Source organism: Melioribacteraceae bacterium, from assembly GCA_030584085.1.
Lineage (GTDB): Bacteria > Bacteroidota > Ignavibacteria > Ignavibacteriales > Melioribacteraceae > SURF-28.
In genome coordinates this window covers 980,416-1,211,101 of the sequence record CP129490.1, presented here as the reverse complement: position 1 = coordinate 1,211,101, position 230,686 = coordinate 980,416, and the positions used below count along the sequence as shown (strand labels likewise).

Sequence of the window (230,686 nt, the reverse complement as noted above, 5' to 3'; positions counted from 1 at the left end):
TGTAGCTACTTTCAATATTCTTGGTTCATTGAGTATGTCGGTAATAGAAAAAAGAAAAGATATTGCGTTACTACGATCTATGGGTGCAACAAATAAATCGATTCTGAGAATCTTTATGTTCGAAGGAATTTTAATTGGATTGATCGGAACTGTGGTGGGAATGATGATCGGTTATTTCGTTTGTTGGTTACAAATCACTTATAACATCTATCCACTTGATTCGGCAAAATATATTATCAATTCTTTACCAATACAAGTAAGGTGGGGTGATTTTTTTGCAGTCGGATTTGCCTCATTATTTTTAACATTTCTCGCATCGATTTATCCGGCAAAAAAAGCTGTTAAAGTATCAATCACAGAAGCAATAAAGTGGGAATAAAATGTCAATAATTTTAGATGCCGTGAATATTAAAAAGTCCTTTGTCAACACTAAAGGAAAAACACTCGAAGTACTAAAAGGAATTGATGTTACAGTCGAAGAGAAAAATATTGAGGTAATAATCGGAGCATCCGGTGCAGGCAAAAGTACTCTTCTATATTTATTAAGCGGTTTGGATAAACCTGATGAAGGAATTGTAAAAATTAAACAAACCGATATACTGAAACTAAGTGATGAAAAAATTTCCAAGTTTAGAAATGATCATATTGGATTTATATTTCAGTTTCATCACCTGTTGCCGGAATTTACGGCAGCGGAAAATATTGCAATCCCGCAAATGGTAAAAGGGATTTCGAGAAGTAAATCGCTTAAAAGAGCTGAGGAACTATTAGACACAATTGGATTGGCCGACAGAAAAGAACATAAACCCGCTGAACTTTCAGGTGGTGAACAACAAAGAGTTGCAGTTGCTAGAGCGCTTGCAAATGATCCTGATATTATTTTTGCGGATGAACCTTCTGGTAATCTTGACTCAAAAAATTCAGATATGTTACATCAACTAATTGTAGATATTAGAGACAAGTTTGGAATAACATTTTTAATAGTTACTCACAATCCGGAATTAGTAAAACTTGGCGATGTAATTCACGAAATAAAAGACGGCAAAATTTTTAAATAGTTTTACTTAAGGTTTTGCAGATAATCAATCATCAACCTTACACCAAATCCTGTGTGCCATTTTTTAGTATAGTTATTCATATCATTTTCAATCGCAGTACCGGCAATATCTAAATGAACCCACGGAATTTTTTCATCGACAAATTTTTCTAAAAATTTACCAGCGGTAATTGCTCCGCCCCATCGCGGACCAAGATTGCTAACATCTGCAATATCACTATCGATTAATTTATTGTAATCATCCCAAAATGGTAAGCGCCAGACTCTTTCGTAGGTTCTCATTCCGGTTTCATAAAGTAAGTCGGCGAGATTATCATTTTTTGTAAACATTCCTGCCGAATATAAACCGAGAGCAACTGCAACAGCTCCGGTCAATGTTGCAAAGTCAAACATTTCATCAGGTTTTTGTTTTGAAGCAAATTCCAAAGCATCTGCTAAAATTATTCTTCCTTCGGCATCAGTATCTTTTACCTCGATAGATTTACCGGAAGCAGTGCGAATTACATCACCGGGTTTGTAAGCATTCCCTGCAATTGTATTTTCAACTGCCGGAACCACACCGATAATTTCATATGGCAATTTTAATTCTGCCGCTGCTTTTAGAATTCCTATAACCGTTGCACCGCCGGCCATATCTGCTTTCATTTCCAACATACCTTGTGTTGGTTTTATTGATAAACCACCGGTATCATAAGTAACACCTTTCCCAACAAGAGCGATTTTTCTTTTTACTTTTACTTTCGGTTTATAGTGCATCACAATCATGCAAGGATCATTTGGGGAAGCCGAGCCAACAGCAAGAATCGCTCCCATTTTCTTTTCTTTAAGTTGCTTCTTATTTATTACCGTAACTTTTATACCTTGTTTTGTCAACTCTATTTTTGTTCTTTTAGCTAGTTCGGCTGGAGTTAATGTTATAGCAGGTTCATTAACGAGATCACGAGTAAAATCAACTGCATTCATTAATTTGTTAGAAGTAGCGATAGCCTTCTTGGATAAAGAAACATTCTTTGTAACTAAAACCACTTCCAATTTCTTAGCAGATTTCTTCTTCGATTTATACAAGTCAAAATTATAGTTGCCTAGATAAACACCTTCAAAAATTGATTGATAGTAATATTCTTCTGAATGAAATAGGTTTTTAATCGATGAGTAATTTGGGATAACAATGAAAAGTGTTTTTAAGTATTCTAATAATTTTATAATTCCGGCTAATTCATTTCTAAAAGTATCGTTTGTTACTTTATCCTTTTTCAATTTTATGATCTGAAGATATTCGATGTTTCCCTCATGAAACGAGTATTTAAAGGAAGTGACATCCTCGTTAGAATATTTCCGGTAAAGTTTTTCTGAGAACTTAATTGTTGTTAAATCTAATTGATTCTTGAATTCAGATTTCGATAACTTTTCATGAACGAATAAAATAACAGCGGATTCAGGTTTAGAAGATGAAACTTTGTTTACAGAATTAAACTTAAGATTGAACATCCTTATTCTCCCCTCTAATATAATTTTCTGCCTTTAATAATACTTCGTTTAAGAGATCATCAATTGTTTTATGAAATAATCTTGTACCCGCAGCATTTGTGTGTCCGCCACCGTTGAATTCTTCTGCGAGTTTATTAACCGGAATATTCCCTTTTGAACGGAAACTGATTTTAATTCCATCTCTCAATTCAAAAAAGAGTAATCCGATTTCAACGTTTTCAACAGCCAAACAAAAATTTACAAATCCATCAACATCTGCTTCAATTGCACCGGTTTCATTTAACATTTTTTGAGTGATTGTCATAAAGCCAACTTTGCCGGAAGAGCTAAGCGTTAATGAATCTAATGCTTTCCCCAATAGTTTTATTTTCCCAAATTTGGATTGATCATATAGCTGGTCAAAGACATAAGTCGGGTTTACACCAAGTTCCAACAAATGCGCAGCAATTCTGTGAACTTTTGGAGTAGTTCTATCGTACTTAAATGAACCGGTATCCGTCATTATTGCGGCATAAATTTGAAGAGCAATATCATAATCAAATTCTACAATTTTTGATTCATGTATAAAATCATATATCAATTCACCGGTTGCCGATAATTCGGTATCAATAAAAAAATGATCGGCAAAATCCCCTTTGTCTTGATGATGATCTATACAAATTTTTAACCCTTTACTTTCCAAAAAAGATTTTTCTACACTAACTAATCTATTAGACCGATTTAGATCCAATGCAAAAAGTACATCTGCATTTTTAAAAATCTCATCATGTTTGTCGGCATCAAACTTTTCTATCGCTTTATCCTTATCAAGGAATAGTAGGTTGTAAGGAGTTACGCTGTGATTAATAACTCTAACATCTTTATTCAATTTTTTCAGAACGTGATACAACGCAAGTTCAGACCCAATTGCATCGGCATCAGGGTTAACATGTGCTGATATAATAAATCTCTGGTTGTTAAGAATAATATCTTTCAATAATTCGTAATTCATGTTTGCTAAAAAATTTTGGGGTTAAGATGCGAAAATTTGTTGCAATATCATAGTTTAGTATACCATGGGAAAAGCCCAACTTCTCAAAGAAGTTGGGCTTTTGTTAAAAGAAGACTAGCTTTTAATAATCTCAAGAAAAGTAACTTAATTAACTTCCCAGGTATTTCCGCTAAATAGAACTTTTTCCAAATCACCTTTTCCTTTTTTCTCGGTAATTTTATTTATTTGTTCGGTAACACCTTCATCATATGTTGGTTTATTAATCTGTCTAAAAATACCAATAGGAGTAGGGAGTTCAGGGTTATCGGTCATATGTGCTAACAAGAATGATCTTCCCGCATTAGTATCAAATTCATCATGCACAACTAAATCATCCACCGAGTGTTTACCATCATTCAAATCAACCACAACAGGTTTAAAGCCATCTAACTTTATACCTTTATTCTTTTCTTTACCGAAAATCATCGGTTTTCCGTGTTCCAAGTAAAGCAAATGATCTTCTTTTGTTTCTTTATCGGTAAGAAGTTCGAACGCACCGTCATTGAAAATATTGCAGTTTTGGAATATTTCTATAAATGCAGTGCCTTTATGTTTTGCTGCTCGTCTGATCATTTCTTGCATATGCTTTGGTTCTCTATCGATTGTTCTTGCAACAAAAGAAGCTTCTGCTCCCATCGCTAAAGAAATTGGATTGAAAGGATAATCAACACTACCGTATGGTGTACTCTTGGTAACTTTTCCTTTTTCGGAAGTTGGTGAATATTGCCCTTTTGTTAATCCATAAATTCTATTATTGAATAGAAGAATTTTTAGATCAATATTTTTTCTGCAAGTATGAATAAAATGATTTCCGCCGATACTCAGCAAGTCACCGTCACCTGTTGCAACCCAAACCGAAAGATCAGGTCTGGCAACTTTTAAACCTGTTGCTATCGCGGGTGCTCTACCGTGAATTCCGTGCATACCAAATGTTTCCATGTAATATGGGAATCTGCTTGAACAACCAATACCGGAAATCCATGTAATTTTTTCTTTAGGAATTCCAATATCAGGAAAAGTTCTTTGAACCTGTGCAAGGATTGAGTAATCACCACAACCCGGACACCATCTCACATCCTGACTGGTTGCAAAGTCTTTTGCTGTTAGTTTCTTAACTTCTATATTATTATCTGCCATTGCCGCCTCCAAGTAATTCGCTTATCTTATTTTGCACTTCAGAAGATTTGAAAGGTAACCCTTTGATTTTTGTATAAGATTCTACTTCGATTAAGAATTCTCCTCTGATTACTTTTGCAAGTTGACCAAGGTTTAATTCCGGTATAAGAATTTTCTTATACTTTCTCAAAACTTCTTCAGTATTTTTTGGCATTGGGTTCATGTATTCAAGATGAGCTTGAGCTACTTTTAATCCACCTTTGCGAGCAAGATTTACTGCTTCGGTAATTGCCCCAAAAGTACCTCCCCAACCTAGGACTAATAGATCAGAATCAACATCTCCAGTAACTTCTAAAGGAGGAAGATCATTCTGAACATTCTTTACTTTTTCTGCCCTTAACCTTACCATATAATCATGATTATCAGGATCATAACTTACGTTACCTGTGATGTGTGCTTTTTCAAGACCACCAATTCTATGTTCTAAACCGGCTGTGCCCGGAACTGCCCAAGGTCTTGAAAGATTTTCATCTCTCATATATGGTTGGAAGTTTTCAGGATCGGTTCTGTATTCTTTCTTGAAAGTTTCTAATTCCGAAACTTGTGGAACTTTCCAAGGTTCTGATCCATTTGCCAGATATCCGTCACTAAGCAAGATTACCGGAGTCATATATTTCAGAGCTATTTTTGCGGCTTCTATTGATTTATAAAAACAATCACTAGGTGTTTTTGCTGCGATGACTGGGATTGGAGCTTCACCATTTCTGCCATAAATAGCTTGGAATAAATCTGCTTGTTCGGTTTTCGTCGGTAAACCGGTACTTGGTCCACCTCTTTGAATATTTATAATCACGATTGGTAATTCCGTCATCACTGCCAATCCCATCGCTTCAGTTTTCAATGCCATACCGGGACCGGAAGTAGTTGTTATTGCAAGCGATCCACCAAAGGCTGCACCAATTGCCGAAGCGATACCGGCAATTTCATCCTCTGCTTGAAAAGTTTTCACTCCAAAATTTTTATATGAACTTAAGAAATGCAGAATATCTGAAGCAGGAGTAATTGGGTATGAACCTAAGAATAACGGCAATCCGGATAATTCTGAGGCAGCAACAAATCCAAGTGCAATAGCTTCATTACCAGAAACATTTCTGTAAACTCCTTTAGGAAGTTCTGCAGGTTCAACTGTATATCTTGTAGTAAAAATCTCTGTCTGTTCACCGAAATAATATCCGGCTTTTAATGCAATATTGTTAGCTTCAACAAACTGAGGAGATTTTGCAAATTTAGCATCTATCCATTTTTGTGTAGGTTCAAGCGGACGATTATATAACCAATACATTAAACCAAGCGCAAAAAAGTTTTTACATCTTTGTATTTCTTTTGTACTTAACGAAGTTTCTTTAAGTGCATTAGACGTTAATGATGTTATCGGAACTTGATGCACTCTAAATCCATCCAAAGATCCATCCTCGAGAGGGTTTGAATCATACTGAGCAGTTTTTAGATTTTTTAAATCAAACGCATCGGAGTTAACAATAATTACTGCAGATGGTTTTAGATTTCTTAAATTCACTTTTAATGCAGCCGGATTCATAGCCACTAACACATCAGGACTATCACCCGGTGTATGAACATCTTTAGAACTAAAATGTAATTGAAATCCCGATACGCCGTAAAGTGTTCCGGCAGGGGCGCGGATTTCAGCAGGATAATCTGGTAAAGTACTTAAATCATTACCCACAATTGCAGTCGTATCACTGAATTGTGTTCCGGTCAACTGCATACCGTCACCGGAATCACCGGCAAACATCACAGTAACTTCGGAAATCTGTTCAACTTTTTTTCCGTTTTCTTGTGTCATTGTTTTACTTAACTCTTGTGTTTATTTGTACATATTTAATTAAATGTATCTTACTAAGTTAGAAAAGCTATTCTCCTTAAGCAATTGAATAAGGAGCTAATTTATTTTTAATAACATATCTAAAAATTCATCGGCATTTACATAGCCTGTTAGTCGTTTTGCTTCATCACCATTTGAATCAATCATAAGTACAGTAGGCATTCCCACTATACTGAATTTGTCTCGTATTTGTTCCGTAAATTCATCCATTGTTCTGGTCATATCAACTTTAAATGCAACAAATTCTTTTGATTTTTCAATTACCCGAGGATCTGAAAATGTTAATGCATCCAATTCTTTACAAGGAATACACCAATCAGCATAAAAATCTATTAATATTTTATCATTGTTCGCTAAAGCTGCTTCATATTTTTCATGAGTATATTCTTCCCAATCAGGTGACATTTTTTCTGATGGGATTATCATATAAACAGATAATGCTATTACGAGTATCGAAAAAACATACTTGAAAATTCTGAATCCTTTGATCTCATTTCCTTTTTTATCAACAAACAATAAAATTAATCCTGCTAGAATTCCGAATATCGGTAACAAATAATAATTGACTTCTTTAGGCAACAGCGGACCAATAAAGTAAAGAGCCATACCAAGTAATAAAAATCCGAAAATATGTTTTACCGCTTCCATCCAAAAACCTGCTCTGGGCAATTGTTTAATTTTACCGGAAAATAAAGCCAAAAATAAATATGGAGTACCTAATCCTATCGCAAGGAAAAAGAACATTAAAAATCCAAAGAAAGGATCACCTTTTGCAGCGACATAGGTTACAAGTCCGATGACAAACGGACCGATACAAGGAGCCGCAACGATTCCCATAGTTAAGCCCATAAACAAGGCACCTAATGCACCTGACTTCGCACCGCCTGCCTTCATTACAAGCGAATCCGGAAGCTTAAATTCGTACAAACCAAACATGCTAAGTGATAATACTACAAAAACCAAAGCAATAAATACTATCACAATGGGATTTTGCAAAAGCGCTCCGAATACCGCACCGCTTAACGAAGTCACAACACCAATTACCGAATATGTGACGGACATACCAAGAACATAGAGAACACCGAGAATAAACAGTTTACCAGTTCTACCTTCACTTTGTCCGCCAAAATATCCAACTGTTATTGGGATTAAAGGATAAACGCAAGGTGTTAGATTTAATGCGAGTCCGCCGAGAAAAACTAAAAGTAAACTTATTAACAATCCACTCGATTCAAGTTGATTTGCAAGAGATTCTTCGTCTTCGACAGTTTCACTTACATAACTTAAATCGATTTTGGAGAATACATTTCCGTTAATTTCACTAATGGAAGTCTGCTTATCGACAACTTCAACAGTAATCGTATCTCTAATAGAATTCGGCGGCATACATGTTACATCGTTGCATGCTTGATAGACAAATTCAATTGGAATTTCATAAATACCGACTTGTGCATTTTCGTTTACTTGCAAAATTCCGCCGACAAAAACTTCACCTTCAAAAACGCTAACCGGAACATCTGAAAACCCAAAGTTGTATTCTTTTGCTTTTGGGAAAACAACAGACAGTAAATTAAAATTCTCATTTGTCTTCATATTTATTTCCGAAGCAATAAGAAAATCTTCATTTGGCTTATCTGAGTTAATATGCCAGGTATCTTCAATGTTAAGTTTCAATGCAAACTTAAGTTGGCTTCCTGAGTGAATCTTCTCAAATGATTGGTACAGATCGGCTTTAACTAGATCGACATCGGGCCCAAACTGTGCGTTAACTGAAACTGTAAAAACAAATAAAATTATTAACTGAATAAATCTTCTATACATTACTTTCTCCATCTTTGAACAATTGGGAATCTTCTCCCGTAACCAAATGCTTTTGTAGTGACACGCAGAACCGGTGCAGCTTGTTTTCTTTTAAATTCATTTAAGTCAACCAAACGTAAGACTTTGCGAACGGTTTCCGCATCTTTTATTTCTTTATTTATTTCATTAAACTCTTTGTACTCTTCTAAATACATTTTTAATATTCTATCAAGAACCGGATAAGGGGGAAGCGAATCTTGATCTGTTTGATCAGGTCTTAATTCGGCAGAAGGCGCTTTATCAATAATTTCTTTCGGAATTATTTCACCGTTTCTATTAATGTAATTTGCAATTCTGTAAACATCGGTTTTGTAAACATCGCCAATTATCGCTAAAGCTCCTGCCATATCACCATACAAAGTTGCATAACCAACTGCCATTTCGGACTTATTGCCGGTAGCACAAAGCATATAACCGTGTTTATTCGAAAGCGCCATTAAATACAATCCGCGTATTCTGGATTGTAAATTTTCTTCGGTTGTATCAGCCGGTTTATCTTTAAATGCTTCTTTAAGTTGCTCATTAATTTTTTCAAATACAGGTTGAATAGAAATCATATCGGATGAGATGCCGAGATTTGAAATAAGTTTTTCGGAATCTTTCACACTTCCTTCTGATGAATATTGTGAAGGCATCATTACAACATGAACATTATCTTTACCAAATGCTTGAACAGCAATGTAGGTAACTAATGCAGAATCCATTCCACCGCTTAAACCGATTAATGCTTTTTTGAATCCGGTTTTGTTGCCGTATTCACGAAGACCAAATATTAATGCGCCAAGTACTTCCTCTTCAAAAGATTTTTCGAATTCCGTTATTTCATCGTATTCATTTTTTGTATTGAAAATGAAATAATCTTCCTCGTACGATTTACCAACATATTGTAATTTTCCCTTTGAATCAAAACACATACTTGCACCGTCAAAAATCAAATCGGTTTGCGCACCGACTGTACAAACATATGCAAGTGGGAGTTTATCGGTTTTAGTCAAAGTTGACAACATATCGTAACGTTCTTGTCTTCTGCCAAAGGCATAAGGACTTGCAGAAATATTTATAAGTATTGTTGCACCTTTATCAACTAAACGTTGAACAGGATCATATTCGTATCGTCTTTTTTTCCAGTAATCCGCATCGTTCCAGATATCTTCACAGATTGAAATTCCTAATTTTTCACCACGGAATTCGTGCACATAAACATTTTTAGCGGATTCAAAATATCTCACTTCATCGAATACATCATAATTTGGGAGAAGTGTTTTGTGCTGAGTAAATTGAATTTTTCCGTCGTAACAAACCGCTGCAGAGTTATAAATCCCAGTACCAACATTATCGAATTCTTCGGTTAAAGTTCCGAAAATTAATCCAACTTCATTAGTTTGCAAAGCAATTTCATTAGCAGCATTAATTACAGCTTGCCGGAATTCGCTTTTTTCGACGAGGTCTTGAGGTTGGTAACCGCAAAGGAAAAGTTCAGGGAAAATTACTAGATCAACTTGATCTTCTACTCCCCTTTTATAACCTTCTAAAATCTTTGCTTTATTTCCATCTATGTCGCCGATTATTGGGTTGGCTTGACACAGAGCAATCTTCATTGATAAACTAAATAATTTATGATCTTAAAAAATAGACAACTTATTCCGATTTATCAATGCAAATAGGAAGCTATCATTAAAATTTAGGAACTTTATGAAATTGAACCCCTTCAGGGTTCATATACTTTATCTGGTTTCATTTTCTCCGTGTTTCACACCGAGCTATTTATATTTGACTGCTTCGCAGTCAACTTGATAATTTATGTCTTTTGCAATATTTGAGAAACAACTCCGAAGGAGTCAGATATGAATAGCTTGGGGCAACACCCCAAGATTAAAAATTGATGAGTTGAATAACAACCATGAAGTGGTTGAATAAAGGGAGGAAGGATCGAGATCAAAAACATCAAGAATTTTAATCAAATAACATAATTGCTGGAATTCCAATTTATTGAGAGCACCGGTACAGCTAGTTGGTAACCTGATGAAATAAGTTTAAGTATTAAGTGACAATTTATGACAAAAAAGTGGGAAAATTATAGAAAACCCTCAAAACATTTCAAAAATGAGTGCGTCTAAAAATTTGAATCCAAAAGAGAGGTTTACCATGGCAGAAAGACTATATCGTTCCCGTTCAAAAAAAATTATTGGTGGAGTTGCCGGCGGTTTAGCCGATTATCTGAACCTCGATCCGGTTTTAATTAGAGTTCTTTTTGTAATTATTACTTTAATAAACGGACTCGGAATTTTACTCTACATAATTTTATGGATTGTCGTTCAAGAAGAACCCTACAAAACTTATTCGTACGAAATGGGTTCAGGAAGTGAAAATGCTCATTCAGATAATAAGCAAACGGCCGAGACACCAAAACAGTCGACCGATCGTCAACAATCAACCGATCATCCAAACGGAAAAGGAAGAATTGTCGTAGGCGTTATTTTAATCGCGTTGGGATTCATATTCTTAGCGGAAAATTGGTTCCCACATTTTGATTTTTCCGATGTACTTCCTCTGGCTTTAGTTGCCGGTGGTATTTATTTAGTTATGAATTCATTAAACAAAAAAGAGAATAAACAATGAAAGCGGGTCAATTATTTTGGGGATTAGTTTTTGTTACAATCGGTGTTTTGATCTTAGCCGCAAAGTTTGATTGGTTTTATATTGACTTAGGTTATTTATCGGATTTTTGGCCGGTTCTTCTGATACTTTGGGGCGGATTAATACTTGCTAAGAAATCTGTTGTCAAACCATTTATCGCGATTGTTCTTGGTATTTTGACCGGATTAATTATTTACGGTGCTGTAACTCGTGTAACCAATTTTAATTTTTGGAATGACAAATGGGATTCGAATGTTGAATGGAGAAATGATTCTCAGAATTTTATAGCTGATTATGATGAGTCAATCGAAAATGCTTTCTTGGAACTTTCCGCCGGTGCGGGAAAAATTGTTGTAAGAAAAACTACCGACGATTTAATTAATGGATATACGCGGGGAGATTTTGCAAGATATAAATTTGATACACGAATCTCCGGCAATAAGGCGTTGATAGATCTTAGAATGAAAGATTCATCGTTTAGAGTGTTCGAAGACAGGATTGATAATCGTTTAGATATCAGGCTAAATGAAAATCCCATTTGGGATATGGATCTTAAACTTGGCGCAGCAAGTTCAATTTTGGAATTAGAAGAATTCAAAATTCATGAACTTAGTTTAAAGACAGGTGCGACCGATATCGAATTAAGACTTGGAGACAAACTTGAAAGATCAGATGTAAAAGTTGAAATGGGTGCTGCAAATTTAGAGATTTTTGTTCCCAGAAACAGTGGATGTCAAATCCGTGGTGAAATGTTTTTATCCGGTAAAGATTTTGAAGGATTCAGAAAAGTTAACAATGTATATGAAACAAATAATTTCGATGAATCATCAAATAAGATTTATATCGAAATTCACGGTGCGGTTTCTAATGTTGAAGTGAGTAGATATTAATTTGTAGAGATATCCCGATTTGCGGGATGTCTCCACGAATAATAAATTGCATTATCAAAAATTTTTAGTAATCTTTTAGGGATACAGCTGTTTTCGGAAATTCATTTACAATCTTTTTATCCAATGTAATAAGTTTAACTTTCAGTGATTCCGCAAGAGTGACAAATTCTAGATCATATGCTGAAAGCTTACACTTATTGACTCTTTCTAATACCGCAATTGAGTCAACAGAGAATTCGTTCCCTTTCAGGATTTTTTGCGCTTCTCGCATTATCTCAAATGATTGATTTAAAGTAAGCAGTTTTTTACGCATATAAAGAGTAAGAATACTTCTAAATTCAGAACGCCAAAGCAAAGGTGCACACCAATGAGAATCTGATTTTAACAGTCTTTCGGTATTTTGGGTATATTCTCCATTCATAAATAGATATGCTACAACATTTGTATCTATAACAATCATATTCTACCGTTATCCTTTGCTTTCTCAAGCTCATCTAAATTGATTTCGAAATTGAGATTATCCCTAATCATTTTAGATTTTTCTAGAATCTGCTCAACCTCAAGTTTATTTGTGAGCAGAACTTCTTCAAGGCAAGCAATTATTTCACTGTTTATACTTCTGCGGGAAAGTTCGGAACGTTGTTTAAGTTTTTTATGAACTCTCTCAGGTATATTTCTTACGGTAATACTATTCATTTAATGTGCCTCCATAATGATGTCATAATATAACCATAGGTAAAACTATCTGCAATTATTCTTTTTAAGTAGAATGGAGAATTCAGGACTTAGAATTCAAAAAAGAAAAATAATTCGATTGAATCATTTCATTTTACCAACAACATTTTTTTAGTTAACCTTTTTCCACTGGTTTCTAAAACGTAAAAGTAAACGCCGCTTGTTAGATTGCTTCCATCGAATTGTACTTCGTAACTGCCCGGTTGCATTGGTTTGTTGAGGAGGGTTTGGATTTCCCGACCTAATATGTCATACACACGTAGGGACAAGTCGCGACTTGTCCCTACATTTGCAACTGTAAATTTTATTGTTGTGGTTGGGTTAAATGGGTTTGGGTAGTTTTGGGAAAGTGCGAGTTGATTGTCGATTGCCTCTTCATCAACGGAGACAATTGTTCCATACTGCTCACCATAAATTATCGCACCTTTGAGATACATCCAGTGTCCTTCTTCTTTGATGAGAATACATCCAATGCCGTCAGCAAGAACTTCCGATTGGAAAAATCCGTCATACGAAACTTCTCGCGTGAGAACAGTATCACCAAAAACCTCATACCATAGAGGTCTACTCACTCTCGTCTCATAAGGAATTTCAAAGAATTTATATTCCCAACCCGGATATACAAATCTATATGAGTTTATATAGTATACGTCATCGCTCATATCAACACTATCCAATAAAAGCTCTTCGTTGTAAACACTGTTATGATTTACATCTGCTACGTCAAGCATTAATGTCGAACTAAAATCAATTTTGTTTCTTTCCCACATAAATACATGACCATTATCATACAAGTAATCGACCTTTTTAAAATATATTTGATCATTTACAACTGTGTCTTTTTCAACAAACCTTGTTTTTATTTTACCACCAGAAGAATATTGCCACATATTCCCCACCCATAATGGTCTCCAATCATGCTCTTCTACCATATACTTTTCTTCAAATTCTTTAGGAACAGAATCAAGTTTTTTGAAGTGCTCTTGAGCATTACATACTGTAATAAAAATCAATAAAAATAAAAGTATAATTCGATTGAAATTTTTCATTTTATCAACACCATTTTTTTACTTAATGTTTTTCCACCGGTTTCCAAAACATAGAAGTAAACACCGCTTGTTAGATTGCTGCCGTCGAATTCTATTTCATAACTGCCGGGTTGCATTGGTTTGTTGAGGAGAGTCTGGATTTCCCGACCTAACATGTCATACACACGTAGGGACAAGTCGCGACTTGTCCCTACATTGGGGACTGAGAATTTTATTGTTGTGGTTGGGTTGAATGGGTTTGGGTAGTTTTGGGATAAAGTAAACTTATTTAGGATATCATTATTTTCTTTAACACTTGTCTTAGTTCCATACTTAACCCCATCTACTTCAGCGTACCTTAAGTAAGAATAATAATTTACAGCCCAGACTATAATTATTGTTTCATAAAAATATGACACTCCAATATTTTCAGTATATTTCCAACCATCATAATTTGTACTACTTGCACAATATTGATCGGCGAATCGTGTCCACCTCAGCTCATCAAATAATTCTTCTTGTTCAAAACTCTTTAAATAATGACAGAACGGCAAAAAATCATCAACTTGTGCAAGCAAACTATCGATAACAAACTCTTTGTCATGATGGTATTGATAAATATTTCCATCAGTTGAATCTACTCGAAGAAATATTCTTGAGGCGCTTTCACTTCCAAGTTTAGCACTCTCAACAACAGAGTATGTTTGATTACCCAATAGAGTATCAGCAACGATTTTTTTATAAATATACCAAGAAATATCAGGTCCAAATCCTGGCTGACTTTCAATTGTTTCATATTCCCAATAATTACCAATATGTAATGGATAATATTTTAATGCTTCTTCTACTGTATTGATTTGTGAATAAAGTTGGTTTGCAGCTAGAAATAGTATCACGAGCATAAAATTCATTCTTAAATTCCTAAATTAAGTTTCGTTAATTTTCCTTCAAACCTTATTAGTTCAATAGAAAAATAGGAGGTGCGAATCCTAAAGTCAAGTCAATTTAAAATGTAAAAACTATTTCGGTTTCCAGAAATGTTTTTTCATATTTACGCGATCATTTTCATCAAATTCCACACCTTCAGAAATTAAAAGGTCTTTCATTAAATGTGGATCGCCGAAATGCATTTTGCCGGTGAGCGCGCCCATTCTATTTACTACTCTATGAGCGGGAATGTTGGAATGCTTTGATGAGTTAAGTGCCCAACCAACCGTCCGAGCAGATGATTTTAGTCCACAGACTTCGGCAATTGCACCATAAGTTGTGACTTTTCCTTTTGGGATTTTTGCGGTTATCTCGAAAACTCTATCGAAAAAATCTTTGTTCTTTTTACTCATTGTAAATTTATAAAGTGGCTAAAGCCAGGATTAATTGTAATTGTTTAACCCCGACTTAAAAGTCGGGGCAATACTGAGAAAATTGCCGTCGGTTTCAACCGACGGAAGAAAATCTAACAATAATAATGGGCTTTAGCCCCATCGTTTATCTATTTTCTTTACATTCTGCATTTCCCACATTTTCATGTAGGTCATCATGTTTGTCATTGCATGAATTGCGGAAACCATCATTCCATACACTCCGTCTTTATAACCTTTGCGCGATATGAAATGATTTAGAAATGCCGCAACCGGATGTAATATTATTTGATATGGTTTAACAATTTTGGAATTAACTCTTTCTTCAGCTTCAAGAGTAGAATATTTATTTATCTTAGCAAATGTATCCGATAAGTTTTGATGTGTGAAATGAATCAAATCATTTTTTAATGTTCCTATTTTACCATCGACATTAAATCCTTCGTGAACTTTTCTATCTATTACATGTGTCTTACTTTTTCTAAAGAGTCTAAGTTGGTAATCCGGATACCAGAAACATGATTTAATAACTTTGTTTAAGAAGTAACTTTCACGCGGTATTCTGTAACCGTCAAATTGTGGATTCGTTTTTACTAGTTCTTGAATTTCTTTTTTTAAACCTTCCGAAACACGCTCATCGGCATCAATACTTATAACCCATTCATTTCTTGCAAGTTCGAGAGAGTATTTTTTTTGTTTAGCGTAACCTTCCCAACTTTTGATAAATATTTTATCGGTGAATTCTTTTGCAATCTCAACAGTTTTATCTTTGCTTTCCGAATCAACTAAAACAATTTCATCGCACCAAGTTACACTTTCTAAACATTCACGAATATTATGTTCTTCGTTTCCGGTTATAATTATTGCTGAGATTTTTTCACTCATTAATTTATTCACCCATAACTTTTATAATTGCACGTTTTCTTCTCTTGCCGTCAAACTCTGCATAATAGACTTGCTGCCAAGGACCGAAGTCAAGTTTACCATCTGTTACTGGAATTATTACTTGATGATGGACGAGTAAATTTTTTAAATGAGCATCACCGTTATCTTCACCGGTTCTGTGATGACGATAACCTTCTTTGAATGGGGCTAATCCTTCCAACCATTCGTCAATATCGGCGATCAATCCATTTTCCGCATCATTTACATAAACTCCGGCGGTGATGTGCATTGCCGAAACGAGTATCATTCCTTCTTTAATACCGGATTTATGTAATGCTTTTTCAACTTCGTGAGTGATGTTAATGTACTCTCTTCTTTTTGTTGTGTTAAACCAAAGATATTCTGTGTGAAATTTCATTTTGAGTTACCTTTTATTAAAAAATATTGTCGTTGGTTTAATAGTCTTTTGCAAAACCGATAAAGCGTCATTCCGAACGAACCGTATTTGGGTGAGTGAGGAATCTCATCCGAATATTTTTGAAAATCTCAATTTATTCTGGGTGAGATTCTTCATTCCGCTTCGCTACATTCAGAATGACCGCAAAACAACACAGAAAAAGTGGACGGCAATAACATGAATTCTACCACGCACTCAAAAGTGTACGACAATTTTAGCTTGGAAGTTTCATCAATTATTAGAAAACTTTAATAAGAACGCTTTTATAAAATTATTAAGATTACCATCCATCACACCTTGTGTATCAGATGTTTCAACATTTGTACGATGATCTTTTACCATGTTGTATGGATGGAAAACATAAGAACGAATCTGACTTCCCCACTCAATTTTCATTTTCGATTTTTCAATTTCATCAAGTGCGGCTTCTTGTTTCTCCAATTCCTTTTGATACATTTTCGATTTAAGAAGCTTCATCGCGTTTACTTTATTCTGTGATTGTGAGCGTTCACTTTGGCATGCCGCAACAGTATTAGTCGGGATGTGAGTAATTCTAACGGCTGTTTCAACTTTGTTGACATTTTGTCCGCCCTTACCACCCGCACGATAAGTATCAATTCTGAGATCAGCCGGATTAATATCAATCTCAATTGTATCATCAACTTCCGGTATTACAAACACCGATGCAAAAGATGTGTGTCTTCTTTTATTAGAATCGAACGGAGATATTCTAACCAAACGATGTACACCGTTTTCAGCTTTTAGATAACCGTATGCAAATTCACCTTCAACTTCGATTGTAGCACTTTTTATTCCGGCTCCGTCGCCTTCAAGCATATCAAGTAAAGTCATTTTGAAATCGTTTTGTTCACCGTAACGCAGATACATTCTCATTAACATTTCCGCCCAGTCTTGTGCCTCAGTACCACCGGCACCGGAATGAATTGTAAGAATGCAATTTTTCGTATCATCTTTTCCGCTAAGCATATTGCGGAATTCGAGATCATCTAAAGATTTTTTTAATGAATCAATTTCTTTTTCTATTTCTTCTGAAAGAGATTCATCTTTTTCGGATTCGGCGAGTTCAATAAACTCAAATAGATTATTTGTTTTATCGTTTACTACATTCCAAATATCAACCCAATCTTGAAGTGATTTTATTTTTTGAAGTATTTGCTGCGCTTTCTGTTGATCATCCCAGAAGTTATTAGACTGGGTTTCATATTGCATCGAATCTATTTTTGCAACTTTTTCATCTACCTTAAAGATAACCTCGTAATTCTTTTACTCTGCCGGAATATTCTTCAACTTCTTTTCTGTATTCTTCAAACATTCTGGATATCTCCTATAATTAATTTAATTCGTTTTCGTCAATTTCTAATTCCATTCTAAGCATGGCGGATGCTAAAGTTTTGCCTTGTGCATCGTGCTTTAACGAAACAGTCCCGCCGCCACCGAGTGTATTGTTTAACACAAAATTAATAGCTCTAATGTTCGGCATTTCGTAGCGTTCAACCTCACCGAAACAAATTCCTTTGAAGTGAGTTTTTACTCTTTCTTTAGTCAAATATTTTTGAATGAATTTATAACCTTTTTCATCGTAAGCGATTACTCCAACATTACCGGCATCGCCTTTATCACCGCTTCTTCCGTGCGCAATGTCTATTAATTTAATTCTCATTTTACCTCCAAAACTTTTACTTCCGACTTCATTAATTTTTTGGGAATAAGTGCCGGCCAATAAGCGACAACTTCACTTGGTTTTGGTCTGCCTCCGGCAAACCCGGTTACTGAAGGAGGTCCGGTTAAAATTAAGGGAGCAATTTCTTTACCAAATCGTTCAACCGCTTTATAATCAGATGAACGGACACCTATTTTAAGAACTATTTCATTGATATCATTTTCATCCAACTCTCTTGATAAAGGACCGTGGCATGAATCATAACCTATAAACTCAGTATGAATTTCTTGAAACTCTAGTTCAAGATTTTGTAATCTTTCACGCAAAATTTTATCGGCAGCTTTTGCTTTTGTCAAAGCTTTAGGCCATGTATATGTCAATTGTCCGCTTGCGGAAAATCCATCAGCAAAGGAACATGAAACTTTGAAAAACTCTGTTTCTGGTTTACCTTTTACATCATAAACTTTAACTCGATTGTTTCCTAAATCTTCTAATTTTATTGAAGTAAAATCCGCGACGCAATCGGGAGTAATGTATTCTTCCGGGTTCCCGATTTCATAAACTAATTGTTCTGCGACAGTTTCAAAACTTACTTTTCCACCGAGTGATTCATGTTTAGTGATTATTACTTCACCATTCGGATATGCTTCTGCAATCGGAAAACCGATATCAACCAAATCGATTGATTCCCAATCTGCAAGAAGATTTCCACCGGATGCTTGTCCACCGCACTCCAAAATATGACCGGCAACGGTTCCTGCGGAAATTAAATCATAATTCTCCCAATCCCAGCCAAATTCAAAAACCATTGGTGCAAGTGTGAGACCGGTATCGGTTGTTCTTCCTGTAATTACAATATCTGCTCCTTTTTGTAGAGCTTCAACAATTGGTCGAGCACCGAAATAAACATTAGCACTAAGCAGTTCATCTTTGATTGGAATAATTGAGAATCCGGTTTCCATATTATTTAATTCACAACCGGAAGCTATTATTTCATCAATTCTATTTTTTATATTATCGCCAAGAACAACTGCAACTTTTAAATTTTTTATACCGAGTTTTTTTGCGACATCAATGATTGCGTTTGCACATCCTTCCGGATTAACACCGCCACCGTTGGTAATAACTTTGATTCCCTTTTCTTTGCAATCCGGTAATATACGTTCCATCAATGAAGGGATATCTCTAGCATAGCCAAACTCGGGATTTTTATTTTTCTGTTTCTGAAGAATAGACATTGTTACTTCGGCAAGGTAATCCATTACGAGGTAGTCAATGTCACCGGCAGTAACTTGTTTAACCGGTGCATCAATTAAATCACCCCAAAATCCTTGTCCGGATGCAATTCTGATCATTTCTTTCATTTTTAACTTCGATTGTGAATAGTGAAACAAATATATCTATTAAGCGGGTCTAGTTCAAACTATGTGATTGATTTAAGGATTTTATTCTTTATGATTTCAATTTCCTCGAAGGATTCAAGATCAAACCATTTTATTCTTTCGTCTTTTCTGAACCAAGTTAACTGTCTTTTTGCATAACGGCGTGTGTTTCTTTTAATTAATTCAACAGCTCGCTCTAATGAAATTTCATTATCCAAATAACTTATAATTTCTTTATATCCAACCGTGTTTAGAGAGTTTAATTTTTTAGAATAATTCATTTCTAAGATTGATTTAACTTCATCAACAAGTCCGTTTTCTATCATCTGATCAACTCGAGCTTCAATATTTTTATAAAGAATTTGTCTCGGCCAATTCAATCCAAACTGCAAAAAATTATAATTGTTTGTTTTGGTTTCTTTGTTGTGTATTTCCAAAATGGATTTGCCGGTAAGTTTAAATACTTCAATTGCTCGAATTACTCTTTTCCAGTTTGAAGGGAGCATTGTTTCCGCTGCACTTGGGTCTATCTTTTTTAATTCGTTGTATAAAAATTCATTTCCAAATTCTTCTCTTATCTGTTTTAATTCTTCTCTTAATTCATCATCGGAATCAACATCAACAATTCCATCAATTACAGCTTTTATATATAGTCCTGAACCGCCGACTATAATCGGGATTTTATTTGATGCTGCGAGGCTACCAATGATTTTCGTTGCGTCTCTTTCATAAAGTCCCACATTATAATCTTCATCCGGATATAAAAAATCTATAAAATGATGTTTGACTTGAGATAATTCTAGCAGATTTGGTTTTGCGGTTCCGATTGTAAGATATTTAAAAATTTGCCGGCTGTCAGCCGAGATGATCTCAGTATCAAGTTCTTTAGCAAGATTGACTGCAAGACTTGTTTTGCCTGAACAAGTTGGACCAACTATAACAATTACTTGTTGTTCCATCCTTCCTTTCCGATGAGTGGTACGAATGCAAAATTCGGTCTTTCATTAATTGAAAAACTTTCTTCGTCAATTTTATCGATAATCTTCAAACTTTGTGTTGCTCTATCTCCAACAGGGATTACCATTCTTCCTCCAACTGCTAATTGTTTTAAAAGTTTCTTTGGAATATCCGGTCCTCCTGCTGTTACAATTATTTTATTGAAAGGAGCAAATTCTTCCCAGCCAATTGTTCCGTCACCGCATTTCAAAGCAACTCGAATACTTAATTTATCAAAAAGTTTTTGTGTCCTATTGTATAAATCGACGTCTCTTTCAATCGTATAAACTTTACATCCCATTGCAACTAAAATCGCAGCTTGGTAACCGGAACCGGTTCCGATTTCTAAGATCTTGTCTCCTTCCGAAATTTGAAGTGCTTCGGTCATATAAGCAACGGTGTAAGGTTGTGAAATTGTTTGTCCTTTTCCTATTGGCAACGCGTTATCGTTATAAGCATGGTGAACCATTACATCCGGAACAAAAAGATGTCTTTCAACTTTCATTATTGCCCCAAGTACTAGTTCGTCTTTAATTCCTCGCTTACGAAGATGATCTACTAATTCTTTTCTTTCCGCTTCTTTCATTTATTCACTATTTTGTGATCGGTAAAAATAAAAATTATTTACATAACTTAATTTTTTTCTATTAAGGAGATTTTATGCTCGAGGTGATTTTAGGCGGCGTTATTATAATGATTATGCGAATTGCAGATGTGACTCTAGGAACATTTAGAACTATTTTGGTCGTTAATGCAAAAAAATACCATGCTGCCATCACAGGATTTTTTGAAGTCCTTATTTGGATATTTGCAATGAGATATATTGTTGAACATATGGACCAGACAATAAACTTATTTGGTTATGCAATCGGTTTCGGTTTAGGGAATTTATTAGGAATTGCACTTGAAGAAAAAGTTGCATTAGGATTCGTTCAATTGAATATAATTTCAAGACATCATACCGATGCAATTGCAAAAAAATTAAGAGAATCGAGGTTTGCGGTGACAATTCTTCCTGCTGAAGGCGGAAGCGGCGGGATTGCAATTTTGGTTATCATTATCAGAAGAAAAGATTTAAAACCCGTCCAGAAAATTATTGATGGAATTGACCCGAAAACTTTTATAACTATCCAACATTCCAGACCTTACCGGGGATTTATACATGGATCACGGAAATAATTTTTAGAATTATTGCAAAAGATTCTAAAGGATACTATATTTGATAGCTCTTTTTGAAAGTAGTTCTTAAAATAATGCGGGAATAGCTCAGTTGGTAGAGCGCAACCTTGCCAAGGTTGATGTCGCGGGTTCGAGTCCCGTTTCCCGCTCAAAAAATCCACCGTGTGTGGATTTTCTTTTTTATATTAGATTTATAAAAAATGGTGGAGTAGCCAAGTGGCCTAAGGCGAAGGTCTGCAAAACCTTTATTCGTGGGTTCGACTCCCACCTCCACCTCACAAAAAACCCGATTTATGCAATCGGGTTTTTTATTTTATGTAAATGATTTTAATAAAATTATTTTTTGTACTTCAATTCATACAAGTCTAATCTTCTGTCATTCCAATTAAGAGTTGTTCCGTTAGTACGGGCACGTTTTAATTCTTCGATATCTACATCATGAATAACTACCGTTTCAACATTAGGTGTACATTCTGCTGCAATTCCGTCTCTCGCAAAAGTAAAATCCGATGGTGTAAAAATACCGGATTGAGCATATTGAATATCCATATTTTCGACTTGGGGAAGATTACCAACTGTTCCGGCTAAAGCGACATAAATTTGATTTTCGATACATCTTGCCTGCGCACAATAACGAACTCGCAAATAACCTTTTCTTTCATCCGTACAGAATGGTACAAAAATAATTTGTGCACCTTGTTCGGCAGCAATTCTCGCTAATTCCGGGAATTCGACATCATAACAAATGTTTATTGCAACTCGCCCAACATCCGTATCAAACACCTCAACTTTATTTCCCGGTTCAACTCCCCACCACTTTCTTTCATTCGGTGTAATATGAAGCTTATACTGCTTATCAATTTTTCCGCTTCGGTGGAATAAGAAAGAAACGTTAAAAAGTCTATCGTCTTCATTTATGAAATGTGAGCCGCCAATAATATTAATATTATATCTAATCGCTAGGTTGGAAAACATTTCCAGATATTGATCGGTATACTCGGCTAGTTCTCTAGCAGCTAATCCGGGACGTTTATTTTCAATAAAGGATAGAAGCTGAGTTGTAAGTAATTCGGGGAACAAAACAAAATCACTTTTATAACCGGATGCAACGTCAACAAAATATTCACATTGATTTGCGAATTCATCAAAGCCATTTATTTTTCTCATCCCGTACTGAACTGTACAAATTCTAACCGGTCTTCCGATTTCCCATCGCTTCCGTGGATGAGGCTCGTAATTAATATTTGTCCATTCTAATAAAGTAGCATAACCGGAAGATTCTTTATCTGCGGTTAAGTAATCGGTTATAATTCTTTTTAGAACAAAACCATTTGATAGCTGAGTTGTTAGGACAGGATCATATATAGATTTTTTGCTGACGCGTTCAACAAATTTTTCAACAGTTAGTTTGTCTTTATAAGAATCATAACTTGGAATTCTTCCGGCAATTACAATTCTCATTAAGTTTAATTCGCGAGCAATTTTTTTCCGAGCATCATAGAGTCTGCGTGCTAATTTCATACCTCTGAAATTAGGATCGACCATTATTTCAATACCATAGAGGGTATCACCTTCCGGATTGTGATTAGTTATAAATCCGGAACCGGTAATTTTTTGATAGGAATGATTTTCACCGTAAATATCAAAATCGATAATTAAACTTGAGGAAGAAGCGATTATTTTATTTTGATACTCGACGCAAATTTGTCCCTTTGGAAATATTTTAATCTGACTTTTAAATTGTTCTTCTGACCATGGCTTCATTCCGGGAAAACATTTTATTTGAAGTTCTCTTACTTGTTCGTAATCTTTTTGTTTGAGTTGTCTTACTTTAATGCTTTTCTGAATCTGGGTAAACTTAGTTTCGTCCATAAAAAAATTCCCTTCGTAATGTTGTTGACATGAAGGGAATTTAATAAAAAGTTACTAAAAGAAAAATTTATGATTTATTAACTAAGTACCTCTTAATTTTTTGTGTAGTAGTTTTTTCGAATTCTTGTTCTCTTATGTGATATCTTCTTATTTGTTTGTAAGATGCAAGTTGCTTGTTTGTTTTATCAATTTCTTCGGATATTTTTTTGTTTATCAATTCATCATTGATTGTAATTCCTTCAGATTCGGCTAGACCAATAAATGCTTCTGCATCCACAACAATCTGAGCAGCAATAATTTCATCTTGTTTCGGATCTTTTTCACCGTAAACCATGCACTCAAGAATATAGGGACTTCGATTTAAAACATCTTCGACTTCCTCGGGGAAAACATTTTTTCCGCTTTTTGAAATAATTACATTTTTCTTTCTTCCGGCAATGTGTAGAAAATCATCTTCATCAAAATATCCCAAATCACCGGTTTTGAACCATCCGTTTTGGAATGCTTCATCAGTTAGTTTTTCATTTTTATAATAACCTGGCATAACACTAGGACCCTTAGCCCAAATTTCGCCAATGCCATCTTCATCCGGTTCATTAATTCTAATTTCTACTCGTGGTAAAGGAATACCTGCGGCATCATCCTTATATTTATCCAACCGGTTCAAGGCAAGAATTGGAGATGTTTCGGTCAACCCGTATCCTTGAATAAAAGTAAAACCGAGATCACGCAATCCTTTTGCCACAAGCGGATCGGGAGCAGCACCTCCGGCAATAAATATTCGAATTGCACCTCCGAATTTTTCATGAAGTTCTTTAAAGATTTTTTGTTTTAGACCTTTTACGCCCGCATGTTGAAGCAATGTTGTCAGTTTCATTAACGGCGGAACTATCTTCGATTTAATTTTATCCTCGCTTACTCCTTTCATTATGCGCTTAAACATTTTATCGAATAATAACGGCACACCAAGAAGTATTGTCGCTTTGACTTTTTGTATATCATCCACTACAGTTTTTAATGATCTTGCATAATGAGCGGAAGCACCGCAATATAAAGGACACAACATTCCGCATGTACATTCGTATGTATGATGCATCGGTAATACTGAAAGAAATCTATCTCGTTCAGTTATTAATATCATGCTGACCATATCAACCAAGTTAGCCGCGAGATTACCTTGTGTTAGCATTACTCCTTTTGCCCTTCCCAAAGAGCCGGATGTAAAAATTATTTCCGCTAAATCATTTGGATTAATTTTTGGGAGAATACTTTCATCCACGTTATTTCCGCGGTTAATTATATCCAGCATATATTGAAATTTTGGATCTTCTTTTGTCTCATCCATACAGATATAATGTTTTACTTTCTTTAAATATGTATGGCCACCTGAAAATGTTGATGAAAATGATTCAGAAAAAATAATTGCCTCAGCATCGGATTCATGCACAATATTTAAAATTTCATTCGAGGTAAGATTCTTATCAATCGGTACAATAACATAATTAAAACACATACATGTCAAGTAAGTAATAGACCATTGAACTCTATTCTCTCCGATAACAGCAATATGTGCACGTTCGTTTAATCCCATTTTTTTAAGTTCAATCCCAAATTTTAGAATATTTCTTAGCAATTCTTTGTATGTAACGGATTGGATAGGTGTTTGATTCAAATCCTCCAATGCAATTTTATTGGAGAATTTTTCAGCGCTTTCGATTACCATTTGCTGAATTGAATTAATTTGCGGTACATCATAAAGTTTTAGATTTGTTTTCATGGCCATTCTATTTTATTATTAGATGTTGTTATCCAATTTTTTACCGCATCAATTTAAAACAAAAAAGGGATAGATGTAAATTCTATCCCCTTAATTGAGCTTAATTATTTTTTGCGATCTTTTCTAAAATACCGCTTAAAAGTTTATAAAACTTTTCCACATCAGGGATATTAAGTCTTTCATCAGGAGAATGAGCACCCTGAATAGTTGGGCCGAAGGAAACCATATCAAGACCCGGATATTTATCGGCTAAAATTCCACATTCCAAACCGGCATGTATAGCTTTTATCTCCGGTTCTTTTCCAAAAATATTTTTGAAAACAGATTTTCCAAGCTTTAGGATTTGAGAATCCATATTAGGCTGCCAACCGGGATAACTATCCGCATCCTCAATTGCATCAATTCCCGCTAACTTGAAAGCAGATTTTACCATTTCGGAAATATTGGCTTTTGCTACATCGATCGAACTGCGTTGGCTTGTCCCAATTCTCAATTTATCTTCTTTAGTAAAAATTGTTGCTAAGTTTGTTGAGGTCTCAACTAAACCGGGGATATCCGGACTCATCGCCATGATACCATGCGGTAAGGCATGCAATAAATTAACAACTTTATCAGAAAAGTTCTTTGCAAAAACTTTTTTGTGATTGAATTCTTTTTGAGTTAAGGTAACCTTTATTCCACCGTCATTAACTTTAAATTCTAGCAATGCTTCCTTAACAAAGTTTTTTGCAATTTCTTTTACCTTATTTTCATCCGATTCATTCATAAAGATTATTGCTTCAGCTTCGCGAGGAATTGCGTTTCGTTTTGAACCACCGTTTATTTCGGCAATTCTGTAATCAATACCGGAAAGTTTAAGCAGTAACCTTGTAAAAAGTTTAATAGCATTTCCCCTACCGTTAGCAATATCCAATCCCGAGTGACCGCCTTTTAATCCGTCAAGCATAAGCTCAAATGACTTATATCCAGTAGGTATATCTCCCCACTCAATATTATAAATCCCCACAGTATCTTGTCCGCCAGAACAACCTACATAAAACGCTCCGTCCTCTTCCGAATCCAAATTCAGAAGAGTTTTACCTTCAAGTAATCCTTTGCCCAGATTATTCGCTCCTGTCAAGCCTGTTTCTTCATCAACTGTGCACAGAATTTCGAGGGGTCCATGAACCACTGATTCATCGGTAACTAAAGCAAGTCCGGCTGCTACACCAATACCATTATCGGCTCCTAAAGTTGTTCCCTCAGCAGCAAGCCATTCACCATCTCTAACCAGTTTTATTGGATCATTATCAAAGTCATGTTTAGTGCCCTTGTTCTTTTCGCAAACCATATCAACATGACCCTGAATAATTACAGTCGGAGCTTTTTCATAACCTTTTGTTGCCGGAACTTTCATAACTATATTATGGATATCATCTTCCAACACTTCAAGATTATGTTCTTTAGCAAAGTTTCTTAAGTATTCTAAAATTTTTTCTTCTTTTTTTGAAGGTCTTGGGATTTGACTAATTTCATAGAATCGCTGCCAAATTAATTCCGGTTTCAAACCTTCGATAGCTTGTTTAGACATGAAATCTCCTTTACTTTAATTGTGTCGAATGTTTAAAATGTCACCATCTTTTACGATGTACTCTTTGCCTTCGAGCCGCCAAACACCTGCTTCTTTACATTTTGCAAATGAACCGTGTTCAATATAATCTGCATAACTAACTACTTCAGCTCGAATAAATTTATTATAAAAATCAGTGTGAATTACACCGGCAGAATCTTGAGCGGTATAATTCTTTTTGATTGTCCATGCCCTGCATTCATCTTCACCAACAGTAAAAAATGATTGCAGACCTAATATCTCATAACTCGTTCGTAATATTTTTGATAATGCTGACTCATGTATTCCGTAATCACTCATAAAGGACTTACGATCTTCTTCTTCCATTTGCGAAAGTTCATACTCAATTTTTGCAAAGAAAGGAATTACCGCAACTGTTTTATCATTGAGACTTGCTTTTACATCACTAACAATTTTATCAACATCACTTATGGAGTTTTCATCACAATTAATCGCAATTGCTAAAGGTTTTAATGTAAGAAGTTGATAACCTGATAATATCTTCCGCTCATTATCATCAAGTTCCAGAGTCCTTAATGGTAATTCACTTTCAATATGCTTATGACATTTTTCAATTAAGGGAATTTCTCTTTTTATTTTATCATCTTTCGTTTTCATTACTTCTTTTTGAAGTTTCTCAAGACGATTTTCCAAAAATGTTAAATCAGATAGAAGAAATTCTGTCTCAAGAAATTCAATGTCGCGTTTAACATCAATAGAATTCATTGGATGCGGAACTGATGGTTCGTCGAATTGACGAATTACATAAAAGAGTGCATCGTTATTTTTTACATTATTCAAAAACGCACTTGTAATTTTTACTTTCCCGTCATCTTGCATTTGCAATCCGGGAATGTCAAACACCTCGATTGTTGCAGTAACTTTTTTCTTAGGATTAAACATCTCAGTCAATTTATCTAATCTTTCATCGGGTACTTTTACGACTTCAATAACGGTTTCGTCCTTTCCGGAAGGAACCATTTCGGTTTGAGCTAATGTATTGAAAAGAGTTGATTTACCTGAAAATTGTAATCCTACCAATCCAATTTGCATATATTTCCTTTAGTTTGAATAATTTTATATAGGATACAAATATACAGAATTATTGGGATATGATTTGTGTGTGTAATTCGATTTCTTCGAGAACTGAGGAGACTTTTAAGCATTCAGGTAAAGGTCCAAAAAATACAATTGCTTTACCTTTAACGTGTACTTCAAATGTTAAATCGCGAGCTTTTTGCAAAGAACAATTAATCGCTTTAATAATCTGATCAATAACTTCATCAAACGTATGCCAATCATCATTATAAAGAACTACCTTGAATGGCAATCCAACATCAATTTCTTCTTCAAATTCGGGTTCAGTAATTCCAGTGGGTTTTTCTTCAAGCATTTTAAGGACTTTTCTTATTGAAAAGAAAGTTATGAAAATATGGTTATAAAATAAATTAGTCATCTTAATTTTGTAATTTTATTCTCGTATTTATATCTTTTTTAATCTATTTGATGAAATAAAGGAGGAAGGATGAAAATAGCTGTATGCGTAAGCCATGTTCCGGATACTGCGACCAAAGTAAGTGTTGGTTCAGATGGCAAAAACATTGATCCGAACGGTGTTACGTTTGTCGTAAATCCGTATGATGAATTTGCGATTGAAGAAGCGCTTAAACTAAAAGAAGCCCAGCAAGGTGAAGTAGTTGCCATAAGTGTTGGACCTGATGCTAATAAAGAAACACTAAGAAAAGCATTGGCAATGGGTGTCGATTCTGCCGTTTTACTAAAAGACGAAAATCAACGAGATTCCATAGGTATAGCTAAAGCTTTAGCTGATGAAATAAAAGCTCAAGATGCAAAAGTGGTTTTCTTTGGTAAGCAATCAGTTGACTATGATAATTCGATAACAGGGCAAGTTACAGCAGAATTGTTAAATTACAATTGCGTCACTGTTGTGGTTGATCTTAAAATAGATGGCGAAAAAGTTATAGCTGAGCGGGAAATTGAAGGCGGAAGAGAAATTGTAGAAACTTCATTCCCGGTTGTAATTACAGCACAAAAGGGTTTGAACGAACCGAGATACGCTTCGTTAAAAGGAATTATGCAGGCAAAGAAAAAAACTATCGAAGAAAAGACTCCAGAAACTTATAGCAATTTAGTTGAAGTTGTTGGAATGAAAAAACCTCCCGCTAAACAACCCGGTAAAATTTTAGGTGAAGATTCAAGCGCGGTACCGGAATTAGTAAAATTGCTTAGAGAAGAAGCAAAAGTAATTTAAGGGAGGAGAACATGGCAAAAAAAGTATTGGCATTTCTTGAACAAAGAAACGGAATTATAAAAAAAGCTTCGTTCGAAGCGGTAAAAGTAGGTAAAGATTTTTCGGAGAAATTAGGATGTGATTTTGAAGCTGTTGTTATCGGCTCGGATATAAATGAATTGGCAAAAGTTGGTGGATTTGGTGTAAAAAAGGTAACACATATTAAAAACTCAGATCTTGCTCTTTATTCATCTTCAGCTTACACGAAATCATTGGTTGAACATACTCAAGCTATTGGTGCCGATGTTATAATTTTCCCTAACACGGCTTTGGGCAAAGATTTAGCCCCGAGAGTTGCAGCAAAGTTAAATGCCGGAATTGCAATGGATTGCGTTGCTTTCAATTTTGAAAACGATATTATTGCAGCCCGTCCGGTCTATGCCGGCAAAGCAATAATTGATGTTAAAGTAAATAGTAAAATCAAAGTCTTCACATTAAGAACAAATATCTTTAATGCCGGCGAACCGAATACTGATTCAGCAGAAATTGAAGTGAAAGAAATTAGTTCACCTGATCTTTCTTGTAGAGTAACCGAAGTTAAAAAATCCGAAGGTAAACTGGATGTATCAGAAGCTGACATAATAGTTTCCGGCGGAAGAGGTTTAAAAGGTCCGGATAATTTTGGCATGATTGAAGAACTAGCCGAAACACTTGGCGCTGCAGTCGGTGCCTCTCGTGCTGTAGTGGACGCTGGATGGAGACCTCATGGTGAACAAGTGGGACAAACCGGTAAAACCGTAACGCCTTCACTTTACATAGCAGTTGGAATCTCCGGAGCAATTCAACATTTAGCCGGTATGAGATCATCAAAATATATTGTTGCAATTAATAAAGATAAAGACGCACCTATATTTACAATTGCCGATTACGGAATTACCGGTGATGTATTTGAAGTGGTTCCAAAACTAATTGAAGAGATCAAAAAACTGAAAGCAGAATAGAAGATATTATGAATAAGATACAAGTTGAAATATTAGGATTATCTGCAAGCCCCTCTGCCGGAGGGGCTTATGCACTCTTGTTAAAAGAGACTTACGGCAATAGAAGATTACCGATTATAATTGGTTCGTTCGAGGCTCAATCAATAGCACTCGAAATGGAAGGAATAAAACCTCCCAGACCGTTAACTCATGACCTCTTAAAAAACACAATAGACAATTTAGGCGGAACAGTAATAGAAGTTATCATCGATGAACTGAAAGAGAATACTTTTTATGCAAAAGTTGTGTTGGAAGTTTCTTCACTTACAAATGAAATTGATTCGCGTCCGAGTGATGCTATTGCGTTAGCCGTAAGATCCGAAGCACCAATTTTTGTTTCCGAAGAAGTAATGAAAAATGCCGCATTTATACCAACTACCGACGAAGATGAAATAACCGAAGAAATGAATGAAAAAGAAAGTGAAGTCAAGAAAAAAGTTGAATCAAAAAGTGCAAGTTTACAAGATCAATTACGCGAAGCTATAGAAAAAGAAGATTATGAACGAGCCGCAAAACTGAGAGATGAAATAAATCGAAGGAAGAGCAGTAACAATTAATTAAAAACTTGTTTGCCAATCTCGCATTCTAAACACTTACCTTTTGAGCAAAAGTGTCTGAATAATTCTATCATTCCTTGAGAATAAACTGTTCTGTTCGAAACACGATTAAGACCGAGTGTTTCCGAAACTTCTCGAACAATTTTATTATCATTTTTCTGTTTGTAAATACTGTAAAGTTTGAAAACCTTTTTTGCTAAATCCTGATTGCCAAAAACTTCGAAGTACACCGTAAAAAATGGAAGCAATACATTAATAACGATTTCATCTGCTCTGCCTGCTCCGACAAAATATTTTATTTTAGTTGAAGCTTTTTTATCAAACACATAATGATCTTCCCAGAAACCATGTGATCTAACCACAAATACTGATCGCAATGAATTTATTAAAACGTTAAGGTTACGTATTTCTTTAATTTTTTTTATTAACGAACTCACCAAATTATCATTAACTAAACTTTGAAGAATTTCAATTCCTCCGGCAATTCTTATTGTAGGAAAGTTCTGCGGGCGTAGTCTGAAAAAATTCCAATCGGTCTCGTTAAACGTTTCCCCATCATATTTGCTTTGTAAGGACTTCCATTCTTCAAATATTTTTTTTGTGTACTCGGATTTGTGATTATCGGGAAGTTTTTCAGCATCAGGAAGTAATCCACTTACTCCAAATAATGCTGCTTCTAATTTTTGTTTATCAGTTTTACCAGCATTTAAAAAACTATTAATAAAATTAATATTAGCCGCTTGCGCGAGTTTCATCATTATTGATTTATTTTTTGAATAACCAAGTGCTTCAAATACATTTTCATAAAGTAGCTGAAGCCAAAGATCTTTTTCTTTGAAATCATTATGAGTGTATTTTTTATTTCTGAATTCTTCGCCCAATTCATATTTTATTACCGGTTCTTTCAGCTGAAGTTCACTAATGTATTTTAGTTCTTTTAATCTATCATAGAACTTCATACATTTTTTTTTGTATCGTTCTGTTCCAAGATCCAGCACAAATTTTTCTTTGCTCCTCAAATCAATAATGCTGTTACTTTCGATGCATCGCAAGGTGTGTTCGTGATTTGAATTGTATGATTCAATTTTTTTGCTGATTGATTTGACTTGCTGAACTTCAACATGATCGGCTAGTTTTATCGATGGAATTTTTCTGCCATCTTTTGAATAAACATAAGGTTGATTAAATTTATTTGTGAGCGAAAGGTGGAGTACAACTTTATTATACTTGTTATTTAGGTGATGCCCGTGTGATTTCCAATCGTGATAGTCACTGTCAATTTCTATATCACCGACAAAAGTTAAGTTTCCAATTCTAATTCTTGCGTTATGAAAATCGGGGCCGGTAGTATCGGAGTTGTGTTGACCGGCATCAAGTACTGCTATCTCATCTCCATCAATTGTTTGTAAGTTACTTTCGAAATTCTGATTAATCCAGATTTCGTATAAGTCTTTTTCAAAGATTCTTTCGGAGCTGATCATTTCTGCCCTCTGCTATTCTTTGATACAAATCAGAAGATTACTTCGTTTTATAATTTAATAAATTAATTATAGATTCTAAACCTATGACACTAATTTATTTTTTATTCTTTGGATGATCGAATTGTATTCTTCAAGTGTGTAATGAATTTTTTCCGGGAAGCTTTCTGTTGAATCACAGTAAATTAGAGCACGACTGACATTAATCAAATAGTTTTTATTATCGGCTGACTCAAATATTTCTACAACTTCTTCGAGACTTCCACCCTGAGAACCGACACCGGGTAAGAGAATCGGAAGGTTATTAAATGAAGAGATATTATCTTTTAATTCTTGGGGATTTGTAGCGCCAAAGACAATTCCGCAATTATTTTTATTATTCCAATCATTTACTTTGCTCAGTACTTCTTGATAAACAAATTTACCGTTTTGTAATTTTAGTTTTTCAAAATCCTTATTACTCTGATTGGAGGTAAGTACTAAAATAAAATTCAATTTAGATTCATAATCAAGAAATGGATCGACAGAATCTTTTCCCATATACGGATGTAATGTAGATGCATCAAACCCAAAATGATGAAATAATGATTCTGCATACATCTTACTTGTATTTCCGATATCACCACGCTTTGCATCGCCAATTGTTATAACATCCGACGGAATTTCTGACAGTGTTTTTTCTAATGTCCTTAAACCATTTATCCCATCTTTTTCATAGAATGCCAGATTTAATTTGTAAGCAGCGCAATCTTTTTTGGTCGATTCAATTACTTGTTTATTGAATTCATAAACCGGGTCATCATAGTTAAGTAAATGTTTTGGAATTTTATTTATATCGGTATCTAAACCGACACAAATGTGTAGATTTCTATTAAACTTATTATTGAGCTTTTCAATTGATTTCATCTTTAGTCGTATCTTTTTCTGTTTTTATGAATATTTAATGCTATTGCAATCAGTGACATATTTACCAGTAATGAACTTCCGCCATAACTCAAGAATGGCAATGGCAATCCGATAACCGGAGTAATGCCAACATTCATCCCGATATTTATCGCAAAGTGAATAAATAGTAAAATTAAAATTCCCATAACAACCATATTAGAAAAGTGATCGCTTGTTGTTGCTGAGAGTTTGAATAACCGGAAAAAGATTATCAAGAAAAGAGAGATGACAATCAAACTGCCAATAAAACCAAATTCTTCACCCACAACACAATAAATAAAATCAGTCCATTGTTCAGGAATAAAACGTAGTTGAGTTTGATTGCCTTCCATAAAACCTTTACCGGCTAAACCACCTGAACCAATCGCTACCTTAGCTTGTAAAGCGTTATAACCTGCTCCGAGAGGATCAGAATTTGGATCTAAGAAAGTTTCTATTCTTTTCTGCTGATGAGGTTGTAAAATATTATAAAGATAATCAAAGAAAAAACCGGCGGCAATATTAACAACAAAAACCGTAGCACTTACAAAAAGATCTTTTTTGAAAATAATTAAGATAGCTAAGATTACTATCAGAGTAATTACTAATGATAATGTCCCAAACAAAGATGCAAACGTTACTATCCCCGGCGAAAGCACTACGAATAAACCGAATAGACTAATTCCTCCCCAGAAGATCATAAACAATGTTAATAAACCAAATACTATTGCTGTCCCCATATCAGGTTGCATTAAGATTAACATTATAGGCAAAAATCCAGCCGTAAGAGTAACTGCTAAATCTCTGATTGAATTAATTTCAGTAGTTTTTCTCGAAATCCAGTAAGCTAAAAAAAGTATAAGCGCAATTTTAGCAAATTCCGATGGTTGTCCTCCCAAATTACCAATTCCAAGCCAGCTTTGAGAACCGTACACAGTCTTACCCATTACCAGTACTAATAAAAGTGTTAAAATAGAAAATGAGTAAAGCGGAATTGTAATCATCTTAATAAAATGCGGGGGAAGAAAATAAATGACAACCATAACTCCAAATGAAATTAACAGCCAAAAAAATTGCTTGTCAAAATTGCCCGAAGCGGTAGGATGATTATATGTTGATGAATAAATTGCGAGCAAACCAAATATTGCCAACAGAATACTTGGTAGTAAAATACCAAGATCAACTTTGTCGTGTAATTTTGCACCTATTTTCATCTAATTAACTTTCTTTGCAATTGGATTCAACTTTTCATTTTGATCAATATCTTTTTGCAGATATGTTCTCATGACTTCTCGAGCTATTGGAGCTGCGTGTGTACTACCGAATCCAATATTTTCTACAACAACTGCAACTGCAATTTTTGGGTCTTCTGATGGAGCATATCCAACAAATAAAGCATGATTATCACCATGCGGATTCTGTGCTGTTCCGGTTTTGCCAGAAACATCAATACCAGGTATTTTAGCAATTGACGCTGTACCGCCGGGTACATTGACAACTTTATACATCCCTTCCTGAATTAGATCAAACACATGCTGGTCTATATCCAAAATAATTTCTTTGAAAGGAAGTTTAACAAACTCTGAAGTTTTATTATCGATGTAACCTCTTGCGAAATGCGGTTCAACAGATTTACCATCATTTGCAATCAACGCTGTATACTTTGCAAGTTGTAACGGAGTTGCACTTAATTCACCTTGACCAATACCTAAACTCACCAAGAATCCTCTAGTCCATTTTCCTCTTCCGTAAACTCTGTTGTAGTAGGCTGAATCTGGCAATATTCCCGATATTTCTTCAGGGATATCAATACCCGTCTTTTTCCCGAAACCGAATTCTCTTGCATATTTCGCCCAACGTTCTAAACCAATTTTAAGAATAAGCTGATAAAAAAATGTGTTACATGATTTCTGTATTGCTTCAACAACGCTTATATTGCCGTGAACATGCAAACATTTAAAGAATCTATCACCAAACTGAAGCCCACCAGGGCAATTGATACTTGTCCTTTCGTTAATAATTCCATCATCCAATGCAGCAATCGCCGCTAGCATTTTAAATGTAGAACCGGGAGGGTAGATTGATTGAGTAGCTCTATTGAATATTGGTTTGGATGGATGTGTACTTAATGAATCCCAGAAAAAACCTGATGTAACTGAAGCAAATTTTGACAAATCATATTGGGGTGAACTGACGAAGGCAATAATCTCTCCTGTCTTCGGTTCGATTGCTACAAGTGCACCCATTTTATTTTCAAATAATTTTTCTGCGATTAGCTGAGTTTCAGCATCGATTCCAAGAACTAAATCATTTCCCTTAACAGCTGGTTTATCTTCAAGTCCTTCTAAGTATCTGCCAATTGTTCGTTGACGGGAATCAACTAAATTAAGTGAATAACCTTTGGTACCTCGTAATAAATCTTCATATGTTTTTTCAATTCCACTGAAGCCGACATAATCGCCCATATCGTAAATTGATTTTTTAATCTTGTACTGTGATGCTGAAATTTCTTTTGTGTATCCAAAAATATGTGAGCCTGTAATCCCGAAAGTATAATCGCGTTGTAATTCCACTTCATAATCAATTCCTTCTAACAGTTCTTGATTTTCTTGAAGCCAAGCGATAAAAGAAAAATCAGTATTGCGTTTTATTTTAAGCGGAACAAATGGAGAATATTTTCTATTGATATCAAGAAGATTTGAGACATATCCTTCTTGAACATTCATAATATTCTCTACTAATTTATTCTGTTGAGTATTATACTCCGATGGCAGAATAGAAATTGTGAATGCAGGTTTATTACTTACAATTACATTAAAATTTCTATCATAAAAAACACCTCGTGGTGCAGGTATACTTACTTTCTTCACACTATTTTCTAGTGATTTCTCTTGATAAGAATAATTATCGAGTAACTGCATCTTAAACAACTGAAAAACTGTTAATGCAGTAAAGGCAATAATAATTATGCTTAAAATCCTTCTTCGTACTATGGACCCGAATAAATTATCGTTCATAATGAACTGCGCTTTGGTAAAACAATAATAAGAAGCAATGCCAAAATTGTATTATAAATAGCCGGGAATAGGCTTTGTTCAAATATTATGTATAAAAACCCTAGTGATTGGTTATCAATGAAAAGTCCATAAAAAAATGAATCAACAAACGCACTAATAAAAACTATAATTGCGAATGAAATCGACGACGTATTTGATTCAATTTTATTTTCATTATAAAAATAACCGGCGACAAATCCCGCAATAGTCTTAGAAAACATCGTAATTCCAAGCACATTTCCGGAAACCAAATCAAATATTAATCCGACTATTGCACCGGCAATTGTTCCGAATAACTGCCCTTTTAATAAAGTAAAATAAACTAAGAGTAGAATTAACAAATCCGGCGAAAAAGCTCCAAATGAAACTAATGGAACTACCGCTAATTGTAAAATTATTGTAGGGATAAAAATTATCAAGAGTAATATGTAATCACGCTTCATTTTAAATTCTTTAAAAGGTTTATCTCAAGCGAATCAATTTGAGTTTCTTGAATAAACTTAATTACAAAAACATTTTTTACAGTTTTGGAATTGGCAAATGGTTGAATAAAAATGTTGCTCAACAAACCTGAGACTTCAGATTCCTTTTCGGCAATGATGCCTACAGGAATTGACGGGGGAAGTATTGTACTAAATTCGGAAGTTTCAATTCGATCACCAACATCCATATCAAATGTTGTCGGAATATTTTTAATTACATGTTTTTGTCCGTTCCAACTTAATATTCCACTAATTTTGCTTCTTTGGTTAGTCACAGCTACGTTCAAATTAATATTTTCCAAAGTACGAACCGATGAAAAATCTGAAGCGGAACTAATAACAAGTCCTACTAAACCTAATTCATTAATAACTGGCATTCCAACTTTAACACCGTTCTTTAACCCAACATTTATGATAAAATTACCTTCAACTTTTGATGAAAATCTGGAGATAACATCTGCAGCAATTAGTGAATAAGCAGTTGTATCTTTCAACTCAAGCATTTTACGAAGATGGGAATTTTGCAGTGCATAGTTACGAAGTCTATTCACTTCCAACATCAAATCCGCGTTAGCTAATTTTAATTTCGTAATTTCATCATCATCCGAAAATATGTTTAACGCTGAATGAACAGCAGACGTAATGTAAGCGAAAGTACCGAATGAGATTGCTCTAAAACGCTCAACACCGGGTTTGTTATTTATTGAGAGTAAAAATAGACTGATTAAAATAAGTACAACAAGCGTGATATATTCTCTGAAGTGTTCAACTAAATTTCTAAATAATTTTTGCATTAGTAGCTTCGTTTACGAATAAAAACTTTTGAATATTTATTCATATTATCAATAGATTTGCCTGCACCTCTAACAACCGCGGTTAGCGGATCTTCAGATACGTGAACAGGTAAATTTGTTTCCATACGAATTCTTTCATCAAGTCCTTTTAGCAATGCACCGCCGCCGGTTAGCATCACTCCCCTATCAAGAATATCTGCGGATAATTCCGGAGGTGTTCTTTCTAAATTTTGTTTTACTGCTTCGACTATTTGTGCAACATTTTCATTAAGTGCTTCTCTAATTTCTACCGAACTAACTTCTGCAGTTTTGGGAATTCCACCAACTAAATCTCTACCTTTAACTTGAATTGTAACTTCTTCTTTTAAAGGAACTGCGGATCCCACTTCACATTTAATAGCTTCTGCTGTTCTTTCGCCAATTAATAAATTATAATTCTTTTTGAAGAATTGCATGATTGCGTTGTTCATTTCATCACCGGCGATTCTGATGGATTCTTCATTTACGATTCCCGAAAGTGCTATAACAGCAATCTCTGTTGTACCACCGCCAATATCGATGATCATATTCCCGACGGGAGCTTCAACATCAATTCCAATTCCTATCGCAGCAGCCATAGGTTCGGCAATTAAATGAACTTCCTTAGCCCCTGCATGTTCAGCACTATCGCGTACAGCTCTTTTTTCAACTTCTGTTACGCCGCTTGGAACTGCAACAATAATTCTTCTGCTAGAAAATCCACTCGAACTAACTTTTTTAATAAATGCACGAATCATACCTTCGGCAATTTCGAAATCGGCAATAACACCATCACGCATCGGTCTGGACACACGGATTTCTCGATGTTCTCTTCCTTGCATCTCCTTGGCTTCATTACCAAGTGCTATAATTCTTTTTGTGTTTCTATCAAAGGCAACAATAGAAGGTTCGTTTAATACAATTCCTTTTCCTTTAATGTATATCAAAGTATTGGCTGTACCTAAATCAATAGCAATATCTGTCGAGAAGAAGTCAAATAAACCCATGTTTCCTCTTAGTGTTTAAAGTTTCTAATTCCTGTGAATAGCATTGTAATATTTTTTTCATCAGCTTTGTTGATTACTTCTTCATCACGTACCGAGCCACCAGGTTGAATAATAGCAGTAGCGCCCTGTTCAGCTATTAATTCAACCCCATCCGGAAACGGAAAAAATGCATCTGAAGCGGCAACTGAATCTTTTAAATCGTGACCAAATTCCTTTGCTTTAGAAGCTGCAATTTTTGCCGAATCAATTCTGGACATTTGTCCCGCACCAACTCCAATAGCCTTTAAATCTTTCGCATAAACTATCGCATTTGATTTTGTATGCTTGCAAACCACCCAAGCAAACTTAAGGTTGCGAAGCTCATATTCAGTATAAGATTTTTTTGTAACAACTTTCAGATTTTCTTTAGTTAAATGAGAAAAATCTTGTTCTTGTGCTAAGTAACCACCCGGTAATGATCTAACTTGATAAGATTTTCTGTCTAACTCTTTAATCGATTTTAATAATCTTCGGTTTTTCTTTTTCTTTAAAATTTCTAAAGCATCATCTTCATAATCCGGTGCTACAATTATTTCTAAAAATATCTCATTCAATTTCACTGCAGTCTGCATATCGATTTTTCTGTTAAATGCAACAACACCCCCGAATGCGGATACCGGGTCGCAGGACAATGCATATTCGTATGCTTGATAAACTGAATCGGCTAAAGCAGCTCCGCAGGGATTTGTATGTTTAATGATTGAACATGCGGTTTCATCAAAATCATTTACTAACTCCGAAGCTGCAGTGAGATCGACAATATTATTAAATGAAAGCTCTTTACCGTGAAGTATTTCGAAATAGTCTTCGAAATTACCGTAAACAAATGCTTTTTGATGTGGGTTTTCACCGTATCTTAATTCACTTTTCAACGGGACATTAATTCGCAAATCTTTGCGAGGTTGATTGAATTCCGATTCAAAAAAATTTGCAATCAATGTATCATAATATGATGTATGAGCAAATGCTTCGTAAGCTAGTTTCTGTCGAGTTCCTAATGAAATTTCACCTGATTCGATTTCATTTAAAAAATCTTCGTACTGATCCGGACTAGTCAGCACCGAAACAAATTTATGATTTTTTGTTGCGGCACGTATTAAACTTGGTCCGCCAATATCAATATTTTCTATTTTTGTTTGAGTGTCTATATCAGTTCTATTAACAACTTTGGGGAAAGGATAAAGATTTACACACACAATATCGATTGGTAGAACGCCATTCTCTTCAGCTTCTTTTATATCGGAATCATTATTTCTTCTCATTAAAATTCCGCCGAAAACTTTTGGTTGTAATGTTTTAACACGCCCGCCAAAAACTTCGGGGAATGAAGCAAACGATTCTATCTTTGTAACTTTAATACCTTCGTCTTGGATTACTTTTGCTGTATTACCAGTAGCAATAATGTCGTAACCTAATTTTGATAACCGCGCTGCAAGAGTTGTAATGTTTGATTTGTCTGATACACTTAAAAGGGCAAGCTTCTTCAAATTTTTTCACCTATTCAATAACAACACGTTGATTTATTATTTTTACTCTACCCTCAGAAAACTGTTTTATCACTTCGGGTAAAAGTTCATGTTCAATTTTAAGAACACGTTCCGCTATTTCTTCTGCTGATGTTACTTTTGAAATATCAACACATTTCTGTGCTATAATTTTTCCATCGTCATAAATTTTATTTACAAAATGAACAGTTGCGCCGCTAACTTGAGCGGAAGAATTATATACTGCTTGATGAACATTCAATCCATACATTCCTTTGCCTCCGAATGAAGGAAGTAATGCTGGATGAATATTAATAATTCTATTTTCATATTGTTCAACAAAATGATCCGGAATTTTTTTTAAGAATCCCGCGAGAACAATTAAATCTATATCAAGTTTACGAAATTGAACTGCAAGCTCATCATATGAGATTATATCTTCTTTTTGAACGGATGAAACAACAAATGTTTGAAAAGATTTCTCTTTTGAATAAACTAATGCCGGACAATCACTCTTATTACTAACAACTGCTAAAATTTCAGATTTTAGTTCGCCTTCCTCTATGCTTCTAACGATAGATTTTAGGTTTGAACCTCTGCCTGAAACAAATATGGCGAGTTTTAGCATAAGAAATAAAAATTAATTAGAAAAGTTATCTAAATTGAAAAAAAGAATCAATTAGGAATGTAGCTAAATATCTAAAAATAAATGATTTACAGTTACTTTCAGATTATTATATATCAGTTTGCTTAGTTTTATTCTTTACCTTTTTTACATTCAATTGCGGCAGCAACAAATTCTCTAAATAATGGGTGAGCTTTCGTCGCTCTCGATTTTAGTTCGGGATGAAATTGGCATCCGACAAACCAAGGATGATCATTTAGTTCAATCATTTCAACCAAATCATTTTCCGGAGATACACCGCTTATTACCATCCCGTTATTTTCAAGAGTATCACGGTACTTATTATTAACTTCAAACCTATGTCGATGCCTTTCAGAAATTTTTTCTTTCTTGTATGCTTGTCTTGCTTTAGTGCCTTTCTGAAGTATGCATGGGAATGCACCTAATCTCATTGATGCACCTTTTATCTTCACTTTAATTTGTTCGGGCATGAGATGAATTACACTAGATCTGTTTTTAACAAATTCCGCACTGTTTGCGTTTTTAATTCCACAAACATTACGAGCAAATTCAATAACCGCACATTGTAAACCTAGACAAATTCCGAAAAATGGGATTTTATTTTCACGTGCAAATTTTATCGCTTTTATTTTACCTTCAATACCTCGTTCACCGAATCCACCCGGGATTAATATTCCGTTAATGCCGTTAAGGCTGCTGAGGTTTGCTTCGTCTTCAAGACTTTCGGACTCAATAAATTTTAGTTTCACTTTAACATCATTTTCAGCACCGGCATGTATGAATGCTTCGTTAATACTTTTATAAGAATCTAAGTAGTCTGTATATTTTCCACAGATAGCAATTTTTACTTCACCGGTTGGATTTTTTACTTTCGAGACGAATTCAGTCCAGCCTTCGAGATCAATATTGATGTCGGGTAGCTTTAATCTCTTCAATACAATTCTATCTAAATTTTGTTCGAACAGTACAAGCGGAACTTCGTAGATTGTACTGCAATCATGCGCTGAAATTACAGCATCATCATCAACATTGCAGAAGAGTGCAATTTTGTTTCTAATTTCTTTTGAAAGCTTTTTCTCTGATCTACAGACAAGTATATTGGGTTGAATTCCGTACTCGAGTAAATTTTTAACACTGTGTTGAGTTGGTTTTGTTTTCATTTCACCGGCAGAAGCAATATACGGTACGAGTGTTACATGAATACTTATTGCATTCTTTCTTCCGAATTCTAACATTATTTGTCTGACTGCTTCAATGAACGGTAGACTTTCTATGTCACCAACAGTCCCGCCAATTTCAGTAATTACAATATCATACTTTCCGCTTTTACCGAGATTTGTAATTCTCGATTTGATTTCATCGGTTATATGAGGAATAACTTGAACGGTTGCGCCGAGATAATCACCGCGTCTTTCTTTAGTAATAACATGATGATAAACCTGTCCGGTTGTTGTATTGTTATCTCTTGACATGCTGACGTCGAGAAATCGTTCATAGTGACCAAGATCTAAATCTGTTTCAGCACCATCATCTGTTACATAGACTTCACCATGCTGAAACGGACTCATAGTTCCGGGATCAACATTGATGTAAGGATCAAATTTTTGAATAGTAACGCTATATCCACGTTGTTTTAGAAGCAATCCGAGTGATGCGGCGGTAATACCTTTCCCAAGTGATGAAACAACACCACCTGTAATAAAAATGTACTTAACTTTCTTATTTAGTTTCATAGGTGTTGGGGTGATGTGAGTAAAATCATTTGGGGATTAAAGATATAAAAAAAATGGGATTTGTCTAAGACAATCCCATCAAATAAATAAACTTTTTTAAAAATTAATATTGGAGATGCTTAATTGATCAATTTAGCAACTCTTTCGAGACGCACCGAGCCGAGTAAATCAAAAAATTTACTAAATGGGATTGCTGAATCCCAACTCCAATATATAATTATAGGAGTACCGGTAATACTTTCTCGCGATACAAATCCCCAATATCTGCTATCCAAACTATTGTCGCGGTTATCTCCTATCGTGAAATAATAATCATCTTGGACAATATACTCGTTCGTTTTTTGATCATTTATATAGATATCATTATTAACGAATTTTACAACATCTTTACCGTGCTCACGATTGATAAAAGTCTCCCATTGCTCTATATTCTGTCGCGTTATGGGAATTACATCTCCCTTTTTGGGTATCACAATCGGACCATAATTATCGCTATTCCAACCACTTCCCCGCGGAAATATGTATGGATCGGAAACTCCTTTGGGAAGCAACGTTTTATCATAATTTACATGATTAGGAATCGGGAATTCTTCACCATTAATAAAAATTACCTTATCGATAATCTCCAATGTATCACCGGGTTGTGCAACACATCTTTTAACATAATGTGTAAGAACTTCGGATTGTATTTCATCTCGATTACCGGGCCACTTAAATACAATAATATCATTCCTTTTCGGTTCGCGAAATGAGGGAAATCTAAAATATGGTAGTTCAATTCCGGTTAGCGGTATATATCTCGGTGTTGCCGGACCGTATAAATATTTATTGATCAACAAAAAATCACCGGCAAGTATTGTATCTTCCATTGATCCGGTTGGAACGCGTGAAGCCTCCACAACCGCCGAAATAATTATTAACAAAATTGCAGCTGTTTTTAATATGCTTATAACATTATCAACAACTTTGTCTTTTATAGTCTTGTTTTCTTTTTGAATTTTATTCATACCCTTCTTTACTTACTTTTATTTTTGCGATGGGTAAAATAATAATTTTCTTTGTAAGTTAATTGAAATTGAATAATTAATGTGAGGTAAAAATGCAGCCTAATATAAAGATGAATATCAAATGGAAAAACGGCAATATTTGGGAAATGAGAATCGACAGTTCAATTTGGTATTACAAAGACGGCGAGGATTTTTACAGATTATTTTTAGATAATAATGGTTTATGGTTAGGGAAAAGACAGAAAAATAAACTAGATAATTTTACTTGGGTTAAGCAACAAGGGTTTTCCTTAGAGATGAATGAAGGTGTTTTGAAGTATTGAGATAACAATAAACCAAGTTTCTTAAAGAAACTTGGTTTATTGTTTTATGAAGTTGCTTAACCACCATCATTTTCTTCCGAACAACATTTCTCCCCCCAGTAACACTTTCAGAAATTACTTAACAGACATACCCCTTGTGTAAATTACTTCAATCCAGGTTACTTTATGTTTGTCTGGCTTCATAGTTTAGTTAACCAATTCTGTAACTTACTGACCAAGAATATTATATATTTTTAGATTGACTTTACCTTAAGTAGGAAGTTTAGCTCATAATAGCCATCGGATTAAACGGTTAAGGATAGTTTTGGGAAAAATCAAAATTATAAGGTTATGAAAGATAATAATAATAATAAAGCTGACTAATATTTAGTCAGCTTTAATTGTAAATACTAAATAATACTATTTAATACCCGCAGCGTCTTCCAACATTTTAGTTGTTAATGATTTTGGTCTTTCAATTGGATAACCGAGAGCGCGTGCCCAGATAATATTTGCGGTAACACCAATTGCTCTACCAACAGAGAACATAACAGTATAGAAATCATATTCCCTTACACCGTAATGCCATTGAATTACACCGGATTGAGCATCAACATTAGGCCAAGGATTTTTTGCTTTTCCTTGTTCAACTAGAATATCCGGAACAACTTCATATAATAAACTAACATATTTAAATATTGGATCGTCCGGTAAATATTTTAGACAGAAATCTCTTTGTGCTGTATATCTTGGATCAGTTTTTCTTAGGACAGCATGTCCGTATCCGGGAATAACTTGTCCCGACTTTAACGTGTCCCAAACAAACTGTTTGATTTGTTCCTTTGTTGGATTATCACTTCCAACTTTTTTCATCACATCTTGCAACCAAATTAAAACTTCTTGATTTGCTAAACCATGCAATGGGCCGGCTAAACCGTTTGTCATTGCAGAGATTGAATAATACACATCGGATAATGCACTAGACACTAAATGACCGGTATGAGCGCTTACATTTCCGCTTTCATGATCACTATGCAGAATAAAATATAATCTTGATATGTCATCGTAAGGTTTATCAACGCCCATCATATGAGCAAAGTTTCCGCCCAAGTCTAAACTTAAATCAACGGGAATAATATCACCATTTTTATATTTGTATCGATAAATATATGCGGCAATTTGCGGAAGTTTAGCAAGAAGGTTCATTGAGTCCTCATATGTTGGGTCCCAATAATCATTCTTATGCATTCCTTCGTGATACTTTTTCGCAAATATTGATTCACGCTGCATAGCAAGAACTGCAGCAGAAAACATCGTCATCGGATGAGTATCTTTAGGCATTGCATTAATTATATCAAACACATATTGCGGTGCACCTTTTCTTTTGTTGAAGTCAACCGTGAAATCAGCAATTTCTTCTTCGGTAGGAATTTCGCCGGTTAACAATAAATAGATATGTCCTTCAACATAAGGCATTTCACAACCTTGAGGTTTAGGAAGTGCCGCTAAAACTTCAGGAATTGTGTAACCTCTAAATCGAATTCCCTCCATAGGATCAAGATAGGAAATGTCAGTAACTAAACTTTTAACTCCGCGCATACCTCCAATAGCTTGAGCGATTGTGACTTCACCAATCTTAACATCACCATACTCTTTCAACAACTTTGTAGTACGCGGGCGCCATTCCTCAATTTTTTGAATTAGTTTTTCTTTAATTTGCGACATTCAATCCTCCTTCCGGATCTCATCTAATAAAATATTTTTCTTGGTGTTTTAAAGTATTAAGAAAATTTACAAACAATCAAGATCAAAATCTCTTTTTTTCAGATTTATTTAAGATTTTCAGATAAAATATCTACTGAAATTGCTGAACTTTTGACTGCTCCTTCAATTGTTGCAGGAAAACCGGTGTTTGTCCAGTCACCAACGAAATGGATATTACCTATATTATGGGGAATTTTTTTTCTTTGATTACAATTATCAATAGTCGGTTTAAATGTTGCACGCTTCTCTTTTATTATCAACTTATCAATTATTCGTACTGTCTGAAATTCAGAAAAATATTTAGTTAATTCTTTTTTAATAATATCGATAATCTCTTCATCGTTTAATTCAATCAACTCATCTGCGGAACTTGTAGTTAAGGTTATATGCTTTCCATGATTAAAGAGCCAATGTATTTTTGAGTTTATCAATCCGTAAAAACTTTGTCTGAACGGATTTTGATCAAGCCACAAATGGACATTAAGAATGGATGAATATTCATAAAAAGGTAATTCAAATTTTATATTACTCTCTTTCAGAATCTTCTCTAACTGATGTGGTGGAATTGCGATAAATAAATAATCAAAATCATTATAAGCATTTTGATTTGTAAGTATTGATCTGGCAATAGATGAATCATTATCAAAATTAATACTGATTAATTTTTCGGAAAGTGAGATCGATGAATTTCTTTCGGTTAAAAATTTGGCAGACTGATCAATGTAAATTTCGCTTAATCCGGTCTTGGGTAAAACAATTCTTGTTGATTCATCTACGGTAAAAAATATTTCTTTTAAAATACGCAGAAAGATTTCCGCCGATGATTCGTTAAGTTTACAATTCATTGTTCCGACATGAATTATATCCCACAATGTATCGATTGAGTTTTGCGATTGATGATGCATAGCTAAAAACTCTTTGGTAGAAATATTATTGTAATGCAGAGGATTACATACTGCAATTTTTAAAAACAGTTTTACAACTTGAAATTTTTCCAAGTTCGTTAAAGCATCATAATTTTTTAACGCCGAAAGAATATTGAAAGGATAAGTAACTCCTTCGGTACTCAGTTGATATTTTTTTTTATCCCTAGCTACAAAATCGATGTTAAGGTAGGATTGAATCTCTATTTTATCTGTTGATTTTATTAATTCCAAGAACTCTAAAGTAAAGAGATAACATCCCATCATTATATGCTGACCGTTATCGACAGTAGTATCATAGATGTTATAATCAAACGAATAGGCTCTGCCGCCTAATTTTGGAGATGCTTCAATTAATTTTACATTGTGTCCTTTATCGGAGAGAAAAACAGATGCGGAAAGTCCGGCGAAACCACCGCCAACAACAATGATCTTAGCCATCAATAAACTAATTTATATTTGACCCACACACCTAAAGCTAAAGCTACTTTATCAAATTTGGATACTTTTATTTTCTTTTCAAAAACATTAAAATTTTCCGCTTCCAGCTTAGTTAAAAGTCTAAAATAAATATGCTGCATTGCTCTTGCTGCAAATAGAGAAGGCTTATCTTCAAAACGCAAATTCTTGTTCGCTTCTTCAAAATACTTTCTTGCTTTAGCTGCTTCGTATCTCATCAATAAAACAAAATTGTCATTATATACGTTGTCCATTAATTCTTTTTCTGAATAATTGAAACGATCCATATCTTCTTTCGGTAAATATATTCTTCCACATTCTGCATCAATCTTAACATCGCGTAAAATATTTGTTAGCTGTAACGCCATACCAAGATTGACAGCATAATTTTTTACGCATGGATTCTTATAACCAAAAATTTCAATACACATTAACCCGACGGTTGATGCTACCCGGTAACAGTAAGTTTGTAAATCGTTAAAACTAAAATACCGTTTATACTGCAGATCCATTTCCATCCCGCGAATAAGATCAAAGAACGGTTCCAAAGGAATGTTGAATGTTTGTATACTTTTTGAAACTTTATTTAACAACGGAAATTGTGAATTAAACTTTAATGCTTTCTCAAGTTCAAGTCTCCATTTACGCAGGTTTTCAAATTTAACTTCATCCGGTAAATTTTGATTATCAACGATGTCATCGGTATATCTGCAAAATGCATAAATATCGTTCATTGCATCACGCTTCTCAGCAGGCAATAAGCTAAATGCATAGTAGAAACTGCTCTTGCTTTCCTTTGATATTTTTTTCGAATCATTTAACATTTTTCTTAACCGGTTGAAATAGTGCAATAATATAATCGATTTTTTTGAGAGTTGGTCTAAAATTCAGAACATCGTAATTATTTTTTTTGATTTTATGAAGGATTTTCATTCCGCCATTTATAGTCCACTTAATTTGGAATTTCAATCTGAACGGAAGATATCTTAGTATTTCCGACCCTTCTACAAAAAGTTTAATTGTTCTATCTGCCTCAAATTTAACTATTTGACGTAATTCTTTAGTGGATTGTTCTGAGAATAACAAAGATTTATCGATATTGAATTTTTCAAAATCTTCGAGCGGAATATAAACTCTATTTTTTTTAAGATCTATTTTTACATCCTGCCAAAAGTTAGTCAACTGGAGCGCAGTACAAATTTTGTCGGATAATATATTTACATGTTCATCGCGAATTTCATAAAGTTCAAGAATAATTCTTCCAACCGGATTTGCCGAGTTTTCGCAATAAGCTAATACTTCATCAAAAGAATTGTATTCTTTTTTAAAAAGATCTTGTTCAAATGCATCTAACAATTTTGTAAAATGAATTGGATTTAGATTTCTACTAATTATTGTTTTGTGAAGCAATTTCCAAAATGTGTTTTGATAATTTCCTTTATGAGCATCAAGAAAAGCTTCGCGATATTTATTAAGCGAAATTAATCTCTCCTCACTAGCATAATCTCCTTCGTCAGCAATATCGTCGGCAGTTCTAGCAAATGTATAAATAAGTGATACAGCTTTTCTTAAATCCTTTGGAAATAGGAATGATGCTACGGGGAAATTTTCATAATGCTCGGATGAAAGTCTTTGAGAGATGTTATAAACTTTTGAATCACTTTCGTGAGATGTCATATTAAGAATCACTTTGAAAGAGTGCCCGGAACAGGACTCGAACCTGCACTGGTTAATACCAACTAGACCCTGAACCTAGCGCGTCTACCAATTCCGCCATCCGGGCAAAATTGTACAAATCAAAATACAATCTTACGATTTATTCTACTACTCTATTTCAACTGCTTCGTGTGCATTACTATCCGGTGCTAAATATTTATCGAATATTTTAATCGCAGTATCACGCTGAGCATTAAACATTGGGGGAATATCTTTCAACTTAATGATATCAGTATAAATTCCGGAATTACAATCAGATGAATAAATTCTCGGATCACCGAGTTCGTAAATTGATTCAGCACAAAAATTAATAGTTGTTACGTTTCCACCGGCAGGCGGTTCAAAATCAACTACAGGAAAATCAAATTTGTCATATACTTCCTTCATAAATAAACCCCAGATAGGAAGAGCGGCTTGCGAACCTTGCCCGTAATTTCCGGTAAACGTAACTCGTCTGTCATCAAATCCTACCCAAACTCCGGCTGCTAATTGAGCAGTAAAACCGACAAACCATGCATCGGCAAATTCTTGAGTTGTACCGGTTTTTCCACCGGCGGGTCTATTAAATCCGTATCGTGTTCTAACAGCAGCACCGGTTCCGGCATCCATTACAGTTTTCATCATATCTGTCATTATATATGCAGTTTCCTCAGGAATTGCTTCTCTTGCTTCTGATGAAAAGTTATCAATAAGAATACCATCTTTATCTTCTATTCTCAAAATAGATATCGGTTCATTATAAATTCCATGATTGGCTATTGTTGCAAATGCTGCAGTAAGCTCTAGTGGAGTGACTTCAGAAGCACCGAGTGAAATAGCAGGATATAAATCCAATTTACTTTTGATCCCCATTCTGTCGGCATATCTGCCTACTTGCCACAGTTTTACGTGGTCTTCAATTATTAATCTTCCGGAAACAATATTTAAGGATTTTCTGAGGGCTTCACGAAGAGTAACAAATCCCGATGTACTTTTATCAAAATTTTGCGGTTCCCACCCTTCATAATCAAAAGGTTGATTTAGGATCGGGTAAGCCGGGTATAGACCATTATCCAATGCAACCGTGTAAATAATCGGTTTGAAAGCAGAACCGGGTTGTCGTTTGATTTGAGTAATATGATTTAATCCATATTTGAAATCTTGATCACGTCCCCCAACCATTGCTTTTATTTCACCGCTTGCTACATCCATTGCAACAAAGCCAACTTCAATTGTTTGCCAGACTTTTTGAACTGAATCAACAAATGCGACATTTTTAATCAGGTTTTGAAAAATTTCATTTTTCTCTTCTTGGGTTTGAGCATTTATATAATCAGTCCGGTTTCTAATTGCTTTACCAAGCAGATCATTAATAGTTGCTCTATTTTTTCCTCTTCCCCAATTCCATCTTTGATCAAATAATTTTTGGTATTCAACTAAATGAGTTTGTGCGGCTTTTACCGCAATCTTTTGCATTTCGGAATCAAGGGTTGTATAAATAGTTAATCCATCTTCATACAAATCAAATCCATAAGTATCAGCCATTCTGGATAATTGTCTTCTTACATGTTCTACGAAGTGTGGTGCTAAGTTACTTTTAAATCCTTCTGCGGTTTCATAATTTGTTATTACAATCGGTTCTTCTTTTAGTTGTTGATACTTTGTTTCATCAAGCAAGTCCATTTGAACCATATTGTAAAGAACCAGATTTCGGCGTTGTATTGAATTATTATATCGTTTTACCGGATCATACAAAACCGGAGATTTCAACATTGCAACCAAGACTGACATTTCACTTAATGTAAGTTCATTCATGCCTTTACCAAAGTATGTACGCGAAGCCATTTCAACTCCGTATGCTCCCCTACCGAAATACGAAATGTTGAAATACATTTCCAGTATTTCATCCTTTGTATAATTGCTTTCAATCTGAACAGAAGTTATCCACTCTCTGACCTTCCGAACTATTACATCAAAATCTGATTCTGTACCGCTCCAAAAACTGTATAAATTTTTTGTTAACTGTTGTGTTATTGTTGAAGCACCTTCTCTTCTGCCAAGAAATATTGTCTTAACCATTGCCTTAAACAATCTTTCAAGATCAACACCCCAGTGATCGAAAAACTTTCTATCTTCTGTAGCAACAAGTGCATTTATAAAATCTTGTGGTATATCTTTTATGCTGACTTCAATCCTATTTTGTCTGAAGTATTGACCGATCAATTCACCATCAGCGCTGTAAACATTACTGGCTAATTGTGGTTTAGGATTTTCTAATTGTTCGAGCGAAGGAAGTCCGGAGACTACATAATCAAAGAATATGAAAGCTGCTATTAGGAATATTACAAAAAATCCACTGGCAATTGAGAGGATAATTTTTTTCCGATTAGGTTTAGAACTGTTTTTCTTTTTTGATTTCAACATAAAATTACCAATCAATTATCTCAAAATTATCGTTATGAAATTTACCGTAACAAGGTTCTCTTAACCAAGTACCCAAGTTTACATAAAATCCGTTGTTATATTTTTCAAATCTTTTACGGTGCGAATGACCGAACATTACATAATCGTAGTTATCATCTAATTTTTCTTTTGCAACTTCAAACAAGCTATCGCTTTCTCCATAATCCTTTGTTGCTGTGTAATCACGAGATTTCTTACTTGTTGAACTTGCCAATTTAATTCCAAGATCAGGATGAATTAAAGAGAATAGGAATTGTAAAACCTTATTGCGTAAAAGTTTCTTTAAAATTTTATAACCGGTATCATTTCTGATTAATCCGTCGCCATGTCCTAGATAAAATCTTTTATTATTTAGAGTCAGTTCAACCGGATCAAAGTAAAGAGTTGCGCCAATTTCTTTTTCAAAAAAATCTCTATGAAGAAAATCATGGTTCCCAATTATATAATGAATTGCAATTCCCTTTTGAGAAAGATTTTCCAACGCCGCCAATGTTTTGAAAAATCCCTTTTGTATCACCCGTCTATATTCAAACCAATAATCAAACAGATCACCAAGAATTATAAGTTCATCGCAATTTTCCTCAGCAAACTTTAGAAAATCGACTAATCTACTCTCCTTTTGTTTTTCAACCTCCGGAGATTGAAGACCCAAGTGTATATCGGAAATAAAAAAGTAAGTTTTATTCAATCTTAATCGATATTTATTCAATTATTAATTTAATGATTATCTCAAAATAATATGGAATTTTATTTGGTGATAAAGTGCTTATAAACCATGCCAATAATTTAACAATTTGTTTCTTTGCCAAATAAATACGAATTCTATATATTCAACAATAAAAAAGAAGAGACATCGATATGTCATTTACCGGTTCAAGTTTATTAAGATCAACATTGACAATGATCCTCGCCGGTGGTCAAGGCGAAAGATTAGTTCCCCTCACACTTCATCGGACAAAACCATCGGTTCCATTTGGCGGCAAGTATCGAATAATTGATTTTGCACTTTCTAATTGTTTGAATTCAGGTTTACGTAAAATTTATCTCCTCACTCAGTACAAGTCGGATTCACTAAATCAGCACATCTATGAGGCCTGGAATATTTTCAATTATGAACTTGGTGAATTTATATTTTCTATTCCACCTCAGCAGAAGATTAGTAACAATTGGTATACTGGTACCTCAAATGCAATTTTACAAAATCTCAATTTGATAAGAGAACAAGATTATAATTGGGTTTTACTTCTTTCCGGTGATCATATTTACAAAATGGACTACATGAAAATGCTGCAATATCATAATGAAAAAAAAGCAGCACTTTCAATCGCTAGTATTTATACGCCTAAAGATCAAGCTTCCCGGTTTGGGATTTTAGAAATCGATAAAAATTATAAAGTAAAATCATTTGTTGAAAAACCAAAGAATCCACCGGAAAGTCCAGATAGAGCCGGTTATTCTTTTGTTAATATGGGAATATATATTTTTAACGCAAAAGTGTTAAAGGATGTTCTTCGCAAAATGCACGATGAAAAAATTGAGAGTAATGATTTCGGCAAACATGTTATTCCTTATATGATAAAAAATAATTTTGATGTGTATTCATATCGCTTCATTGATGAAAACAGAAAAGATGATCCGTATTGGGTGGATGTAGGTACATTAGATAGTTATTATGCGGCAGCAATGGATTTGATAAATGTTAGTCCGCATTTCAATTTGTATGATGCCCATTGGCCATTGAGAACAAGACAAGTTCAACTGCCACCGGCAAAAACACTTTCTCACGAAGGTGAAAGAGTTGGACGTGCATTTAATTCTTTGGTTACTGATGGAACAATTATCTCCGGCGGACTTGTAGAAAGATCAATTCTAGGTCCGAATGTTAGAGTGAATAGTTATTCCTATGTCACTGATTCAATAATAATGGATAATGTAAATATTGGAAGACATGCCAGAATCAGAAGAGCAATAATCGATAAAAATGTTCATGTTCCGGAAGGATTTGAAATAGGATTTGATCCTGATCAAGATAAAAAACGATTTACTGTCACGGAAACCGGTATTGTGGTTATTCCCAAAAATTATTCATTTACCTAAGTGAAAGGGATTAATTATTTTTAGGCTGACTTTTGTCAGCCTTTTTTATTTTAAAGGAACAATTTTTAGTTTATCGTTTATAGTAATTATGAATTCTCAATTAGAAAATAAACTCAGTAATCTCCCTACCGAACCGGGTGTTTATCAATTCAAGAATGATAAAGGGAAAATTATATACATCGGCAAAGCAAAAAATTTACGAAATAGAGTACGTTCATATTTTCACAGTTCGGTAGATTCGCCAAAAACTCAGATAATGGTTAACAAAGTTACCGATCTTGAGTTAATAATAACTTCTAGTGAAATGGAAGCTTTAATTCTAGAAAACAATCTAATTAAGCAATACAAACCTCGCTATAATGTTAATCTAAAAGACGATAAAACTTTCCCTTATATAAGAATCACAAATGAACCTTATCCACAAATTTATTCAACAAGAACAATTATAAGAGACGGTTCACAATACTTTGGTCCATACACCGATGTGAAAAGTATGAAAGCTTCATTAAGAATGATCAACAAGCTTTTCAAAATAAGAAGCTGCAAATATTGGATTGATGATGAGGTTATACGTCAGAAAAAAATAAAAGTATGCTTAGACTACCACATAAAAAAATGTGACGGACCTTGTGAAGGATTAATCTCTGAAAAAGATTATAATGTAATGGTTGACCAAGTAGTAAAACTACTTAGAGGTAAAACAACCGAACTAATCAACGAATTAAAAACAGAAATGGAAACGGCTTCAGCTGACCTTGAATTTGAAAAAGCAGCTTTAGTAAGAGATAAAATTGATCAACTAGAAGTTTATTCATCTAAACAGAAAATTGTTCTTCCAAATGCCGAAGACAAAGATATAATAAGTGCCGCAATTGAAGGAAAGGATGTTGCTTCGACAATATTAAATATCAGAAACGGAAGATTAGTCGGAAAACGTCAGCTTAATTTTTCATCCGAAAAAAGCGATGATTTACCTGAGATTTATAATGCGGTAATTAAATTTTACTACAATGAGTACGTAGATATCCCGAAAGAAATTATTTTGGAAAGTGAGCCAAATGATAAAGAAGCTTTAATTAATTGGTTGACCGAAAAAGCTCAGCATAAAGTAAGTTTTGTAGTACCGCAAAGGAAGAGCGAAGCTAAATCACTTTTACACATGTGTACGCAAAACGCAGTTTTGCAATTGAAAGAAATTCAATTGCAGAGAATGAAAAAAGAAGGAAATGTTCCTTATGTTCTATCCGCTTTGCAGCGCGATCTAAGATTAAAAACTCTTCCTCGTAAGATTGAATGTTTTGACATCTCGAATCTCCAAGGAACAGACACCGTCGCCAGCATGGTAGTATTCGTCGATGGGAAACCCAAGAAAAGTTTATACAGAAAATTTATAATTAGAGAAGTCCAAGGTCCGGATGATTTTGCAAGTATGCAAGAAGTTATTTCAAGAAGATACAAAAGAGTGCTCGAAGAAAAAGAACCATTACCAGATTTAATAATTGTTGACGGCGGTAAAGGACAATTAAGTTCGGCAGTAGAAATTCTAAATCAATTAGGAATTAAAGATCAACAAATAGTCGGACTCGCAAAAAGATTGGAAGAGGTTTTCTTCCCGGGCATTTCCGAATCACAAAGTATTCCTAAAACTTCCTCAAGTTTGAAATTGATTCAACACGTAAGAGATGAGGCCCATCGGTTTGCAATTACTTTTCATAGAAAAAGAAGAGACCAAAGAACACTGCAAACAGAACTTACCGAAATTCCCGGAATCGGAATTAAAGTTGCAGAAAAACTTCTTATTCATTTCGATAGCATTGATAGTATCAAGAATGCAACCACTGCGGAACTTGCCAATACAATTGGAAAATCAAAAGCGGAAGCGGTGAAGGAATTTTATGATAAAAAAACTACTCAGTAAGTTTTGCTTCCGGTACTCGCTTACCAAATAAAAACAATACACCAATAAGCACACCAAAAATTAAAACAAGTGATATATATGGACTTAATCCAAACGCAGTCGGAATATCACCAAGTACCATACAAACAATACCGACAAGAATTGCGTAAGGTAATTGTGTTTTAACATGATCGATATGATTACAATGTGAAGCCATAGAGCTTAAGATTGTTGTATCTGCAATTGGTGAACAATGATCTCCAAAAACCGAACCCGCTAAAACAGAACTTACAACACCATTAATAATTAACACGGTCTCAGAATTTGGAAGATGACTTACTTCAACCATTTTTGCAGCAAGTGGAATTACAATTGGCATAACAATCGCCATCGTTCCCCAGCTAGTACCGGTTGAAAAACTAATCAGCGCACATACTAAGAATACTAATACCGGTAGGAATCTAGGATCAATTGTATCGCTTAAAATTGAGATTAGATAATCAGCAGTTTTTAATTGATTTGTTATATCACTTATTCCCCATGCAAAGACTAGGATTATTGCAGCAAGAAGCATAGTCTGAACTCCGCCATGCCATGCTGTCATTGCATCATTCAGTTTTAGAATCTTCTGCCATGAACTCATAATTATTGCAACAATGCTAGCAGCAAAACTTGCCCATAAAAGTGAAGAATAAGAATCCGCATTACTTATAATATTTTGAACCGAATAATCATTGGTTCCAATTTCTTGCAGTGCAAGCATTCCGGTATAAACCATCCCGCCGATTGTTCCTAAAAGTATAATAAAAATTGGAATCACACCATTGAACCATCTTGCTTTATCACCGGAATAAAATACTTCATCCGATTCCTTAAGTCCGTCAATTTTTGCATCTTTCTCCGTCAAAGCCCCAGTTAATGCAGAACGTTTTTCTGCTTTGTACATTGGACCAAAATCTCGACGCATAACTGAAGTTAGAAATACAAAAAAGATTGCTGCAATTGGATAAAATCTATAGGGAATTGTTTGAAGAAATACATCGTACGCATTTGCATCGGAACCGATACTTTTTAATCCATCGTTTATTAATCCTAATTCATAACCAATCCAAGTACTGATTAAGACAATGCTTGCAATCGGAGCTGCAGTTGAGTCAACGATATAAGCTAATTTTTCTCTGGATATTTTAAGTTTATCCGTAATCGGGCGCATCATGTTACCGATGATCAATGAATTTGCATAATCGTCAAAGAAAACAACCATTCCCATCAACCAACTTGAGATTAATCCGGATTTAGAACTTTTAGCATATCTTGTAATTAAATTAGCAAGACCAGCAGTTCCGCCATTTTTAGAAATAACCCCGACCACACCTCCAATCAACAAAGTAAAGACGATTATGAACATATGATCAGGATCAATAAGCGAATTGATAATTATTGTATCCGTAAATCTCAGTAATGCAGTTAAAGGATTATAATCATATATAACAATTGCTCCAACGAATATTCCCGCTGCCAATGAAACTAAAACCTGTCTGAGAATTAATGCCAATAGAATTGCTAACAAAGGTGGGATAATACTTAACCAACCCGGAATCACTCTTACTTTTTTCGAAATCACTTCATCATTGGAAACAATAACTTCATAAGTGCCAGCATTTTGCAAAGTGAGCTTATAAACATGTTCCGAAGCGGTAACTGAAAACTCTTCAATTACTTTTTTATCCGAATCAAGAACGATGAGTTTCGAATGTGCAGAATCCGGTAAATTTTTTATTTGTATCGGGAATGATATTTTTGTGAGGGAAAACTTTGGAACTTCTATCTCTTGCGCATTTAGAAAGGAAAGCGAGACGATTAAAAAAAGTATGAAAGAAGTTTTTTTCAATATATATTCTTGCGCTTGAAATTGAATTACGGCTAAAATAAAATTGTTTTTAGAAATAGCAAAATGTTAAAATGATCGGAAAGGTTAAATTATGTATAAGATTTTATTAATGATAAAGGAAACAGCTAACGAGGAAATTTTAAATTCTTTACGAGATAATGTTTTAATCCATCTCGAAAAAGCATTAGACAGAAAAATACTCCTCGGAACTATTGACGGCGCAAAGCTAAATGATGATCCGTACAATAGAGTGTGCGAAATTGAATTCAGTTCAAAATATGAAATGGATAAATTGCTTGCATCGCCGGAAGGTAAATCGTTTAATAGAAACTTAACAAGTTATTTCCAACACATATCAATTTTCTTTATTGATTACGGTGAATAATGAATTTATATGTAGTCCGTCACGGTTATGCAGATAATACTTCTCCGGATTCACAACGAGCTTTAACAGATGAAGGGAGACAAAAATTAATTAAGATGATCCCGCAATGGAAATCATATATTCCAAAAATTGATATCATTTTTACATCGCCATACAAAAGAGCATATCAAACCGCTCAAGTCATTCATAAAGGGTTTAATGTAAAAGAAAAGTTGCTTGAAGATAATGAATTGCAACCAGGATTTATATCTTCAAATTTTATTGCGACTTTATCATCCTTAGAATATAAAGATATAATGATAGTCGGACACATGCCCGATGTATCGGATTTGGTTGCAGAATTAACATCTCCGATGTCATTCGGTTTTCCGTTTGCACCTGGTACATTAGCCGCAATTGAATTTGAGGGTAGAGTAAGAATTGGAGCCGGTAAACTAAAGTTATTTTTACCTGAGGGTAAATAAGATGCCGGGCTTTCCGATTACACGAGTTAAATACTTACCGCTGCTTCCTTCCGGACCTGACGGGGTTGGGTACTAAAACGTTAACCGGTGCCCGACGTGTAAAATTTATGGGATGTAAATATATAAAATTTGCTTACTCTTAGCTAATCTCAAGCATATCATAAATCGCATTAAATACGGATTCAATACTTATTCCCCCATCACCTTCAAATGTACACTTTTTGGGGTCACCGGGACATTTTGATTGACAATAATCTGCTGATGGTAGAATTACTTTTGATTCATTTCCAAGCGGTCCCCACAATTTTGGTGAGCATGCAGTCAAAGGACAAAACAATGAAACTGTTTTAACACCAAGCGCCGAACAAACATGCATTGGTCCGGTACTGCTTGAGACTAACAAATCAAAAATTGCCAACTCTCTCAATTCAATAATCCCAGATGTGATTACAACATTATTAATATTTCTAATTTCTTCAGGGATGTTGGGATCAGTTGCAACTATTTGAATTGAATCATCGCTCGACAGTTTTTCAATTAGTTTTGCATAAGAACTTGGGGTCCAATTCGGTGCTGAATTACCACTCGATGTATGGATTCCAATTAAATATTTTTTACCATTCAGTAACTCTAATCGTTTCTTCAGTATTTGTTTCTTCTCGGTATCTGTTAAGTATATCTTTGGTGACAAATCACCATTTTCAACCCCAATCTTTCTTGCCAAATCCATACAATAATCAGCTTCGTGTCTAAGTGGAGTATATTTATTTCTACTTACACTTTTAGTTCCAGTAATGAATTGATAAAACTTATGTCCGACCCCAACCCGGGTTTTTATACCTGAAAGAAATAACAAATAATTAATTCTTTCATTCGGTAGTAACATTAATGCGTGAGTGAATTTAAACTTTCTGATTTGTCCAATCCATTTGAACAAATTTTTCTTAGAACCCGAAAGAAATTCATCAGCAATAATAATTTCATCAACGTAGGGATTGTTAAAATAGATATCTTTTGTATAACTTCTTACCAAAACTGCAACAAAAGCATAGGGATAAGTTTTTTTGATTTCTCTTGGAATCGGGGTTGATAAAACAACATCACCAACTCGATCAGGTCTTGATATTAATATTCTATATTGCTTGCTTGATTTCATTAAAAATTTAACAGATGATCTTTAACATTGCTGAATTCGACATCCCAATTAAGTTCTTGCGCAGCCAAAGAGCAATTATTCTTATACACATTTAATTTTTCTTGATCATTTATCATTTCGTTAATCGCAGAATCAATTCTTTGACTTACCTCTAGATCAACAACTTTGCCCACGTTATATTTTTTAACAATATTTTTCATTTGCGGTAAGGCTGAAGAAATAACCGGCAATCCAGCCATTATGTACTCAAATAATTTATTTGGAAGTGCGTGATAATAACTAACACTTATATTTTCGATTAAACAAACACCGATATCACCGGCGGCAGTATAATTTATTAATTCTTCTTGCGGAATCGTACCTAAGAAAAAAACACGATCGGCGACGTTCATTTCCTCCGCATATTTTTGCCATCTCAATTTACGTTCACCATCACCTACCAAAACCAAAACTGAATTAGGAATATTATTAAGGTTGCTTATTACTAACTCAATTCCCCTACCGTCAATAAGAACTCCTTGGTACAATAATATTTTTACGTTTTCCGGAAGTGAAAGTTTTTTTCTCAAATCAACTTTATCGGTAACTCGAGTAAACTTTGGAATATTTCTAATTACCAAAGTGTTTTTTATTCCATAAAATTTATGAAGAAATTCCGAATCCATTTCGCCTGTTGTAAGGACTAAATCGACTTGGTGAATGAAAATTCTTTCAAGTGTTGTAAAAATTTTTTGAATGAATTTTCTGTTTCGAAGTCCGCCTAAAAACGCATAAAGTTCGCGACTGTTGTAATAAACTTTAGCATTGTTAAAATAACTTCTCAATTTTACGAACGGGAGTGAATATATTTCTTCGGCAAAATAAAGATCAGCTTTTGTTTTAAAGAGCTCTTTTAACAGAAGCAATTTAAAACTTGCATAGAAAAAGATTGAGAACTTTGTTTTGGTAAGTTTATAAACAACGGTTGATTCATCTCGATAAGTTTTGAAGTTTGGTGTAGTCCAATCGAATCCTATTACCTTTACATCGCAGAAATTATCTTCAAGAGATTTTTTAAGATTAGTAATACGTGAATCATGAAACGGATTACCAAGAAACGCGATGAATATCTGTTTCTTTTTACTCATTAAATTATAATTTGATGTGAAATGTATTTCTCATAACAGTTTTTGCATCAAACTTTTCTTTAAACTCAATCAGACCCAACGAGGGTGTCATAGGGTTTTCTGCCGAAGTATCTTGTGAGACACCAATATCAACATATTTATAACCCGATTCGGTTGCGTCTTTAACAACCTCGTACATTACCCGTTGAATAGGTTTGTATTTTTCATACTCATAGCGAAGCATATTATAAAAACACAAAGCTACGGTTTCATTTGGATAAAACATTACGGATCCGCCGATTGGTTTTCCTTCGGCATAGACCATAAACAATTTTAATCTATCCGGAAGAAGTTCAGTGAGTTTTATTAGGTCTTCTAATGAATGTGTTGGTTTTACACCGTGTCGAGCTTTGTTTTCAATTAGTATCGGGTAAAATTCATCATATTTATCATTGATTTCAACAGTAACACCTTCTTTAAAACTTTTTCGAATATTTCGTCTAATGGTTGCTTGAAATCTTTCAATAATATCAATGCCGGGATCAAGCTTTATCGCGCTTGAGATATAGTGTAGTTTATAAGAAAACCCAAGCCATAGAAGAGCAAAGTCAAGATTTTCATTTTGATATTTCTCATAAACCCTTGGAGCCGAAGTTAACTCAATTTCTTTTATTCCTTGCTTCTTTGCGTATTCAATCAATGCGGAAACCAATTCAAGTGCTTTATCAAATTTAAGATCGGGAGTTACAAGTGAACCATAGCTTGCACCAATCGGCGATTCAAATGAATCTCCCCTTCTTGCACCAGGTAGCACCGCAGCTAACTTACCGTTTTCAATAAACATCAAGTGATTAAAAGAAAATTTACCGGGAGTGTGATAATCAAAAAACTTTTGCATGTGGAACATCGTACCGTTATTTGAATTAAGTACAAATCTATCCCACTCTTCTTTCCATTCTTCGTTGTAAGGAATTATTTCAATAGCCATAAAAGTAGTTTTATTGTTTTAGTTTGTAAAAATAAAGAAATTTATCTCAATAACGAATTGATATCAGTATTCTACTTTTTGATAGATTTCGAATCCGGAGATTACCTCAATCAATTTGAATTTCTCGCTAAATAAATCTTGAAACAATTTGAACTCGTGTCCTTGTTTTTCAAGTTCATCAACAACACTTGGATTATAAATCACATAACTTTTAGGAGGGATATTCCTTTCATCCCGATCAAGATTACTGATACGCTTAGCTCTCCGTATATTTGGATAGCCATCGATTAAGTCAATGCCATACTTTGTGTGATGATCTGTAAAAATTATTTCTGTAGGATTGTCTGAAATGAAATTTTTGAATTCCTTCTTTTCAGAAATCCCGAAATACTTTTGATATTCTAATGACATAAATATTGAGGCAGCTACAAATAAAATTAAATAAATCGATTGCAGTCTGACATTAAACTTATTAATAAAAACGGACGCGAGAATAATCGCAGGAACAAATAACGGATATATATACCAACTCAATTTTAGATCTAATGGCTTATAACTTAACGGTGAAGTTGTAAATGCGGCTAATAAAATTGTCAACCCAAGAAACCAATAAACAATTTCTCTGTGTTCTCTATTCCTTAGCAAAATAAAAGATTGAATCAAAGCAAGAATCGGTACAAATAAATAAAATCTACGTAGAAAAATACTCGGTAAGTTTTCGATAAAGACTTGTCTTAAAATCCCCAACAAATATTCACTGTTTGTAAAATTACTTCCTAAGATTGTGTAAGGGAAAAAGTTATAGTATGTATAATTGTAATTTTCTTCCACTAATTGCAGACGATAAAAATAATTGCCGGTTTTAATTCCAGTAAAAATTCCTTCAACAATTAATATCGTCAGAGGAAGTGCCATACTTACTAGTAATCCCGGATCCAATTTCTTAGTTCTAATAAACTGATAAACAAACAAAAGCAGTAATAAAATTCCTACATAGTAAAAACTCATCTTCGCAAAAATTGAGATTGCAAAATACATCCCGGCAAAGAATGAGTATTTCAATACAGATTCTTTATAATATTTTATTAAATAATATATTCCAAAATTGATAAAGAAAGCTGTAATAAGATCAGCAAAATTAAGTGTGGCAAAAATTATATCTGTTGGGAAAAATGCTAAAAGGAATACAGCAGTCAACGCTATTTTTTCATTGAATAACTCTTTCGCAATTCCATAAATTATAGGCAGACTAAGAATAGAAAATAAAAATGGAAATAAGATTGATCCAATTTCATTTTCGCCCAAGATAATAAAACCAACCGCTGTGAGAACTGTGACAAGCTTTCTTGCTAAATGAATCGGATAACCTATAAAATCAGATGGATAATTACCTTCTAAAAATGAAATTGCTAATTGAGAATAGTATGAATCATCCGAAAAAACATGTCCCATAAAAAAAATAATCCTTACTGAAGCAGCAAGGATTATAATTATGGGAAGTAAATATTTAGGTTGGTTAAGCCGTTCGATAAAATCTTTGTTCAATTTATCACAAATTAGAAAGTGTACATTAATGAAATAATATGAGAATCTCCTAAACCATAATCATAAGGTACGAATGCATAATCAAAATTAATTCCGTTCCAGAGTAATCCTAAACCTGCTGTCAATCCTTTTGATTCATAACCACTCATATATCCACCGCGGAGTGCTATTAAATTATCATAAAATATTTCAGCACCTACGTGTAAATGTGTGTCTTCTGATTTTGTATATTTTTGCATACCACCGGTTAGTGTTATATCCGATTGAATTGAGGTAAGCGGAAAGTTATAGGCGGCTCCGATTCTTAAATCAGTAGGCAATTCAGTTTCAACATTTCGTAATTTTTCCATTGAACCCATGTTTCTGTAAGAAAGTCCGAGGTCCAACCCCTCAATAATATTTTTATAACTAACTCCAAGATCGAAACCTAAACCACTTGCGTCATCCGAAAAAAGATTTTCATACAGGTATTTTACGGTCATACCAAATGATAATTTTTCGTATAAATAAAACCCGGTTGATAGACTTGCATTAAAAAAGTGTACATTAAAAGTTGATTCGGGTTCACCCGGTCTTGTTCTCATTTCAAAACCGGAAACTGATGTTGTATTTAAACCGAAAGCAAAAGGCAGTCCGAATAAAGGAAAACTCGCACCTAACATCTGTCCCGAAACATCTTGCATTAACTGGTTATGCGAAAAAGTTAATTGAGGTGAAACATAATCAGCAAGTAAAGCCGGATTATAATAAAGAGCACTAACATCGTGTGCCGATGCAACTCCGAGATCACCCATTGCAATATTTCTTGCATTAAATCCGGATTTAAGAAATGAAAGTCCCGACGATCCGGCTGATTGTGCAAAAATTGAAGTAGCAAAAATTAATGTGAATAGTATTTTTTTCATAAGTCCAAGTTAAAAATTAAAATTAAGTCCAACAATATGTTGATCATGCGATGAATAAGGTTCAACCGCAAAAGCATAGTTAATTCCTACAACTGCAAAATTTAAATCATGGAAATAGGTAAACCCAACTGCGGGTCTAACCGGAATATCAAAGTTACCTATATCAATTCGATCGACCCCACCGCGGAAATAAAGGTTTTCGTAAATATTATATTCTGCACCAATTCTGATAGAGTTTGATTCCGCATTACTGTTTTCAAATTCGATTGATGCAATTAAATTAGGATTAGAGAATTTGTAAGCTATACCAATTTTCTTTAGAACGGGAAATTTATCTGTGGTAGTGGTTCCACTTGCTCCGTAAAGTTCCGAACTATCCCATTCATATTTACTATTGATATCGGAAATCATTAACGAAATAGTAATATTCTCATTTAATAGATACAGAGCCCCGATATCAAAGCCTAAACTAGAGGCTGTTACATTTTCATACAATTTGTAGTAGTAAAATTTAAAAGCAACACCAATCGCAAATTTTTCTGAGAATCGATTTGACAAACCAAGAAAGAATTGATTTTCACTCGTTGATAGCGGATCATATTGTTTGCCTTGACTGTCGCGTGCATCGATATCACTTACACCGGCATTAATAATTCCCACTGTAATACCGGGTGTTGCTTTCTTATCCTCACCACTTCCAAACCTTCTTGTGAAGTTTAGAAAGTTCAAACTTCTATCCAAAGAAAGGAATGAATAAGATGTATGAAATGAATTCCCTTCTTGAAAAGAACTTAATGCAGGATTGTAATAAGAATTTAATTCTCCGATTGTTACAGCCGACATAGCATTACCCATTCCTATTCCGCGTGCACCAAATCCCATTCGTGAAAATGCTCCGGCTTTACTTGAAATTCCGCTGAATTCCGGTTGAGCATTTAAAGAAACTACAAGCAACAAAGTAATGAATGTAATTATAAATTTTTTCAAAGTTTCCTCTACATTAATACCATAATTTTACCATAAACAGGATAACCGGAACCAACATCAATCCTATAAAAATACACACCATTAGGTACTAAACTTCCGTTTTCATCTCTGCCATCCCAAGAATCTTTCTGTTCCGAATTTCCGCCGATTCTTGGTGCATTTTGAATTACAGTTCTAACTAAGTTCATTCCAAAATCGAAAATTCTGATAGTCACTTCAGCATCATTTGAGCCAATTGAATATAAAATCGTTACACGTTCGTTGTTAGGAGAAAAGGGGTTCGGATAAGCGTATGCCTCGGTTTCTGAAGTTAATTGCTGTGAAGCGATGTAAACAGTCCAAGTTCCATCCCAAAAAGCTGTCGGTGTTTCATTGATTTTTGCGAGTCCGTTTAATGAACCAAGCCAGATATCCGTAGTGAAATCATTTAAATATTTTGTTTCAACTGCACGATATTGAGTAACAGGCAACGCAACTCCGGTTTGTGAATCTATCGGATTGGGATTCGTCAACCAAGTTACTCCTGAATTACTTGATCGAAGAACACCTTCCTCTGTAGCTATTAAAACTTCTGAATCCGTTATTGATTGTCCAGCATATGTATATTTAAAACCAAAATCATGAGCGCGTGAATTCGGTAAATAAGTTTCCCATGTTTCGCCACCATCGGAAGATGAACTCACTCCCCAATATTCTGCAAGATCAACTGCTTTCCAACTTGCTGCCCAAACAGTGTTTGTATGATAGTCATAATCAAGTTCGACAATAAAATTTCCGCTTATTGGATTAGGTTGATTCTGATGATTAAATTTTTTCCAGCTTATTCCGCCGTCGGTTGATTTATTTAATCCGCCGGATGTTCCGACATAAATTAAATCGTCGTTTACAACCTTGATCGAGAATACACGATGATTAAGATTTTCTTCGAAACCAAGAGCGCCCGAGCTTGGAGATAAATCAAAATTTAGAGTATCATCGGGATGAATTTCATCGAGATAATCTGGTGGTAAAACAACACGCTGCCAGGTTTGTCCCATGTCTGTGCTTTTTCTCAAACCACCTGCGAAGCAAGCAATCCAAACAGCATCGGAAGTAAAATCAATATCATAAGGCATATTATTTACTGCAACTGTTATAGGAAGAGCGCCAAGTCTATTGTCCCCATACATGATTACAGTATCCGCTTGTGAATCAACGGGTTGAGGAATTACAGTCCATGAATTCCCTTGATCGGTTGAATAACGAAGTCCAGCCCCTTCAACTAAATTTTCCCCAAATATTTCAGTAAAATCCCATGTTCCGGCCCAAATTGTTCCATTGTGATAACCAACTTTTGACACTTTTTTAATTCCGAAATCAGGAGTTTGATAATAGTTTGTCCAGTTGGCGCCATTATCAACTGACTTACTTAATCCTCTTGAAGTGCCAAGCCAAACAACTCCGTTGTCATCAATTAATACATCTTCGATAGTATTACTTGCAGGTGTCACGGCAGATATTTTATCGGCTTTATTTTTCTCTAAGGAAAAATTATATGGCAAGGATTGCGAAAATAAATAACCGGTTAAGAGAAATATTATTAATAAGATTTTTTTCATTTTATTTCACAGTTAGAATGTGAATGATTTTGTTACTTACGGCACCAACTCTATCTTCAGCTGTTAATTCAAACCGATATTCACCAGTATTAAATGAAGCTGGGAATGTTAAGCCAACTGAAAATGTCCCATCACTTGCTGTGACATCACCACCTGTTAAACCGTCATCAAACATCGGGAATTTGGTGATACCTTGAGAATTTTGTAATTGGTTACCGTCAGGATCAAAGACCTCGTAATAGACTCTGGAAATATCTATATATCCATTCTCATCTAAGACATCAATAGTAAAAATGAATTGTTCATTTAATGCGACAGTATCTGGAAATATTAAATTACTAATAATAGGTGCAGAATTTTGCTGTCCGCTTAAGAATTGAAAATTATGTGAAGCAACTTTTTTAACCTTGCCGTTTCCAGCGGTAATGTTATCCTCAACAAAAAACTCTAAGACATACTGACCGGTAGGAATTCCTTTACCTAAAATTGTATTTCCGGAAAATGAAGCGACATCGTTATTTGATGAACCTTTGGATAAATAAACATTCTGGGTGATTGTACTTGATGCATTCACGGTTAAAACATTAAACCAAACTCTGGAGATAGTAGAAGAATTTGTGAAAGAAAGTGTAACGCTTAACGTTGAATCCTGATCATTATAAATAAATTGAGCGGGAGCCGATATTGATACAAGCTGATAATCGACATCTGCTGTATCAATCACTTCGGTGGGAATACTATCACACGCTGCGAACATAAACACAATCAAAATGACCAACAGAATTAAAGATTTTTTCATAAGATTTTTTCCAAAAAAAAAGGAATCATTTTTAAAGAACCTACTGCGTAAATTTCTGATAATAAAAAACCCTATTTGAATAAATCAGAAATACAGTAGAAATTCTCTATAAATGATCCCCTAAATTGATGATCAAAAGTAACTATTTCCGAATTAAATTGTCAAGTCAATATTAAATATCATTAAAAAGACACAATAAAGGGTGTTGGAGAAAAAGATAATAACAAAACAAATAAACTGATATAACCAAGCATCATTCGTTTTGAATCAAGTTTCTCAAAAGTCTGAACAGGCGGATGTTTTACTTTTATAAAAAAGTAAAGTACAAATCCCCAGAACAACCAACCAGTCCAGCCAATATTATAATTAAGTTCAAGAAGTGAATCCATTAACCCAATAGCCCCGAATCCAAATAAGAACAACATGGAAATACTTGCAATTACTTCATGAATTTTTTCACCGAACATACTGTAAACAATATGTCCGCCATCTAGTTGTCCGACTGGAATCATGTTCATCGCTGTAACAAATAAACCAAACCAACCTACGCATAAAAATGGATAGTGATAAATTTCAGTCATCGGAGGTATAAAATCACCGGGTGAAGTTAATAGTTCTCTTAAAAGAGAAAATAATATTGTATCGCCAAAAGTCAGACTTAAACTTCCTTCACCGTATTCCGGTGAGAAATAATCGGGATGAATTTGTAAAATATATTCTTCACCCGGAAGATTTATAAATCCATAAACAAGCAGTGCAATGCAGGCAACAAATCCGGATAAAGGTCCGGCAACGCCAATATCAAACATAGCCTTATTATTTAAAACTGGAGTTTTTGTTTTAATAACAGCACCAAGTGTTCCAAAGTTGAAAAAGCCGGGAATTGGAGGAAATGGGATAAAAAATGGTAAAGTTGCTTTTACTTTATGATAGACTGCAGCAAAGTAATGCCCAAATTCATGAAAGCTCAACATGAACAAAACCGATAAAGAGTAAGGCAATCCTTTCGTCAGAACTTCAAACTCGTATGGACCCATTGTTCCGGTTGTCCACTCAACTCCGGCGATTGTTGCAGTAATAAAAGTAATTAAGAACAAACCAATGTGAAGAAGATAGTTTTGTTTGTGTTTCTTAATTAAAATATTTTCAAACAACGAAGAATTATATGTTTTTTGATCTTCCATTATAAGTCTAAGTTTATTCCAACAGCAGTATATTGTTTCGAGTAGTCAAAATACTCTCCGTGAACACTTTTCCCGGAATAGTAATGAAAATATATACTCAAACCTTTTCCATTAGCTTTACCAAACTTTATACCAGCATTTAAAGAATTGTTTCCTACATATTTATCTAAGTTTGCCAATCTGAAATCGTATGCAATAAAAGGTGTAAAGTTTTCTCCAAATAAGTTATCCGCAAAATAGTCGAATCCAATTTGATAAATATCTTTGCCCAATTCATTGGGAGTAATATTTATTAAATATGTAAAACCCATATAAACTCTTAGATCATCCAAAGATACATAGGGCATTATTTCAACAAATTCTCGACTGTAAACTCTAGGGTTTCTACCATCTCTCCAACTTTGAGTTTCATGACTATAGTGTCCATCAACAAAGTGAGCACTGATATGGCTTAATCTCAACCGCGCTCCGTATTCAAAATCTTTATTTATATTTTTATAACCGGCATTAATCCCGAACAAATAATCAACGGCATCAACCGGGAAGTGAAAATCAGTTTCACCTCGCAATAAAGTGTATGTGAAAAGATCAGCCCCGAAGGATACTATCTCATTTTCAGAAATTGAATATCTTACAACATCGATTGAATTACCAATATCTAAACGTAATTCATTATTGCCGACTTGAAATAAGAAACCAAGTTTCGGTTCAATAATGTTTGCTGTAAATGGTTGGATTAAAAGATCATCCGGAAAAATTTCAAATCTACTTTGAGAGAAAAATACTTGTGCGGTTATACTTAGTAACAGAATCAACCTTTTCATAAAAATCCTATTAATTATAAACTCTTCCTTTCCAAACTACTTTTTGATTTGGTAATGTAAGAAATGGAAGAAGAAGCACGTAGAAAATAAAATACATCTCAAATAAGATGAAATGCTTAAACGATAATTTTAACCTTAGTTTTTCATGCACACCTTTGAGTGCAAAAAAATCTATAGCAAATTTGAAAAGTGACAAATATAAAGATAGTGGTGTGAAAAAGAAAGGTGTTAGTATCATCATTAAATGGGCTATAAACCCGGTTGCCATTACGCTGTATCCGGTGAGATCACTTTTTAAACCGCCAACTCCCCATCTTTTTTTCTGTCGCATTAACGATTTCCAATTTGGACAAGGTTTTGAAGTAACCATTCCTTCAGCTGTCATCGGATAAATAATTTTATATTTCTTTAAATAGTGCATTGCCATTAATAAATTAAAATCTTCAGTAACAGAAAACGGTAAAGCTTCATATCCTCCCACTTCTTCATAAACTGATCTTCTGTAGGACATATTATTTCCTATACAACTTAATGGTTTCCCGAGATTCATAACTCCACCAGCAACCATCAATAGGTAAATAAAATCAACGGATTGCATACCACCAAACAATGTATCATTAACTTGATCAGTAAAACCGCAAACCATCGCAACATCACTGTGATAGTAGGAAGCCAATTCCTTCGCCCAAGTCGGAGAAACCATACAATCGGCATCCGTTGTAAGAATAACTTCACCATTAGAAATTTTAATTGCGTTTGCTAATGCGTTTGTTTTCCCTTTTAAGGAACCAAGTTCGGCTTGAGGTTCTAAGTATTTAAATAATGGTTTATCCTTGATGAAATCATTTATCAACTTACCGGTATCATCTGTTGAATGATCATTTACTAGAATGATTTCCATTTTATCGTGGGGATATTCCAATTTTGAAAGTGAGTCCATACAATCGACAATATTATTCGATTCATTTCTTGCGGCAACGATGATACTTATAGTCGGCAACTCAGTTTCATTAATTTTATTGAACTTTTTCTTCGCACCAATGATGAAAAGAAAAGTTTGGAAGGTATATAAAACTATAATTGTAATAAAAATTATTTCAAACATTCTTCAGGTAATCCGAAATTAAAACCTTTTTTGAAAGTCGATTCAACCACATAATCAATTGACTGATCAATAATATCTTTTGATTTGAGTGAATCGTGTAATACAATGATTGAATTATTATGCAAAAAATTATCGATTGCAAATTTAACTTTGGAAAAATCATTTTGAAAATCATAAGTCATTATCGACCACATTACAGTTTTTAATCCTAACTGATATATAATTTTTGTTTGAGGTGGATAAATTTTACCATACGGCGGACGAAAATATTTTATATTATAATTTAATTGTTCTGAAACATGTTCAATATTTTTTTTAATATCTGCAATTAGCTCCGGTGTGCCCATTTTTGTAATCTTCGTATGATCCCAACCATGAGACCCAACTAAATGTTCATCTGCTAAAATTTCTTTTGTTAATGAAATATTCTTAACAATATTTTCACCTAAACAAAAAAAAGCAGCCTTAATTTTATGTTCACTAAGTTTCCTTAAAATTTGCTCAGTAGTTTCAATATTCGGTCCGTCATCAAAAGTTAGCAATACTCTTTGGTTTTCGGTTTCCCAAATTGTATGAGGGAAAAGCCTACGAATGATTTTAGGAGGAGTATAAAATATTTTTCTCATCTTTTAACTTTGTCTCCTTTCCAACGGAAATTCCCAAATAATCCTCCAATCGCAGAATAGATTATATACGGAATTTGTAAAATCTCGGCTATAAAAAATATTCTCAGCATTTTTCTGTCATACAATGAATTCGCTCCAAAATTCATAACCATATATTCCACGACAATTTTATTTACAAATGAAATTAAAAATGAAATCAGCAAAAATGAATTAAGAAAGATTCCACCGAAAAGTTGTAGCGGTAATGAAATATAAAATAGAAAGAGTAATATTATTGTCACAACCAAACTATTGTTTCTGTAGAAAATGCTTTTACTTGCCCACCTTTTTCGTTGTTCAAGAAATTCTTCCGGTTTTTGTTTGGGCTGTGTCTTAATTAGTGCTTTTTTATCATAAGCAAAATTAATCTTATAAGTTGTTTCAAGTGCTATTTTTTGAATAAGCATATCATCATCGCCCGAAGTAAAATTAAGTTGGTCATCAAAGCCGCCGACTTCCTCAAAAACTTTCTTTCTATAAGCAAGATTTGCAGCTGAACATATTGTCGGCTTTCCAATTCCAATTAGACCGGCACCTGTTAAAATTAATCCGGCATATTCAATTCGTTGAAAAGCAGAAAAGAATTTTCCATCCGTTTCAAAATCAACAGGACCTGCGACCACAGCTGTTTGATCGTCAAAATACTTTGTCATAGTTTCAAGCCAACTTGGATTATGATAGCAATCTGCATCGGTAACAATGATAATGTCGTTTTTGGATTGCTTGATTCCTTCTATTAATGCTTTCTTTTTACGCGCGGATTCTGATTTACTTCCAGTAAGATTAAGTATCCTTGAGTTCGTTGGTTGATGAGCCTCAAGATTCACTAAAGTTTCATCATTCGAATTATCATTTACAAATATAATTTCGTAAAACTCCTTGGCAAGTGACTGATTTTTCAAACTTTTGCAGAGACTTTCAACATTTTTGGCTTCATCCCGTAAAGGGATGATTACGGATAGTTTTTCGTTGAATTGGAAATGCTTTTCGTTCCTCGTTAATTTTCTTAAACCAAAATATACTTGGGAAATAAAATATACATAGTGAATTGTAATCAAACCAAGTAGAATAAATAATATTGTCATTACTTCTTCTTGACTAAAAATAGTAATCCAATTATTGCTGGAAGAATAACGTTGACAACAAAAAGAACTAAAGCAGAATTAAAACCAATTGCAGGGGCAAGTCCTACTAGTGCAATTAAATAAGATGCCGCACCTTCTCGCACACCCAAATCGCCAAATGAAAAAGGAAGAACTACGGTTGTAGCAAATAAGATTAGCGAAGCAATTATCATTAACTGATAATAATTCGAGAACTCAGCAAAAGCGTTTACAAGAAGAGCAAATTGCAAGAGAATAACAAGTAAGAATAAAACGTTAATCGAAAATATTTGGAGTTTCCCTTTATAGCTCTGGGATAAAAACTTATCTACAATTTTTATTTTATTCAGAACTTTTTCATTCGACTTAAATTTTCGTCTTATAATCGCTACGAAAAAACCATTAGTGAACAACAGATAAATGAACAGAGAAAATATTACGATAATACTTATCAACAACGGAATATCAACATAAAAATGTGAAGCATTAAGAGTACGATAAAATAAAACCGATGCTATCGATCCGAAAAAAGTAATGACAAGCATATTAATGATCTTGTCAATAAATGACACGATAGTAACATCAAAAAAATTAAATTCCTTTAATGGAATAGCACGACCAATAAATTCACCGATTCTTGCTGGGGTTGATAATCCTGATGAGATCCCACTAAAATAAGAACCAAGTACACGTACAAAAGAAATTTCACCCAATGACAGGTTCAGAACTAATTTCCACTTGTATGCTTGAAGAAATATATTTACTAGAGATAAAAGTGAAGCATATAAAATGTAAGAATAATTTGCCTCCGAAAATGCCGCAGCAATTTCAGTTATGGAAATGTAACCAACCAAAAATATCAATAAACCAAAAGCTATTGCAATTTTTAGGACACGGTCAATTATAACACGGTTAGCAACAATTTTTTGCAGTGTATTTATTATAGAATCGGTTGTAAACAAACTTAGCCCATTTATTCAACAAAATACTTAAATTGAATAATAATAAAAAAGATAAAGAATTACTTTGAAACAACATCCAAAACCACTAAAAAGATTTGGTCAAAATTATCTAGTTGATCAAAATATCGTAAAAAAAATTATAAGTGAGTTTGCTCCGACTCACGAAAATGTAATTATTGAAATTGGTCCGGGCAGAGGTGTGCTAACGGAACAATTAAATAAAACCGGAGCGACTGTTTATGCCGTAGAAATTGATAAACGAGTTATCGATGAATTAAAAGAAAAATTTCAAAATGTTCAGTTCATAAACAAAGATTTTTTGAAAATAAATTTAGACGAATTTGGTAATGAAAAGAAACTCCGCATAATCGGTAATATTCCGTATAACATAACTTCACCAATTTTATTTAAGCTAATTGACAACTTAGATTCAGTTAGTGATGCACTTTTTATGGTTCAATTTGAAGTCGCGCAACGCATAATCGCGAAACCAAGAACAAAAGAATATGGAATACTTTCGGTTATTTTAAATCATTTTTTTAATGTAGAGCTCTGTTTTAAAGTTCCTCCTACAGTATTTTATCCGAAACCGAAAGTAGATTCAGCAATAATTAAATTGACAGCTAATCGTATCAAAGAATCCTTTGATAATAAATTATTTATAAATACCGTAAAGGGTGCATTCGGTAATAGAAGAAAAAATTTAAAAAATTCCTATAGTAATAGTATATTAAGTGCTTATAAATTTGATTCCTTTCCGGTAGAACTCACAAAAAGGGCTGAAGAATTAATCATAAGTGATTATTTAAAGATCTATGAATTCTTTAAGAAACAGATAAATGATTGAAGAAACCGAAAATAAAGATATCCGAGATCTCTCAAAATTTGATTCCGAAATTTTTGAGAATATTTCAACACTAATAGAGAATCAAGCGGATAAAAATCTATTATCTATTCTTGCGGATTTGCACCCTGCCGATCTTGGCGAGATTATTAATCACTTAGATTTTGAAGATGCCGTTTATACTTTTAAACTATTAGATCACGAAACTGCCGGCGAAGTATTAACCGAATTAGATGAGAATCTCAGAGAAAAACTTCTCGCAGAAATTGAAACAGATCACATCGTAAACATCGTTGATCAATTAGATTCAGATGACGCTACCGACATAGTAAGCGATCTTCCCGAACAAATTCAAGAACATGTTCTTGACAAAATTGACAAAGAATATTCCGAAGATGTAAAACAACTATTAAAATACCCCGAGGATTCTGCCGGCGGTATAATGAACAGTGACTTCATATTTGTTTATGAAAGTCAGTTGGTAAAAGATGCAATTGAAGAAGTAAGAAAAAATGCCGAAGAAATTGATAACATCTACTATATCTATGTACTGAAAGATGATCACAAACTTGTCGGAACCGTTTCTCTTAAATCTCTTTTAACAAATCCATTGGACAAACCGCTTTCCGGTGTAATGGAAGAAGATTTGTTATACGTAACTCCGGATGTTGATCAGGAAGAAGTCGCAAGAATTATAGAAAAATATGATCTTGTTGCCATACCCGTAGTTGATGAGAATATGATTATGCTTGGCAGAATTACCATCGATGACGTTGTTGATGTTATTAACGAGGAAGCAAGCGAAGATTTACAACGTATAGCAGGTTTATCCGAAGAAGAAGAATATAGCGATAGCTCATTCAGGATTTCAAGAATTCGTTTACCATGGTTAGTAGTTGCATTAATAGGTCAAATGCTAAGTGCGGTTGTGCTTGCATCTTTTGAAGCTTCATTAGAAAAAATGATCATCGCAACTTTTTTCATTCCAATTGTGATGGCAATGGGTGGAAGTACTGGAACTCAGGCTGCTATTGTTATGGTTAAAAGTCTTACTGAAAGCGAATTTTGGATTAGCGATAGTTTCAGTAGATTATTTAAAGAATTTAGAGTGGCTTTAATTAACGCGACTGTTTGCGGTGCTATCTTGTTGTTAGTTTCTCATTTCTTTTTTGAAAATGAAATAAGGTTTTCTTTTGTGTTGACAGTAGCTTTATTTGTAATCATGACGAACGCTACAATGGTCGGAGCCATAATTCCAATTGGTTTTAAGAAATTCGGAGTTGATCCGGCAATTGCGACCGGTCCATTCGTCACTACGATGAATGATATTTTAGGACTTATAATCTATCTTACACTAGTTTCTCTATTTTTGGTTCAATGAATAAAGCAAAAAAATTAATTATAAATTTAAATGCGACCGATCTTCTTGTTGTAGTTTTCACAACATTTATTTCACTTCTCGCAATTCTTTTCAATGAAAGAGTTTTCCATTGGAAAGAAATTGTTCTAATCAATATTTTCTTTCAGCTCTTTGTTTTTACAGTTGCTTACTTTGACGAAAATCGCCGGAATGCTTTCACTCATCAATTACGATTTTGGTATTTAGTTCCAACCATACTTTTGGTTTTTAAGGAACTATACTTTCTTGTTGATCCGATAAGAGGGAAGATATATGATTACATATTAATAGAATTCGACCGATTCCTATTCGGTGGTGATCCGACACACTTCCTCGATCAATTCAGTAATCCATTTTTAACCGAGCTCTTACAAATTGTTTATGGAACATTTTTCTTTCTCCCGATTATACTCGGAATTAGTCTGCTTATCAAAGATAAAAAGCGCGAACTTTATTACATGGCATTTATTATAGTGCTTGGCTTCTTCCTCTCCTATATCGGATATTTACTTTTACCCGCAATCGGACCAAGATTTACTTTGCATGACTTTGAGTTGAAAAATGTTGAACTTCCGGGACTTTGGTTCACTAATTTTTTAAGAGAAATCGTTAATTCGGGGGAGTCAATTCCCTACGGAACACCGAATCCGGCGGCAGTTGTGCAAAGGGATGCATTCCCAAGCGGGCATACTCAAATGACTCTACTCGTAATGTATTTATCTATAAAGTTTAAGAGTCGTTCAAGATATTTTTTCATTCCAAATGGAACTTTACTCATCATAGCAACAGTTTATTTGAGATATCATTATGTTATTGATTTAATTGCCGGAGCCGTATTTATGATGTTTACCTTATGGCTTGGCAAATATATTTATAATTGGTGGATGGATTTTAGAGGTGATGAAAGATTTTATCTGGATAGTAATTAGACCAATCCGGCATCAACTTTTTTAATAGTTTCAACAATGATAGAGAAATATCTATCCAGCGAACAATTAGCGTCATCTCTTAAATAACAATGATCTCGATCTTGTGAAGCTTTACATTCTGCACAGATAGTATCTTTCAATTTTTCGTGGTAAACAGATAAATCATCGGAATCTGTATTTTGAACAACTTCGAGAATTCTTGGTAAATAATATTCAACGGCACAAAGTTCTTTTGTAGATAATGTACAATCACCTTCTTCGGTTGAATCAACGCAGATCGCACAAACATTTTTTCGGATTGCATCTATGTATCTTTGCATATTTTCCCTAATTTCGTTTTGAAAAAATTACCAATTAAGTAGTGTATTTTCAAGTGAACAATTTATTGGCTTATGGATAAGAAAAAAAGAGTAAAAAGAATTTTTGACGATATATCAAAAAGATATGATTTCCTAAATCATTTTTTGAGTTTGGGGATTGATTTTTATTGGCGGAATAAATCTCTAAAGTTAACGCAAATAAATAAAGAGGCTAAACTTCTAGATGTCGCATGCGGTACGGGTGATTTTGCGATTGCTGCAAACAAAATGGAGGTTAATAATATAATCGGGGCTGATCTTTCGATTAATATGTTGAAACTCTTTAACCAGAAAAGAGAATGGAGCAAGGGAAATATCGTTCAAACCGTTGCCGAAGATATTCCGTTTAAGGATAATTCTTTCACAAATATTACAGTCGCATTCGGTGTTAGAAATTTCTATGATATTTTAACGGGATTTAAATCTTTTTTCAGAATACTAAAGCTTAACGGTAAAGTGACAATTCTTGAATTCAGACTTCCCAAACACTTTCTTATTAGAAAATTGTATTCATTCTATTTTGATAAAGTATTGCCATTTATCGGGAAAATAATTTCGAAGGATAAAGAAGCCTACACTTATTTACCGGAATCAGTAAATGAGTTTGATGAAAAAATAGACCTACCTGAACTACTGACAAAAGCCGGATTTTCAAACATTCAAACTTTTTCCCTAACCTTCGGAATAGTTCAGGTAGTTATAGCGGAAAAACTATAGCTACTTAATGCTATAATTTACTAAAACTTCAGAAGCTGTAGCAGATTCGTCTTCAATATCCAAATCCCCTCCACCGAGAACGCCAATTAAGAAACCTGCACCTTCTAATTTTACAAGACCAACATCTTTTACAAACCATGCTGTCGCATTTACCGTAATTGTCTGTGGATTTGCTATGTCTTCAATTGATTCGGGAATTTTTATGGTTGCAACATATTCAACTTTTTCAGCTGTCATGTTTTGCTGCATTACGGTGACTTGTTCTTGTCCTCTATAATTTCCTGTAACTTTTAAGACATCCAAGCTTATCAAACCGCCAAATGCGCTTACGCGAACAACAAACGAATCCCATTGAGGAGTGTTAGCAAACGGATAACTGATTAATCTAATTTCAGGATCGGCTGTGATTGTCACAAGCGAAGGATCGATACCGGATGAATCAAGCATTTCAGAGAATATCGTTGCATCAATGTAGATAAACATACCAGTATCAGTTCTTCTGAATAGAAAATCGCCGGTAGAAACACCTGCTAAAGTTGTGATAGTATTATTCTGCTGAATATAAGTGGTATTATTAACTGTCTGCTGAGGCCCGTAATTTACATCACGAGTATATTGGTTAGTTCCGCTCGAATCAGTAGTTGAACCCTGATAATTAAAAGTGGAACCTGTCGTTCCGGGATAATATTCTTGGGCTGATCCGCCGTCATTTGTATCATCCGGTCCTCCGTCATCTTCACTACAGGAGACGGCAAAAATTAAAAGGAATAAAGTAATTAAATAGACAAGAGATTTTTTCATCTCACACCTCGGTTGTTAGTAAAATTTCTTTGAGTTGATTGAATGCTTTTGCGCGATGACTAATTTTATTTTTTTCTTGAAGAGTCATTTCAGCGAGTGTGGTTTCATAACCGTCCGGCACAAAAATCGGATCATAACCGAATCCATTAGAACCTCTAAAATCATGGATTATTTTCCCCGGTAATTTGCCAACACATGTCTGCAAGCTTCTGCCATTGAAATAAATAGCAACCGACATAAATTGGGCTTTATGCGGTTCGGGTAATCCTTCAAGTTCTTTTAACACTTTAAGATTGTTATCGTTAAACGTGCATCCTTCACCGGCATATCGTGCAGAAAGAACTCCAGGTTTACCACCAAGTTGTTCAATGGAAAGTCCGGAATCGTCGGCAATGGTCGGTAATCCATATTTGGAATAAACGAATCGAGCTTTGATCAGAGCATTATCTTCAAATGTTAATCCGTCTTCCTCAATTTCAGGTATATTTCCAAGTTCATCCATTGGAATTATCTGAATTTTTGTATCACTAAAAATATCAATAACTTCTTTTAATTTTCCTTTATTACCTGTGGCAAAAACAACTTTCCTCAAAACCTCTCCTATTTATTTGTTTCATTTTTTGAATCAGGTAAAAGTTCGTCCATTTGTTCCATCGCAAAACGTAGGTGAGGAATAACAATTGATCCTCCGACAATCAACGCAATGTTAAATGCTTCCATAAGTTCTTGTCTGTTTGCTCCTTCCTCAATCGCTCTATCAATATGATAGAGAATACAATCATTGCATCTCAAAACCATTGATGCGACAAGTCCCATCAATTCTTTCATTTTGGAAGGAAGCGCACCATTAATATATGCTTTATTATCTAGTGCAAAAAACTTTTTAAAATCCGAAAAACCGGAGTTAAGAATTTTATCGTTCATTTCAGAACGATAAGCTTTGAATTCGGTAATAGTAGTTTTCATTTTATCCTTTTATTCTATTTAATTCTTTTTTGAGAAACTTGCCCGTTAAACTTTTTTTATTTTCGGCAATTTGTTCGGGTGTGCCTTCGGCAATAATTTTACCGCCATGTTCGCCCCCACCCGGTCCTAAATCAATCACATAATCTGCAACTTTTATTACATCAAGATTGTGCTCGACGACAACAACAGTGTTTCCTTTATCAACCAATTTTTGCAGTACCTTTAATAAAATATTTACGTCATCAAAATGCAATCCCGTTGTTGGTTCATCAAGAATATAAAGTGTTTTACCCGTGCTGACTTTACTTAATTCAGTTGCTAATTTAACTCGTTGTGCCTCACCGCCGGAAAGTGTAGTTGCCTGCTGACCAATTTTAATATAACCGAGTCCGACATCATTCAGCGCTTTAATTTTTCTTTTAATACGCGGATGATCTTCAAAGAAATCAATTGCTTCTTCTACGGTCATATTGAGAACATCAGATATGGATTTAGTTTTGTAAAGTATTTCTAATGTTTCACTGTTGTATCGTTTTCCTCGACAAGTTTCACATAGTACATATACATCCGGCAGAAAATTCATTTCGATCTTCTTCACTCCATCGCCTTGACAATCTTCACATCTTCCGCCTTTTACATTAAAGCTGAATCTGCCTGGTTTATAACCTCTTACTTTTGCTTCGGGAAGTTGAGTATAAAGATCACGAATAAAAGTAAATAAGCCGGTATATGTAGCCGGATTTGATCGTGGAGTTCTACCAATTGGCGACTGATCTATTTCAATTACTTTATCAATATTTTCTAATCCGGATACATCTTTATATGGAAGCGGAACAACTTTTGACTTGTAATATTTTTTCATCAAAATTTTTACGAGAGTTTCATTAATTATACTTGATTTGCCGGAACCACTTACACCGGTTACACTCGTAAAAGTTGAAAGTGGAATTTTGAGATCGACATTTTTTAGATTGTTACCGGATGCACCTTCAATTTTTATGAAGTTACCGTTTCCTTCTCTCCGCTTTTCCGGAATTTCAATCTGTGTTTTATTTTTTAAATAATCTAAAGTGATTGATGAATAACCGTTTTTGGATTTTAGAAATGTCTCTGAAACTCCTGACAAACAAACTTCTCCTCCATGAATTCCGGCACGTGGACCCAGATCAATTAAATAATCCGCACTTTCAATTGTTTCACGATCGTGTTCGACTACTATTACAGTATTGCCAAGATCTCGCAAGTTCTTAAGCGAATCAATTAGTTTTATATTATCACTTTGATGCAAACCGATACTTGGTTCATCCAAAACATAAAGCACACCGGCAAGTTGTGATCCAATTTGTGTTGCAAGTCTAATTCTTTGAGATTCACCACCGGAAAGTGTACGAGCACTTCTATCGAGTGATAAATATTCTAATCCAACATTTAGAAGAAACGATAATCTTTCTGTAATTTCTTTTAAAATCTGCGATCCAATTAGTTGATCTCTTTCATTTAATTTTAATTGAGCAAAGAATTGATCGCATCTCTCGATTGATAATTTTGTTACTTCACTTATATTTTTACCGCCAACTTTAACGGAAAGCGATTCCTTTTTTAGTCTTCCACCATTGCAAGTTGAACAAGTATTTGTGTTCATAAATGCTTCTGCCCAATCGCGGATTTTATTCGATGAAGTGTTGTCAAAATAGTGTTTGACATAATTTAGAACACCCGAGAACTTATGCATATAAGTGACTGATTTACCACTGCCAAATTTATACTGAAACGAAATTTTTTCTTTACTGCCGTTTAGTAAAACTTCGCGTTGTTCATCGGTCAATTTCTTAAGCGGCGTATCAAAATCAAAACTAAATTTCTCGGCGACACCTTCAAGCTGATTAAAAAACCAAATGTTTCGTGGTTTACCTAAAGGTTCTAGTGCGCCACCATTTATACTCTTTGACCAATTTGGAATAATTAAATTTATATCCAATTCTTTCTTCTCACCGAGTCCTTCGCAGTCCGGACAACTTCCGTAAGGCGAGTTAAATGAAAATGAGTTTGGCGCTAATTCTTGATAACTTATATTACAATGATGGCATGCTAAATTTCTGCTATAAACTTTATCTTCAGATGAACCCTCTTCGGATACAAAAATATTTCCGTTCCCATAATTCAAACCAACATCAGCGGATTCACTAACTCTAAATCTTGATTTATCCGTTACCTTAAAACGATCGATTAATATTTCGATATTGTGCATCTTGTAGCGGTCAACTTTGTAACCACTTTTTAATTCGATGATTTCACCGTCAACTCTTACTTTAACGAAACCATCGCGTAACATTTCCTCAAACAATTCACGATAGTGACCTTTTCTTCCCCGAACAACAGGAGCGAAAATCTGAATTTTCTTATTTAAAAATGTTTCTTGAATTGAATCTATGATTTGATCTGAAGATTGTTTTTCGACAGGGCGACCACAATTATAACAATGTGGTTTACCAACTCGTGCATATAGCAATCTAAGGTAATCATAAATTTCCGTAACGGTTCCAACAGTCGAACGAGGATTTCCGGATGTCGATTTTTGTTCAATAGAAATTGAGGGACTTAATCCTTCAATTAAATCAACATCAGGCTTTTCGAGAAGATCTAAAAATTGACGAGCGTACGCAGAGAGAGATTCAATATATCTTCTCTGACCTTCGGCATAAATTGTGTCGAATGCTAAGGATGATTTACCGGAACCGGATAAACCGGTTATCACAACTAGAGAATCACGAGGAATTTCAAGATCGATATTCTTTAAGTTGTGTTCCCGGGCGCCTTTTATAATAATTTTATTTGTGAAGTCCATTAGTCAGTTTATAAAAATCCAAAACTTTATATTAGTTTAAGAACAACTGAAAATCAATTTTTATTTGGGTAAATTTTCTTATGCAGTATCCATCAGTTATAAAAACAATCAATTCTTCAAATGAATTCCGCTTTAAGGAAAAGGGTTCGGAATTTATTGGATTTGCTTCCCCGGCTAACTCAATTGAAGAAGCCGAAGAAATTATCACCAAAAAGAAAAAAGAATTTTACGATGCTACTCATAATTGTTATTCCTATAAAATTTTTCCCGATATCGAAAAGTATTCCGATGACGGCGAACCAACAGGAACCGCAGGGATCAGAATATTAAATGCAATTCAGCATTTCGACTTAATTAATATAGTAGTCGTTTCAACACGATATTACGGCGGTAAAAAATTAGGAGTTGGTCCGCTTGGTAAAGCTTATTACAATTCGGCCTTTGGGGTTTTAGAATCATTAAAAATTCAGGAAAAAGAAAATCACTCGTACTTCAATTTAAAATATGATTTCGAACACAGTAAAACAGTACATCACTTTTTAAATAGTCATCAATGTATTATTAAAGAAAGTACATTTGAAAACGGTGCGGTAATTTTTTTCCTGATAAAACCGAATTTGATTTCGGATTTTGAGTCGGATATCAAAAACGGTACAAAAGGGAAAGCTGTTTTAACTTTAGTTGAAGATGGAATTTATGTTTAGAAATTAATTAAAAACTCTAATTTTGACAGAATTAAGGACATAATTCCATTAAAATAAATAAGTTAGATTAAGTAGTTAATAAATCTTGACAAAAAGTTCTCTTTTACTTAATTTTTATATAAGATATTAATCTCCCGTATATAATATTTTATTAACTTAACAGGGGCAAAGAATGATCTACACAAAAACTGGAGAATATGCTATTCGTGCAATTTTGTTTCTTGCTCGACAGCCCAAAGAAGCGTTAATCATGTCATCCGAAATTGCAAAGAGTGAAGAAATTCCTGCACATTATCTTGCGAAAATTTTACAACGAATGGCAAAATACGGATACGTCGATTCCTTCAAAGGAAGAGGTGGTGGATTCAAGATCACAGAACTCGCAAAGAAAAGTTCAATTCTTGAAATTGTTGAAAGAGTTGAAGGACCCGTTATCAATTTAAAATGTGTTACCGGATTAAAAGAATGTTCGGATGAAAATCCTTGTCCGTTACATGAAGAATGGGCTGAATTACGAAATAGAATCTATAATCTCATTTCAAGTAAATCAGTTCAAGAAGTTGCTGAAAAATATTCCGAAACGCTTAGACGAAATAACTAGAATTTATTTTGATGAGGCTTGGTGAAAATCAAGCCTTTTTCTTTTTAAATGTTAGGATGATCTTTTAATATCATTCAGATACATTTTTACCCAGCTCAAATCGCTCATTAATAAGTTCAAGTTATTTAAGCTCTCGTGTGTTAATGAAAGATATTTGTCAATAAAAATCTGCTTTATAAACGGTGAGCCATCGTTAAGAATTCTTGTTAATAACTCTCTTACTTTTTTTACAGCTTCGGTATACTCCGCTTTAATTCTATCGAAATAGTCATCTTCAATATTATTGCTTCTATTCTGAATTATCTTTAATAGACCTTGTGAATATTTGGCCGAAAAGCTTATTTCATCCAGCAATTCTTGCTTATTAATTTTAAAAATTATTTCTGCTATGCGAGTAAGATCTTCCGCATTATTAAGTTTGCCTTTTGCAAATTCATTGATCTTGGAGCAAAACTCTTCTGCAGCTTTTTTATTATCGACACTGTTCATATTAGTCTAATTTTACCCCTAGACCAATTCCATCCCCGATCGGCAATATGGTTGTTTGTAAAGCTGTTTGCGACATAAATAAGCTGTTGAATTTTCTAATATGCTGAGTTGAAGATTTATACTTTGGAGGAATATCCTTTGACGCTGTATAACCATGCCAAAGTAAATTATCGACAATAATCACTCCCCTTTTTTTTAGAAGCAGCAATGAATAATAAAATAACTTTTCATAATCTTCTTTATCGGCATCGAGAAAGATTAAATCATATTTTTTATCTTGAAACGGAAGAATTTTCAGAGCATCGCCTTCAATAATATTTATTTTTTCAGAACAGCCGGAACGATCTATAAAATTTTTTGCTGTAGAAATATTTTGTTTACTTATTTCTATTGTGTCAATTGATGCTTTTGATCTTAACTTTCGCGCTACTCTTATTGAAGAATATCCAATCGCCATTCCAATTTCCAAAACATTTTTGGGACGATGGATAAGAATAACTTGTTCAAGAAAATCCGCAGCAGCGCTATTTAGGATCGGGATTTTGTTTTCGGACGCAACCAGTTCCATTTCTTGAATTAACGGATCTTGCTCTATTCGAAGTGATTCTAAATATTTTTTTTGGGAAGAGTAGAGAATTTTTTTCATTTGAGTAAAACCATTTTCTTTGATATTAATTGCCCTGCAATATTAACAGAGTAAAAATAAGTTCCGCTTGAGACAATATTGCCTTTATCGTCGGTTCCATCCCAAATAAATCTCGTTAATCCATGGACCACTCTGCCGGAATAAATTTCTTTGACTTTTTGTCCGAGCACGTTGAATATAGTTACTTTCGCAAATTCATTTCTCGGCGATCTAAAATCAATTGTGGTCTCTAGGTTAAATGGATTAGGATAATTTTGGTAAAGCATAAATTCATTCGTCAATTCATCCGGGAATTCCACAACACCTGTAACAAAACCTACATTATTTTCAGAAAGATTGACAATATAATTTTTATCAGATGGTTCACGAACAGTCGCTCCTGAAGTATCATTAAACATATAGTAAAAGGTAACGTCGTCATTAACGGATACATCCGATAAATTAAAATAATATTTACCTTCGCTGTTTGCTGAGATTGACTGATGAGACCACTCTTCAGCATTAATCTTGTAATGTATTATCACTTGTTGATTCGATGAATTTTCAACTTCTAAAAACATCTTGCTGATTCTGAATTGTCCGCTTTCGTATTCCCAAACATTTGGGAAATTTACAGCACGAAGGATCGACATTCTTCCATAGCCGATATCGTTATTTGGTTCTTCGAAATTATCACCGGTTAATAAAATTATGTTTCTAACTTGTTGATTCGTTAAATAAGGATAAGCCGAAAGAAGCTGAGCTGCCATTCCCGCAACCATTGGTGCAGCGAATGAAGTTCCCGATCCTGCAGCGTTAAAACCACCAAAAGAATCAGCGTGATAATTATTTGTACCCATTGCAGTAATCTCGGGTTTAATTCTTCCATCGGATGTTGGTCCTCTACTGCTGGATGAGTTCAATATTCCCTTATTATTTATATTACCGACAGCTAAAACATTAAATGCATCAGCCGGAGAAATAATATAACGCCATGCAGAATTGCCCTCATTACCGGCAGCTGCAACTGTAACAACTCCCAGATCAAAAGCATAATTATATGCGTTGGCGACAATTGTGGTATTTCCGTTCATATCTTCGTATGAATATGAGTCCTCTTCAGAATCAAATAATGAATAGCCGAGCGACGCGGTAATTATATCAGCTCCCATTTCCTCAAAATCTTCAACAGCGGCAGCAAAATTATCTTCTTCAATTCTAGTTTCCGAGCTAATGTCTTCAGTTTTAGCTAAGAAAAACGAAGCACCATAAGCGGGACCAACTAATTGTCCATCGGCAAAACCGGCACCAATTGAAAATACAGCTGTACCGTGTCCATCCTGTCCTGGAACATCACCTGCTTGATCAGCAGTTTCATTATCATTTTGGACATAGTCAAACTCGTAAAGAACATCAAGATTCATGAGAGCCGGATGAGTTTTCCAATCAAAACCGGAATCTAAGAAACCAACAATTATTCCCTCTCCGTTAAACCCGGCATCATGAACTTTTGGAATATCGTGCAACTCATTTTGGACTAGTGAATTCCCATAGTTTAATTCATACTGTATTGAATAATTACTTTTGTTCACGCTTTGTTCAATATTTTTTTCGATACTAATTGTTCGAAAGGATTTTACCTTTTCAATTCTATCAATGAAGTTGAACTTAACTAATTCATCAATTTGGTCAGATGTAAGGTAAGCAGATATGGCATTAAACCATTTCAACTCATTAACGATTTTAATTCCTTTTGATTCAATTACTTTTTGATATGATTCATTAATCGGCAGGTCTTCGAAACGTAAATAATTTTCACCGAGTGTTTTCTTTCGTCGCTCAATTGCTTTGTCAGAAATTCCGAGATCATTTGCCTTGAACAAGTGCTTGGCTGAACTAAACTCTTCTTGAGTAATCCCTTTATCAGAAAAATAAATGAGATATTTTTCTTGTCCGAATAAAGTAATTGCAAGTAATAAAAGAATTATAATTTTTTTCATGTTTTTATTTTTATAATAGATTAAAGATTACCAAAATTCAATGCAGAATTTTAGAAACTCAATTAATAAGCGATCCGATCCTACTCCAACGAATTGAATTCCATAATTTAGTAATGTTAGTAATTTCAGTTTTCTGATCGACCGACCAATAAATTAAAAAAGGCTTACCAATAATGTTTTTTTCGGGTACAAATCCCCAGAAACGGCTATCATAACTTTCATCACGATTATCACCTAAAAAGAAATAATAATTTTCTTTAAAAGTATATGAAGTTACTTCTTCATCATTAATAAATAGTTTTTGATTTTCAGAGTGAACATACAAATCTTGGTTCTCATATTTAATTAACGGTAACCAGCGATTAATACTTCTGGCAGAAATATTTACGGTTAACCCGATTGCCGGAATCAACAGCGGTCCGTAATTATCTTCGTTCCACTCAGAATCATTTGGAAAGATTGCCCTGTTCGGAACTCCAAATATTTTTGATCGTGATCGGCTAAAGTGAATTGTTTTGGGTTCATCTAATTCATTCCCGTTAACATAAACCTTGCGATTAATTATACTCAGCGTATCTCCAGGCAAAGCGGCACATCGTTTAACATAATTTGATTTTTCATCCGGTAGATCGAAGTCAATAATTTTGGGGAATTCAAAAATCACAACTTCATTTCTCTCAATTCCGGATAGCGTCGGAAATTTTATCGGAGGGATTTTAATCTCGGTAAAAGGTATGTAGTTTGGGGTTTTGGGACCGTACAAAAATTTATTCACGATTACGTAATCGCCGGCAAACAAAGTTGATTCCATGGAAGAAGTCGGGATACGATACGCTTCTGCAATAAATACTTTTGAAGCAAACGCTAAAATTGCGGCAAGTAAAAGGAGTACTAGAAATCTTCGTAAAGAAAAATTTTGTTTTGATTTTTCATTCATAGATGCTGAGTGAAGAATTAATCTTCAATTTGCAGAACTGCTAAAAACGCCTCTTGCGGAATTTCAACATTACCAACTTGCTTCATTCTCTTTTTACCTTCTTTTTGCTTTTCAAGAAGTTTTCGCTTACGTGTAATATCACCCCCGTAACATTTTGCAAGTACATTTTTACGAAGAGCTTTTACAGTTGTTCTCGAAATCACTTTTTGTCCGATCGCTGCTTGAATAGCAATTTCAAACATATGCTGCGGAATAAGGTCTTTTAATTTAGTAGAAACTTTTCTTCCCCAATCAAATGATTTTGCTCTATGCACAATAATAGAAAGTGCATCAACCTTTTCACCATTTAACAGAATATCCAATTTGACTAAATCAGATTCGCGATACCCAATAAACTCATAATCAAATGAAGCATAACCACGTGAGATAGACTTTAATTTATCGAAAAAATCAAAAATTATTTCCGCTAGTGGAAATTCAAAATGTAAATCCGCACGAGTCGGATCAAGATAAGTTGTGTTAACATAAGTCCCGCGCTTTTCCATACCAAGTTGCATTACTGCCCCTACATAATCACTTGGACAGACAATTTGCGCTTTTACATAAGGTTCTTCAACTCTGTCAATATTTCCGGCATCAGGCATATCAGAAGGATTATCGACAATTATTTTTTCGCCACGTTTGTTATAGACAATATATTCAACGTTTGGAAGAGTTGTAACAATCGATTGGTTAAATTCTCTTTCAAGTCTTTCCTGAACGATTTCCATATGGAGCATTCCAAGAAAACCACAACGGAAACCAAAACCTAACGCAGCAGAAGTTTCAGGAGTATAAACTAATGATGAATCATTCAACCGAAATTTTTCAAGTGAATCACGTAAATCTTCAAAATCATCCGAATTAACAGGAAACAGACCACTATATACCATTGGTTTAATTTCTTTATAACCAGGAAGCGGCTTTTCGGATCCGCCTTTTACATGAGTAATTGTATCACCCACTTTAGTATCATGTACATCCTTAATTCCAGAAATTAAATAACCAACATCACCGGCACTTAATTCCTTTGTCCGCACTCTGCTTAATCTCAATGTTCCGATTTCTTCAGCTTCATAATGTTCATCATGAGCAAAAAATCTAATATCATCTTTTTCTTTAATAGATCCGTTAAAGATTCGAATATATGCTATTGCCCCTCTATAAGAGTCAAATACAGAGTCAAATATTAAAGCTTGCAGTGGAGCATTTTCGTCACCTTTTGGCGCCGGGACTTTATTTACTATACTTTCGAGAATCTCGTTAATGCCTTGCCGGGTCTTAGCGCTGGCTAATATAATTTCAGATTCATCACAACCAATTAAATCAATAATTTGTGACTTAACGGTATCAACCATAGCACTTGGTAAATCGATTTTATTTATGACAGGAATGATTTCGAGTCCGGCTTCAATTGCTAGGTAAAGATTACTTATTGTTTGTGCTTCAACACCTTGAGCTGCATCAACAATTAACAATGCTCCTTCACATGCAGCTAGTGAACGAGAAACTTCATATGAAAAATCTACGTGACCGGGAGTATCAATAAGATTTAATGTATAGAGATTTCCGTCATTGGCTTTATATTTCATTTGGATTGCGTGCGATTTTATTGTTATACCACGCTCGCGTTCCAAATCCATGCTGTCTAAAAGTTGATCACGTTTTTCTCGATTTGTAATGGTATGCGTATTTTCAAGCAAACCATCGGCTAAAGTTGACTTTCCGTGATCTATGTGTGCAATTATGCAAAAGTTTCTAATATGTTTCATATGCCATTAAAATAAAGATTTTAAATATATGAAGAGGGGGGTCTAATATCAATTTTAACACACCGAATTAACTTACTAGCAACCCAAAACGGCTATTTCGATCATTAATTAGAGTAGATTCTTTATTTTTATTACATTTGAGTTTTCAATAACTAATTCAGCAGTGAGATGATAAAATTTTTATTTGGGATATTATTATTAGCAAGTATCGTTTTCGCTCAAAATATTCGATTTATTATTGTTGATGAATTGGATGTTACTTCGAAATCCGGGGAAGATAATCTTGCGAAAGTAATAAACTCAATAAATCAACTTAGTGAAATTGATTTTGTTGTATTCAATGGTATTAAATTGGATTTAGATGATCCGGACGACACGATTATTAAATCAATTAAGAAAATCAAATTTGCAGTTTATGCACTTCCCTCTTCGGATTTATTTTATCCCGATAATACAGCCAGAGAAGATTTCATGAATTTATTCGGTGATTTATCTTTCCGGAAAAATTATGATTCTCAAAAAGTAATTGGATTAAATACAACTGTAGGTTGGAATAACTCACCTTTTTTTGAAAGAGAAACTTTCTCTTTTCTAAAAGATGAGAAACTAGATAGTCTTTCTTCATCGATATTGATATTAAACAGCGATCCGCAGCAAATCAAAAATTTTGATGATTTAGCAAATCAATTTAACGATAGCAAAATAAAATTTATCGCCGCCCCATTAAAAAGTTCAAAGGACTTTTTAAGCGATAATATCTCAATGCTAAATTCCAGCGTGAATTCAAAACGAAATGAAGCATTCAAGATTATAGAAGTCAGAAACGATACAATTGCTGTAAGAATCGGAAAGTTTGAAGGCGAATTAGCGTCTGAAAAGATTTATACGGTTAAGGAAAGTTCTTTTATAGATGCTAACCCAGATCATCTATTTGACCAAAGCAAGATGTTAATCTGGAAATATGATTTGGGTTACTCTCTTTCTTCAAGAGTTATCACATCGAGTGATAGAATATATGCCGCTGATGTAAGTGGACAAGTAGTTTGTCTTGATTCATTAGGTAAAAAAGTCTGGGATTATTTTTCGTTCGGTTATATTTATTCAAAACCAACATTGCGTGATGGATATTTGGCAATAGCAACAGTACAAGGTGATCTTGAAACAATAAATGCCAGAACCGGTAAGCCACTTCAATCACTTGGGTTCGATTCACCAATTACTTCTGATCTAATGAGTTTTGATTATGACGGTAAATATAATTTGATGATGCCTAAAGAGTCCCGATCAAAAGCAGCGGTAGTAGCCGGGACAAAACAAGGGACACTTTACTGTTACGATTTGGAAACGATGCAAGAACTTTGGAGGTTTAACCAATCCACAGATGCAATCATTGGAGAACCGTTACTGATAAAGAACCAAATTTATTTTTATAGCATGGACGGACACATTTATACAGTGAATTCAAGGACAGGATTACTTGCGTGGAAAGCCAAATTAACAGAGAAAAATGAAACCCGAGTTTATGCTTCAAATATAGCAAGCAATAATGAATCAATATTTATTTCACTTTCTAACGGAAAAGTTTTTTCTTATGATGTTTTACTTGGAAGAAAGAATTGGGAATCTGATAAATATAAATCTTCGCTTACATTAAATATTTCTAAAGACGGAAGACATTTATTTGTAAGAAGTACAAATGACAGATTTCACGTACTCTCAGCAAAAACCGGAACTTGGGTACGAGAGTTAATTACTAAAGTAGGAGATAATTATTCTTTCACTGAAATTGTAGAACATGGGAAAAACATTTACTACGGAAATGATGATGGCTTTTTGATTCAAATGGATACAGATTATAAGACAGAAAAAATATTCAGACAAGAAATCTCTCCTCTTTTTTCAATCACACCTTTCGGCAATAATAAACTTGTCATTGCCTATCATAATGGAATTATTTCTCTAATAAGGATTTAAATTTTATGAACAACTTTTCGACTTATGTTTTTGATGTAGATGGTACATTAGCACAAACAAATGAATTAATTTTCGAAAGTTTTAGATATGTCTCAAAGAAATACTTGAATAAAAATGTAAGCAACGAAGAAATAATTTCGTTATTCGGACCAAGTGAAGATGTTATTCTCTTGGATTTAATGAAAGATAGTTTCCATTCAGCAAGAAAAGACTATTTTGATTTTTATATGAATGAACACGATAGATATGTAAAAAATTTTGACGGACTAAAAGAAGTTTTGGAACTATTACAATCCAATAATAAAAATCTTGCAGTATTCACAGGTAAGGGAACTGAAAGTGCCAAAATAACATTAGAGAAAATAGGATTTGCAAATTTCTTTGAAATACTTTCAACCGGAGATAACGTAAAAAACCACAAACCCGCTCCGGACGGAATTATCAATATTTTGGAACACTATAACATACCGGAATCCGAACTATTAATGATTGGCGATAGTCCGCACGATGTGGAAGCGTCAAACAAGGCGAATGTGAAAATTGCATCAGTTGTATGGGACAGCTACGCCCCGCAAGAAGTAAAGGCAATGAACCCCGATTATATTTTCTATACCGTAGAAGAATTCAAATCATTTATTGAATCAACACTCAAAAACTAAGCGGATATATAAAAGATACTCTTGGCTCAATTCTTTTTTGAGGTTCATAATCCAAAACATTATCATCGGCATCGCGGATTGGTGTAAACGTCCAATGATAAACCAATGAAACAATCAGATAAGGCAAAGGTTTATAACCTAATTCAGCAAATAGATAAGATCTATCATCAAGTTTAAAAATGTCCTTCTCATCTTGAATGTATACTTTATCAAAACCCGCTCTAAAAACATAAGGCATGCTTTCCGGCATTATATTGGTGGAGAGATGAAGCATTCCCGATTTAGGGTCTTTATCCAAGCGTTGATAACTTCCGAGAATATCTAATGTGCCGAGTATGCTAACAAAAAGTTCACCGTACCAACCGTTTCCCGCAGGACCAGCATTCTTAAGTGCTTGAGCTTTGCTAAAAAATGTTCCGGTTGATTTATCCAACTGAAATCTTTCCAATTCATAAAGAGTATTGAAGTAAGAAGGTAAATACTCATCTCCATTTATTCTGCGTTCAAATCTTGTTCTTATATCAACCAATCCCAAACCATTAAAGCCAAGTATAAAACCGGCTGCCCCACCGCTGCCGAATTTTATAATTTTATTATAATCAACATAGAGATCTAAACTTGCAACTGATCCTTTCACAATTGGTATTCCAAGATCTAGTCCGATAATAGTGATCGAACCTTTATCGTCGGTCGCAGTGAATTTCTCTTCTACAGAATCATATGTTCCGCTGAGAACTCCGGACTTATCATTTAGATCCGTTACAATACTTGCACCAATTTCAATATTTCCTATTATCGGAACACTTCGTAAATCAGTAAATTGCAACGGACGAGTATAACCACGTAAGCCAATAATTCCGGCTTCACCAAAAGTTGAATAGATAGATTCAAATCCAAAAGTACTGAAATCAACATCGAAGGTTAATCCAATTTTTTTAGAATCATAACTTGGACTATTATTATATAGGTATAATATGCTTCCATGTCCGAGCGTCGCATAATCCAAAGCTCCAAGTCTGGCATAGAGCGGATCACCTTTGAATCCATATCTTATATAACGAATAATGCTTAAGTAATCTGAAGCCTCGTTAAAACTTTCTGTTCTCAATTTTCCATTTGTTCCAAATTCTAAAGTCAAATCAAGTCCGACACCAATTTTTGAAAAAGAAAACTCCGGACGGAAATGGAATCCATAATAAGGTTGACCGTCAATCCACGTTACTCCAAGTCCACCGTTTAACATACCTTGATTTTCACGAAGAGTGTATAATTGTGCATAAGAGTTGGAAATAAATAGCACAATGAGAAGAGTTATTATTTGTTTGAATTTCATTTTAGGATTCCATGTAATTATTATCTGTAAAGATAAAATTTTTTAAAATGATTTACTTGGGATAGGTTATCTGTAAACGTCGTAAGTATTTAAAAGAATGATGCAGACATTATCGATAAATTATTGAGATCCCGGATCGAGTCCGGGATGACAATACTAATTATTTTATTTGCTACCTGACAATGGCGAGTTTACTTGTTACCGAAACAGTTTCATCGTCATCGGTTGAAATAATTTTATAGAGATAAACTCCGTTCGCTAACAAATCTCCGTCTTCATCTCTTCCGTCCCAAAAGATTCTGTTGAAATCGAAATTGAGTTGTGATCTGTCAACTTTAATTTCACGAATGAGTCTACCGGCAATAGTGAATATTTTAATGCGAACTTCATTTGGGATTTGAGTTAACTTAAATGTGAAATGAGTTTCATTAACAAATGGATTCGGGAAATTATACGGATATAAAATTTTATTTTCGCTTGATATTTTAAAGTAGCGAATAAATTCATTATCCGAACTATTTGCCGGTCGAATGTTCTCTCCGACTACCGATAAGGAATAATCTCCGTCCTCTAAAGTGGGGTTGTACTTAAAAATGATTCTATTATTTTGTGTCTCATAGACAGTGTTCAAACTGCTGAAATTAATCTTTCTTCCATTCAGTGAAATTTGAAATGAGTTTGTATCGGAAACTTCAAATTGACCTTCATAATCTAGGATAATATCTATCTCGGGTGAGGAGGAAACATAGTCACCGTCATAGATTTCATAGCCGTCAAAATTTGCAGATACAACTGCGGATGAAATTGATGTAACGGTATCTCTTGTAACAAGAAAGGGTAATTCGAAAGAATTATTGTCCTCATATAGTTCTAAAGTTGTATTATCAGTATCGAGACCAATGACAAACTTATAATTGCCCGATTCGTATTCAGTTGTAATGAATTTCTCAAAACCAATATCGATTGATGATTCCGAGTTAATATAAAGGAGCGTCGAATCATAAACTGTTTCTAAGATATTATTATTAAAAAACAGATCGACTTTAGTTCTAACATTAAGTGCTCGTCCTTCACCGACATTACTTGCTTTGTAGTTCACAGCAATGGATTCCCCTTGCATAACCGTATCACGATCTATTGAAGCAGTTTGATAATTTATTGCAAGTTCAGGTGTGTTATGATGACTAACTCCAATTTGTGAAATACTTGGCGATTCACCATTTTCATTTTGCGTAAACTTCAATTTAAATTTAGCATAAGGATAAGATTTGGGACTAATAAAATTGATCGGAATTGTACTCGAGTTAAGTATAAATGTGCTAAGTGTATCAACTTCCTCATTCTGCTTAATCCCGATAGGAGTGACACTCAACTCCGCCCCATTCGGTAATTGATAATCTACTAATAGTGTATCCCAAAGTGAGACGGGTCCTAGCCTTTCGGTTATTAAATAACCGGTTTGATTCGGGACAATGTATTCTTTTTCAAGATAAATGGAACCATCATAAACACCTTTTACATCTTCGAGAATATCGGTGTCACCGGCTGAAGCACCTTTTCGTCCGATAATTGCCCATGAACCCCGAAAAACTAATTGATCAATTTTTGTGCTGCCTAATGTTTTTATTGCAGTTCGTAACTCCGGGATTAATCTATGCTGTCCATCATCAGCAACACCCATAACTACTATTTTACCTGACGGGATATTGTTGATAAGTGCAGCTAAAGCCTCTGCATTGGGTCGATTATCAAATAATTGAAACCAAGCAGAAGTATCAACCTTCATTGTTAGGGGATCGAAGACAACAATTCCCATACCGGCAAAGAATGAGTTATCAAGTTGATTGATTCCGTCAACCGAAATTACACATGTGGCACCGGCATTCCAGCCTGCAGAAAGTACAGAAATATTTAAAGTATCAATCGATAAACTCAGTTCTCCATTATTATAACCAACACCTATTCTTGATTGATTACTAAAAGAATAATCGTCATCAATTTTGAAATCATAGTTGTCATAACCTGAAAAAGATTTTGGAGCAGAGAAATCAAATTCAGATTTATCAATTTTATAACGAAGCCAATATCTATTATTTGATAAACTTAATGTTGGGCTTGTTGTTATTAATTCGGTCGAAGGAAAAGTTAATTCTTGTGGATTGGAAAAATCTTCCGATCCATATATTTGCAATAAAATATTAAATTCATCTTCCGAATATCTAATTGGGTTTAGAATTGTTAGAATATTCTGTTTACCATTTAATTGAGTATAAGGCAGAAGATCGCGCAAAGAGAATGAAAATACATTAAATGATTCGGAATTAGTATTATCAGTTTCGGATAGTTCTAAAATTTCATTTTGAGAATCAAGAATTATTTCCAATCGGTGCTGACCTGATAATCCTTTTGTCTTCACCCAAACTTTTACTGTGTCTTCAGAACCGGGTAATATGTAACGATTGGTTTTAGTTTCTAATAGATCATTTTCATAATAGTGCTCGAATCGAATTTCAAATTCTCTGGATGGTGCCAAGCCCAAGTTCTTAATAATTATTCCTATTTCAACTGAATCAGCTATATCGTTTAAATCCGCATTTGTAAATAGAAAAGGATTTTCTTCAAATGTTAGATTCGGTAAATCCGGAAATCTCAATCTAACAGCAGGATCACCTAAAATAATATTAGATAGAGAAAATACTTTGAAGACTTGTGAATTTCCGAAAATTTGATACAACTTTGATTTGGCATGTATATGAGCATTACCGACTTCGTAAAGTGAATCTAGCTTAAATGATTCATAAAAATATTTTGGTGCTGAAACAGCGGTTGATAAAAAACCCAGCGATGAATTACCGATGTAATTTAAAGCTTGTCCGTCAGTATCGAACAAAAATCTTTCACCGAAGCATATTATATCTGGTTCGCCGTACTTATTTGTCGAACATCCGAAGTCACTGATAACCGGATTTCTGTTAACATTGTTTTTCAATTGCGAAACCGTGTTGATACTATTATCCCAGGTAGCCGTTCCGCTATGACCTACATAAGAAATAAACAAACCTCCGTCATTAATAGCTTGATTTATTTCTTGTGAAGTAAACGGACCGAAATCCGATTGAGGGTTAGTCGTCTTATAGAAGTGATCATAATTACCCGAAATAGGTCGGGGCTCAATAATCTTTGTAACAACCGAATCATTTGCTGCTTTTAATTGTTTCAATTCATTTGGATTACTACCAACGCCTCCGGAAAAAAGTAAAAACCTTTTATTCCACTCATTAAATTCTGCAGATGTATTATTTTTTATTTTATCTAAATAATATTGCAGATCATTATTTGAGAGAATTGGTATTCTACCCACTTTAAGTTGCGGTATAAATGGAGCATTTTGATCCCATATCGCATACCAATTATCACTAATAGGATTACCGAACGCCGGTATATAATTAGTACTGAGTTTTACACCGACATTGTTGAAAACATAATCTTTATAATCGTAGTTGGTATCTCCAAACAATGTTAAATAAGAAGGCTTGGGTGCAGTCCAATTATTAAATGCGTATTGCACAAATTCTTTAATTGACTCAGGTGTTGGATAACCGAAACCAAATTCATCAAAAATATCTTCGACTAATATTTTTTTTGACTTGATAGAATATAATTGCTCAATCTCCGATAAATAATTTGATACAGAAGAAGAAAATTCATTTACCGTAAGTCCTATATAATCAGCTTGAGAATTGTCAGCTCGCAGATTTGTGAATTTACCTTTAAAAACAATTTTCGGTTTGAGCACTGCTCCATTTGAGAATATGGCATATTTATCACTTGTTGAAATAGTGTCAATAAAAGTTAAATTGCCAGAACCATATAAATAATTAAATATCTTTTTTGAATTGCCATTGATTTTATAAATAGCATAATCAATATTTTCTGCATTAGTGATTTTCAACTCTACTATTTGGTTGTTAATACCGTCCGGAACAGTTAGAATCAGTGAACCATTGATAAATTTATTGTAACGTGGATACTCAATTTCGTACCAATCGTATGCTAAATAGTTTGGGACTGTACCATTGGGATAATTTTGCACATTCACTGTATTATTACCGGTGTTTAAAATAGAAGCATCAACGATTCCGGTCATAATAGTCTGTTTGAATCGATCGATAGATTGTGAATCAATTTTTGTTGAATTAAAATTCAATCTAACTTGATGAGCATTGCTTGAAATATTTGATCCTGCGCTGGTTAACTTAAGATAAAATTTTGCGTCAACGTTTGGATAAACATCCTGCAGATTTATTGTATAGTTACGACTTGTAAAAATCCAATTCCAATACCAAGTTTTATTCTTATTCCAATCAGAGGTTTGGTTTAGCAGTTCGTTGTTATTGAGATTTTGATACATTGTGTTTTCTTCAAAATGCATAAGCGCTGTATGATAGTTTAATTCATCATAATCACCCGGGACAATTGAATTGTCGGGTTTATATCTTACTCCTTGAGAACTGCCCCAAGTCAGAAAGTAATAAGTTGTATCTGTATAAATATTCATATAAGTATTGTATGGCTGGTTATCAGAATTTATTTCACGATAATAATTTTTAGAATAATTCTTTGTACCGTAAAATTCAATGTAATCACCTTCATCAAACGTGCCGTCATCTTCACCACTTACATATATTAATTGCTCAAGTCCACTTTCAAATAATTGGAAAGATTCCGGGTCTAACGAATTGACAGGTACGCCCAAGTTTCCCAAATCGGTTTTGGTTATTCTATGAATTCCATCTTGCGCAACTGCAATTTTGATATAATCGTTGTTATAGTTAATCCAAGAATCTGAATTTGTAATCTCAATCACTCTTCGATTGCTTCTGAACTGTTCAGCAATGTTGCTATTGTAAATGATTTCTTTTAATGAAAGATCAAATTGTGATTTAATTTGAATTGGTGAATGATCTTGAATATTGTAGGAACCTTCAAATTCTAATTCGATTTCAACATTTTCATAAATAATAATTGAATTAGATTTCGGATCAAATTGATGAGAGTTGATTTTGACTTCTATACAATAGAAATCTCTTAACCAAAATTTTTGTCCTAATTCCACAATGGGTTTAGTAATATTTATTAATAATTGAGTATTTGCTTCGGCATTTTCGTAAACCAATGTTGAGTCATTTAATTTGATCGCCCTCGGATTAATCTCTGGGATTGTGTTCTCTAAATTTTTTTCTTTTTTGCTTAGTATTTTTAACGAGGGATTGGAATTTGGTGGTATTGCAAAAATTAAATTTTGGCTAGGTAATTTATACTCTCCGGATTTCGAGGGATTAGTAAAATCGATAAAGTCATTTTTTTTGTAAAAATTTGAAGAATCGATAACAAAATCATAATCTGGACTTGATACTGAAAATTGAAAAGAGTTGTCACTTACCTTAAATTGCGCAAGAATTGTAAGGCCTAAAACAAAAAATAGAATAATTGATTTGTTTACAAACCACATTGTAGTTTACTTTCTGTATTTTTCTTTAAGTACTCTAAATATAAATAAAGGTATGCCGATAAGGTAGCGTTTCCATAAGCGTTTTGGCTCTTGTAATAACCTGTAAATCCATTCAATTCCTTTATTTCGAAAAAAAAACGGGATCCTTTTTGAAGTACCTAGATAATATTCAAGATAATTACCAACACACAAAAAGAGCTTATCCGTAAAAAATTCTGATAACTTTTTTGCGAATATTTCTTGCTTAGGAACACCCATACCTATTAGAACAACTCTTGAATTAGCTTTTCGAATTTTTTGTGCTATGTTTTCAATACTTGATAATTCGAAATACCCATTTTGATAGCCAACTATATTTACGTTGTATTGGTTATTGTTTTCCAATAATTCATCTGAAAATTTCCCTCCGATCAAAAAAACTGGGATGTCTTTTTGGGAAAGTAAAATTAGAAATTTATTATACAAATCTGTTGCATTAAAAGAATTAAATTGAGTATTGAATAAAAAATTGTATGCTTTTATCATTCCATAACCATCAACAAAAACTTCAAAGTTATCTGCAATAGTATTTGTGTATAATTGATCTTCCACTAACGTATTGAAACAATGTTGATTACAATACGTAATTAGTAACTGTTCAGATTCTATTAGCGAAGAATCCAACAAATCTAAAACAATATCTTCTTTAAGGATCAGTTTGCTAATTATTTGATTGATATCTAACAATATGGTGGTTCCTTACTCGCAATTTTGTTAAGAACTCTATAAAATTCGAGCTGAGTGCTACGAAATGATTTCAGATAGTAAAAAATATATTTTAACCGTAGAAAAATTCTTTTGTTTTTAAACCACTTAACAATTATTGACGGTAAGTAACTCATTACATAAGCTATATGAATTTTGATGCTTCTATCTGAAAGTTTTAATTCGTCCCAATATTCCCTGCATAATTCTAACTCCCCATAAAAAAATTCTCGCCATCCTTTGAGTGCTAGTTTATCATTTGGATTTCTTATTCCGTAATCTGTAAGATTCTTGAAATAATATTCTTGAATTGAGTAAAGAATGTATTTAAGCTTGCCTGGATTGGTAGTAGTCATAGAGTCATTTCGGAGTCGAACATAATGGTAAATTCCTGAGGCGACAATAAATTCACTGTCTTTCATAATTCGTAGCCAAAGATCATAATCTTCATAAGCTAATAAATCTTCATTATATCCACCATAGTTCAAAATATACAACCTATTGAACAGTGATGAAGAATTATTAAAGTGACCGTGAAGAATCAATTTATTAATATAATCTGATTGAGGTTCACTTATAATTAAATACTTAATTTTCTCATTAATAAAATAGGCAGTATCACAAAAAACAAGTTGATTAGATCCCTTGTAAACTTCTAATTGTTTCTCTAATCTCAGCGGATGAGAAATATCATCAGCATCCATCAATGCAATGAGGTCATATCCCGCTTTTTGAAGTGCGAAATTGAGAGATCTAGAACGACCAATGTGTTCAATTTTATAATACTTTATTCTTTTGTCATCTATACTATTTATTATCTCTTCAGTGTTATCCGTTGAACCGTCATCGATTATAAGATATTCAAAATCACGATAAGTCTGATTTAATATACTTCTAATTGCATCAGAAATATATTCGCCGCAATTATAGGTTGTTGTGATAACAGAAATAGGCATTTTATATTGCTTTTATATTTCTAAACTGAGACAGATAGTTTTTATCCATTTTTAACATGTGCCTCAGTAATGATCCAATTAAATGAATTAGTTTAACTAATTTAAAATATACTTTCCCCCGGGTAAATTTGAAAAAGTAGACTTGTCCTAACCACAAATGATTCAGATACTCTTTCAAGTTTGTGAATGACTTTCCTGAGTAATGTTTTATGACAACTTGAGGCAATACTACACTTTTAGAACCCTTTTGTTTTGCTCTCCAACTCAATTCAACTTCTTCATAGTTCAAGAAAAAAGACTCATTAAAATGTCCGATCTTATCCAAGGTTTCTCTTCTTATAAACATATTACAGCCCATAATAAAAGGTACTATTATTTCATTTCCTATCCAGCGATTTCGCGAAATCCATTTTTGTCCAAAAATTTTTAATGCTATTCCTTTTATTCCAAATTGCTCAATTAGTACATCTAATAAATTAGGAAATCTTCCATATGATTTAGAAGGATTCCCATTTTCATCAACTAACTGTCCGCCAACGCACCAAACATTAGCATTATCTTTATCTTCCAGATAATTATAAAATATTTCTAAGGCATCAGAATCAATTTCAGTATCTGGATTCAATAGAAAGATATATTTCCCTTTTGCAATTTTCATTGCTTGATTATTAGCTTTTGCAAAGCCAATGTTTTCTCTATTCCGAATAATTTTAACGGGGGAATCTGTACTTTGAATTGTATCTAATGTCTTGTCGCTAGAAAAGTTATCTACAATTATTACCTCCATGTCAGGATTAGATTTTGAAGCAAAAATGGAATTAAGGCAATTTTTAATATACCCTTCTGAATTGTGTGTAATAATTAATATTGATAATTCCATCGATATTGGCATAAAGTTCATTGTGATATTAACATCTGATAATACAAGTCCTGGAAAGAAATTGAAATATTTTTCCAACTGTATTTTTGTAGAACATCTTTATTCTGAATGTGTTTTTCCAACAAAGATCTATTAAAGAATAATTTCTGAAATATATTTACAAAGGATTCGCTATCACTATAGTCGAAAACTTCTCCAATATTTAATTTTAGAAATAATTCCGATATGCCTGTTTCTCGAGTAAGGACTGGGAATAATCCAATTGCCGCCCCTTCTAAGACTGAAATTGAAAATAAATCATAATAACTGCATGATAAAATAATATCCATTTGAATAAATAAATTCTTCATGTCGCTTTTCGACATCTTTGGAACAATGTGTAAATCTTTATAGTTGTTTTTTGATGTAAAAACATCACCTAGCAGGTATACTTCTGAATATTCATTAATGTTCTCTATATTTTTAAGTAAAAACTCTAAACCTTTTTCTTGACGATATTCATCACCAATAAATACGGTTTTCATTTTGTTGTGAGTCTTAATATTATTCAGTTTACTTACAAAAAAATCTTCATCAACACCGTTAGGTATAACTATTACTTTTGTTTCGTTTAGCTTATATAATTCCAACAACTTTTTTTTATACTGGTCTGATGGGATATGGATTTGGTCGGACTTTATCATAAAGATATATTCGAATAATTTATCTTTTATTTTTAAAGTAGAAACCACTTTTCTTGACACTAATGAATGATTTTCATAGTTAACAAATCCATGCACTGAAAATAATATTTGAGTTCTTGCAAAAAAAGAATATAAATAAGCAATAAATTCGAATCGTTCATACGTAACGAGATGAATAATTTGTGGCTTTCGTTTAACTAAAAATAAAAAAAATGGAACCAAACCCAGCCTGAAAATTTTTACGGAATTTAAAATTAATGTATCATTCCCAAATAACTTTTTGGATAATGAATACTTTTTACCGTCAAAAAAATATTCTACAAATTCACATTCTATTTTTTGCGCTAATAAATTATGGTATAATCTTTTAGCAAATTTTTCTGGACCAGCAAGTACTTCAGACGGATTATATCTTCCTAATAGAAGAATTCTCATTTTAGTTCTTTATAATCATAATCGAAGTTGGCATTTATGCCATGAAAATAAGCTAATAATACTAATTTTAACACAGTAATTTTTCGCATTCTAAGTACATAAATTAACTGTGAAAGAATAAATTTAAGTGCAAAACCGTGATATTTTTTATTATGCAGATATATTCTATTACGAATATATACGTATGCTTTCCAGTCATATTTTCCATCAAAAATATCTTGATTCAGGAATTTAATTATTTTGAATTTATTCATAGGATGAATAAAAAGTGCTTCGATATTAGTGAAAACACCAAATCCATTTTCTATAATTCTTTGATAATATTCTATTTCATCCCCGTACATAAAAAATTTTTCCTCTGGGAAACCTACTTTAACAATAGTGTTCTTATTAATTAGAACACCGTTGAAAAAAACTGCATGACACTTATAAAGATTATTAACTGCCCTTTTTTTTATTTCTTCTACTAAAATGGTACTAGATTTTTCATTACAATTATTATCAAAAAATGGAGTCTGGAACGATAAAATGTTTGATTTACTCATGGGGACAACTAACGGGCCTACAATATCTATATTAGTACATAATTTAATTGAGCGAACTAAATTTTCCAAACAATCTCTTAATGGATACCCATCATCATCCATACACCACACCCAATCAAAACCCTTTTCATACGCTATTTTTATTCCAGTATGAAAACCTCCAGCACCTCCCAAATTTGGTTGTGTGCTAAACTCTATTTCTTCTTGTACTTTCAACCAATTTAGAGTTCCATCAGTACTGGAATTGTTGATAACTAAAATCGAATCCAGTTTTCTTGTTTGCATTTTTAGTGAATTAATACATTTCTTTAATTCACTCAATCGATTATATGTTACAACCACAGCACATATTTTCATAGTAATTTATTGTAAGATTCTTGCTACCACCTGATCCATATTATAATACTTATATTCTGCAAGTCGGCCTAAGAAAGAAACACTCTTAAGTTTAGAACTCTCTCCAAAATATTTCTGATATAATTGCTGATTACCTTTCGTTGGAATTGGATAATAAGGATCATCTTTTGTAGATGCGTATTCTCTTGTTATTGTTGTGTAATTATTTTTTTGTCCCGTTAGTTTTTTGTATTCTGTCACGCGTGTAAATTCAAATGAGTCATCTACGTAATTAATCACCGGGGCTCGTTGATAGTCAGAAGTTTCCAATGTCTCCCACTCAAACCTAATCGATCTATAAGGAAGTTTTCCAAATTGATAATCAAAAAAATAATCAATCGGTCCGGTGTAGATCATTTTATCAAATTTAACTCCTTCTACTATATCCTTAAAATCTGTATTCAAAACGACTTCGATATTTTTATGTGATAAAATCTTTTCAAACATTTTTGTGTATCCATCCTTCGGCATAAATTGAAATTTATCTGTAAAATATCTGCAATCATCATTTGTTCTAACCGGAATTCTGCCACAAACAGATGGGTTTAATTCTCTCGGTTCCAAGTCCCATTGTTTCTTTGTATAATATCTGAAAAATTTCTCAAATAAATCAACTCCAACTTGATTGACAATGATATCCTCAGAATTTAGTATTGGGTGTCTTCTCTCTCTTACTGATTCAAAATACTCTGCCACTTCTTTTTCTGTTGTAAAATCCTTTTGATAAAGTTTATTGACTGTTAATCTATTAATAGGAATTGGGTACAAACTTCCGTTTAATTTTGCCAGAACTTTGTGTTCATAAGTAATCCACTCGGTAAATTGACTTAAGTAATCGAAAACTTTTTTACTGTTTGTATGAAAAATATGCGGTCCATAACGATGAACTAAGATCCCATGTTCGTCATATTCGTCATATGCGTTACCTGCAATATGTCCACGTTTCTCCACAACTAACACTTTTTTGTTTAGTTGAGAAGCTAATCGTTCTGCCATAACTGACCCGGCAAAACCCGCTCCGACTATAAGATAATCATATTTCATTTTTATGTCGGATAACAAATGCGAATGTTAATAATGTGATTGCTATTTCAGTAATCAGCATACTAGCTGCTGTACCTTCTGCTCCATATCGCGGAACAAAATTTATTAATAAAAGTAAATTCAGTATTGCGCCAATAAAGATAATTTTTCTGAACTCACTATCAAATCCTTGACCAAGCATAAATTGTATTCCAAAAACGTTACTTAAGAATATAATGAAAGGAAGATAAGCCAGCCATTTTAATATTTGAACTGAGCTTAAATATTGCTCCCCCAATATAAGAAGGATCAACTCTTCGCTAAATAAAAAAAGAAAAGTGCTTAGTAAAAATGCCGGTATTCCAATAACTATTAAATATTTTTTAAGAAATTTTATAGTCGAGACTTTACTTTCCCGAAACAAATTAGATATATGCGGAAAGATTGTTTGTCCGGCAATTCCCCCTATATTCTGAACAGCTGAACGAATTTTATCCGCACCCGTAAAAAATCCTACTGCAGTGTTACCACTTATCAATCCCAGAATAAATGTATTTGATGTAGTATAAAGCATTATTAAGTATTGAGATGAGAATAAATTAAACCCTTCACTTAAATGTTGTTTAATAGATGCAAACTTCGGAATAGCTAAGTCAACTAATTTTTGCTGTAACAAAAAGTAAATAGAAAAAGCTCCGGTCAACACTAGAACACCGGAGGTAATTAACAAATATGTTATCAAATCTTTCTCTTCTATCACAAATAAAAAAATAAACACAACACCTATTATCCTAAAGAAAATATTGAAGATTGTTATGTAATACATTTTCTCAATACCCTGGAAAAACCAAACCGGGAATAATAAGTTGCCGATTATTGATAAAAATGCAATCGTATATATTAAGTAGTTTTCACTAAAGAATGGAATTATAGAAATCAGAATAAAATACAAAATTGAAATTGGGATAAGTAAAATAATTTTACTGAAAAAGGTAAGATTAAAAAGTTGATTAATTTTGTTTTTGTCATCTTTTAGTTGAGCTATCTCGCGGGTAGATGAAAAATTAAAACCAAATTCTATAACGGTATTAAAGTAAACTAAAAAGGCAAAAGCAAAGTTTGCCAATCCAAAATTAGTCGGGCCCAAAACACGAACTAAATAAGGAAATGTAATTAACGGGATAACATAATTACTGATCTGTAAAATGGTTAGAGAAGAGAAATTTATAGCTAATTTTTTTATCAAAATAATTTCAGTTATTATTTCCTAACCAACCAAACTTCGGGATTCTGATAATTCCTTTCATTCCAAATCTCAAAGTGTAAGATATTTCCTTCTAAGCTTGGGTTTACTTTTCCGATTACGGTTCCGCCATTAACTTTTTGTCCCTCTGTTACATTAATGTCAGCTACGTGACCGTAAACTGTTCTAAAATTATTTTTGTGAGTTATTATGACCACACTGCCGTAACCGGGTATCCACTCAATTGCGGAGACTATACCTTCTGCAACCGAATATACAGATTCGCTTATGTCAGTTACAATATCTACACCGTAATTTAAGGTAACTGTATTTAATTTCACATTTCTATTTTCGCCAAAGTTACGGATAATACTTCCTGAGCGAACGGGCCAATTCATTCTTCCTTCGAGATTGGCAAAGTTTTCAAAGTCGTCGTAATTATATTCAAACATGACTTTCTCATCGTTCATTCTAGCCAAACGCATTTCTTCTAATCTTTTACGTTCATCTTCAATTAATTTTGCAATTATATTTTTGATTTGAATTTCTGCACGTCGTTTATCTTCAATTTCCTTGAGAACTGCGTTTTGGTCATTTTTCAAATTATCAATAATTGATTGACTTGCAATTTTTTTATCATCCAAAGTTCTTTGTTCATTTTCTTTTTCTGCAACTAGTCTGACTTTTTCTTTTAGCTCTATTTCTCTTTGAGCAACCAATTTTGTAAACTTTTCTTTTTTATCCACAAGCTGATTCAACGTCTCTTCTTTTTCATCAGAAATGTAACTCAAATATTTATAGCGTATGAGCGCTTGGTTAATCGATTCAGCGTTTAAGAGAAATTTTAAAAAACTACCTTTTTGATTTTTATAAACCCATACGATATAACGCGAATAGTCTTTCTTAAGCTTTGAGATTTCACTTTCTAAAACAGAAATCTGGTTACTCAAAGAAACGATCTCTCTTTCTTTTTGAGCTTCTTCATTTTTTAATCGAGTTATTACTTGGTTTATAAGCAGACTTTGCTGATTTAAATTTTGTAGTGCGTTTAACGATTTTTTCTCTTGATCGGAAAGTTGATTTAATTTGCTTTGTAATGAGGTGATTTCAGAACGTAAGTCTTGTAAAACTTTATTCTGCTCTTCGATCTCTTCATTACTTTGTGAAAAGATTGGGAGCGATAGCAAAACAAAAATAATAAGGTATTGTTTTATCACTTTTACCATTCAATTATTTCGGCATCCTCTGGAATTGTAAAAGTTAATTTCCCTATATCTTGATTAACTTTTATACTTCTGTATTCAATATTGATATCTTGTTTCATCAATTTATAGTTTACGTTGATTTTATAAGGAAGCGGAACATCTTCAAAGTTATCAAAGTCACGGTAAGCTCCTTCTAGAATTGAGTTCGACGGCTGCTCAATTATTTTATACTTTGTGATGGCAAGATCATCAATTAAAATTTCATATATACTGTTTCTTCCGGTAATATCATCAGAATAAGTTAAGTAGTAAGTATCATTTTTAACAAAAAGATCATCAGGTTCTCGACGTAATTTATCAGTTAAATCTACGGCACCGGCAAATGCATCCATAAGTTCTTCAAAAGTAAGATCAACTTTAAAAATATTTTTTAATGATAAATTTTTTGTAATTCCTCTGTAAACTCTATTGTTAATCACATCATAAAAAAGAAAATCACGTTTAGTTGCTACTGCTTGTGCAAGATCAATTCCAAAAGGCCCATAAAAAGAAATTTGCATTGAATCCGGTTTCTTTATCACGACTTGGAAACTTGCCTTAGCTGTTAGCTGAGGACTTTCAATGTTAATTGTTCCACTTCCGGAGAAAGTTTTTATTTTTCTTCGATTTGCTTCAAGTTTTTTTATTAGCCGGTCAGCCGGAAGAATACGTTCTTCGTCAACAGGTTTTGAAGGTACACACGAATTAAAAACTATTGCAGCCGAAAGGAATATCAACAAGTAAACCGTAAAACGAACAAATTTCTTTTTCACAAACTCCCCTTTTCAATTTTTTCTTTTAAGCCTTCTCTTTCCGGGTCTAACTCAAATGCGCTTTCCCACAATTCCCTAGCTTTAGATTTTTCATTCAGCATATAATAAACGTCACCCAAATGATCTGTCACTTCCGCGTTATCAGGTCCGGTTTCTAAAGATTGTTCAATATAATATTTTGCTTTCTCATATTCACCCATCTTGAAATATACCCAGCCAATCGTATCTAAATAAGAAGAATTTGTCGAATCAAACTCGAGTGCTTTTGATACATACTTAAGTGCTCTTTCCAAATCAACATTTCGTTCGGCTAACGCATAGGCATAATTGTTTAATACTAAGGCGTTTGTTGAATCTATTAATAATGCTTGCTCATACAACTCAGCCGATTTCTCAGAGTTACCGAGATTTTCATGAATCAATCCGATAGTCCCTATCAACGATACGTTATGTGGTTCTTGTTCAAGTGCTTTATCCAAATATATTAGTGCTTCTTCTTCCTTTTTAAGTTGATTAAGGGTTACACCGTAAGCATAAAGTCCGGTGAAATCATCAGGATTAAGTAGTAATGCTTTCTTTAAATATGGCTCTGCTTCTTTACTTTTATTTGTCTGTGTGTAAGAAAGTCCCAATATTAAATTCAACACGAATTCATCAGGAAATCTTTCCAATGCCGGTACAAGAACTTTGATTGCTTCTTCATATTTAGCTGAATCGAAGAGGAGTCCGCCAAGCGACATTAATATTTGAGGATTCCAGGGTGCCAGTTCAGAAGATTTCTTATAATTCTCAACTGCAAGCGAATCATTACCTTCCTCAATTGCTATTTGAGCTAAGAATAATTTTATCTGCCAGTGAGTTGTGTCCGAATCAATTTCGGTAAAAATTTGTTTTGCACGTCGGAGTGATAGTGAATCATTCTGTGCTCTTGCAAAAAAGGCTCCACCGATATGAATCTTTGATTGCAATGGCATATCTTCGCGTTTACTCAATTTCATGTATTCTTCAGCACCTTCTTCCCATCTGCCAGATTGTACCAATGAATTAGCACGGTACTCGAGTAGATTTGTATCATCGGGAAATTGAAGTAATAATTGATCCGACATACTCAATGACTTTTCATAATTTTCAGTTTTTAAGTAGGACTCAATAAGCAGTTTCTTCATTTGCAAATTATTAGGATCAACTTTTATTAATTCTTCTAGAGTTTCTATTGTTGCATCAACATTTCCCATTCTTTCGTTAAGATCTGCAATGTTTACGAGAACATTCCATTCCGGACCAATCATATCAATTAATTTGTTATAAAGTTCTAAAGCTTTGATGGGTTTTGATGTTTCGTAAATTTGCGCCAAAGAATAATATGCTCGTTCATCGGTTGAATCATTTGCGATAATATTATTATAAATAGTAGCAGCCGAATCGGGTTGATTACCAACTTGATAAATTGTAGCAAGTAAATAATTATACTCACTATTATTGGGTTCACTTTTCACTGCCTCTTTAGCATGAGTTAATGCGGCGGGTAATTTTTTGATTCTCATTAAATTTTTTGCCAATGCAAAATTAATTCCGGGAGTCGGATCTAATTTTAATGCTTGTTGATAATAATTAACCGCAGATTCATAGTCTCCCCTCATTTCACTAAGGGAACCTTCGATAAATATTTCTTGAGCGATGGCTTTATTTTTAACTTCGTCCTCAGAAATCTCTTTTTGCTCTTGAAGATCTTGTGAACTGGAGCATGCGAAAAACATTAAAGCAGAAATAAAAACTAAAACATATTTATACATAATTCTCTTCTTAATTTGATTTGAAAAATAGTTTTATACAGATATAATAACAAGGTAATTTAATTGAAATCATTACCTTAATTGACTAATTTTGGCTCTAATTTGAGAGACAATGAAATTTGATTTAGCCATATCATATACCTGGATTTATGACATTGAGTTTACTCAGTTAGTCGAAAAAATGTTCCAAGAAAACGGGCTTTCAACTTTCGTTATTAACAGAAAAAACATCGATGAAATTACCGATTATGTAAGAAATGATAAACTTAGGTTCGGCTTTTATATCGATCGGGCTTCAGATGAAGATGAAAATTTTTTGGAGTTAGCAAGACTATTAACAAATAGTAATTGCAGAATAATAAACGAATATCATAAAGTTGATCCCGCGGTTGATAAATCACGTGTACAGGAAAAATTGATCAATGCCGGATTAAAAATTCCAAAGACAATTATAATTCCTCCATTAGACAAAGTAGAAAACATTTCAATCGGGGAAGAAGATCTACAGCAAATTGGGATTCCATTTATTATAAAACCAGCTTATTATTCCGGTGGGGGTGAGGGAGTAATAAAAAATGCAACTTCAGTAGAAGATATTAATTTGGCTAGGAAAACACTTCGAGATGATAGTTATTTAGTTCAGCAAAAAATCTATCCTATAACAAGAAAAGGAAGTAAAGCCTGGTTTAGAGTACTCTGGTTTTTCGGCAAAATTATTCCACTGCTTTGGGATGATGAAACACTTCTTTACTCAGAAATTGACGCAAAAAATATTTTTCCCGAAGTTATACCACAAATTGAAATTGCTATGCAAAAAATTAATGCGGTTGCCGGATTGGATTACTTTTCTAGCGAATTTGCTCTTGATAAAAACGATGAACTCTTTTTGATCGATTATGTTAATGATCAATGCGATATGAGATTGAAATCTTTACACGTTGATGGCGTTCCCGATAAAATTGTAAAATTATTTATATCGGAAATGATAAATTTTGTTAAACATAATCAAAAGTAAAGATCTTCTTCAATGGTATCCAGAATATTAAGATAACTTATATATCTCTCCTCTGATATTTTTCCTGCTTCAACGGCTTTAATAACAGCACAACCGGGTTCATGATGATGAGTGCATGTATTAAACTTGCAATCATGAATGAATTTTACAAACTCATTGAAGTAATGTGAAAGATTCTCTTGTGTAATGCCGTATGGATCAATTTCTCTGATACCCGGAGTATCGATTATAAATGTATCTTTGCCGACCAATTCCATTCTTGATGTGACAGTTGTGTGCGTTCCTTTGTTAGAATGATCACTTATTTTTTTTACTTTAAAATTTAATTCCGGGAAAATCTTATTAAGAATTGACGACTTACCCACACCCGAATGACCCCAGAAAAGATTTACTTTTCCTTCCAACTCACTTTCAATTTTTGCAAATGAATCAATTTCAACTTCAGTTGATGTTACAAAAACAGTATAACCGATTTCCTCATAAAACTCTTTCCATTTTTGAGCTGAATCGTTTTTGTCGAGATCAACTTTGTTGATGATAAGAAATGGTTTTACATGCGAACTTTCGGCAGTAACTAAAAGTCTATCGACAGATCGATTATTGAATGAAGGTTTTTTAATGCTGGTTACGATGAATAAATTATCAACGTTAGCACATACGATTTGTTCAAGTCTTTGTCCTCGATAACTTGCGCCTTTAATTTTGGGAGCTTTGCGGGAAATATGATTTTTTCTTTCTTCAATTTTTTCAATTGCTCCGGTTCCGTCTTCGTTCTTAGAGAATTTTACGAAATCACCAACTGCGGCGATATCTAAAGTGAAGAGTTTATCTTTCTTTAATTCAAATTCTTTTTGGAATTTACCACGAAGATAACATCTTACAATTTTATCTTGGTCCGATAAAACGTAATAATCTTTACTCTCTATTCTAACAATTCTACCTTTTTTCAAATTACTCCAAATAAAAAAAGCACCTTATAAAAAATAAGGTGCCTAGTAAATGAAGTCAATCAACTAAGATTAACTTAAAACAAATATTTTATTGTCATAATAAAATTATCAGTTGTAATATCTTGATAGGTTCGTGAATCGTTTACACCGTAATTATCTCCAATATTCTGCCACCAACCTCTGGCATAAGCCAAATCAAGTGAAAGAGTTTTATTGGGCATCAAACCAATTCCCGCTGTGAAATATTTTCTATTAAATTCCGAAGGATCATTATCATAAGCCGAAGGCTGCATAATAAAACCGCCTCTTAAAGAAACAAATGGATACGGAAGTTTATACTCGAGTCCAACATTATAATTTAAAACAGACCGGAAAACACTTTTAATATCTCTGTTATTTTGACTAACTAATCCAGCATCCAAACCGTCACCGAATTCCATTTGAGTGTAATCAATAAATGTTCCTTCAGCCGACAAAGTTAAACCGGCTATTTCATATGCAATCGCTCCTGTAAATTCGAATGGTGTTGTAATGTCATATTCAATTTCATTACGTATCGGATCCATGTCAACTGATGTACCTGTTCCGAATTCACTTCTTGCTTCAACATAATATTTTTCCTTTATGGTATATTGAGTAGGGAATTTTATAGTTGCACCTATCTTTAAAAATTGAGGGAATCGATACAATAAACCAAACTTGAAATCCCAACCGGATATATCCCAATCAAGAACATCATTAACATAAAATGACTGGAAGTCGGCCGTGAAAGGTTCAGAAGGATCAGTCCAGACAGACGAGTTGTAAATATTTCTTGTATCGTCTTCGTAATATCTTCTATCAGATTTATAGTTTCCGGAAATAATATTAAGAGTACCCCCCACAAAAACACCTTTTGCAACTTCTATAGCTCCGGATAATGCCCAATTATTTAACTTACCTTCATCAATAATATCCCCGCTTTGGTTTAATCTGCCATTTATTGGAGTTTGGGTTCCGGTTGTATCTGTTAAATAAAGTTGATATGAGACATCACCAAATCCAAGCAGTGATTGAATCATGGAAGTATTACCATCATTAAATCCATCAAACTTAACTGCCGAATTAAAATTCTTACTTTGATTAAATCCCAATCCAAAAACTAAACTGCCTTGAGCGGTTGGCAATGGAAAAACAAATCCCACTTGCGAAAGGTTTGTACTGTTATTTGTAAAGTCAGATTGAGTACCAAAAAAGTCTGTGTTGTTATCAAGTGAGTTGTAAATAAAAGAACCGCTGAATTCTAAATTACTTGCTGTTCCAAGTCCAGCAGGATTAAATAGTGATCCACTATAATCATAACTCAGTGCATTATATGCATTTCCCATACCTAATGCTCTTGCACTCGAACCAAGTCCGGGGAAAGCTAATCTAAGAGCATCATTAATTGTTTGTGAATGACTTGTAGTTACAAATAAGACTAGTAACATGATCAAGAAATTAGAGATTTTTTTCATAACTACTCCCACATTTATCAAAATCTGTATTTATCACTTCCTTCCCTTACTGCTTGATGAACTGTTACTGGAGGATGATCTTGTTCCACTTGATCTCGAAGATGAAGAACTGCTCGGACTAGAGTAAGTGCTAGAACTTCTGCTTGAATTTGACGGAGCACTATATGAACGACTTGGAGAAGACGAATTTGATCTTGAGGTGCTTGCGGCTGAATTGTCTCTTTTCGGACTCTTGTAAGTCCTTCCTGAATTAGCCTTTGGTTTCTCAGGAACACGTTTCGTCTGCGGAACGTAAGAACGTTGACTAGGAGTCTGACTTCTAGGTGTTGCGTTTCTCGTTGATGGAGCAGGAGTTGACGGTCTTGTAGATTGAGTCCCGACATCATATCTTCTAGAATCTTTGGTTGTTACTTCGCCGACTTTTTTTCGTGCTTGAGGAATTGCTTTTCTACCCTCATCAATTTTTCTACCTGATTCAGGTCTTGTACTTGGTCGAGTATCAGTTGTCCTTCCTGTTCTTACATCGGGTCGTCGTGTTGGTTGCTCATTAATTACTTTCGCTCTGTCATTTATAGTTCCGGTAGTTGTTCCGTTTCTGCCCGTCTCAACAGTTCTACCACCATCAGTTATTCCACCGCGCATTCCTCCACCATCATCTATTCTACCTCTACCACCGTCTGTTCCACGACCTCTACCATTATCTCTTAATCCAGTATAAGTGTTTGTTCTATATTTATAACCGTTATTATATGGATAATTATTTCCGTAATGTCCATAGTAACCATAATGGTGATATGGATAATATGAATATCCCCACCAACCTATATATGCAACAGGGTAAAACCAGGGGTCGGGATACCAGATATATGGTGAATAATAATAGTAATCCCACCAGTAATTTCGATAGCTGAAATAAAAATGACTTGTTGGATAATAGCCTGAATAATATCTTCTATAATTCGGTCTCCAATAATGATCATAATCGTCAACAACGTAATACTCACCTGAATCGTCATAATATTCATAGGATTCATCATAATATGTTGTAGAATCATAATCCTCGTAATATGTATCATCTTCGTATGTTGCAACAGCAGTACGATCATCATATCCCCTAACTGCCAGTTGAGTATAGCAGCCTGAGAAGAAAATAGAAGATATGATGATTATTAAGCTTGTCCTTAGTAAAAATTTCATCACGATACCTCTTAGTTTTAATTACACTTCATTTACTAATATTAAGTTAACAAATACTATGCCTATGAAAAGATGCAAAAACGGGGGACATGATCAGAAATGATAGATGTGTGTCTAAGATGTTAAACGCTAGTGTATATTATTTACTACACTAAAAAATTGATTTAATGAACTCCACAAAAATTGCACGATCAGCTTTATTGCTGTTGATTTTTTTGTTATCCAGCATATCACGTAAATCCAATCCAACAGTAAAGCCTTCACCCACTGACCAGCGAATTCCAAAGTTCATGTAACCGTTTCCATCACCGTAAGCTTTGATTGTATTATCATTGATGGCAAAATTATATTCACCAACTAAAGAAACTTTTCCACCAATTGTTTTTTCAAATCCGATTCCAAGGTTTAAATCTTTGTCATCATCATCTCTTTCGAGCGAATAATTAACGATCGCGTGAAGACTTAAGTATCCGAGAAATTCAAAATTTTTGGAAGCGGCAACGTAAAAACCCGGTGATTTAATTTCGAATCGATTTATATCTTCATCGTAAAATCCTTTTCCTTGAGAATCGAATCCTAATGTAAATGCCGGAATACTTTCGGTCTCATCAACTAATCTTGCCCTAACATTTATTCCCGGGAGTTTATACCAATCAACTTTACCGGATCCAATAATATTTCCTCCGCCATATGAAATGCCAAAACTAAAATTATCAAAAACGCCGACTTCAATTTTTGCAATAAGAACTCCAAACGGAAGAACATCAGCACTTACACCTACAAAACCTTTTTCTAAAATTCCCGCTGATGGAAGATCGATTAACGAACGATACTCATATTTTGCATCTGTTCCAGCGGTACCTTGAGCAAAAATTGTTAAAGATAATAACAAGGTGAGTAATAAAAATTTTTTCATCTCTATTCCGTTTTGTTAGATGGAATTTCTATTAACGAAAAATTTTGTGTCTTATTAGTTTCGATTCTTAATTTAACTTTGCCTGGATTAGCATTCAAATAAATATTTATTATTCCGTTTCCCGAGTCAATAATTTTTTCTACACTTTCACTGCCCTCTTCAACTTTATATGAATATTGAAGATTTCTAAACGGGGCTTGAATTCCCAACGAATTAACCGGGATAATTTCAACAGTATAATTTAAAGAACTTACTTGTGTTTCTATTATTTTTACTTCATAAACGTTGAAAATATAAAACCAAGATAAGAACAATATAATTAAGAGTATAATAAAAAATATTATTGACAAAATTATGTTTCTATTTTTTTTTGAAAGTTGTTCCACTTTTTGTATCAACTAATTGGAATCCAATTTCATTTAACTGATCACGAATAAGATCGGCAAGTGCAAAGTTTTTATTTTGTTTAGCTTCGGTTCTTATTTTGATTAATAAGTCAATCAATTCATTTTCTTTTGAATCACTTTGTATTTTTTTTGTCTCACCGAAATTCACAATTCCAAGAACATTTTGAGCTGTCTTTTCTAAGAAAGTTTTAACATCAATAAAGAATTGCACATCAATATTTTCATTTTTGCTTACCATTGAATTTATAGATTTTACATAATCGAAAATGACAGCTACTGCTTGTGGTGTATTAAAATCGTCATCCATTGAGTTCTCAAAACCGAAATAGTATCTGTCAAAATCAAATTCAATTTGCTCTCCGGATTTACCAGCAGATACTTTTTCATTCACAAGATCAACTAAATTGTTTAATCTCTCCAAACCTTTTTTGGCAGAATCCAACAAGTCATTACTAAAATTAAGCGGACCGGCATAATGTGTTTGTGAAAACAGCATTCTGATTACTTCGGCAGAGTAAGTTTTTAAAATATCTCGCGCGGTAAAAAAGTTACCTAGTGATTTTGACATTTTTTCATTTTGAAGATTTAAAAATCCAAAATGAACCCAATACTTAACAAATTTATGTGAAGTGGCACCTTCACTTTGTGCAATTTCATTTTCATGATGCGGAAAGATCAAATCACTTCCCCCCGCATGAATGTCAATTGTTTCTCCGAGATGTTTTGTACTCATTGCAGAACATTCAATATGCCAACCGGGTCTGCCTTTACCCCATGGACTTTCCCAAAATGGCTCGCCTTCTTTCGCTTTTTTCCACAATGTAAAGTCCAAAGGATTTTTTTTCTCATCGTTAATTTCTATTCTCGAGCCGGAAATAAGTTCATCCAATTTTTTACCGCTGAGTTTCCCATAGTTTTCGAATTTTGAGACATCATAAAAAACATTACCGTCAACATTATAAGCCATCTCATTTTTGATAAGGGATTCAATCATGTTAATAATTTCACCGATGTGAGCTGTGGCACGTGGGAAAATATCCGCTTCGGCAATATTTAATCTTTTTGTATCAGCTAAAAAAGCTTCAGTAAATTCTTCGGCAACTTTGGACGATTCTGTATTCTGTTCATTTGATTTTTTAATTATTTTGTCATCAATATCGGTGATATTCATCGCATATTTAACATGGAATCCTTTGTAAATAAGATATTTACGGATAATATCCGCCATTATAAACGATCTAGCATTTCCAATATGAAAAAAGTCGTAAACAGTAGGTCCACAAACGTACATAGTCACATTTGGTGGATCGGTTGGTTGAAATTCTTCTTTTTTTCGCGATAGTGTATTGTAGATTAGCATAATGTTATTTTTTTTGATCAAAATATACTAAATAGGTCTTACTTTATTCAAAAATAATTACTATATTAAATATATGGATAAGAGAGACCTATATCTCTTTATCGATTTATCTGATATTTTTCTTACAATAAATAAATAGTAAAATAGAATTTCTTGATTATCGGAATTTGATAATGACGTACCTTTCAAAAATCTTCGTATTTCTACAGAATAAAAAGATGGTATTATCTTTGTTGTTTTATAACCATAAATCAATTCATTTCCCCAAACAGGAGGTATTTGTATGTTAAAAAGACTTACCATTTTACTAGGTGCAATGGTGCTGATGTGCAGTCTTACTTCAGCCCAAACCCTACGTTTGGATACGTACGGAGTCTCTCCTAGATTAATCTCTTTTGATCTAGTTGATGATTTCTTTGAATATCCATACAATGGGCTCACAAGTGTTGGTGTTGGCACAATGGTTTATTTAAAAGTTACCACCACAGGTACTTTTACTAATCCAGTATGGACAATGCCAGTCGCACCAAGTGGTTCAAACACAGTTCTAACTCAAACATTAGCCGAAGGTGATAATGTTATCTACTTAAAATTTACCCCCGACAAATCAGGTAGATATGTTATCGAATTTGGTGACCAAGGATTAACTGCAGACATTACTTTTAATGCTGCTATGTACCTTGGCGTAAACGGTGGTTCAGTTACATGTATGAATTGCCACAATAATTCACTTTATGGATTTATCGGTGACAAATGGCAACAAACAGGTCACTACTCAGATACTGAAAGAGGATTCAATGGTGAATTAAGTTCACATTTTAGAGAATCATGCTTAGCATGTCACTCAACAGGTTATGATGCAAATCCGACAGCTGTAAACGGTGGATTTGATGATTATCCATTTGAATTTCCTGCTCAATTAGGTCCTGGTGTATGGGATCAATTAGTACAACAATATCCAGAAGCAATGGCAATGGGAAGAATTCAATGCGAAAGCTGCCATGGTCCAGGTGGAAATCACTACGGTCAAACCGGCAACAATGCAATGGTTACTACACTCGATGCTGAAAATTGCGCATGGTGCCACGATCAAGGAACACATCATAATTTTCCTGCACAATGGGATTTCTCAGTTCATGCAAAAGGTCCTAACGTAGGTTATGCTGGCGGCAGAGCCGGATGTGCTAATTGTCATAGTGGTTCTGGTTTTGTTGAATGGGTAAAAGGTGGTCAACAACCACTTACTGCTGCTCCTCCAGCAATTCCGATAACTTGTGCAACATGCCACGATCCTCATGATGCTTCAAATCATGCTCAATTAAGATTAGTTTCGGCTACCTTAACAAATGGTTATGAAGTTACTTTAGGTAATGAAGGAAGATTATGTATCACTTGCCATAAAGCTCGTAGAGACGGTGTTGATTATACAAATAACTATTTAAGAAACTTAAGCTCACACTTTGGCCCTCATTACAGTGCTCAAGGTGATGTACTTACAGGTCAAAATGCTGTAACTTGGGGATATAACGTTCCAACTTCTCCTCACTTGCAAGCAATTGAAAACGCATGCGTTGGCTGTCATATGGGCGAAGGTCCGGTTGATGAAGCCGGTAACTTTGAGTTAGCAGGCGGTCACACCTTCAACATGAGAACCGAAGACGGAGTTGCGAATGTTGGTGTTTGCGAACCTTGTCACGGTGATGTTGGTGAAGATTTCAACGAAAAGAAATTATATATAAACGGTATTGCTGACCATGATGGTGACGGTGTTGATGAAGGTTTACAAGAAGAAGTTCATGGATTATTAGAAACTCTTTATGACTTACTACCAAATGACGGAGCAGGTCATGTAACCATTACAGATTCTTCAGTAACAAAAGTCCAAGCACAAGCTGCATGGAACTATTTATTAATTGAAGAAGATCGTTCAGCTGGTATGCATAATCCTGAATTTGCAGTTGAATTGTTAAAACTTTCTATCGGTGTATTGAAAGGAACAATCAGTGATGTAGCTCCAGAAGACGGTCAAATTCCGGTTGAATTTAATTTGGCTCAAAACTATCCAAACCCATTCAACCCATCTACAACAATTAAATTCTCTATTCCAAAAGCTAGTGAAGTTAGTTTAACAATTTATGATGCTTTAGGTAGAGAAGTTGCAAAATTAGTTGACGAACAAAAAGCAGCGGGTACTTACAGTGTTGATTGGAATGCTTCTAACAATGCTTCAGGTATCTACTTCTACAGAATTACAACTAATGAACATGTTCAAGTTAAGAAAATGGTACTGGTTAAGTAAGATTACGTATTATACACCCCTTAGAAAAGACCCGGTATTTTTGCCGGGTCTTTTTTTTGTTTAAATCATTTTACTTCACGAAGACCAAAACCCGAGGTAGTTACAAAGACTTCAAACTTTCTCGGCTTATCGGTTAATTGAAATGCAGCATTACCATAAACTGTATTAACGAACGGAAGTTTATGCCCAATATCATAAAGAATATTCCAAAGAAAGTCTTCTTCGTCTTCCACTAATGAGTGAATTGTAGGTTGGTTCTTAATTTCATCATCTGTTTTTATAAATCTTCCTCTAACTCTGTTTAATCTATATCTTGTATCGAGACCAAGGAAAGTCATATAATCTTCCCATTTTAATATATCACCTTCGATCATCCATTGATCACCGATTATCTCGAAACGATATTTATTGATTTTGTCGCCTTGTAAAAATTCCTCAATCAATAAATTACACTTTTTATCACTTATGGGTTCAACCTGAACGGTTGCAACAGTTATCTCATCTGTAAAGTTGTGATAGGCAATAAAGAAGAAACCAAGGAATAAAAGCATTCCACCAATAGCTGTTAATAGGAGTATTGAAATTAAATTTCGTGCACTACCCATTACTCCCGGAATTTTTTTTTCTTCTCTACCGATAATTTTAAAAATTCTGCGTTTAATGAAGATAAAGAAAAATACAATTCCTAAAAATAATCCTATCATACCAAGAAAAATGATAAGATTTGGATTAAGTACGTCAAAAGGATTGAACATATTTATATAATTTTATGAATAAAGTTAAAGATAGAAGAAAGAGATAAAAAATGCTGTGATTTTATGTTCGGAGTTTGTCTATGAGTAAATTCATATCATCAGGTAATTCAGAGTCAACTAAAATTTTTTCTTTTTTGATTGGATGATAAAATCCGAGAGTTTTAGCATGAAGGGCTTGTCTCGGCATAATTTCAAGCAAATTATGAATCCTAGATTTCATTTTGGGAAGATTGCTTCCATGAACAATCACTCTTCCGCCATAGGTAGGATCCCCAAATATTGGGTGATTAATGTGGGACATATGAACACGAATCTGATGAGTCCTTCCGGTTTTCAGCTTTAATTTTATCAGAGAGGCGAATTCAAATTCTTCTATAACCTCATAAAATGTGTGTGCATGTTTCCCATCAGTTTCACTTACCGTAAATATTTTCCTATCTCTTTTGCTTCTGCCTATATTACCTATTACTTCACCGGTAGAATCCTTAAATATTCCCCAACAAATCGCCCAATATTCTCTTTCCAAAGTATGAGCTGCAAACTGCTTTGCTAATTGAGCATGAACGTGTTCATCCTTAGCAACAATTAACAAACCACTTGTGTCTTTATCAATCCGGTGAACAATCCCGGGTCGAGTCGGAGCAGCTTGATTGTATTTACTCAAATTTTCTGTATGATGAAGAAGTGCATTAACGAGTGTTCCGGAATAATTACCCAATGCAGGATGTGCGACCATTCCCGGTGGTTTATTAACTACCAGCAAATAGTCATCTTCATATAAAATATCGAGAGGAATTTCTTCGGCTTCAACAAATTCAGGTCGTGGTGCGACCGGAATCCTTACAACTATTTTATCACCTGGGATAACCAAATAATTCGGTTTAACTAATTTGCCATTAACTGTAACAAGCTCGGCTTTTATTAATTTTTGAATTCTTGATCGTGTGGAGTTTTCGATTGAATTAGCGAGGTAAGTATCTATCCTCTCTTTTCGTTTACCGTCAGTTATCTCGAGATTCAGTATTTTTTCGGTTATTATCTTTGCCATCTAAATTTTCTTCTTCCGCCAAATCTACTTTTGTTTCATCTGTTTCAGATTTATCTTTTTCATCGTAAATACGTCCATGGAAAATAAGCATTAATATAACACCCACCGTAACTGATGCATCGGCAACATTAAATATCGGCCAGGTTTCATAAGTCTTACCAAAAATTGTGAAATCCCAAAATTCAACTTGAAAAAAATCAACTACACGTCCATACATTAAAGGAGCGTAATCGTAAAAAACACCGTAGAATGCTCTATCGATAAAATTACCGAGTGCGCCGCCCAGTATTAGTGCAAGTGATAGTCGGTTTACATAAGATTCATTCTTAATTTTGTAAATGTAATAGATAAGTCCGATTGAAGCGATAAAGGAAAATAGTGATAACAACAATTTAGAATTTACACCGACATTAATACCAAACGCCATTCCGGGATTTTCAACAAAAGTAATTCGGAAGAAATCACCAATAACGGAAAAACTTTCGCCCAGATTCATCCCTTCATGCTTAAGATTCAAGAATGGAATATTGAATCCCTTTACTGCAAGTTTGGATATTTGATCAGTAATCAAAATGAACAATGAAACGTATAATATCCTCAAGTCATTATCCTAATAAAAATTATCACTTACCTTGCATCTTCTGCTTTACTTGTAAACAATGCTGTGTATGAGGAACAGCTTTTAATCTTTCTTTAGGAATTAATGGACAAGTAGGACATAAATTTTGCGGTTCATCGATACAATCAATACAAATTCCATAAGTACCGTTTTCAATTCTTTGGAGAGCTTCTTCAAGATAGGTCAGGAATTTGTTTTCTCTTTGAGCCCACAAATAAAGCTTTTCTCTCTCCATTGCATCAGTACCTTGTTCAGCCATATGTAACGAATAAGGAGAACTTTCATTTACGTATTGTCCTGTAGTCGGATCCATCATCTGATCTTTTAAACTTTGTAGTTGTTCAATGATCTCATTTCGTTTTTGAAGAATGATTTCCTTAAAATCTTCTAAGTCTTTTTTAGGATACCCCTTTACCTTCCTAATTTTTTTACTCGGAGATACTATTTCAACTTCTTGCTGAGTTATTTTTTTCTTAGTTGTTTTTTCGCTTTTAGCTTTAGTTTTTTTTGGGGCTGCCTTTTTAGCTACTGTCTTTTTCACAGTAGTTTTAGATTTTGCAGCTGTCTTTGTGTTTTTTTTCGGGGCAGCTTTTTTCTTTGTGGTAGTTTTAGCAGCCGCCGTGGATTTCTTAACTGTTTTTTTTGCCATTCCCATTATTTATCCTCCCTTGCTGAACTTATTAACGGCTTTTTTCAATTGAAATTTTGCAACTGAATTCGCCAATGTCCCAATTTTCAAGGTACCCGTTGGAAGAAGTACCCGAAGTTAATTCATCAGCTAAAGTTTCGCTTGTTATGTATTCTGAAAATCGACTTATATATTTAATTAATTTTTCGTCAGATTCATAGAAAATTCGGATTTTGTCAATTACGTCAAAATCAGCGTCTTTACGCATGTTTTGAACCCGGTTGACAAATTCTCTCGCATAACCTTCGGCAATTAAATCCTCAGTTAATTCAGTATCAATACCAACGGTTACACCTTCTTCGCTTTCAACCAACCAACCTTCAATTTCGGTACTTATAATTTCGACATCTTCTAAAGTAAGATTAATTTCGTTTTCATCGATAGTAACTTTAAAGCTATTTTCTCTCTCAAGTTTTGCGATGTCATCCTTACTGAATTTAATAATTTCCGCAGCAAGCGATTTCATCAGTTTGCCATATTTTGGACCAAGCGATTTGAAATTTGCTTTGGCAGATTTATTGACAATTCCGGAATCATCTTCTAAAACTTGAAGTTCTTTAATGTTTACTTCTTCCAATATAACATCTTTCATTCTTTCTACTGCTTCACGTTTTGATGGTGAAACCGAAACCAGAATCTTTTTTAATGGCTGACGAACTTTCAAATTATTTTTTGCACGCATTGATCTCGTTATATAAACTACTTTTTGTGCGACATCCATCTTTAGTTCTAAGTCTTCATCATGATAATTGACTTTTGGGAACTGAACTAAATGAACAGATTCGAATTCTTCTTTTCCGGTCGCCTTATTCAAGTTGTTGTAAATTTCTTCAGTCAAGAATGGAGCAAACGGTGAAGCTAGTTTTACAACTGTGTTCAAGCATTCATATAAAGTTTGATATGCCGAAAGTTTATTTTCGTTCATTTCCGATTTCCAGAAACGTCGTCTGCTTCTCCTAACATACCAATTTGATAATTGATCAATTGTAAATTCGGAAACTTCACGTGCGGCTTTTGTTACATCGTAATTGTTCATGTACTCTTCAAAATCTTTTACTAAAGTGCCAAGCTTTGAAATTATCCAACGATCAATTTCCGGTCGTTTTTCATAAGGAATTATTTCCTCTTTGAAATCAAACTTGTCGATGTTTGCATATAGTGCAAAGAAGGAATATGTGTTAAGTAGAGTTCCGAAAAACTTACGCTGAACTTCAACAATACCCTCTTCATCGAATAATGTGGGTTTCCAAGGCGGACTTGTAGTAACCATATACCAACGAGTAGCGTCGGCTCCGTATTTATCGAATAATTCAAAAGGATCAACCGTATTGCCTTTTGATTTAGACATCTTCATTCCGTTTTTATCAAGAATCAATTCGTTTACTATAAGATTCTTGTATGCAACATTATCGAATAACATAGTTCCAATTGCATGAAGTGTATAGAACCATCCTCGTGTTTGATCAATACCTTCGCAGATAAAATCGGCGGGATAATTCTTTTCAAACAATTCTTTATTTTCAAACGGATAATGATACTGCGCAAACGGCATTGCACCGGAATCAAACCAGACATCAATGAGTTCAGGAGTTCGAGTATAAATCTTTCCGTTTCTCTCAAACTTAATATCATCAACAAACGGTCTGTGTAGGTCGATTTCTTCTTCTTTTAAATCGGCAACTTTAATTTTCTTTCCGTCTCTTTCAATATAACCTTCCTTCAATTCAGCAATACTGCCGATAGCAAACATATCACTGTCTTCACTTACCCAAATTGGTAAAGGCGTAGCCCAGAATCTATCACGCGATAAAGCCCAATCTTTATTTTCATCCAACCAATTACCGAATCTTCCGCTTCCAACTTCCGGCGGATGCCAGCCGATTGTTTTATTTAGTTCAACCATTCGATCAGCAATTTGTGTTGTTCTGATAAACCATGATTCACGGGCATAGTAGATTATGGGAACGTTATCAAATCTCCAACTGAAGGGATAAGAGTGAATTATGGTTTCTTTCTTATAAAGTTGACCGCGTTCTCTCAACATTCTGATAATACCTTCATCAGCATCTTTTACAAACTGCCCGACAAAGTCTGTTACTTCTGCAGTAAATCTTCCTCCTCTATCTACAGGCTGCGCAAACGGAAGATCATATTTTTTAGAAATTTCATAGTCATCCGCACCAAATGCGGGTGCAATGTGAACTATTCCGGAACCATCTTCTGTACTTACAAAATCAGCTTCAACTACAAAACAAGCTTTCTTTTCATACTTCACATAGTTGAACAATTGTTCGTATTCTTGTCCGGCTAAATCTTTTCCTTTGTACTCGGAAATTATTTCATATTCATTTCTGATAACTTCTAATCTTTCTTTTGCAAGGATTAGATATGCGTCATCGGTTTTAATTTTTACATAGTCTATTTCCGGTCCGACGGCTAAACCAACGTTTGAGATTAAAGTCCAAGGAGTTGTTGTCCAAACTAAGAAAAATGTATCTCCTTCTTTCGTCAAATCGGATTCTTTTATTTTCATCACAACATAAACAGAAGGATCCTTGGTTTCCCGATAACCTAAAGCCAATTCATGCGATGAAAGCGGTGTTTCCGCCTTAGGATCTTGAGGAACAATTTTATAATCCTTATAGATGAGTCCCTTCTCAAACAGAGTTTTTAAAGCCCACCAAACCGATTCAATATAGTTATTTGTACATGTAACATATGCATCATCAAGATTAACCCAATAACCCATTCGAGTAGTCATCTTTTCCCAAAGATCGAGATAAGTGAAAACAGAATCTTTACATGCTGCATTATATTTTGCAATTCCGTATACGGGAATTTCACTTTTACTTTTTATGCCGAGAGATTTTTCAACTTCGATTTCAACAGGTAATCCATGAGTATCCCAACCGGCTTTTCTGTTAACGTGATATCCTTGTAGAGTTTTATAACGGCATACTAAATCTTTAAGAACTCTTGCCATAACATGGTGGATGCCGGGTTTACCGTTTGCCGTGGGCGGACCTTCGTAAAAGGTAAATGGTTTGTTTTCGTCTCTAGTAGAAATTGATTTTTCAAAAATTTGTTTTTCTTTCCAGAACTTTAAAATTTCTTCTTCAATTTTGGGATATGAAATATTTCCTTCGTACTGCTTGAACATTATTATTACCGTAATTTTCAGTTAGTGGATTAGTCAGCTTCGTATTTTTTTATTAATTCTTTTTCCGTTCTTAAAAATTCTTTTAACTGCATTTCTATTTCTTTTTTACGGTTAATCATCTCAACCGATTCGCGTTCCGCTTCAACCATAAGACTATCTGCTTTGGATTTTGCTTCACGAATAATTATCTGTGCTTCTCTTTCGGCATCTTCGGCAATTTTTCTATTTAACTGAACTTGATGTTTTAGATTTTCCATTTCCTTTTGGACAGCGATCAATTCGGCAACAGCTAATCCAAAAATTCCCATTACACCCAGCATTACATTACGGAGTGAAAAGAGAATGAAGTTTTCCGTCAAATAATCATTGATACCGAAATAACTTCTGAAGAATGTTACGAGGAACAAACTCATTACAGAAGTAGCAACAATAACAGCAAAGACTAATTTACCGCCATGGCTCCAACCTAGTGTTTTATCAATGATCCAGCCACAAGAGAAGGCAAAAATAGAAAGAATAAACCAGACGGCAAAGTTTAAAATTTCACCGGTAAATAGCTTTGGACTGAGAAAATTCGAGCTAAATATTATCAATCCAAGTAGTACTGCTGTAGCGTATTTATACACAAATTTGTTTATCATAGTTTGTTTATAACTTCCTTCATAATTTTTGTCATTTTCGGTTCTGCTTCCATCGCGGCGGCAATTATTTCTTCAACATTAACTGCTTTTAAGGAATCCGGGAAACACTCATCTGTTATAATGCTGAAACCTAAAACCCTCATTCCCATGTGATTGGCAACTATATTTTCCGGAATTGTTGACATTCCTACAACATCAGCACCAATTCCTCTCAAAAATCTATATTCGGCTTTGGTTTCTAAGTTTGGACCCGGAACAGCAACGTAAACTCCTTTGTGGAGTTTGATCTTATTTTCAAGAGCAACTTGTTCTGCTAATTCAATTAGTTCCAAATTATATGGTTCACTCATGTCGGGGAATCTTGGACCAAGATCATCTTCATTAGGTCCAATCAACGGATTATCACCAAGTAGATTTATATGATCGAGCATCAGCATCACATCACCACGTTTGTAAATCGGATTCATCCCACCGCATGCGTTTGATACAAGCAAAGTTTTAACACCAAGAAATTTCATTACTCTTACGGGATATGTAATTTGCTTCATCGTATAACCTTCGTAGTAATGAAATCTTCCTTGCATAGCAACAACTTTTTTATTTCCAATCGATCCAAAGATCAGTTTACCATGGTGAGACTCAACTGTAGAAATAGGAAAATGTGGTAAATCACCGTATTCAATTTCGTGATCAATTTTAATTTCCTTAACTAATCCGCCAAGTCCGGTTCCGAGAATAATTCCGATTTCATACTCATCTTTTGTGTGTTTACGGATTACTTCTAATGTTTCATTAATCATTTCTTTCAACTTACTCATAAGAGTTTCTCCAATATTTCATCAGCATTAATTTTAGAATCTATATCCTTTTTTGCGGAAGTAAAATCAACTTCGGTTTCCTCAATTATTCTTTCCCTAAAACTTGATTCAAGCAGGTGTGATTGAGTATCTACCATTGCTCGTAATTTTGCTACGAGTAAGTTTTTTTCTTCACGTAGTTTTAGAACTGCATCACGAATATCATTAGCTTTTTCTTTTGCTTCTTCAATAATTTGTGCGGCTTTCAATTCTGATTCTTTAATCAATAGAGCAGTCTGTTTTTTTGCAGATTCAACGGCTTTTGAAGAAGATTCTTGCGCTGATAATAAAGTGGATTGCAAGTTTTTTTCTATTCTTCTGTAACCTTCCATTTGGGAATTCATTTTTTCGATTTCTGCAACCAGCTTTGAATTTTCTGCTTGAAGTCTCTCAACTTCGTCAGATAATTGTTCGAGGTATGCTTTTACTTCATCTCTGTCAAAACCGCGAACTGTTCGACTGAATTCTTGATTTTTTATACTGAAAGGTGTGAATTTCATTGTTCATTCCATTTTTGTGAATAATCACGTTCTCCGAATATTGCCGTCCCAATCCGGATAATTGTTGATCCTTCTTCAATAGCTAAATCAAAATCGTTTGTCATTCCCATTGATAATTCTGTCAGGTTGTAACCGATTCCGTTTAATTCTTCTTTCCATTCTCTAAGTTGAACAAAGCAGTCCCGGATAATTTTTTTATCGTCTGTATATGGAGCCATCGTCATTAAACCAATAGGTTTTACATTTCTCGATTTATCAGCTACATCAACTAATTTTTTGAGAGAGTTAAAATCCCTCAAACCATATTTATTTGATTCATCAGAAGTATTCACCTCAAACAAAATTTTCTGAATTTTATTTTCTGCTTCTGCTCTTTTGTTAATTTCATCCAAAACTTTGTCTGAGTCAACTGAGTGAATCATTTCAGCAGATTTGACTGCATACTTCACTTTATTAGTTTGAAGATGGCCTATAAAATGCCAGAAAATTCCCTCGGATTTTATCTCCGATTTATCTCGTAATTCTTGAGCTTTATTTTCTCCAAAGTGAAGAAGTCCACATTTTTGAACTTCCTCAATCGCTGAAATCGGATTGTTTTTTGAAACTGCAATCAGCAAAATTTCAGATGAATTTCTTCCGCATTTTCTGCAAATTTCATCGATTTTCTGCTGTAATCTATTAATATTATCGTGAATCATCATTTCTAATCAAGTTTGAGAATCTATTAGTTTTAGCCCCAAAAGTCAACGAAAAAACCGAATAAAATTATCTTTTATTAAATATCGTAAACAAAAAAGGGGCTCCGAAAAGCCCCTCTAAAAAAAGTTTATTTGATATTTATTAACTACATCCGGTTGTAGAGCCGCATGTAGTACATTTTAGACATGTTCCGTTACGAACCATGGTCATACTACCACACTCGGAACAGATATCACCTGTGTAACCTTTTTCTTTAGCTTTCACCATTTGTTTATGAGTTGCAAGAACTTTACTTCTTTCGGAGCGTCCGTTTGTTCCATTAGTACCATTAGTTCCGGAGTGATTCGGGTCTTCGTATTCATCCGAGGTTGGATCAAGTTCGATCATTCTAACGCTGATAATTTCTTCACTCTCGTAATCATCAGCTTCTGTTCTAACTTTATTTTTCGATTTCATCTTTAATTCTTCTTCGTCAACGTGTGCAAGGTCTGTTCTTCCAAGATAGGTTACTGCAAGTTCTCTGAAAATATAATCAATAACGGAAGTTGACATCTTGATTCTTTCATTGCCTACTACAATGCCGCTCGGTTCAAATCGAGTGAATACAAACGCATCAACAAATTCTTCAAGAGGAACTCCATGCTGCAAACCGAGTGAAATTGCAATTGCAAAATTATTTAACAGACTTCTAAAAGCCGCGCCTTCTTTATGCATATCTATAAAGATCTCGCCTATTTGACCGTTTTCATATTCACCGGTTCGAATGTAAACTGTGTTACCGTTTATCTTTGCTTTCTGTGTGTAGCCGGTTCTGCGATCAGGAAGTCTTCTTCTTTTAGCAATGTATCGGTGAATAATTCTTTCAGCAACTTTAACTAAATCGTTTTCTTCTTTGTCCTCTAAGATTTCTTCGATTTCTTCAACAGACATCGAATTAAGAGGTTGGGATAATTTTGACCCATCACGATAAAGTGCGTTGGCTTTTAATCCCAATCTCCATGATTCTAAATAAGCCGATTTAATATCTTCTATGGTCGCTTCGTTCGGAAGGTTAATTGTTTTTGAAATTGCGCCTGAAATAAATGGTTGTGCAACCGCCATCATTCTTATATGTGCTTCGGGCTGAATGAATCTTGTTCCCTTTTTCCCGCATCTGTTCGCGCAATCAAAAACCGGATAATGCTCGGGACTTAAGAAAGGTGCTCCTTCGATTGTCATTGTACCGCATACATAATCATTAGCTGCAGCAATTTCTTCTTTTGTATAACCAAGTTCTTTTAATAAATCGAAGTCAAAATCATTGATAAGTTCTTTTTTCAAACCAAGTGTGTTGATTAAGAAATCTTCTCCGATTGTGAACTTATTAAAAGCAAATCCAATTTCGAAGACTGACGGAAGCATACTCTCAATTTTCTTAATTACATCTTCGGTAAAACCCTTGCTTCTTAAACTTTCTTTATTAATGTGCGGACAACCGGCTAAAGTACCGGCACCTTTTGCATATTTAACTATTTCTTTGATTTGCTCGTCCGTATATTCCAACTTCTTAAGAGCCGGCGGAATTGATTGATTAATAATTTTGAAGTATCCACCGCCTGCTAATTTTTTGAATTTCACAAGTGAGAAGTCCGGTTCAATTCCCGTTGTATCACAATCCATAACCAAACCGATAGTTCCGGTTGGAGCAATTACGGTAACTTGTGCATTTCTGTATCCATACTTAGTGCCAAGCTCAACCGCACGATCCGATTCTTCTCTAGCTGCTTCTAAAAGACTGTTTGGACAAAATTCAGGATTTATACCTTGCGGATAAATCGATAATCCTTCATATTCTTCCTTACGAACATTATATGCTGCTCTTCTATGGTTCCTCAACACACGAAGCATATGTTCTTTATTCTTTTTGAATTCGGGAAATGCACCATGTTCTTTTGCCATTTCTGCTGATGCAGCATAAGCGCCCATGTGCATAATCGAAGTTATAGCTCCCGCAATTGCGTAAGCATGATCACTATCGTAAGGAATACCTTGTCTCATTAAAAGTGAACCTAAATTCGCATAGCCTAAACCGAGTGTTCTATAATCATAACTTAATTGAGCAATTTCTTTACTTGGGTACTGTGCCATAAGTACACTAACTTCTAAAACTACAGTCCATAATCTAACGGCATGTTTAAACGCATCAACATCAAATTTATGTTCGGTGTCACTGTAAAATCTCACTAAGTTTAATGATGCGAGATTACAAGCAGTGTCATCAAGAAACATATATTCACTACAAGGATTTGATGCACGGATTTCGCCACTTGCTGGACACGTATGCCATTCATTAATTGTTGTGTGATATTGTAATCCGGGATCAGCTGATGACCATGCCGAAAATGCAATATCATCCCAAAGTTTGGAAGCTTTTACAGCTTTGTATGGCTTCGGAACTCTACCGGCTTTTTTGGCTCTTTCTAATTCTACTCTCCAATATAAACTCCAATCGCTATCGCTAATAACAGCTTGCATAAAATCATTTGTTACACGAACAGAATTGTTTGAATTTTGACCGGAAACAGTTGCATATGCATCCGAATTCCAATCAGTATCGTAAGTTGGAAATTCTATTGATTTAAATCCAAGCTTTGCCAAGTGAATAACACGTTCTATATAATTTTCCGGCACGTTGCTTTTACGTGCTTCGAGAACTGCTTCTTTTAATCTTTTATTTGTTTTTTTACTAAAGCGGTCGTTCTCGGGATGTTCATCATAGCATGCCTTCATTATTTTATTTAGGTGATAATTACATGCTTTTGAACCTGCTACTAAAGCTGCAACTTTTTGTTCCTCGATAACTTTCCAATTAATGTATTCTTCTATATCCGGATGATCGATATCTAAAGTTACCATTTTAGCTGCACGACGTGTTGTTCCACCAGATTTAATAGCACCGGCTGAACGATCACCAATCTTTAAAAATGACATCAAGCCGGAAGATTTTCCACCACCACTCAGCGGTTCATCGGCACCACGAAGATTTGAGAAATTACTTCCAGTTCCAGAACCATATTTGAAAAGTCGTGCTTCTCTAACCCACAAATCCATAATACCGCCTTCATTAACTAAATCGTCTGATACGGATTGAATAAAACATGCATGCGGTTGAGGATGTGTATAAGCGTCTTCGGATTTTGTAAGTTTACCGGTTTGATAATCCACATAATAATGTCCCTGTGCCGGGCCATTAATTCCATAAGCCCAGTGCAGCCCAGTATTAAACCATTGCGGACTATTAGGCGCACAATATTGACGGGCTAACATATATTTCATCTCGTCAAAAAAAGATAAGGCATCTTCTTCCGTATCAAAGTAATTGGCTTTCCAACCCCAGTAAGTCCAAGTACCGGCTAAACGATTAAAAACTTGACGAGAATCAGATTCGGATGAATATCTTTCTTTTTCAGGCAACTCTTCAAGTCTCTTCGTGTCGGCTGCGGAGGCTTGTAGCCATTTAGGCACATTGTCTTCCTTAACTTTTTTTAGAAGTTTAGGGACACCGGCTTTTCTAAAATACTTTTGGGCAATCACATCGGTTGCTACTTGTGACCATTGCTTGGGAATTACCACATCATCCATTTTGAAAACTATTGATCCGTCAGGATTTTTTATCTCTGAGGTTCTTTTTACAAATTCTATACTATCGAAAGGGTCTTTACCAGCGGTGGTGAACTTACGGGTAATTTTCATCTATTAAATCTCCCTACACTAAAATCTTTGGAAACATTATTTATAAAAACAAATTTTACTAACAGCTTTTTCTTTTTGCTCATCTCGATGTGGAAAGCAAATTAAGTATTATTTTTTTTTTAAGCAATCAATTGATGACATTTTGAAAAAATTAATATATCAGTGTATCAAATAGCACAAATAACGGGGGTGCTAATATAGAAAAATAATTTAAAAGTACAGTCGTCATTTCCTAACTTAATTTATATTTTCGTAAAAGCTAATTAAATCAATAGGATATCAAATGGAATTAACTCGTTCAGCAGGATTATTATTGCATCCAACTTCCCTTCCTTCACCTTACGGAATTGGTGATTTAGGTAAAGATGCTTACAAATTTTTAGATTTCATGAAAGCAGCAGGACAAACATTATGGCAGGTTTTCCCTCTCGGACCAACAGGTTATGGTGATTCTCCTTATCAATGTTTCTCAGCTTTTGCTGGCAATCCACTGTTAATCAGTCCGGACTTATTAATTGAAGAACACCTATTATCACATGATGATCTAAAAGATAAAGAGGCTTTTGATCCGATCAATATTGATTTTGGTTCTATTATTAATTGGAAGAAAGGAATTCTAAAAAAAGCATACATCAATTTCAAAGAAAATAAGAATCGGTTTAAAACTGATTATGAAGCATTCTGTAGCAATAACACTGAATGGTTAGATGACTTTGCCCTTTTCATGGCATGTAAAGAATATCATGGTGGTATTCAATGGACAGAGTGGGAAAGAGAAATTGCTTTCCGTGAAGGAGATGCTGTCGCGAAATGGTCAAAAAAACTAAGCGATGATGTTGAATATCATAAATTTGTTCAGTTCACTTTTAATAAACAATGGAAATCTGTTGTAAGATATGCACATTCTCACGGAATAAAAGTTATCGGTGATCTTCCGATATTTATAGCGTACGATTCAGCCGATTTATGGGCAAACAAAAGTCAGTTTACCGTAAACGATGAAGGAAAACTTGAAACGGTTGCAGGAGTTCCACCAGACTATTTTAGTGCTACCGGACAACTTTGGGGTAATCCTCTTTACAAATGGGACGTAATGGAAAAAGATAATTTTGCTTGGTGGACTCAAAGATTCGCGAAATTATTTGAATTGGTTGATATAGTTCGCGTTGATCATTTCCGTGGCTTTGAAGCTTACTATTCGATACCTGGCGATGCCGAAACTGCAATGACCGGAGAATGGATTAAAGCTCCCGGAGAAAAATTATTTAATACTATAAGAGAAAAATTAGGTAAACTTTCTATTATAGCAGAAGACTTAGGAATCATAACAAAAGAAGTTGAAGCACTCAGAGACAAATTCGAATTCCCCGGAATTAAAATTTTGCAATTTGCATTCGGTGAAGGAAACGAAACAAAGTTCCTCCCTCACAATCATGTAAAAAATTGTGTAGTACATACAGGTTCACATGATAATGATACTACTCGCGGATTCTTCGAAAAGGAAAAACAAAATGGCAGCGGAATTTACGAGTGGACTCAAGAATATCTGAACTATTATGGTGATGATATGTGTTTTGCAACAATCAAAACTGCTTATTCTTCTGTAGCGGATATTGTTGTAATCCCGATGCAAGATGTATTGAATTTGGGAACCGAAGCAAGGATGAATTTCCCAAGTAAACTCGGCGGAAATTGGACTTGGCGTTTTACTTGGAATCAGATAAACGAAGATCTTATAAAAACTTATAAGAGAATGACTGAAATGTATGATCGTCCTCCCAAAAAGAAGGAAGAAAATAATTAAAGGATAATGATGTTAAAATTTTTTAGAGATTTGTTAAGCGATAATAAAGAAAATAATCATCAGCACTATTCATCGGATTCGGTATCCGAAAAGAGTGAAAGGAAATTACAATTAGCTACATGTGCTTTATTCTTAGAAGTCGCACATGCCGATGATAAGTTTCATCAAGATGAGCGTGAGAAAATTATTTCATTAATGAAAGATATGTTTGAATTAAATGATGAAGAAATCGAAGAACTAATTAAACAATCTGATGAAATAGTGAAAGATAGCGTTAGTATTTATGAATTTACCGATGTGGTAAATAAATATTTTAATACAGCAGAAAAATATGAAGTAATCAAAAATTTGTGGCGATTAATTTTGGTTGATGAAAAAGTTCATAAATACGAAGAGCATTTTGTTAGAACAATCAGTAATAATTTTCATCTTGAACACAAGGATATGATAGCTGCAAAGCTAGAAGTAAAAGAAGAACTTGGTTTGTAATTATTTAAGTAGAGCTTTGATTAATCAAAGCTCTATTTGAATTATTTTTGTAACTCTGTTTCAATTGAATTAACGATCTCATCACTTAACGGTTCAATTTTGCTTCGGTATCTCGCAACAACATCACCATTTTTAGCAATTAAGAATTTTTCGAAATTCCATTTAATATCACCTTGCTCGGTAGTCGGATTGTTAATCAATTTTTCATAAAGAGGTTCTTTATCGTCACCAAGAACTTTTATTTTGTCAAACAATGGGAATTCTACACCGAAGGTTGTGCTGCAAAATTCTTCAATCTCCTTGTTACTGCCGGGTTCTTGTCCACCGAAATCATTACAAGGGAATGCAAGAATTTCAAAACCTTTATCTTTATACTTTGAGTACAATTCTTGCAATCCGGCATACTGTTTTGTATAACCGCATTTACTTGCGACGTTTACTATTAATAACACCTTCCCTTCATAATCCGAGAGCGAAACTTCTTTCCCGGAAATATCTTTAACTTTTATATCATGTATATTATTAGACATTGATTCACCTTCATTATTTTGTGCAAAACTGATTAATACAAAAAATAGTAGAAACGGAATTACGAATTTCTTCATCTAGTCCTCCGATTGTTTATTGATTAACACAAAAATATAGTGAAATGTTTCATTGGAAGGAAAAAATCCCGGAATTTATTTATCCCGGGATCTTAAAAAAATTAATCAGCCATTAAACAAGAAATTGAAGCTGTATTAACGATATCATCAACACTGCAACCACGGCTTAAATCGAACAATGGTTTTTTCAATCCTTGAACAACCGGACCAACTGCTTCTGCACCGCCTAAACGCTGTGCAATTTTATAACCGATATTACCGGCTTGTAAATCCGGGAAAACTAAAACGTTTGCTCTTCCAGCCACTTCACTACCGGGAGCTTTCTTTTTACCTATTGAATCGATTATTGCCGCATCAAATTGTAACTCGCCGTCGATTTTTAAATTTGGTCTTTTTTCTTTAGCAATTTTCAATGCTTCCAAAACTTTATCAACTAACTCATGTTTTGCACTTCCCTTTGTTGAAAATGATAGCATTGCAACATATGGTTCTTCACCTGTTAACTTAAAATGATTTTCGGCTGTTGTAACAGCGATATCCGCTAGTTGTGAAGCATCGGGATTAGGAACAACCGCACAATCGGCAAAGCTGTAGGTTTTTTCGGGATAAATCATCAAAAAGAAACTTGATACAATCGAAATCCCTTCGGGCATTCCCACACATTGAATTGCGGCGCGGAGAACGTCACCGGTTGATGCAGTTGAGCCGGCAACAAATCCATCAGCCATTCCTTCACGAACCATCATCGCACCGAAGAATAAATCTTTTTTCATTGTCTCACGCGATTCTTCTATTGTCAATCCCTTATGTTTTCTTAAGTTAAAAAACACATTAGAAAAATCGCTATGTTTTTCAGATTTTAATGGATCAATAATTCGCACACCTTGTAAATTAACTTTTAGTTCGGATGCTTTGCTTCTTACATGTTCTTCTTTTCCAATTGTGATCACAGATGCAACGTTTTCTTTCACAAGTTTTTCCGCTGCAAACAAAACTCTATCGTCATGTGATTCAGGCAATACAACAGTTTTTTTTCTTTTGGAAGCGTTTGTTTTAATTTGATTTAATAATTCTAATTCCGCCATTTTACACACCTTTTTTACTGAAATTTTATCATCAAATATAACAAATACAGACATTCTTATCATAATTTAGAGTTCTGAAAGTTGTCATATCTCAAAAAACATTCAGAATTCTACTAAGCAATAATCACAATTTATACTTAATTTTAGAAACGTAAGTAACAAGTGAAGGTTTTTACAAAATGAGCTTTTCTGATCTAACTTTGAGAAAGTTAACAAAATATACAGCTGGTCTGATAGGGCTTGGTCTGCTGGTTTATTTCTCTATACTAGTTTCTGATATAATAGTAATGTTAATTCTTTCAATTTTGTTAGCCTTTATTTTCAATCCACTAGTAATGTTTTTCGAAAAAAATGGTCTAAATAGATTTGTCTCGGTCATATTAGTTTTCTTAATTGCAACGTTCACAATAGTGATTGGTTTTTCTTTTTTGATTCCTAAAATCGTCAAGCAACTAAATGTAATTGCGGTTAATCTTAGCAATGAAAACATCGAAGCTATTTTGGGTGAGTTTAATCAAACTCTCGAAAATGTTTTGCCTTTTGTAAGTGCGGATAAAATCGTACAACAACTAAGCACTTTCTTTTCCGATTTATTTTTTAACTCAATAGATAATATTACCGAAATTGTTACAAGCATTATTTCCGTTATTGCAATAGCAGTAATTGTTCCGTTTATGACCTTCTTCATATTAAAAGACAAACACAGAATTGTTAAAGGAATAATTGATATAATGCCCAATAAATATTTCGAAGTTTCTTATTGGGTAATCAAAAAAATATCACATCAACTTGGAAGGTATGTAAGAAGCTGGATTTTTGATGCATTCATTGTTGGATTAATGGCAACAATCGGCTTATCGATACTCGGTATTCAAAATTCAATCACTATCGGAGCGATTGCCGGCATTGGACATTTGATTCCTTATTTTGGTCCGGTAATTGGTGGGCTTCCGGCAATTATAATCTCCTTAATCCAATTCGGTGATTTATCAATGCTCCCTTCAATAACACTGATGTTTGTGATTATATACACAATTGATAATGGTTACATCCAACCGAATGTGTTTTCAAAAGGGACAGATATTCATCCGTTATTAATTATCATTTTAATTTTGGTTGGAAGTCAAGCTATGGGAATTCTCGGAATGCTTCTAGCAGTTCCGGCTGCGACGGTAATAAAAACAGCCGCTCGGGAAATTTATTACGGTTACAAAAATTACAAAATTATTAAAGCATAGTTTTTCCCCAAAAAGTTCTCTCCTATTTTTGTAAATTGAATCCAACTTAAATTCAATACTATATCACAATTACGGCTCAAGACTATGAAAATAAAATTTATTGGTGCCGCCGAAACAGTTACAGGTTCGATGCATTTAATTGAAGCTGCCGGGAAAAAATTCTTGTTGGATTGCGGACTCTATCAAGGTAAAAGAAAACTGGCTTATGAGATCAACAAAAATTTCGACGAGTTCGATCCAAAAGAAATTGATTTTGTAATTTTATCACATGCTCACATTGATCATTCCGGCAATCTACCTTCACTTGTTAAAAATGGATTTGGTGGGAATATCTATTCAACATTTGCAACAAGAGATCTTTGCTCAATTATGTTGATGGATAGCGCTCATATTCAGGAAAAAGACGTTCAGTACGTAAATAAAAAACGGGCAAAGCTTGGTAAAAATTTATTTGAACCACTTTACAATCAAGAGAATGCTCAAGATGCATTGAAAAAATTTATCGGTGTGAATTATTATCATAAATATCGAATTGATGAAAGCATTTCATTCTCATTTGTTGATGCGGGGCATATTCTTGGATCGGCTGTCACACATATTGAAATAAACGAGAATGGAACTCGATTTAATCTTGGTTTTACAGGTGATTTGGGAAGACCAAATTTGCCGATCCTTAAGGATCCCGAAAAAATTCCACCCGTCGATATTCTGATATGTGAAAGTACTTACGGAAACAAACTTCATGGTGACCCGGTAAATGCTGAAAACGCATTGATTGATGTAATAAATAAGGCAATACAGAGAAATGGCAAAATAATAATACCGGCTTTTAGTGTTGGACGGACTCAAGAATTAGTCTTTGAACTTCACAAAATTTTCGAAAGTAATAAAGTTAAACGACTACCGGTTTATGTCGATAGTCCGCTTTCGGTAAATGCTACTGAAGTTTTTAGGTTGCACCCGGAATGTTTTGATAACGAGACTGCACGATTTCTTGTTGAGAATAAAGATCCTTTCGGTTTCAATCAGCTTCATTATATAACAGAAACTGAAGATTCAAAAAAACTTAACGAACTCAACGAACCAGCAATTATAATCTCCAGCAGCGGTATGTGTGAAGCCGGAAGAATTCAACATCACCTGCTTAACAACATTGAGGATGAAAAGAATATCATTTTAATAGTTGGTTATTCAGCACAGCATACTTTAGGAAGAAGAATTACAGATCGTGAACCAGAAGTAAAGATATTCGGTGATCCTTATAAACTTAATGCCGAAGTAATTGTTCTTGATTATTTTAGTGCTCATGCGGATCAAAGTGAGCTTCTGGATTATTGTGATAAGTTTGATAAAAGTAGAATGCAAAATTTATTCTTAGTTCACGGTGAAAGTGATCAACAGAATGTGTTAAGAACAAAATTAATCGAACTTGGATTTAAGGATGTTACAATTCCTCAAAAAGGCGACACTTTTTCTTTTTAGTTTGTTAACCGCACTTATCTTTTTGAGCTGCGAGCGAAATTCTCCAACAGAAATTATTGATGACGGAATACCTCCAACTGCTCCAATTGGTTTGAGTGTTTTTCGTCAGTATGATGGTGAAGTCGGAATCGAGTGGATCTCAAATTTGGAGAAGGATATAAAATTTTATAAAATCTTTAGATCAATCTCAAATGAGAATAATTTTGCAGTTATTGATTCAACATCTTCAACCTATTTTTTGGATGTAGGTTTGGAGTATGATTCAACTTACTATTACAAAATTAAAGCCGTTGATTTATTCGGTTACGAAAGTGATTTTTCAGCATATGTAAGTGCGGTTCCTCAAAATTTATATCCACCCTACCCACCATATTATCTTAGTATCAATGCACGAAATTGGAACGATTCACTTTCAATGAAAATAACTTTCGGAAACTCTTTCAGCACGGATGTAAAACATTATGAAATTCATAGATCGTTAAACCCGAATTTTTCACCTGATAATTCTTCGCTTATTGGAGTTACAAACGAACTATCATTTATTGACAAAAATCATTTAGATTTATTGGTAGATTATTATTACAAAATAATTTCAGTGGATAAGGGGAATTTACAAAGTCAACCATCGGTAGAAGTTAGAGATTTTCTTTTAGATAAGCCGATTCAAATTTCACCTGAAAATAATGCAAGTGTTGACTATTTTGCTGAATTCAAGATTCAAACTTGTTCAAAACCGGCGGACTATAGAATCGTGGTTCAAGCAAATGAAATTTATGGTCCTTTGACTGAAATAAATTTTTCAAGTAATGAAATAAATAAAATTATTACAGTGCCTATAAAAAATATAACTTTCGCAGCTTATGCAGATTATTATTGGAGAGTATTCACTTATACCAAAGGTAATAATATTCCAAATTCATTTTCGAAGCTACAGAAATTTACAATAATTCCGGGCGGCTAGGCTGAAGCCTTTTCTAAAAATATTGATCTTCTTTATAATTACTTTATGTTCCTTCTCCCAACAGCTAGATTCACTATTATATGGTGGTGATATTCAAGTTCAGCCAAGCCTCACAAGTCTATTCGATAAAAGACTCAACACCTATTCGCTGAATACAAATTTTAATTATAATCATACTTGGGATAAATATAAGTTTACCTTGTTTGATAATTTTAGATCGACTGTTATTAAGTCAAACACAAATAGTATTAAGGATGAAAATTATTTTTCTTTTTCAAACCAGTATGCATTCTTCGATTTTCTCGCACTTGGAATTAGACTAAACAACAATACATTTTCGGATGACAGAAGATTAAGTATAAACAAAACCTCTGTTTTACATGGTGAAGTATTTGCAGAAATTTCTCCTTTACAACACTTAAAAATTATTCCCTTTGGAGGAATTTCACACAACCAACAAGTTGCGTTGTTGGATAAAGGTTTAATCTACGGTACTTTAGCAAATCTTTCGGATTTTCGTTTTGATAATATTATTCTAAAAGCGGACGTTAAATTTCAAAATGAAGATATTTCACCTCGCAAGAACACATTCAGATTAATAAAATTTGATATAGCAACTGATATTGAATCAGAAATTTTTAATAATTTTTCTGCAAGGTTTTCCGAGCAAAGAAGAGACTTTTATTTTGAGAGTGATTCTATAACCTCCAGTAAATTCAACATTACCAATAATATTCAAAGCAGAACCGAAGACCAATACCAAATACATAATAGATTATTGTACTTCTCCCCGCTTAGTAATTTTTCCGTTGATCTTAACGGAAGAATATATTGGCGTAATATTGACAGAGCTACAAGATATGTTGTTATAGAAAATGTAACGCAGTCTTCCTTTGACACAAAAATTGAGGAGTTCAAAATTGATTTTAATATTTCGGGTACATATAGGCTATCTGATTTTAGAACTTCCGCAAAAATAAACTATTCAGAAAAGGACGAAAAGCATTCCCCTAAAGCAATAGAAGGAGTTAATCAGATTTTTTTTGATGAAAGAGAAAAAATTGAATCACAGAAAAATAATTCGGCAAAATTAGTAACATTAACCCTTCACACTGAGTATGATTTATCATCTTCAGATCATTTCACCCTTAGTTTATTTCATCGAAAATTAGTTTATGATACACCAAGCGACTTAAACTTTGACGACAGAGATGAACTGCTTTCAACTGTTCGATTACGGTATTTAAGAAATATAAACTACTTTTTTGATCTGTTTATAAATCTTGAAGGCAGCTTAAATAAAATTGTTTATATTTTCGCTGAGCGAAGTTCCAATAATAACATAAAAAGATTTATAAAATTAGCTTCCGGCGGCGTATTTAAGAACCGCAATATAATTTCTTCAAACAGCGCGGAGGTTTCAGCAAACTATACCGTTTATGATTTTGAGGAACTTAATCCCAATTTCAAAAGTTTCTCATTCAGACAATTTGCTTTTAGAGATTCTACGGTAATTAAATTTTCCAATAAATTGAAATCGGAAATTCAAGGATATGTAAAGTTGTCCGAACAGGGTGATTTCAAATGGAGTAATTTTTCTAATCAGCCTGTTAGATTTTTGGAAGAAATATTTGCCGAGCCTAAATTATTCTATACTATTGGAGAACTTGAACTCGGAATTGGTTTGAGATTTTTTGAACTTTCAACATATAATTATAACTCTAAAAATGAAAAAGTCTTATCGGGAAAATACTCAAGCATCGGGCCATTGACTGATATCAGATTCATAATGAACAATCGGTTACGATTAAAAATTTACGGGTATTATGAATTTATCACAAGTGAAAGTGGAATGAGCAAAGAACAGGCTAATCTGAATCTTCAAGTTGATTGGATTTTATAAAATTATATCTATTAGCTTGATTTGAGTAGTAACAAATTTATATTTTTACCAAAATTAAAATCAATAAAGACCGTAGCAGGAGATTAATTGAAAACAATCCTCACAAAAGCTATACCGAGTGATCCGGACTTAATGCCGGAGGTTGAAGAACTAGTATTGCAAGCTGCTGAAACTGCCGGATTAAATGAGGACAAGTACAATAATATTGCTTTAGCGGTTGCCGAAGCAATTTCAAACAGCATGAAACACGGTAATAAAAATGATAAATCAAAAATGGTATTTATCACTGTTAATGCTGATGATAAAAAAATGGTCGTTATCCTAAAAGATCAAGGCGAGGGTTTTGATCCCGCTTTAATACCCGACCCCACAAAACCGGAAAATATTTTAAAGGACAGTGGAAGAGGTGTTCATATCATGCGTTCTCTTCTCGATGATCTTAGATTCAATTTTACTCCTGATGGAACAGAAATAATTCTTGAAATAAATTTGAACTGATATAAAACAGGACGTCCGGTATTCTAATCTGCAAATCACTTCATGATATTTGAATTAATCTTTTCATATATTTTAAACAAAGCTAAAATTCTAATTAGAAGGAGTAAAATATGGCAAGAACAAAAATTGCATTAATCGGTGGCGGACAAATCGGTGGTGTGTTAGCTCAACTAGCAGCTTTACGAGAATTAGGCGATGTTGTTATGTTTGATGTCGTTGAAGATATGCCGCAAGGTAAAACACTAGATATCGCGGAAGCTTCACGAGTAGATGGATTTGATTCTAAATTAAGAGGTACAAATGATTATAAAGATATTGAAGGTTCTGATCTTGTAATCATTACTGCAGGTTTACCCAGAAAGCCGGGAATGAGTCGTGACGACTTACTCAGCACAAATGCAAAGATCATGAAACAAGTTGCCGAAGGTGTCAAAGAACATGCACCAAATTCAATAGTAATTATTATATCAAATCCTCTCGACGCAATGGTAACTCTCTTTCAAAAAGTTAGTGGATTTCCACACCAGAGAGTGATGGGACAAGCGGGTGTTCTTGACTCATCTCGTTTTGCAACGTTTATTGCTTGGGAGTTAGATCTCTCGGTTAAGGATGTTAACGCAATGGTTTTAGGCGGTCATGGAGATACTATGGTTCCATTGATCCGTTATGCCAATGTTAACGGTGTACCGGTAATGGAGATGCTCGAAAGAAAATATAAAGATGCGGCTAAAGCAAAAGAAGTGATGAGTGCAATGGTGGAAAGAACGAAGATGGCAGGAGGAGAAGTTGTAAAATTATTGAAAACAGGTTCAGCATTTTATTCTCCGGCATCAGCAGCAATTTCAATGGCAGAATCAATTTTAAAAGATCAAAAAAGACTATTGCCAACTTGCGCTTATCTTTCCGGTGAGTTTAATGTTGATGGATACTACGTTGGTGTTCCTGCGGTACTAGGTCAAAATGGTATCGAAAGAATTGTGGAATTAAGCTTAGACGCGGATGAGCAAGCAGCTTTAGATAATTCCGTTAACGCCGTTAAAAATTTAGTAGCAGATATGGAAAGACTTGGATTTTGATAGATTTGTAAAATTGGTTTAAAATAAAAAACCCTCCTGATCGGAGGGTTTTTTATTAAAAATTTATCAAGAATTAATTTACGTTTTCAGCAAAAACATTTACAAATTTTCGATCATTTCTTTTTGTTTCAAATTTTACAAAGCCGTCAATTGTAGCAAATAATGTATCGTCTTTACCTTTCATAACATTCAATCCGGGATGGAACTTTGTACCACGCTGACGAACGATAATTGAACCAGCTGTAATTCTTTGACCACCGGCAGTTTTAACACCTAAATACTGCGGATTACTGTCACGACCGTTTCTTGATGAACCTTGACCTTTTTTATGTGCCATGATACCTCCGGATATTATCCGATTTTTGTAACTTCAATTCTAGTAAGTTGTTGTCTGTGTCCGTTAAATCTTCTGTAAGATTTTCTTCTTTTTTTCTTAAATACTATTACTTTATCATCTTTAAGGTGTTCAAGAATTTTCGCTTGAACTTTCTTTCCGTTTATTGTAGGTGCTCCTACTTCGGTTTTCTTTCCATCGGAGAGAAGCAAAATTTCATCGAAAGAAACTTCACTATTAACATCGCCTTCTAACCTTGGAACATAGTATTTGGTGTTTTCAGTTACTTTGAACTGTTCACCTGCTATATTTACAACTGCAAACATTTGTTTTCCTCCAATTCCTCTAAACAAGAGCCTTAAATATAATTATTCATCTATAATTACGCAATAAGAAATTTTGGGTAATGTTTATTTTATGGAGTACTATTTTTTAAGAGAAAATGAGAATTTGCTCCCTTTTTCTAATTCACTTTTAACTTCAATCTTTGTACCGTGTGCTTCCAAAATGTGTTTAACAATTGCCAATCCAAGCCCGGTTCCTCCAATTGACCTGGATCTGACCCGATCAACCCTAAAAAATCTTTCAAAAATGCGATTAATATCACTTTCTTCTATCCCAATGCCTGTATCTTGTACAAAAAGATGAGCAGCTTTGGGATATTCCTCTGCTCCAACAACCACAGAGCCGGAATCCGTATATTTTATAGCATTTGAGATTAAATTTGTCATAACCTGCCGCAATCGGGTTTTATCACCAAATACTTGAAGATTTGGTCTTATTTCGCTCAGTATTAATTCCAAACCTTTTCTATGAGCTCTATGTCGCATTTCGTTTACTATTGGTTCAAGAAATTCTTTAATGGAAAAAAATTGAAAACTCATCCTCATTTGGCCGGATTCTATCATCGATATATCGATCAGATCATTCAATAAATTATTTAGATGTTCCGCATGATTAGCAGCTTTTTGTAAGAAATTTCTGTTAACGTTTTGATCATTGAGTGCGCCGTTAAGTAATGTTTCTAAATATCCCTGTATTCCAAAAATTGGAGTTCTTAATTCATGCGATACGTTTCCTAAAAATTCCGTTCTCACTTGTTCTAATTTTTTGAGATTTTCAATATCGCTTCTAGTTTTCAAAAACATCTTTTTAATTTCGTCTTCAAGACCCTCTAAACTTCTACTAAGTCTTATCTCATTTGCCGAATCGAATTCACTTTTACGAATAGATCTGATAATCGATCGGATTTCTGTAATTTCCATTCGGCGTTTACTACCAATAAAGTACAAAAGTATTACAGAGAATATAAATACCGAAAGAAGTAATGTGAGGAAAATTGCAAGATCATGATTAAAGAATATTAAGAAAATTATAAGGAATGCTGCAGATATGAGAAAGACATGATAAAAATATATACGAGCTGATACGAAATTTTGTAAAAAATTATTCCACATTTTTAAACCGGTAACCAACACCTTTTACTGTTTCAATCAAGTCAGCAAAATCATTTAACTTCTCTCTTATCTTTCGAACGTGAACATCAATCGTTCTTTCTACGACAAAAACATCGTTTCCCCAAACATCAGATAAAATCTTTTCACGAGGGAAAACTTTACCGGGTTGCGAAGCTAAATAAGCAAGAATTTCAAATTCTTTTTTAGGAAGAATAATTGATTCTCCTTCAAGTTTTACAATGTATTGATCTCGATCAATTACCAAGGGACCAATTTTAATATTACCTCCGATCAAACTTCCCGCTTTTCTTAAATTTGATTTTACTCTTGCAACAAGTTTCTTAATTGAAATAGGTTTGATAATATAATCATCGGCACCAAGATTCAATCCCTTTACTTCATCAACTTCACTTGATTTTGCCGTAAGGAAAAGCACAGGTGTTTTCTTAAATTCAGGAAGCTCACGAATTCTTTCACAAGTAATATAGCCGTCCATCTTTGGCATTAATACATCCAAAATTATTAGGTCGGGTTTCTCTGGAAGTTTTGTTAAAGCTTCCTCACCATTATGAGCAGTAATAACTTTGAAGCCTTCATTGCGAAGGTTATATTCTAAAAATTCAACAATGTCCTTCTCGTCATCAACAATTAGAATTGTATTGTTCATTCTATCTAAACTCGTATTTCTTTATTTTTCTCTGCCGATTGATATAGGGCTTCAATAAGTTTCATTCTTTTTAATGCATCTGCACTGGAGGATATAATTGGGAAATTCCCTTTCAGTACACCTACAAAATGTTTCAATTCATTTTCGAAGGACTTTCTAAATAAATTTTTTGATCCGGATATTCGTGAAGTTAAATCAATTTGATTAGAAGCAACACGTCTATAAGCTATAAGCGGATTCAAGTGAGCAGTACCTTCAGAACCATATGTAGTTAAATTAAGACCATCCGATTCGGAATGCAAGCTCCAACTTACATCAAAATTGATAACGGTTTCATTTTTAAGTCTGATGAAACCGACAGAAGAATCTTCAACATTTTTTGTATTATGATAAAACTGCTTTACCGATACCGAAATTACTTCCGGGAAATCAATTAACCATAGTGCTAAATCGAACAAGTTAATACCAAGGTCAAGTATAACTCCACCTCCGGCTTCACTCTTTTTAAGAAACCATTTTTGCTCACTGCTTTGTTTTCTTAACCAACTGCATTTTATATAAAAAATATCTCCTAACTCACCATTGTTGATTAAGCTCTTGAGAAGCATAGTATCCGGTCGGAATCGAAGATTCATACCAACCATGACTTTGCGTTTATGCTTTTCGGCAAATTCATGAATACGTTTAGCTTCTGCGAAAGTTCTAGCGATGGGTTTTTCAATTAAGAGATCTTTACCGGCTTTGATAAAATCGTTTGCTATATCGGGATGTGTATTTGTTGGTGTCGCAATAATTGCAGCATCAAAATCTGATTTAGCAATAAGTTCCTTATAATCGGTAAATTTATTTTTTATACCGAATTTTTCTGCAACAGAATTTAAGCGATTCTTATTAACTTCAGCAACTGAAACAATTTCAACGTCCTTCAATTTTGACAGTATTGGGAGATGGACTAACTGTGCTATACCTCCTAAACCGATAACAGCAAATTTTGTCGAATTATTCAAGCAACAACCTCATGTTTAATTCCACTACCCTTGCAAAATACTTTTACTTTTTCAAATATTCCATCTGCATCTATTCCAATAAGATTATGCAACTCTGCCTGAGTTCCATGATCAATAAATGTATCCGGAATACCAATTCTGATAATATCGTTTTTATAATTTTTATCGTTGAAATATTCGACAACTCCGGAGCCAAATCCACCCACAATTGAATTTTCTTCAATTGTAACAACCTTATCAAATCTAGACGCAATATCATCCAATAGTTTTGTATCTAATGGTTTTATAAATCTCATATTAATCACTTCAGAGTTAATACCTTCTTCTTTGAGTTTTTCGGAGGCTTTCAGTGAGTGTTCAACCATATTACCGACAGAAAGTAAGGCGACATCTTCGCCTTTTACTAATGTTTCAGCTTTACCGATTACAATTTTTTCGAACCCTTCGCGTAATTCAACACCAAGTGCATTACCTCTAGGATAACGAATTGCAGAAGGTCCGTCAATTTCAGAAACAGAAGTATATAACATGTCTCTTAATTCTTGTTCATCCTTTGGTGCCATAATAACCATACCGGGTATCATTCGTAAATATGATAAATCAAACGTTCCATGATGTGTTGGTCCATCGGCACCAACAAGTCCGGCTCTATCTAACGCAAAAACCACTTTTAATTTTTGAAGTGCTACATCATGAATTATTTGATCGAAACCTCTTTGTAAAAATGAGGAATAAATAGCAACAACCGGGATCACACCTTGCGTTGCAAGTCCCGCGGCAAATGTAACAGCGTGTTCCTCGGCAATTCCAACATCAAAATAATTTTCCGGATATGCAGCTTGTAATTTATCCATACCTGTTCCATCCGGCATAGCTGCGGTAATGCCTACAATTTTTGGATTGTCTTTTACAAGTTCAACCATTGCATTACCAAAAATTGCCGTATAAGAAGGCGCACCACCTTCACCTTTTTTTATTGCTTTACCTGTAATTTTATCAAATGGAGTTGAGGCATGTAAACGCTGAACATGTCCTTCAGCCGGTTTGTAGCCTTTACCTTTTTCGGTTATTGCATGTACAAGTAATGGACCATTATAATCTTTAATGTGCTCAAATAGTTTAACAAGTTGACCGACATTATGCCCATTAACAGGTCCGAAATATCTGAAACCAAGAGCTTCGAAAAGCATTCCTGGAGTAATGACAGATTTTATTCCGGATTCTAGCCTTGCAGCAACTTTCCTTAAACGATCACCAAAGTCATCAAGCTTACCTGTTAAATCCCATATTGCACCTTTAAATCTATTATACTCTGGATGAGAAATCATTTCTGTGAAATAATTCGAGATTTGCCAAACGTTTGGAGCGATTGACATATTGTTATCATTAAGTACAACAATCAAATTCTTTTGAAGAACACCGGAGTTATTCATTGCTTCATAAGCCATACCACCGGTCATCGCACCATCACCAATTATGGCTATTACTTTTTTGTTAGTCTTAAGCAAGTCAGAGCCGGTTGCCATACCTAATGCAGCAGATATTGATGTCGAAGCATGTCCGGCACCAAAAGCATCATATTCACTTTCGGTTCTTTTTAAGAAACCGCTCAATCCATGAAATCTTCTAATTGTATGAAGCTGATCACGTCTTCCAGTAATAATTTTATGAGGGTAAGCTTGATGACCCGTATCCCAAACAATTAAATCATTAGGAGTGTTAAAGACTTTGTGCAACGCAACTGTCAGTTCGACAGAGCCGAGTCCACCGCCAAAATGTCCACCAACTTGAGAAATTACATCCACCATGTATTGACGAATTTCAGAACAAAGTTCTTTTAAGTCATGGACTGAAAAGTTTTTTATGTCGTTAGGAGAATCTACATTAAACAAATAATTATATTGCGATCGATCTACCATTAATTTACCTCAAATTATTACTCATCGCCCAAATTGGATTCAAAATGGGATTTTAATTCCGTGATTTTTAGTTCTGCATCTTTCAACTTACTATAACAAATTTTTGAGAGTAAAATTCCCTCTTCATAAAGTTTTATTGATTCATCCAATCCAATCTCATCATTTTCAAGCAATTCAGAGATTTCTTCCAATCTTTTAAGAGAATTCTCGAATGATTCCGTTTGTTTTTTCTTAGCCATTTTTTATCTCAATTTGGTCGTCAAAAAATTTGATTTGAAATGTTTCCGTATTTGAAAATTTTTGAGCACGGTTTACAAATTTACCGTTCTGTTTGATAAGTGTAAAACCTTTCTTCAATGTTTTTTCAATATCATAGTTTTCAACTGATTTTTCGAAGAGTGAAATTCTCTGCATTTTGTTATTAATAAGCAACTGAATACTTCTCGAAAAACTTGTGTATAGATTATCAACTTTTTGAAAACCATTATTAATTCTATTTTCCATATTTCTGAAGGCGTATGAAGTTAAGATATTCTTTACTTCTTTACTACCATCGGAAATTTTTTGAAGAATTATTTCCTCAAAATCATCTCGGTATTCTTCAAGCAAAAATAATAAGTCATCTTTATTTGGCGTTGAAAGTTCAATGGCTGCCGATGGTGTCGGCGCACGTAAATCTGAAACAAAATCGGCAATTGTAAAATCAATTTCATGTCCAATACCGGTCACTATTGGAATTTTAGATCCAAATATTGATCGGGCAACAATTTCTTCATTGAATGCCCATAAATCCTCTAATGAACCACCGCCTCTTGCGATAATTAGAGTATCTATATCATCTAGTTTGTTAAAACTTTCAATTGCTTTAACAATTAATTCGGCTGCACCATCACCTTGAACTTTAGTTGGTGCAATTATTAACTCTGCTAAAGGATATCTTCGTTGAGCAATATTTAAAATATCTCTGTAAGCGGCGCTGTCGGCTCCGGTAATCACTCCGATTTTAGATGGAAAAACCGGAATTGGTTTTTTGAATTCCGAATCAAATAATCCTTCTTCCGCAAGTTTGTTTTTTAATCTTTCAAATGCCGCTTGGAGTTCTCCGACACCGGAAGGTTTCATTGATCTAACGTCAATTTGATAACTTCCCCGCGGCGGATAAACGGAAATCTTTCCGTTTACAATTATTTTCATTCCATCTTCTGGAGTGAAAAAGACAAGATTGTTAAATCCTTTCCACATTGTACAACTTATCTGTGCACCGGAATCTTTTAAACTAAAGTACCAATGACCCGAGGCATGCTTTTTGAAATTCGAAATCTCTCCTTCAACGCTGATAGATTCGAAGTTAAGTTCGAGAGTTTCTCTAATTAATGCGGTAAGTTCACTTACTGATTTGTATTGCTGCATTATTTATTTTCTTTCCTAAATATCAAACAATATTGATGATGACGGTTACCAACCCAGGCATTATTAACTCCAAGCGCAATCAATGGTTTATCATCTTGCAACCAAATCTTTTCATCTTTGAGTACCCAACTTTTTTTCCCCCTTTTAGTCAACGATGTGGCAGTATCATAGGCCAAAGGATAAAGCTGTTTTTCAAAATAAACATTGTTGGTTATAATTGTTAAGTAACCACCTTCTTTTGTGATATCCCACACTTGATCAAAAATCTTAGCTTGTGTTTCAAGGAATTCTTTGTAATCTGGGACATTTCCAATGTCGTTATTATCGAATGAATATTTTGTGTCTAATCCACTATTTTTTCTTTTTGTTTGTCTTATCGAATTTCGCTCTAGTTGATTCCAATAAGGCGGTGATGTGATTGTATAATCAAATTTGTTCTGTTTGATTTTATTTTTAGTAAGCAATTCCTTGATTAAAAGTGAATTACCTTTAATCGGTAGAAGTGTTGTTGAATATTTACTCTTCTCAATTCTTCTTTTAGCAGTTTCAAAATATTTTTTTTGAAGTTCAATACCGATACCATTTCTATGAAGTTCTCCGGCAGCAATAAGCATACTTCCTGTACCAAGAAATGGGTCAAATACCCACTCATTTTCCTTCGTGAAAAACTCAATAAACTCCTTAACTAATGATTCGGGAAATTTTGCAGGATGTAAAATTTCTTCTTCTTTTCTTCGAGGCGGACGATGAACAAACCATGATTTAGTAAACTTTATCCATTCCTTACCGGTGAGATTATTTAGTTTGTTAGCGGTACTATATTTGCCCCGTTCTCCAAAATCTATATACTTTTCTTCTTTCAATTTCTGCATATACCTAAAATTACATAATATCAATGCTTTGTCAAATTTTGTGTAATTAAAAACGAACATTAAATCCAAGTGTGGGTAAAATCGGAAACATTGAGTTTTTCTCTCTGCCCAGCGTTAAGTCTTCGTTCACATAATAATCATATCCGATCACGTTTGCTCTGTTGTAAACATTAATAACATCCAGGTAAAACACCCAATCAAGATCCCAATAATCTGCTTTAGCTGATAAACGGATGTCGAGTCTGTGATAATCAGGTTTGCGAGAATTATAACGATTTTCGATTCCACCAAAGTCGGTATCGTAAATTACTTTTGAACTCCCTTTACGAGTTGCAATCTCAGGAGAATCCGGGATGGCATTTCCATCGGTATCGACTAATGTGATTCTCGGCTTAATCCCGACCGGGTCGGTTATTGGAAATCCCGAACCGTATTGAAATCTTACACCTATGTCAAACCAATGGTTAACTTCATAGTTTAATACAATATTTAGTGTATGTCGCTGATCAAAATTGAATGGAATTGTTCTGCCATATTCATATCTATTAGCCCACGCGAGTGAATAAGAAATCCAGCCGTCTATTTTTGAAATTCCGGCAATGTTTCTCTTTTCAAGTAAAAATTCAAAACCGAAAGCTTCACCATTCGATGCATTAACAGGAATTTGTGTAAGTGAATCACCCTTAACGGGTATGGGTCGAGTCCATGCTGATCTTTGAGTTGGATCTTGCCCCGGCACGAGTTCGGTATAGTAGTTTGAACCTTCTAAAACTTTTTGAACAATGAGATTACTGAAGTTTTTATAGTAACCTTCAATCTTAGCCCGCCATTCACTAGTTAACCATCTTTCCAAACTTAAAACGTAATGAGTTGCGTTTTCAGCTTCAAGTGTTTCCGTATACTTTTTATCAAAATTAAGTATTTTATTTCCGTCACGTAATTTTTCATAGCCCGGAGATTGATAATACTTTCCCCAGCCTGCACGAAGTGTTGTGATATCATCTAATGCGTAGGACAAGGAGATCCTGGGCGAGAGATATCCCTTACCCAAAATATTGTAATAATCGAATCGTAAACCAGGTTGGATGAATAGTTTATCTCCTATTGCAAATTTATTTTGAGCCCAGGCTCTATAACGTGAATAGATTTTTTCATCCCCTAGATCATCAAATACTGCTCGGATATTTGCATTAGCATCAAAGAATGCTCTAAGTTCGGGATCTAATTGAAAATCAAACTCAAGTAAAGTTCTCATAAAATCAACACCGACTCCCGCGCTCAGCTCATTATTGTTTCCCCAGTATGTATAAAACTTATTATCAATCGAGTACTTCTGAAAAGTAAACTGAGAATTGAAACCGAAACCAACTAAATAAGGTGCAAGCGTATCTGGAGCAGCATCTTCAAAGTTTTCTCTGTTTAAAGAAGGGTCAAGAAGCTGCGAATCAAAATTTGTCTTGCCACCGTTTCTATACCACGAGACGATCAATTTATTAAGTGTCCTTTTACTCGGTGTATAATGCCATGCGAATGAAAGTAAATCATTGTTTGAATCATCAATAACAGCTACACTGTCCGGATTTTTTCGTTCTGCAGTACTGACCAAATTAACACCATCGCGAGATAGAATTCCGTTTAGAAAAAACTTATGTCCGTTAAAAGGACCGAAAGCAAGTTTAGCTTGTATATCATAAAAATTTGGGAATGTAACATTATCTTCGACTAATCCGGCATTTTTTACAAATGGTTCTATTATTAAATCGTAATAGGTTCTTCTTGAACTTATCAACCAACTTCCCGGAATATTTAACGGATTCTTACCTTCCAAAACTAAATTTGCACTCACAATACTTGCATTCAAATTGCCGGTAATATTTTTTGTTAAATCACCTTGCCTATTTGTTACATCAAGTACTGCAGAAAGCCGGTCACCATACTGAACCGGAAAACCACCGGTAACCAAATTAATATCGGTTACCGATTCCGGGTTAAACATACTAATAACGCCATATAATCTGTAAGGATTAAAAATCTCAACATCATCCATAATGATAAGATTTTGATCCGGGCCACTTCCACGAATAATTAATTGTGAAGAGAAATCATTCGGTGCAAGAACTCCGGGCAATGCTTGCAATGTTCTGAAGACATCTGTAACTGCACCCGGCAGTACTCTTGCTCCCTCCGGTTTTAGTTCTATAAGACTTGCGGTTGGATCACTTTGTGCTTGAATTTTTGAATCAACAATTTCAATTTGATCAACTTGAAACGCCTCGGTTTCCATTTCAACATTAAGTTCGAGTGATTTACCCGAAACAATTTCCACTTCAATAAATTTGGTTTTAAATCCAACCGCGCTGAAACGGATTAATTTATTCCCAATAGGAATTTGTTGAATTCTATAAATCCCCTCTTCATCGGTTACTCCGCCAAGTGTAGTTTCGGTAACTAAAATATTAACCCCTGGAATTGGAATATTATTTTCAGTCACTTTACCGGTTAATCCACCTGTTTGAGCTGACAATACAATGGATATTAACAATATGTTAAAAATTATCTTGAACATTATTTATCATCTTTAGTTGAATAACAACTAATCTGATGAAATCATTCCAAATTGATTAAAATAATTTTAGAGATTTAACGAGAAGAAATTCGAATAAAGTCCGATTGAAATTTCATGAAAATTTCTTTCCGATACCGAAGGTTGAAAATTAAATCTATATTTTGAATAAACTGTGAATGCATTATAAACCTTAAACCATCCGATTGTAATTTCCGGGGAAACTCCGTTAAAGCCTTCGAAAGTAGTAAAGCCGGAAACTCCGGGTGAGATATACTCAAAGACCGGAATCTCGAATATATGTTTATATCCTACTCTAAGATAGTTTCTAAAATCTGCATTAAATATATGAGCATATTCTAATGAAAAATATCCGGAAGGATAATTATAACCTCCGCTATAAAATGATAAAATTGGAATTTCTTTAACAAGACTAAAGAGTTTATCGTTATTATTAATTACCAAAGTTGGCGAAGGAAGTCCAAAAATAATTCCACCAAAACAACACACCGTTAACAAACTTGTGTTCTTATCTGATTTAAGGGTGTTTTCAAAAGGCAAAACTACTTCGAAGGTATCACTTCTAAAATTATTGCCGAGTGAGTCAAAACCGGAAATAAAAAATTTCACATAAGATGAATCAAAATTATATTCAGAAATATCAATTTCAGTTCTATGATCAACAGCCAAAGTATCCGAAACTGTAAAAATATATTTGTCCTCAATCGTTACAGAAGAGGTAACAGATTCTGTAGTAAATAACGAAAGGATAAATTTATAAGGTTTCTCTTGTGTAACGTAGGAATCAATAACAAAAACTTCAACCTCTGCCTCTTGTGAATATACTTGGGATGTACATATAATTGATAGAAAAAGTGTAAACAAGTATTTCTTCATGAATTCTCCTTTTGTAACTCAAAGATAATAGAATTGAGATAAAATTATAATTGTATAATCTGCACCTTAATTTCAAAGCGATCTCAAATTTCAGTATATTTGCCTGTTAAAAAAGCAGAGAGTAAAATTGAAAATTCTTGTAACTAATGATGATGGTATTGATTCCCTAGGAATTCAAAAATTAGCAATGGCTTTAAGTGAAGTAGGTGATGTAACTGTTATTGCTCCAAGAACCGAACAAAGTGCGGTCGGACATGCAATTACAATGAAAATCCCGCTACGCGTAACTGAATATTACAAAAATGGCGATTTTTTTGGCTATGCTATTGATGGTACTCCCGCCGATTGTGTGAAAATTGGTGTGAGAAACATTCTAAAATCAATTCCCGATTTGGTAGTCTCGGGAATTAATCATGGTTCAAACGCTGCGATTAATATCATTTATTCCGGCACCGTTTCCGCGGCTCGTGAAGCTGCAATAATGGATATACCGGCAATCGCGATGTCAATCACTTCCCATAATCCTCAATATTTTGAGTATGCTTGTAATACGGCAAGAGAGTTAGCACAAATTGTTGCTGAGAAAGGTTTGAGTAGAGGAACTTTGTTAAATGTAAATGTACCCGATCTTCCCTGTGAGGAAATAAAGGGATTGAAGCTTACAACACAAGGCAAATCTAAGTGGGATGAAATTTACGAGGAGAGAAAAGATCCTTACGGTAAAAGTTATTTTTGGCTAACCGGAACATTAACCGAAACTGATAAAGAACTGGGAACTGATCAGTTTGCTATTCTAAATAATTTTGCATCCGTATCACCAATTCATTTTGATTTGACTGATTATGATACCTATGAGCAAATGAAATCCTGGAACCTAGAAGAACTTAAGGTGATAAAATAGTCAGTATTATAAATAATAAGTCTATTTCATGCTGAATATTTTCAATTACCAGTTGAGTATCAATCTCAATCCATTTTTGCTTGTATTGTTTATAGCGCTTGCCGTTATTTATGTCTTATATATTTACAAGCGCACACTTCCGCAAACTTCGGTTTTTTTACGAATTATTCTTATAACAACTCGTTCCCTTGTTTTAGTTCTTTTATTACTACTAATTTTTGAACCGACATTAATAGTCAATAATGAAGATGAAGAAAAACCTGTTGTCCCGATATTCATAGACAATTCCTCATCAATGAGCAATTTTAGTCCATCAGTAGCCGAAAAAGTTTTTGATATTATAGATGCTCAGACTTCTTCAAACAATACTCAATACAAATTTTTCAGTTTTGATTCACGTGTTGATGAAATAAATAAGGACTCGGTTGGATTACTGAGATATGATAAAGGAATTACAAACTTTGAGAATGTTTTCAATTATTTATCCAACAGTAATGATTATCTGACATCTGCTGTAATTATTTCTGATGGAATAATAAACTATGGAAGCAGTTCAATCTATCAAGCCGAAAATCTTAACTTCCCCGTTTACACTATTGGTATTGGCGACACTTCCGAGATATCGGATATTTATGTTAGCAGCATATTGAATAACAGATTTATTTATAAAGAAACACCAACCGTAGTTGCTGCGGAAATATCTAATGAGAATTTGGCAGATGAAAATGTAACAGTTACTTTTTTAGAAAATAATAAAAGAATCGATTCACAGGAAATTAAACTAAGTGAAAGTGGAATAAATCGCGTTACTTTTGAATACGTACCGAAAGAATCCGGCAAACATAAATTGACGATTCAAGTCAGCCAAATTAGTAACGAACATAATTTTGAAAATAATATTCGCTCAACATTTATTGATGTCCTTGAAAATAAATTAAATATTTTGGTAATAAGCGGTTCACCATCTGCAGATTTTAAAGCAGTGTATAATTCGCTTAAACAAGTTGATGAGTACGAAGTAAATAAATTTATCCAAATAAATGAGAGTGATTTCATCGGAAATAATTTCGCTGCAAAACTAGATAGTGCTCAAGTTCTTGTGTTTATTAATTTCCCGTACGGAAATACAAATGATGAAATTATTAAAAAAGTTCTTAGTAAGATAAGCAAAGACAAAATTCCATTTTTTAATTTAATCGGTGCCGATCTTAACTCAATCTCGCTTAACAAGATAAATAGCATACTTCCGTTTTCACATGGAAGATCGTTTGATGAAGTTTATCTGGCACAGCCGGAATTTTCAGATCAAAACTCAAATAATATTTTTACCAATACAAATTTTTCTGATAAACAAGACTTTCCACCAATCGCATATCCGAACGGAAATTTTAATTTAAAACCGGGGATACAAGTTATCGCTAATGCAAAAGTGAATAATATTAAAACCGATATGCCGATGATACTTAGCCAGAATAATGCACTAGTTAGAAGTATTAATTTTATCGGGAGTAACTTTTGGAAATGGCGAATCAAATCCGAGATCACAACTAAAAATGTTTTTGATCAGTTAATTTATAATTCTATACAATGGTTGCGTGTTTCCGATAGACAGCGAAAATTCTTTGTTGAAACAAATAAAGATATTTACGCACCGGGAGAAACCATAGAGTTTATTGGCGAACTTTATGATGATAAGCTTGAACCAATAAACAATGCCGAGATTACTATTCAAATCAAATCCGGGCAAAACAATATTCCGGCTAAATTGATTAATGAAGGAAATGGAATTTACAAAGGTGAAGTTAACATCTCATCACAAGGTGATTTTACTTTTAGTGCTGTCGCCCAAGTTAACGGAATGAAAATAAACGAAACCTCCGGAAAATTTAATATCGGTGAAGTTGATCTAGAAAAACTTCACACCGTCATGCAGAAAAATTATTTAAAAATGATAGCATCTTTAACCGGCGGTAATTATACTTATATAAGCGATTCAAAAAATCAATTCAATAAAATTGAGACATTTAATCGAAATAAAACTAAAGTCAGCGTTTCATCAATTACATATGATCCGCTTTCATTAGAGATAATTTTAGTATTACTAATATTATTACTTAGTTTAGAATGGTTCGTTAGGAAAAAGGAAGGTATGTTATAAATAAACGGAGATCAAGAATGACATTTATCGAAATTACTGAAAGTGAGATTCTCAACATTAACACAATTGATACCCAACACATTAAGATTGTAGAATTACTTAACAAACTTCATGATCAACTTGGCGCAAAATTCGAGGAAGAATCCAAGAGACTACTAATTGAATTAAAGGATACCTTGCGTGAACACTTCGACACCGAGGAAGATTTAATGAAAGAGCACAAGTATGTAAATTACTTTTCTCACAAACTAGAACATGACAGATTCTTCAACAAAGTAAAAAGTTACATCACTGAGGTCGATCGAGGGAAAATCAAACTAGATCTAGAATTTTTAAAAAGTGCTAAACGATGGTTCTTCAATCACTTTACCCTTAACGATAAAAAATGCGCAGAATTTTTATTATCAAAAGGAGTTACTCAATAAGTGTATCTATTGCATTACGCAAATAACCTTATTGATTTTTTTCTTCCACGTTTTTGTCTCCATTGCAACATAAGATTAAATTCAACAGAGAGGGTTGTCTGTCCTGAATGTTATGCTGGTATTCAACTTATGCCTAACGAAAGGTTAGAATATGAATACTCCAATAAGTTTGCCGATGAAAAAATTATTAATGGGGTTTTTTCTCCCTTCGTTTTCCAACCGGAAGGCAGCTTGCAAACTCTTTTACATGAACTCAAGTACAAATCCCGTTTTAGAATTGGAAATTTTTTAGGCAAAATACTTGCAGAATTTGGAGAACATAGGATAAAAAAGTGGAATATTGATATTATAATTCCAATACCGCTTCATAAAATTAAAAAAGCCGAGCGAGGTTATAATCAATCGGATCATATAGCAAAATCAGTTGGGCGAATATTAACTATTCCAGTGCAGTCTAATTTAGTTAAACGTATTAGATTTACGCAATCACAAACAAAGTTGAGCATTGCTGAGAGAAAATTAAATATGTCCGGTGCTTTCAAAGTTAAAAGACCAAGAGCAATCGCAGGCAAAAATATTTTAATTATAGACGATGTAATAACAACTGGGGCAAGTGTAATTGAACTAGGGCGGGAACTAAAACGCGAAGAAGCAATGAATATTTATGCCGCTTCAATTGCGTTTACTGATTAATGAAGACTTACATTTTTTCCGGCGCGGAAATTCCAATTATAGTTAATCCGTTTTTCATAACCATTCTCACCGCTTCAATCAATGCGATTCTGGCTTGAGCAATTTCTTTTTCTGAACCGATTATTCGACATTCCGTGTAAAATTTATGGAAGGAGGCAGCTAAATTTTCAAGATAATTTGCAAGTTTATTCGGTTCGCAATTCTCTGCTGCAAAAATTATTTCATCGGAGAAATGATGAAGCTGCTTTATCAAGTTAATTTCTTCCGGCTTTGTTAATTTATGTAGCTTAGATAAATCAGTATTAAGACCTTGTTCTTCTGTCATCCTTAAAATTGAACAAATTCTTGCATGTGCATATTGTAAATAAAATACAGGATTTTCATCAGATTGTTTCTTTGCAATATCTAAATCAAAGTTAAGATGTGTATTAACACCACGCATTAAAAAGAAATATCTTACAACATCGGCACCTACATCATCCATCAATTCATCAAGCGTTACAAAGTTAGCTTTACGCGTTGACATTTTAACTGCTTCACCACCTTTGGTAATTGTAACGAATTGATGAATAACAACTTTAATTTTGCTTTCATCATACCCAAGTGCTTTTACTCCGGCAATGACATCTGGATAAGTTGCATTATGATCGGAACCAAATAGATCTACAATAAAGTCATAACCTCTCTCAAACTTAGTTGTGTGATAAGCAATATCCGGCAATCTATAAGTTGGTTCTCCGGTTGATTTGACCATCACTTTATCATCTTCGCGGCCAAGTTTACTAAGTTTCAACCATAAAGCACCGTCTTTTTCGTATGTTAGATTTTTCTCTGAGAATATTTTTTTAACTTCTTCAATTTTCCCATTTTCATATAAATCATTTTCGTTATAAAAATTTGCCATAATAATGCCGAGTCTTTCTAAGGTCATCTTTATTTCAGCAAAGATCTCATCTTCAGCGCGTTTCTTAAAAAAATCAATTTCAAAGTTACGACACTTTGCACCATGCTCATTAATTACACGTTTTGCTATGTCTATTATGTATTCACCTTGATAATAATCCTCCGGAAAATCGATTATATCACCAAGTAATTCCAAACAACGTAATCTTAACGAATCACCAAGAACCCGCATTTGTCTGCCAGCATTATTAAAATAGTATTCTCGATCAACTTCATAACCAATAGCTTCAAGCAGATTCGCAATCGTATCACCAATCACCGCATTTCTTCCATGCCCCACCGTAAGAGGTCCGGTTGGATTAGCTGAAACAAATTCCACCATTGCTTTCTTACCATGGTACTTTTTTGATTTTCCGAATTCATTTTTTTTAACGGAAATATCTTTAACAATAGTTGTAAGAAAATTATGATTGAAATAAAAATTTATAAATCCGGGACCGGCAATTTCAATTTTAACTAAATAGTTTTTCGAATCATTCAAAGAATCAATTATCTCTTGAGCAATCTGGCGGGGATTTTTCTTCAATTCTTTAGTTAATATCATAGCAATGTTTGTAGATAACTCACCATGATCAAGGTTCGCCGGAACACTTAACTGAATTTCTTTAGCAGCTAGATATTCTAACTCTTGTGAGGCAGTTTCAAACAATTGTAGAATATAATCTTTCAATCATAACTCCTTTAATCTTCGTCTTCAATTTCAGTAACTTTTGCATCACCCCAAAGTTTCTCTAGATTATAAAAATCTCTAGCTTCAGTTTTAAAGATGTGTACAACAACATCAAAGTAATCTAACAAAACCCAATTTAATGCTTCATAACCTTCACGATGATAAGTTTTTATACCACGATCACGCAGTTCTTTTTCTATTGCATCTGAGATTGCTTTTACTTGTGTATCCGATGAAGCCGAACATATAACAAAATAATCAGCGAATGCGGATAATTTTTTGAGATCAAGAATCTTTATACTGAACCCTTTTTTAGTGAGTATGATGTCTGTTATTTCTTTTGCAAATTGTAATGAATCCAAACGTACCTCATTTTAATGGTGATAGTTTATAGTAATCTGAACCAATAATTACCGAGACATCTAAAAAATAATCTTCATTTATCTGTGTAATAATATTACTTTCATTTACACCGAGAGATTTAGCTATCTCCTTTGCGTTGGCGGCGTTTCCCATTCGATCAATTATCATAGTTTTTTCAATATCAAATTGAATATAGTTGCCTTTATTTACTACATCGAATCCTCTATCCCGCAAGTAGTCAGTAAATCTATCAGCAAGCCCCGAAACACCACAACCATTTAATACTTCTACCTGAATAATTTCTGAGGGAGTTAAATTATTCTTTTGTGATACCGACTCCGTGCCCACTTCCAGTTTCAATTTTAGGAAAATTGAATAACTCAGATAAATAACAACGACTAAAAGGACAAAAATAATAATATTGAGAAGTAGGTTTTGCGTAGATGTCCTCAAATCCACATCATTAGTATTCTTTTTTATTTTTGTTCTTCTTTTAATCAATTTATCACATCTGAATAGATAAAAAAATAACCGAGCAATTGCCCGGTTATCAAATTTAACAAAAATAGAATTTATTTACTTAGTATTGTTAACCTTATAGGTATTTAATTCTCTGTCAAATGACGGGGTCATGAAATAATATGGACTGTAATAATTGTTATAATAGGCTCCGGGTCCTTGTCTTATCTCTAATGAAATTTGTGTGTTTTTCGAAGGTTTATAACTGACGGCAGCGCGTGATAAGTAAATTCCGTTAATATTATTTGTAAATCCATCACCTAATGTATTGTAAGGAGAATTGACAATACTTGCGTCAACTTGGAAGTTAAGGTTATCACTAAAATCATATCTTAAGCTGTTTGTGTAAACACCGAGCGCAATGGCTTGTCCGGAAAAAGTAGAGTAGGACATACTTACCGAATGATTCATCGAAAATTTATCGGGATCAATAAAACCGAAAATATTGTTAGACAAATCGGGATTAATGAATCCCTCTTTAATACTTACTTGATTATTGAGATCTTCCTTAAATTGTGCATCGACAGGAATAAAAAGCACAAGTATTAAAAAAGATAATAGTATTTTTTTCATCGATAAAACCCCTTTCAATTCTCTTTTCAACACAAAAATTCTGAAAAAGTTTCAGAGATATATTGATAAACAGCTTAAAAATATAAGAATTCCGAGATAAATCAAGAGAAAACGCTTCACTTTTACTTTAATTCTACAATCATCTCAATTTCAACGGGAGCATTAAGCGGTAAAGCCGTAACACCTACAGCACTTCTAACGTGTTTGCCATTCTCTCCAAAAATTTCAACTAATAAATCCGATGCACCATTTGCAACTTTCGGTTGATCTACAAAACCATCCTCACTAGCAACAAAAACCGTAAGTTTAACAATTCTCTTAATTTTGTTAAGATCACCAATTGCTTTTTTTACCGCACCTAAACAATTAATTGCGCAGGTCTTTGCTGCTTCTTGGGCATCTGCCATACTAATATCTCTTCCAACCAACCCTGCATTTTTAAGTTTACCATTAATAAGCGGAACTTGTCCAGCAGTGTAAACTAAGTTTCCGACAATTGTCGACGGAATATAAGATGCCAATGGCATAGGAGCTTCAGGGATTTCGATTCCTAAGTCTTTTAATTTTTCTTCAAGCATTTTTTCTCCAAAATTGATTAGATAAAATTACAAAAAGTAGATGAATTTCTTTTAGTTAATTTGTTAATTCATACAAACAGTATTAATTTCGATCACAAAAATCGAGGAATTATGACCGGAGAAAAGTTCGAAAAATTGGTTGATGTGATGAAACGACTAAGAAACGAATGTCCTTGGGACAAAGAACAAACCCATGATTCAATTAAAGCAGCCACATTGGAAGAAACCCACGAATTGATTGAAGCTATTGATCTAAAAGATTTTGACGAGATGCGTGGTGAGCTTGGCGATATTCTTTTGCACATTGTTTTTCACGCACAGATGGCAAGTGAGACTAACAAATTTAATATCGATGACGTAATTGACAGAATTACTGAAAAACTCATTAGACGACATCCTCACGTTTTTGGAGGGACGAAAGTTAAGGATAATGACGAAATAATGTACAACTGGGAAAAGATTAAATTAGAGGAAGGAAGAGATTCGGTATTAGAGGGAGTACCAAAAGCTTTACCCCAATTACATAGAGCATTCAGATTACAAGAGAAAGCTTCAAAAGTCGGCTTCGACTGGCAAGAAAAGCAAAGCGTCTGGGAAAAAGTAAAAGAAGAAATTAATGAGTTCGAGGATGTTTCGAAGAGTGATAATCATGCTAAAATTGAAGAAGAACTAGGTGATCTCTTATTCTCAATTGTGAATTATACACGGTTCATCGGTATTAATCCGGAAAACGCTCTTCGTGTAACAAACGAAAAATTTATTAAGCGATTCAGTTATATTGAAAAAAAATTAGCCGAATCGGGAATAAAAATAACGGATTCAAATCTTGAGCAAATGGATAAACTTTGGGAAGAAAGTAAAAAAGTTATTTAACCATGGTGATTTTTATTACCGTTACCAAATTTTTCATAGGCGTTGATAATATCTTTAACTAGTTTATGACGAACTACATCTTTCTTTTCGAAGTAAATAAAATCAACACCATCAACATTTTTAAGAATTTGCTGAACTTGTATTAATCCGCTTGCACTAGAACTTGGTAAATCAATTTGAGTTATATCACCCGTTATTATTGCTTTTGAATTTGGACCCAGACGAGTTAAAAACATTTTCATTTGTACAGCGGTAGCATTCTGTGCTTCATCAAGAATTACGTAGGCGTAGTTTAGTGTTCTACCTCGCATGTATGCTAAAGGGACTATTTCAATCACACCTTTTTCTAAATAACCTCTTAATTGTTCTGCCGGAAGCATTTCCTGTAAAGCATCCAGTAACGGACGGAGATAAGGATCAATTTTTTCTTTTAAGTCGCCCGGAAGAAAACCTAAACTTTCACCAGCTTCAACCGCAGGTCTTGCCAATACAATTTTTTGTACTATTCCTTTTTTAAGTGCGGAGACAGCAAAGGCAACAGCCAAATAAGTTTTACCGGTTCCGGCCGGTCCTATAGCAAAGCAAATATCATTTTTACCAACACTTTCTGCATAGATCTTTTGTGTGGGAGTTTTTGCCTTAATTACATCGCGTTTAGTATAAAGAATTATATCGTCGTATTCTTTATCACTAATTATTTCTTTTCCTTCAACGGTTAAATTCAGAATTGTGGTAACATCTTGCGTGATAAGTTTACCGGTTGTATTGAGGACATAAATCATTTCCTTAAAAATTTTTTCTATCAGTTCAACTTCTTCTTGAACACCTTTTATGTAAACATTATCACCGCGAACAGTGATAGTAGAGCTAAATCGATCTTCTAACGGTTGCAGGTTCGCGTCATTAAACCCAAGTAAAGCTTGCTGATTAACAGAATCGATGTTTAATATTTTTTCTAACTGCAGAAAAACCTCCGATTAAATAAGAAAAGCCCTTCTCACAAAAATATGAAAAGGGCTAATTAAAATTAAGCTATTAAAACTAAGAAACTAGTTTGTTGATTGTGATTGAACCGGTGGAGCTGGTTTATAGTTTCTTTTAATTTTATCATATTTTGCTTTTTCTTCTTCAGTCAAGTTAGGAATCTTGAAAATTTGTTTTGGATAAATCAAATCAGGATTCTTAATTTGATCTCTATTTGCTTGATAAATTTTTGGCCAAGCAAATGGGTTATCATAATGTTCTTTCTTTTTAGCGATTCCCCATAAGTGATCACCTTTAACTACAGTATACATAATCTCGGATGGTTTTGCATCCCATGCATCAAGTTTTCTTTGTAATTCATTATGAACTTTTTCATAAAATTCAGGAAGTGCAGAAATTTTATTTGCTTTAAGAGTATTCAATTCCATTTGACGATCTTCTTTAGGAAGTTGTTGACGATTGATTCTTCCTTCAACTGCTTCAACTTCTGATCTGAAAGCATCAACATCAGCTTTTGTTGCGCCAACTAATGCATATAATTCATCACGACAATCTTCCCATGCTTGCATACCTTCGAGTGTGGCTCTTAATGAATTTACATCATTTTGAAGAGCGGTTAATTCTGAAGTAAGAGAAGCTTTTCTTTCTGTTAAACGGTTAATTTCATTTTGCCATTCTTCTGAGGTCATCTCTTGAGCAAACAAATTAACATTAGCCAACAGAAGAAGAGCAACTAAGCCAGCTAAATATTTTTGAATTTTCATTTAAATCCTCCAATTATTTATTAAACTTTTCTTTTTAATTACATTCCCATTTTTTCTAAATTATTTTTTGTTTGCTCTTTGTCTTTTGCGCATTGATCAAGCTTAGCATTCAATTCTGCAATTTCTCTTTCCAATTTTGATTTTTCATTTTTCAGATCTTGTGTTTCACTTTCAAGAGCTGATACTTCTTGTCTAAGTGCTTGAAGTTCCGCCATTTGCTCTTCGCTAACACCGCTACAACCGGCAAAACCGATCATTCCAGCAACCATCAATACAGCGATTGATAAATTGAGGACTTTTTTAAGTCTAACCATGTTTTCCTCCTAATTGATAAATTATTTGTTATGATTTTGCGTATCGAGAAATATAATAAAAAAATTATTAGAGTGTTTGAAAATCGTAAATAAACATCATAAAATTCGTTTTTCGACAAAGCTTATGTAAGAATTTCCAGCTATAATTATATGATCAAATATTTGAATTTCTAATACTTTACCGGCCTCAGAAATTTTGCGTGTTATACTTATATCCTCTTGGCTCGGTTCCGGGTTTCCACTGGGGTGATTATGCATTAATATGATATTTGCGGAGTTATTAGCTAATGCTGTTTTAAATATTTCTCGAGGTGCAACTAAGCTTGCATTAAGAGTTCCTACAAAAAGTAATTCGTGCTTAATGATTCTATTTGAAGACGATAAGCATACTACATAAAATTTTTCTTGTAGTTCATCTCTAAGCAAAGGTATGTAAAGTTCTGCTATTTCTTTGGGTGATGTTATTTTTTTGTTCGAATACCATTTACTCTCGAATTCAATTCTTCTTACAAGTTCAAAAGCTGCAACTAATGCAGCTGCTTTGTCTTTGCCAATACCCTTTATTTGTGTTAACTCTTCAACAGATTTTGATGCCAATACAGAAACATTTCCAAATTCTTTAAGCAATTTTTGAGCTACTACAATAACAGATTCATTTTTTGAACCGGTTCGTAAAAGTATAGCTAAAAGTTCTGCATCACTTAAATTTTGCGCACCTCGTAAAATCAATTTTTCTCTAGGACGATCATCTAATGGTAGATCTTTAACTTTCATACTAAATACCATCAAAATAATTTTTATTGCAAGCAGGTATTCCCTTTTGAGCTAATTCATTACTTGAATCCAGCTTTAATGCTTCGTCAAAATAATATTTTGCACTATCAAAATCTTCCAGATTTAAGCATGTCAATCCTAAAATAGCGAAAATTTCAGAGTTTGATTTATCTATTTCTATGACTAGTTCAAACTGTTTTTTAGCATTTTTAAAATCGCCAAGTTTAAAAAATATTCTACCGCTCCATTCTATTGCATCTAGATCAAGTGGATTTAATTCAATACTGATTTTAATTTTTTCTAATGCGTGATAATACATCTCTTTTATATAATAAACCTTTGCAAAAGTAGTATAGGTTTCGGAATTACCATTATCGAACTTAATTGAGCTGTTAAGATTTTGAATAGCTTCATCAAGCTCACTTTTTTCAATATTACATTTTGCTTTATAGAGATAAGCATCAGGCAGTATTTCTGAATTTTTATTATTGTTGATGAACTCTGTGAAATTAATTAAAGCTACTTCGAAATCATTTAGGTAGAAGTTTACTAATCCCATTAAAAAACTCTTCTCAGGATGATGCTTGTTTGAAAGTCCCGAAAGTATATCGTGTGCTTCGTTAAATTTTTCATTACGAATCAAGAAATGTGCAAAGTAGGCTCGAATATTTTCATCATCGTCATTTTGTAACAAATAGTTATTAAGAATTTTTGATGCAGAATCTATCTGCCCTTGTAAATCATAAATTTCTACAAGTTTGATGACAACCTTTCGGCTGTATTCCGGAACTACTAGGAGAGATTGTAAAACTTGAATTGCATGTAAATACTTATTTTCTTGAATGAGTTGATCTGCTTGATTGAATTTTATTTCAAATTCGTTCATGCTATTCCCATTCTATTGTCGCTGGTGGTTTTGAACTTATATCGTAAACTACTCTATTGATACCTTTAACATTTCTAATAATCCTGTTTGAAATTATTTCAAGTACATCGGGATTAAATCTGTACCAATCTGCAGTCATTCCATCAATTGAAGTTACAGCACGCAATGCGGCAACATTTTCGTAGGTTCTGGAATCTCCCATTACACCTACAGATTGAACTGGGAGTAAAACCACAAACGCTTGCCATATTTCGTTGTAGATTCCTGTTTCTTTTATGCTGTCAATAAATATTTGATCGGCTTCTCTTAAAATATCAAGTCTTTCGCGTGTTACATCACCAAGAACACGCACAGCTAAGCCCGGTCCGGGGAATGGATGACGTTCAATAAATTCATTTGGTAAACCAAGCTCTTTTCCAATGGCTCTAACTTCGTCTTTAAAAAGTTCTCTAAAAGGTTCGATTAATTTTAAATTCATTTTTTCGGGAAGACCACCAACGTTATGATGTGTTTTGATAGTAACAGAAACTCCCTTCACAGGTACTGATTCTATAACATCGGGGTACAATGTACCTTGCACTAAGAACTGAACGTCATCAAATTTTTTAGCTTCACTTTCAAATACTTCGATAAACGTGTTACCAATTATTTTTCTTTTTTTCTCGGGATCGGAAACACCGTGTAATCTTTGTAAGAATAAAGCTTCGGCATCTACTGAAACTATATGCATCTTATATTTTTCGTTAAACATTTTAATGATTGCGGCACTCTCATTTTTTCGCATCAATCCATTATCAACATGGACACAAATTAAATTATCTCCGATTGCTTCATGCAATAGAACGGAAGCAACTGAGGAGTCAACACCGCCGCTAAGAGCACATATCACTTTTTTATTTCCGACAAACGACTTAATCTCTTCGGTAGTGGATGAAATAAAATGCTGAGATGTCCAATCACCTTTGCTTCTACATATATCAAATAAAAAATTATGTATGATCTGTTTTCCGTCTTCGGTATGAACAACTTCAGGATGAAATTGCACTCCATATATTTTTTTACTCTCATTACCAATTGCACAGATTGGAGAATTTTCAGTTTTAGCAGTTACATGGAAATCACTAGGAAGATTTGTAATGAAATCCCCGTGGCTCATCCAAACAACCGATTTATTTTTCACATCCCTAAATAGTTTTGAGTCTTTTGTAATAATTATTTCTGCTTTACCATATTCACGTTTATCGGCAGGCTCAACTTTACCACCGAAATTTTTAGCTAATAACTGAAGTCCATAGCAGATACCTAGAATGGGAATATTTAATTCAAAATAATCGGAAGATATTTGTGGAGCGTCTTTATCATACACGCTCATTGGTCCACCGGAAAAGATTATTCCAATTGGGTTAAGTTCCCTAATTCTATCAATATGAATTGTGTGTGGGTGAATTTCGCAATAAACATTTTGCTCTCTTATTCTGCGAGCTATTAACTGTGTGTATTGTGATCCAAAATCAAGTATGATGATTGTTTCGGTGTGAATCATGTGTATCCTTATACAAAAAAGTCACTCGGCTGAGTGACTTTTATTTTAATTCTTTATATGACTATTCGCCAATTTGAGATTTATAAGCTTCGGCATCGAGTAGATCATCTAACTGAGCCGGATTAGTAAGTTCAATTTTGATAAGCCAACCTTCACCAAATGGATCAGAATTAACTTTTTGAGGATCATCAGCAAGTGCAGAGTTTATCTCAATCACTTTTCCATCACATGGTGCATAAAGATCACTTACTGTTTTTACTGCTTCAATTGTTCCAAAAGCCTCACCGGAAGCAATTTCAGAAAGATCTTCAGAGATATCAACAAATACAACATCACCAAGTTCTCCTTGTGCGTAATCGGTTACTCCAATAATTCCAACATTGCCGTCAACTTTTATCCATTCATGATCTTTTGTGTACTTTAATTCATTCGGTACCATCATTTAACCTCATCAATTGTTTTAGGTGTTTATCTATAAAGGATGTATCATAATCATTATTTAAAAATTGTTCATTCTTTAGAACTTGAACATGGAATGGAGCTGTAGTTTTTATTCCTTCAATTGTTAATTCTTCGAATGCTCTTAACGCTCTTGAAATTGCATGCGGTCTATCGGTTCCCCATACAATTAATTTACCGAGTAATGAATCATAGTAAGGCGGTATCACATATTCATTATAAACGTGCGAGTCAACACGAATTCCAAATCCGCCTGGAAAATGTAAGTATTCGATTCTGCCGGGTGAAGGTCTGAATCCATTATATGGATCTTCCGCATTAATTCTAAATTCAATACTATGACCGGTTGGATCCCGCGGTTTATCGGCTATTTGTTCACCACCTGCAACTAAGATTTGTTGTTTAATTAAATCAATATTTCGAACCATTTCAGTAACAGGGTGTTCGACTTGAATTCTTGTGTTCATCTCGATGAAGTAAAAATTAAGGTGTCTATCGACTAAGAATTCAACTGTTCCCGCTCCTTCATAATTAACCGATTTACAACCTAGAACAGCTGCATCACCCATTTTTTGTCTTACTTCCGGTGTAATGATCGGTGAAGGTGATTCTTCAATTAATTTTTGATGTCTCCTCTGAACAGAACAATCGCGTTCCCCATAATGATATACATTTCCGAATTGATCTCCCATAACTTGAATTTCAACATGACGAGGATTTTCGATAAATTTTTCGACATAAAGTTCGGGATTTCCAAAAGCAGCTTCAGCTTCATTGCTGGCAGTCTGGAACATTTTTTCAAGATTCTCTTCTTCGAGAACAATTCGCATACCTTTACCACCGCCGCCGGCTGAAGCTTTAAGCATAACAGGATAACCAATTTCCCTGGCAATTTTTTTAGCTTCTGCAATCGACTTTACCGCACCATCACTTCCGGGAACAACAGGAACACCCACCTTACGCATTGTTTCTTTAGCTAATGCTTTATCTCCCATTCTTGTAATCATATCAGGAGAAGGCCCGATAAATTTAATTCCGGTTTCGATACAGATTTCAGAAAAGTTAGCATTTTCGGCAAGGAATCCGTAACCGGGATGAATAGCATCGGCGCCGGTTACTTGAGCGGCTGACATGATGTTGGGTATCTTTAAATAACTTTGATTGCTTGGCGGTGGGCCAATGCATACAGCTTCATCGGCAAATACTGTATGAAGAGAATCTCGATCTGCTTCCGAATAAACTGCAACGGTTTTGATTCCGAGTTCTTTGCATGTTCTAATTACTCGAAGAGCTATTTCACCGCGATTAGCAATTAAGATTTTTTTGAACATTGTAGCTCTTTCTTATTGCGATTTAGCTTTTCTCAATTAAGAAAAGGGGTTGATTATATTCTACCGGCGTAGCATTCTCGACCAAAATTTTTACAATTTTACCACTAACATCAGCTTCAATTTCATTCATGAGTTTCATGGCTTCCACAATGCAAAGAACAGAACCGGCAGTAATCATATCCCCCACCTGTGCATACGGATCAGCATCCGGAGCCGGTGCTCGATAAAAAGTACCAACTATTGGAGATTTGATCTCATGTAAATTGCTCGATTCAGTGGATTCCGTCTTTTTAGCATCGGAAGATTTAGATTCTTTTTCTACCGGTACCGGTTGTTGAATTGTTTGCTGAGGCAAAGTATATGTCGGCTGTACACCATAAGAGTTCTTAGATATTTTCACTTTCATTTCACCTTCTTGGAAAGTGAATTCCGTTATCTCACTCTTTTCTACAACACGGATGAGTTTTTTTATTAGATCTAGGTCCATAAGTCCCAACTATTTTGTTTTCACTCTTTCTACGTATTCACCGGTTCGGGTATCAACTTTAAGCATGTCACCAGCATTAACAAATATAGGTACGTTAATTTCAGCACCCGTTTCTAATTTAGCTGGTTTCATTACGTTGGTAGCAGTGTCTCCTCTAAACCCGGGTTCAGTTTCTATAACTTCGAGGTTAACGAAGATAGGAATTTCGGCATTAATAATTTTATCATTGTCATCAAGAAGAAGTTCCACTTCATCACTTTCTTTCAAAAATTTTCTTCCGTCTCCAAATAATTCTTCTTGAACCGTTAATTGCTCATAAGTATCGTTATCCATCAATACAAATCCAGCTGAATCTCTGTATAAAAATTGATATTTACGTCTTTCGACTCTAACAATATCAACACTTTCACCTGATCTAAAAGTATTATCAAGAACTTTGCCTGTTCTTAAATTTTTAAGTGTCGTACGAACAAATGCCCCGCCCTTACCGGGTTTTACGTGTTGAAATTCCGTAATGGTATAAAGATCATTTTTGAACTTAATAATCAACCCATTTCTGAAATCTGATGTATCCGCCATAATCCAATTAATCCATTATATTTTGATAAAATAGTTACCGTTAATCTTAAAATCAAGATTTACTGTGTAATTTAACTTCGGCTAAATATCTATCAGCTTCTCTAGCCTCTTCGGATGATGTATATTTTTCTTTAAGAGTTTCGAGAATAGATTTAGCATCAGAATATTTTTCACTGCTAATATAATTAACTGCGGCATTCAACAAATAATTACTGTTTAACGCATTATTTGAATAAGTATTGGCGGCATCTCTAAAATATTTCGCTGCTTTATCGAATTGACCCATAGCTTCGTAGCATCCTGCCATGCCGGCTAAAGCTGTAGCTTTATATAATTTATTGCTCCCTGAATAGTCATCATAAGTTTCAAGTGCTTTCTCAAAATCACCGATATAGAAATATGAATTTGCGAGGTAAATACGAGCCATTTCACCCGCTTCAGTGCCACTATATTTATCAACCACTTCAACAAGTGATAATGAACCTTCGGGTTTAACTCCATCAACTACATTTTGATAATTTCCTGATTGATATGTTCTTTCAGCTTTAGCTAATGCAGAGGCGGCTTCAATTTCAGTCTTTTGCGATTGATTAGCGAAATAAACTATTGCTGCAATTATTACTATAAGGGCTGCTGCACCAATAAGTACTTGATTCTTATAAACTTCATAATACTGCAGTGTTTTTGAATAAAAAGTAACTAACTTATCTTCTTTAATATTCTTTTTACCGATTTTTTTCTTTTTTGCTAACACATTTGCTCCAATTCTGTTTTTTTTAAGCTAGGTAATTTAATAAAACTTAATCACCAATTCTAATATGATTTGAGAATATCCAAGCTTTTCCTTCTAAAAAAACCTCTACTCTATATGCACCTTTTTGTCGAATAATGAATTCGCAATCGCTGTTTTCAACTTCATCGACCAATTTCCCGTTGCAAATCAAGTTAATTTTTCCGGAAATATTTGGAAGGAACACCCTTAATTTAACTTTGCCTTTTAGCGAAATGTAATCTCCCATTTGAAAAATTTTATTATCCGATTCGGCAAAAAATCTAAATCCCGTTGCATCACCGTGATAATAATTTGAAACGAAACATCTGCCGTTACGCAGAGATTCATAAATAAGAGATTTAGACTTATGAAAATCTTTCGGATCTATTTTTTCATTCATTAAAACATGAGTTCGTACTGATTTAAATAAAACTTTATATGGAAATACTTCTACTTCAAAAAAACCTAGTACATTAATTTTATGTGCGTGGGCATCAACACCGCCAATACCAACAACTTTTCTTGCCTGATTTAATTCATCCCATTTTTGTAGAGTTTCGGCGGGCGGACCAGCGACCGAGCGAAGTGGGTGCACAAAATGCTGATACTTATTTTCTTCTGTAAGACCTTCCATCCATTCTGACATGTGATTCCAAATCTCGATTCCGGTAAAATCATTCGTATCCCATTCAGTCCAAGGAAAAGCCGGATGTTCCTTCATAGATGAACGCTTTTCATGCGGATGTGCAATAAAACCAATTCCACCAGCTGATTTAACTTTCTTAACGTATTCCTTTGCGGACAATCTTGTTGAAAAGGCTTCATCAATACCAAAGGCTAAATAATGATTTTTATTTTCTTTGTCATTGATCTCACAACCAACAAGTAATAAGGTATTATTGTGCCAGCCTTCATATCCTTCATTTAAAGCACGAAGTGTATTATGATCGGTAATCATTATGTAATCAAGACCAACCTCATTTGCATAACCGACAATTTCTTCAACAGTACCCGATCCATCCGAGTAGATTGAATGCATATGTATTGCGCCAACGTACTCATTCATAAAAATATCATTTGGTTGGATTGTAATTACTCTTCGACTTCAAATAAGGTTGAATAATGCGTAGATTGCTGCTTAATCATATCAGAAAGTTTAGTCATAAGAATATCTACTCTTTCATCGGATTGATCATCGAAATCTTCATAAGCTTGATGATCTTTAAAGATATATATTTCTTCAAAATCGTTTGCTTTGCCTTTAGTTTCGAAAACAGAATAACTTTCTAATCCCTCTGCCTTTACTAAATTTTTTAACTCCCTGATAACATCAAGATAGTCATTTCTTTTTTCCGGTAAGATGCTGTACTTAATCGAAAATATAACTTTTGCCATTAGCTCCTCTTTATGATTAGATTGAATATTGACCCTCTTTTTCGATCTCAACCGAACCGGTTAGAGATACATTTACAATTTCATTATTTCCCATCTCGAAATTTACAATTAATTCTGCATTAGATTTAGTAATTAATTTAATCGGTGCATTTTTTTTATAAACCAATTTTGCAATTATTGCGGCTGCAACCGAACCGGTTCCGCAGGCTAAGGTTTCAGCCTCAACGCCTCTTTCAAAAGATCTAATTTTAATATGAGTTTCGTTTATATCAATAAAGTTAACATTTGTACCATTTGGTCGGAATTCCGGTAAATTTCGAATCTCTCGACCAATTTTATCGACCGGCACTAGTTGAATATCCTCAAAAACTGCTTTGGGATTCTTTGAATTTATTAAAATATCGTTAATATTTATAATTACGTGAGGTGAACCGGTATCGACATAATACGAGTTAATTAATTGTCCAAAAGCTTTTAATTTGAAATTGATTTTAATTTCAGATACCGGTTGAAGGTAAAATTTTATTACTTTGTCATTAATTATTTCACCTGAGTATTCGATTTTATTACTAGAAAATTGAACAGTATTTCCCTCGATCCTATTTGAAATTTGAGCATACTTTACTGCACATCTTGCACCGTTTCCGCAGAGTGATCCGGTAGAACCATCTGCGTTGTAATATAACATTTCAAAATTTGCTTCCTTGGCATCTTTGATAATAATTAAGCCGTCCGCTCCAATTCCATTATTGCGATCGCAGATTCTTGTTACATCGGACGGGGTAATTAGTAAATTTTGGTTGATTTTTTCGTCAATTAAAACGAAATCATTCCCCGCACCATTGAGTTTTATATATCTAAAAGTTTTCATAGTGAGACGAAATTTAGTTGATAAGAAATAGGTTTGCAAAGAAATTCGATTTTGACTAATCTAGTTTTATTCGTCGTAATTCTAATTCTGCATTAGGTGAATGAACTAAAACTTCTCGAATAAATTCATTCTCTTCTTCTATACCGATTGTGAGCCAATGGAGTGCGAGACTATTTTTCTTTCTATAGCGGAGAGATATCGTGTTGTTTGATCGAGCAATTTTAAGAACCGATGGAGTTACAAAAAGTGAATATCTATCGGTTATTTTAACGACCGTTCTGAGATCGATATTAACGGAAAAGGGACCAAATTTTGTCAAAAAGTTATGATCGTTAACGATAAAATTTATTCTAAAAGTCATCCAAATAATTGTACCGATGAGCAGGACTACAAAAAGTGCAACTACGTATGTAGTTGTGTCAGCAGCTTCAAATAAAATGAGAATTGTCGGGACTAAACATAATACTAATGCCGAAATAAAGATCCGTATAAATGTTTTATCTGTGGAGGGTGTAACATGTTTCATAATGCTTCAAAAATAGTGGATAAATCAGATGTCTGCAATAAAAAGGTATGGGATTATCAAAAACTGATTATGATTTATAAACAAAATACTTTTGTTTGAGATATTCATTCTGCTTGAAATGTCATGAGTGGTTGAGAACGAATTTGAGAAAGATGCAAAAATCGGCTTCGCCAGACAACGACTACGCCGCATTCAGTCTTGTTTCTCGCCTAGCTCGAAACGAAGCCTGAGTGGAGGTGGCGGGAGTCGAACCCGCGTCCGAAGCTACATTTCTAGGAACGTCTACACACATAGTCTGCTTATTAAATTTCACTTTAACAGAGCCAACAAACGGGCATTGTTAAAGCTAACTCGAAAAAAGTTTCGCCTCACCTATTCGAGTATTCGGTTTGGATAGCATGTCAAGCGGCGTTCATATAAATCCCGACATGCGGGGACTTAAAGAACGGCTGCAAACTGTTAGTTACGCAGCTAAAGCGTAATTAGATTCGCCATTTAAATCGTTGACCGTCGTTTAACGTGTCTACGGAGAACACGGTGCGCAGTTCAAAGAACTAATAACCCCGTCGAAGCCAATGTCACCCCCAAAATTAATTGAGAGAGGAGAAGTGAGATTATATAAAAAAAAAAATTACTTTTTAGGATTTATCCATTCAGTATCAGGTATATCGTCAACAAAATTTGCAAAACGTGCGAGAACAAATAAAAGATCCGAAAGCCGATTCAAATATACGGAAATTGTGTTTCCAATTTCAGCAAATTTTGAAAGTGCAATTACCTTTCTTTCAGCTCTTCGACAAACAGTTCTTGCCGTGTGCAAAAATGCCGCACCCTTTGTACCGCCCGGTAAAATGAAATGTTTCAATTCGGGAAGTTGATCACTGTAAAAATCAATCTCTTTTTCGATTTCATCAATAAAAAAGGATTGAACTCTTGGAATATGAGGATTGTCTTTTGTAGTTTCAATCGGGGAAGCTAAATCAGATCCGACAACAAATAATTTTGACTGAATTTTTTTTAATGTCGCGATTAATTTTACATCATTTATTTCAGTTAATGCTAAGCCAATAAAAGTATTTGTTTCGTCAACACTTCCGTATGCATCTATTCTTAAATTATCTTTCCAAACTCTCTCTCCGCCGAAAAGCGAAGTCATTCCTTGATCACCTGTTTTCGTATATATTTTCATTGTTCAATCGGGAAATCTAAAATTTGTATATCCACCTTTTCGGTTTCGTTAATCTCAGCAAAGATTTTATTATCTGATTCGAGTGCTTTCTTTCTGATTATGGCTAAACCAATAATTTGATTATTAAGTTCAGTTTGTGAGATAGAAGTTATTTCACCGACTTCTTCATTGTTTTCAGTTTTTAATTTGATCGGCAGAGAAAAATTTCCGGTCAACTCAAATTTTATACCTTTCATTAAACGCTGAACTTTATCATAAGTATCTAATCGGGCAATTACTTCTTGTCCGATGTAACAACCCTTTTTAAAATTAACCTCATGAATTAAGTTGACTTCATATGGATTGTATTTTGTATTTATTTCGTAAGGAAAAAGTGGAATTCCGTTTATGATTCTAAAATGGTTAAAAGCCTTGTCACCAATAAAATTTAGATCGAATGCACTTTTGTTTTCCTCTAAATAATTAATGCATGAAATTGAATCATCCGAAGGAGTTAGAATCCAATATTTTTTTAACTCATTAACATCTTCTAACTTTAGAACATATGATTTAATTGATTCAATCTCACCGGCAATTATGTTTTCAAAATTTAGTTCAGATATCTTGTTTCCGCAGAGCATTGGGATGTAAGATTCAACCTGATTCCCATAAATTTCAAAAATGGTAAAATTGTTTGAAACATCTTCTACAACGATATCTTCCATTATTATATATTTTTCAATCCAACTTTTTAAGTGTTCATCCGGATCAGCACTCCCAATAAGCAAAAAATAATCTCCCATTTTCAATAATGTTGTTCTATCTATCAGTCTACCCTTCTCATTAGTAAACAGAGTATTTTTATGCCGGAAGACTCCCAAGTTTTTTAAATCATTTGTTGAAATTCGGTGAAGAAAATCCAACACATCATTTCCGGTAAGTTTTAATATGTTGATACCGGCAAGACTTCTAATCCCGACACCCTTCACGAGCGAATGCAGTTCTTTATCAATTGATGAAAATGATTTTATATTACCGTTATTTCCCGGTTGTGCGTTGGGAAAAAGTTTCATAAATGTTCTTTTTATTTCGTGTACTATATCAACTTCGTTGTTCATGTTTTCCTTTTTTAATATTTACGCCACCATCTGCGGTTTACATCTGTAATATAAAGTTCTCTTTGCTCACTCCAATAAAACGGAATTGAATCTCGGATTCTAATACCGAGAGAATCTTCATAGAACCTATATTCAAAATAGTCCGGGAATTTATCATTATTTACATTTGCTAAAGTTCGCTTATGTACTATTCCTAAATAGGTTTCCATTAAGTGAGGTTTTTTTTCAATGCCATCGACGAAAAAGTAATTGTAACTTCTATGTCCGGAGATTATACCATCTGAGAAATATAATTCAATAAAAGGCATTTTTTTAGTCTTCCAGTTTCTCATAGTCATCCTACTGAATCCACCATGAATTGGAACTTCGGCTTCCCAAAGTTGAGTAAAATTATTTTCTTCACAGACAAACAAAGTGAGATAGAAAAATGCCGTCCCTAATTTGGTGCTGTCAAGATTTATATAACTTGATTTATAACCAACCACATTCTTTGGCTCAATTAATCTCTCACCTTCTTTTGATTTTGCAATAACAGCAAAAATATAGTTCTTATCTCCTCTGTGATACATAACCGCAGGTTTAGGAACATTATATGTATAGGTACGATCAAACTCTACCAAATATGTTCCTTGCGGAAAATCAGCTATAATATGTTCTTCAACCGAAATAGTATCACATGCAAAACGTTTCTTAGCCTGTTGTTCCTGAATATTCAAGTTAGCCTGACGAATCTCTTTATCTTTACTCGGTTCTTCATCAGCGGTTTTCTGTTCTCCGTCTCCGGATTCACAAGCGGTAAAGACTAACATCAGACTAAGAATTAAAATAAAATATCTTACTACTTTCATGGTAACACCTATTTTAGGTTAATTATTTTTTGCAAATTCATCCAGAAAGTATGCTGAAGCTAATATACCCTTTTTAAAACTATCCAAACTAAAATGCTCATTCGGAGAATGAATATTATCAGTATCGAGACCTAAGCCCATAAGTACCGTCGGAACATTTAATTGTCTAGCAAACTCAACTACAATCGGTATTGAACCACCTTCACGTGTATAAACCGTTGATTTACCAAAAGCCTTTGAAGCTGCTTTAGCTGCTGCTTTTATTGCTGCCGAATCAAGAGAGACAACTATTGGTAAGCCTCCATGCAGAGCTTTTACTTTTACCTTAACAGTTTTCGGAGCTATTTGCTTAATATATTTTGTAAACTCATTTGCTATTGTTTTGGGATCTTGATCGGGGACTAATCTCATACTAATTTTTGCCGTAGCTTTTGAAGGAAGAACAGTTTTAGCCCCCTCCTCAGTATAACCGCCCCAAATTCCGTTGCAATCCAAAGTTGGTCTGCCCGATAATCTTTCTAATGTACTATATCCTTTTTCACCCCATAGTTCTTTAACATCCAATTCTTTTGCAAAGTTCGCATCGGAAAAATTAAGTTTCTTATAATTTTTTCTTTCAAGCGGTGTCAGCTTTTGAACATTCTTGTAAAAGTTCGGGATAGTTATTTTTCCATTTTTATCTTTGAGCTTTGCAATAATCTCAGCTAAAACATTAATTGGGTTTGCAACGGCACCACCAAAAGAACCTGAATGAAGATCTCTGTTTGGTCCGGTGACTTCAATTTCCATATAACATAAACCGCGCAAACCGTAATTAATTGTAGGGACACCCGGCATATACAGAGAAGTATCCGAGATCATAACGGCATCACATTTCAACAGTTTTTTGTTTTGTTTCAAAAATTTATGAAGGTTTTCACTTCCAATTTCTTCTTCGCCTTCAATTAAATATTTTACGTTAACCGGCAATTTAGTTCCTGTCTTCTTAAAAGCTTCCACACTTTTTATATGAACAAAATTTTGTCCTTTATTATCATTTGCTCCACGCGCCCAAATCTTTCCGGATTTAATTTGTGGATCAAACGGCGGGCTTTTCCATAAATTCAAGGGGTCAACAGGTTGGACATCATAATGGCCATAAACCAAAACTGTCGGAAGAGATTTATCATGAATCAATTCACCGTAGACTAAAGGATGTCCTTCTGTAGGAATTATTTGTATTTTTTTCATACCGGCTGATTTCAATTGACCGGATACAAACTTTGCACATTTTATCATATCCTGTTTATGCTTAGATGAAGTACTAATACTTGGAATTCTTAAATAATCTTTTAATTCATTAATATAATTTTCCGAATTGGCTTTAATATAATTAATAACTTTTTCCACTGATACTCCCATTCTTTCATTAAATGAAGTGTAATTTTTGCCCTTTGATACGAGGGGGATATTATAAAAACTAACTTAAATTTAGTAGTATAATTTACATTTATAATGCTACCCATTCAAGGCAACTTTTGAATTAATAAAAATTTATAAAGAGTCATTAATCTTTCGTAAATTTGTCCAAACTAAGTAATTATTCATGATAATAGATAAATACATACTAAAAAATCACGCGGTTCCTTTTCTATTTTCAACCTTTGTTTTAATGTCGGTTTTTCTGCTGCAATTTTTAATGAAGTTTGCCGATAGACTAGTTGGTAAAGGACTAGATATTTTTATTATTGTTAAGTTAATTGCATTTAATCTTGCATGGATGCTTGTGCTTGTTGTTCCGATGGCTGTTCTAATTTCTACCTTAATGGCATTCGGTAATTTGGCTCAGAATAATGAAATAGCAATTCTTAAAGCATCGGGAGTAAGTTTATACAGAATGATGGTTACTCCGATTTTAGCATCAATTGTAATTGCAATTTTATTGATGCTTTTCAATAATTATGTTTATCCGGAAGCGAATCATGCCGCAAAAGTCTTAATGCAGGACATTTCAAGGAAGAAGCCTACATTCTCATTAGTACCGGGAGTTTTTTCACACGAGGTACCGAACTATTCTATTCTTGCACGAGAAATTGAACGCGACGAAAACAAGCTGATCGACCTTACAATTTATGATAATTCCATTCCTGCAAAAACTAATATTGTAACCGCAGAGGAAGGGAGAATTTATTTTTCTTCAAACCAAACAAAATTGATACTCGATTTAAAGAATGGCGAAATTCATGAATCTGAATTAGGCGATAGGTCAAAATATAGAATACTAAAATTTGAGAAACACAAAATTGCATTACCTGCAGAACAGTTTACTTTTCAGCAATCTGCTCCCGGAGGTCCAAAGGGAGATAGAGAATTGGGAACTTCAGAGTTAATAGCAATAATTGATAGTATAAGTATTCTTAGAAAAGAATACCTTGTTGATTATTCGCAAAAACTCGGCAATATCTTTATTGCAGACAGTATCGCTTTAAAACAACTGAAAACAGTCCGGCAACAAAAATCGAAAATCAATTTTAATAAAGTTGAGGATGTAATTAAGAATGCAGAAAATAATATGCGCGCAAGTGTTTATAGAATTGAAGCAAACAAAAAAAGTATAAACCGAATTTGGGTTGAAGTTCACAAAAAATTTTCATTGCCAATTGCTTGTATAATTTTTGTTATTCTGGGTGCACCCCTCGGTACAATGACTCGCAAAGGTGGATTTGGTATTGCGGCAGGCATTTCTCTTTTCTTCTTTTTAATCTATTGGACATTTTTGATAGGAGGAGAAAAATTTGCTGATAGAGGTATGTTCTCTCCATTTTGGGGAATGTGGACAGCAAATGTTGTACTCGGAATTCTTGCAATTTATCTTCTGACTAAAGCCGCTAAAGAACGTGTAACGTTATCATTTGATTTTTTGAACAAATTAATTCCCAAACAATTCAGATCTGTTAAAGAAAATAATGATAACTAAGATTGATAAATATATCACCAAACAATTTATTCAAACTATACTCTTTGGATTACTCGCATTTTTGTTAGTCTTTGTAATTATCGATATGATGGAGAATTTAGATGACTTCATTGATCAGAACGTTTCTAGTGATATCATCGTTCAATATTATATTGTATTTATACCGGAAATACTAAGATTGATGTTGCCTGTTGCTGTATTACTCGCCGCCTTATTTACTGTAGGAAAAATGGAAACGCTAAATGAACTTACTGCAATTAAAACTGCAGGTGTTAGTCTGTACCGGTATATGATGCCATTTCTTCTAACAGCACTTATTATAAGTTTATTTGCAATATATTTTGGCGGCTATGTTGTTCCGATGGCAAATACACATAAGGTATTTATCGAACAGAAATATATGAAGAAGGATTTGATAACTACCGGAAATAATATTTTCTTTCAAGATAGTGAAACTAGAATTGTTACAATTTCCTATTATGACGTTAGCGATGATGTTGCCAATAGAGTCAGTATTCAAGAATTTAGTGATACAAACATTACACAGATGAAAGAGCGATTTGATGTTGATAAAATGAGATTTGATTCATCTTCCTCAAGTTGGCTTCTCTTAAATGGACTTAGACGAACTTTTAGTGATTCATCGGAAACATTCGAAACTTTTGCTTCTTATCCTCTGAATTATCTAAACTTCCAACCTAACGATGTTATTATGAAGCAGCGTAAACCAGTTGAAATGACTTTAGATCAATTAGATGAATTTGCTAAAAACCTTAAACGGGCAGGCAATGACCCGACAAGGATATTAATTGAGTACCATTCAAGAATTGCGTTTGCTTTTACAAGTTTTGTTGTTGTTTTATTTGGACTTCCTTTTTCGGTGAATAAGAGGCGCGGAGGTTTGGCGATTCAGTTCGGAGTAAGCATACTTATTACCTTCGTTTATCTTGTATTTCTTAAAATTGTTGAAGCTTTCGGTAAAAATGGTGTGCTGGATCCGTTCTTAACTGCTTGGTTCGCAAATTTTTTATTCTTAGCTGCGGCATTATACTATATTTTCCGAGCCAATAAATAATTACTTCTCTGTTAGAGTTGTAACCCCTTCCCAATCTAAAGGCGGATTCGCAATATAATATTCACATCTTTTGATATATACTTCTGAGACACAATCATAGTTTTTGCTGATTTGTTCATTAAATAATTTTAAAGCTTCCTTAAAATTACCTTTTTTGTACTCTTCTAATCCTTTCTCATAACTTTCAAAGTGATTGTTCGAATCTGATTTCTCGCTGATGATTTCATAAACATTAACAGCATTTTGTTTACCTTTTACTTTTATGCAATCTACTCTTCTCATAAAAAAATCATCTTTAATATTTTCATAGGTAGATTCATTAATCATAATAGAAGTTCCGTATTGTTTGTTTGCCCCTTCTAATCTTGATGCAAGATTTACATTATCTCCCATTACTGTGTAATCAAATCTTTTCTTTCCGCCAATATTCCCGACAACTACATCACCCGAATTGATCCCGATTCTCATTTTAATTGGAGTGTTGCCGGAATTCCATTTGTCATTCAAAACTTCCAGTCGTTTTTTCATATCAAGGGCACATTTACATGCCAGCAAAGCATGATCTTTAATCTCGATTGGTGCACCCCAAAAAGCCATAACAGAATCACCTAAATACTTATCGAGAGTTCCGTTAAAATTCAATACCGACTCACTCATCTCATCCAAGAATTGATTAATGAATGTAACAACTTCTTCTGCTGATTTCCCTTCCGAGAAAGAAGTGAACCCGGCAATATCAGAAAACAGAATTGTTAAATTTTTCTTTTCACCGCCCAACCTTAGTTTATCCGGATTAGCAATTAATTCATTAACCAAGTGCGTTGAAACATATTGGCTGAACATGCTTTTCATCATTGAACTTTTTTTACGTTCGGCAAAAAATTCAAATGCGGTACTTCCTATATAACCAAATAAAATTGCTATAGCCGGGTCAACAATAGGGATGATAAGGTTTTGTGAATCAAATAATATGAAAGCGAGTTGAAACAATAAAAACAGAAGCATTAAAACGAAAACGATAATACCCGCTTCGATATAAAACACTTTTTTTGACTTGATTCTTTTAAGTGATGAAGTTAAGAGAAAAAATCCCATTGTTAAAATAATTAAAGAAAATATTACCAGAGATTTTGGAAGTGTGTAAAGGAAATTGTTATCCAGAAAATTTTGAACTGCATTAGCATGATATTCAACACCGTATAAAAGATTATCGCCTTCCCTTTCACCGGGAGAAAATGAAACGGGAACAAGATCTTTATCTTCCGGCATGGTTGAACCGATTAATACAATTTTATTTTTGAACTTATTGGAGAACTTTAGTCCATAGTCCGGATCATCCCAAGTATTAAGTTCGGTTTCAAAATCAGCTTCATCGATTGTAGTAAATTCACTGTCGTCAAGTACATCAATAAATTTAACTCTGGGAAATTTTCCGTTCGAACCATAATAGTTAACAAGTATAGTTGATTCCTCAAACTCAGGAATCTCAACATTCTCATAAATAAATTTTCCGGATGATTTTTCTGCGGTGTAATTTGAACTTTTATTGAAATATTTATTTAACAAAGCATAAGCAAAGGATGGTACCTTCTTATTGTTGACCGCAGAATAAATGTACGGAGCATACCTTCTGTACACTCCATCATTATCCGAAACGGCTTGTACAATACCGACTGAACTATCCGCATCGTAAAATAAGCTTGAATAATTTTCTTTGAAATTTCGAACAATGAACTGTTCACTCAAGTTTGCAAAAGCTGCTTCAGATTCAATATCAATCTTTCCCGCAACGACAACATTTTTATAATTTTTTATTGTTTCGAAAAGTGCACGATCATTCTCATCCGAAAACTGATCTTTGTTTGACATAACAATATCAATTCCTATAGCTGCAACACCCGCTTCATTTAAGTTTTCAATCACTTTAGAAAAATAAGTCCTTGGCCAAGGCCATGAATTATAAGGCGAAGGTATCTGATCATATGAGTCCTGTGTAATCTCAAGAATAATTACATCAGCAGAATCTTTGAATGGTATTTCTCCTCTCTCTTGGAATCTATAATCTATAAATTTTTGTTCTAATTGCTGGAGGGGAGATAATGGGAATATTAAATCCTGGCTTATAACGAATACTAATATTGTGGTAAGTATAGCTGCCCACATTTTTGTGAGGGCAGCTTTAGAAATGAATTTTTTCATCTATTAAAAGCTATATCTTGCTATCATCCCAACAATAGAATTTGTGCCAATATCCGGAATTCGATAGAATCTAACTTGAAGTGAAAGTATAAAATTGTCAATTACTTTATAGTTTCCCAACAAATCAAAAGCCTGTCTTTCAAAATCACCAAAACTTGGACTAAAAGTGGCCGAGATATCAAGCTTTTCTTGGAGCAGATATACACTTCCGCCTAAGAATATGGTTGAATAATCATATGGCAATGCTGAGGATTCACTTGTATAGTATGTTGCCCCGACATGACTGCTGAACATTTTATTCCATTCACTATTCAAATTAAATGAAATTGAAAAGTTGCTAGCGTCATTATTGCGCAAAGAATTGTCAACTCTATTTGAAGTTGAAAGATATAATGATGCCCTATGCGGAATTTCTAATAAAAAGTCATGAGTTAATTGAGCATAGATTTTATTTGTTGCATCTTCAACTGCTGAGGAATAGTAAGTTGTATCTGTAACACTTAAATCGTTTTTATTATCATATCTCGTGTAACCAACGGTGATATTTGGAATTCCATCGCCTGCATACACCGAGACAGAAGTATTAATTGTATTAAATGTTGTAGTTGCTATCTTCGTGTCTTGCAAGTTATCCTGCAATCTTTCATAACCTAGAGAGAGGAAAACTTTGTTATCTATCATTCTAATTCGATCAACAAAATTGAACCCGGCAACGTCGGTTCGAAGATAAGATTGACCGAATGAATTATAATCATTACCTCTATAGATATATCTTGCCGTAAAATTGTTATTAAAGTAATTGAGTCCAAGTGAAGCTGATGTTGCTAAAGACGCCAATTCCTCAGGATTCCATGGACCAAAAAATTGATTAATATCCATGAAACCGCCAAAGAATGATTTAAATTTCTTTACTAAATCCGGATCAATATCAATTATTCCACCACCTCCGAAAACGCTATCGATCTGTGCATCAGATAATGTTCCTGTGGTTATATCTGAGTTCAGAAAGCTCATTGCCGCTTCACCTTTGATCAATATTCTGCGATTGTCGAAACGTAAATTCAAATCAGTTCCAACGACCAAGTTTTCTTGAGGGCGTGCACCAAACTCAATTGATGATTTATCATCACCACTTTTTAATAATGTAAACCCAAGTTCAAAAGTTTCACCAGCTCTGAATGAAGGTCGGATTGCTAAGAGATCTCTGTTAAATTCACCTAATGCTACCCTTCCGTAAGGTTGACCATATTTTGCTTCATCAATTGCAATGATATCACTGCCAAATACAACCTGATCGGCCGAAAATGTTTCAAGCAATGCACCTTCGATGCTTTTAGTAATCTGTCCATAACTCGCTTGTAAACTAAAAAAACCAAGATTAATTCCGGCATCAACACCGCGAACACGTTTACCGCTTAAAATTAATTCGGGGTAAATCGGATAGCTATCACCAAATGATAGATTCAACCAATCGGTACTAACTTTAGCAGAATATCTATTTTGAGGTTGTCTGTAACTTTTTTCTTCTGAAGTTGCATAAACTTTCGCATCAAATTCCCAGCCGCTATAATTTGCTTTAAAGCGTGCATCTAGATTGTTATACCAAGTTGTTTCCTCGTTATAAGTTTCACCTCTTGATTCACCTTTTAAGGTGACATTATACTTAAATTGATTTTCAATAGCTGCAGCATAACTTCTTGAGATAGTATTAAAACTTCTCGCTGTTGTACTCTTTAAATTATCTTGATTATCATATATCTCAATTTTCAAGAACTGACTTTGTTCAGAAATTTTCTCCGGATAGTTTGCCCCGCTAAAGATTATTAAGTCCTCTGCAAATAGAGCGTATTGATTTACTTCAACTCCGTTTAGATAAATTTTTGTTGCATTTACATCTACGTCTGATGACGCATTTATGAAGGACAAAGTAATCAGCAATTCATCAGTGATTACATTTTCTCCTTCAGCCGGACTTAAAATCAATACATCACCCTTTTGTTCAACTTGTTGTTGAACTGTGATTCTTTCCGGTGGAATTTGCTCCGGACTTCCAACAGGATATGTGAAAAGTTCTCCCGTACTAAGAGAAATTAGAATATAATATTCTATTGAAGGAGGTGTAACGAATTCTGCTGGAATTACAACATAAGCTGCAGTTCCGCGAATTTCCATCTCTCTTCGAGTGAATTCCGTTTCACCAAAATTTTTAAAAGCAATAAATATTGAACTAATTTCAGCCGTTGAAAATAGTTCTGCTTTTAACTCAATCGGTTGATTGGCAATAACATCTCCCACTTCAACACGCGATATTAAATTGCTTGGTTGTGAAAAATGGACCGAGATAAATAAGAAAAACAATATCAAAAAATTTTTAGTAACTGATTGCCTGCTGGTCATAGCAACCTCAAAATATTATTAGCCATTTAGTTTATTCAAGATATTCGAGAATGTATTCATCTCCATTATCCAATTTAATTCTGATACGTTTTGTGCTATCCTTTTCAACTGCATCGAATTCTTTGTTTGTTTTATCATCTGCTTGAACAATTGATAATTCACCATCGGGTGTAATCTTTGCAAGTTGTCCGCCCCCAACAGAACCGGTAGCTTTCGAACCAAGCAAAGATTCAATTTCCACCAAACCTTCTTTAACAAATAGAATCATTGAACCATCTAATGGCACATCAAAAAATCCTTTTGTCCCTCTAATAGAAGCAACGCCAGTTGGAGTGGTGAACTTAAATTCTTGATCTTCTTGTTCAGTAATATCAAACCCAACTTTACCTTGTTGAATAAAAGTATTCTTGCTGAGCTTTGAATCTTCTTTAGTGCCATAAATGGTAACGATAGAATTTTCACGAACTCTTAAAAGAGAATTATCAAGAAATTTTAATAAAGCAAGAGATCGATCACCGGTGCGTAATTCATCTCCGTCATAAAGTATTCCGCCAAGCTTTGCCGGATCCCAATCACCGGCTTCGCCGGATTTGTAATCAACAGTTTGGATCACCTTTGTCAATACACCTACTGACGGTGGCAATAGAGCATAGAGATTCATCGAAAATAAAGTTGCGAGGAATAAAATATATTTTAATTTTTTCATTGTAATCACCTTCTCTAATCTTGTTCAATATTGATTAAATTTTCGGGATGTTGTCTTAAGTAATCCAACAGCGCTTGTATTTCTTCTTGAGTCATAGGTAGTCCCGTATCTTCCCAAGAAATTTCCGAGATTAATACATCCCCACTTAGTAATCTATTCAAAAGATCACTACCAAGACCATCAGTGATTGTTTGAAGCATCTGTCTAAAATTATTTGATGCTTGATTTTTAAAAGGATTGGAAGGATCATCCAGGAAGAAATTAACAATATTGCTTCTAATTATATCCGCATTAGAACCACCAACGGGTAAAGCAGAAACTTGAACTACAATTTCTTGTCCGGGCAGCCATTCTCTGGTAAGAATAGTTCTCAGATCAATACTTGTCACTAACCCGACTTGTACATTGTTTATTAATGGATCACCTGAAGTTAGTGCTTCTTCTAACGATTGAGTGTTTTCACTTCGGACATTTGCCAATACTTGATAATATTGAACACCTTCTAGTTCAGTCCATTGAGCTAACACACCACCGATGTTTTCAGTGGCACCAGGTAATGGTGAATTTAAAGAAAGAGTTTGTGCCGGATTGCTGAATTCATAATATTCAGTATCGGTGGCTAGTTGGTTATCATTCTCATCCAACAAATAAATGTCTAATCTATATTCGCCGGTTGGTTTGTTTCTTTTTCTATTTTCTTCTATTAGATCTCCATCACTTTGTCCCCTGCCTAAAGGTATGGATGTCCCCAAATCAGTATTAAAAAATGAACGGGCGGGAAATACTCTAGTTCTAAAAGTCAATAACCATTCATAAGAAGAATTGGGATTTTGTTTCCAAAACAACTCTCCTCTAATTTTCACATTACCTTGTTCAGGCAAAATTGAAATTGAAAATATTCTCGGAGCACCGGATAAATCATTTGAGAAAATGAATGGGGCAAAATCCATTTCGGAAAACGATGCGACTTGCAAATCTACTTGGTAAGACTGTGAATGTATCGGTAAATAAAATCCTACCAGCAGAATAAATAGTATAATTTTTTTCATGTGTGCCCTGCCTTTTTATGTTCGGTTTTGTACCGGAAAATAAAGTAATCTCAAATTACTAAATTGTGTTTCAGATCAAAAACTGAAGCTTTCTCAAAATAATTAATTGGTTATAAAAAGACTACAATTAATTATACAATAATAGCAAATAGGAGAACACATCTACAATTAATTTATTGTACTATCTTTATCGACATTCGTAAAACCAAACTGATGACCTGGCTGACCTTCTAACTTTATTTCGCCAAACCTATTTTCAAACTTACCTATATTATCTTGTAAAGCTTTCAGAAGCATTTTAGCATGTTGTGGAGTTGTAATAATTCTTGAAAGCACTTTTGCTTTTGGAACGCCTGGAACAACCCTAGTAAAATCAATTACAAACTCTGCAGGTGAATGAGTAATTATTGCAAGATTTGAATAAATACCTTCTGCTTCTTTTTCACCCAATTCAATTTTTAACTGTTGTGATTTCGGATCATTTTGTTGACTCATATTTCCTCCAATAAAAAACCCACACACCTAATCAGATATGTGGGTATATATAATAAATTTCTAATTAATTATCTTTTCTTGTCAGCCATATCAAAGGCTTCCATTGATTTTTCGGTCATACCTAAATTTGCATAAACACGACCGAGTAGTTCCCAAATTTGTGCATCATCAGGATTAAGTTCCAAATACTTTTCTAAATGAGGAAGAGCTAAGTTGAATTTTTCTTTAAATGAATCATCTTCAACACCATCTGCTTCAGCTTTATCCCTTAACTGTGTTCCCCATTTAACATAAGTAGCCGCTAAATTGTAAATTGCGTTTGAATAATCCGGATCAAGTTCAATGGCTTTTAGGAAATGATCTTCGGCACCGTCAAAATCATTCGCTTCTAATAATAAAACACCATAGTTATATCTATAATATTTATTGTTAGGATCTTGGGCAACACCTTCTTTAAAGGCATTCATTGCTATATCTAATTTATTTGCATTGATATACGCATTTGATAAGAAAAGAAGAATTTCACCGTTGTTTGGGTATTTATCATGGCCTTTTTCAAGCACACTAACAGCTTCTTCAAACTTTTGATTAGCCTTGATACTATCAGCAGCATCACCAGAAGTCTGAAATGCTGATTTCAAATTTTGTCCTTGTGTAATATAAATCTCTCCAAGCATTGTGTAAGATTCCGCGGAACCTTCTTTAGCGATTAGATTTTTCAACGGTTCAACAGCTTCGTCAATTCTACCGGCATTGATATAAGCAAAGGTAAGATTTTTATAAGTATCTGTTGAATCAGGTTGAACTAATATTGCGTTTTCAAATCTCTCAATCGATTTATCAAAAAACATTTGTGTAGAATCTTCATTATTGGTTTGAGCTGCACGGTTAAAGAATGCAACACCTTTATTAAAGTTATCAGCCCAGTGATAATTTCTACTGTCCTGAATTTCTTTAGCAAATTTATTACTGATTTCAATAGATTTTCCGAAATACTCGGTCATCTTAGCATAATCACCTTCTTCGCCATATAAGTATCCTAACAGATAATAACCCTCATCACTTTTTGGGTTTGCTTGGATCTCTCTCATCAAAGCTTCTTTCGCCTTTTCATTATTATCTTGCTGCATATACAAACGGGCGCTCGTGATTTCAGTCGATGCACATTGGAAAGCAGTTATTCCAAATATCATCGCCAATAAACTTATTATTACAATAACACGTTTCATTATTTCTCCCTTTTATAAGAATTTTAGTTTAATCTGTCGAGAAAATTACCAATTTGAGACCCGATAATCAAGATTAATTAATCCAATTAACAGCATATTGTTTGATACAATCTTCAGAAATGGTGATGTTTTTTTCAATTTTATCATATTTCAAGATCCATAATAAAAACCGATTTTGACCGTTATAAATTGATTTTCGGACACTAAAAGGATATTTTTGAGAAAGAGGAAAATAAATATGAAAACAGAAGAAATAATAAAATTAGCCCCAAAAGTTCAACTTCATGACCATCTTGATGGTGGATTAAGGCCTGAAACTATTGTTGAATTAGCCAAAGAATATAAATATAAAAGGTTGCCTACCTCAGATCCGGGTGAATTGGCTGATTGGTTTCACCGAGGAGCAAATAAAGGTAATCTTGTTGAGTATCTGCAAGGATTTGAACACACAATAGCATTGATGCAAACTAAGGATTCGTTAAAACGAATTGCATTTGAAATGATGGAGGACATGTCAAAAGACGGAGTTTGTTATATCGAAACTCGTTTTGCTCCGGTTTTTCATACCGAAAAAGGTTTGCATTATGACGATGTTATTGATGCCGTTCTTGAGGGATTGAATGAAGGGAAAGAAAAATTCGGAGTAGGGTTCGGTTTAATTCTATGCGGTATGCGCAATATGAAAAATACTTTGGAGATCGCAGAACTAGCAGTTAATTTTCGGAATAAAGGGGTTGTTGGATTTGACTTAGCAGGCGAAGAAGGTGGGTATCCGCCAAAAAAACATGTAGATGCATTTCAATTTATTCAAAGAGCAAATTTTCACATAACAATTCATGCTGGGGAAGCATTTGGTAAAGAATCTATCTGGCAGGCAATTCAATTTTGTGGTGCCCACCGAATCGGACACGGAACTAGATTAACCGAAGATATAAGCTTTGATAAAGACGGTAACGTAATTGCTCTTGGTGAATTGGCTCAATATGTTTTAGATACAAGACTTCCGATTGAAATTTGCTTATTGAGTAATGTTCATACAGGTGCAGTCGATAAATTAGAAAATCACCCATTTATAAAACTATTTAAACAGAAATTCAGAGTTTTTCTTAATACTGATGATAGGTTAATGAGCGATACAACTCTTACAAAAGAATATCTTACAGCAACCGAAATGTTTGATATTAGTTTGGACGACATCGAAAAGCTAAATATAAACGCGATGAAATCTGCCTTTATACCTTATGATGAAAGGCTGAAATATATCTACGATGTTATTAAACCCGGTTATCAAAGTATAAGAGAAAAGCTTCTGTCTTTGAAAGAATAATTATGGCAAAGAAACTTTTCAAGAATTACAGTTATTCGTTTGATTCAAACGAAAGGAAAATACTTACCACTTTTTGTAAACAAGTTTTAAACCAACTCTCTTCGGACGAAAAGTTTTATCGTGAAATAAAGGTTTTTCAATCTCTTTTAGAAAAACTACAAGAAGGTAATGAAGAAACAAAACTTACCAAAGACGAATCAACAAGACTTTCAGTCAACCTAAAAGAGAATGTAAAAAATTTAGAGAAACAAGTAGACAAAAGTTGGTTTCTAAAAAAGTGGCTGTTAAAATCAATGCTGAAACAGTATAAAAATATTTTATTAATACACTTTAGTGATTAAAATGGATTCAGAGAAAAAAGAAATCAGATCTCCAAGAGGAACAGATTTATCATGCAAAGGCTGGATTCAAGAAGCCGCGATGAGAATGTTAATGAATAATCTTGATCCTGATAACGCAGAAAAACCCGAAGAATTAATTGTATATGGTGGTTCAGGTAAAGCAGCAAGAAATTGGGAATCATACAATGCAATTATTGAATCACTTAAAAAATTAGAAAACGATGAGACTCTTTTAGTTCAATCCGGCAAACCGGTTGGAATTTTTAAAACTCACATCGATGCACCAAGAGTTATAATTTCAAATTCAATGCTAGTCCCCGATTGGGCAAATTGGAACGAATTCAGACGTCTGGAAAATCTTGGTTTAACAATGTACGGACAAATGACCGCAGGAAGCTGGATTTACATCGGCACACAAGGAATTCTTCAGGGAACTTATGAGACATTTTCCGAATGCGCTAATCAACATTTTGGCGGAACTCTTGAAGGTAAATTTGTTTTAACCGCCGGACTTGGCGGAATGGGCGGTGCTCAACCGCTCGCAGCAACTATGAATGGTGCGGCTTTCTTGGGTATAGACGTTGATGAAAAACGAATCCAAAAAAGATTAGAGACCGGTTACATTGATAAGATAAATTATGATTTATCGGAAGCATTAAAACTAGTTTTAGATGCAAAGAAGAACAGACAAGCGTTATCTGTTGGACTTGTCGGTAATGCTGGTGAAGTTTTACCGGCAATTTTAGAAAAAGGAATTATCCCCGATATCTTAACCGATCAAACATCAGCTCATGATGTGTTAAGTGGTTATGTTCCAATGGGAATGAGTTTTGAAGAAGCACTTCAATTAAGAAAATCTGATCCCGAACAATATATTCAGAAATCTAGAGCAACAATTGTAGCGCACGTAAAAGCTATGTTAAATTTCCAGAAGAAAGGTGCAATTACATTTGATTATGGGAATAACATCCGTGGTGAGGCAAAAGAAAACGGAGTTATAAATGCTTTCGACATACCCGGATTTGTACCTGAATATATTCGCCCACTCTTCTGCGACGGAAAAGGTCCGTTTAGATGGGCTGCCTTATCCGGTGATCCAGATGATATATTTGAAACCGATAAAGCAGTGATGGAAACTTTTCCTGAAGACGAGGCATTAATCCGTTGGATTAAAATGGCACAAAAGAAAGTTCACTTTCAGGGATTACCAACTCGCATCTGTTGGCTGGGATATGGCGATCGAGCAAAGATGGGTAAAATATTTAATGATTTAGTTGCATCCGGAAAAGTGAAAGCCCCGATTGTAATCGGAAGGGACCATTTGGATTGCGGTTCGGTAGCTTCACCTTATAGAGAAACCGAAGCAATGAAAGACGGGAGCGATGCAATTGCTGATTGGCCAATTCTAAATGCATTGATGAATGCTATTGGTGGTGCAAGTTGGGTTTCGATTCATCATGGTGGCGGTGTTGGAATCGGAAAATCGATCCATGCCGGAATGGTAATCGTTGCCGACGGAACAAAAGAAGCTGAAAAAAGATTAGAGAGAGTTTTAACTTATGATCCGGGTATGGGAATAATTCGTCATTCCGATGCCGGATATGATAGAGCAATAAATAATGCAAAAAAATTCGGTGTAAAAATTCCGATGATGAAGTAATATCAAATTCAAACGTGAGGATGAAATGAGTGAAAAAATGAAAGTATTGATTGCCGACAAATTACCCGAGCAATATGTTCAGAAACTTCGTGATCATGACCTCGAAGTTATTTATGAACCAAAACTCGGAGAAAATGATTTACCAAAAGCAGCAGAAGATGTTGATATAATTGTAGTCAGATCTACTGTAGTAAATGCAGAAACAATAGAGAAATCAAAAAAGTTAAATCTTATTATTAGAGCAGGCGCCGGTTATAATAATATAAACGTTGCTGCCGCAAACAAAAAAGGTGTTTATGTTGCTAACTGTCCCGGTAAAAACGCTATTGCTGTTGCAGAGTTAGCAATGGGATTAATTATTTCTCTAGATAGACAAATTCCCGATAATGTTTCGGATTTTAGAGCAGGTAAATGGAACAAAGCTGCTTACTCAAAAGCTAACGGTTTATACGGAAAAACAATAGCGATTGTAGGATTAGGAAATATCGGACGTGAGGTTGCAATTCGAGCAAAAGCATTTGGTATGAATGTTTACGGCAAGGATATTTCCAGAATTGAAGGAGTTGAATACAAAGATTTCTCAGAATTTGATCAAGTACTACCAATTGCAGATGTTGTTTCTCTCCATCTACCATTAACACCTAATACAAAGGGTTTGTTTAATGACAAGATGTTTTCTTATATGAAAAATGGTGCATATTTTATCAATACTTCAAGACCCGGTGTTGTTGATGAAGATGCGTTAATAAAAGCTGTTAAAGAAAAAGGAATACGTGCTGGTTTAGATGTTTTCATGGACGAACCGGAACAAAAATCCGGCGAAGTTAAATCAAATCTTCAAGATGTGGATGGAATTTATGTTACACATCATATTGGTGCATCGACTGATCAAGCACAAAATGCCGTTGCCGAAGAAGCAATTCAGATTATATTGGACTTTATTAATAGTGGTGTTATCGATCACTGGGTTAACAGAGCTAAAATAACTGACGCGCATTATCAATTAGTCGTTAAACATTATGATAAACCCGGTGTGCTCGCATCAATTATGGATGTGCTTAGACAAGGTGAAATAAATATCGAGGAAGTTGAAAATATTATATTTGACGGCGGAATAGTAGCTTGTTGTACGATGAAATTAAAATTATCAGCTACAGATGAAATGCTCGCGGCAATAAGAAATAATCCTAATGTATTAACTGTTTCTCATACAGCAATTTAGAAGCCGAATCATTTTGTAAAATCCCGCAAATTAATAGTTGCGGGATTTTTTTTATACAAACTTCAATTCAATTATTTCGTCAAAAATACCGCTATAAAATGGTAGTTTAATCAATTCAACAAGAGCTTCTTTTTCGTTTTCAGTCATTTCAAAATAAACTGAGTTCAACTCAGCAACAATTGAGTCGTACAAATTATCTTGGATATCTATCTTAGATAAATATTTCTCAATATTGTCCTCAATTTTTTTATCGAGTTCGGGAAGTGATTGCTGAAGCTCCAACAAGTTTCCCTCTGATTTAGATGCCCAGATAAAATTAACATAAGGATAATCAATTAAAGACGCGACTTGATCAGCGAAGCTCATTCCTTTATCGATTGGATTATAGTCTAAATTTTCATTTCCAACTACTATATAATTATTGTTATCAAGATCAAATTCGGCTGTATCCAAAACAATATTTACATCTTGAGAATATCTTTCAGAGAAAAGTATTTTGCTCAAAATAATTTCATTAGTCGAAACATCACCACGTAAGAATAAATTTGTAAATCCAAGCTGATCGGGTTGAAAATATATATAAGTATTTGAAAGCACACCATCAAATGATAATCCCAGCTTAGAAGAGATATACAGTTCTCTATGTTTGAAAATATCGAGTGAAGGTATTAATCCGATTGCCGAAGCATCGTTCTGTAATTCATTACAAATCAAAGCAGAAGGTTTAACTACAATGTTCTTCTTTAACTCATCAGGAAGTGACATTGCAATAAAAGCCGCATAAATATTTTGCGGAATAATAATTTTCATAATTACACCTAATTCTTTAAAATAAAAAAGCCGCTAAATATAGCGGCTGAGAAAAACAATTTAAAACTACTGAATATTCTTATCTTTAATTCTAGCAGCTTTACCTGAAAGATTTCTCAAGTAATAAAGTTTAGCTCTTCTTACTTTACCTTCTTTCACAACTTCTACTTTAGCAATCTTTGGTGAGTTGTAATTGAAAATTCTTTCAACACCAACACCGCTTGAGATTTTTCTAACTGTAAAAGTTTTGTCTGAAGCTCCGCCTCTTATACTTATAACATCGCCTTCAAACGGTTGAATTCTTTCTTTATCACCTTCAATAACTCGAACGTGAACACGAACTCTGTCACCGGTTTTAAATTCCGGTAAATCAGTGCGTAACTGATCTTTTAGTATTTCTTGTATCTTATCCATAACTACTCCGAAGAATTATTTTTTTTCCACTTTTCTGTCAAAAATTTTGACTGTGCTTCTTTCCATTCATTTATTTTTGCAAAGTTACCGCTTAACAATACATCGGGAACTTTCAAACCTTTGTATTCGGCCGGGCGTGTGAAATAAGGTGCTTCAACACTTTCGCCATCCATTAGAGAATCATTTAATGCCGATTCACTATCATTCAGAACGCCGGGGATCAATCTGATAACTGAATCAATGATTACCAATGCCGGTAATTCACCACCACTTAGAACAAAATCACCAATTGAGTATTCATCTGTAGCAAAAACTTCTCTTACGCGATCATCAATCCCTTTATAATGTCCTGTGATAATCAAAATATTATTTGCAAGTGATAGTTGATTCGCGATTTTCTGAGAATACTTTTTACCTTTTGGTGAAGTAAAAATTATATGATTATATTCTCTCTCACTTTTCAATTTTTCAATACATTCAAAGAACGGTTCGGGTTTGAGGAGCATTCCGGGTCCGCCACCGAACGGTTTATCATCAATCTGCTTATGTTTATCGTATGCATAATCTCGAAGATTGTGTATATGAATCTCAACCAAATTTCTATCTTGTGCTCGTTTAATAATACTATAACTTATCGGACTGACCAATAAATCAGGCACTGCAGATATGATATCAAATCTCATCATAGTTAAGATCCATTCCCGGGTTAAGATGAATTTCTTTTTTATCCTTATCAATTCGTTCTATAAAATCCGTAACAAGAGGTATTAAAATTTCCTTTCCGTTAAGATCTCTAATAACAAGAACATCATTACCCGGATAACTTTCAACATTAATCAGAATACCAAAGAACTCATATGATCTAAATATCTTCGCACCGATATACTCATGAATGAAAAATTCATCCGGCTTAACATCGGGCAAATGAATGCTTTCAACAAAAATATCTTTACCTACAAGAAAATTTACATCTTCTCGAGAATCGAAATTCTTAAACTTAATTACGGGTTGTTCACCCGAAAAATAAAAGTCTTCGACGAAAAATTTTCTTTTATCGCCAAAGACATCGATAAAAACAATTTTTTGGTTCTCTAATACTTCAGAAGAATCGCTATAATTCTTAAGGATCAGGTAACCATCTTTGTTGACTGTAGATTTTAATTGGGCAACAAAAAGAAATTCTTGCAAATCCACTTAAGTTTAATCAAGAATTTTTAGTATTGCTCTTTTTCCATCTTTAGCAGCAATGGCAGTAAGCAGAGTTCGCATAGCTTGAGCAGTCTTACCTTGCTTGCCAATTACCTTACCAACATCGTCTTGACCAACTTTGAGAGTCAATTCGATTGTTTTTTCATCCGGTGTTGCTTCTTCAATAGAAACGTTATCCGGACTGTCAACTAAATGCTTTGCGATGAATTCAATAAATTCCTTCATAGGAATACCTTAAGATTATTAGACAATAAGTTGTCTTTGCCCCGCAAGGCAAAGAGAAAAATTATTCTTTAGAATCTTCTGATTTCTCTTCTTCGGCTTGAGCCGGTTCAACTTCGTCTTTGTTTTCAGCAGCTGCTGCGGCTTCTGCTTCTTGTTTCGCTTTTGCTTCAGCTTCTGCTTTTGCTTTTTCTTCATCTGCTTTAGCTTTAGCCTTAGCTTTCTCAGCTTCGGCTTTTGCCTTTTCAGCTTTACTTCTAGAATCAGCTATTCTTGCTTCTCGCTTACCTAGCCACTCTTCCATTTCCTTTGCTACATCAGCTTCTGATAATCCTTTCTTAATTAACTCTCTTTTAAAGAGAATTCCTTCACCGGATAAAAGATTTTTAACTGTTGTAGTAGGTTGAGCACCAACACCTAACCAATATAACGCTCTCTCTTCATTAATTTCAATAGTCGTCGGTTCAGTTTTAGGGTTATAAAGACCAATAGATTCAATGAATCTTCCGTCTCTAGGTGAACGAACATCTGCAGCAACTAATTTATAAATTGGTTGTCGCTTCTTACCCATTCTTCGTAATCTTAACTTAACTGCCAAGTTTAATACTCCTATTATAATTTACATTTATTAATTAAAACTCATATTCCCAAATTTACCAAGCATCTTTTTGCCGCCTTTGGAACTGAACATCTTCATCATTTTTTGCATTTCTTTAAATTGCTTTAGCAATCTATTAACATCTTGAATTGAATTGCCACTTCCAATAGCTATTCTTTTACGGCGGCTTCCGTTTAATACTTTGGGATTTTTTCTTTCTTGCTTTGTCATTGATTGAATAATCGATTCAACTTTTACAATTTGCTTATCATCAACATCTGCATTTTGTATCGATTTATTCATCCCAGGAATCATTCCCAATATAGATTTTAATGATCCCATTTTTTTTATCATTTTAATCTGCTTAAGGAAATCCTCAAAGTCAAATTGATTCGAAAGTAATTTCTTTTCAATATCTTCGGCTGCTTGCTGATCAACATTTTCTTGTGCTTTTTCAACAAAAGAAACAATATCACCTTTACCGAGAATTCTTGAAGCTAAGCGATCAGGATGAAATTTTTCAATTGAATCTAATTTTTCGCCGAGACTAATAAATTTAACCGGTTTTTGGACAACAGATTTAATTGAAAGAGCACAACCGCCTCTCGAATCGCCATCAATTTTTGTAAGAACTATTCCGTCAAAATCAACACGGTCATGAAATGCTTTTGCGGAATTTACCGCATCCTGACCGGTCATCGAGTCAACCACAAATAAGGTTTCAGAAGGTTTTACCTTTTCCTTAATTGCAGCAACTTCATCCATCAACTTTTCATCAACATGTAATCTTCCGGCTGTATCGATGATTACAGTATTTGCATCATTCTCTTTCGCATATCGTACCGCTTCGCTCGCAATTAAAACAGCATCTTTACTTCCGTCAATCGAAAACACAGGAACATTAATACTGGTACCTAGCTGCTTAAGTTGCTCAATTGCTGCAGGCCTATAAATATCGGCGGCAGCTAAAACTACTTTTCGATTTTTGCTTGATAAATATTTTGCTAGTTTACCGCTAAAAGTTGTTTTACCGGAACCTTGCAAACCCACAAGCAGAATCACCGTAACTCCGGATGGATTGAGACGAATCTCTTGATTTCGTCCGCCCATTAGTTCAGTTAACTCATCATGAAATATTTTTGTGATAAGTTGACCCGGAGTAACAGAAGCAAGAACTTCTTTACCCATTGCTTTTTCTTTTACATCATCAACCAATTGCTTAGCGACTTTGTAATTTACATCAGCATCTAAAAGAACACGTCTGATCTCACGAAGAGTATCAGAAACATTATTTTCAGTAATTCTACCTTGACCGGTTACTTTTTTTAAAGCTTTATCAAGTTTTTGACTTATATCATCAAACATAGGCTAATCTGTTAAAGATACAAAATTAACAATTCTTTTCAAATCTTAATATATTAAGCATCTCTAAGCGCATTAGCACCGGATACAATTTCAGAAATTTCAGTTGTAATTGCAGCTTGTCGTTCCTTATTATAAAGAATATTAAGTGTACGAATAAGTTCTTTAGCATTTTCTGTTGCCATATCCATAGCTGTCATTCTTGCACCTAATTCAGCGGCATACGAATCTAACAATGAAGTCCACACTTGCGCTTTTAAATGTCTGGGCAACAATGCATTTATTATCGATTGTTTATCCGGTTCATAAATAAAATCTACAGGTTTAGAATCGTTAATTTCTTGAGATTTATCTTCAAACTTAGCAATTGGTAAAATCTGTTTAGCAATTGTATTTTGTTGAATAACAGATTTAAACTCATTATAAACAATAAATACTTTATCGTATTCTTTGTTTAAAAACTTTGCAGTAAGCTCGGTTGTAAGCGCAGATGCAAACTCAAATTTGAGATCTGAAAAAATACCGGAATATGAAGCAGCAACTTTATAATTTCTTCGTTTAAAATGATCAACACCTTTTTTACCGACACAATAGAGCGAAACTTTATCTGCATTATTTAATTCAGAATAGTTTTCTTTTATAAACTCTTCAGCTTTTCTGATAGCATTCATGTTGAATCCGCCGCATAAACCTCTATCAGAGGTAACGACTATAATCGCAACACTTTCAACTTCTCTTTCTTGGAAAAGTGGATTATCACTACCCTTTTCGATTGCTATTAAATTAGAGAGAACTTCGGCTATTTTACGCGAGTACGGGCGAGCATTTATGATATTTTCTTGAGCACGACGTAAACGCGCAGCAGCAACCATTTTCATTGCTTTGGTTATTTGCTGAGTGTTTTTGACTCCCTTAATTCTACTTTTTATGTCGCGTAATGTAGCCATAAAAACTTTTACTATTCGCTTTTCTTAAATTTACCAGCAAACTCTTGAGCTGCTTGTTTTAATTTTGTTACAATTTCATCACTAAGTTGTTTTGTTTCTCTGATGGCTTTCAATACATCAGCATATTTTAGTTCAACATATTCAAGAAATTCTTTTTCATATCGTTTCACATCCTTAACGGGAATATCTTCTAGGAAGTTATTCGTTCCTACGAAAACACTTACTACTTGTTTTTCAACCGGAATCGGTTGATATTGACCTTGCTTCAACAATTCAACGAGTCGAGCACCTTTTGCTAATGTTCTTTGTGTAGCTTTATCTAAATCAGAACCAAATTTTGCGAAAGCTTCTAATTCACGATATTGAGCTAGATCTAGTTTTAGAGAACCCGCAACTTTTTTCATAGCTTTTATCTGAGCGTTACCACCAACACGTGATACTGAGATACCGACGTTAATAGCAGGTCTTACACCGGCATTAAATAAGTTTGGTTCAAGATAAATTTGACCATCAGTAATAGAAATCACGTTTGTTGGAATGTAAGCAGAAACGTCACCTTGTTGAGTTTCAATAATAGGAAGAGCTGTTAAACTTCCTCCACCAAGTTCATCACTTAATTTTGAAGCTCTTTCGAGCAGTCTTGAATGAAGATAGAATACATCACCAGGATAAGCTTCACGTCCGGGAGGTCTTCTTAATAACAAAGAAAGTTCTCTATAAGCGACCGCTTGTTTTGATAAATCGTCATAAATAACCAAAGCATGTTTACCGTTATCTCTAAAATATTCACCTAAAGTAGCGCCAGAATAAGGAGCGATATATTGCAGCGGAGCTGGAACTGAAGCGGGTGCCGAAATGATTGTCGTATAATCCATTGCACCTTCTTGTTCAAGTTTCGATACCACTTGAGCTATAGTAGAACTCTTTTGTCCGATTGCCACATAAATACAATAAACCGGATTAACGCCTACGGACTTAGCGTCTTCTGAATGTGTATATTTTTGATTAATAATTGTATCGAGAGCAACGGCAGTTTTCCCGGTTTGTCGATCACCTATAATTAATTCTCTTTGTCCACGTCCAATCGGGATCATTGCATCAACTGCGGTAATACCAGTTTGGAGGGGTTCAACAACAGGTTGACGAGCAACAACACCAAGTGCTTTTCTTTCTATCGGCATAAACTTTTCGGTTGCAACTTCTCCCTTTCCATCAACAGGTTCACCTAAAGGATTGACCACACGTCCTAACATAGCTTCGCCCACAGGGAAAGATGCAACACGCTTTGTTCTTTTAACAGAATCACCTTCTTTGATTTTATCGCTTTCGCCAAAAAGTACGCATCCAACACTGTCTTCTTCAAGGTTGAGAACCATTCCCATAACACCATTAGGGAATTCAACTAACTCACTTGACATAACTTCTGAGAGCCCATATACGCGAGCAATACCGTCTCCAACTTGAAGTACGGTTCCTATGTCATAAATTTCAACTGCACTATCAAAACCTAATAGTTGTTTTCTTAAAACTGAAGAAACTTCTTCCGGTTTAACTGCTGCCATTTTATATCCCTTAAGATTTTCCTTTAATTAACTAATGATTGATCAGCTTTGATCAATCTTTTTCTCAATACATCTAGCTGATGAATAATTGATGCATCTAACATTTTATCTTTCATTCTAACCACAAAACCACCAATTATTCTACTATCTATTTTAAAATCTAAAAGCACATTTTTGTTTGAATATTCTTCGAGCTTATTTTTAAATAAATCCTTTTCAGAATCTGAAAGATCAACTGCAGAAGTAACTGTTGCATGAACAATATTTAATTTTTCGTCTTTCATTTCGAGAAAATGTTTGGAAATTTCGAACAACAAATCTTCTCTATTTTTGCGAATAAGGAATTCCAAAAAATTAGCTGTCTCTTTACAAATAAGACTGCCGAAAATTTCCTTAAGAATAATATTCTTTTTTTCTTCATTAATAACAGGACTTTCGAGTGCAACTCTCAATTCTTTTGACTTTTCGAGAGTTTCATAGATAAGCGACATATCATTACCAACGACTTCGAATTGATTCGATTCTTCGGCTTGTCTTAATAATGCTTTTGCGTATCTATTTGTTATACTGTAAACACTCATTTTTAATTTTTAGAGATATCCTGAATATATTTTTCAACTAATTTTTTCTGTTTATCCGCATCAAGATTCTCGCGAATAATTTTTTCTGCTGCATTTACAGCGATATCGGCAATCTCAGCTTTTAGATTATTGAAGGCTTCCAAATTTTTCTGCTGAATTTCAGCAGTTGCATCTTCTATCATTTTCTTAGCTTCTCTTTTACTCTCATCTAAAATTTGATTTTTGAGAGTCTCTGCATATTCTCTACCCTGATTAATAACTTTTTGAGCTTCTTCTTCCGCTTTAGCCAGGTTTGCTTGGTTTTGTTTCAATAACTCTTCCGCTTCTTTCTGAGCATTCTCAGCTTTTTCAAGAGAATTTTTGATAAATGATTCTCTATCATTCAAAGAGGTTAATATTGGTTTCCATGCAAACTTCTTTAAAAGAAAAAGCAGAATTACGAAAGTAATAGTAGTCCAAATAATTAACCCGGGGTTAACATCCAGAGGACCACCAGCCTCACCACCTGCAAATGCTAAAAGTGCATAGTGCATAAATCCAGTCATCATTTTTCCTAAGCTTAATGATAATTAATTATTGCGCGGTTTATTTTAATGCTAATAAAATACAGATAACAAGCGCAAAGAGAGAAATACCTTCAATAAGAGCAGCTGCAATAATCATTGAAGTTCTGATATCACCAGCAGCTTCAGGTTGACGACCACTAGCTTCCATAGCTGAGCTAGCTAACTTACCAATTCCATAAGCACCACCGATAATAGTCAAAGCAGCACCGAATCCAGCAGCTAAATAAGCAAAATCCATTTTATTCCTCCTAAATATTAAATATGTTTTTAATGATCTTGATGAACTGCCATCCCTATAAACAACGAGGATAACATAGTAAAAATATATGCCTGTATTAGTGACACTAAAAGTTTCAGGATGAAAATAAATAACGCAAAAGAAACCGACACAGGAACTACAAAATATGTATGAATAATAAATATCAATCCGATAAGCGAATAAATAATAATTTTACCAGCAAGCATGTTCGCAAAAAGACGAACAGCTAAGGCAAAAGGCTTTGTAAACAATCCGAGTAACTCAACCACAATCATTATCGGTAATAGCCAAGTAGGAATACCATGCGGAACCAGCCCCTTGAAGTAACCGACGAAACCGTTGTTTTGAATACCGCCAAGTTGCGTTACAATAAATGTAAAAACAGCGAGTGTAGCCGTTACCGATATATTACCAGTTACAGCTGTTCCATAAGGGATTAGACTAAATAAATTTAGTGTCAAAATAAAAAAGAATGCAGAGAGCAAATAAGGAACAAACTTCTCATATCCCTTGTGAATTGTAGGTTTCGCAATTTCGTCTCTAACAAATAAAATCATTATCTCAGTCATACTCGCGAACCCGGTCGGGACCCGTTGTTTCTTGTACTTTTTAGCAACATTATACAGAAGGAAGAAAAGAAATATCGCAGCAACCCACATATAGACTAAATGCTTGGTAATTGAAATATCAATTCCAAACAATTCAATATGCGGAAGTGGGATTACAATAAAAGGATCAAAATCCAAATATCTTGCATCCAAGGAGTGATGTAAAATCCAATCACTTTCACTCGATTTCTCTGCGACCTGCAAAGAATCGTTAAGTATTTCCGTTGAGAGAGAATCCATAAACTCTTAGATTACTTAGACTTACCCTGCTCTTTTGCTTTTTTGTGAAAAAAATTCACTTCAAAGATTAGTGAAGTAAAATAAAAAATAAAGAATAGAAATATAAATGCATATTTGTCAATATTCAAGAATTTTATCACAATAATTACGACAATGAGTAGGAATATAATTCTAAGAAACATTCCGCCGAGGTTGAAAATGAGGAATTCTTTATTTGATTTTCCTAAAGATTTTTTGAAAAAATAATAAGCGGAAAATGAGGTGAGCATATTTAGTCCAGCAGCTGTTAGACATGCCTCAACTAAATACCATTCGATAATGTTGAATAGATTCAAAAATATGAAGACAACCGATATCCCAATAATTATAGTGTAAACTTGTTTAATCATGATTTTTCTTTTTATTCATATTTAATACAGTTTTTATAAAGTTATAAATACCGGCAAAACCACCGAAAAAAGAAAAAGCAATTGTCAAGACCGGATCCGTTTCGAATTTTCCATCCAACCATCTGCCTAAAAAAAACATTAGAACGATGGTTGCCGCGAGTTGTGTTCCCAACCCGAGATACGGGCCTACGTCATGATAAGTTTTAAGAAGGTTGGAGTGATTATTTTTTTTTGGCATGTCTAATTTCCGATTTATTTCGAATCGGAATTCATGGAGCTATTCCCTTCAAATTTGGCTCCTTCTTCAATCACCAATATTTTTGTTATTAAATCGCCCGATAGTGAAGAATTTGGTTCGAGGATTACCTTTTCATTTGATGTAACTGATCCGTTAACCTTTCCGCTTAATGTTACATTCATTGCTTTTATATTTCCATCAACGGTAGAACTTTCACCGAGTGTTAAATTCCCATTAACTGTTATATCACCAATTACATGGCCGTCAATTCTCATACTTCCTTCGCTATAAAGTTTGCCTTCAATTTTAACACCCGAGCTTAAAATACTAACATCAATTGATGAAGAGGAGTTATTTTTCTGAGCCATCTTACTTCCTAATTATTAATAATAAAATTTTCTGGATTAACAGTTTTACCACTTTTCCAAAGTTCAAAGTGTAAATGAGGTCCGGTGGTTTTATATCCACTATTTCCGCTAAGCGCAACTAATTCACCTTGTTTTACTGTTTCTCGCTCTTTAACAAGAGTTGATTCACAATGCCGATAAACTGAGATAAAATCTTCTTCATGTTGAATGATCAACGAGTAACCATACTCTGGTGTAAAACCCGAAAATATTACGACTCCACTTTGAACTGCATGAATGGATGTCCCTTTTTTTACACCATAATCAATTCCTAAATGACCGCGATCCGGTTCATATTTTTTTATAATTATACCAGAAACCGGAGAGATAAAAATTCCTTCAGAGTTTTCAGATTGAAATAACTTGATAAAGTCGAGAAACACACCTAATAAATTTCCGCCGGATTTTTTCAGAGGTGAATTTTCTTTTCGTAATGAATCATAAATTGCTGAACTAGAATCTAGTGAATCAGTTGATGCTAAAATCATTGCATATTTCAGTCTTTCATTTGTGGAGGCTAATTTTTGTAGTTCATTCGATAAGAAATAAACTTTTCCTTCCAATTCTTTTACTTTTACGATCTGTTCATTAAGTCTATCATTCTCAAAGAAAAAAACAACGTTTCTTGCCGGAGTGAATAGGACAACAGCCAGTACAATTATTGAAATGAATAAAGTATATAGTGAGATTGCTCCCAAGACTCTTAGGAAAGAAAATTTATACCTCTTAGTTTGCAAAACGGGAAAATTCGGGGTTATGTAAACAGAAGAATTTTTTATGTCTTTAATTTTTAGGAATTTCATGACGCTTTTCTCACATGAACCGCAAATATAATTAATTATGAAATTAATGTCCCGCTTCGAGCATCAAGTATATTTCTTCCAGCACTTGGGAAGGCTTAAGCTCAAATCCACACTTAAAGTGTTCTTTGGGGCATTTGATATGACCATGTATTCCACAAGGCTTACAATCGAGCTTATCAAATGATATGGGCTTACTTTTAGCATTGTATGGATAGAATCCGAATTTAGGAATTGTTGAACAATAAATAGTCAGAACTGAAGAATCGGTAGCCATCCCCAAATGTGTTGGCGCGCTATCGTTACAAATAAGTAAGCGCGACAATTTTATTAAGTAAATTGAATGCAAAAAATTTAGTTGACCACAACTATTAATAATTTTAGGATTGTTCTTAACTAGGATTTCGGCAAGCCGAGAATCTTCTTTACCACCAATCACAATAATTTCATAACTATTTTTAACTAACTCGTCACAAATTTTTTGAAAGTATTCAATAGGATACTTTTTAGTTTCCCAGACAGAGCCGGGCGCAATAACAATCAGTTTATTGAAATCGACATGTGAAAACAAACCTTCAACATGCTTTTTAATCTCTTTAGTTATAAGAATTTCAGGAAGTATTTTCCAACTTTCGGAATAATCCTCTCCTAAAAGTGACAAATTTCTTCTTACTTCATGCCAATCGGTATGATACTTTATTTTCTTGTTATATAAAAAAGCTAGTGAAGATTTATCAAATGAAACTCTTTCTTTCGCCCCCGAAAAAAAAGCGAGTAATGAAGATCTTGCTGATCTATGAGGGGAAATAATTTTATTATATTTATTTTGTTTTAACTTTTTTGCAAGTCTGAAGAATGCAAAAAAACCTTTATCAATCTTCCGCTTATCATAGACAATTACATTTTTAATATATGGTGAAGCATCAAATAATATTTTTGTAGAAGGAATACAAAGAATATCTATCTCTGAATTTTGGTATTGCTTAGAAATTTCTTGAATTAAGGGAAGTGTTAAGATGGCATCGCCCGGGAAAGCGGTTTGAATAACTAGAATTTTCATTTTAATATTTCCAGATATTGTGCATCCAAAACCATTGCTCCGGATAAAGCCTTACATATTTCTCAAGTAGATTAACATAACGCTGTATTATTTCTTTTACTTTTTCGTTATGATCTTGTGGTAATTCTTCCAAGTTGATCTCTTCGGCATAAGCCGAAAATTTATAGTCTGAGGTTCTGACTGCAAACAAAATATAAAGCGGTGTCTTAGTTTTGATAATTAAATCTCCAATTCCCGAATAAATGGCAGTATCTCTGCCAAATAATTTTACTCTCATTCCATCTTTAGGTCCACGCTGATCGGCAACAACACCAAGCAATTTATTATCCTTCAAAACTTGATAAATTTTACGAATTGACATTCCCAAGGGAATCACTTTATTACCATGCTTTTCCCGCATATCGTTCAACCATTTATCAACATAGGGATTTCTTTGCGGTTTAACTATTGGATACATAATTGTACCCATTTGCATCGGTAAGGAAATTGCACCGACTTCCCAATTACCAAAGTGTGCCGTCATGAAAATCAATCCCAAACCTTCATTATATTTATCTTTTAATAATTGTAAATCTTCATGGGGACATTGAAGCAAATTTGACATTTCATTGTTGCTCATCTTAGGGAAGCACATAATTTCGAGTATCAATCTTGAAAAATGGAAATAGCTTTGCTTTGCTATTGATTTTAATTCACTTTGATTTTTATCAGGGAAAGCAATTGCCAAGTTTTTAAATGTCACTTGTGTTCGAATTTTTAGAAGGTCAAAAAAGAGAAAAGATAAAATCTTAGCTGGATAGTTTAATCTTCGTACACCCAATAATTGAACAACTTTGGCAATAAAAAGAAAAGCAATATACTCAAGAATATTTTTCATTTTTAATAAATGTATAATCTTCTTTGCCAAGTATCGTCAAATATTTCGCCTCGTTTAGTTGAATGAATAAGATCATAATCACCAAATCCATTCAAATCTCCGAAAATGAACACTACACCCCCTTCAAGTGTATCGTAGTACCAAATTTCATAAGGTCTTAAATTGGATTCGTTTGGAAATTGTTCAACTTTATTAGGCTCACCATATTTTATGAAAACTCTTCCCCGCTCGGTACTATACCCATTTGCACTCAAGCCCCTAAATTTGCTATTGGCTTTGTCAACTCGGTTCATATATTCTTCATATGAAATTTTATTTTCGGAACCGGTAGTATTCTTTGATTCCCAAAACCTTGTAAGAAATTCACGTTTGCCTTCCGCTGAAGATATCGACTCATATCTCTCGATTTCTTTACTAGTGGCGATGTATCGGGCTTGATTAAATACTTCATCACATTCTTCTGCTGAAAAATATGAGAAGGGAGATTCTTTTTGTAAAACTTGATCTGAAGTTCCTTCAATAGAATTAACAGTGTAAAATTTATTATAAAAATAGAATTGTTTTTGACTGACAAATGCATACTCCTTCGAAGCTGAACTAAAAATCAATTGAAGAGTATATACACCGGTCGGGTATTTCAACAAATTGATTTGATCAATGTGGGCAATTGATTCAAAATTTGAAGAAATTGTTTTGGAATTTGAGAATACAACTTTTGAGTCACCCGAAACGAGGTAAGTTGATAAAGTTAAACTATCTTCGTCAGCAATATTATATAATTCAGCATAATACTTCAGCAAAGGCAGATCACTTGAATAAGTTGTAGATGGATTTGGTATTATTCGTAGAGTATTTTTGGAAAACAAACTTTCTACTGATGAAGAATCTTTTTTTATTGATCTTGCTAATTGGATATCACTTAGTGTTGGGTTCGATGTGCCATATTTCTTTGTCAATATTGATGTATTAACTATCTGTTCAAGGATTTTGTTACTATTTTGGAAATAAATAAACATGTCATAGTAACCGGATGGAACTACTAATTTTTTTACACCGATTATATCTCTATAACCATCGCCGGTTAAAAGCTCGTTTAGTTTGAAGCTATTATAAACAGTGTCCGACAAAATCTCATCTGAATTTTGATTCTTCGATAGTGAAAAAATAATATTAAGGATAATGGTAGAATCATTATACAGATAATTCTTTACCAGATTCTCGGAATTAAATTCATAATAGACTTCAAAAATATTAGTTGAATCGCTGTTCCTGAACTGCGCATAATCGTAATCAAACTCGTACTGATGTTGAGAAAAAACAATAGTACAGAAGAAGAGAAAAAGTGTAATATTTTTTAAGACATTTTTCATAAAAAAAAAGAATTATCACCTACATGATAATTCTTTTTATTCAATTATTAAACAAACTTATTTATTGCACGTATTTTAAATATTGATTGTAATTATAAATTTCACCTTTTTTTGTAGAGTGTACGAGTTTGTATATATTTAGACTTTGTTCATCAGCAAAAAGAAAGATAACTCCACCATCTAAATTATAATATTGCCAAATTTCATAAGGTTGCGAGTAATATTCATTTTGGAATCTCTCGATTTCACCGGGTGCACCGTATGTTATATATACCCTTCCCCTATCGGTTTTCCAACCTTCTTTACGGCTCACATTACCATAGTTTTTATTCGCATAAGCCACCCTCTCATAATAATCTCTTTTATATTCATTAATTTCTGTAGTTGGATCGGAATCTCGTTTTTCCCAAAATGAACTTAAAAATTTTCTTTTCGCATCATAATCCGAAAGTTTTTTCCATTGTTGCTTCTCGGCTTCAGTGGCAATATAGACAGCTGTCTCATACATATAATCAATTTCATCATCACTCATTATCATTAATTCAGATTCTAACATCGACTTTTGACTTTCGGCAAAGTTAGTGCTTTCATCAACTCGATCTCTATTGTAAATAAAAACTTTTTTAGTTGAGTTTGCCGAAACCATGTTCAAATCATCTCGAATACTTATGACTAAAGTGTATATTCCACTATTTAATTCATTTACTTTTATTGCGCCCACCTCAACAACTGAAGAATGCTCATTGGAAATTTTTCTCTGTTTATCATGAACCATTGTGTTTGTTGCATCAAATAATTTTTGCTCAATAATAAAATTATTTACTGCCCCGCTTGATAGTCCATAAATTTCCGAATAAAAGAAGAGCACAGGATTACTATCCCCATAAATTAAACTTGGATTAGGAGTAATTTCTATCGAGTTTTTGTAAAAAATAGATTCGGTGTTTTGTGATTGTGGAATTATTGCGGTAGCAAGCTGAATATCACTCACGACAATGCTAGATTCTGGAAACGGAGTAACAGAAATATCAAAAGAAGAGTTAAAATTAAATTCAGGGTTATTCAGATCCTCTGCCGAGATATCAAACAAATACTCAGATTCAGGTAAAGGAAAATCCAACAAACCAACCAGTAATTTATCATCATCCGTGGTCGAATTTTCAATATCCAATTGCCACATATTATTAAATACTATTTGATTATCTCTTTTATCAATAATCTTAACTGCTAATTTGCCTTGACTAACGTTTTTGTCCTCCGTTGAAACTGTACTTAGAGCAGATCTTACAAACGAATAATATAACTCAACATAGCTTGAACCATCCGCTGGGTTATAAAATCTGGCATAATCATATTCAAAATTATTTTGCCCAAATAACGAAAATGTAAAAAGAAATAGCAGACAAAAATATTTACAAAATCTAATCCCCCTCATAATTCACTCTCAATTATTAATTATAAAAAATTAAAAAAGCGCTTACTGTTAAACAGCAAGCGCTTTTGAAAGAAAACAGAACTACAATTAGAAGCCTAATTTAACTGTAAATATGTGATTAGGTTCTGGAAATTCTTTAACATCGCGGAAAGCGTAATCAACAGCAATGCCTAATTCGCCAGCGAAATCATAGTTAACACCGGCACCGGCTGTGAATCCAAAAACAGATTCATCACTATTTTCTGTTAAGAAGCTATATCCGCCACGTAAGAAGAAAGTATTCATGAATCCATATTCTAAGCCTAAGCTCAGATTATCTTCAAACGAATTATTATTAGTAAATGTTGAAGCAACAATCAATCTATTTTGTTCGTTGAAGTCATATTTATAAGCTAAACTTAACTCAAAATATGATGGAATTTGAAATTCTTCCGCTACAACTTCCAACAAACCGGTTTTACTTCCCGGCGATGTACCAGGAATTTCAGTCGACTGTTGTAAGTCAGAACCGGAGTAGGTCATGTTAGAACCAATGTTTTTAACTGAAGCGCCTAAGAACAATGATTCACTAAATCTATATTGAACACCAAAGTCTACTGCAAAACCTGAAGCAGTAGTGTTCACAATTTCTTCAGTGATTAATTTGAAATTGGCACCAACAGAAATACGATCGGTAACTATTTTAGAATAAGTTAAACCTACTGTTAAGAATGTAGGTGAATAAGTCTCACCGGTTCCATCAGGTAAGTTAACGGTTGTAACAGGAATATCTCCAAAATCGAATGTTTTGAAGCTAAGAGCCATTGAACCGAAATCACCTAAATTAGCGGATGCGGCAAAATATGATACATTTATATCCGCGAGATAAGACATGTAGCTAAACATAGCTTCAGCACCATCATGCCGAGCTAACCCTGCCGGGTTATAGTAAATTGACTCTAATCCAGTAAGAGTAGCAAGCATGGAGCCGCCAGTTGCAATTCCCCTAGCACCAACCGGAACAAGCAATTGCTCAGCGCCTGTTGTACCCTTTCTAGCTGCATCGCCTGCATAGAGCGAAAAGCTAAAGATTAGTACAGTAAATATTATTAATAATCTTTTCATTTTACAAACTCCTAAAAATTAGAAATTATTCGATTTCATTTTATTATCCGTTAGTACTTTTGTATTTGTTTCTGCGGCATAATGATCGAGAACTTAAGCACTTTATCTCCATACTTAGGCGAAGATACAATAGCTAAATACAGTCCGGATGCCACTCTTAATCCATCTTCGTTCAATAAATCCCACCGTAGATATGGTGAAGTTGGCGAGTCTTTATCATCAGTGTTAAGAGATCTTAATAATTGTCCAGACAATGAATAGATCTTGATCGTAATATCCTCAGGTAAATTTGAGAAAGTTACAAAAGGTTCATCCGGATTGTTAACATTACCCGTCCAGCTTGTTGCCGGGTTATAACCAAATAATGGGTTCGGGAATACATTAACTTTATCGAATAATTCTTTTTCTTGAGCACTACTTAAAGCGCCTTGAGCATTTGTTTTAAAGGTGTAACTATCAGCTGATGTATATGGATAGTTCGTAACAGTTTTTGTTAGAATATCACCATCGCTATAAGAAACTGAATCAGAAGCAAATTCTACTCTGAAGACATAAAGCGCATCAAAGAAAGTAGAAGCAGCTTTCAGTCTATCATCTTCGGTTGCACCAATCGCAGTTGCTGGAATATTATAACTTGTTCCGCCTCTTAAATCAGCCCAAACCATGCTTCCGGATCCATCGTCGAATCCTTTATAAATTTGTTGATTTCCGTTCGGATCATAATCAGCATTAAATACAAGAATAAACTCGGCAGTTTGAGAGATGTTAGTTCCAGGATTCCATTCACCATCTGGGTTACCACCGCCTGTTGCTGACGGAGCTCTTTCAATGAAACCTACTGCAAGCTGTCTTTCTTCACCAAATACAGGATCTTTAACCCAAGCTGTAAATGGTACATCGACAAAACCTTCACCCGGCTTTCCAATAGTCGGATCTGCCGGAACGCCTTCCGCATAAACGAATGAGTTATTCTTACTAACAATACTACCAACATAACCATTAAGATAACGGTATGCTTTACCACCGCCGCCGCCAAATCTTAGTTCAACCTGACGCAATTTATCCGCTTGAATATATGATCCCTTTCTTGAACTTATAGGGCCCGGAAGTGATACAATACTTCGTGATTGAGCACCTAAATCCGGAGAAACATATAATGCTTCTGTATTGCTCGAAATCCATGATGTAGCTGAATTATCAACAAGAGGACCTAAAGTTGCTTTTTCAGAAGAAATTCTCGTAATAAATCCTTCGGTTGAAACATAATCAATTTGATCACTACCATAAGAATATAATTTTGAAGAATCTATAAGAACTTGACCGGTGTTTTCATTTGTCAATTTCCAGTAAGGAACATACATTGTATCCAATACTGCCTCAGTATCAACAAAGAAATCGACTTTATAAGTATCACCTGTCAAATTATCCTTATCAACAACATCATAAGCTAATGCACCGTTAAAGTTTGTTTTTGCACCGCTGTAATTTGCATCAACCGCTAATACCGGTGGTCTGTAAATATTTTCACCGACAACAGCTTCAACAATTCTCGGAATATTTTCAACTTCACCAACGAAAGCGTTAGACATTAAATAGTAATCGCCTTTTCCCGCTAAACCAGGTACTCCGGTTTCTTTATTTACTAATGCTTTGTAGTTAAGCGCATAAGAAGTAACTGCAAAATAATATGGTTTACCCTTTACAAGTGCACCGCCTGACCATGGGTCTTGAGTAACTCGTAAACGGATTCTACCGGTTTGAGCATCAGTATAAGTTGTAGCATTTAATAAAGTAGAACCTTCCTCATACAATAACTCAATACCGCCCGTATTTGGGTTTTCTTTATAAACATCTTCTATATTGTTATCAAGGGTATATCGTTTAAATAATTGTTTATTTGTTCTATTTGCAATAACATCTTGTGTTGTTCTGGTTCTGAAACTCCAAACGTTATAGCCTTCAAAATAAAGGTCATATGCGTCAGTTAGATTTTTATATCCAACCTGACTTGGTGTTTCCCAGATTAAATCTATAAAGTCATCACTTGCTTCAACTGTAACCGAAGCAGCCGGAGGAGGAGCAGGTGATAAGAAATTTTGATCAAACACAAACTGAGCACCATCATCAATTCTTCTTGCTTCAGTAATTGAAGATAGTGCATCACTTCCTTGACCAACAACGTAAGCTACGAGAATTTCTTTTTCTTCGCCTCTTACTAATTCAAAAGGACCTGTATTTTGCATTTGGCGTTGATCTGTCGGATTAGTGTTAATCCACCCTTGTTTTGTAACAGGATCACCGCTATACCAGAATCGGTTATCAACTGTTGCACAATCAACCGACCCCATAACTTCACCCAAAGTCCAATTACAAGGATCTAAGAATTCACCCGTTCTGCTTGTACCAAGCATGTAATTTCTTGCTTCGATAGCATTATTAGGATCACCTAAGAAAGGATCACTTTGCTGATAATGCACAAATGATGAAATACCAAGGTTTTTTGCACCCGGATAAGCAACTTTTCCTTTAACTTGTCCCTGAACACTGTAAGCAGTATCTAATGGCACATCAATTCCATCAGTATAAATTCCATCACCATCAACATCTTGGAATGTTTCGCCGGGAATATAATCTATTGGACCGGAGAAAAAGTCGATCATAAATACCGGAGGGTTAGATCCCCATTGAAGGTCAGGACCCGCTGCGCTATTATATACATAACCCGCGTTTCTAGGAACGTCAACACCTACAAGGTCATCATTATGATCACCAAGATCAGGATCAGCCCAAACACCAAAATAAACATCATTTAATACTTCAGGATCATTTGGACTTAACCCAACGTATGTAAATCTGTATCTGATAAATATGATATTACCGATCGCACCGGCAGAAGCAAATCCAAAAATACTTTGTTTAACTTCAATACCTAACGGATCAACCGTATTCCATCTTCGTTGTGATTTCGGAATCGCATCATTGTAGACAGTCCAACCGGTTTCATCACCAATTAAGTCAGGTCTGTCTTCGTCCGGATCCCATTCACCATTTCCATTTTTATCAACGGGATTATAAACACCATCGCCGTCGCCGTCATAAAAATCTGCACCTATGTCAACAGCATCTTTCCATGCTTGCCAAGCAGCTCCAAAAGCAGGGTCGGATTCTTTAACTACATAAATTTGAGCTCTGGAATCTGTAGCACCATCGGCAACAGTACCTTGTAAATAATCTTCAACCAACGAGGCAGAAGCAACAGCATTTGCCCAAAGTTGACCGTCTTTATAACCACTTAAGAAAAAGCCTGATGAAAATAAGAAACCGTTACCATTGGCATTCGGGTATTTACCTAATGAGCCAAAAGGAGGTACGTTTACATCTGCAATAATACCTTTTCTGTTATAAGGGAGATAAATATTGTTGATATTCATTGCGTAAGCGTCTCCCTTAGGTCCTCCATCAAGAGTGGAGGTAACCTTATAAACCGTGCTTACCTTTTTACTTCCTCTTACGTCGTCAGCTGCTTGAATCACAGATCCAAAAGCGAAGAGCAGCACAAAGACGAAGAGAAATATTTTAAATACTCTATTTTTCATATCTATTACCCTATTTAATTTTTAGAATACCCCATCTATTTTCTATTATAAACCTGCAGTATCAAAATTAATTTTGAGACCCAATCTGATTAATCTTGGAATACCAAAATTAAAGGGGGTTCTTTCCAACGCTTTATAATCATCTACGTAACCTTGACCTCTTTGTTGTGCAACTGCTCTACCGGTTTCGGTATTCAAAAAGCCGGTTGTCAATGGATCACCTGTTGATCGCCATACGTTTGTAACGTTATCAACATCAAACAAGTTTTGCACCCACAAGTAAGGAGATAATCTTATACCTGCAAATTCAAACGCTTTTTCCAATCTCATGTCAACTCTAAATTGAGATGGACCGAATCTTGAATTTACATAACCTGTTGTAGAAGGACCACCGTTATTTCCTGATAAAATATCAAAGAAATCGAGTGGAGTATAAGGTCTTCCGCTATTGAATGATAATAAGAAGTTAGCATTAAATAATTCAAAGAAACCAAGCTCACCTTTTGGAACAAAGAAATCGATATTTACAATACCTGTGTGTCTTTGATCAAAATCAAGAGGAGCAATTACTATAGGAGCTTGTCTGTCAGTATTTCTAAATACTGCTGTTTGGCTAGATGCGGTTGAAGAACCGGTTCCTTCAGCAATTGAGAAAGTATATTGAGCCGAAACACTGAAGTAACTCAATCTTGTTATATCAAATGAAAACGCGAATCCTTTTGTTGTACCAAAGTCAGCATTTTGAGGAACTATTGCATTCAATAATTCGCCACCGTCTGAACGCTGAAATTGTAGGTTTTGAACGTTTACCAATCCTTTAATATTTTTATAGAATGCTGTGATATTTAACGCAGCGTTGTCACCTAATAATTGTCTGAAACCAATTTCATATTGAACAGTTTCTTCAGGTTTAAGATCGGCATTAAAGCTGCCTTGTGGTTCCATAACAATGTAATTGTTATAGTCATAAGGACCAGCATAAAGATCTAATAGTCTTGGTAACTGGATAAAGCGACCATACTGAGCGTGAAAAACTGTAGTTTCTGTTACAGGGAAACCAATACCAATACGAGGTGAAAATTCAAGATCAGCATCTCTTATCTTAAAGTCACCATCATCAAATCCGAGTGGATCGGTTCCACCGGCATATGGTTTTGTCGGGTCAACAAGAACATAAGATTTTACATCAAAATAGTCCATTCTTAAACCAAGATTAAGAACTAAATCTTCCAACTCAAATCTATCTTGTACATAAGCATAAGCTAAGAACGGATTTCTTGGTCTTTGTCTTTCAACTGCAAAATCATCATCAACATGATTTAGACCGGTAACATCATAACCGAATACATATGGTTCAAGAGCAGCCATTTTTTCTTCAAAAGTTCCGGTTTGACCGGCAGCAAGGTAAGCAAAAGCTCCGTAACCTCTAACCGTGTTCATCGAAATACCACCACCAAATTCTAATAAGTGGTTATCGATCTGTGATGTAAAATCAAAATCGGCTGTAATAGCATCTTGTTCTCTTCTTTGGAATAAACCTTGAGCTCTACCTCGTGGTGCAAAAATACCAATTTCGTCTGTGGCTGGTGTTCTTTGACCATCAGCTAATAGAGTTACGCCGAGTTCATTCGCCCAACGTGTGCTGTCTCCATAAGCTAATAAATCATCTTCGAAGAATGGATTGACTCTCTTAAAGTCATACATTCTATAACCGAAGTTCAAATTCCAGAAAGTATTTGAACTGACGGTTTGAGAAATACGACCGCTAAAAGAAATGTTATCTGTATAAGTTTTATCGAAGAACTGAGAACTATTTTTTACATAAGCAGTAGTAACTAATCTATCGGTATCCATATTTCCGACAACACCTAAGTTAACTTTCCAGTCACCCATTAAGTGAGTAGTTCTTGCGGAGAATCTCCACAATCCTTTATCGTTATTTGGAGTCGTTTCATATGTTTCACCAATAGATGCAAAATCCCATCCTTTAGCGCGAGGGTCAGCATCAGCGAACCAACCGCGTTCAATAGAAGCAAAAATTGTATGATCTCTAAGTCCGGGAATAATCGGACCGCTAATACTAGCAGAATACAGATTGTATCCGTAATCATCAAAGAATGAAGATGTAATACCTTCCATGAAAATTTTATAAGCCGGATCACCGCCCTTTGTTGTTACATTTATAATACCTGATTGAGCTTGACCGTATTTAGCTTCGTAACCACCAACTTGGAAAGATAACTGTTCGATCGCGTTATTAGAAACCGAACCAACTGTTGTTCCGGTGATCAAGTTGTTTTGAGGAACACCGTCAACAATATAAAGTACTTCGGATCCACGACCACCGCGTACGTTGATAGTAGCGTTTCCTTCAACACCGCCGCTACCTTCTTGAATTACAACACCTGATTGCAAGGAAGCAATGTTGGAAACACCACGTACAGGTAATTTCGCAATTTGATCGGAGTCAACAACTTTAACAGTGTTAGTCGATTTTTCCTCAAAGAATTTTTTATCGGTTACAACTATTTCGTCTAAGTTAAGACCGCTTGTTAAAGTTTCATTAAGTTCATAAGTAATACCGGCAACAACACGAACTTCTTGTATTGTTTTAGAGCTGTAACCTACGTAACTAATTTTTACCGTATAAGTACCCGGTGTGATATTGAGGATAAAATAATTACCGTCGATATCGGTTGCGGCACCCAAGTTTGTGTTTTCAATAATAATGTTTGCACCAATCAAAGGTTCACCGGTTGCCGCATCGGTGATTTGTCCGGCAAGTTTACCGGAACCAGATTGGGCAAAAATACTTGTCACGCCAAAAAGCAAGACGAAAACAAATATTTTAAATTTTGTAAAAACCCCTTCCATAAGTTCTCCTATAAATAATTTTTGGAAATCCGCTGCAGATAGCTAGAACAGTCCAATGGAATGCGATAAGCAAATAAACGAGACCTAAATATCAATTTATGATATAACAGAAATTTCAATAACATCAGAATAGCTCCCGGGAATCCCGGCTAAACCGGGATTCCGAGGGATAGTTTAATATTACTTCATTAATAACATTTTCTTTGAGCTTGTAAAGCTGCCTGCTTGGATTGTATAGATATACATACCTGAAGCTAAGTTAGCAGCATTAAAGTTAACTTCATAAACGCCTTGTGCTTGCTGAGCATCTACTAAAGTTGCAACTTCTTTTCCAAGTACGTCATAAACCTTAACTGATACATCTGACAATTGAGGTACACTATATTTAATAGTTGTACTTGGGTTGAATGGGTTAGGATAGTTTTGTTGCAATGAGAATGTGTTTACCAAAACGTCATCATCAGCAACACTTGTTTCTGCTGTAAATGTAATTTCTGAATAATTCCAGTAACCACCATCCGAAGCACTGTTGTAACCGAATAAAGAAACACCAGGTACGTCATCAACAAAGAATGCATATCTTACTGTGTATTCAATACCATTATTTGTTAAATAGTCATAAGCTGATGGGAATTTTTCTGATCTGCCGAGTTCACTGTCAACTTTTTCAGGAGTAGTGAAAGTCTTTCCACCATCTGCCGAATAAGTGTGTTTAATATCAGTTTGGAAACATTCGAAAGTTGAAGCTCCACCATCACCAGGATATATTTGTAGTGTTCCACCATCATATTCAGGTGCTTGATAAAGAACCGATACTACCATACCGTCTGGGCTGATTGTTGGACTTGGATATGAGTTACCAATGCCGTTACCTTGTCTCAATGGAGCTAAATCTTGATCTGTTTCTTCAGCTTCATCAGAGACTGCGATCCAATCTTTATCTCTGCTATTCCAATAAAGAGCCGGGAATGCAAATGTAGTGTCCGCACCGTCGATTCTGATTGAGTAACCATTCATACCAACGTGAGCAACACCATTGTTATCAATTGCATAGTTTCTTTGTCCGAAGTTTACAAATAATGGCAAGTAACCTGGTCTGTTAACAATCGGAGATACTTCTTGTTCACCGATTAATTCTTGAACCCAAGTTGCACCAGCATCATTTGAGGTATATAAATAAACAAATTCAGCACCGTCATCAGCAACAACTGCAAGATATTCACCGTTTGGTGATCTTCTTACAGGGTTTTCTGAAGCAGCAGGATCAACAGCTTGACCTTGAGCTGTAATAGTTAAAGGATCAGCAGCTGTTGTTGTATAGAAATTACCATCTGTAAATTGCATTGGGATAGTACCATCTGCTAAATAAGCAAATGTTGGGAAGTTTTGAGCAACATTACTTACACCATGGAAATATACTGTAGAGAAATCAGCTAAATTATAAACTGTCCAAACACCGGCGCCGCCTTGGTGCATAGCGATTGCAGCATGACCTGCCCATGGACCTTCATCAATTGATTGGATTGTTCCCCAACCGGTTGTTAATGCAGGATCGGAAGCAGGTAGGTTTGTGAATTCACCTTCGAGACCCAAGAACATTACTTGAGCTCTTGTTTGATTATCAATAAATCTTTCCATATATGTACCGACTGGATCTAAAACTCCGTCACCATCGATATCATATGGCCAAACTTGTTCGTTTACTGTTCCGTTACCAGCATAGTCATACTCGGTGAAACCAAGTACGTTTGCCGAAACTTTAGTCATGTTCTTTGCTGGCATTACGTTGGTTGCAACTTGATCAGCACCTACTTTTTGTGCTTTGTGTTGTTCAACTTTTCCAGCGAAAGACAAACTAACAACTAAAAGAACTGCGATGAATGAAAAGGTAATTCTTTTCAACATGTTTTACCCCTTGTTTTGTGATAGGTTGTGATTAATTATTTAATTGGTACTCTTAAATCCCTCTTAAGCTCCGAAGTTGCGCAAAATTCTTGGAGCGAATTTCAAAATAACATAATTGGTTATATATGTCAAGAATGCATTTGAAATCAAAAACAAGATTTTTAGATTAATTTTAAGTTAATTTTTTGCGCCGATTCAAGTTAATATAAGACGTATTCTTTGTCAAGGTTTTTAGTTAGTACTTATTTTTATTGCCCTACCGGAATTTAACAAAATTAATCTTCTCAATTCCGCTAATTGATTTTAATTTTTGTATCACATCGTTTGATATATCTTCATCGACATTCATTATAGTCAATGCAGCCGAGCCTTTATCAATTCTGCTTAATGAAACACCGGCAATATTAATTTCATTTTCCGCTAACAAGTTACCTGCTCTTGCTAATACTCCCGGTCTATCAACATTATTATAAATTATTACATTACCCACAGGTTCAAATTCTATTTTATAATCATCTACTTTTATTATTCGGATATTATTTCCACTTACTATTCCTTCAAACGAGTGAAGATATTCTTTTTCACTGATTACAACTTTAATAAGATTTATATAACTCTGATGATTACTATTTTTAATCTCACGAATTCTAATACCGCGCTCATTTGCAAGATGTTTTGCGTTAATGAGATTTACACTGACATCAGAAAACGAAGAAAGTAACCCTTGTAAAAATGATGTCCCTAACACTTCAGAGTATTCTGTTAAGTAATCACCGTAATATTCTATTTCAACGTTATCACATTTTTTATCGAGTGTTTGTCCGTGCAGCGAACCAAGTTTTCTAGCAAGTTCAATAAACGGTTTTAACTTTTCATTAGTGCTGTATTTAATTGCGATACCATTGACAAATCCGGCGGGTGAACCGCCTTTATAAAATTCAACAATCTGTTCTGCAAGTTGAATAGCAACTTTTTCTTGCGCTTCTTCCGTTGATGCAGCAAGATGTGGTGTACAAATAACTTTTTCATTATTGATAAGTGAAAAATTACTCGTAGGTTCTTCGGCAAAAACATCAAATGCAGCACCGGAAATTATACCTTCATTAATTCCTTTTAGTACTGCTTCTTCATTTATTACTCCGCCGCGAGCACAATTAATAATTTTAATACCTTTTTTAAGTCTATGAAGATTATCCATATTTATTAAGTCGGTTGTCTCGGGACTCAACGGAACGTGAAATGTTATTATATCCGATTGTGAAAAAAGTTCATCCAGATTTACTAACTTGATTCCGAGTTTAGAAGCGGTATCCTGGGAAACCAACGGATCATAAGCTATTACTTTCATTTCAAAAGCTTGAGCGCGAATTGCGACTTCTTTACCAATTTTACCAAGACCTGCAACACCCAAAATCTTAGAAGACAATTCCGTACCGGAAAATTTTTTCTTTTCCCATTTGCCTTCCTTCATACTTTGGTTAGCTTGAGGAATATTTCTGCATAAAGACATCATCATTGAGAAGGTATGTTCGGCGGCAGAGATTGTATTTCCGCCGGGAGTATTCATTACTAGAATGCCTTTAAGGGAAGCAGCTTCTATATCTATATTATCAACACCGGCTCCGGCTCTGCCTATTAATTCTAAATTGGAAGCTCTACTTATTAACTCACTATTAACTTTTGTAGCACTTCGTACAAGTAGAATATCAAAATTGTTTATAATTTCATTTAGTTCGCCGGGGGTTAAGTCAGTGCAGTAATCAACATCAAACGAATGTTGTTTAAGTATTTCGATGGATTTTGTATGAAGCTTATCTGAAATTAGTATTTTCTTCATATACCTGGTTAGAAAGAGAGATATCGTTTATGAATAATAATAAAATTTTCCTTTCTAGTTCTATATATTCTGAATCAATCAACTTAATTTGGGCTGATCAAAAGTAAAGATTAATTTCAATATGAAGCGCAGATTAAATCTTATTTGCGCAGATTCAAAATTTGATACTTACTTTTTGATCAGCCCAATTGCTATAGAAGATTAAACAACAGATTTGATTTTTTCTACGAACATTTGTTTTGGTACAGCGCCAATAACAGTTTCAGCAACTTGACCACCTTTAAAGTAAAGTACGGTTGGAATACTTCTGACTCCGTACTTAACAGCTGTTTGTTGGTTATCATCTACGTCTAATTTTCCAATTTTAACTTTACCGTCATATTCTTGAGCTAATTCTTCCATAATAGGCGCAATCATTCTGCAAGGACCACACCAAGCCGCCCAAAAGTCAACTATGACCGGAATATCGGAATTCAATACTTCTTCTTGGAAATTATCATCAGTAATAATAACTGGTTTCATTTAAATATCTCTCCTTTTATTAATAATAAACTTACATAACACCGTTCTTTTTCAAAACGTCTCTCGCAATAATACCTTTTTGAATTTCATTTGTTCCTTCAAAAATTCTATTAATGCGGGAATCTCTATAATATCTTTCAACCGGTAATTCACGAGAATAACCCATACCGCCATGAATCTGAACTGCATAATCAGCAATTTTATCAAGTCCTTCGGAACAATATAATTTTACCATAGCAGATTGTTTAGAAATATTTTTCCCTAAATCATAATCGACCGCGGTTCTGTAAACAATAGATTCCATCGTGAAAATTATTGTAGCCATTTCGGCGAGATAGAATTGTATAGCTTGAAAGTTTGCAATACTTTGATCGAACTGCTTTCTTTCCTTAGAATAGGCTGCCGACATTTCGAGTAATTCTTTTGCAGCACCGGTACAAGCTGCACCAAGTCCAAGTCTTCCGGCATCCAGTGTTTTCATAGCGAGGATAAAACCACGACCATCCGAACCCAACAAGTTTTCCTTCGGAACTTTAACATTATCAAAAGTAATTTGGTTTGTAGTGCTTCCTTTAATTCCCATTTTCTTTTCTGGAGGGCCGGCTTGAAATCCCGGATCGGATGTTTCAACAACAAACGCACTTAAACCTTTTGGAGTTCTTGCAAAAACCGAAACAACATCGGCAATTCCGCCATTGGTAATCCATAATTTTTCACCGTTAATAACCCAATTATCGCCGTCAAGTTCAGCACGTGTTTTTACGTTAAACGAGTCCGAACCGGCTTGAGCTTCGGTTAAACAGAAAGCACCTATTTTTTCTCCTTTAGCTAACGGGACTAAATACTTCTGCTTAATTTCTTCCGAGCCGCCAAGATAAATTGCGTTAGAACCAATTGACTGATGTGCGCCAATAAATGTAGCGGTTGACATACAACCACGAGCAATTTCTTCCTGCATTATACAATAACCAACTTCACCCATTCCTGCACCACCATATTCTTCAGGAAAAGAAATTCCTAATAATCCAAGTTCTCCTAATTGGCTTATTAATTCTTCGGGTATTTTTTCGTTCACATCAATTGCGGCAGCTCGCGGTTTGATTTCATTTTTAGTGAAATCACGAACCATGTCACGCAGCATTAATTGTTCTTCTGTAAATTTGAATTCATTCATTATTTGATCTATATATTAGTTAAGGAATTACTTCTCGCCCAAGTAGTTCACAATATACTCTGCACCGTCAACACCAATAACATTTCCGGAAATCCAATCGGCTTCCGGGCGGCAGAGAAGTAAAATTGCACTTGCAACATCTTCGGGTGTGGTGAGTCTTTTTTGTGGATTTTTTGCTTTGGCTGATTTCAACATTAAATCAGAGCCGGGAATTTTTGATAAAGCCGGAGTATCTGTTACTCCTGCCATGATAGCGTTAGCGGTTATTTTCATCGGACCAAGTTCAACCGAAAGTTGTCTAATATGTGCTTCAAGAGCAGCTTTAGCTGCGGAAACGGCTCCGTAATTTGGAATAACTGTTTGTGATCCTGCACTTGTTAATGCAAATATTCTTCCACCTTTAGCAAATAAATCGCGGAATATTAAACCTTGAGTCCAATAAACCAAAGTATGAGCCATTACATCCAATGTCATCGACATTTGAGCGGGAGCAATTACATCATTTTGTGTTTTGCCTATATATGGTTTTAATGTACCGAATGCTAATGAGTGAACTAACACATGAACATGAGGATGTTCTTTAGTTGCAAATCTTTCTTTTATTTCATCTAGAATATCATTTCTTCTTAATTGATCGGCAGCATTCATATTAAAGAATACAGCTGTCTGTCCGGTTTTTTCAATCTTCTTTATAATTGAATTCACGTTAGGCATCGTAATTTGTCTGTCTAAATGAATTCCCAAAATGTTATAACCCTCTTTAGCTAATGCAACAGCAGTCGCGCCACCAAATCCGCTTGATGCACCAAGTATTAATGCCCATTTCTTTTGCATTGTTATCCTATACTAATTACAAAATTGATTGACGAAAATAAGAAATAAGGTTTCTGAAATCAAACAATGTATTTGAGACACAATGAAGTAATTAAACCTTAACTAATATAGTGAATATTTTCGATGCCTATTAAATCGCCTATTTTATCCAAGAACTCTTCGGAGAGTTCAATTTTATAATCGAGGAAAAAAGTTCTAAAGTTTCCGTTTTCTTTAACTCGTATATATATTGGCATAGAACCGTTATGTTCTTCAAATATTTTTCGCATCGTCTCGATTGTTTTTTCATCATGAATTTCAGAATCTAAAATAAATGCAACTTGTTTTGTCAATTTCTTTTTGACTTCTTCCAGCGGAAAGGCTTCTTCTGCATGAAGCTTAATTGCGTCTCCGCTGCTTTCAACTGTACCACGAATAAGCACGGTTGATTCTTCAACTATAAGATCCATACAATCGGCAAAAACTTTTGAGAACATTATACATTCACATGAACCGGTAAAATCATCCAATTTGAAAAAAGCCATTTGTTTACCGGAACGATCAATTTTTGTTCTTACTTCTGTAATTACACCACAGGCTTTTACTCTATCTTTTTGGGCAAATGTTTCCTGTTCACCAAGATGCACATCAGCAAAAGAACGGTATTCATTTTCAAATTTTCTTAATGGATGGTCAGAAAGATAAAATCCCAAAACCTTTCGCTCTTCAGTCAGTTTAGTTTTTGAATCCCAATGACGAACATTTGGGAGTTCGGGTTCGTGAAATTCTAATTCTTCTTCTGAATCATCAAACAAACTTTCTGTTTGTATTTTAGTTGAGTTCTGAACTTTGTTTCCGAATTGAAGTGCTTCTTCTATTGCAGCAAAATTTTGTGCACGGTCACCTTTTACAGTATCAAATGCGCCGGCAAGTACTAGCCCTTCCAATGCACGTTTGTTAACAACACGATTATCAACATTGCTGCAAAAATCATAAATACTTTTGAATGGTCTTTTTAATTCTTCGTTTGCTCGTTTGATTTCCTCGATTGCTTTTATTCCTACATTTTTAATAGCTGACATTCCAAAAATTATTTCGCCATTTTCAACTGTGAAATAAACCGATGCTTTATTTACATCCGGGGGACGAACATTTACTTTCAGCTTTCTGCAATCATCCAGGAGCATCGTAACTTTGTTTGAATTACCAAATTCATTTGTAAGGTTTGCCGCTAGAAATTCCGGTAAGTAATGAGCTTTCATGTAAGCTGTTTGATAAGCTACTATACTATAAGCAACAGCATGGCTCTTGTTGAATCCGTAATTTGCGAATTTATCTATAGCGACGAATATTTCTTCCGCAATTTTTTTATCAATATTATTTTTTACAGCACCTTCAACAAATTTGATTTGTTGTTCCTTCATTGCATCAAGATCTTTTTTACCCATGGCACGACGAAGGATATCGGCTTCCGCAAGACTCATACCCGCAACTTTATTTGCAATCTGAATAACTTGTTCTTGATAAACAATTATACCATAGGTCTCTTCTAGAATTGGTTTGAGAATTTCATGAGGGTAATCAATTTTTCGTTTGCCATGTTTACGCGAAATGAAATCATCTATAAACTCCATTGGTCCGGGACGATACAATGCATTCATTGCCGCAAGATCTAAAACACTTGACGGTTTTAACTTTTTGAGGTATTCACGCATCGGTCCGGATTCAAACTGAAATACCGCGGTTGTTTGACCACGTGCAAAAAGTTTGTAAGTCTCAGGATCGTCTAATGGAATTTCTTCTATATCAATTTCTTTATTTCTAGTTTTCTTAACTAGGTCAACTGTATCTCGGATAATTGTTAGAGTTCTCAATCCAAGGAAATCCATTTTCAATAATCCGGCATAATCAAGTTCCTTCATATTGAACTGCGTAACGAGATCGTTATCTGTTCCGGCTGTAGCAAGCGGTACAAAATCACTAACCGGTCCGGGTGTAATTACAACACCCGCGGCGTGCTTGGAAGCGTTACGATTCATTCCCTCTAAAATTTTAGCATAACGAATTAACTCTTGAATTTTTGGATCGTCGGAATCTTTAACCCATTTTAGTTCCGGAACATCTTCAAGTGCTTGATCAATTGTATAAACGCGGCCGAATTTGGATGGAATAAACTTCGTGATTTTTTCAACAGTAGGTATTGGAATTCCGAGAACTCTGGCAACATCCCGCAAGACTGCTTTAGAAGAAAGTCTATTAAAAGTAATAATTTGACAAACGGAATTCTCACCATATTTTTCTTTAACATAACTAATTACCTCACCGCGTTGATCATCCGCAAAGTCAACGTCGATATCGGGCATGGACTTACGAGCCGGGTTTAGGAATCGTTCGAAGAGTAAATTATATTCGAGCGGATTTACATTCGTAATTCCGAGAGCATATGCAACAAGGCTTCCGGCTGCTGAACCTCGTCCGGGACCAACCGGAATTCCTCTTTCTTTTGCCGCATTGATGAAATCTTGTGTAATTAAAAAATATCCCGAGTAACCCATCTCTTGAATAACTTTGACTTCATATTTGAAACGATCTTCTATATCGGTATTAATTTTTTTAAATCTTTTTTGAAGACCCTGATAAGAAAGCTGTTCAAAATATTCATCCAAATTTTTCGCTGTTGAATCTTCAGGTATCGGGAATTGCGGATAATGAAATTTTTCAAAACTTAAATCGAGATCAATTTTTTCGTCTATTTCTAATGTGTTTTCAATAGCATCTTTTTGATTCTTGAAAATTTCTTTCATCTCATCGGCGGACTTAAAATAAACTTGATCAGTATTGTATCTCAAATTTTTGTATTCATAATTCCCGGTTTTATCACCAAGCAATAACAATATGTTATGCGCAATTGAATGATCTTTATTTATGTAATGGATGTCATTAGTTGCAATTAATTTTAGACCAAGTTCCTTCGCGAGTTTTGGCATGCCGTCGAGAATTGGTTTCTCGATTTCCAAACCATGATTTTGAATTTCTAAATAAAGATCGTCATTAAATATTTCGTGAAGTCGAAGTGTTGTTTCTTTCGCTTTTTTATAATCGCCATTTATTAGATGAACAGAAACCGGTCCTGCTGGACAAGCAGTTGAACAAATTAAACCTTCGCTGTATTCACGAAGAATATCCATATCAATTCTAGGTTTGTAATAAAAGCCTTCTGTGAATCCGAGTGAAGAAAGTTTTATTAAATTTTTATAACCGGTTTTATTTTTTGCAAGCAGCACAAGATGATTATAATGTTTAGATCTTTTTCTTCCGGCACCTTGGTCTGTACCTTTTTCAAAACGAGAACCTTCCATTGTAATATAGGCTTCCATTCCAACAATGGGCTTTATTCCGGAATGTTTTGCTTTAGAATAAAATTCCGAAACTCCATACATCACACCATGATCGGTAAGTGCGATGGATTTCATGCCCATTTCACCGGTAGTCTTAACTAAATCATCTATTGTACATGCAGCATCTTGTAAACTAAAATGCGAATGGTTGTGGAGATGTACGAAATCACACATTTATAAAAATCCTTTTACTCTTTGTTGACGTGATACTTAATTCTATAAAACCAAAATTAAAAATCTGAGTGGGAGTTTTGGAGAGGGTGTGAGGGGTAGAACGGGAGAAAAGGTGATTATAAAATTCTCTCCGTTCACTTTTTCTCCCACTCTCCCCTTCTCCCCTCAAGCCTTTCCCGTATGTCCAAAACCACCCTCACCACGTTTTGTTTCGTTAAGTTCGGATGAAATTTCAATCTCAGCTTTATATACTTTTGAAATAACTAACTGAGCAATTCGTTCACCGCTTTTTATCTCAAACGGTTCTTTACTAAAATTAAATAGGATTACTTTTATCTCACCTCTATAATCGCTATCAATTGTACCGGGAGAATTAAGGATTCCAATTCCATGTTTGGCAGCTAATCCGCTTCTTGGTCTAACTTGAATTTCGTAACCGATTGGAATTTCAACCGAAAGATTTGTGGATATTAATTTAACTTCACCCGGATTTATATTTTCACTTTTGGAAAGTGCGGCTCTAATATCCATTCCGGCACTTCCTTCCGTAGCATAGTGAGGAAGCGGGATTTCGGAGAATTCGTCCGATATTCTCTTGAATTTTAATTTAATCGTTTCCATTTTCTTGGTTCTTGTTGAAGTGAATAAAACTTCAGAATAATTTTTTGAGAGCAGAAATTTCTTCTTTACTGATCACTCTAAAAATAAATAAACCAGCCGTAAAGCCCAACAGAATAAAAAGTTTATTTATGAAAGTAACATCTTCGAATCCTATTATAAAATAATATACAAATCCCGATGCTATTAACAACACAAATATTGTAGCTATTTTGAGGTATTCATATTTTATTCTATAAAACTTTTGTGCTGTAATAAACAATCCGACTGCCATAATAAAGTAACTGGCTAATGTTGCAAAGGCAGCGCCCATTATGCCTATAATTGGAATTAATAAAATATTTGCAAGTATGTTAATTCCAGCTCCAATTCCGGTAACTAGCGGAAAATATTTTGTTTTTTCTTCGATGTAAATACCGGCTTGAAAGTTAACGTATAAGCCGTGAAAAACATAAGCTAATAAAATAACCGGAACGATATATAATCCACTTAAATATTCCTGACCTATAATTGATCGTCCCGGCAATACCTCAAATTTGGCTATGTCCGAAACAAATAAAGAAAGTATAACCAGAATTAATGATGAAGCAAACAGATAAATAGTTAAGATTTTTGAGAAGAGAGCTTTTGCGTTAGCATCTTTAGCGTTATTTAAAAAGAACGGCTGCCACGCGTATTGAAACATAGAAACAAACAACATCATAAAAATACCAAGTTTGTAATTGGCTTGATAAATTCCGAGCGCGCTTTCTCCAACTATCATAACAATTATTGGTCGATCAATTACTTGTACGATTGTTGCGGCAACACTCGCCGGTAAATATGGGATTCCAAATTTCAACATCTTTTTTAGAAGTTCTTTATCAATCTTTGGAATGAAGTATTTGAAGATTTCCGGTAACAATGCTAAAAATGAAAATAAAGATGCGGCTGCATTACTTATAAATATTGCTTCGATATCAAAATCAAGGAATAATATTAGATAAATATTCAATCCAAGATTAATGAGAATGTTCAGTGTTTTAATTATCGCAAACTTTTTAGCTTTTCGCTGTAACCTAAGATTTGCAAACGGAACCAGCGCGAGTGTATCAAAAAGTAAAATTAATATTACATAATTAAGTAAATAGGAATAATCACTCGGGATTTTTATTGCGGAGGATAGACCTGATTTAGATAATAAAATTATAAGTGAAAAAAGTATTGTTGTGCCGGTTACAAAAATATACGGTGTTGAAAATACATTCTTCTTTTCATTTGATTCAGCAACGGAACTATACTTAAGAAATGCCGCATCCATTCCGTATATATATACAATATTAAAAAAAGCGATGTATGCATATACGTTTGAGAAAACACCAAACTCATAAGTAGAGAAAATATTTGTATAAAAAGGAACGAGCAAGAAACCGAAGAATCTTCCGACGATTGTACTGATACCGTAAATCGCAGTGTCTTTTGTGAGTTCTTTTATTTTCTCAATCATCTATTGAAGACTTATATAAGTACAAAACTTGCTTGCTAATCAAAATATTTTCTTAGTGCATCGATATAAATCTTGGGAGGTCTAGTAGGTTTTTTTGAATCAGATTTTATAAACATGTGAGTTGTATAGCCCTCGGTAATAATTTCTTCCGAACCTTGTTTTCTGATTTTATATTCAATATGAACTTTAGCGGAAAAAAGTTCTTTTACAGTCGCTTCAATTTCAAGAACATCATCATAAGTTGCGGGAGCTTTATAAATTAATTTGGCTTCAATCAGCGGAAGTTGATAACCATCTTCTTCCAACAAAGAATAAGCTAGTCCGGTACTTCTTAATAATTCGGTTCTTCCGACTTCAAAATATTCTAAATACTTCCCATTATAAACAAATTGCATTTTATCTGTATCAGCATAACGAACACGAATAGTAGTAACATGTTTCAACATTATTCTTCAAATTCCCCCATCGAACCAAATTTATCCAATCTATTTTGAATTAATTTATCAGGTTTAATTTTCTTGAGATTGTTCAATTCTTCAATAAGTATTGTCTTTAAAGTGTTTGCAACTACAGTGTAATTTTTATGTGCACCACCTAAAGGTTCGGGAACAATTCTGTCGATTATTTTTTGTTCTAATAAATCAACCGCTGTTAATCTTAATGCTTCGGCTGCTTGTTCCTTATATTCCCAACTTCGCCAAAGAATACTTGAACAAGATTCGGGACTGATTACAGAATACCAAGTATTTTCAAGCATTAAAATTCTATCTCCGATTCCAAGACCAAGCGCACCACCGCTGGCTCCTTCACCAATTATCACAACAATTATCGGAACTTTTAGTCTACTCATTTCTAAAAGATTTCTTGCAATTGCTTCAGCTTGTCCACGTTCCTCAGCTTCTAAACCGGGGAATGCACCTGGTGTATCAAGAAGAGTTATTACCGGAGTATTAAACTTTTCTGCAAGCTTCATTAAGCGTAATGCCTTTCGGTAACCTTCCGGATTCGGCATTCCAAAATTTCTATAAAGATTTGATTTTGTATCGCGCCCTTTTTGATGACCGATAATCATAACTTTTTGACCATCAAGCTTTGCAAATCCACCGACTATAGCTTTATCATCACCAAAATGTCGATCCCCATGAAGTTCAATAAAATCCGTTGTCATCATTTCGATGTAATCTAAAGTATATGGTCTTTCAGCATGACGTGCAAGCTGAACTCGCTGCCATCTTGTTAAATTTTCGAAGATACTTTTCTTTAGAGAATAAACTTTCGATTCAAGATTTCGGATTTCATCTTTTATATCAAGGTCGTTTTCATAACGACGCATTTCTTCAATTTTATTTTCTAACTCATGTATAGGTTTTTCAAAATCTAATGTATTTTTAGCCATCATTTCTCCGGTTTGATGAACATATTCGAAAATGTTCTGCTTAATATTTCAATATCCAACCATATATTTTGGTTCTTTGCGTAAAAAATGTCAAG

Annotated in this window: 211 protein-coding genes, 3 tRNA genes, 2 other RNA genes and 1 pseudogene (2 of these 217 running past the window's edge); 44 read left to right on the top strand and 173 right to left on the bottom strand. The window is 34.3% G+C overall.

The features are described from left to right. Both QY331_05585 and QY331_05580 read left to right on the top strand, forming a co-directional pair. On the top strand, positions 1-379 hold the 3' end of the coding sequence (locus QY331_05585; GenBank protein WKZ70723.1) for an FtsX-like permease family protein. 845 nt of this gene lie to the left of the window's left edge; 379 of the gene's 1,224 nt are visible here — the last part of the coding sequence; the start codon falls outside the window, past its left edge; it ends in the stop codon at positions 377-379. Position 380: 1 nt separating this feature from the next. Continuing rightward, positions 381-1,058 (top strand): ABC transporter ATP-binding protein, encoded by a 678-nt coding sequence (locus QY331_05580; GenBank protein WKZ70722.1) that lies wholly within the window; start codon positions 381-383, stop codon positions 1,056-1,058. A 2-nt stretch (positions 1,059-1,060) separates the two neighbouring features. Here the strand turns inward: QY331_05580 and QY331_05575 are convergent, their stop codons facing one another. The 6 genes from QY331_05575 to QY331_05550 all read right to left on the bottom strand — a co-directional run bounded on the left by QY331_05575 (position 1,061) and on the right by QY331_05550 (position 10,052). Further along, a complete protein-coding gene (locus tag QY331_05575; GenBank protein ID WKZ70721.1) occupies positions 1,061-2,545 on the bottom strand; it encodes a leucyl aminopeptidase in 1,485 nt (494 codons plus the stop codon). Next, on the bottom strand, positions 2,532-3,536 hold the full coding sequence (locus tag QY331_05570; protein WKZ70720.1) for a bifunctional oligoribonuclease/PAP phosphatase NrnA: 1,005 nt from the start codon (positions 3,534-3,536) through the stop codon (positions 2,532-2,534). The genes QY331_05575 and QY331_05570 overlap by 14 nt, the downstream gene beginning before the upstream one ends. Positions 3,537-3,680: 144 nt before the next feature. Continuing rightward, positions 3,681-4,712, bottom strand: a complete 1,032-nt coding sequence (locus tag QY331_05565; GenBank protein ID WKZ70719.1) for a 2-oxoacid:ferredoxin oxidoreductase subunit beta — start codon at positions 4,710-4,712, stop codon at positions 3,681-3,683. Then, the gene (locus QY331_05560) at positions 4,702-6,555 is read right to left on the bottom strand and encodes a 2-oxoacid:acceptor oxidoreductase subunit alpha (protein ID WKZ70718.1); all 1,854 of its coding nucleotides are present in this window, start codon (positions 6,553-6,555) and stop codon (positions 4,702-4,704) included. The genes QY331_05565 and QY331_05560 overlap by 11 nt, the downstream gene beginning before the upstream one ends. Before the next feature lie 96 nt (positions 6,556-6,651). Beyond that, positions 6,652-8,415, bottom strand: a complete 1,764-nt coding sequence (gene dsbD, locus QY331_05555; protein ID WKZ70717.1) for a protein-disulfide reductase DsbD — start codon at positions 8,413-8,415, stop codon at positions 6,652-6,654. Further along, the gene (locus QY331_05550) at positions 8,415-10,052 is read right to left on the bottom strand and encodes an NAD+ synthase (protein WKZ70716.1); all 1,638 of its coding nucleotides are present in this window, start codon (positions 10,050-10,052) and stop codon (positions 8,415-8,417) included. The genes dsbD and QY331_05550 overlap by 1 nt, the downstream gene beginning before the upstream one ends. A 547-nt stretch (positions 10,053-10,599) precedes the next feature. Between QY331_05550 and QY331_05545 the strand changes: the two genes are divergently transcribed. Then, on the top strand, positions 10,600-11,073 hold the full coding sequence (locus QY331_05545; protein WKZ70715.1) for a PspC domain-containing protein: 474 nt from the start codon (positions 10,600-10,602) through the stop codon (positions 11,071-11,073). Beyond that, the gene (locus QY331_05540; GenBank protein ID WKZ70714.1) at positions 11,070-11,981 is read left to right on the top strand and encodes a DUF5668 domain-containing protein; all 912 of its coding nucleotides are present in this window, start codon (positions 11,070-11,072) and stop codon (positions 11,979-11,981) included. Before QY331_05545 ends, QY331_05540 begins: the two co-directional genes overlap by 4 nt. Positions 11,982-12,045: 64 nt before the next feature. Here QY331_05540 and QY331_05535 read toward each other — a convergent pair whose 3' ends face one another. The 12 genes from QY331_05535 to QY331_05480 form a co-directional block, all read right to left on the bottom strand. Next, positions 12,046-12,441, bottom strand: a complete 396-nt coding sequence (locus QY331_05535) for a type II toxin-antitoxin system VapC family toxin (GenBank protein ID WKZ70713.1) — start codon at positions 12,439-12,441, stop codon at positions 12,046-12,048. Next, entirely contained in the window at positions 12,438-12,677 is a 240-nt protein-coding gene (locus QY331_05530) for an Arc family DNA-binding protein (GenBank protein WKZ70712.1), read from the bottom strand. The genes QY331_05535 and QY331_05530 overlap by 4 nt, the downstream gene beginning before the upstream one ends. Before the next feature lie 128 nt (positions 12,678-12,805). Then, positions 12,806-13,765: a T9SS type A sorting domain-containing protein gene (locus QY331_05525; GenBank protein ID WKZ70711.1), complete on the bottom strand. Its 960-nt coding sequence runs from the start codon at positions 13,763-13,765 to the stop codon at positions 12,806-12,808. After that, complete coding sequence (locus QY331_05520; protein WKZ70710.1) at positions 13,762-14,646, bottom strand: T9SS type A sorting domain-containing protein; 885 nt, start codon at positions 14,644-14,646, stop codon at positions 13,762-13,764. The genes QY331_05525 and QY331_05520 overlap by 4 nt, the downstream gene beginning before the upstream one ends. 117 nt (positions 14,647-14,763) lie before the next feature. After that, on the bottom strand, positions 14,764-15,084 hold the full coding sequence (locus QY331_05515; protein WKZ70709.1) for an MGMT family protein: 321 nt from the start codon (positions 15,082-15,084) through the stop codon (positions 14,764-14,766). Positions 15,085-15,216: 132 nt separating this feature from the next. Further along, entirely contained in the window at positions 15,217-15,987 is a 771-nt protein-coding gene (locus QY331_05510) for a glycosyltransferase family 2 protein (protein ID WKZ70708.1), read from the bottom strand. A gap of 4 nt (positions 15,988-15,991) precedes the next feature. Further along, positions 15,992-16,405 carry a secondary thiamine-phosphate synthase enzyme YjbQ gene (locus QY331_05505; GenBank protein ID WKZ70707.1) on the bottom strand — a complete coding sequence of 138 codons (414 nt, stop codon included), beginning with the start codon at positions 16,403-16,405 and terminating at the stop codon, positions 15,992-15,994. A 270-nt stretch (positions 16,406-16,675) separates the two neighbouring features. Then, entirely contained in the window at positions 16,676-17,713 is a 1,038-nt protein-coding gene (prfB, locus tag QY331_05500; GenBank protein ID WKZ71298.1) for a peptide chain release factor 2, read from the bottom strand. 82 nt (positions 17,714-17,795) lie between these two features. Further along, complete coding sequence (locus QY331_05495) at positions 17,796-18,125, bottom strand: hypothetical protein (GenBank protein WKZ70706.1); 330 nt, start codon at positions 18,123-18,125, stop codon at positions 17,796-17,798. Continuing rightward, a complete protein-coding gene (locus QY331_05490; protein ID WKZ70705.1) occupies positions 18,122-19,489 on the bottom strand; it encodes an acyclic terpene utilization AtuA family protein in 1,368 nt (455 codons plus the stop codon). The genes QY331_05495 and QY331_05490 overlap by 4 nt, the downstream gene beginning before the upstream one ends. A gap of 59 nt (positions 19,490-19,548) precedes the next feature. Beyond that, positions 19,549-20,466 carry a tRNA (adenosine(37)-N6)-dimethylallyltransferase MiaA gene (miaA, locus tag QY331_05485; GenBank protein ID WKZ70704.1) on the bottom strand — a complete coding sequence of 306 codons (918 nt, stop codon included), beginning with the start codon at positions 20,464-20,466 and terminating at the stop codon, positions 19,549-19,551. Further along, on the bottom strand, positions 20,451-21,089 hold the full coding sequence (locus QY331_05480; GenBank protein ID WKZ70703.1) for a protein-L-isoaspartate(D-aspartate) O-methyltransferase: 639 nt from the start codon (positions 21,087-21,089) through the stop codon (positions 20,451-20,453). The genes miaA and QY331_05480 overlap by 16 nt, the downstream gene beginning before the upstream one ends. Positions 21,090-21,163: 74 nt before the next feature. Here QY331_05480 and QY331_05475 point away from each other — a divergent pair, with 74 nt between their 5' ends. From QY331_05475 to QY331_05465, 3 genes are all read left to right on the top strand, one after another. Further along, positions 21,164-21,682: a DUF5698 domain-containing protein gene (locus QY331_05475; GenBank protein WKZ70702.1), complete on the top strand. Its 519-nt coding sequence runs from the start codon at positions 21,164-21,166 to the stop codon at positions 21,680-21,682. Between the two features lie 76 nt (positions 21,683-21,758). Next, positions 21,759-21,831 (top strand) — tRNA-Gly (locus tag QY331_05470). Between the two features lie 53 nt (positions 21,832-21,884). Beyond that, positions 21,885-21,958, top strand: a tRNA-Cys gene (locus QY331_05465). A 60-nt stretch (positions 21,959-22,018) separates the two neighbouring features. Here QY331_05465 and QY331_05460 read toward each other — a convergent pair. The 5 genes from QY331_05460 to QY331_05440 all read right to left on the bottom strand — a co-directional run bounded on the left by QY331_05460 (position 22,019) and on the right by QY331_05440 (position 28,333). Next, positions 22,019-23,554, bottom strand: a complete 1,536-nt coding sequence (locus tag QY331_05460; GenBank protein WKZ70701.1) for a GNAT family N-acetyltransferase — start codon at positions 23,552-23,554, stop codon at positions 22,019-22,021. Positions 23,555-23,621: 67 nt separating this feature from the next. Next, complete coding sequence (locus tag QY331_05455; GenBank protein ID WKZ70700.1) at positions 23,622-25,331, bottom strand: AMP-binding protein; 1,710 nt, start codon at positions 25,329-25,331, stop codon at positions 23,622-23,624. Between the two features lie 100 nt (positions 25,332-25,431). Continuing rightward, the gene (locus QY331_05450; GenBank protein ID WKZ70699.1) at positions 25,432-26,901 is read right to left on the bottom strand and encodes an aminoacyl-histidine dipeptidase; all 1,470 of its coding nucleotides are present in this window, start codon (positions 26,899-26,901) and stop codon (positions 25,432-25,434) included. Positions 26,902-26,916: 15 nt separating this feature from the next. Next, positions 26,917-27,993: a redox-regulated ATPase YchF gene (gene ychF, locus QY331_05445; protein WKZ70698.1), complete on the bottom strand. Its 1,077-nt coding sequence runs from the start codon at positions 27,991-27,993 to the stop codon at positions 26,917-26,919. A gap of 49 nt (positions 27,994-28,042) precedes the next feature. After that, entirely contained in the window at positions 28,043-28,333 is a 291-nt protein-coding gene (locus QY331_05440) for an ATP-dependent Clp protease adaptor ClpS (GenBank protein WKZ70697.1), read from the bottom strand. Positions 28,334-28,465: 132 nt separating this feature from the next. On the opposite strand from QY331_05440, the gene QY331_05435 reads away from it, so the two are divergent. The 3 genes from QY331_05435 to QY331_05425 are packed head-to-tail and all read left to right on the top strand — an operon-like array spanning position 28,466 to position 30,788. Beyond that, entirely contained in the window at positions 28,466-29,212 is a 747-nt protein-coding gene (locus tag QY331_05435; GenBank protein WKZ70696.1) for an electron transfer flavoprotein subunit beta/FixA family protein, read from the top strand. Between the two features lie 11 nt (positions 29,213-29,223). Next, positions 29,224-30,192 (top strand): electron transfer flavoprotein subunit alpha/FixB family protein, encoded by a 969-nt coding sequence (locus tag QY331_05430; GenBank protein WKZ70695.1) that lies wholly within the window; start codon positions 29,224-29,226, stop codon positions 30,190-30,192. Between the two features lie 8 nt (positions 30,193-30,200). Continuing rightward, a complete protein-coding gene (locus QY331_05425) occupies positions 30,201-30,788 on the top strand; it encodes a DUF151 domain-containing protein (protein ID WKZ70694.1) in 588 nt (195 codons plus the stop codon). On the opposite strand, the gene QY331_05420 is transcribed toward QY331_05425, so the two are convergent. From QY331_05420 to lepB (QY331_05370), 11 genes are all read right to left on the bottom strand, one after another. Then, positions 30,785-32,269, bottom strand: a complete 1,485-nt coding sequence (locus QY331_05420; GenBank protein ID WKZ70693.1) for a DUF2851 family protein — start codon at positions 32,267-32,269, stop codon at positions 30,785-30,787. The genes QY331_05425 and QY331_05420 overlap by 4 nt on opposite strands. A gap of 81 nt (positions 32,270-32,350) precedes the next feature. Next, positions 32,351-33,172, bottom strand: coding sequence for an orotidine-5'-phosphate decarboxylase (gene pyrF / locus QY331_05415; GenBank protein ID WKZ70692.1), 822 nt, complete (start codon positions 33,170-33,172; stop codon positions 32,351-32,353). Positions 33,173-33,174: 2 nt separating this feature from the next. Further along, a complete protein-coding gene (gene rodA, locus QY331_05410; protein ID WKZ70691.1) occupies positions 33,175-34,404 on the bottom strand; it encodes a rod shape-determining protein RodA in 1,230 nt (409 codons plus the stop codon). Then, positions 34,405-36,207, bottom strand: a complete 1,803-nt coding sequence (mrdA, locus tag QY331_05405; GenBank protein ID WKZ70690.1) for a penicillin-binding protein 2 — start codon at positions 36,205-36,207, stop codon at positions 34,405-34,407. Further along, positions 36,204-36,689: a rod shape-determining protein MreD gene (gene mreD, locus QY331_05400; GenBank protein ID WKZ70689.1), complete on the bottom strand. Its 486-nt coding sequence runs from the start codon at positions 36,687-36,689 to the stop codon at positions 36,204-36,206. The genes mrdA and mreD overlap by 4 nt, the downstream gene beginning before the upstream one ends. Further along, a complete protein-coding gene (mreC, locus tag QY331_05395) occupies positions 36,686-37,522 on the bottom strand; it encodes a rod shape-determining protein MreC (GenBank protein WKZ70688.1) in 837 nt (278 codons plus the stop codon). Before mreC ends, mreD begins: the two co-directional genes overlap by 4 nt. Then, the gene (locus tag QY331_05390) at positions 37,522-38,547 is read right to left on the bottom strand and encodes a rod shape-determining protein (protein ID WKZ70687.1); all 1,026 of its coding nucleotides are present in this window, start codon (positions 38,545-38,547) and stop codon (positions 37,522-37,524) included. Before QY331_05390 ends, mreC begins: the two co-directional genes overlap by 1 nt. Before the next feature lie 8 nt (positions 38,548-38,555). Further along, complete coding sequence (purH, locus tag QY331_05385) at positions 38,556-40,073, bottom strand: bifunctional phosphoribosylaminoimidazolecarboxamide formyltransferase/IMP cyclohydrolase (protein WKZ70686.1); 1,518 nt, start codon at positions 40,071-40,073, stop codon at positions 38,556-38,558. 10 nt (positions 40,074-40,083) lie between these two features. Continuing rightward, complete coding sequence (gene purN / locus QY331_05380; protein ID WKZ70685.1) at positions 40,084-40,698, bottom strand: phosphoribosylglycinamide formyltransferase; 615 nt, start codon at positions 40,696-40,698, stop codon at positions 40,084-40,086. A gap of 128 nt (positions 40,699-40,826) precedes the next feature. After that, entirely contained in the window at positions 40,827-42,449 is a 1,623-nt protein-coding gene (locus QY331_05375; protein ID WKZ70684.1) for a CTP synthase, read from the bottom strand. A gap of 119 nt (positions 42,450-42,568) precedes the next feature. Continuing rightward, positions 42,569-43,456, bottom strand: coding sequence for a signal peptidase I (lepB, locus tag QY331_05370; protein ID WKZ70683.1), 888 nt, complete (start codon positions 43,454-43,456; stop codon positions 42,569-42,571). Between the two features lie 92 nt (positions 43,457-43,548). Between lepB (QY331_05370) and QY331_05365 the strand changes: the two genes are divergently transcribed. After that, complete coding sequence (locus tag QY331_05365) at positions 43,549-43,779, top strand: hypothetical protein (protein ID WKZ70682.1); 231 nt, start codon at positions 43,549-43,551, stop codon at positions 43,777-43,779. Between the two features lie 399 nt (positions 43,780-44,178). On the opposite strand, the gene QY331_05360 is transcribed toward QY331_05365, so the two are convergent. From QY331_05360 to QY331_05330, 7 genes are all read right to left on the bottom strand, one after another. Then, entirely contained in the window at positions 44,179-45,483 is a 1,305-nt protein-coding gene (locus QY331_05360; protein ID WKZ70681.1) for a citrate (Si)-synthase, read from the bottom strand. Between the two features lie 104 nt (positions 45,484-45,587). Further along, entirely contained in the window at positions 45,588-46,886 is a 1,299-nt protein-coding gene (gene hpnE / locus QY331_05355) for a hydroxysqualene dehydroxylase HpnE (protein WKZ70680.1), read from the bottom strand. Next, complete coding sequence (hpnD, locus tag QY331_05350) at positions 46,886-47,728, bottom strand: presqualene diphosphate synthase HpnD (GenBank protein ID WKZ70679.1); 843 nt, start codon at positions 47,726-47,728, stop codon at positions 46,886-46,888. The genes hpnE and hpnD overlap by 1 nt, the downstream gene beginning before the upstream one ends. After that, positions 47,718-48,581 carry a squalene synthase HpnC gene (gene hpnC, locus QY331_05345; GenBank protein ID WKZ70678.1) on the bottom strand — a complete coding sequence of 288 codons (864 nt, stop codon included), beginning with the start codon at positions 48,579-48,581 and terminating at the stop codon, positions 47,718-47,720. Before hpnC ends, hpnD begins: the two co-directional genes overlap by 11 nt. Positions 48,582-48,603: 22 nt before the next feature. Next, positions 48,604-48,687 (bottom strand) — tRNA-Leu (locus QY331_05340). A gap of 41 nt (positions 48,688-48,728) precedes the next feature. Continuing rightward, a complete protein-coding gene (locus tag QY331_05335; GenBank protein WKZ70677.1) occupies positions 48,729-51,023 on the bottom strand; it encodes a PBP1A family penicillin-binding protein in 2,295 nt (764 codons plus the stop codon). A 4-nt stretch (positions 51,024-51,027) separates the two neighbouring features. Further along, complete coding sequence (locus tag QY331_05330) at positions 51,028-51,750, bottom strand: UDP-2,3-diacylglucosamine diphosphatase (GenBank protein ID WKZ70676.1); 723 nt, start codon at positions 51,748-51,750, stop codon at positions 51,028-51,030. A 170-nt stretch (positions 51,751-51,920) separates the two neighbouring features. On the opposite strand from QY331_05330, the gene glgC reads away from it, so the two are divergent. Next, on the top strand, positions 51,921-53,159 hold the full coding sequence (gene glgC / locus QY331_05325) for a glucose-1-phosphate adenylyltransferase (GenBank protein ID WKZ70675.1): 1,239 nt from the start codon (positions 51,921-51,923) through the stop codon (positions 53,157-53,159). A gap of 88 nt (positions 53,160-53,247) precedes the next feature. Then, positions 53,248-55,077: an excinuclease ABC subunit UvrC gene (gene uvrC / locus QY331_05320; protein ID WKZ70674.1), complete on the top strand. Its 1,830-nt coding sequence runs from the start codon at positions 53,248-53,250 to the stop codon at positions 55,075-55,077. On the opposite strand, the gene QY331_05315 is transcribed toward uvrC, so the two are convergent. Continuing rightward, a complete protein-coding gene (locus tag QY331_05315; protein WKZ70673.1) occupies positions 55,067-56,947 on the bottom strand; it encodes a Na+/H+ antiporter NhaC family protein in 1,881 nt (626 codons plus the stop codon). The two genes, uvrC and QY331_05315, sit on opposite strands and share 11 nt — an antisense overlap. A gap of 91 nt (positions 56,948-57,038) precedes the next feature. Between QY331_05315 and QY331_05310 the strand changes: the two genes are divergently transcribed. Together QY331_05310 and sixA are read left to right on the top strand one after the other, a co-directional pair. Beyond that, positions 57,039-57,332: a hypothetical protein gene (locus tag QY331_05310; protein ID WKZ70672.1), complete on the top strand. Its 294-nt coding sequence runs from the start codon at positions 57,039-57,041 to the stop codon at positions 57,330-57,332. Next, positions 57,332-57,796, top strand: coding sequence for a phosphohistidine phosphatase SixA (sixA, locus tag QY331_05305; protein WKZ70671.1), 465 nt, complete (start codon positions 57,332-57,334; stop codon positions 57,794-57,796). The genes QY331_05310 and sixA overlap by 1 nt, the downstream gene beginning before the upstream one ends. Here the strand turns inward: sixA and ffs are convergent. The 15 genes from ffs to QY331_05230 all read right to left on the bottom strand — a co-directional run bounded on the left by ffs (position 57,796) and on the right by QY331_05230 (position 72,723). Continuing rightward, positions 57,796-57,893: signal recognition particle sRNA small type (gene ffs, locus QY331_05300), an RNA gene on the bottom strand. The genes sixA and ffs overlap by 1 nt on opposite strands. Before the next feature lie 42 nt (positions 57,894-57,935). After that, a complete protein-coding gene (locus tag QY331_05295; GenBank protein ID WKZ70670.1) occupies positions 57,936-58,952 on the bottom strand; it encodes a glycosyltransferase family 9 protein in 1,017 nt (338 codons plus the stop codon). Then, positions 58,952-60,079 carry a glycosyltransferase gene (locus QY331_05290; protein ID WKZ70669.1) on the bottom strand — a complete coding sequence of 376 codons (1,128 nt, stop codon included), beginning with the start codon at positions 60,077-60,079 and terminating at the stop codon, positions 58,952-58,954. The genes QY331_05295 and QY331_05290 overlap by 1 nt, the downstream gene beginning before the upstream one ends. A gap of 4 nt (positions 60,080-60,083) precedes the next feature. Then, the gene (locus QY331_05285) at positions 60,084-61,046 is read right to left on the bottom strand and encodes a GNAT family N-acetyltransferase (GenBank protein WKZ70668.1); all 963 of its coding nucleotides are present in this window, start codon (positions 61,044-61,046) and stop codon (positions 60,084-60,086) included. Positions 61,047-61,109: 63 nt separating this feature from the next. After that, the gene (locus QY331_05280) at positions 61,110-62,591 is read right to left on the bottom strand and encodes a glycosyltransferase family 39 protein (protein ID WKZ70667.1); all 1,482 of its coding nucleotides are present in this window, start codon (positions 62,589-62,591) and stop codon (positions 61,110-61,112) included. Positions 62,592-62,602: 11 nt separating this feature from the next. Next, positions 62,603-63,496, bottom strand: coding sequence for a PorV/PorQ family protein (locus tag QY331_05275; GenBank protein WKZ70666.1), 894 nt, complete (start codon positions 63,494-63,496; stop codon positions 62,603-62,605). Positions 63,497-63,505: 9 nt separating this feature from the next. Continuing rightward, positions 63,506-64,483: a hypothetical protein gene (locus tag QY331_05270; protein ID WKZ70665.1), complete on the bottom strand. Its 978-nt coding sequence runs from the start codon at positions 64,481-64,483 to the stop codon at positions 63,506-63,508. Between the two features lie 8 nt (positions 64,484-64,491). Then, positions 64,492-66,081 (bottom strand): hypothetical protein, encoded by a 1,590-nt coding sequence (locus QY331_05265; GenBank protein ID WKZ70664.1) that lies wholly within the window; start codon positions 66,079-66,081, stop codon positions 64,492-64,494. A gap of 1 nt (position 66,082) precedes the next feature. Beyond that, positions 66,083-66,880, bottom strand: a complete 798-nt coding sequence (locus QY331_05260; GenBank protein WKZ70663.1) for a hypothetical protein — start codon at positions 66,878-66,880, stop codon at positions 66,083-66,085. A 182-nt stretch (positions 66,881-67,062) separates the two neighbouring features. Beyond that, on the bottom strand, positions 67,063-68,064 hold the full coding sequence (locus tag QY331_05255) for a site-2 protease family protein (GenBank protein ID WKZ70662.1): 1,002 nt from the start codon (positions 68,062-68,064) through the stop codon (positions 67,063-67,065). Further along, a complete protein-coding gene (locus QY331_05250) occupies positions 68,064-68,888 on the bottom strand; it encodes a DUF1207 domain-containing protein (GenBank protein ID WKZ70661.1) in 825 nt (274 codons plus the stop codon). Before QY331_05250 ends, QY331_05255 begins: the two co-directional genes overlap by 1 nt. A gap of 10 nt (positions 68,889-68,898) precedes the next feature. Further along, positions 68,899-69,993 carry a glycosyltransferase gene (locus tag QY331_05245; protein ID WKZ70660.1) on the bottom strand — a complete coding sequence of 365 codons (1,095 nt, stop codon included), beginning with the start codon at positions 69,991-69,993 and terminating at the stop codon, positions 68,899-68,901. Next, a complete protein-coding gene (locus QY331_05240) occupies positions 69,981-70,619 on the bottom strand; it encodes a polysaccharide deacetylase family protein (protein WKZ70659.1) in 639 nt (212 codons plus the stop codon). The genes QY331_05245 and QY331_05240 overlap by 13 nt, the downstream gene beginning before the upstream one ends. Continuing rightward, positions 70,616-71,743 (bottom strand): glycosyltransferase, encoded by a 1,128-nt coding sequence (locus tag QY331_05235; GenBank protein ID WKZ70658.1) that lies wholly within the window; start codon positions 71,741-71,743, stop codon positions 70,616-70,618. The genes QY331_05240 and QY331_05235 overlap by 4 nt, the downstream gene beginning before the upstream one ends. Further along, a complete protein-coding gene (locus QY331_05230; protein ID WKZ70657.1) occupies positions 71,743-72,723 on the bottom strand; it encodes a lysylphosphatidylglycerol synthase transmembrane domain-containing protein in 981 nt (326 codons plus the stop codon). The genes QY331_05235 and QY331_05230 overlap by 1 nt, the downstream gene beginning before the upstream one ends. A gap of 64 nt (positions 72,724-72,787) precedes the next feature. On the opposite strand from QY331_05230, the gene rsmA reads away from it, so the two are divergent. The 3 genes from rsmA to QY331_05215 are packed head-to-tail and all read left to right on the top strand — an operon-like array spanning position 72,788 to position 75,895. Continuing rightward, positions 72,788-73,570 (top strand): 16S rRNA (adenine(1518)-N(6)/adenine(1519)-N(6))-dimethyltransferase RsmA, encoded by a 783-nt coding sequence (gene rsmA, locus QY331_05225; protein WKZ70656.1) that lies wholly within the window; start codon positions 72,788-72,790, stop codon positions 73,568-73,570. Then, complete coding sequence (gene mgtE / locus QY331_05220; protein WKZ70655.1) at positions 73,563-74,948, top strand: magnesium transporter; 1,386 nt, start codon at positions 73,563-73,565, stop codon at positions 74,946-74,948. Before rsmA ends, mgtE begins: the two co-directional genes overlap by 8 nt. Continuing rightward, on the top strand, positions 74,945-75,895 hold the full coding sequence (locus QY331_05215; protein WKZ70654.1) for a phosphatase PAP2 family protein: 951 nt from the start codon (positions 74,945-74,947) through the stop codon (positions 75,893-75,895). Before mgtE ends, QY331_05215 begins: the two co-directional genes overlap by 4 nt. Here the strand turns inward: QY331_05215 and QY331_05210 are convergent. Next, a complete protein-coding gene (locus QY331_05210; GenBank protein WKZ70653.1) occupies positions 75,892-76,215 on the bottom strand; it encodes a hypothetical protein in 324 nt (107 codons plus the stop codon). The genes QY331_05215 and QY331_05210 overlap by 4 nt on opposite strands. A gap of 72 nt (positions 76,216-76,287) precedes the next feature. On the opposite strand from QY331_05210, the gene ubiE reads away from it, so the two are divergent. Beyond that, positions 76,288-76,971, top strand: coding sequence for a bifunctional demethylmenaquinone methyltransferase/2-methoxy-6-polyprenyl-1,4-benzoquinol methylase UbiE (ubiE, locus tag QY331_05205; protein WKZ70652.1), 684 nt, complete (start codon positions 76,288-76,290; stop codon positions 76,969-76,971). On the opposite strand, the gene QY331_05200 is transcribed toward ubiE, so the two are convergent. The 4 genes from QY331_05200 to uvrA are packed head-to-tail and all read right to left on the bottom strand — an operon-like array spanning position 76,972 to position 81,583. Further along, positions 76,972-77,772 carry a hypothetical protein gene (locus tag QY331_05200; GenBank protein ID WKZ70651.1) on the bottom strand — a complete coding sequence of 267 codons (801 nt, stop codon included), beginning with the start codon at positions 77,770-77,772 and terminating at the stop codon, positions 76,972-76,974. It abuts the gene before it with no gap. A 1-nt stretch (position 77,773) separates the two neighbouring features. Further along, positions 77,774-78,364 (bottom strand): RdgB/HAM1 family non-canonical purine NTP pyrophosphatase, encoded by a 591-nt coding sequence (rdgB, locus tag QY331_05195; GenBank protein ID WKZ70650.1) that lies wholly within the window; start codon positions 78,362-78,364, stop codon positions 77,774-77,776. 8 nt (positions 78,365-78,372) lie between these two features. After that, the gene (locus QY331_05190; protein ID WKZ70649.1) at positions 78,373-78,738 is read right to left on the bottom strand and encodes a carboxymuconolactone decarboxylase family protein; all 366 of its coding nucleotides are present in this window, start codon (positions 78,736-78,738) and stop codon (positions 78,373-78,375) included. A gap of 1 nt (position 78,739) precedes the next feature. Continuing rightward, positions 78,740-81,583 carry an excinuclease ABC subunit UvrA gene (gene uvrA, locus QY331_05185; GenBank protein WKZ70648.1) on the bottom strand — a complete coding sequence of 948 codons (2,844 nt, stop codon included), beginning with the start codon at positions 81,581-81,583 and terminating at the stop codon, positions 78,740-78,742. 80 nt (positions 81,584-81,663) lie between these two features. Between uvrA and QY331_05180 the strand changes: the two genes are divergently transcribed. Beyond that, on the top strand, positions 81,664-82,287 hold the full coding sequence (locus QY331_05180) for a YigZ family protein (protein ID WKZ70647.1): 624 nt from the start codon (positions 81,664-81,666) through the stop codon (positions 82,285-82,287). A gap of 172 nt (positions 82,288-82,459) precedes the next feature. Further along, positions 82,460-82,888 carry an Rrf2 family transcriptional regulator gene (locus QY331_05175; protein ID WKZ70646.1) on the top strand — a complete coding sequence of 143 codons (429 nt, stop codon included), beginning with the start codon at positions 82,460-82,462 and terminating at the stop codon, positions 82,886-82,888. A gap of 51 nt (positions 82,889-82,939) precedes the next feature. On the opposite strand, the gene QY331_05170 is transcribed toward QY331_05175, so the two are convergent. From QY331_05170 to lepA, 5 genes are read right to left on the bottom strand one after another with little or no spacing between them, the layout of a single operon-like run. After that, positions 82,940-83,377: a hypothetical protein gene (locus tag QY331_05170; protein WKZ70645.1), complete on the bottom strand. Its 438-nt coding sequence runs from the start codon at positions 83,375-83,377 to the stop codon at positions 82,940-82,942. Position 83,378: 1 nt separating this feature from the next. After that, positions 83,379-84,023, bottom strand: coding sequence for an O-methyltransferase (locus QY331_05165; GenBank protein WKZ70644.1), 645 nt, complete (start codon positions 84,021-84,023; stop codon positions 83,379-83,381). Further along, the gene (locus tag QY331_05160; GenBank protein ID WKZ70643.1) at positions 84,020-86,002 is read right to left on the bottom strand and encodes a S8 family serine peptidase; all 1,983 of its coding nucleotides are present in this window, start codon (positions 86,000-86,002) and stop codon (positions 84,020-84,022) included. The genes QY331_05165 and QY331_05160 overlap by 4 nt, the downstream gene beginning before the upstream one ends. 58 nt (positions 86,003-86,060) lie before the next feature. After that, positions 86,061-86,939, bottom strand: a complete 879-nt coding sequence (lepB, locus tag QY331_05155) for a signal peptidase I (protein ID WKZ70642.1) — start codon at positions 86,937-86,939, stop codon at positions 86,061-86,063. Between the two features lie 17 nt (positions 86,940-86,956). Continuing rightward, positions 86,957-88,750 carry a translation elongation factor 4 gene (gene lepA, locus QY331_05150; GenBank protein ID WKZ70641.1) on the bottom strand — a complete coding sequence of 598 codons (1,794 nt, stop codon included), beginning with the start codon at positions 88,748-88,750 and terminating at the stop codon, positions 86,957-86,959. Between the two features lie 168 nt (positions 88,751-88,918). Here lepA and QY331_05145 point away from each other — a divergent pair, with 168 nt between their 5' ends. Beyond that, positions 88,919-90,724 carry a PQQ-binding-like beta-propeller repeat protein gene (locus QY331_05145; GenBank protein ID WKZ70640.1) on the top strand — a complete coding sequence of 602 codons (1,806 nt, stop codon included), beginning with the start codon at positions 88,919-88,921 and terminating at the stop codon, positions 90,722-90,724. A 5-nt stretch (positions 90,725-90,729) separates the two neighbouring features. Next, a complete protein-coding gene (locus QY331_05140; GenBank protein ID WKZ70639.1) occupies positions 90,730-91,383 on the top strand; it encodes an HAD-IA family hydrolase in 654 nt (217 codons plus the stop codon). Here the strand turns inward: QY331_05140 and QY331_05135 are convergent. The 12 genes from QY331_05135 to QY331_05080 all read right to left on the bottom strand — a co-directional run bounded on the left by QY331_05135 (position 91,373) and on the right by QY331_05080 (position 108,943). Beyond that, positions 91,373-92,716 (bottom strand): hypothetical protein, encoded by a 1,344-nt coding sequence (locus tag QY331_05135; protein ID WKZ70638.1) that lies wholly within the window; start codon positions 92,714-92,716, stop codon positions 91,373-91,375. The genes QY331_05140 and QY331_05135 overlap by 11 nt on opposite strands. Positions 92,717-92,888: 172 nt before the next feature. Beyond that, entirely contained in the window at positions 92,889-98,228 is a 5,340-nt protein-coding gene (locus tag QY331_05130; GenBank protein ID WKZ70637.1) for a C25 family cysteine peptidase, read from the bottom strand. A gap of 6 nt (positions 98,229-98,234) precedes the next feature. Then, entirely contained in the window at positions 98,235-98,954 is a 720-nt protein-coding gene (locus tag QY331_05125; GenBank protein WKZ70636.1) for a WecB/TagA/CpsF family glycosyltransferase, read from the bottom strand. Further along, complete coding sequence (locus QY331_05120; GenBank protein ID WKZ70635.1) at positions 98,948-99,928, bottom strand: glycosyltransferase; 981 nt, start codon at positions 99,926-99,928, stop codon at positions 98,948-98,950. The genes QY331_05125 and QY331_05120 overlap by 7 nt, the downstream gene beginning before the upstream one ends. 1 nt (position 99,929) lies before the next feature. Further along, positions 99,930-100,820 carry a glycosyltransferase family 2 protein gene (locus QY331_05115; protein ID WKZ70634.1) on the bottom strand — a complete coding sequence of 297 codons (891 nt, stop codon included), beginning with the start codon at positions 100,818-100,820 and terminating at the stop codon, positions 99,930-99,932. A 5-nt stretch (positions 100,821-100,825) separates the two neighbouring features. Beyond that, entirely contained in the window at positions 100,826-101,926 is a 1,101-nt protein-coding gene (locus QY331_05110) for a glycosyltransferase family 4 protein (GenBank protein WKZ70633.1), read from the bottom strand. Then, entirely contained in the window at positions 101,923-102,828 is a 906-nt protein-coding gene (locus QY331_05105; protein WKZ70632.1) for a glycosyltransferase family 2 protein, read from the bottom strand. Before QY331_05105 ends, QY331_05110 begins: the two co-directional genes overlap by 4 nt. Positions 102,829-102,834: 6 nt before the next feature. After that, complete coding sequence (glf, locus tag QY331_05100) at positions 102,835-103,911, bottom strand: UDP-galactopyranose mutase (GenBank protein ID WKZ70631.1); 1,077 nt, start codon at positions 103,909-103,911, stop codon at positions 102,835-102,837. Continuing rightward, complete coding sequence (locus QY331_05095; protein ID WKZ70630.1) at positions 103,901-105,136, bottom strand: flippase; 1,236 nt, start codon at positions 105,134-105,136, stop codon at positions 103,901-103,903. The genes glf and QY331_05095 overlap by 11 nt, the downstream gene beginning before the upstream one ends. Before the next feature lie 14 nt (positions 105,137-105,150). Beyond that, on the bottom strand, positions 105,151-106,359 hold the full coding sequence (locus QY331_05090) for a peptidoglycan DD-metalloendopeptidase family protein (GenBank protein ID WKZ70629.1): 1,209 nt from the start codon (positions 106,357-106,359) through the stop codon (positions 105,151-105,153). Beyond that, on the bottom strand, positions 106,353-107,150 hold the full coding sequence (locus tag QY331_05085; protein WKZ70628.1) for a DUF4292 domain-containing protein: 798 nt from the start codon (positions 107,148-107,150) through the stop codon (positions 106,353-106,355). The genes QY331_05090 and QY331_05085 overlap by 7 nt, the downstream gene beginning before the upstream one ends. Next, positions 107,147-108,943 carry a tetratricopeptide repeat protein gene (locus QY331_05080; protein WKZ70627.1) on the bottom strand — a complete coding sequence of 599 codons (1,797 nt, stop codon included), beginning with the start codon at positions 108,941-108,943 and terminating at the stop codon, positions 107,147-107,149. The genes QY331_05085 and QY331_05080 overlap by 4 nt, the downstream gene beginning before the upstream one ends. A gap of 112 nt (positions 108,944-109,055) precedes the next feature. Between QY331_05080 and QY331_05075 the strand changes: the two genes are divergently transcribed. Beyond that, complete coding sequence (locus tag QY331_05075; GenBank protein ID WKZ70626.1) at positions 109,056-109,958, top strand: hypothetical protein; 903 nt, start codon at positions 109,056-109,058, stop codon at positions 109,956-109,958. Here QY331_05075 and rsgA read toward each other — a convergent pair. The 6 genes from rsgA to cysS all read right to left on the bottom strand — a co-directional run bounded on the left by rsgA (position 109,949) and on the right by cysS (position 116,284). After that, a complete protein-coding gene (rsgA, locus tag QY331_05070) occupies positions 109,949-110,908 on the bottom strand; it encodes a ribosome small subunit-dependent GTPase A (protein WKZ70625.1) in 960 nt (319 codons plus the stop codon). The genes QY331_05075 and rsgA overlap by 10 nt on opposite strands. Before the next feature lie 74 nt (positions 110,909-110,982). After that, positions 110,983-112,404 (bottom strand): hypothetical protein, encoded by a 1,422-nt coding sequence (locus QY331_05065; GenBank protein ID WKZ70624.1) that lies wholly within the window; start codon positions 112,402-112,404, stop codon positions 110,983-110,985. 33 nt (positions 112,405-112,437) lie between these two features. Continuing rightward, the gene (locus QY331_05060) at positions 112,438-113,601 is read right to left on the bottom strand and encodes a hypothetical protein (GenBank protein WKZ70623.1); all 1,164 of its coding nucleotides are present in this window, start codon (positions 113,599-113,601) and stop codon (positions 112,438-112,440) included. A gap of 151 nt (positions 113,602-113,752) precedes the next feature. Further along, complete coding sequence (locus QY331_05055) at positions 113,753-114,517, bottom strand: hypothetical protein (protein WKZ70622.1); 765 nt, start codon at positions 114,515-114,517, stop codon at positions 113,753-113,755. Positions 114,518-114,519: 2 nt separating this feature from the next. Further along, complete coding sequence (locus QY331_05050; protein WKZ70621.1) at positions 114,520-114,867, bottom strand: hypothetical protein; 348 nt, start codon at positions 114,865-114,867, stop codon at positions 114,520-114,522. 10 nt (positions 114,868-114,877) lie between these two features. After that, positions 114,878-116,284: a cysteine--tRNA ligase gene (gene cysS, locus QY331_05045; protein WKZ70620.1), complete on the bottom strand. Its 1,407-nt coding sequence runs from the start codon at positions 116,282-116,284 to the stop codon at positions 114,878-114,880. Positions 116,285-116,567: 283 nt separating this feature from the next. On the opposite strand from cysS, the gene QY331_05040 reads away from it, so the two are divergent. Continuing rightward, the gene (locus QY331_05040) at positions 116,568-118,583 is read left to right on the top strand and encodes a T9SS type A sorting domain-containing protein (protein WKZ70619.1); all 2,016 of its coding nucleotides are present in this window, start codon (positions 116,568-116,570) and stop codon (positions 118,581-118,583) included. A 65-nt stretch (positions 118,584-118,648) separates the two neighbouring features. On the opposite strand, the gene QY331_05035 is transcribed toward QY331_05040, so the two are convergent. The 10 genes from QY331_05035 to QY331_04990 all read right to left on the bottom strand — a co-directional run bounded on the left by QY331_05035 (position 118,649) and on the right by QY331_04990 (position 131,282). Then, positions 118,649-119,338, bottom strand: a complete 690-nt coding sequence (locus QY331_05035) for a hypothetical protein (protein ID WKZ70618.1) — start codon at positions 119,336-119,338, stop codon at positions 118,649-118,651. Positions 119,339-119,399: 61 nt separating this feature from the next. Then, positions 119,400-120,386 carry an RluA family pseudouridine synthase gene (locus QY331_05030; protein ID WKZ70617.1) on the bottom strand — a complete coding sequence of 329 codons (987 nt, stop codon included), beginning with the start codon at positions 120,384-120,386 and terminating at the stop codon, positions 119,400-119,402. Then, positions 120,340-120,987, bottom strand: coding sequence for a signal peptidase II (gene lspA / locus QY331_05025; protein WKZ70616.1), 648 nt, complete (start codon positions 120,985-120,987; stop codon positions 120,340-120,342). The genes QY331_05030 and lspA overlap by 47 nt, the downstream gene beginning before the upstream one ends. Before the next feature lie 22 nt (positions 120,988-121,009). After that, positions 121,010-121,660, bottom strand: a complete 651-nt coding sequence (locus QY331_05020; GenBank protein ID WKZ70615.1) for a conjugal transfer protein TraR — start codon at positions 121,658-121,660, stop codon at positions 121,010-121,012. 25 nt (positions 121,661-121,685) lie between these two features. Beyond that, positions 121,686-124,853, bottom strand: a complete 3,168-nt coding sequence (ileS, locus tag QY331_05015; protein WKZ70614.1) for an isoleucine--tRNA ligase — start codon at positions 124,851-124,853, stop codon at positions 121,686-121,688. 29 nt (positions 124,854-124,882) lie between these two features. Continuing rightward, on the bottom strand, positions 124,883-125,494 hold the full coding sequence (locus QY331_05010) for a hypothetical protein (GenBank protein ID WKZ70613.1): 612 nt from the start codon (positions 125,492-125,494) through the stop codon (positions 124,883-124,885). Continuing rightward, positions 125,491-126,312, bottom strand: a complete 822-nt coding sequence (locus QY331_05005; protein WKZ70612.1) for a purine-nucleoside phosphorylase — start codon at positions 126,310-126,312, stop codon at positions 125,491-125,493. Before QY331_05005 ends, QY331_05010 begins: the two co-directional genes overlap by 4 nt. Next, positions 126,309-126,851, bottom strand: coding sequence for a DivIVA domain-containing protein (locus QY331_05000; GenBank protein WKZ70611.1), 543 nt, complete (start codon positions 126,849-126,851; stop codon positions 126,309-126,311). Before QY331_05000 ends, QY331_05005 begins: the two co-directional genes overlap by 4 nt. Next, positions 126,848-127,552, bottom strand: coding sequence for a YggS family pyridoxal phosphate-dependent enzyme (locus tag QY331_04995; GenBank protein WKZ70610.1), 705 nt, complete (start codon positions 127,550-127,552; stop codon positions 126,848-126,850). Before QY331_04995 ends, QY331_05000 begins: the two co-directional genes overlap by 4 nt. Before the next feature lie 139 nt (positions 127,553-127,691). After that, positions 127,692-131,282 carry a vitamin B12-dependent ribonucleotide reductase gene (locus QY331_04990; GenBank protein ID WKZ70609.1) on the bottom strand — a complete coding sequence of 1,197 codons (3,591 nt, stop codon included), beginning with the start codon at positions 131,280-131,282 and terminating at the stop codon, positions 127,692-127,694. Positions 131,283-131,565: 283 nt separating this feature from the next. Between QY331_04990 and malQ the strand changes: the two genes are divergently transcribed. Beyond that, on the top strand, positions 131,566-133,086 hold the full coding sequence (malQ, locus tag QY331_04985) for a 4-alpha-glucanotransferase (GenBank protein ID WKZ70608.1): 1,521 nt from the start codon (positions 131,566-131,568) through the stop codon (positions 133,084-133,086). Positions 133,087-133,092: 6 nt separating this feature from the next. Then, positions 133,093-133,575, top strand: coding sequence for a TerB family tellurite resistance protein (locus QY331_04980; GenBank protein ID WKZ70607.1), 483 nt, complete (start codon positions 133,093-133,095; stop codon positions 133,573-133,575). A 41-nt stretch (positions 133,576-133,616) separates the two neighbouring features. Here the strand turns inward: QY331_04980 and QY331_04975 are convergent, their stop codons facing one another. Continuing rightward, the gene (locus QY331_04975) at positions 133,617-134,180 is read right to left on the bottom strand and encodes a glutathione peroxidase (protein WKZ70606.1); all 564 of its coding nucleotides are present in this window, start codon (positions 134,178-134,180) and stop codon (positions 133,617-133,619) included. Between the two features lie 101 nt (positions 134,181-134,281). Then, the gene (gene pta, locus QY331_04970) at positions 134,282-135,265 is read right to left on the bottom strand and encodes a phosphate acetyltransferase (protein ID WKZ70605.1); all 984 of its coding nucleotides are present in this window, start codon (positions 135,263-135,265) and stop codon (positions 134,282-134,284) included. 179 nt (positions 135,266-135,444) lie between these two features. Here pta and QY331_04965 point away from each other — a divergent pair, with 179 nt between their 5' ends. From QY331_04965 to mdh, 6 genes are all read left to right on the top strand, one after another. Continuing rightward, a complete protein-coding gene (locus tag QY331_04965; GenBank protein ID WKZ70604.1) occupies positions 135,445-136,503 on the top strand; it encodes an AI-2E family transporter in 1,059 nt (352 codons plus the stop codon). Positions 136,504-136,587: 84 nt separating this feature from the next. Further along, on the top strand, positions 136,588-137,985 hold the full coding sequence (locus tag QY331_04960) for an MBL fold metallo-hydrolase (protein ID WKZ70603.1): 1,398 nt from the start codon (positions 136,588-136,590) through the stop codon (positions 137,983-137,985). Then, positions 137,945-138,946, top strand: coding sequence for a fibronectin type III domain-containing protein (locus QY331_04955; GenBank protein ID WKZ70602.1), 1,002 nt, complete (start codon positions 137,945-137,947; stop codon positions 138,944-138,946). The genes QY331_04960 and QY331_04955 overlap by 41 nt, the downstream gene beginning before the upstream one ends. Before the next feature lie 22 nt (positions 138,947-138,968). Continuing rightward, the gene (locus QY331_04950; GenBank protein WKZ70601.1) at positions 138,969-140,849 is read left to right on the top strand and encodes a hypothetical protein; all 1,881 of its coding nucleotides are present in this window, start codon (positions 138,969-138,971) and stop codon (positions 140,847-140,849) included. An 87-nt stretch (positions 140,850-140,936) separates the two neighbouring features. Further along, the gene (locus QY331_04945; protein ID WKZ70600.1) at positions 140,937-141,347 is read left to right on the top strand and encodes an ATP-binding protein; all 411 of its coding nucleotides are present in this window, start codon (positions 140,937-140,939) and stop codon (positions 141,345-141,347) included. 110 nt (positions 141,348-141,457) lie between these two features. Continuing rightward, positions 141,458-142,423, top strand: coding sequence for a malate dehydrogenase (gene mdh / locus QY331_04940; protein WKZ70599.1), 966 nt, complete (start codon positions 141,458-141,460; stop codon positions 142,421-142,423). Positions 142,424-142,496: 73 nt separating this feature from the next. On the opposite strand, the gene rpmA is transcribed toward mdh, so the two are convergent. The 11 genes from rpmA to QY331_04885 form a co-directional block, all read right to left on the bottom strand. After that, positions 142,497-142,760 carry a 50S ribosomal protein L27 gene (gene rpmA / locus QY331_04935; protein WKZ70598.1) on the bottom strand — a complete coding sequence of 88 codons (264 nt, stop codon included), beginning with the start codon at positions 142,758-142,760 and terminating at the stop codon, positions 142,497-142,499. Positions 142,761-142,774: 14 nt separating this feature from the next. After that, complete coding sequence (gene rplU / locus QY331_04930) at positions 142,775-143,083, bottom strand: 50S ribosomal protein L21 (protein ID WKZ70597.1); 309 nt, start codon at positions 143,081-143,083, stop codon at positions 142,775-142,777. A 99-nt stretch (positions 143,084-143,182) separates the two neighbouring features. Beyond that, a complete protein-coding gene (locus QY331_04925) occupies positions 143,183-144,022 on the bottom strand; it encodes an ATP-binding protein (GenBank protein ID WKZ70596.1) in 840 nt (279 codons plus the stop codon). 181 nt (positions 144,023-144,203) lie between these two features. After that, entirely contained in the window at positions 144,204-144,881 is a 678-nt protein-coding gene (locus QY331_04920; protein WKZ70595.1) for a response regulator transcription factor, read from the bottom strand. Positions 144,882-144,886: 5 nt separating this feature from the next. Continuing rightward, a complete protein-coding gene (locus tag QY331_04915; GenBank protein ID WKZ70594.1) occupies positions 144,887-145,888 on the bottom strand; it encodes a Gfo/Idh/MocA family oxidoreductase in 1,002 nt (333 codons plus the stop codon). Then, a complete protein-coding gene (gene dxs, locus QY331_04910; GenBank protein WKZ70593.1) occupies positions 145,885-147,807 on the bottom strand; it encodes a 1-deoxy-D-xylulose-5-phosphate synthase in 1,923 nt (640 codons plus the stop codon). The genes QY331_04915 and dxs overlap by 4 nt, the downstream gene beginning before the upstream one ends. Before the next feature lie 17 nt (positions 147,808-147,824). Then, on the bottom strand, positions 147,825-148,046 hold the full coding sequence (locus tag QY331_04905) for an exodeoxyribonuclease VII small subunit (GenBank protein WKZ70592.1): 222 nt from the start codon (positions 148,044-148,046) through the stop codon (positions 147,825-147,827). After that, a complete protein-coding gene (gene xseA / locus QY331_04900; protein WKZ70591.1) occupies positions 148,039-149,217 on the bottom strand; it encodes an exodeoxyribonuclease VII large subunit in 1,179 nt (392 codons plus the stop codon). Before xseA ends, QY331_04905 begins: the two co-directional genes overlap by 8 nt. Further along, the gene (locus QY331_04895; protein WKZ70590.1) at positions 149,217-150,089 is read right to left on the bottom strand and encodes a DNA methyltransferase; all 873 of its coding nucleotides are present in this window, start codon (positions 150,087-150,089) and stop codon (positions 149,217-149,219) included. Before QY331_04895 ends, xseA begins: the two co-directional genes overlap by 1 nt. A 46-nt stretch (positions 150,090-150,135) precedes the next feature. After that, complete coding sequence (locus tag QY331_04890; GenBank protein WKZ70589.1) at positions 150,136-152,655, bottom strand: TonB-dependent receptor; 2,520 nt, start codon at positions 152,653-152,655, stop codon at positions 150,136-150,138. A gap of 66 nt (positions 152,656-152,721) precedes the next feature. Continuing rightward, positions 152,722-153,549: a hypothetical protein gene (locus QY331_04885; protein ID WKZ70588.1), complete on the bottom strand. Its 828-nt coding sequence runs from the start codon at positions 153,547-153,549 to the stop codon at positions 152,722-152,724. Between the two features lie 127 nt (positions 153,550-153,676). Between QY331_04885 and surE the strand changes: the two genes are divergently transcribed. From surE to QY331_04865, 4 genes are all read left to right on the top strand, one after another. Further along, positions 153,677-154,450, top strand: coding sequence for a 5'/3'-nucleotidase SurE (gene surE, locus QY331_04880; GenBank protein ID WKZ70587.1), 774 nt, complete (start codon positions 153,677-153,679; stop codon positions 154,448-154,450). Between the two features lie 28 nt (positions 154,451-154,478). Beyond that, positions 154,479-156,608, top strand: a complete 2,130-nt coding sequence (locus QY331_04875) for a hypothetical protein (GenBank protein ID WKZ70586.1) — start codon at positions 154,479-154,481, stop codon at positions 156,606-156,608. A 17-nt stretch (positions 156,609-156,625) separates the two neighbouring features. After that, complete coding sequence (locus QY331_04870) at positions 156,626-157,033, top strand: bacteriohemerythrin (protein ID WKZ70585.1); 408 nt, start codon at positions 156,626-156,628, stop codon at positions 157,031-157,033. Between the two features lie 129 nt (positions 157,034-157,162). Beyond that, positions 157,163-157,726, top strand: a complete 564-nt coding sequence (locus QY331_04865) for a ComF family protein (protein ID WKZ70584.1) — start codon at positions 157,163-157,165, stop codon at positions 157,724-157,726. Positions 157,727-157,733: 7 nt separating this feature from the next. On the opposite strand, the gene argS is transcribed toward QY331_04865, so the two are convergent. The 5 genes from argS to QY331_04840 all read right to left on the bottom strand — a co-directional run bounded on the left by argS (position 157,734) and on the right by QY331_04840 (position 161,392). After that, positions 157,734-159,359: an arginine--tRNA ligase gene (gene argS, locus QY331_04860; protein ID WKZ70583.1), complete on the bottom strand. Its 1,626-nt coding sequence runs from the start codon at positions 159,357-159,359 to the stop codon at positions 157,734-157,736. An 11-nt stretch (positions 159,360-159,370) separates the two neighbouring features. Next, on the bottom strand, positions 159,371-159,721 hold the full coding sequence (gene rsfS / locus QY331_04855; protein WKZ70582.1) for a ribosome silencing factor: 351 nt from the start codon (positions 159,719-159,721) through the stop codon (positions 159,371-159,373). A gap of 7 nt (positions 159,722-159,728) precedes the next feature. After that, positions 159,729-160,223 (bottom strand): LytR C-terminal domain-containing protein, encoded by a 495-nt coding sequence (locus QY331_04850; GenBank protein WKZ70581.1) that lies wholly within the window; start codon positions 160,221-160,223, stop codon positions 159,729-159,731. Between the two features lie 75 nt (positions 160,224-160,298). After that, on the bottom strand, positions 160,299-160,814 hold the full coding sequence (locus QY331_04845) for a hypothetical protein (protein WKZ70580.1): 516 nt from the start codon (positions 160,812-160,814) through the stop codon (positions 160,299-160,301). Positions 160,815-160,936: 122 nt separating this feature from the next. Then, positions 160,937-161,392 carry a RidA family protein gene (locus QY331_04840; GenBank protein WKZ70579.1) on the bottom strand — a complete coding sequence of 152 codons (456 nt, stop codon included), beginning with the start codon at positions 161,390-161,392 and terminating at the stop codon, positions 160,937-160,939. A gap of 111 nt (positions 161,393-161,503) precedes the next feature. On the opposite strand from QY331_04840, the gene mazG reads away from it, so the two are divergent. Beyond that, a complete protein-coding gene (gene mazG / locus QY331_04835) occupies positions 161,504-162,265 on the top strand; it encodes a nucleoside triphosphate pyrophosphohydrolase (GenBank protein WKZ70578.1) in 762 nt (253 codons plus the stop codon). On the opposite strand, the gene QY331_04830 is transcribed toward mazG, so the two are convergent. The 20 genes from QY331_04830 to QY331_04735 all read right to left on the bottom strand — a co-directional run bounded on the left by QY331_04830 (position 162,262) and on the right by QY331_04735 (position 178,473). Continuing rightward, entirely contained in the window at positions 162,262-163,047 is a 786-nt protein-coding gene (locus QY331_04830; GenBank protein WKZ70577.1) for a PhoH family protein, read from the bottom strand. The genes mazG and QY331_04830 overlap by 4 nt on opposite strands. 267 nt (positions 163,048-163,314) lie before the next feature. Further along, a complete protein-coding gene (locus tag QY331_04825) occupies positions 163,315-164,013 on the bottom strand; it encodes a LysM peptidoglycan-binding domain-containing protein (protein ID WKZ70576.1) in 699 nt (232 codons plus the stop codon). Between the two features lie 38 nt (positions 164,014-164,051). Continuing rightward, positions 164,052-164,327 carry a hypothetical protein gene (locus QY331_04820; protein ID WKZ70575.1) on the bottom strand — a complete coding sequence of 92 codons (276 nt, stop codon included), beginning with the start codon at positions 164,325-164,327 and terminating at the stop codon, positions 164,052-164,054. A gap of 96 nt (positions 164,328-164,423) precedes the next feature. Continuing rightward, the gene (radC, locus tag QY331_04815; GenBank protein WKZ70574.1) at positions 164,424-165,101 is read right to left on the bottom strand and encodes a DNA repair protein RadC; all 678 of its coding nucleotides are present in this window, start codon (positions 165,099-165,101) and stop codon (positions 164,424-164,426) included. 1 nt (position 165,102) lies between these two features. Beyond that, positions 165,103-165,987 carry a tetratricopeptide repeat protein gene (locus QY331_04810; protein ID WKZ70573.1) on the bottom strand — a complete coding sequence of 295 codons (885 nt, stop codon included), beginning with the start codon at positions 165,985-165,987 and terminating at the stop codon, positions 165,103-165,105. A 1-nt stretch (position 165,988) separates the two neighbouring features. Continuing rightward, positions 165,989-167,530 (bottom strand): glutamine-hydrolyzing GMP synthase, encoded by a 1,542-nt coding sequence (guaA, locus tag QY331_04805; GenBank protein ID WKZ70572.1) that lies wholly within the window; start codon positions 167,528-167,530, stop codon positions 165,989-165,991. A gap of 61 nt (positions 167,531-167,591) precedes the next feature. Then, positions 167,592-167,972, bottom strand: coding sequence for a glycine cleavage system protein GcvH (gene gcvH / locus QY331_04800; protein ID WKZ70571.1), 381 nt, complete (start codon positions 167,970-167,972; stop codon positions 167,592-167,594). Next, on the bottom strand, positions 167,956-169,320 hold the full coding sequence (accC, locus tag QY331_04795) for an acetyl-CoA carboxylase biotin carboxylase subunit (protein WKZ70570.1): 1,365 nt from the start codon (positions 169,318-169,320) through the stop codon (positions 167,956-167,958). Before accC ends, gcvH begins: the two co-directional genes overlap by 17 nt. Positions 169,321-169,342: 22 nt before the next feature. Next, positions 169,343-169,807, bottom strand: coding sequence for an acetyl-CoA carboxylase biotin carboxyl carrier protein (gene accB, locus QY331_04790; GenBank protein ID WKZ70569.1), 465 nt, complete (start codon positions 169,805-169,807; stop codon positions 169,343-169,345). Between the two features lie 9 nt (positions 169,808-169,816). Next, on the bottom strand, positions 169,817-170,386 hold the full coding sequence (efp, locus tag QY331_04785; protein ID WKZ70568.1) for an elongation factor P: 570 nt from the start codon (positions 170,384-170,386) through the stop codon (positions 169,817-169,819). Between the two features lie 52 nt (positions 170,387-170,438). Next, positions 170,439-171,140: a tetratricopeptide repeat protein gene (locus tag QY331_04780; protein WKZ70567.1), complete on the bottom strand. Its 702-nt coding sequence runs from the start codon at positions 171,138-171,140 to the stop codon at positions 170,439-170,441. Positions 171,141-171,186: 46 nt separating this feature from the next. Then, positions 171,187-172,224, bottom strand: coding sequence for a CehA/McbA family metallohydrolase (locus QY331_04775; GenBank protein WKZ70566.1), 1,038 nt, complete (start codon positions 172,222-172,224; stop codon positions 171,187-171,189). A gap of 26 nt (positions 172,225-172,250) precedes the next feature. Beyond that, positions 172,251-172,553: a hypothetical protein gene (locus QY331_04770; GenBank protein WKZ70565.1), complete on the bottom strand. Its 303-nt coding sequence runs from the start codon at positions 172,551-172,553 to the stop codon at positions 172,251-172,253. Between the two features lie 16 nt (positions 172,554-172,569). After that, positions 172,570-173,424 (bottom strand): diaminopimelate epimerase, encoded by an 855-nt coding sequence (gene dapF / locus QY331_04765; protein WKZ70564.1) that lies wholly within the window; start codon positions 173,422-173,424, stop codon positions 172,570-172,572. 55 nt (positions 173,425-173,479) lie between these two features. After that, entirely contained in the window at positions 173,480-173,950 is a 471-nt protein-coding gene (locus tag QY331_04760) for a hypothetical protein (protein ID WKZ70563.1), read from the bottom strand. A gap of 228 nt (positions 173,951-174,178) precedes the next feature. Beyond that, positions 174,179-174,536, bottom strand: a transfer-messenger RNA (tmRNA) gene (gene ssrA, locus QY331_04755). Between the two features lie 45 nt (positions 174,537-174,581). Beyond that, positions 174,582-175,139 (bottom strand): cob(I)yrinic acid a,c-diamide adenosyltransferase, encoded by a 558-nt coding sequence (locus tag QY331_04750; protein ID WKZ70562.1) that lies wholly within the window; start codon positions 175,137-175,139, stop codon positions 174,582-174,584. Then, positions 175,136-176,236: a hypothetical protein gene (locus tag QY331_04745; protein ID WKZ70561.1), complete on the bottom strand. Its 1,101-nt coding sequence runs from the start codon at positions 176,234-176,236 to the stop codon at positions 175,136-175,138. The genes QY331_04750 and QY331_04745 overlap by 4 nt, the downstream gene beginning before the upstream one ends. A gap of 11 nt (positions 176,237-176,247) precedes the next feature. Beyond that, entirely contained in the window at positions 176,248-177,084 is an 837-nt protein-coding gene (locus tag QY331_04740; GenBank protein ID WKZ70560.1) for a hypothetical protein, read from the bottom strand. A gap of 18 nt (positions 177,085-177,102) precedes the next feature. Continuing rightward, the gene (locus QY331_04735; protein ID WKZ70559.1) at positions 177,103-178,473 is read right to left on the bottom strand and encodes a dipeptidase; all 1,371 of its coding nucleotides are present in this window, start codon (positions 178,471-178,473) and stop codon (positions 177,103-177,105) included. Between the two features lie 196 nt (positions 178,474-178,669). On the opposite strand from QY331_04735, the gene QY331_04730 reads away from it, so the two are divergent. Both QY331_04730 and QY331_04725 read left to right on the top strand, forming a co-directional pair. Continuing rightward, positions 178,670-180,040, top strand: coding sequence for an LptF/LptG family permease (locus QY331_04730; GenBank protein WKZ70558.1), 1,371 nt, complete (start codon positions 178,670-178,672; stop codon positions 180,038-180,040). Next, positions 180,030-181,115: an LptF/LptG family permease gene (locus QY331_04725; protein ID WKZ70557.1), complete on the top strand. Its 1,086-nt coding sequence runs from the start codon at positions 180,030-180,032 to the stop codon at positions 181,113-181,115. Before QY331_04730 ends, QY331_04725 begins: the two co-directional genes overlap by 11 nt. On the opposite strand, the gene QY331_04720 is transcribed toward QY331_04725, so the two are convergent. From QY331_04720 to QY331_04695, 6 genes are all read right to left on the bottom strand, one after another. Further along, positions 181,116-183,314, bottom strand: coding sequence for an adenylate/guanylate cyclase domain-containing protein (locus QY331_04720; protein ID WKZ70556.1), 2,199 nt, complete (start codon positions 183,312-183,314; stop codon positions 181,116-181,118). It lies immediately after the preceding gene. Between the two features lie 3 nt (positions 183,315-183,317). After that, entirely contained in the window at positions 183,318-185,711 is a 2,394-nt protein-coding gene (locus tag QY331_04715; protein WKZ70555.1) for a hypothetical protein, read from the bottom strand. Positions 185,712-185,742: 31 nt separating this feature from the next. Continuing rightward, positions 185,743-186,417 carry a FecR family protein gene (locus tag QY331_04710; protein WKZ70554.1) on the bottom strand — a complete coding sequence of 225 codons (675 nt, stop codon included), beginning with the start codon at positions 186,415-186,417 and terminating at the stop codon, positions 185,743-185,745. Positions 186,418-186,431: 14 nt separating this feature from the next. After that, on the bottom strand, positions 186,432-187,466 hold the full coding sequence (locus QY331_04705) for a hypothetical protein (GenBank protein WKZ70553.1): 1,035 nt from the start codon (positions 187,464-187,466) through the stop codon (positions 186,432-186,434). A 168-nt stretch (positions 187,467-187,634) separates the two neighbouring features. Then, positions 187,635-187,961, bottom strand: coding sequence for a DUF3467 domain-containing protein (locus QY331_04700; GenBank protein ID WKZ70552.1), 327 nt, complete (start codon positions 187,959-187,961; stop codon positions 187,635-187,637). Between the two features lie 68 nt (positions 187,962-188,029). Then, entirely contained in the window at positions 188,030-189,190 is a 1,161-nt protein-coding gene (locus tag QY331_04695; protein ID WKZ70551.1) for a tetratricopeptide repeat protein, read from the bottom strand. Positions 189,191-189,428: 238 nt separating this feature from the next. On the opposite strand from QY331_04695, the gene QY331_04690 reads away from it, so the two are divergent. From QY331_04690 to QY331_04675, 4 genes are read left to right on the top strand one after another with little or no spacing between them, the layout of a single operon-like run. Continuing rightward, positions 189,429-190,517 (top strand): adenosine deaminase, encoded by a 1,089-nt coding sequence (locus QY331_04690; protein WKZ70550.1) that lies wholly within the window; start codon positions 189,429-189,431, stop codon positions 190,515-190,517. 2 nt (positions 190,518-190,519) lie between these two features. Next, positions 190,520-190,858, top strand: coding sequence for a hypothetical protein (locus QY331_04685; GenBank protein ID WKZ70549.1), 339 nt, complete (start codon positions 190,520-190,522; stop codon positions 190,856-190,858). A gap of 1 nt (position 190,859) precedes the next feature. Next, on the top strand, positions 190,860-192,518 hold the full coding sequence (gene hutU, locus QY331_04680; protein WKZ70548.1) for a urocanate hydratase: 1,659 nt from the start codon (positions 190,860-190,862) through the stop codon (positions 192,516-192,518). Between the two features lie 25 nt (positions 192,519-192,543). Further along, the gene (locus QY331_04675; GenBank protein WKZ70547.1) at positions 192,544-193,740 is read left to right on the top strand and encodes a phosphoglycerate dehydrogenase; all 1,197 of its coding nucleotides are present in this window, start codon (positions 192,544-192,546) and stop codon (positions 193,738-193,740) included. 51 nt (positions 193,741-193,791) lie between these two features. Here the strand turns inward: QY331_04675 and QY331_04670 are convergent, their stop codons facing one another. The 34 genes and pseudogenes from QY331_04670 to QY331_04505 form a co-directional block, all read right to left on the bottom strand. Next, entirely contained in the window at positions 193,792-194,550 is a 759-nt protein-coding gene (locus QY331_04670) for a hypothetical protein (protein ID WKZ70546.1), read from the bottom strand. A 66-nt stretch (positions 194,551-194,616) separates the two neighbouring features. Beyond that, positions 194,617-194,964 (bottom strand): 50S ribosomal protein L19, encoded by a 348-nt coding sequence (gene rplS / locus QY331_04665; protein WKZ70545.1) that lies wholly within the window; start codon positions 194,962-194,964, stop codon positions 194,617-194,619. 2 nt (positions 194,965-194,966) lie between these two features. Next, positions 194,967-195,650, bottom strand: coding sequence for a tRNA (guanosine(37)-N1)-methyltransferase TrmD (gene trmD, locus QY331_04660; GenBank protein WKZ70544.1), 684 nt, complete (start codon positions 195,648-195,650; stop codon positions 194,967-194,969). Beyond that, complete coding sequence (gene rimM / locus QY331_04655; GenBank protein ID WKZ70543.1) at positions 195,637-196,152, bottom strand: ribosome maturation factor RimM; 516 nt, start codon at positions 196,150-196,152, stop codon at positions 195,637-195,639. The genes trmD and rimM overlap by 14 nt, the downstream gene beginning before the upstream one ends. Before the next feature lie 12 nt (positions 196,153-196,164). After that, positions 196,165-196,398 (bottom strand): KH domain-containing protein, encoded by a 234-nt coding sequence (locus QY331_04650; protein ID WKZ70542.1) that lies wholly within the window; start codon positions 196,396-196,398, stop codon positions 196,165-196,167. 355 nt (positions 196,399-196,753) lie between these two features. Next, a pseudogene (rpsP, locus tag QY331_04645) lies at positions 196,754-196,993 on the bottom strand (30S ribosomal protein S16). 30 nt (positions 196,994-197,023) lie between these two features. Then, positions 197,024-198,358: a signal recognition particle protein gene (gene ffh / locus QY331_04640; GenBank protein WKZ70541.1), complete on the bottom strand. Its 1,335-nt coding sequence runs from the start codon at positions 198,356-198,358 to the stop codon at positions 197,024-197,026. 53 nt (positions 198,359-198,411) lie between these two features. Then, positions 198,412-199,302 carry an ATP synthase F1 subunit gamma gene (gene atpG, locus QY331_04635; GenBank protein WKZ70540.1) on the bottom strand — a complete coding sequence of 297 codons (891 nt, stop codon included), beginning with the start codon at positions 199,300-199,302 and terminating at the stop codon, positions 198,412-198,414. An 11-nt stretch (positions 199,303-199,313) separates the two neighbouring features. Beyond that, positions 199,314-200,864 (bottom strand): F0F1 ATP synthase subunit alpha, encoded by a 1,551-nt coding sequence (gene atpA, locus QY331_04630; GenBank protein WKZ70539.1) that lies wholly within the window; start codon positions 200,862-200,864, stop codon positions 199,314-199,316. Between the two features lie 23 nt (positions 200,865-200,887). After that, positions 200,888-201,445: an ATP synthase F1 subunit delta gene (atpH, locus tag QY331_04625; GenBank protein ID WKZ70538.1), complete on the bottom strand. Its 558-nt coding sequence runs from the start codon at positions 201,443-201,445 to the stop codon at positions 200,888-200,890. 2 nt (positions 201,446-201,447) lie between these two features. Beyond that, the gene (gene atpF, locus QY331_04620; GenBank protein ID WKZ70537.1) at positions 201,448-201,990 is read right to left on the bottom strand and encodes a F0F1 ATP synthase subunit B; all 543 of its coding nucleotides are present in this window, start codon (positions 201,988-201,990) and stop codon (positions 201,448-201,450) included. Positions 201,991-202,030: 40 nt separating this feature from the next. Beyond that, the gene (atpE, locus tag QY331_04615; GenBank protein ID WKZ70536.1) at positions 202,031-202,249 is read right to left on the bottom strand and encodes an ATP synthase F0 subunit C; all 219 of its coding nucleotides are present in this window, start codon (positions 202,247-202,249) and stop codon (positions 202,031-202,033) included. 29 nt (positions 202,250-202,278) lie between these two features. Continuing rightward, entirely contained in the window at positions 202,279-203,118 is an 840-nt protein-coding gene (atpB, locus tag QY331_04610; GenBank protein ID WKZ70535.1) for a F0F1 ATP synthase subunit A, read from the bottom strand. Positions 203,119-203,499: 381 nt separating this feature from the next. Then, on the bottom strand, positions 203,500-203,745 hold the full coding sequence (locus QY331_04605; protein WKZ70534.1) for an AtpZ/AtpI family protein: 246 nt from the start codon (positions 203,743-203,745) through the stop codon (positions 203,500-203,502). 14 nt (positions 203,746-203,759) lie between these two features. Beyond that, complete coding sequence (locus QY331_04600; GenBank protein ID WKZ70533.1) at positions 203,760-204,113, bottom strand: polymer-forming cytoskeletal protein; 354 nt, start codon at positions 204,111-204,113, stop codon at positions 203,760-203,762. Between the two features lie 8 nt (positions 204,114-204,121). Next, a complete protein-coding gene (locus QY331_04595; GenBank protein WKZ70532.1) occupies positions 204,122-204,955 on the bottom strand; it encodes a M23 family metallopeptidase in 834 nt (277 codons plus the stop codon). A gap of 43 nt (positions 204,956-204,998) precedes the next feature. After that, entirely contained in the window at positions 204,999-206,012 is a 1,014-nt protein-coding gene (locus QY331_04590) for a glycosyltransferase family 9 protein (protein ID WKZ70531.1), read from the bottom strand. 1 nt (position 206,013) lies between these two features. Then, positions 206,014-206,919, bottom strand: coding sequence for a hypothetical protein (locus tag QY331_04585; GenBank protein WKZ70530.1), 906 nt, complete (start codon positions 206,917-206,919; stop codon positions 206,014-206,016). Next, on the bottom strand, positions 206,892-208,259 hold the full coding sequence (locus QY331_04580) for a GWxTD domain-containing protein (protein ID WKZ70529.1): 1,368 nt from the start codon (positions 208,257-208,259) through the stop codon (positions 206,892-206,894). The genes QY331_04585 and QY331_04580 overlap by 28 nt, the downstream gene beginning before the upstream one ends. A gap of 61 nt (positions 208,260-208,320) precedes the next feature. Further along, complete coding sequence (locus tag QY331_04575; GenBank protein ID WKZ70528.1) at positions 208,321-209,694, bottom strand: GWxTD domain-containing protein; 1,374 nt, start codon at positions 209,692-209,694, stop codon at positions 208,321-208,323. A gap of 87 nt (positions 209,695-209,781) precedes the next feature. Then, complete coding sequence (locus QY331_04570) at positions 209,782-210,798, bottom strand: PorV/PorQ family protein (protein WKZ70527.1); 1,017 nt, start codon at positions 210,796-210,798, stop codon at positions 209,782-209,784. Between the two features lie 50 nt (positions 210,799-210,848). Further along, positions 210,849-214,394 (bottom strand): hypothetical protein, encoded by a 3,546-nt coding sequence (locus QY331_04565; GenBank protein WKZ70526.1) that lies wholly within the window; start codon positions 214,392-214,394, stop codon positions 210,849-210,851. A gap of 45 nt (positions 214,395-214,439) precedes the next feature. After that, entirely contained in the window at positions 214,440-217,268 is a 2,829-nt protein-coding gene (locus tag QY331_04560) for a TonB-dependent receptor (protein WKZ70525.1), read from the bottom strand. A gap of 180 nt (positions 217,269-217,448) precedes the next feature. Further along, positions 217,449-219,173, bottom strand: a complete 1,725-nt coding sequence (locus QY331_04555; protein WKZ70524.1) for a T9SS type A sorting domain-containing protein — start codon at positions 219,171-219,173, stop codon at positions 217,449-217,451. Positions 219,174-219,429: 256 nt separating this feature from the next. After that, positions 219,430-221,010 carry a phosphoglycerate dehydrogenase gene (gene serA, locus QY331_04550; GenBank protein WKZ70523.1) on the bottom strand — a complete coding sequence of 527 codons (1,581 nt, stop codon included), beginning with the start codon at positions 221,008-221,010 and terminating at the stop codon, positions 219,430-219,432. A gap of 201 nt (positions 221,011-221,211) precedes the next feature. Further along, positions 221,212-221,532, bottom strand: a complete 321-nt coding sequence (gene trxA, locus QY331_04545; protein ID WKZ70522.1) for a thioredoxin — start codon at positions 221,530-221,532, stop codon at positions 221,212-221,214. Positions 221,533-221,563: 31 nt separating this feature from the next. Next, positions 221,564-222,706 carry an acyl-CoA dehydrogenase family protein gene (locus tag QY331_04540; GenBank protein WKZ70521.1) on the bottom strand — a complete coding sequence of 381 codons (1,143 nt, stop codon included), beginning with the start codon at positions 222,704-222,706 and terminating at the stop codon, positions 221,564-221,566. 27 nt (positions 222,707-222,733) lie between these two features. Beyond that, positions 222,734-223,540 carry an SDR family oxidoreductase gene (locus QY331_04535; GenBank protein ID WKZ70520.1) on the bottom strand — a complete coding sequence of 269 codons (807 nt, stop codon included), beginning with the start codon at positions 223,538-223,540 and terminating at the stop codon, positions 222,734-222,736. Between the two features lie 98 nt (positions 223,541-223,638). Beyond that, positions 223,639-227,091: a DNA polymerase III subunit alpha gene (gene dnaE / locus QY331_04530; GenBank protein WKZ70519.1), complete on the bottom strand. Its 3,453-nt coding sequence runs from the start codon at positions 227,089-227,091 to the stop codon at positions 223,639-223,641. 165 nt (positions 227,092-227,256) lie between these two features. Next, complete coding sequence (gene dut, locus QY331_04525; GenBank protein WKZ70518.1) at positions 227,257-227,712, bottom strand: dUTP diphosphatase; 456 nt, start codon at positions 227,710-227,712, stop codon at positions 227,257-227,259. A 31-nt stretch (positions 227,713-227,743) separates the two neighbouring features. After that, complete coding sequence (locus tag QY331_04520) at positions 227,744-229,195, bottom strand: oligosaccharide flippase family protein (GenBank protein WKZ70517.1); 1,452 nt, start codon at positions 229,193-229,195, stop codon at positions 227,744-227,746. A 35-nt stretch (positions 229,196-229,230) separates the two neighbouring features. Further along, complete coding sequence (locus QY331_04515) at positions 229,231-229,641, bottom strand: thioesterase family protein (GenBank protein ID WKZ70516.1); 411 nt, start codon at positions 229,639-229,641, stop codon at positions 229,231-229,233. Continuing rightward, the gene (locus QY331_04510) at positions 229,641-230,591 is read right to left on the bottom strand and encodes an acetyl-CoA carboxylase carboxyltransferase subunit alpha (protein ID WKZ70515.1); all 951 of its coding nucleotides are present in this window, start codon (positions 230,589-230,591) and stop codon (positions 229,641-229,643) included. The genes QY331_04515 and QY331_04510 overlap by 1 nt, the downstream gene beginning before the upstream one ends. Next, positions 230,591-230,686 carry the end of a glycosyltransferase gene (locus tag QY331_04505; GenBank protein WKZ70514.1) on the bottom strand. Its footprint extends 1,893 nt past the window's final position, so only the last 96 of its 1,989 coding nucleotides appear in the window; its start codon lies beyond the right edge, outside the window; it ends in the stop codon at positions 230,591-230,593. Before QY331_04505 ends, QY331_04510 begins: the two co-directional genes overlap by 1 nt.

What these genes read in the sequence shown, in the direction of transcription:
- QY331_05390 (WKZ70687.1), bottom strand. Translation starts at nt 38,547, where the DNA reads ATGGGTTTATTTGACTTCTTCTCGACAGATATTGCTATTGATTTAGGT.
- efp (WKZ70568.1), bottom strand. Translation starts at nt 170,386, where the DNA reads ATGGCGGATACATCAGATTTCAGAAATGGGTTGATTATTAAGTTCAAA.
- QY331_04540 (WKZ70521.1), bottom strand. Translation starts at nt 222,706, where the DNA reads ATGAATGAATTCAAATTTACAGAAGAACAATTAATGCTGCGTGACATG.
- QY331_05005 (WKZ70612.1), bottom strand. Translation starts at nt 126,312, where the DNA reads ATGAGTAAGTTGAAAGAAATGATTAATGAAACATTAGAAGTAATCCGT.
- QY331_05365 (WKZ70682.1), top strand. Translation starts at nt 43,549, where the DNA reads ATGCAGCCTAATATAAAGATGAATATCAAATGGAAAAACGGCAATATT.
- QY331_05565 (WKZ70719.1), bottom strand. Translation starts at nt 4,712, where the DNA reads ATGGCAGATAATAATATAGAAGTTAAGAAACTAACAGCAAAAGACTTT.
- QY331_04840 (WKZ70579.1), bottom strand. Translation starts at nt 161,392, where the DNA reads ATGCTTGAAGAAAAATTAAAAGACTTAGGAATCGAAATCCCTGAAGCT.
- QY331_04830 (WKZ70577.1), bottom strand. Translation starts at nt 163,047, where the DNA reads ATGATTTATGTCCTCAATACAACCGGTAAACTTATCACGCAAGATGTT.
- mgtE (WKZ70655.1), top strand. Translation starts at nt 73,563, where the DNA reads ATGATTGAAGAAACCGAAAATAAAGATATCCGAGATCTCTCAAAATTT.
- QY331_04560 (WKZ70525.1), bottom strand. Translation starts at nt 217,268, where the DNA reads ATGGAAGGGGTTTTTACAAAATTTAAAATATTTGTTTTCGTCTTGCTT.
- QY331_05520 (WKZ70710.1), bottom strand. Translation starts at nt 14,646, where the DNA reads ATGCTCGTGATACTATTTCTAGCTGCAAACCAACTTTATTCACAAATC.
- accC (WKZ70570.1), bottom strand. Translation starts at nt 169,320, where the DNA reads ATGTTCAAAAAAATCTTAATTGCTAATCGCGGTGAAATAGCTCTTCGA.
- QY331_05580 (WKZ70722.1), top strand. Translation starts at nt 381, where the DNA reads ATGTCAATAATTTTAGATGCCGTGAATATTAAAAAGTCCTTTGTCAAC.
- QY331_05000 (WKZ70611.1), bottom strand. Translation starts at nt 126,851, where the DNA reads ATGAAATTCACACCTTTCAGTATAAAAAATCAAGAATTCAGTCGAACA.
- QY331_05140 (WKZ70639.1), top strand. Translation starts at nt 90,730, where the DNA reads ATGAACAACTTTTCGACTTATGTTTTTGATGTAGATGGTACATTAGCA.
- QY331_04725 (WKZ70557.1), top strand. Translation starts at nt 180,030, where the DNA reads ATGATAACTAAGATTGATAAATATATCACCAAACAATTTATTCAAACT.
- QY331_05425 (WKZ70694.1), top strand. Translation starts at nt 30,201, where the DNA reads ATGAATAAGATACAAGTTGAAATATTAGGATTATCTGCAAGCCCCTCT.
- glf (WKZ70631.1), bottom strand. Translation starts at nt 103,911, where the DNA reads ATGAAATATGATTATCTTATAGTCGGAGCGGGTTTTGCCGGGTCAGTT.
- glgC (WKZ70675.1), top strand. Translation starts at nt 51,921, where the DNA reads ATGTCATTTACCGGTTCAAGTTTATTAAGATCAACATTGACAATGATC.
- mazG (WKZ70578.1), top strand. Translation starts at nt 161,504, where the DNA reads ATGACCGGAGAAAAGTTCGAAAAATTGGTTGATGTGATGAAACGACTA.
- QY331_05035 (WKZ70618.1), bottom strand. Translation starts at nt 119,338, where the DNA reads ATGTTCAATCCTTTTGACGTACTTAATCCAAATCTTATCATTTTTCTT.
- QY331_05215 (WKZ70654.1), top strand. Translation starts at nt 74,945, where the DNA reads ATGAATAAAGCAAAAAAATTAATTATAAATTTAAATGCGACCGATCTT.
- QY331_05430 (WKZ70695.1), top strand. Translation starts at nt 29,224, where the DNA reads ATGGCAAAAAAAGTATTGGCATTTCTTGAACAAAGAAACGGAATTATA.
- QY331_05175 (WKZ70646.1), top strand. Translation starts at nt 82,460, where the DNA reads ATGATCTACACAAAAACTGGAGAATATGCTATTCGTGCAATTTTGTTT.
- QY331_04565 (WKZ70526.1), bottom strand. Translation starts at nt 214,394, where the DNA reads ATGAAAAATAGAGTATTTAAAATATTTCTCTTCGTCTTTGTGCTGCTC.
- QY331_04920 (WKZ70595.1), bottom strand. Translation starts at nt 144,881, where the DNA reads ATGAACAATACAATTCTAATTGTTGATGACGAGAAGGACATTGTTGAA.
- QY331_05290 (WKZ70669.1), bottom strand. Translation starts at nt 60,079, where the DNA reads ATGAGTAAAAAGAAACAGATATTCATCGCGTTTCTTGGTAATCCGTTT.
- QY331_05435 (WKZ70696.1), top strand. Translation starts at nt 28,466, where the DNA reads ATGAAAATAGCTGTATGCGTAAGCCATGTTCCGGATACTGCGACCAAA.
- QY331_04995 (WKZ70610.1), bottom strand. Translation starts at nt 127,552, where the DNA reads ATGATGATTCACGATAATATTAATAGATTACAGCAGAAAATCGATGAA.
- dxs (WKZ70593.1), bottom strand. Translation starts at nt 147,807, where the DNA reads ATGGTAGATCGATCGCAATATAATTATTTGTTTAATGTAGATTCTCCT.
- QY331_04870 (WKZ70585.1), top strand. Translation starts at nt 156,626, where the DNA reads ATGACATTTATCGAAATTACTGAAAGTGAGATTCTCAACATTAACACA.
- QY331_05275 (WKZ70666.1), bottom strand. Translation starts at nt 63,496, where the DNA reads ATGAAAAAAATACTATTCACATTAATTTTTGCTACTTCAATTTTTGCA.
- trxA (WKZ70522.1), bottom strand. Translation starts at nt 221,532, where the DNA reads ATGAAACCAGTTATTATTACTGATGATAATTTCCAAGAAGAAGTATTG.
- QY331_05480 (WKZ70703.1), bottom strand. Translation starts at nt 21,089, where the DNA reads ATGAAAGAAGCGGAAAGAAAAGAATTAGTAGATCATCTTCGTAAGCGA.
- guaA (WKZ70572.1), bottom strand. Translation starts at nt 167,530, where the DNA reads ATGATTCACACCGAAACAATCATCATACTTGATTTTGGATCACAATAC.
- dut (WKZ70518.1), bottom strand. Translation starts at nt 227,712, where the DNA reads ATGGAAACGATTAAATTAAAATTCAAGAGAATATCGGACGAATTCTCC.
- radC (WKZ70574.1), bottom strand. Translation starts at nt 165,101, where the DNA reads ATGAAAGTTAAAGATCTACCATTAGATGATCGTCCTAGAGAAAAATTG.
- QY331_04745 (WKZ70561.1), bottom strand. Translation starts at nt 176,236, where the DNA reads ATGAACAACGAAGTTGATATAGTACACGAAATAAAAAGAACATTTATG.
- QY331_05245 (WKZ70660.1), bottom strand. Translation starts at nt 69,993, where the DNA reads ATGTTTGAAATAATTTTTATTACAATTATAGTTTTATATACCTTCCAA.
- QY331_05375 (WKZ70684.1), bottom strand. Translation starts at nt 42,449, where the DNA reads ATGAAACTAAATAAGAAAGTTAAGTACATTTTTATTACAGGTGGTGTT.
- QY331_04700 (WKZ70552.1), bottom strand. Translation starts at nt 187,961, where the DNA reads ATGAGTCAACAAAATGATCCGAAATCACAACAGTTAAAAATTGAATTG.
- QY331_05540 (WKZ70714.1), top strand. Translation starts at nt 11,070, where the DNA reads ATGAAAGCGGGTCAATTATTTTGGGGATTAGTTTTTGTTACAATCGGT.
- QY331_04990 (WKZ70609.1), bottom strand. Translation starts at nt 131,282, where the DNA reads ATGAAAATTACCCGTAAGTTCACCACCGCTGGTAAAGACCCTTTCGAT.
- rodA (WKZ70691.1), bottom strand. Translation starts at nt 34,404, where the DNA reads ATGAAAATAGGTGCAAAATTACACGACAAAGTTGATCTTGGTATTTTA.
- hutU (WKZ70548.1), top strand. Translation starts at nt 190,860, where the DNA reads ATGGATTCAGAGAAAAAAGAAATCAGATCTCCAAGAGGAACAGATTTA.
- xseA (WKZ70591.1), bottom strand. Translation starts at nt 149,217, where the DNA reads ATGCAGCAATACAAATCAGTAAGTGAACTTACCGCATTAATTAGAGAA.
- QY331_04715 (WKZ70555.1), bottom strand. Translation starts at nt 185,711, where the DNA reads ATGACCAGCAGGCAATCAGTTACTAAAAATTTTTTGATATTGTTTTTC.
- QY331_05030 (WKZ70617.1), bottom strand. Translation starts at nt 120,386, where the DNA reads ATGGCAAAGATAATAACCGAAAAAATACTGAATCTCGAGATAACTGAC.
- QY331_04740 (WKZ70560.1), bottom strand. Translation starts at nt 177,084, where the DNA reads ATGAAAGTAGTAAGATATTTTATTTTAATTCTTAGTCTGATGTTAGTC.
- QY331_05075 (WKZ70626.1), top strand. Translation starts at nt 109,056, where the DNA reads ATGAAATTTGATTTAGCCATATCATATACCTGGATTTATGACATTGAG.
- QY331_04535 (WKZ70520.1), bottom strand. Translation starts at nt 223,540, where the DNA reads ATGCAAAAGAAATGGGCATTAATACTTGGTGCATCAAGCGGATTTGGT.
- QY331_04670 (WKZ70546.1), bottom strand. Translation starts at nt 194,550, where the DNA reads ATGAAAATTATTATTCCGCAAAATATTTATGCGGCTTTTATTGCAATG.
- QY331_05530 (WKZ70712.1), bottom strand. Translation starts at nt 12,677, where the DNA reads ATGAATAGTATTACCGTAAGAAATATACCTGAGAGAGTTCATAAAAAA.
- QY331_04775 (WKZ70566.1), bottom strand. Translation starts at nt 172,224, where the DNA reads ATGAATGAGTACGTTGGCGCAATACATATGCATTCAATCTACTCGGAT.
- QY331_05135 (WKZ70638.1), bottom strand. Translation starts at nt 92,716, where the DNA reads ATGAAATTCAAACAAATAATAACTCTTCTCATTGTGCTATTTATTTCC.
- trmD (WKZ70544.1), bottom strand. Translation starts at nt 195,650, where the DNA reads ATGATGAGATTTGATATCATATCTGCAGTGCCTGATTTATTGGTCAGT.
- QY331_05040 (WKZ70619.1), top strand. Translation starts at nt 116,568, where the DNA reads ATGTTAAAAAGACTTACCATTTTACTAGGTGCAATGGTGCTGATGTGC.
- ileS (WKZ70614.1), bottom strand. Translation starts at nt 124,853, where the DNA reads ATGTTCAAGCAGTACGAAGGAAATATTTCATATCCCAAAATTGAAGAA.
- QY331_05080 (WKZ70627.1), bottom strand. Translation starts at nt 108,943, where the DNA reads ATGTATAAATATGTTTTAGTTTTTATTTCTGCTTTAATGTTTTTCGCA.
- lepB (WKZ70642.1), bottom strand. Translation starts at nt 86,939, where the DNA reads ATGAATGAAAAATCAAAACAAAATTTTTCTTTACGAAGATTTCTAGTA.
- atpA (WKZ70539.1), bottom strand. Translation starts at nt 200,864, where the DNA reads ATGGCAGCAGTTAAACCGGAAGAAGTTTCTTCAGTTTTAAGAAAACAA.
- QY331_04890 (WKZ70589.1), bottom strand. Translation starts at nt 152,655, where the DNA reads ATGTTCAAGATAATTTTTAACATATTGTTAATATCCATTGTATTGTCA.
- QY331_05335 (WKZ70677.1), bottom strand. Translation starts at nt 51,023, where the DNA reads ATGTTGAAATCAAAAAAGAAAAACAGTTCTAAACCTAATCGGAAAAAA.
- uvrA (WKZ70648.1), bottom strand. Translation starts at nt 81,583, where the DNA reads ATGGACTTCACAAATAAAATTATTATAAAAGGCGCCCGGGAACACAAC.
- QY331_04730 (WKZ70558.1), top strand. Translation starts at nt 178,670, where the DNA reads ATGATAATAGATAAATACATACTAAAAAATCACGCGGTTCCTTTTCTA.
- QY331_04510 (WKZ70515.1), bottom strand. Translation starts at nt 230,591, where the DNA reads ATGGCTAAAAATACATTAGATTTTGAAAAACCTATACATGAGTTAGAA.
- hpnE (WKZ70680.1), bottom strand. Translation starts at nt 46,886, where the DNA reads ATGGCTAAGATCATTGTTGTTGGCGGTGGTTTCGCCGGACTTTCCGCA.
- QY331_04810 (WKZ70573.1), bottom strand. Translation starts at nt 165,987, where the DNA reads ATGAACGAATTTGAAATAAAATTCAATCAAGCAGATCAACTCATTCAA.
- QY331_05090 (WKZ70629.1), bottom strand. Translation starts at nt 106,359, where the DNA reads ATGGTAAAAGTGATAAAACAATACCTTATTATTTTTGTTTTGCTATCG.
- QY331_04685 (WKZ70549.1), top strand. Translation starts at nt 190,520, where the DNA reads ATGGCAAAGAAACTTTTCAAGAATTACAGTTATTCGTTTGATTCAAAC.
- atpE (WKZ70536.1), bottom strand. Translation starts at nt 202,249, where the DNA reads ATGGATTTTGCTTATTTAGCTGCTGGATTCGGTGCTGCTTTGACTATT.
- dapF (WKZ70564.1), bottom strand. Translation starts at nt 173,424, where the DNA reads ATGAAAACTTTTAGATATATAAAACTCAATGGTGCGGGGAATGATTTC.
- QY331_05010 (WKZ70613.1), bottom strand. Translation starts at nt 125,494, where the DNA reads ATGATAAACAAATTTGTGTATAAATACGCTACAGCAGTACTACTTGGA.
- QY331_05105 (WKZ70632.1), bottom strand. Translation starts at nt 102,828, where the DNA reads ATGAAAATATGTGCTGTGGTTGTAACATATAATCGATTGAGTGAATTA.
- QY331_05190 (WKZ70649.1), bottom strand. Translation starts at nt 78,738, where the DNA reads ATGAAAACTACTATTACCGAATTCAAAGCTTATCGTTCTGAAATGAAC.
- mreC (WKZ70688.1), bottom strand. Translation starts at nt 37,522, where the DNA reads ATGCAAAAATTATTTAGAAATTTAGTTGAACACTTCAGAGAATATATC.
- QY331_04980 (WKZ70607.1), top strand. Translation starts at nt 133,093, where the DNA reads ATGATGTTAAAATTTTTTAGAGATTTGTTAAGCGATAATAAAGAAAAT.
- QY331_04695 (WKZ70551.1), bottom strand. Translation starts at nt 189,190, where the DNA reads ATGAAACGTGTTATTGTAATAATAAGTTTATTGGCGATGATATTTGGA.
- QY331_04600 (WKZ70533.1), bottom strand. Translation starts at nt 204,113, where the DNA reads ATGGCTCAGAAAAATAACTCCTCTTCATCAATTGATGTTAGTATTTTA.
- QY331_04760 (WKZ70563.1), bottom strand. Translation starts at nt 173,950, where the DNA reads ATGAAACATGTTACACCCTCCACAGATAAAACATTTATACGGATCTTT.
- QY331_05145 (WKZ70640.1), top strand. Translation starts at nt 88,919, where the DNA reads ATGATAAAATTTTTATTTGGGATATTATTATTAGCAAGTATCGTTTTC.
- QY331_05265 (WKZ70664.1), bottom strand. Translation starts at nt 66,081, where the DNA reads ATGAAAAAAATCTTATTAATAATATTTCTCTTAACCGGTTATTTATTT.
- QY331_04575 (WKZ70528.1), bottom strand. Translation starts at nt 209,694, where the DNA reads ATGAGGGGGATTAGATTTTGTAAATATTTTTGTCTGCTATTTCTTTTT.
- QY331_05180 (WKZ70647.1), top strand. Translation starts at nt 81,664, where the DNA reads ATGCAGTATCCATCAGTTATAAAAACAATCAATTCTTCAAATGAATTC.
- QY331_04705 (WKZ70553.1), bottom strand. Translation starts at nt 187,466, where the DNA reads ATGAAAAAAATTATACTATTTATTCTGCTGGTAGGATTTTATTTACCG.
- QY331_05545 (WKZ70715.1), top strand. Translation starts at nt 10,600, where the DNA reads ATGGCAGAAAGACTATATCGTTCCCGTTCAAAAAAAATTATTGGTGGA.
- atpF (WKZ70537.1), bottom strand. Translation starts at nt 201,990, where the DNA reads ATGACTGGATTTATGCACTATGCACTTTTAGCATTTGCAGGTGGTGAG.
- QY331_05510 (WKZ70708.1), bottom strand. Translation starts at nt 15,987, where the DNA reads ATGAGTGAAAAAATCTCAGCAATAATTATAACCGGAAACGAAGAACAT.
- QY331_04750 (WKZ70562.1), bottom strand. Translation starts at nt 175,139, where the DNA reads ATGAAAATATATACGAAAACAGGTGATCAAGGAATGACTTCGCTTTTC.
- QY331_04590 (WKZ70531.1), bottom strand. Translation starts at nt 206,012, where the DNA reads ATGAAAATTCTAGTTATTCAAACCGCTTTCCCGGGCGATGCCATCTTA.
- QY331_04710 (WKZ70554.1), bottom strand. Translation starts at nt 186,417, where the DNA reads ATGAAAAAATTAAAATATATTTTATTCCTCGCAACTTTATTTTCGATG.
- gcvH (WKZ70571.1), bottom strand. Translation starts at nt 167,972, where the DNA reads ATGATGGTACCGAATGAATTAAAGTACACAAAAGATCATGAATGGATA.
- purN (WKZ70685.1), bottom strand. Translation starts at nt 40,698, where the DNA reads ATGCTAAAACTCGCCATATTTGTTTCAGGCAGAGGTTCAAACCTAAAA.
- QY331_05200 (WKZ70651.1), bottom strand. Translation starts at nt 77,772, where the DNA reads ATGAAAAAATCTCTTGTCTATTTAATTACTTTATTCCTTTTAATTTTT.
- QY331_05020 (WKZ70615.1), bottom strand. Translation starts at nt 121,660, where the DNA reads ATGGGAATGGCAAAAAAAACAGTTAAGAAATCCACGGCGGCTGCTAAA.
- QY331_04570 (WKZ70527.1), bottom strand. Translation starts at nt 210,798, where the DNA reads ATGAAAAGATTATTAATAATATTTACTGTACTAATCTTTAGCTTTTCG.
- QY331_05570 (WKZ70720.1), bottom strand. Translation starts at nt 3,536, where the DNA reads ATGAATTACGAATTATTGAAAGATATTATTCTTAACAACCAGAGATTT.
- QY331_04515 (WKZ70516.1), bottom strand. Translation starts at nt 229,641, where the DNA reads ATGTTGAAACATGTTACTACTATTCGTGTTCGTTATGCTGATACAGAT.
- ychF (WKZ70698.1), bottom strand. Translation starts at nt 27,993, where the DNA reads ATGCAAATTGGATTGGTAGGATTACAATTTTCAGGTAAATCAACTCTT.
- QY331_05235 (WKZ70658.1), bottom strand. Translation starts at nt 71,743, where the DNA reads ATGACAATATTATTTATTCTACTTGGTTTGATTACAATTCACTATGTA.
- QY331_05120 (WKZ70635.1), bottom strand. Translation starts at nt 99,928, where the DNA reads ATGCCTATTTCTGTTATCACAACAACCTATAATTGCGGCGAATATATT.
- QY331_04595 (WKZ70532.1), bottom strand. Translation starts at nt 204,955, where the DNA reads ATGAAATTCCTAAAAATTAAAGACATAAAAAATTCTTCTGTTTACATA.
- cysS (WKZ70620.1), bottom strand. Translation starts at nt 116,284, where the DNA reads ATGCTAATCTACAATACACTATCGCGAAAAAAAGAAGAATTTCAACCA.
- QY331_04520 (WKZ70517.1), bottom strand. Translation starts at nt 229,195, where the DNA reads ATGATTGAGAAAATAAAAGAACTCACAAAAGACACTGCGATTTACGGT.
- QY331_04555 (WKZ70524.1), bottom strand. Translation starts at nt 219,173, where the DNA reads ATGTTGAAAAGAATTACCTTTTCATTCATCGCAGTTCTTTTAGTTGTT.
- QY331_05550 (WKZ70716.1), bottom strand. Translation starts at nt 10,052, where the DNA reads ATGAAGATTGCTCTGTGTCAAGCCAACCCAATAATCGGCGACATAGAT.
- ubiE (WKZ70652.1), top strand. Translation starts at nt 76,288, where the DNA reads ATGGATAAGAAAAAAAGAGTAAAAAGAATTTTTGACGATATATCAAAA.
- serA (WKZ70523.1), bottom strand. Translation starts at nt 221,010, where the DNA reads ATGAAGAAAATACTAATTTCAGATAAGCTTCATACAAAATCCATCGAA.
- malQ (WKZ70608.1), top strand. Translation starts at nt 131,566, where the DNA reads ATGGAATTAACTCGTTCAGCAGGATTATTATTGCATCCAACTTCCCTT.
- QY331_04845 (WKZ70580.1), bottom strand. Translation starts at nt 160,814, where the DNA reads ATGAAAAAAATACTATTATCTTTTTTAATACTTGTGCTTTTTATTCCT.
- QY331_05285 (WKZ70668.1), bottom strand. Translation starts at nt 61,046, where the DNA reads ATGGCTATTGAAATAATTCCTTACAACGAAGAATGGAAAGAAGAGTGG.
- QY331_04820 (WKZ70575.1), bottom strand. Translation starts at nt 164,327, where the DNA reads ATGGTTAGACTTAAAAAAGTCCTCAATTTATCAATCGCTGTATTGATG.
- QY331_05110 (WKZ70633.1), bottom strand. Translation starts at nt 101,926, where the DNA reads ATGAGAATTCTTCTATTAGGAAGATATAATCCGTCTGAAGTACTTGCT.
- QY331_05115 (WKZ70634.1), bottom strand. Translation starts at nt 100,820, where the DNA reads ATGCCAATATCGATGGAATTATCAATATTAATTATTACACACAATTCA.
- QY331_05240 (WKZ70659.1), bottom strand. Translation starts at nt 70,619, where the DNA reads ATGAGAAAAATATTTTATACTCCTCCTAAAATCATTCGTAGGCTTTTC.
- QY331_05295 (WKZ70670.1), bottom strand. Translation starts at nt 58,952, where the DNA reads ATGAAATCAAGCAAGCAATATAGAATATTAATATCAAGACCTGATCGA.
- QY331_04580 (WKZ70529.1), bottom strand. Translation starts at nt 208,259, where the DNA reads ATGAAAAATGTCTTAAAAAATATTACACTTTTTCTCTTCTTCTGTACT.
- QY331_05420 (WKZ70693.1), bottom strand. Translation starts at nt 32,269, where the DNA reads ATGATCAGCTCCGAAAGAATCTTTGAAAAAGACTTATACGAAATCTGG.
- QY331_05060 (WKZ70623.1), bottom strand. Translation starts at nt 113,601, where the DNA reads ATGAAATTTTTACTAAGGACAAGCTTAATAATCATCATATCTTCTATT.
- QY331_04895 (WKZ70590.1), bottom strand. Translation starts at nt 150,089, where the DNA reads ATGCAGAAATTGAAAGAAGAAAAGTATATAGATTTTGGAGAACGGGGC.
- lepB (WKZ70683.1), bottom strand. Translation starts at nt 43,456, where the DNA reads ATGAATAAAATTCAAAAAGAAAACAAGACTATAAAAGACAAAGTTGTT.
- QY331_05255 (WKZ70662.1), bottom strand. Translation starts at nt 68,064, where the DNA reads ATGGAAGATCAAAAAACATATAATTCTTCGTTGTTTGAAAATATTTTA.
- atpB (WKZ70535.1), bottom strand. Translation starts at nt 203,118, where the DNA reads ATGGATTCTCTCTCAACGGAAATACTTAACGATTCTTTGCAGGTCGCA.
- QY331_05165 (WKZ70644.1), bottom strand. Translation starts at nt 84,023, where the DNA reads ATGAAAAAAATTCTCTACTCTTCCCAAAAAAAATATTTAGAATCACTT.
- dnaE (WKZ70519.1), bottom strand. Translation starts at nt 227,091, where the DNA reads ATGTGTGATTTCGTACATCTCCACAACCATTCGCATTTTAGTTTACAA.
- QY331_04605 (WKZ70534.1), bottom strand. Translation starts at nt 203,745, where the DNA reads ATGCCAAAAAAAAATAATCACTCCAACCTTCTTAAAACTTATCATGAC.
- QY331_05560 (WKZ70718.1), bottom strand. Translation starts at nt 6,555, where the DNA reads ATGACACAAGAAAACGGAAAAAAAGTTGAACAGATTTCCGAAGTTACT.
- QY331_04955 (WKZ70602.1), top strand. Translation starts at nt 137,945, where the DNA reads ATGTTACAATTCCTCAAAAAGGCGACACTTTTTCTTTTTAGTTTGTTA.
- QY331_05525 (WKZ70711.1), bottom strand. Translation starts at nt 13,765, where the DNA reads ATGAAAAATTTCAATCGAATTATACTTTTATTTTTATTGATTTTTATT.
- rplU (WKZ70597.1), bottom strand. Translation starts at nt 143,083, where the DNA reads ATGTTTGCAGTTGTAAATATAGCAGGTGAACAGTTCAAAGTAACTGAA.
- lepA (WKZ70641.1), bottom strand. Translation starts at nt 88,750, where the DNA reads ATGAAACATATTAGAAACTTTTGCATAATTGCACACATAGATCACGGA.
- dsbD (WKZ70717.1), bottom strand. Translation starts at nt 8,415, where the DNA reads ATGTATAGAAGATTTATTCAGTTAATAATTTTATTTGTTTTTACAGTT.
- uvrC (WKZ70674.1), top strand. Translation starts at nt 53,248, where the DNA reads ATGAATTCTCAATTAGAAAATAAACTCAGTAATCTCCCTACCGAACCG.
- QY331_04825 (WKZ70576.1), bottom strand. Translation starts at nt 164,013, where the DNA reads ATGAAAATTCAAAAATATTTAGCTGGCTTAGTTGCTCTTCTTCTGTTG.
- QY331_04720 (WKZ70556.1), bottom strand. Translation starts at nt 183,314, where the DNA reads ATGAAAAAATTCATTTCTAAAGCTGCCCTCACAAAAATGTGGGCAGCT.
- QY331_05475 (WKZ70702.1), top strand. Translation starts at nt 21,164, where the DNA reads ATGCTCGAGGTGATTTTAGGCGGCGTTATTATAATGATTATGCGAATT.
- miaA (WKZ70704.1), bottom strand. Translation starts at nt 20,466, where the DNA reads ATGGAACAACAAGTAATTGTTATAGTTGGTCCAACTTGTTCAGGCAAA.
- rplS (WKZ70545.1), bottom strand. Translation starts at nt 194,964, where the DNA reads ATGGATAAGATACAAGAAATACTAAAAGATCAGTTACGCACTGATTTA.
- QY331_04650 (WKZ70542.1), bottom strand. Translation starts at nt 196,398, where the DNA reads ATGAAGGAATTTATTGAATTCATCGCAAAGCATTTAGTTGACAGTCCG.
- QY331_05440 (WKZ70697.1), bottom strand. Translation starts at nt 28,333, where the DNA reads ATGCTTGAAGAAAAACCCACTGGAATTACTGAACCCGAATTTGAAGAA.
- QY331_05160 (WKZ70643.1), bottom strand. Translation starts at nt 86,002, where the DNA reads ATGAAAAAAATTATAATTCTTTTATTACTTGCAATTACTTTATTCGGA.
- QY331_05310 (WKZ70672.1), top strand. Translation starts at nt 57,039, where the DNA reads ATGTATAAGATTTTATTAATGATAAAGGAAACAGCTAACGAGGAAATT.
- sixA (WKZ70671.1), top strand. Translation starts at nt 57,332, where the DNA reads ATGAATTTATATGTAGTCCGTCACGGTTATGCAGATAATACTTCTCCG.
- accB (WKZ70569.1), bottom strand. Translation starts at nt 169,807, where the DNA reads ATGGACCTAGATCTAATAAAAAAACTCATCCGTGTTGTAGAAAAGAGT.
- QY331_04975 (WKZ70606.1), bottom strand. Translation starts at nt 134,180, where the DNA reads ATGAAGAAATTCGTAATTCCGTTTCTACTATTTTTTGTATTAATCAGT.
- QY331_05360 (WKZ70681.1), bottom strand. Translation starts at nt 45,483, where the DNA reads ATGTCGCAAATTAAAGAAAAACTAATTCAAAAAATTGAGGAATGGCGC.
- mdh (WKZ70599.1), top strand. Translation starts at nt 141,458, where the DNA reads ATGGCAAGAACAAAAATTGCATTAATCGGTGGCGGACAAATCGGTGGT.
- QY331_05170 (WKZ70645.1), bottom strand. Translation starts at nt 83,377, where the DNA reads ATGAACAGTGTCGATAATAAAAAAGCTGCAGAAGAGTTTTGCTCCAAG.
- mrdA (WKZ70690.1), bottom strand. Translation starts at nt 36,207, where the DNA reads ATGAACGATAATTTATTCGGGTCCATAGTACGAAGAAGGATTTTAAGC.
- QY331_04690 (WKZ70550.1), top strand. Translation starts at nt 189,429, where the DNA reads ATGAAAACAGAAGAAATAATAAAATTAGCCCCAAAAGTTCAACTTCAT.
- QY331_05515 (WKZ70709.1), bottom strand. Translation starts at nt 15,084, where the DNA reads ATGAGTAAAAAGAACAAAGATTTTTTCGATAGAGTTTTCGAGATAACC.
- rpmA (WKZ70598.1), bottom strand. Translation starts at nt 142,760, where the DNA reads ATGGCACATAAAAAAGGTCAAGGTTCATCAAGAAACGGTCGTGACAGT.
- QY331_05210 (WKZ70653.1), bottom strand. Translation starts at nt 76,215, where the DNA reads ATGCAAAGATACATAGATGCAATCCGAAAAAATGTTTGTGCGATCTGC.
- QY331_04965 (WKZ70604.1), top strand. Translation starts at nt 135,445, where the DNA reads ATGAGCTTTTCTGATCTAACTTTGAGAAAGTTAACAAAATATACAGCT.
- pyrF (WKZ70692.1), bottom strand. Translation starts at nt 33,172, where the DNA reads ATGAAATCAATTGAAAAGCTCAATAATAAGTTTAATAGAAATCTACAC.
- QY331_04770 (WKZ70565.1), bottom strand. Translation starts at nt 172,553, where the DNA reads ATGGCAAAAGTTATATTTTCGATTAAGTACAGCATCTTACCGGAAAAA.
- QY331_05495 (WKZ70706.1), bottom strand. Translation starts at nt 18,125, where the DNA reads ATGAGAATTAAATTAATAGACATTGCGCACGGAAGAAGCGGTGATAAA.
- QY331_04875 (WKZ70586.1), top strand. Translation starts at nt 154,479, where the DNA reads ATGCTGAATATTTTCAATTACCAGTTGAGTATCAATCTCAATCCATTT.
- QY331_05490 (WKZ70705.1), bottom strand. Translation starts at nt 19,489, where the DNA reads ATGAAAGAAATGATCAGAATTGCATCCGGACAAGGATTTTGGGGTGAT.
- QY331_05455 (WKZ70700.1), bottom strand. Translation starts at nt 25,331, where the DNA reads ATGAAAACAAATCTAAAACTTTATGATGTACCGCAAATTAATTCAATT.
- QY331_05575 (WKZ70721.1), bottom strand. Translation starts at nt 2,545, where the DNA reads ATGTTCAATCTTAAGTTTAATTCTGTAAACAAAGTTTCATCTTCTAAA.
- QY331_05460 (WKZ70701.1), bottom strand. Translation starts at nt 23,554, where the DNA reads ATGGACGAAACTAAGTTTACCCAGATTCAGAAAAGCATTAAAGTAAGA.
- ffh (WKZ70541.1), bottom strand. Translation starts at nt 198,358, where the DNA reads ATGTTTGATGATATAAGTCAAAAACTTGATAAAGCTTTAAAAAAAGTA.
- QY331_05055 (WKZ70622.1), bottom strand. Translation starts at nt 114,517, where the DNA reads ATGAAAAAATTTTTATTACTCACCTTGTTATTATCTTTAACAATTTTT.
- QY331_04865 (WKZ70584.1), top strand. Translation starts at nt 157,163, where the DNA reads ATGCCTAACGAAAGGTTAGAATATGAATACTCCAATAAGTTTGCCGAT.
- QY331_05250 (WKZ70661.1), bottom strand. Translation starts at nt 68,888, where the DNA reads ATGAAAAGGTTGATTCTGTTACTAAGTATAACCGCACAAGTATTTTTC.
- QY331_05065 (WKZ70624.1), bottom strand. Translation starts at nt 112,404, where the DNA reads ATGAAAAAAATCTCTAATTTCTTGATCATGTTACTAGTCTTATTTGTA.
- QY331_05535 (WKZ70713.1), bottom strand. Translation starts at nt 12,441, where the DNA reads ATGATTGTTATAGATACAAATGTTGTAGCATATCTATTTATGAATGGA.
- hpnC (WKZ70678.1), bottom strand. Translation starts at nt 48,581, where the DNA reads ATGACATCTCACGAAAGTGATTCAAAAGTTTATAACATCTCTCAAAGA.
- QY331_04925 (WKZ70596.1), bottom strand. Translation starts at nt 144,022, where the DNA reads ATGGAAATTACAGAAATCCGATCGATTATCAGATCTATTCGTAAAAGT.
- QY331_05450 (WKZ70699.1), bottom strand. Translation starts at nt 26,901, where the DNA reads ATGTCTAAACAAGCTATCGAAGGTTTGAAACCGGAATTAATTTGGCAG.
- atpG (WKZ70540.1), bottom strand. Translation starts at nt 199,302, where the DNA reads ATGGCTACATTACGCGACATAAAAAGTAGAATTAAGGGAGTCAAAAAC.
- QY331_04675 (WKZ70547.1), top strand. Translation starts at nt 192,544, where the DNA reads ATGAGTGAAAAAATGAAAGTATTGATTGCCGACAAATTACCCGAGCAA.
- QY331_04905 (WKZ70592.1), bottom strand. Translation starts at nt 148,046, where the DNA reads ATGGCTAAGAAAAAACAAACGGAATCATTCGAGAATTCTCTTAAAAGA.
- pta (WKZ70605.1), bottom strand. Translation starts at nt 135,265, where the DNA reads ATGGCGGAATTAGAATTATTAAATCAAATTAAAACAAACGCTTCCAAA.
- QY331_04885 (WKZ70588.1), bottom strand. Translation starts at nt 153,549, where the DNA reads ATGAAGAAATACTTGTTTACACTTTTTCTATCAATTATATGTACATCC.
- mreD (WKZ70689.1), bottom strand. Translation starts at nt 36,689, where the DNA reads ATGAAGCGTGATTACATATTACTCTTGATAATTTTTATCCCTACAATA.
- atpH (WKZ70538.1), bottom strand. Translation starts at nt 201,445, where the DNA reads ATGAGTGTTTACAGTATAACAAATAGATACGCAAAAGCATTATTAAGA.
- hpnD (WKZ70679.1), bottom strand. Translation starts at nt 47,728, where the DNA reads ATGTTAAATGATTCGAAAAAAATATCAAAGGAAAGCAAGAGCAGTTTC.
- QY331_05130 (WKZ70637.1), bottom strand. Translation starts at nt 98,228, where the DNA reads ATGTGGTTTGTAAACAAATCAATTATTCTATTTTTTGTTTTAGGCCTT.
- QY331_05260 (WKZ70663.1), bottom strand. Translation starts at nt 66,880, where the DNA reads ATGAAAAAATCTTTAATTCTGTTGGTCATTTTGATTGTGTTTATGTTC.
- QY331_04960 (WKZ70603.1), top strand. Translation starts at nt 136,588, where the DNA reads ATGAAAATAAAATTTATTGGTGCCGCCGAAACAGTTACAGGTTCGATG.
- QY331_05505 (WKZ70707.1), bottom strand. Translation starts at nt 16,405, where the DNA reads ATGAAATTTCACACAGAATATCTTTGGTTTAACACAACAAAAAGAAGA.